We start from the raw sequence: 226613 nt of genomic DNA, 5'->3' as shown, positions 1-226613 counted from the left end.
CCGCCACGTCGTCGAAGGCGAAGCCGTACGCCTTGCCGTCCTCCGTCGCCGCGTGGAGCGCGCGGGAGTAGTGGTTGGTGAGGTCGGTGCGGTAGAAGGTGGCCGGGTCCGTCGTCGGCTGGGTGGGGGAGGACAGGAGGGTCGAGCGGTTCAGGGCCGCGCCCAGGATCGCCGCGACCGGGCCCGTCGTACCGTCGTTCGGGGCGGCCAGGTTGCCGTCGCAGAAGAGGACGTCGCGGGTGGAGGGGCGGGCGAAGGACACCTGGGCGGGGCCGTCGAAGGTGAGGCGGTCGGCGCGGACGCGGCCCGTGAACGTGCCCGCGTTCGTGGTGACGCTCAGGTCCCGGCCCGTGTACGTGCTCCACGCCTCGTCGATGTACGGCGCCAGGTAGTCCTTGGGGAACAGGCCCGCGTCCAGGCCGTGGCCCGGGGCGATCACGCGCGTGTCGTCGACGATCAGGGGCGCGAACTCCTCCACCTTCCGGAGCGCGTCGAAGACCGCCGCCCGGCCACCCGCCCGCAGCGTGCCCGTCGTCTGGTCCTTCGCGCCGGTCAGGCGGATGGACAGCGGGACGCTGAACATGTCCACCATCGTGGTGTTGCAGAACATGCCCGCCGCGTTGTACGTGAACTCCGCGCAGTCGTGCAGCACGCCGTAGTTCGGGTCGGACTTCACCCAGCCCGCCGGGTACTGGAGCGCGGCGTTCCCCGCGCCGTCCGTCACCGCCTTGAACTTCAGCTTCTCGCCCAGCGCCACGTAGACGCGGCCCGACATGTGGGGGAGGGACAGTGTCGTCTCGGCGCCTGCGGAGAGGGGGATCGCGTAGTCCGTGTAGCCGTCCGCGCCGTTGTCCGTGAGGGCGACCGGGGCCAGGGTGCCGTCCGGGGTGACCCGGACCTGGCGGCCGTCCTGGTTGCCGACGACGTAGAGGTGGACCTCCGCGTTGCCGAAGGTGCCGGTGTCGTTGACGACCGTGAGGGGGAGGGACGCGGCGGTGCCGTCCTCCGGGTCGGCCAGGGCGTACGGGGCTGTCGCCGCCGCGGCGGGGACGGCCACCGCCGCTCCGCCGAGGGCGAAGAGCAGCTTGCGGCGGCCGAGGCGGCGCTGGTGACGTGCGGTCATGTGGGGGGTCTCCAGGGCTACTTGTGGGGTGACCTACCCGCGGGAGCGTTTGTGAGAGCGCTCTCAGTCGGGTGCCCGATGCTACGCACGGTGCCTGGAGGGGCCAACCGGTTCCTGGCTGTCTCGGGAGGGTTTAAGCGGTGCTTAAGGGTCGGTTAAGGCCGACCCAGCGAACGCTCCCGCACCCTCGCCAAGTGGTGTTCGAACACCTCCCGCGGCTCCGGCGTCAGCGTCCGCAGGGCCACCAGCGCCGTGATCACCACGTCGCACAGTTCCGACTGGACGTCGTCCCACGTGTGCGAGGTGCCCTTGCGCGGGTTCTGGCCCGTCGCGCCGATCACCGCCTGGGCGACCTCGCCCACCTCCTCCGACAGCTTCAACATGCGCAGCAGCAGGCCCTCCCGGCCGCCGTGCGCGCGGTGCGCGTCCAGCCAGGCCCACAGGGCGTCGATGTCCGACCACAGGTCGGAGGGGGAGGCGGCGGGGGGCGTGTCCTGGGTGGTCATCCCGGTAGCCTGCCACGCCGCCGGGACGCCTCACTCCTCGAACAGCGGCTCCTGCTCGTCCTCTTGTGACTCCTGGAGCCGCTTCATCCGCGCCCCCACCACCGCCACCGTCGCCGCCGCCGTCACCGCGAGCGCCGTCGGGACCATCCAGCCGCGGTTGACCGTGTGGCCCAGGGCGTGGTCCAGGGACAGGCGGCCGGGGCCCGCGATCGCGATGCCGGTGGCGGCCAGGGCGAGGGACGCGGCGTACTCGTAGCCGCCGCTCTGGGCGAAGAAGCCGTTGGGGGCGTGCACCGCCGCCGCGCCCGACATCGCACCGGCCGCCGCCGCGCCCGCCGCGGGGGTGGCCAGGCCCAGCGCCAGCAGGGTGCCGCCGCCGGTCTCCGCCAGGCCCGCCGCCGTGGCGCTCGCCTTGCCGGGGCGGTAGCCGACGGACTCCATGAACTGGCCCGTGCCCTCGATCCCGCCGCCGCCGAACCAGCCGAACAGCTTCTGCGCGCCGTGCGCGGCGAGCACCCCGCCGGTCCCCAGCCGGAGCAGCAGCAGACCCAGGTCCGTTCGGGTGCAAGAGATCATCGTCGGTCACTCCAAGCGGGGAAGGGGAAGGGTGCGTTCCGCGTTTCCAGCGTCGCACCCGTCACACCTCCCGGCATCCGGCACACCCTCCGCCCGGGTCCGTTCGGGTGCCTCACCCACGCCGCCTCGCGCGCCCGCCCACCCCCCGGTGGCGGCCCCGCCCCGCCGGTGTGACGCTCCCCCCATGCCCATCAACACCGCCAAACTCAGCGACCCCACCGTCCGCGCCTTCGTCGCCGCCGTCAACGCCCACGACGTCGACGGCTTCCGCGCGCTGCTCACGCCCGACGCGACGATGGCCGACGACGGCACCGACCGGGACCTCGACGACTGGGTGGACCGGGAGATCTTCTCCTCCCACGGCCATATGGAGGTCGACAACGAGTCGAAGGGCGGACGCTCCCTCGTCGCCCGCTACAGCAACGACACCTGGGGCGAGATGCGCACCCGGTGGAGCTTCACCGTCGAGGACGACGGGCGGATCTCCCGGTTCGAGACGGGACAGGCGTAGGACGGAGGTCGGCGCGGCAGCCGTCCCGCGGTTCCGGTGCGTACCCCGCGGTCCCGCGCGGGGCCCACCCCCACCCGGTGCCGTGGAACGGCTGCCGCCTCCCCCCTCAATGTGGCCGCGGAAGCTACGGGCTCCAGATGTGAAGCTCCTGTGGAGGGGAGTCGAGCATAAGCCCGCCACCGGCCGCGATGGAGTGGACGGTCAAACTCCGTTTGTGCAGGTTGACGAAGTGACGAACCCGGTCGCCGCCACCGCCGTCGCCTCACCCCCGCCCCACGTACGGCATCCCCGTCGCCAGCACCGTCGCGAACTGCACGTTCGCCTCCAGCGGCAGCTCCGCCATGTGCCGTACCGTGCGCGCCACGTCCGCCACGTCCATCACCGGCTCGGGAGCGATCTCCCCGTTCGCCTGGAGCGCGCCCGTCCGCATCCGGGCCGTCATGTCGGTGGCCGCGTTGCCGATGTCGATCTGGCCGACGGCGATCCGGTACGGGCGTCCGTCCAGCGCCAGTGACTTGGTCAGGCCGGTCAGCGCGTGCTTGGTCGCCGTGTAGGCCACCGAGTGCGGGCGCGGGGCGTGCGCGGAGATCGAGCCGTTGTTGATGATCCGGCCGCCCTGGGGGTCCTGCTCCTTCATCTGCCGGTACGCCGACTGGGCGCACAGGGACGCCCCGTTCAGGTTGGTCTCCACCACGTGCCGCCAGGCGTCGTAGGGCAGGTCCTCCACCGGCACCCCGCCCGGCCCGAACGTGCCCGCGTTGTTGAAGAGCAGGTCCAGACGGCCGTAGCGGTCGCGTACGGCGGTGAAGAGGTCGGTGACCTCCGGCTCGCGTGAGACGTCGCAGCGTACGGGGAGGCAGTCGCCCTCGGGGAACAGGGCCGCCGTCTCCGCCAGGCGCTCGGGCGGCGTCCGGCCAGGGCCACCGCCCAGCCGGTGCGCAGCAGTTCGACGGCGACCGCCCGGCCGATGCCGGAGCCCGCACCGGTGACGAGGGCGACACGCGGGGTGCTCGGGGTGCTTCGCTTGGCGTTCATGAGTCCGCAGCGTACGGGGGGAGCAGGGCTGCGGAACTCCTCACCGAGCCGCAATGGGATGGTCATGTCCGTGGCAAGCGGAGGTCGTTCCCGGCCACTCGAATGCCCCCTGCGTCCATTCACGCCGCAGGGAGGAACCGCCGCTCATGACCCCCCGTCACCCGCACCCCGGGCACGCCCCCGAACTCCGCGCCGCCGCCCGGCACCTCGGCCGCCGCCGCTTCCTGACCGTCACCGGCGCCGCCGCCGCGCTGGCCTTCACGGTGAACCTGCCCGCCGCCGGTACCGCCGCCGCGGCCGAACTCGACCCGGCGCGGATCAGCGAGGACCCCTTCACCCTCGGCGTCGCCTCCGGTGACCCGCTGCCCGGCTCCGTCCTGCTGTGGACCCGGCTCGCCCCGGTCCCCTTCCAGGCCGACGGCGGGATGCCCGCCCAGCGCGTCCCGGTGGAGTGGGAGGTCGCCTCCGACGAGCGGTTCCGACGGATCGTCAGACGCGGTACCGCCACCGCCCACCCCGAGTTCCACCACACCCTGCACGTCCAGGTCGACGGCCTCGCCGAGCACCGCGTCTACCACTACCGCTTCCGCGCCGGGCGCTGGATCAGCCCGGCCGGGCGCACCCGCACCGCCCCCGGCATCGGCGCCAAGGTCACCGGCCTCACCTTCGGGCTGGTCTCCTGCCAGCGCTACGACCAGGGGTACTGGACCGCGTACCGGCACCTCGCCCAGGAGGACGTGGACGTCGTCTTCCACCTCGGGGACTACCTGTACGAGTACGCCGTCAACTCGGCCGCGGGCTCCCGGGGTTACCCGGCCGGGACGCTGCCCGACCACTTCAACCACGAGACGGTCACGCTGGAGGACTACCGGCTGCGGTACGCCCTCTACAAGACGGACGCCGACCTCGCCGCCGCGCACGCCGCGCACCCCTTCGTCGTCACCTGGGACGACCACGAGACCGAGAACAACTACGCCGACGACACCCCCGAGAACAGCGTCCCGCCGGAGGAGTTCCTGCTCCGCCGCGCCGCCGCCTACCGGGCCTACTGGGAGAACATGCCGCTGCGCCGCCCGCAGCTCCCCGACGGGCCCGACCTCCAGCTCTACCGGCGCCTGCACTGGGGACGGCTCGCCCAGTTCGACGTGCTCGACACCCGCCAGTACCGCTCCGACCAGGCGTACGGCGACGGCTGGCAGTTCCCCGGGCCCGAGTCCGAGGACCCCTCGCGCACCCTGACCGGGGCCACCCAGGAGCGGTGGCTGATCGACGGCTGGAAGCGGTCGCGGGCGCTGTGGAACGTCGTACCGCAGCAGGTCACCTTCTCCCGGCGGTACAACTCCACCACCCTGCCCTCCAAGGTCTCCATGGACTCCTGGGACGGCTACCCCGCCTCCCGCGAGCGGGTGCTGGCCGGGGCGGAGGCGGCCGGGGTGGAGAACCTGATGGTCCTCACCGGCGACGTCCACGTGCACTACGGGTTCGACGTCAAGCGGGACTTCGAGGACCCCGGGTCCAGGGTCGTGGGCACCGAGATCGTCACCAGCTCCGTCAGCAGCGGCGGCGACGGTTCGGAGCGGCCCGCCAACTGGGGCACCTACCTGGCGGCCAACCCGCATATGCGCTTCTACAACGGGCAGCGCGGCTACGCCACCGTCACCCTCGGCCAGGAGGCGGCGCGCGCCGACTTCAGGACCGTCCCGTACGTCACCACGCCGGACGCGCCGCTGACCACCGCCGCCTCCTTCGTCACCGAGGTCGGTGACCAGGGGCTCAAGCCCGCGTAGTCACCGGCTCCAGCTCGCCCGGGTAGCGCACGCCGACCTGGTCCCGTATCGCGTCCAGGGTGCGCATCACCGCGAGGGTGCCGTCCAGCGGGACCAGTTCGGACTCCGTGCGGCCCGCGCGCAGCGCGCCCATCACCTCGCGGGCCTGGTGCTTGTAGGTGCTGCGGGGCCCGTCCGCCGGGTCGGCCGTGAAGACCTCCGGGTCGCGGCCGTCCCGGTGCAGGACGAACGTCTCGGGGTGGAAGAAGCCGTCGGGGATGTCGACCCGGCCGAGCGAGCCGGTGACGGACGCCGTCCCCGCGGTGCCGCCCACGATGGAGCAGTGCACCGACGCCAGGGCGCCGCCGTCCCAGGAGAGCAGCGCGCCCGTCTGGAGGTCGACGCCCTCCTCCGACAGCACCGCCCGCGCCGTCACGCCCGACGGCTCACCCAGCAGCAACTGCGCGAACGACACCGGGTACACGCCCAGGTCGAGCAGCGCGCCGCCGCCCTGCGCGGGGTCCCGCAGCCGGTGCGCGGGCGGGAACGGGCCCGCGAGGCCGAAGTCGGCCTGCACCGTGCGCACCTCGCCGATCGCGCCGTCGTCGACCAGCGCCTTCAGGCGCCGCATGTGCGGGTTGCAGTACATCCACATGGCCTCCATGAGGAAGACCCCGTGCCGCCGCGCCAGCGCGACCAGCTCCTCCGTCTCCCGCACGTTCAGCGTGAACGGCTTCTCGCACAGCACCCCGCGCCCGGCCTCCAGGCACATCCCGGCCGCCGCGCGGTGCGCCGCGTGCGGGGTGGCGACGTAGACGACGTCCACCTCCGCGTCGGCCGCCAGCTCCGCCCAGGAGCCGTGCGCCCGGTCGATGCCGAACCGCTCCGCGAACGCCTCCGCCGAGGCCAGCGACCGCGAGCCCACGGCGACCACCTCCGCGTCCGGCAGGTCCACCAGGTCCGCCGTGAACGCGGCGGCGATCCCGCCGGTGGCCAGCACGCCCCACCGCACGGTGTCCGTCGAGTGTGTCGAGTCCGTCGTGTCCGTCATCCCGCCCGCCCTGTTCCTCGGTGTGGCCGTCGACGTTCGAACTGCCGACCCGGCTCCGACCACCTGTACGAGCTGAGAGCATAGGTCGCGGATCACTCGCAAAGGGAGGGGCACATGCCCGAACCAGGGGCATCGATACCGGACGTATCAGAAGTAAGGGGCACATCAGGCGGGTTGTCGACGCTGGAGGGAGCCGCGCCGCGCTCCCCGCGCCGCACCTCCCTCCTCGTCACCCTGGTCCTCGGCGGACTCACCGCCACACCCCCGCTGGCGATGGACATGTACCTCCCGGCGCTGCCCGAGGTCACCAGCTCCCTGCACGCCCCCGCCGCCACCGTGCAGCTCACCCTCACCACGTGCCTGGCCGGGATGGCGCTCGGGCAGCTCGTGGTCGGCCCGATGAGCGACCGCTGGGGACGCCGCCGCCCGCTCCTCGTCGGCCTCGCGTTCTACGTCGTCGCCACCGCCCTGTGCGCCTTCGCGTCCACCGTCGAGACCCTCGTCGCCTTCCGGCTGGTGCAGGGGCTCGCGGGCGCCGCCGGGATCGTCATCGCCCGCGCCGTCGCCCGCGACCTCTACGACGGCATGGCCATGGCCCGCTTCTTCTCCACCCTGATGCTGATCTCCGGCGTCGCCCCGATCATCGCGCCGCTCATCGGCGGGCAGATCCTGCGGGTGACCGACTGGCGGGGCGTGTTCGTCGTCCTGACCGTGGTCGGGGCGCTGCTCACCGCCGTCGTCTGGTTCCGGCTGCCCGAGACCCTGCCCGCCGCCGACCGCCACTCCGGAGGCGCCGGGGAGACCCTGCGCGCCGTCCGCGCGCTCCTCGCCGACCTGCCCTTCACCGGCTACATGCTCTGCGGCGCCTTCACCTTCGCCGCCCTGTTCGCCTACGTCTCCGCCTCGCCCTTCGTCGTCCAGGAGATCTACGGCGCCTCCCCGCAGACCTTCAGCCTGCTGTTCGGCCTGAACTCCATCGGCCTGGTCGCCGCCGGGCAGCTCAACGGCCGGGTGCTGGTCGGCCGGGTCAGCCTCGACCGGGTGCTCACCGTCGGCCTCGGCATCATCGTGGCCGCCGCCACCGCGCTGCTGCTGATGACCCTCGGCGTCTTCGGCGACGTCGGCCTGGTGCCGGTGGCCGCCGCGCTGTTCGTGCTGATGTCCGCGATGGGCGTCACCCTGCCCAACACCCAGACGCTGGCGCTGCTGCGGGTACGGCACGCCGCCGGGTCGGCGTCCGCGCTGCTCGGCACCTCCGGGTTCCTCATCGGCGCGGTCGCCTCCCCGCTGGTCGGGATCGCCGGGGAACACACCGCCGTACCCATGGCCGTCACGCAGTTGACCGCCACACTGGTGGGCGTGGCCTTCTTCGTCGGCATGTGCCGACCGTGGCGGGCCCGCCCGAGCCTGGAGGGAGCAGAGAGCTGAGCGCGCCGAGACTGCGCAGCGGCACCCCCGAGCGGGCCGGACTCGACCCCGCCGAACTGCGCCGCCTGGTCCGTGAGGTACAGCGCCTCACCACCGGCGACGACCCCTGGGCGGCGGGCGCCGTCGTGGTCGCCGGGCGCGGCCCCGTGCTCGCCCTGGAACACGCGGCGGGCTGGGCCGTGCGGTACGCCGCCTACGACCCGGTGGCCGACCGGGGCGTCGAGCTGCCGCCGGGCAAGCGGGTGCCGATGACCGTCGACACCCCCTTCGACCTGGCCTCCCTCACCAAGCTGTTCACCGCCGTCGCCGCCGTCCAGCAGATCGAGCGCGGCACCCTCGGCATCGACGCCCTCGTCGGCGCCTACCTGCCGGAGTTCCACGGCGCCGCCCGGCACGGCACCACCGTCCGCCAACTCCTCACCCACACCTCCGGGCTCCGCCCCGAACTGCCCCTGTACGACTGCGCCGACCACGCCGAACGCCTCGCCCTGCTGCGCGCCGAGGCCCCGGACGGCGAGCCCGGCACCTACCGCTACTCCGACCTGAACCTGCTGCTCCTCCAGTACGTCCTGGAACGCGTCACCGGGCGCCCGCTGGACGTCCTGGTCCGCGACGGCATCACCCGCCCCCTCGGCATGACGGCCACCCGCTTCGGGCCCTGCCCCGGCGCCGCCGCCACCGAGGACCAGCGGCGGCCCTGGGCCAAGGCGGACCGGGGGATGCTGCGGGGCGTCGTCCACGACGAGAACGCCTGGGCGCTCGGCGGGGTCGCCGGGCACGCCGGGCTGTTCTCCACCGGCCGCGACCTCGCGGTGTTCTGCCGCGCGATCCTCGCGGGCGGCGCGTACGGGCCCGCGCGCATCCTCGGCCCCGACTTCGTGGAACTGCTGCTCACCCCGCCGGGCCTCGGCTTCGCGCTGGACGAGCCGTACTTCATGGGGGAGCTGGCGGGGCGGGGGGCGGCCGGGCACACCGGGTTCACCGGTACGTCCCTGGTGCTGGACCCCGCGACGGACACCTACCTCGTCCTCCTCGCCAACACCGTCCACCCCAGGCGGCGGCCCGCGGACAGCCGTCCGAGGGCGGCGGCGGGGACGCGGGTGGCGCGGGCGGTGCGGGCGGCGGGGCCGGTGCGGGGGGTTTGAGAGAATCGCCCGGTGAACGTACCCGTGCCCACCCCGGACTCCGCCTCCCCGCCCGCGCCCCAGGCGGAAACCCTGCGGGACGCGCTCGCCGGGCTGCTCGACGGGCTGCCCCCACGGCAGGCCGCCGGGGCCGTGGAGCGGCTGATCGCCAGCTACCGGGGGCGCACCCCGACCGACGCGCCGATCCTGCGGGACCGGGCGGACGTGGTGGCGTACGCGGCGTACCGGATGCCCGCGACCTTCGCGGCGGTCCGCTCCGCGCTGACGGAGTGCGCGGCGGCCGTCCCCGGATGGGCGCCCGGCAGCCACGTCGACGTCGGCGGCGGCACCGGCGCGGCGGTCTGGGCGGCCGGGGCGGTGTGGCCGGGGGCGCGGGCGGTGACCGTGCTGGACTGGGCCGAACCCGCGCTCGCCCTCGGGCGGGAGATCGCCGCCGCCGACCCCGGGCTGCGGGACGTGCGCTGGCAGCGGGCGCGGATCGGTACGGCGCTCACGCTGGAGGACGCGGACCTCGTCACCGTCTCCTACGTCCTCAACGAGCTGACCGCACCCGACCGCGCCGCCGTGGTCGACGCCGCCGCGTCCGCCGGGCAGGCCGTCGTCATCGTCGAGCCCGGCACCCCCGACGGCTACGCCCGCATGATCGAGGCCCGCGACCGCCTCGTCGCCGCCGGTTTCCACATCGCCGCGCCGTGCCCGCACAGCGCCGCCTGCCCCATCGTCCCCGGCACCGACTGGTGCCACTTCTCGGCCCGGGTCAGCCGCTCCTCCCTGCACCGCCAGGTCAAGGGCGGCTCCCTCGCCTACGAGGACGAGAAGTTCTCCTACGTCGCCGCCACCCGCTTCCCGCCCGCCCCGGCCACCGCCCGCGTCGTCCGCAGACCGCAGATCCGCAAGGGGCAGGTGCTGCTGGAGCTGTGCGAGACGGAACCGGGCCTGCGCCGCACCACCGTCACCAAGCGCCACGGCCCGCTCTACAAGGCCGCCCGCGACGCCGACTGGGGAGACGCCTGGCCGCCCCCCGAGGAACCCGGCGCATAAGGCGAGACGGCGCGTCTTGCCCCCTTGCTAGATTCGACGCCATGGCCCAGAACCCCGCCAGTACCCGCCCCGACGCCTCCCGCCGCAGCGAGAGGTCCCGCCGCGCCATCTACGAGGCGGCGCTGGCGCTCGTCGGGGAGGTCGGCTACCCCAGGACGACCGTCGAGGGGATCGCCGCCCGCGCCGGGGTCGGCAAGCAGACGATCTACCGCTGGTGGTCCTCGAAGGCGGACGTCCTGCTGGAGGCGTTCCTCGACCTCAGCGCACAGGCCGCCGAGCAGGCCGCCGACGGCGGCGCCGAGTACGCCATCCCGGACACCGGCGACCTTGCCGCCGACCTCAAGGCCGTGCTGCGGGCCACCGTCGACGAACTGCACGACCCCCGCTTCGAGGCCCCGGCGCGGGCGCTGGCCGCCGAGGGAGTCGTCAACGAACAGCTCGGCCGGGAGTTCGTCGCCACGCTCCTCGCACCCCAGCTCCAGCTCTACGTACGACGGCTGCGCGCCGCCCAGGACGCCGGGCAGGTGCGCCCGGACGTGGACCCGCGGATCGCCCTGGAACTCTTCGTCTCCCCGCTCGCCCAGCGCTGGCTCCAGCGCACCGGGCCGATCACCCACGCCTACACGGACACCCTCGTCGACTACGCGCTCGGCGGCCTCGCACCCCGCTGACGTCGGGGCAACGGCCCCGGTCGCGGGTGTGGGGTATCTCTCCTCCCCCCGTTCCCGGTTGGGGACTGTGGCCCCCCAGGGCGCAGGATGGTGGGACCATGGGGCACGTTGACGGCACGACGGCGAGGCGAGGGGATAGATGAGCGCGGAGTACGGCGGTCGCACCGGCCGGCAGGGCAGGCTCTCCCAGTGGCTGCGCGGACGCCGACCGAAGGAGGCCGCCGGTGACGGTGGCCGGGAGGACCTGCTGCTCGCCGCCGCCGCCGCGGGACTGCCGCTGGCGCCCGCCGCGCACCCCGCCCCCGGCTACCGCTGCTCCTGCGACCGGGTCGGCTGTCCGACCCCCGCCCGGCACCCGGTGTCGTTCGCCTGGCAGACGCAGTCCACGACCGACCGCGCCCAGATCGAGCGCTGGGCCCGGCACCAGCCGCAGGCCAACTTCATCACCGCGACCGGCATGGTCCACGACGTCCTCGACGTCCCCCTGGACGCCGGGAACGAGGCGCTGGCGCGGCTCCTCGCCGACGGCGTCGAGGTCGGCCCGGTGGCCGAGACCGGCGACGGCCGGATGCTCTTCTTCACCCTCACCCGCGGCACCCCCGAGGACGAGGACGAGTGGTGGCCCTGCGAGCTGGACTGCCACCCCGAGACGATGGACGAGCACCCCGGCCTGCGCTGGCACTGCCGCGGCTCCTACGTCCTCGTCCCCCCGTCCCGCCTCCCCGGCGACGGCCTCGACGTGCACTGGGTACGCGGCCCCGAACACGCCCTCCCCGACCCGCTGAGCCTCCTGGAGCACCTCACCGACGCCTGCGCCCGCCACGCCGCCCAGGACTCCGACCACCCCAGCGGCGCCTGGCCCCTGCGCCGCTGAGCGCCGGGCCGCGCTACTCGCCCTGCGCCGCCGTGAGCCCCTGGATGCGGCCCAGCACGGTCACCGGGGCGCCGTCCGCGGCCGGGTCCAGGGCGACCTCGTTGGAGACGAACTCCATCGTCAGGGACTGCTTGATCTCGCCCTTCGTCAGGGCCAGGACGCTGTCGTTGGGGGTGGGGACCTCGGTGCCGGGGGCGGCGGTCTGCTTCTCGAAGTGGCGGGTGGTGAAGAAGACCATCGCGCCGCCGTCCTCGGTGCGCAGCCCGAGCGGCGCGTAGTCGCCGTTGGTCATCGGCTCGTCGATGTACTGCGTCGCCAGACCGGGCCGCGTGGCGTTCTTCTCCCGGGTGCCGCGCCAGACGCTGGTGTGGGTGCCGGGCGCGAAGGTGTCGCCGCCGTCCTTCAGGTAGGACACGTACGCCCGGCTGAGCTTCGCCGGGGTGACCGCCAGGTCCGCCGCGTCCGCGGCCACCGGCTCCGCCCAGCCGTCCGCGTCCGTCCTGAACTCGGGCACCTTGCCGGGCGCGACCAGCGTCAGGAACGACACCTGCCACCGCTCGTCCAGCGAGTCCCGGGTGAACACCAGCAGCCAGCGCGCCGAACCGCCCTTGTTGCCCTCGGCGTCGGCGAGGAACCAGCGCGGCCAGCCCGCCTTCTTCGGGATGGTGAACCTGGCGTCCGTCAGCTCCAGCGGCGTGTGCGACGGGTTGCCGCCGGGGTTGTTGGCGCGACCGGCCGTCAGCCGGGCCTTGTCGATGTCCGCGAGGGGCCCGGTGACGTAGTCGGCGTCCAGGGTGCTGTCGTACGCCTCGTCGGCGTCGTTGTACGCGGCGGTGAACTCCCGTAGCGCCTCGGCGGCTTCGGCCTTGGTCGTCGCGGGGAGCACCTCGCGCTCGCCGTGCACCACCACGCAACCGCTCGCCGCCGTCAACGACAAAACGGTCACCGAGGCGGCTATGAGTGCGTTCCGGTCACGCCCGCGACGGCTGCGATCCCTGGTCATCCGGCTCCTTCACCTTCCCCTTTCCGGAGGCGAACCCTACCGGGGCGAGGAACAGCGCGAGCGCCGGGACGAGGTACAGCAGCCACACCGTGACCTGGAGGACGGTCGGATCGGGCTGGAAGTTGAACACGCCCTTGAGCAGGGTGCCGTACCAACTGGACGGATCGATGGTGCCGCTGATGTCGAAGGCGAGGTTCGTCAGCCCCGGCACCCAGTCGGCCTCCTGGAGGTCGTGGACGCCGTACGCCAGCACGCCCGCCGCGACGACGACCAACATGCCGCCGGTCCAGGTGAAGAACCGGGCGAGGTTGATGCGCAGCGCGCCCCGGTAGAACAGCCAGCCCAGCAGGACCGCCGTCGCCAGGCCGAGGGCGACGCCGATCAGTGGGCGCGGGGTGCCGTCGCTCGCGGCGTGCACCGACGCCCACACGAACAGCGCCGTCTCCAGGCCCTCCCGGCCCACCGCGAGGAACGCGGTCGCGACCAGCGCGCCGGTGCCCAGTTGGAGGGCGGTGTCCAGCTTGTCGTGCAGCTCGGCCTTGAGGTGGCGGGCGGTGCGGCGCATCCAGAACACCATCCACGTCACCAGGACCACCGCGAGGATCGACAGCGAGCCGCCGAGGGCCTCCTGCGCCTCGAACGTCAGCTCCTGGGAGCCGTATTCGAGCGCGCTGCCGAAGCCGAGGGACAGCGCGACCGCGACGCCGATGCCGATCCAGATCGGCCGGATGGCGTCCCGGCGGCCGGTCTTGACCAGGTAGGCGATGAGGATGCAGACGACGAGGGAGGCTTCCAGGCCCTCCCGCAGTCCGATCAGGTAGTTGGAGAACACCTCTCACGCCTCCTCGGTCAGCAGGGTCCGGCCCCACCAGTCGTCGCTGTCGGTCACGCCCGGCGGGATGGCGAAGACGGCCGAACCGACGTGCTGGATGTACTCGTTGAGCGCGTCCGTGGCCAGGTTGCGCTGGACGGGGATGAACCCGGTGCGCGGGTCGCGCTGGTAGGCGAGGAAGAACAGGCCCGCGTCCAGGCGGCCGAGGCCGTCGGTCCCGTCGGTGAAGGAGTAGCCGCGGCGCAGCAGGGTCGCCCCGTCGTTGGAGTCGGGGTGGGCGAGCCGCACGTGGGCGTCGGGCTTCATCGCCTTCAGGAACGGCTCGTCGCGCTCCTTGGCCTTGCCGACGGGCGCGCCCTCGCCCTTGTCGCGGCCGAAGACGTCCTCCTGCTCCTGGAGGGAGGTGCGGTCCCAGGTCTCGATGTGCATCCGGATGCGGCGGGCGACCAGGTACGACCCGCCGGTCATCCACCGCGGCCCGTCCTCCTCCCCGACCCAGACGTGCTTCTCCAGCCGGGCCGTCTCGGTGCCCGCGATGTTGCGGGTGCCGTCCTTGAACCCCATGAGGTTGCGCGGGGTCTGCTCGTCGGGCGTCGTCGACGACGTCTTGCCGAAGCCGAGCTGCGACCAGCGGATGGCGACCCGGCCGAAGCCGATGCGGGCGAGGTTGCGGATGGCGTGCACGGCGACCTGCGGGTCGTCGGCGCACGCCTGCACGCACAGGTCGCCGCCGCTGCGGTTCCTGTCCAGGTTGTCGCCGGGGAACTTCGGCAGGTCGACCAGGGCCTCGGGGCGCCGGTCGGCCAGGTTGAACTTCTCGAACAGCGACGGCCCGAAGCCGATCGTCAGGGTGAGCCGGGAGGGCTTGAGGCCGAGCGCCTCGCCGGTGTCGTCCGGGGGCGCTTCGGCGGGCCCGCCGTACGCGCCCTCACCGACCGGGTGCCCGGCGGTCATCAGCCGCGCGGCCTCGGTCCAGTCCTTCAGCAGTCGCACGAAGGCGGCGCGGTCGTCGGTGCGCACGTCGAACGCGGCGAAGTGCAGCCGGTCCTGCACCGGCGTGGCGATGCCCGCCTGGTGGGCGCCGTGGAAGGCGACGGCGGCGCCCGCGTCGGCGGCGGGCGAGACGTCGTCCCCGGCGAGCGCCATGGCGGCGGCCCCGCCACCGGCGGCGGCCCCGAGCGCCAGCCCGGCACCGCCCCAGCCGATCAGCGCCCGCCGGGAGGGGTCCTTCGGTCGCGGAGTGTCAGCCACGTGCGTTCCCTCCCTGCCCTACTTGGCCACGACGGCGGCGGCGAGCTTGGACAGCGGCTCCGCGAGGGCGTTGACCGCGTCCGACAGCTTCTTGCGGTCGGCGGCGCCGACCTTGTCGTAGGAGACGAAGTCGTACGACTCCTTGTTCGCGGGGTCCGCGCGGTAGTCGTCCAGCAGCGTGTTCAGCGCGGCGAACTGCTCGTCCAGCTCGGTGGTGAGCGCCTTGTCGTTCTCCCGCGCGACCGGCTTGAGCAGCTCGTACGACTTCTGCGCGCCCTCGACGTTGGCCTTGAAGTCGACGAGGTCGGTGTGCGAGTAGCGCTCCTCCTCGCCGGTGACCTTGCCGGTGGCGACCTCGTCGAGGAGTTCCTTGGCGCCGTTGGCCATGGAGGTGGGGGTGATCTCGGCGGTGCCGACGCGGTCCTGCCAGTCCTTCAGGTCGGTGAGGAGCTGGTCGGCGAGTTCCTTCTCCCGGTCGCCGATCTTCTCGTCCGCCCACAGGGCCTTCTCCAGGCGGTGCCAGCCGGTCCAGTCGGTGGCCGGGTCCTGGCCGTCCTCCAGGCCGTCCTCGCGGACGTCCACCTTGGGGTCGAGGTCACCGAAGGACTCCGCGACCGGCTCGGTGCGCTCCCAGCCGACGCGGGAGGGGGCGTACGCCTTCCGGGCAGCGGCGAGGTCGCCGTCCTTGACCGCCTTGGCGAAGGTCTCGGCCAGCGGCAGCGTCTCGTCGGCCTGCTGCTGGACGTAGGCGCGGTACTCGGCGACGGCCGCGTCCAGCCGCGGGTCGCGCTTGGCGTCCGTCTTGCCGGTGGCCTTGATGTCCTGCCGGATGCCCTTGCCCTTCATGCCGGGCTTGCAGGCGATGCGGTAGTCACCGGCCTTCACCTCGGCGGTGACGCGCTGCTTGGTGCCGGGGCCTATGTTCTCCCGCTCGGTGACGACGCGGTCGTCGGGGAAGAGGAGGTAGACCTCGGTGACCTTGGAGCCCTTGTTCTCGATGGCGAGTTCGACGTGCCCGGCGGGCACCGACTTCTTCGACACCTCGCACGCGTCGTCCGTGGCGGTCACGTTGATGACGTGCTCGCCGTCCGAGGCACCGCTCTTCTCGGTGCAGCCGGAGAGGGCGGCGAGGACGGCCGCGGTGGCGGCGGTCGCGACGGTGAGGCGGGCGGCGCGCATACGGGCTCCATGAGAGATCTGGATAGGCTCACCTAACTTATCTGAGCCTTACCTGTGGGCTACCCACGCGTGCGGTGATTCAGCTCTCATGGGCGGCGTATGAGCACGAAGCGATCACGGGTGCTCCATCGAGACGCCATGAACAGGTCAAGAACACCACGCACGGGCAAAGGGACGTTCAAATGTCCCTGGCGGACCACCGCCCCCTTGGTGCTTGAATGCCCGCGTGACTGACTACGACGTGCTGCGCGTCTTCTGTGCGCCGAACGGTGGCTACGGCAATGAACTCGGCGTCGTCCGGGAGGGGTCCCAGGTCCCCGGGGCGGAGGAGCGGCAGGCGTTGGCGGCCAAGCTGGGGTTCAGCGAGACGGTCTTCGTCGACGACCCCGAGCGGGGCGTCATCGACATCTGGACACCCGGCACCCGGCTGCCCTTCGCCGGTCACCCCTGCGTGGGGGTGGGCTGGCTGCTCGACGTGCCCGAGCTGGTGACCCCGGCGGGGCCGGTCGGGGTCCGGCTGGACGGGGAGTTCAGTTGGATCGAGGCGCGCGCGGAGTGGGTGCCGCCGCGCACCCTGCGGCAGTACCCGAGTGCCCGCGAGGTGGAGGCGCTGCCGGTGCCCCCGGACGGGGCGTGGGTGTACGCCTGGGCCTGGGAGGACGAGGCCGCCGGACGCGTCCGGGCGCGGGCCTTCCCGGGCCGGGGCGACGGCGTGGCGGAGGACGAGGCGACCGGCGCGGCGGCGCTGCTGCTGACCGAGCGGCTGGGACGGGCGCTCAACATCACCCAGGGCCTCGGCTCGCAGCTCCTGACCGCGCCGCAGCCGCACGGCTGGGTCGAGGTCGGGGGCCGGGTCCAACTGGAGCGCTGAGCCGCCGTACGGGTGGAACCGCGTGTGCGGGCAGTGGCGAACGGGGACCTCTGGGCATGTCCGACCCGTACCACGAGAGGTGTTCCATGCGTATTCGTTCTGTTCTGGCCGCCGCCGCCCTGACCGCCGCGCTGACCGCCACGGGCGCGGCGACGGCGTCCGCCGGTGACGACGACGGCCAGCGGTACCCGTTCAACGGCGGGCACGCGTGCAGCCCGTACCACGGCGAGATCGAGATGGAGACCGCCGAGGTGGAGTGGGGCGGCGCCCGCTGCGACGGCCACTTCTGAGCGGGACGGTGGTCCCCCTCGCGCACGGTTGGGTGCGCGAGGGGGACTTCGCTTCTCCCGGGGTCACGGCAGGGTCAGGATCTCCGCGCCGGTGTCCGTCACCACCAGGGTGTGCTCGAACTGGGCCGTCCGCTTGCGGTCCTTGGTGACCACCGTCCAGCCGTCGTCCCACATGTCGTAGTCGTGGGTGCCCAGCGTCAGCATCGGCTCGATGGTGAACGTCATGCCGGGCTGGATCACCGTCGTCGCGTGCGGGCTGTCGTAGTGCGGGATGATCAGGCCCGAGTGGAACGACGAGTTGATGCCGTGTCCGGTGAAGTCCCGGACCACGCCGTAGCCGAAGCGCTTGGCGTACGACTCGATGACCCGGCCGATGACGTTGATCTGGCGGCCCGGCTTGACCGCCTTGATCGCCCGGTTCAGCGCCTCGCGGGTGCGCTCGACGAGCAGACGGCTCTCCTCGTCCACCTCACCGACCAGGTAGGTGGCGTTGTTGTCGCCGTGCACCCCGCCGATGTACGCCGTCACGTCGAGGTTGACGATGTCGCCGTCGCGCAGCACCGTCGAGTCCGGGATGCCGTGGCAGATCACCTCGTTGACGCTGGTGCACAGGGACTTGGGGAAGCCGCGGTAGCCGAGCGTGGACGGGTAGGCGCCGTGGTCGCACATGTACTCGTGCGCCACCCGGTCCAGTTCGTCCGTGGTGACGCCGGGGGCGATCAGCTTGGCCGCCTCCGCCATCGCCCGCGCCGCGATCCGCCCCGCGGTCCGCATCGCCTCGATGGTCTCCGGGGTCTGCACCTCCGGGCCGGTGTAGGGGGTGGGTGCGGGCTTGCCCACGTACTCGGGACGGCGGATGTTTCCGGGTACGGAACGGGTGGGAGACAGCTCCCCTGGTACGAGCAGCGACTGGCCAGACATGTCAGCGAGTCTAACCAGCGGGCATACGAGACCATGTCCCTGGCGAAAGGAGCCGGTCATGGCCCTGTTCAAGAAGCGCACGGTCGGGAAGCCGGGCGAGTGGTACTACTGCCTGGAGCACCAGAAGGTCGAGGAGGGCCCCGAGTGCCCGGCCAAGGACCGCTTCGGTCCCTACCCGAGCCGCAAGGAGGCCGAACACGCCATGCAGACGGCCCGCGAACGCAACCTGGAGTGGGAGAACGACCCCCGCTGGCACGACACCGCGGGCCGCGAGCCGGGCCGCGACGACGGGTGATCAGCCCTGGGCCACCGCCGCGGCGGCGCGCTGTTCGCGCAGGCGTACCGCGTGCTCGTTGGTGCGGACGTCGTAGGTCATCAGTTTGGGCAGGCACAGGGCCAGCAGGCCCACCCCGGCGGCGCAGACGAGGCCGCCGGACCAGACGGAGGCGCGCACCCCGGCCCAGGCCGCCATGGAGCCCGCGCGGACCTGGCCGAGCTGGGGGCCCACCGAGTACGACAGCAGCTCGATCCCGGCGAGACGGCCGCGCAGCTCGTCCGGGATCGTCTGGTTCCACATCGCGCCCCGGAAGATGCCGCTGACCATGTCGCAGCAGCCGCCCAGGGCGAGGAAGAGCAGCACCAGCCAGACGTCGTGCGCCGCGCCCGCCGCCGCGATCGACAGGCCCCACAACAGGGCGGCCAGTGCCACCATCCGGCCGTGCCGGTGCACCCGTGACGTCCAGCCGCTGGTGACGCTGACCAGCAGCGACCCGGCCGGGATCGCGGCGTACATCAGGCCCAGCGACCACTCGGCGTCCAGCTCGTCCGCGAGGAACGGCAGCACCGCCAGCGGCATCGCCAGGAACATCGCCGCGAGGTCGATCGCGTAGGTGCCCAGCAGCTCCTTGCGGCGCCAGGCGTACGCGGCGCCCTCCGCGATGGAGCGCAGCGACGGCTTCGACGCCTCGTGCGAGGCGGGGGAGGCGGCGAGGCCGAGGACCAGCACCACCGAGACGACGAACGTCAGCAGGTCCACGGCGTACGCCCAGCCGAGGCCCGCGAACGCCACCACCACGCCCGCCAGTGCCGGGCCCGCGATGCCGCCGACCTGCCAGCGCAGGGAGTTGAGCGCGGCGGCGGCCGGGAGGTGCTCGTGCGGCACGATCCGCGGGATCAGGGAGTCCAGGGCGGGGCGCTGCACGGAGACCAGCGCGGAGCTGAGCGCGGCGACCACGTACAGCGGCCAGACGGCCGGGTCCGGCAGCAGCGCGTTGCACAGCAGCACCGCCGACAGCAGACCGAGGCCGACCTCCGACCAGAGGATCAGGCGCCGCTTGTCCGCGGCGTCGGCGAGCGCGCCGCCGTACAGGCCGAAGACGATCAGCGGCACGAGTTCCACCGCGCCGATCGCGCCGACCGCCGCCGCCGAACCCGTCTCCTCCTTGATCTGCACCGGCAGCGCCACGAACGTCAGGAAGCTGCCGAAGTTGGTGACGAGCCCCGACACCCACAGCCGCCGGAAGTCACGGGAGGCCCGCCAGGGCGCCAGGTCGGGCAGCAGGGCGCGCAGACCAGAGGGGGCCGCGGGGGCCGCGGGGGCCGGGGGAGGGGCGTCGGTCACGAAGATCCATGCTCCGCCGCCACACTCACCCCGGGCAACGCCTTTTCAGGTGGCGCGTGTCACCACCGGGCCGGTGCGATCGGGCCCGCGGCGCCACCACCGAGGCTGTGCCGCCAGCCGGCGGTGTCATCACCGAGGTGGTGTCGCCAGCCCGCGGTGTCATCACCGAGGTGGTGTCGCCAGCCCGCGGTGTCACCACCGAGGCTGTGCCGCCAGCCGGCGGTGTCATCACCGAGGTGGTGTCGCCAGCCCGCGGTGTCACCATTGAGGTGGTGTCACCCGCCCCCGGCGCCGCCATAGAGGTGGTGTCACCCGCCTCCGCGTGTCACCACCGCGGCGGTGGTGGGGCCGTGAGCTGGTCTGCGAGGCGGGTGAGGCGGTCGCGGAGGCGGCGGCCGGTCGGGGAAGGCAGTGGGTTCTCGCCCGCCGCCGCGCTCACCAGGTGCTGCACGGTGTCCAGGTCCAGCTCCGCGTCGGGGCGCACCGGCAGCGCCTCGTGCGCCATCGCCCTCAGCCCCTCGTCCCCCGAGCCCAGGGCGAGGACCGTCGCCCCCGACCTGCGGGCGTCGTACACCCGCTCAAGCAGCGCCCCGCCGGGCTCCCGGTCCGCCACCACCAGCAGCGTCTCGCCCCGCTTCGCCGCCTCGATCCTGCCGAGCCCCACCGCCAGGTGCGGGGGGTCCGTGGGCCGTGCGCCGTGCCGCACCAGCGTCGGCGTCAGCTCCGGCGTCCCCGACCAGGCCGCCTCGTCCACCAGGTGCGCCGCCAGGTGCCAGGGCTCGTACTCCTCCGTGCCGACCAACAGCAGCCCGCCGCCGTGCGCCACCACCGACCCGCGCAGCGCCCCCGCGAATCTCCGGGTGGCCCCCAGCCACTCGGTCCCGGCGAGCACTTCCCGCAACAGTGCGACTCGTACGGCATCCATACGAACGCATCCTGCCGTAACGGGACACTCGTGACCCCGAGTTCACCCCGAATTCGCCCAAGACGGGCAGTCGTGCCGGACCGTCGTCGTTTCGAGGAGTCGCGCGCATGTCGGACACCGCCGTCGCCACCGTCCCGTTCACCGCCGGGCAGGAGGGGTACGCCAGCTACCGCATCCCCGCCGTGGTCGCCACCGGACCGGGCACGCTGCTCGCCTTCTGCGAGGGGCGGGTGGAGTCGGCGCGGGACTGGGGGCGCATCGACGTGGTGCTGAAACGGTCGGCGGACGGGGGCCGCACCTGGGGGCCGCTCCAGGTGGCCGCCGCGGGCGGGACGGACCTCGCCGGGAACCCCGCGCCGGTCGCGCTGGACAGCGGACGGGTGCTGCTCGTGCACGTCCGCTCCGCCGCCGCCGCGTCCGAGGAGCTGATCCTGCACGGCAAGGTCGCCGAGGCCGACGGGCGCCGGGTGTGGGTCCAGCACAGCGACGACGAGGGGCTGACCTGGTCCGACCCGAGGGAGATCACCGAGCAGGTCAAGCACCCGGGCTGGCGCTGGTACGCCACCACCCCCGGGCACGGCATCCAGCTCAGCACCGGCCGGGTCGTCGTCCCCGGCAACCACACCCTGCCCCCGGAGGGCTCGGACACCGGCGCCGAACCCCGCTACAACAGCGGCCACTGCCTGCTCAGCGACGACCGCGGGGAGAGCTGGTACCTCGGCTACCTGGACCAGGACACCAGCGGCTACATCAACGCCAACGAGACCACCGCCGCCGAACTCCCCGACGGCCGCGTCTACTTCAACACCCGCAACGACTCCCGCTCCCCGGGCAACCGCGCCGACGCCCACTCGGCGGACGGCGGGCGCACCCTCAGCCCGCGGTTCCGCCCGCAGGCGGGCCTCACCGGCCCGGTCTGCCAGGGCAGCGTGCTGCACCTGGGCGACCCGGACGTGCTGCTCTACTCCGGTCCCGCCGACCCCGCCCACCGGGCGCTGATGACCGTGCGCGCCTCCACCGACGGCGGCACCACCTGGCGGGTCGCCCACACCGTCGACGGGCTGCCCGCGGCCTACTCCGACCTGGTCCGCGTCGACGCCGACACGGTCGGACTGCTGTACGAGACCGGCGACTTCGGACAGTACGAGCGCATCGCCTTCCGTACCCTCCCCGTGACGCGGTTCACCTGAGTCCCCCGCACGGCCCGGACGTAGAGTCGGCCCCATGACCTCTACCGACAGTGCCGCACAGAAGCCCGCGAAGGCCCCCGCCAAGGACCCCTGGGACCTGCCCGACGTCTCCGGGCTGGTCGTCGGCGTCCTCGGCGGGACCGGGCCGCAGGGCAAGGGCCTGGCCTACCGGCTCGCCAAGGCCGGACAGAAGGTGATCATCGGCTCGCGGGCCGCGGAGCGCGCCGAGGCCGCCGCCGGGGAGCTGGGCCACGGCGTCGAGGGCGCCGACAACGCCGAGTGCGCGCGGCGCGCCGACATCGTGATCGTCGCCGTACCGTGGGACGGGCACGGCAAGACGCTTGAGTCACTGCGCGAGGAGCTGACCGGCAAGCTGGTCGTGGACTGCGTCAACCCGCTCGGCTTCGACAAGAAGGGCGCCTACGCCCTCAGGCCCGAGGAGGGCAGCGCCGCCGAGCAGGCCGCCGCCCTGCTGCCGGAGTCCCGGGTCACGGCCGCCTTCCACCACCTGTCGGCCGTCCTGCTCCAGGACCCGGAGATCGACGAGATCGACACCGACGTGATGGTGCTCGGCGAGGAGCGCGCCGACGTCGAGACGGTGCAGGCGCTCGCCGGGCGCATCCCCGGGATGCGGGGCGTGTTCGCCGGGCGGCTGCGCAACGCCCACCAGGTGGAGTCGCTGGTCGCCAACCTGATCTCCGTGAACCGCCGCTACAAGGCACACGCGGGGCTCCGCGTCACGGACGTGTGACCCCATGGGGGACACTGGTGGGCAGCGGCGGACCGCGACCCGGCCGCCGTCCCACCGTGTCCCCGACAGGAGCCCGCCGCCATGCCTCGTCTCGCCCTCTACGCCCTCGTCGTGTGCGTCCTCGCCACCGCCGCGGCCGTGCTGTCCTTCGTGCGGGGGAGCTGGCTGGGGGTGGTGTGGGTGCTGCTCGCGGGGCTGTCGTCCAATATGTGGTGGTACTACCTGAAGCGCGGGCAGGCCGAGCGGCGGGCGTCCGTCACGGAGTGACCGAGCAGAAGTCGTCGCCGCCCTCCCAGAAGCGGTACAGCTCGAAGCCGCAGTAGGTGTCGACCTCGTCGACGCCCAGTCCGCGCAGGACCGCGTCGACCATGTCGAAGAACGCGCCGTTCAGCGCGGGCAGCCAGAGCAGCGCGAACACGAACAGCAGTCCGAACGGCGCGAACGGCTCCACCTGCCGCCGGACGTTGTACGACAGCCAGGGCTCGATGACGCCGTAGCCGTCCAGGCCGGGCACCGGCAGGAAGTTCAGGATCGCCGCGGTCACCTGGAGCAGGGCGAGGAAGGCGAGCGCGAAGCGGAAGTCGCGGGGCACGCCGTCCAGGGCGTCCAGCCAGAACGGCGCCGTGCAGACGACGGCGAACAGCACGTTCGTCAGGGGGCCCGCCGCCGAGATCACGCTGTGCTTCCAGCGGCCCTGGATGCGGCCCCGCTCGATGAACACCGCCCCGCCCGGCAGACCGATCCCGCCCATGATCACGAAGACCACCGGCAGCACGATGCTCAGCAGCGCGTGCGTGTACTTCAGCGGGTTCAGCGTGAGGTAGCCCTTCGCGCCGATCGAGATGTCCCCGCTGTGCAGGGCGGTGCGGGCGTGCGCGTACTCGTGCAGACAGAGCGAGACGACCCAGGCCGCCGTCACGAAGAAGAACACGGCGACCCCGGGCTCCGCGGCGAACCCGGTCCAGGTCGCCCAGCCGGTCACCGCGGCGACGGCGAGGATCCCGAGGAAGACGGGGCTGACACGCCGATCACTGGGGCGGGCGGTGGCGGTGGTCATGGGGCTCCTGACGTGGGACCGGATCGTCGGGTCGACCGTACAGGTGACGGTGGGGGAACGTCCCGGGGGGCCGTCCGGGTTCCGCGGGGGTGACCGGCCCTGCTTCATGCCCGCGTGAACCCGGGGGCGGTGGAGGGGCGCGGCCAGGGACAATGGGTGCCGTGCGCTATCGCATCCTCGGTACCACCCAGGCGTTCCGCTCCGACGGCAGTCCCGTTCCGGTCGGCGGGGCGCGGCTGCGTGCCCTGCTGACCGTGCTGGCCCTGCGGGCGGGGCGGGCCGTGCCCGTGGGGCTGCTGGTCGACGAGGTGTGGGACGGCGACCCGCCCGCCGACGCGCCCGCCGCCGTGCAGGCGCTGGTCGGACGGCTGCGCCGGGCCCTCGGCGCCGACGCCGTCGCCTCCGCCGACAGCGGCTACCGGCTCACCGCCCAGCCCGACGACGTCGACCTGCACCGCTTCGAGCGGCTCGCGGAGGAGGGCCTGCGGGCGCTGGCCGACGGCGACGCCGTGAAGGCCGCCGCCCTCCTCGACGACGCGAAGGGGCTGTGGCAGGGCCCCGCCCTCGCCGACCTCCCCGACCGCGCCGCCGAGGCAGCCCGCTGCGAGGCCCGCCTCCTGGAGGTGCGCCGCGCCCGCCTCGCCGCCGCCCTCGCCCTCGGCCAGGCCGACCTGGCGCTGCCCGAACTGACCGCGCTGTGCGACGGGCACCCCCTCGACGAACCCCTCCAGGCGCTGCGGCTGCGCGCCCTGCGCGAGACCGGCCGCACCGCCGAGGCCCTGGCCGCCTACGAGGAGGTACGGCGCCTCCTCGCCGACCGGCTCGGCTCCGACCCCGGGCCCGAACTGCGCGCCCTGCACGCGGAACTGCTGCGGCCCCCACAGGCCCCGCCCGTCCCCGACGGCCCCCGGCCCCCCGGCAACCTGCGCGCCCGGCTCACCTCCTTCGTCGGCCGGGAGGACGACATCGAGGCCATCCGCGCCGACCTCGCCACCGCCCGCCTCGTCACCCTCCTCGGGCCGGGCGGCGCCGGGAAGACCCGGCTGTCGCAGGAGGCCGCCGAGTCCGTACGGGACGCCGTACCCGGCGGGGTGTGGCTGGCCGAGCTGGCCCCCGTCGACGACCCGGCCGCCGTACCCGAGGCCGTCCTGACCGCCGTGGGCGCCCGCGAGACCGTGCTGTACGGCGCCGGGGCCGAGGGGATGCGGGCGGTGGGCGGCGACCGGTTCGACGACCCCCTGGAGCGCCTCGTCGAACACTGCGGCCGACAGCGGATGCTGCTCGTCCTCGACAACTGCGAGCACGTCGTCGACGCCGCCGCCCACCTCGTCGAGGAGCTGCTCGCCCGCTGCCCGGCCGTGACGGTGCTGGCCACCAGCCGCGAACCCCTCGGCGTCAGCGGCGAGGTGCTGCGCCCCGTGGACCCGCTGCCCGAGCCGTACGCGCTGCGGCTGCTCGCGGACCGCGGCGCCGCCGCCCGCCCCGGCTTCCGCGCCGAGGACGACCCGGAGGCGTGCGCGGAGATCTGCCGCCGCCTCGACGGACTGCCCCTCGCCATCGAACTCGCCGCCGCCCGGCTGCGGATGCTCACCCCCCGCCAGATCGCGGACCGCCTCGACGACCGCTTCCGCCTCCTCACCTCCGGCAGTCGCACCGTCCTGCCCCGCCAGCAGACCCTGCGCGCCGTCGTCGACTGGTCCTGGGAACTCCTCGACGCCGCCGAACGCGACGTGCTGCGCCGCCTGTCGGTGTTCGCGGGCGGCTGCGACCTCACCGCCGCCGAGGCCGTCTGCGGGCCCGCCGCGCTCGACGCGCTCGGCTCCCTCGTCGACAAGTCCCTCGTCGTCGCCGCCCCCTCCGACGACGACGGGATGCGCTACCGGCTCCTGGAGACCGTCGCCGAGTACGCGGGCGAACGCCTCGACGAGGCCGGGGACCGCGACGCCGCCGAGCGCGCCCACCTCACCTACTACCGCGAACTCGCCCGCACCACCGACCCGTCGCTGCGCGGCCACGGCCAGGCCGCCGCCATCGCCCGCCTGGAGCGCGAGTACGAGAACCTGCGCACCGCCCTGCGGCACGCCGTCGCCCGCCACGACGAGCAGGAGGGGCTGTGCCTGGTGCTGTCGCTGTGCTGGTTCTGGCAGATGCGCGACCTGCGCATCGAGGCCCGCAACTGGTGCGCCGAGGTCATGGCGCTGGGCCCCGACCCGTTCGCCGCGCCGGTCCAGCGGGCCGCCCCCGTCTTCGAACGCTGCACCGACCGGCCCCCGCCGTGGACCGGCGAGCTGCTCGCCGAGGCCCGGCGCGGCCTCCACCTCGCCCACATGGCCTGCATGGACACCGAGCTGGACGTCTGGGACACCGAGGACGGCCAGCGCAAGCTGCGCGCCGTCACCGAGGCGTACGAGCCCGGCCTGCCGCAGGTCTGCCGGGTCCCCGGCATGATGTGGATGTACGCGGTGATCCTCACCGGCCAGATGGACCGGCTCTCCGGCGTCTGCGACGCCGCCGTGGCGACCTGCCGCGCCACCCCCGGCTTCGACTGGGAGCTGGCCGCCTGCCTCCAGATGCGCGCCAACATGCTCGTGCACCGCCCCGAGTGGACCGGCGACGCGGTCGCGGACGCCGACGAGGCGCTGACGATCTACCGGCGCCTCGGGGACGTGTGGGGCGCCACGGAGGCGCTGTCGGCGCGGGGCGAGACCGCCGAGCACCAGGGCCGGTTCGCCGACGCCGCCGCCGACTTCGAGGCGGCCATGGAGCTGGCCGAGACGCTCGGCGCCCGTGCCCAGCTCGCCGTCCTCAACGCCCGGCTCGGCAGCACCCTGTTGGAGGCTGGGCAGGCGGAGCGCGGCGAGCGGCTGCTGCGTGACGTCGTGGAGCAGGGGCAGGGCGGGCCGCACGAGTCCACCGCGTTCGCCCGGGTCTTCCTCGCCGGGTGGCTGAGCCTGACCGGGCGGGCGGACGAGGCCCGCGCCGAGATGCGGACGCTGCGCGAGGAGTTCGCCCTGTCCAACTTCGTCGTCTTCGACGCCTTCATCCTCGGCCTTGAGGCCTGGCTCGACGTCCTCGACGAGCGGTACGACGACGCCCGCGCCAAGGCGCGGCGCGGGGTGGCGCTGGCCCAGGAACCGCTGCCCCAGGGCATGGCACCCCAGCTCACCTCGGCCTACCTGGTCACCACCGCCCTCACCCTCACCGGCACCGGCGAGCCCGCTGCCGCCGCCCGCTGCCTGGGCGCCGCCGACGCGCAGCTCCCGCCGGGCCACCGGCTCTCCCTGCTGGAGCGCTCGGTGCTGGAGCGCGCCGTGGAGCTGACCCGCGCCGCCCTGCCCGAGGAGGAGTACACCAAGGCGTACGACGAGGGCGGCGCCCTCTCCGCGGAGGAGGCCACCGCCCTCGTCTGACCCGGCGCGGGTCAGTTCTTCGTACGGAACTTGTGGATCGCGACCGGCGCCATCACCGCCGTGATCCCCACCGACCAGGCCAGCGTCAGCCACACGTCACCGGCGACCGGCCCGCCCACCATCAGCCCGCGCGCGCTGTCCGCGAGCGCGGAGAGCGGGTTGACGTCGGTGAAGTTCCGCAGCCAGCCCGGCATCGAGTCGGTCGGCGCGAAGATCGACGAGCCGAACTGGAGCGGCATCAGCACCAGGAAGCCCATCGCCTGCACCGACTGGGCGTTCTTCATCATCACGCCCAGGGTGATGAACACCCACATCAGCGCGGAGCCGAACACCACCGACAGCCCCACGGCGGCCAGCAGCCCGCCCCAGTTGGTGATGTCGAAGCCGACCAGCACGCCCACGACGAGCAGCACGGTCGTCGCGAACAGCATCCGCAGCAGCTCCACCGCGATCTTCGCGAACAGCACCGAGCCACGGCCGATCGGCAGCGACCGGAAGCGGTCCATCACCCCGGTGTTGAAGTCCTGGTTGAAGCCGGTGCCCACGCCCTGGGCCATGCTCATGCCCATCATCGCCATCAGCCCCGGCACGACGTACTGCACGTACGCCTCCTGCCCGCCGCCGAGGGACTGCCCGATCGACCCGCCGAAGACGTACACGAACAGCAGCGTGAACACGACCGGGAAGAGGATCGCGTCGAACATCGACTCCGGGTCCTGCCGTATCCACAGCAGGTTGCGGCGGACCAGCGCGCCGGTGTGCCGCAGGTGCCCGCGCAGCGAGATCCGGCTGTCGGCGGCCGAGGTGCCGTGGGTCAGGGTGGTGGCGCTCATACGGCGACCTCCTCGCGGGGTACAGGGGCGAACGGGGCGTCCTGCGGGGCGCTGGCGCGGTGCCCGGTGAGGGACAGGAACACCTCGTCCAGGCTGGGCAGGTCGGTGCTGACGGAGGCGAGGGTGACGCCGCGCGCGGTGACCGCGCCGACCACCGCCGTCAACTGCTCGTCACTGAGCACCGGCACCAGCAGGGTGCCGCTGTCGGCCTCCACGGTCGTCGTCGCGAGACCGGTGATGCCCAGTTCGTCGAGCCAGGACGCCAGCGGGCGGGCCTGGAGCGGATCGGCCGGGCGGATGCGCAGGGTGCGCCCGCCGACCTTCGCCTTCAGCTCCTCGATCCGGCCGCCCGCGATCACCTTGCCGCGGTCGACGACGGTCAGCTCGGAGGCGAGTTGCTCGGCCTCCTCCATGTACTGCGTGGTCAGCAGCACGGTCACGCCGTCGCCGACCATCCGCCGGACCTCGTCCCAGACCTCGTTGCGGGTCCGCGGGTCGAGCCCGGTGGTCGGCTCGTCGAGGAACAGCACGACCGGCCGCCCGATCATCGACGCGGCCAGGTCGAGCCGCCGCCGCATCCCGCCGGAGTACGTCCGCACGGGCCGCCGCGCGGCCTCGGTCAGCGAGAACCGCTCCAGCAGCTCGTCGCCCCGCGCGCGGGCCTCCTTCCGCGGCAGGTCCAGCAGGCGCCCGATCAAGTAGAGGTTCTCCCAGCCCGACAGCTTCTCGTCCACGGACGCGTACTGGCCCGTCAGCCCTATCACCCGGCGCAACTGCCGGGGCTGCCGTACGGCGTCGTACCCCGCGACGTGCGCCTGACCGGCGTCGGGCTGGAGCAGCGTGGACAGGATGCGCACGAGGGTGGTCTTCCCGGCGCCGTTCGGCCCGAGCACCCCCATCACGGTCCCCTCCCGGACCTCCAGATCGACGCCGTCGAGCGCCTTGGTCTCCCCGAAGTGCTTGACCAGCCCACGCACGGCGACCGCCGCGCCCCTGGCCTTCATGTCGATTCCCGTCATGAGAGAGACGCTCCCAGACCCCACCGACAAACCACCGACAGCCGACCGACAGCCCGCCTACGGCCCGTGGACAGGAAGGGGACAGCCCCGCCGACGGGGGAAGATCGGCGGGGCTGTCCTGGGGTGGTGCGGCAATGGTCTTCTGAAGGGCCTTCTGGTCGTCCTCTAGTGGACGGAGTGCTCCTCGGTGGGGAACGTTCCGCCGACGACGTCCTCGGCGAACGCCTTCGCCGCGTCCCCGAGGACCCCCCGCAGATCGGCGTACTGCTTGACGAACTTCGGCACCCGCCCCCCGGTGAGCCCCATCATGTCCGTCCACACGAGCACCTGCGCGTCCGTCGCGGCCCCGGCGCCGATCCCCACGGTGGGGATGTGGAGCGTGCGCGTGACCTCCGCGGCCAGCTCCGCCGGGACCAGCTCAAGGACCACCGCGAACGCGCCCGCGTCCTGCACGGCCTTCGCGTCCCGCAGCAACTGCTGGGCCGCCTCCTCGCCGCGCCCCTGCACGCGGTAGCCCATCGCGTTCACGGACTGCGGCGTCAGCCCGATGTGGGCCATGACCGGGATGCCGGACTCGACGAGCAGCCGGATCTGGTCGTACGACCGCTCACCGCCCTCCAGCTTCACGGCCTGCACGCCCGCCTCCTTCACCAGCCGGGTCGCGGAGCGCAGCGCCTGCACCGGACCCTCCTGGTAGGACCCGAAGGGCAGGTCGCCGACGATCAGGGCCCGCTTCGTGCCCCGCACGACGGCGGCGGACAGCACGGTCATCTCGTCGAGCGTGACGGGCACGGTGGTCTCATACCCGAGGTGGACGTTGCCCGCCGAGTCACCGACGAGCATGACCGGGATACCGGCCTCGTCGAAGACGGACGCGGTCATCGAGTCGTACGCGGTCAGCATGGGCCACTTCTCGCCCCGCTCCTTGGCGAGGGCGATGTCGCGGACGGTGATACGGCGGGTGCCCTTGCCCCCGTACAGCGCCTTGCTGCCGTCGGAGGCGCCCGTCTTCGCGGGCTGGGCAGCCGAAAGCTGCGTCATTGCACCGGCTCCTTACGTCATCTCGAGGCACCCTGACGGTGTCCCCGGATCCCTTCCATGGTGGCACCTCGTGCCAGAGGCGGCTAGGGGACCCCCGAGGGGACTCCCGTCACGTCGGTATCCGGTCACGGCGGCCGGTTAAGAAGGGGGTAAAAGTTTACGATACGAGACAGGTCCGTATCGTAAATCGCCTAGGCTCGACGGCATGACAACTCCCTCGGCCGTACCGGAGGCGGTGCACCGACGCCGCTGGGCGATCCTCGGCGTACTGATGCTCAGCCTGCTGATCGTCGTCCTCGACAACTCGATCCTGAACGTCGCCATCAAGACGATCTCCACCCCCGCCCCGACCGGCCTGGGCGCCACCCAGAGCGAGCTGGAGTGGGCGATCAACGCCTACACGCTCGTCTTCGCGGGTCTGCTGTTCAGCGCCGGGCTCCTCGGTGACCGGCTCGGCCGCAAGAAGGTGCTGCTCGGCGGACTCGTCGTCTTCGGCGCCGGTTCCGCGCTCGCCGCCTTCGCCTCCTCACCGAACGAGCTGATCGGCTTCCGCGCGGTGATGGGCCTCGGCGCGGCCTTCGTGATGCCCGCCACCCTCGCCGTCCTGATGAACGTCTTCGAGCGCGACGAGCAGCCCAAGGCCATCGGCATCTGGGCGGGCGGCGTCGGCCTCGCCATCGCCATCGGCCCGATCACCGGCGGCGCGCTCCTCGACCACTTCTGGTGGGGCTCGGTCTTCCTCGTCAACGTGCCGATCGTGCTGCTCGCCCTCGCCCTGATGGTGTGGCTGGTCCCCGACTTCCGCGACCCCGACCCCGGCCGGATCGACCCCGTCGGCGTCGCGCTCTCCGTCGTCGGCCTGGTCCTGCTCGTCTACGGCATCATCCGCGGTGGTGAGCTGGCCGACTTCACGGACGTCACCGTGCTCGGCACCATCGCCGCCGGACTCGCCGTGCTCGCCGGGTTCGTCGTCTTCGAGAAGCGCAGCGACCACCCGTCCATCGACGTCACCTACTTCAAGGACAAGGTCTTCTCCGCCGCGATCGCCGCCATCACGCTGGTGTTCTTCGCGCTGATGGGCGTCACGTTCTTCGCCGTCTTCTACACCCAGAGCGTGCGCGGCTACTCGCCCCTGGAGACCGGCGTGCTGATGCTGCCGCTGGCCCTCGCGCAACTGGTCTTCGCGCCGCGCGCCCGGCTCGTCGTCGACCGCTTCGGCAACCGGGCGACGACGACCGGCGGCATGGTGCTGATCGCCGCGATGCTCGGCGCGTTCGCCACCCTGGAGGCGGACACCCCGATCTGGATACTGGAGGTCGTGTTCTTCCTGATGGGCACCGGCATGGCGCACATCATGACCCCGGTCAGCGTCGTCATCATGCAGTCCCTGCCCCGCGAGAAGGCCGGTTCCGCCTCCGCGCTCAGCAACACCTTCCGCCAGGTCGGCGGCGCCCTCGGCATCGCCGTACTCGGCTCGGTGCTGTCCGCGGCCTACCGCACCGGCATCGAGGACGAGCTGGGCGCCGTACCCGCCGGGGCCCGGCACGCCGCGGGGGAGTCCATCGAGGCCACCCTCGCCGTCGCCGACCGCCTCGGCCCCACCGCCGCGCCCCTCGTCGACTCGGCCAACGGCGCCTTCCTGCACGCCATGCACGTCACCGCGGTGTGCGGCGCGGGCGTCGCGGTGCTCGGCGCGCTGGTCGTGGCGGCGTTCCTGCCGGGCAGGCAGCGGGAGGCCCCGGCCACCGAGCGGGCCCACGGCGGCGAGGAGACGGCGGAAGCGGTCACGCAGGGCGGCGGAGCGTCGTAGACCGCCGTCCCACCGCCCAGGGAGAATCACGACGACCCGCCGCACGACGAAGGGACGCAGCACCGTGAGCCTCGCCGCCCCCCACCCCCCGCACGACGGCCCCACCCGGGGCCGCCCCCGCAGCGAGGCCGTCGAACGCGCCATCATCGAGGGCACGATGAAGCTCCTGGAGGACGGCGTCCCGCTCAGCGAACTCTCCATCGAGCGCATCGCGCGCACCGCGGGCGTCGGCAAGGCCACCATCTACCGCCGCTGGCGCGACAAGGAGGAACTCTTCGTCGACGTCCTGCGCACCGCCGAACCCCCCGACCCCGAACTCCCCGGCACCTCCCTGCGCGACGACCTCGTCGTCCTGCTGGAGACGCTGCGCCGCCGCGGCCAGGCCGACCGCACCTCGGCGATCCTGCACAACGTGCGCGCCCAGATGAAGAGCAGCCCCAAGATCTGGGCCGCCTACGACAGCACGGTCATCGCCCCCCGCCGCCGCGCCGGACTCGACGTCCTGCGCCGCGCCCAGCGCGACGGCGAACTGCGTGCCGACACCGACGTGGAACTGCTCTACGACATCCTCGTCGGCCCCATGCTGATGCGCGCCGTGCTGCGCCGCACCGCCGACCTCCCCGAGGGCCTCGCGGAGCAGATCGTGGACACCCTCCTCGAAGGTCTACGCCCCGTCAGCCCGCCCACCGCCCCGCACTGATGTGCGCGTTTCGTCACAGGAAGCGCGTTCCGGCGCCGACCCCGGAACTCCCCGCGCCGCACGGCTCGTCCCACACTTGCGTAGGGCCGTCACGGGACGGCGGGAACGGAGCCGATCATCCCCTAGGGTCTTAGGCGCGGGGGACGACGGTGTGCACGGCAGGTAGCGAGGCGACGGTATGGCGCAACAGGCGTACGTGACGGACACGGACAACGGCGGCTCGGAGCCCGAACGCCCCGGCTCCGCCCTACGACGCCTGCGCGGCCGTACGGCCCGGCTCCTCGACGTCCTGCGGAACGACCGCCGGGTCTGGCGCCGCGGGCTGGTCCTCGCCGCGCTCGCGCTGCTGCTCGCCCTGGTGATGGTGGCGCACGCGCAGATCCCCAACTCCATCGGCAACCTCGGCAGCCTCACCGAGACCTTCCTGCCCTGGCTGGGCATCGGCATCCCGGTGCTGCTCGGGCTCGGCGCGCTGCGCCGCTCCGCGTCCGCGCTGCTCGCGGTCCTGGTGCCGCTGGTGGTCTGGCTGAACGTGTTCGGCGGGCTGCTCACCGACAAGGCCACCACCGGCGGCGACCTCACCCTCGCCACCCACAACGTCAACGCCGACAACGCCGACCCGGAGGGCACCGCCCGCGCCGTGGCCGCCGCCGGTGCCGACGTGCTGGCGCTGGAGGAGCTGACGGCCTCGGCGGTCCCGGTGTACGAGCGGGCGCTGGCGTCGACGTACGAGTACCACTCGGTGCAGGGCACGGTCGGGCTGTGGAGCAAGTACCCGCTGAGCGGGGTGCGGTCCGTCGACATCAAACTGGGCTGGACCCGCGCCATGCGCGCCACGGTCACCACCCCCGACGGCCCCCTCGCGGTCTACGTCGCCCACCTCCCCTCGGTCCGGGTGAAGCTGGAGGCCGGGTTCACCGCCCGGCAGCGCGACCACAGCGCCGACGCCCTCGGCGAGGCCATCGCCGACGAGCGGCTGCCCCGGACGGCACTGCTCGGCGACCTGAACGGCACGATGAACGACCGCGCGCTGAACGCCGTGACCAGCCAGCTCCGTTCCACGCAGGGCGCGGCGGGCAGCGGCTTCGGCTTCAGTTGGCCCGCGTCGTTCCCGATGGCCCGGATCGACCAGATCATGGTGAAGGGCGTCGAGCCGGTCAGCTCCTGGACCCTCCCGGAGACCGGCAGCGACCACCTGCCGGTGGCGGCGCGGGTGGACCTGGCCACGGACTCCTAACCGGCCGCTGGTCTGCCGGAATCCTGGGGAATACCGACCCCGCGAGAGTTTGTTCCGCATCTGAACATACGATGGTCGGAACACCCCTCTCGAAAGGTCCCGGATTCCCATGCCCCTGGCCCTGCTAGCCCTGGCCGTAGGCGCCTTCGGCATCGGCACCACCGAGTTCGTGATCATGGGCCTGCTGCCCGACGTCGCGGTTGACCTCGGCATCTCCCTCCCCGCCGCGGGACACCTGGTCTCCGCGTACGCCCTCGGCGTCGTCATCGGCGCCCCGCTGCTCGCGGCCGTCACGGCACGGATGCCCCGGCGCCGCGTGCTGATCGCCCTGATGGTCCTCTTCGTCGCGGGCAACGCCCTCTCCGCGCTCGCCCCCGACGACCGCTGGCTGCTCGCAGCCCGCCTGCTGAGCGGCCTCCCGCACGGCGCCTTCTTCGGCGTCGGCGCGGTCGTGGCCACCAGCCTGGCCGCACCCGACCGCAAGGCCCGCTCCGTCTCCCTGATGTTCCTCGGCCTCACCGTCGCCAACGTCGCGGGCGTCCCCGCGGCCACCCTCATGGGCCAGCACCTGGGCTGGCGGGCGACCTTCCTCGCCGTCAGCGCCATCGGCGTCGCGGCGATCGCGTCGCTGGCCCTGCTGATCCCGGCGGACGGCACCGGCGCCCCGGCGGCGGGCCTGCGCGGCGAGCTGACGGCCCTGCGCTCCCTGCCGGTCTGGCTCGCCCTCGGGACGACGGTCGCGGGCTTCGGCGCGCTGTTCGCCGCGTACAGCTACATCACGCCGATGCTCACGGACGCCGCCGGGTACACCGACGCCAGCGTCACCCTGCTGCTCGCCCTGTTCGGCGTCGGCGCGACCATCGGCAACCTGCTGGGCGGACGCCTGGCCGACCACTCCCTGCGGGGCACCCTCTTCGGCGGCCTGGCGGCGCTGACGGCGGTGCTGTCGCTGTTCCCGCTGCTGATGGCGGCCCCCTGGACGGCGGCGCTGGCGGTGACCCTGCTGGGCACGGCCGCGTTCGTCACCGGCTCCCCCCTTCAGATGATGGTCCTGGAGAAGGCGTCGTCCGCCCCCTCCCTCGCCTCCTCCGCCAACCAGGCCGCCTTCAACCTCGCCAACGCGGGCGGCGCCTGGATCGGCGGCCTGACGCTGGCGGCGGGGTACGGGGTGACGTCCCCGGCGGTCGCGGGGGCGGCGCTGGCGGCGCTGGGGCTGGGGGTCGCGGCGGTGGCGTACGCGGTGGACCGGGGGACGGCTATGCGGCCCGCGGCTCACGAGCGGCTGGTGGCGACGCACGTGCCGGAGCGAGCGGAGACGCTTCAGCCCTGAGGAGCGGCGGGCTCTCCGCTCTGGCCGTGGCTCTGGCCGTCGCTGCGGGAGTCGCTCTGGCCGTGGCTCTGGCCGTCGCTGCGGGAGTCGCTCTGGCCGTCGCTCTGGCCGTCGCTCTGGCCGTCGCTCTGGGAGTCGTCGTACCGCTCGCGACTGCGCTCGATGTCGGGATTGTGGGCGATCGCCCACTCCGCCAGGGCGACGGCGGGCCCGATCAGGGTCCGCCCGGTCGCCGTGAGTTCGTACTCGACGCGCGGCGGCACCTCGGCGTGCACCGTGCGCCCGACGAGCCCGTCCCGCTCCAGGTGCCGCAGCGTCAGGGTCAGCATCCGCTGCGAGACCCCCGGGATCCGCCGCAGCAGCTCGGTGAACCGCATCCGCTCCCCGTGCAGGGTGGCGACGACGAGCAGCGTCCACTTGTCCCCGACCCGGTCGAGGATGCCCCGCACGGCCCGCCCCCCGTCGCCCCGGATGAGACAGGCCTTCTCGTACTGCGACATGACGCTCCTGGTGGGAGTCGGGCACACGGATGTGCCTTTTGTAAGCCTTCCAACGGTTACCCATGATGACCCTGCGCACAAGGCGTAACCCATGACGTCACCCATGACGTCGGACAACCGCGGAGGGCGGAGCCATGACTGTGGCGTACTGGATCGTCGTAACCCTGCTGGGCCTCTTCTACCTCTACTCGGGCGCCAAGAAGGCGACCCAGAGCAGGGAGAGGCTCGCCCCGATGATGGCGTGGGTGGACACGGTCCCCATGCCGCTGGTCCGCCTGATCGGAGCCGTGGAGATCGCGGGCGTGGCGGGCCTGGTCCTCCCACCCCTGACGGGCAGAGCCCCGGCTCTGGCGATGGTGGCCGCCCTCGGCTTCGTCCTGCTGCAACTCCTGGCGGCGGGCCTGCACCTGTCCCGGGGCGAGGCCAAGGAGACGGCCCTCAACTGGACCCTGATAGCGCTGGCTGGCGTGACGGCATGGCTGGCGACGACGTTCTGAGCGGGTTCCACCCCCGTGATGTGACGTAGGCCACGACGCCGCGTGTCACATCGCGGCCGGGGTGCGGCGTCATGTGCGTGACACGGTCCAGAGCGAACACGCGGGAGCCGACCATGAACGCACAGACAGGGAACGCCGCCGAGCCGCCCGCTCGTGGGGGGCGCACGGGTTCCGCCACGGAGGCGTTCGTCGCCCATCGCAACCTGCTGTTCACCGTCGCCTACGAGATGCTCGGCTCCGCCGCCGACGCGGAGGACGTCCTCCAGGAGACATGGCTGCGCTGGGTGGGCGTCGACCCCCACACCGTGCGGAACCAGCGCGCCTATCTGGTCCGTACGGCCACGCGGCAGGCGTTAGGCAGACTGCGCACGCTGAGACGCCGCAAGGAGTCCTACGCCGGCCCTTGGCTCCCCGAACCGCCGCTGTCCGCGCCCGACACGGCCGGGGACGGCGAGCTGGCCGACAGCGTCTCGATGGCGATGCTGCTGGTGCTGGAGACGCTCGCGCCGACCGAGCGCGCGGTGTTCGTGCTGCGCGAGGTGTTCGACCTCCAGTACGACGAGATCGCGGAGGCCGTCGACAAGACCCCGGTCGCGGTACGCCAGATCGCGCACCGGGCACGGACCCACGTCGCCGCGCGCAGGCCCCGCGAGGTCGTCTCCCCGGCCGAGACGCGGGGCGCGTTGGCGGCGTTCCAGCGGGCGCTGGAGACCGGCGACCCACAGCGCCTGCGCGCCACCCTCGCGCCGGACGCCGTCCTGCTGACCGACGGCGGCGGAGCCGTCCAGACCACGCTGGCCCCCGTCGTGGGCGCGGACAGGGTGGCCACGGAACTGGCCAGACCCGAGACGTCGGTACGCCCGACCCAGCTCAACGGCGCCCCGGCTCTCACCCTGCACACGGACGGCAGAACCGACACCGTCCTGGCGATCCGCGTCGACGACGGCCTCATCACCGGCCTCTACGCCGTACGCAACCCCGAAAACCCCACCCGCCTCACCCAGGAGACCCCAGCGGGCCACCGCACACCGAGCAGCCCATCCAACGACGCGTCAGACACCTGAGCGCCATGGGCCCCTACGCCGTCTCCCGCCACCCGTTGGTGATCGGCAACCGGCGGTCCTTGCCGAAGCCCTTGGGGGAGATCTTCGTGCCCGGCGGGTACTGGCGGCGCTTGTACTCGGCGGTGTCGACCAGGCGGAGGGTCCTGGTGACCAGGGCGGGGTCAAAACCGGCCGCGACGATCGTGTCGGCGCCCTCGTCGCGGTCGACGTAGCGCTCCAGGATGGCGTCGAGGACGGGGTAGTCCGGCAGGGAGTCGGTGTCGACCTGGCCGGGGCGGAGTTCCGCGCTCGGGGGCTTGGAGATGGAGTTCTCCGGGATCGGCGGGGTCTCGCCACGTGCCTCCGCCGCCCTGTTGCGCCACTTGGCCAGGCGGAAGACCGACGTCTTGTAGACGTCCTTGATGGGGCCGTACGCGCCCACCGAGTCGCCGTAGAGCGTGGAGTAGCCGACCGCCAGCTCCGACTTGTTGCCGGGGGCGAGGACGATGTGGCCCTCCTGGTTGGAGATCGCCATCAGGAGCGTGCCGCGCAGGCGGGACTGGAGGTTCTCCTCCGCCAGACCGGTCAGCCCCAGGGAACCCATGTACGCGTCGAACATCGGCTCGATCGAGACCGTACGGAAGTTCAGGCCCGTACGCCGGGCCAGCTCCGCCGCGTCGTCCCGCGAGTGCTCCGAGGAGTACTTCGACGGCATCGAGACGCCGTACACGTTCTCCGCGCCCACCGCGTCGCACGCGATCGACGCCACCAGCGCCGAGTCGATACCGCCGGACAGGCCGATCAGGACGGACCGGAAGCCGTTCTTCTCCACGTACGCCCGCAGGCCCGTGACCAGCGCCGCGTACACCTCCTCGGCGTCGTCCAGGCGCTCGGCGTAGCCGCCGGGCAGCTCCGCGGCGTACGACGGCAGGGGGTCCTCGGACAGGACCACGCGGTCGATGCGCAGGCCGTCGTCGACCACGCCCGTCGGCGCGTCCGGGGCCGCCGCGGGCAGGTCCAGGTCCAGGACCACGCACTCCTCCGCGAACTGCGGCGCCCGCGCGATCACCTCGCCGTCCGCGCCGACGACGATCGAGTCGCCGTCGAAGACCAGCTCGTCCTGCCCGCCGATCATCGCGAGGTAGGCCGTCGTACAGCCCGCCTCCTGCGCGCGCTTGCGGACCAGTTCGAGCCGGGTGTCGTCCTTGTCGCGCTCGTACGGCGACGCGTTGATGGAGAGCAGCAGCCCCGCGCCCGCCGAACGGGCCGCCGGGACCCGTCCGCCGTCCTGCCACAGGTCCTCGCAGATGGCGAGGGCGACGTCGACGCCGTGCAGCCGCAGCACGGGCATACTGTCGCCCGGCACGAAGTACCGGAACTCGTCGAAGACGCCGTAGTTCGGCAGGTGGTGCTTGGCGAAGGTGAGGACGACCTCCCCGCGGTGCAGCACCGCGGCGGCGTTCTGCGGGGCGCCCGCGGGCTGGCCGTACTTGGGCTGGGCGGTCTCGCAGCGGTCGAGGTAGCCGACGAGCACCGGCAGCTCCCCGAAGCCCTCCTCGGCGAGGCGCCCGGCGAGCGAGCGCAGGGCCGCGCGGGACGCCTCCACGAAGGAGGAGCGCAGGGCCAGGTCCTCCACCGGGTAGCCGGTGAGCGCCATCTCCGGGAAGGCCACGAGGTGCGCTCCCCGCTCGGCGGAGTGCCGGGTCCAACGGAGGATCCTCTCCGTGTTACCGGCGATGTCACCGACGCGTGCGTCGATCTGGTTCAGAGCGAGGCGAAGTTGAGGCACGCCGTTCAGTGTAATCGTCAGAGCGACGCGAACGCGACGGGACGACCGTGTGGCGCGGACCACCCCCCGCCCGCGACGGGACGGCCGTGTGGCGTGGACTACCCCCGGCCGCGACGGGGACGGCCGGATGGCGCGGACTACCCCCGCCCGCGAGGGGGACGGGGACGGGGGCGGCCGGATGGTGCGGACCACCCCGCCCGCGAGGGGGACGGCCGGACGGCGCGGACCACCCCCGCCCTCAGCCCCACCGCTATGACCGGGGCTTCGCCCCCCGCTCCGCCAGCATGTCCGCCATCAGCGCCATCTCCGACCGCTGCCCCTCGACCATGCCCCGCGCGAGCTGCCGCTCCACACCGACCCGGCACCGCTCCACACAGCCCTCGGCCATGTGCACGCCACCCTGGTGGTGCTCGGTCATGAGCTGGAGGAAGAGCACCTCGGCCCGCCGCCCGTTCAGCTCACCGAGCCGCTTCAGCTCGCTGTTGGTCGCCATGCCCGGCATCAGCGCGCCGTCCTCGCCGGGCGGCATGGAACCCATGCCCATCCACGTCATCGGCGGGTCCGCGGACACCTTCGGCAGCCCCCACAGGTCCAGCCAGCCCAGCAACATGCCCCGCTGGCTGGCCTGCGTCTGCGCGATGTCGTACGCCAGGCGCCGGACGTCCTCGTCGTCGGTGCGGTCGCGCACGATGTACGACATCTCCACCGCCTGCTGGTGGTGGACCGCCATGTCCCGGGCGAACCCGGCGTCCGCGGAGTCCGCGGCGGGCGGCTCCACGCCGGAGCCGCCGTCCTCCGCGACGGCGTAGGTGATCGCCCCGGCCGCGACGAGCACCGCCGCCGCGGCGCCCGCGATCCACCCGGCCTTCGCCCGGGTCACTGACCCAGCCCGCCGGTGCAGGCGGCACCCTTCTCGGGCGTCTGCTCACCCTGGACGAACTTCTCCAGGAACTTCCCCACGTTCGGGTCGTCCGCGCTGGTCACGGAGCGCTGGTGGCCCCACGCGGTCAGCATGATCGGGTCCGTCTGGTCCTCGACGGGGCTCATCAGCGTGTACGGCGTCTGCTTGACCTTCGCCGCCAGCGCGTCCACGTCCGCCTTCGGCGCCTTGCTGTTGTACGTCACCCAGACGGCGCCGTGCTCCAGCGAGTGCACGGCGTTCTCGTTCTTCACGGCCTCGGTGTAGACGTCGCCGTTGCAGTTCATCCAGACCGCCTGGTGGTCGCCGCCGACCGGGGGCGTCACCGGGTACGTCACGGACTTGGTGACGTGGTTGCGGGACAGGGTGCCCTTCCAGGTGCTGACCCCGTCCGCCCCGGCGACCAGCTTGCCCGTGGTCTTGGAGTCGTCGGCCGAGTCCGAGTCGTCGGACTGCGACTGGACGAGGATGACCCCGCCGACGACGAGGGCGGCCACGACCACCGCGGACGCCGTGATCGTGAGGATGCGGCGGCGGCGCTCGCGGGCTTGCTCCGCGCGCCGCATCTCCTCTATCCGCGCCTTGCGCTCGGCACTGCTCTTGTTCTTGGCGGAACCCATGGGGCTGGCCCTTCTGGGGAGGGAGGACGGTCGGGTGCGCTGATCGTAATGGGGGACCACCGTTGACTCGTAGGGTGGTCACAGGAATGGCCCGATAGGTGGGGGAACGGGCGTTCCGCTGAGGCGGCGGCGGGCCGCCGGAAGCTCCCGTACCGCCCTGCCATTACGGATGCCGGTGCGGGCAGGCAAGATGGGCTGGAGAGCCCGGGGAGCTGTACACCTGCCGTATCTGAGGCGTTCAGACCGGGGTCGGCCGGGCGATCAAGGTCCGCAACGCGCACGAAACGGTGTTGTGGTGGGATGCTCAGGTGCCCGACCGCCTCCCGAGGGACCGGAGACAGGCGGCCTGACCAGCAAGGATGGGGAAGCGGAAGATGGACAAGCAGCAGGAGTTCGTGCTCCGGACGTTGGAGGAGCGCGACATCCGGTTCGTACGCCTGTGGTTCACGGACGTGCTGGGCTTCCTCAAGTCGGTCGCCGTGGCCCCAGCCGAGCTTGAACAGGCGTTCGACGAGGGCATCGGCTTCGACGGCTCCGCGATCGAGGGCTTCGCCCGGGTGTACGAGTCCGACATGATCGCCAAGCCGGACCCGTCCACCTTCCAGGTCCTGCCGTGGCGCGCCGAGGCCCCCGGCACCGCCCGGATGTTCTGCGACATCCTCATGCCGGACGGCTCCCCGTCCTTCGCGGACCCGCGCTACGTCCTCAAGCGCGCCCTCGCCCGCACCTCCGACCTGGGCTTCACCTTCTACACCCACCCGGAGATCGAGTTCTTCCTGCTGAAGGACAAGCCGCTCGACGGCTCGCGGCCGACCCCAGCCGACAACTCCGGATACTTCGACCACACCCCGCAGAACATCGGCATGGACTTCCGCCGCCAGGCGATCACCATGCTGGAGTCGATGGGCATCTCCGTCGAATTCTCCCACCACGAGGGCGCCCCGGGCCAGCAGGAGATCGACCTGCGGTACGCCGACGCGCTCTCCACCGCGGACAACATCATGACGTTCCGCCTGGTGATGAAGCAGGTGGCCCTGGAGCAGGGCGTGCAGGCCACCTTCATGCCGAAGCCGTTCTCCGAGCACCCCGGCAGCGGTATGCACACCCACCTCTCGCTCTTCGAGGGCGACCGCAACGCGTTCTACGAGTCCGGCGCCGAGTACCAGCTCTCCAAGGTCGGCCGCTCCTTCATCGCGGGCCTGCTGCGGCACGCGGCGGACATCTCGGCGGTCACCAACCAGTGGGTGAACTCGTACAAGCGCATCTGGGGCGGCTCCGAGCGCACCGCGGGCGCGGGCGGCGAGGCCCCCTCGTACATCTGCTGGGGCCACAACAACCGCTCGGCCCTGGTCCGCGTCCCGATGTACAAGCCCGGCAAGACCGGCTCCGCCCGCGTGGAGGTCCGCTCCCTGGACGCGGGCACCAACCCCTACCTCGCCTACGCCGTCCTCCTCGCCGCGGGCCTGAAGGGCATCGAGGAGGGCTACGAGCTTCCGCCGGGCGCCGAGGACGACGTCTGGGCCCTCTCCGACGCCGAACGCCGCGCGATGGGCATCGAGCCCCTCCCCCAGAACCTCGGCGAGGCCCTCACCCTCATGGAACGCAGCGACCTCGTCGCCGAAACCCTCGGCGAACACGTCTTCGACTTCTTCCTCCGCAACAAGCGCCAGGAGTGGGAGGAGTACCGCAGCGAGGTCACGGCCTTCGAACTGCGGAAGAACTTGCCGGTGCTGTAGGCGCGCTCAGGGAACGGGGCCGACGGTCGTGGACCGTCGGCCCACGTCTCTCACGACCGCGCTCGCCGCGTAGGCTCCGAGCGTGCCCGACCGACCTGAGATCGTCTGTATCTGCGGTTCCACCCGATTCGTGGATGAGATGGGCGCGGCCAGCCGTGACCTGACCCTCGCGGGTGCCATCGTCGTCGCGCCGGGCGTCTATCCGGGCGGCTATGTCGGAGAGTCCACCGGCAGGGAGATCGAGTACGCCCAGGCCAGCGGCAAGCCGATCTCGTTCACTGATGCGCGCGTCGTGCCGCTGTGATCACCTTGTGGGCGTCCGTTCCGTGTACGGCGGATTCCCGCAGGGTGTCCCACACCCGCTGGTACGTGGCGATGGTGTCGGCGTCGTCGAGCCACAGCTCGGCGTGCCAGTCCTCCACGATGACGCGGCGGTCGTCGTAGATCCAGAAGCCGTTTCCGGGATTGATTTTGAGTGGAGCGGCGAACGGGATGATGCCCAGTTCCACCGTGTCGAGACCGATGACGCCCGCCAGGCGGTCGAGCTGGGCGGCGAGGACGGAGGGCGGGCAGACCAGGGCGTGAAGGGCTGCCTCCCACATCAGGATCCGGTACTTCCTGCCCTGCTCGTACAGGCCCTCCTGGCGTTTGACGCGGGCGCGTACCGCGTCTTCGGTGTCCCGGGGCGAGCGGTACAGATGGGAGTGCCGGGACAGGACACCGCGGGCGTAGTCGGCCGTCTGGAGGATGCCGGGGACGAGGTTGTTCTGCCAGATCGTCAGGACGCGCGTGCGGTCGTGTTCGGCCGTGATGGCGTCCTGCACGGGCTTGTGTCCGGACGCCAACTGCCGCCGCCATGAACGGATGTGGGACTCGAAGCCGCGCAACTGGGCGATCAGACCGGCGGAGGCATCCGGGTGACCGGTGGCCTCCGCCCATGCTGCCAGCTCCTCGGCCGTGGCGGTCTGTCTGCCGTTCTCCAGTTTGCTGACCTTGGACTTGGTCCAGCCGGGGCCGAGACGCTCGGCCAGTTCGGCTCCGGTGAGCCGACCATCCGGGGCAGTGAGTCGCAGTTCCCGGAGCCGTATGCCCAAGGCCTCGCGAGCCTGTTGGTAGTCGGTGCTCACCGGACCTCACGTCGTTTCTAGGCTGGCGTGAACTGATCGTAGGGAACCGCATAGTGCCAGGCCGCGTCGCGCACCTGGCAGTAGCGGTTCACCGCCGCCGGTTCGGTGATGAGTTCGGCGCCGGTCAGGTCGTCGGCGTCGTCGAAGACGAGTCGGGCCACCAGCCGGGAGTCGAAGAGCCAGAAGTCCTCGGTGGGCAGCCGCAGCCGCTCGGCCTCGGCACGGGGCAGGCAACGGATGTCCTCGCCTACGGCGCAGTTCCGTACGGCGTTGTCGAGCAGGTACCGCTGCCCCTGTGTGGCGGGGGAGTCGAGGAGCCGTACCCGTTCGAAACGCTTGCCCTGCTCCGTCTGCGACCGCACGGTGCGGCACCAGGCGTCGTCGTAGTCCCACCGCACCGGCTCGCCCGCCGTGAACTGAGCCCAGGTGTCCGTCGCTTCGTCGCTCGCGTATCGGCGCCGGGTCTCCAGGCGCCAGGCGGTGTGGTCGAAGGTCTGGAAGAGACGCTTGAACTCCTCCGTGATGTTGATGCTCCGCGGGGTGTCATCGCGCGGCCCGAAGTCGACCAGGGTGTTGCGCGGTACGACCACAGCCACCTCACCGTCGTCGAAGTGCCGCAGTTGCTCCAGGTCCTTGGGGTCAGTGAGCTGGGGACCGTGCACGATGACGTCCCCCGAGTCGAGGTCCTCGTGCACTCCGGGGCAGCCGTCTCCCCCTGAGCCCGTGCCGTTGAACCGAAGTCGTCGCATCCTCTTCCTCTCGTCCAGGGCAGTGCGAGGGCCGCACCAGCCTCCCCCGGATCAACGCTCGGGAGGACTGGTTGACGAGACTTGCGCGCGAAACTTCGGGCAACCATGCCAACAGATCGAGAAACTTCGTGAAACCGGTGATGTGCTGAGCGAACCGTGCCTTCTAGCGTCCCCTTCATGGCCACGAAGAACGCAGCGCAGGCCGCTGACTTGCTTGACGCGCTCGTCGTAGACACCCGCAGCGACAGACTCGGCTACGTCATGGGGCACATGGGCCCGTACCTGCAACTCCGCCCCGTCATCGGGGGCCGCGAATGGGATGCCGACCCGGCACACGTCCGCCGCGCCTCCGACGAGGAGCGGCTGCGCGCCATACGAGAGCGCACCCGTGCGCTCAACGCGGCGAGCATCAAGTGGCGCTTCACCTGATGCCCGCCGCCGTCGACAACGAACGGCCTCCCGCTCAGACCGTCGACGCCGGTGTGTCCGCCTCCGTGGTTCCGGTGGGGGTGGGCCTCTGGCGGTGGGAGCGCCATACGGCGAACACGGCATGGCCGCCAACTGCGCCTCGTCGGGGCGTTCGCCGGTGCCGGGCTGGTCGGTGTCTCGCGGCAGGTGAGCGCGCCGGGGTCGCGGCTGACTTGGCGATCGACAAGCGCCGTCGAGCGGACGGCGATTGACGGATCCTCAGTAACCGCTCCGCAGCCGTCGGCTTTCTTTCGGTGCTGCGCGAAGGCTTGTCAGTCGTCGGCCCTACCCATACCCTCGCGCAGCAGAAAGCGCTTTCCTCTGCTCATAGGGCTGTTCCGGTGGAGGTAGACGTCGCGGCACCCGCAAAGGCTTGTCGACGGCTTACTGACATGCCCATGACATGCAGCACCCATGCAATGCGGCAATGACCCGTAGTCGAAGACGAAAGGCAAGGCGAGCAAGCATGAAGCGACCAGTCGCAGTGCGGCTCTACGCGGCCCTGGCCACCGGAGCCGTAGTGGCCGCGACGGGCGTGGCCCTGTCGATGCCCACGGCGTCGGCGGCCACCACCGGGGCCACCGGGTACGCCACCCAGAACGGGGGCACCACCGGCGGCGCGGGTGGGCAGACCGTCCGGGCCACCACCGGCACCGCGATCCACACGGCCCTGTGCAACCGGGCCAGCAGGAGCACCCCGATCATCATCCAGGTCGAGGGCACCATCAACCACGGCAACACCAGCCAGGTGTCCGGCGGTAGCTGCAGCACCGCCGCCGACAAGATCGAGCTGAAGCAGGTCAGCAACATCACGATCGTCGGCGTCGGGAACGGGGCCGTGTTCGACCAGCTCGGCATCCACATCCGGGAGGCCAGCAACATCATCATCCAGAACGTGACGGTCAAGAACGTCAAGAAGTCGGGCTCCCCGCTCTCCAACGGCGGGGACGCCATCGGCATGGAGAGCGACGTCCGCAACGTCTGGGTCGACCACACCACGCTGGAGGCGTCCGGTGGTGAGTCGGAGGGCTACGACGGCCTCTTCGACATGAAGGACAACACCCAGTACGTGACGCTGTCGTACAGCATCCTGCGCAACTCCGGGCGCGGTGGGCTGATCGGGTCCAGCGAGAGCGACACGTCGAACGGGTACGTCACCTTCCACCACAACCTGTACCAGAACATCGACTCCCGCACCCCGCTGCTGCGCGGCGGCATCGCACACATCTACAACAACCACTACGTCCAACTGAACGAGTCCGGCATCAACTCCCGCGCCGGTGCCCGGACCGGGTGGACAGCAACTACTTCGAGGACTCCAAGGACGTCCTCGGCACCTTCTACACCGACGCCGCCGGGTACTGGCAGGTCAACGGCAACATCTTCGACAACGTGACCTGGTCGAGCCGCAGCGGCGACACCAACCCGGCCGGGCCGAACCCGACCTCCAACACCAGCGTCTCCATCCCGTACTCCTACTCCCTGGACGCGGCGAGCTGCGTGCCGGGCGTCGTCAGCCAGACCGCCGGTGCCAACAAGGGGCTGCGCGTCTCGGACGGCAACTGCACCCCGCAGACGCCGACCCCGACGCCGACCGACCCGACGCCGACCCCGACCGACCCGACCCCCACCCCCACCGACCCGCCCACCGGCACCAACCTCAGCCTCGGCGCCGGGTCCGACGGGTCCAGCAAGGCCGACGGGACCAGCTACGGCAACGTCCGTGACGGCAACATGAGCACCTACTGGTCGCCGTCCGGCTCGACCGGCTCCGTCTCCGTCAAGTGGGGCACCGCCACCCGGGTCTCCTCGATCAACATCCGTGAGGCCGCCGGGTCCACCGGCGCCATCGGCTCCTGGCGCGTCCTCAACCACGACACCGGCGCCGTCCTGAAGACCGGCAGCGGCGCGGGCGTCATCGCCCTCCCCCCGACCACGCTCAGCAAGATCACCTTCGAGATCACCAGCTCCAACGGCACCCCGAAGGTCGCCGAGTTCGAGACGTACGCCTGACGGTCGTACCGATCGACGTACGTTCCGTACGCGGAGTCCCCGGCCGGGGCCGCCCCCTGCCCACGGGGCGGCCCCGGTCAGCCGTCTCCCCGCCCCGCCTGAGGCGCCCCCGCCCCGCTCCCTGCGGTTAGGCTCGAAGTCTTGATCCGACGGGGTCCGACCGGGGAGGCCGACCATGACGGCGCCAGGGCGCAGGAGCAGTACCTTCACTCGGCTGCTGCGGCACGGCTTCACCGACCCGTCCGCCGCCGAGCGGCTGCTCGACGGCGTGGAGCTGGCCGCCGTACGCAACGACCCGGTGCTCCTTGAGGCACTCGGTGCCACCGCCGACCCCGACCTGGCGCTGCACGGGCTGGTACGGCTCCTGGAGGCGCAGCCCTCACCGACCGCGCGGCGGGAGCTGCTGGACACGGTGATAGCGGCCAAGCCGCTGCGCGACCGGCTGCTCGGGGTGCTCGGCGCCTCCGCCGCCCTCGCCGACCACCTCGCCCGGCACGCGGCGGACTGGCAGGCGCTGGTCACGTACGAGCCGCGGGACCTGCACCCCGGGGTGGAGGAGTTCGAGCGCGGGCTCGCCGAGGCCACCGACCCGGTGTCGCTGCGGGTCGCCTACCGGCGCTGCCTGCTGTCCATCGCCGCGAGGGACGTGTGCGGGACGACCGACGTGGCCGAGGCCGCGGCCGAGCTGGCCGACCTCGCCACCGCCACCCTGCGCGCCGCGCTCGCCCTCGCCCGCGCCGCCGCGCCCGAGGACGCCGCGCTGTGCCGCCTCGCGGTGATCGCGATGGGGAAGTGCGGCGGGCACGAGCTGAACTACGTCTCCGACGTCGACGTGATCTTCGTCGGGGAGGCCGTCGACGGGGCCGACGAGGGCAAGGCGCTGCGCGCCGCCAGCCGGCTGGCCTCGCACATGATGCGGATCTGCTCCGAGACCACCGTCGAGGGCACGATCTGGCCCGTCGACGCCAACCTGCGGCCCGAGGGGCGCAACGGCCCGCTGGTGCGCACCCTCGCCTCCCACCTCGCCTACTACCAGCGCTGGGCCAAGACCTGGGAGTTCCAGGCGCTGCTGAAGGCCCGCCCGGTCGCCGGGGACCTGGAGCTGGGGGAGGAGTACGTCGCCGCCGTCGAGCCGCTGGTCTGGCAGGCCGCCGAGCGGGAGAACTTCGTGCCCGACGTGCAGAAGATGCGGCGGCGGGTGGTGGAGAACATCCCCGTCACCGAGGTCGACCGGGAGCTGAAGCTCGGGCCCGGCGGGCTGCGGGACGTCGAGTTCGCCGTGCAGTTGCTCCAGCTCGTGCACGGCCGCACCGACGCCTCCCTGCGCAGCGGCACCACCCTCAGCGCGCTCCAGGCGCTCGCCGCGGGCGGCTACGTCGGGCGCGCGGACGCCGCCCAACTGGAGGACGCCTACCGCTTCCTGCGCACCATGGAGCACCGCATCCAGCTCTACCGGCTGCGCCGCACCCACCTGGTGCCCGAGGCGGAGGAGGACCAGCGGCGGCTCGGGCGCTCGCTGGGCCTGCGCACCGATCCGGTGGCGACGCTGAACCGGGAGTGGAAGCGGCACGCCGCCGTCGTACGACGCCTGCACGAGAAGCTCTTCTACCGGCCGCTGCTCGACGCGGTCGCCCAGCTCGCCCCCGGCGAGGCCCGGCTCAGCGCGGTCGCGGCGCGGGAGCGGCTGGTCGCCCTCGGGTACGCGGACCCGGCGGCGGCGCTGCGGCACCTGGAGGCGCTGGCGTCCGGCGTCACCCGCAAGGCGGCGATCCAGCGGACGCTGCTGCCGGTGCTGCTCGGCTGGTTCGCGGACTCCGCCGAGCCGGACGCGGGCCTGCTGAACTTCCGCAAGGTGTCCGACGCGCTCGGCAAGACCCCGTGGTACCTGCGGCTGCTGCGCGACGAGGGCGCGGCGGCGGAGAACCTCGCCCGGGTGCTGTCCGCCGGGCGGCTCGCCCCCGACCTGCTGATGCGGGCGCCGGAGGCGGTGGCGCTGCTCGGCGACGGCGACGGGAGCGGCGGCGGGCTCGTACCGCGCGGGCGCGCGCCGCTGGAGCAGGAGATCCTCGCCGCCGTCGGCCGCGCCCCGGGCGCCGAACAGGCGGTCACCGCGGCGCGCGGGGTACGGCGCCGGGAGCTGTTCCGTACGGCGGCGGCGGACATCGTCGGCTCCTACGGCACCGAGGCGCAGCCCGCCGAGGCCGACCAGGGCGCCCTGGTGGACCTGGTCGGCGGCGCGGTGTCCGACCTGACGGCGGCGACGCTGGCGGGCACGTTGCGGGCGGTCGCCCGGGAGGGCTGGGGCGACACCCTGCCGACCCGGTTCGCGGTGATCGGCATGGGCCGCTTCGGCGGGCACGAGCTGGGCTACGGCTCCGACGCCGACGTGCTCTTCGTGCACGAGCCACGGGAGGGCGCCGACGAGGGCGAGGCCGCCAAGGCCGCGAACCGGGTGGTCTCCGAGATGCGGCGGCTGCTCCAGCTCCCCAGCGCCGACCCGCCGCTGCTCATCGACGCCGACCTGCGCCCGGAGGGCAAGTCGGGGCCGCTGGTGCGCACGCTGAAGTCGTACGAGGCGTACTACCGCCGCTGGTCGCTGGTCTGGGAGTCGCAGGCGCTGCTGCGGGCCGAGCCGGTCGCCGGGGACGAGGACCTGGGGCGGCGGTTCGTCGAGCTGGTCGACCCGCTGCGGTACCCGGCGGGCGGGCTCGGGGAGGACGCCGTGCGCGAGATCCGGCGGCTGAAGGCGCGGATGGAGACCGAGCGGCTGCCGCGCGGCGTCGACCCCAAGCTGCACGCCAAGCTCGGGCCTGGCGGGCTCTCCGACGTGGAGTGGACCGTGCAGTTGCTCCAGATGCGGCACGGCGCGCGGGTACCGGGGCTGCGCACCACCCGCACCCGGCAGGCCCTCGCCGCCGCCCGCGAGGCCGGGCTCCTCGGGGAGGAGGACGCCGCGATCCTCGACGAGGCGTGGGTGCTGGCCACCCGCGTCCGCAACGCCGTGATGCTGGTGCGCGGCCGGGCCGCCGACACTTTCCCGTCGGACGTGCGGGAGCTGGCCGCCGTGGGGCGGTACCTCGGGTACGGTCCCGGCCGGGCGGGCGACATGCTGGACGCGTACCGGCGTACGGCGCGGCGGGCGCGGGGGGTGGTGGAGGAGCTGTTCTACGGGGGCTGACTCACGCGGGTCCCGCCTTCGCCTCCGTCGCGGCCGCCGTGCCCTTCGCGGACCCCTCCCGCCGCGCCCGCCCCCGTCCCGCCAACCCCACCCCCACCAACAACACTGCCATTCCCGCCACCACCCGTACCCCCACCCGCTCGTCCAGCAGCACCGCGCCCAGGGTCACCGAGACCACCGGCAGCAGGTAGCCGACCGTCGCCGCGGTGGTCGGGCCCTCGTCGGCGATCAGGCGGTAGTTGAGGTGGAAGGTGACGCCCGTGCCGAGCACGCCGAGGGCGGTGACCGCCAGCAGGGCGGTCAGGTCGGGGGCGAGCGGACCGGCGGCGGGCAGGGACAGGGCCGTCCAGCCGGTGGCCGCCAGCAGTTGGGCCGCGGACAGGCCGAGCGGGGCGCCCCGGCCGGTGAGGTGGCGGGCCATGTACGCGAAGGCCACGGCGTAGCTCGCGGCGGCGCCGAGCAGGGCGAGCGCGCCCCAGCTCAGCAGGCCGGAGCGGTGCCAGGGCGCGAAGACCAGCACGGTGCCGGTGAAGCCCAGCAGCAGCCCGGCCAGTCGGGTGCCCGCGAGCGGCCGGTCGGTGCCGAGCAGGACGCCGATCAGCAGCGACCACAGCGGTGTGGTGGCGTTGAGGACGCCCGCCACCCCGGAGTCGACGGTCTGCTCGCCGACGCTGAACAAAGCGAAGGGCACGGCGTTGCAGAACAGCGCCGCCACCGCCAGGTGCCCCCAGACGCGCCGCCCGCGTGGCAGGCGCTGCCCGGCCCGCCGGGCGAGGAGCAGCAGGGTCGCGGTGCCGAGGGCGCAGCGGGCGATGGTGATCTGGGCCGGGGTCAGGCCGTGGTCGAGGGCGAGCTTGATCCAGAGGAAGCCGGAGCCCCACAGGAGGGCGAGGACGGCCATGCGGGCGGTGGAGGCGAGGGACATGCCCCCACCGTGGCGCCCGCACTGACTTGAGGACAAGTGAAAGATCCTCGACCTACCGTTAAGCTGGGCTACATGCTTGATGTGCGTCGGATGCAGGTGCTGCGGGCCGTGGTGGGCTGCGGGTCCGTGACGGGGGCGGCGGCGCGGCTCGGCTACACGCCCTCCGCCGTGAGCCAGCAGGTCGCGGCGCTGGAGAAGGAGGCCGGGGCGGCGCTGCTCGAACGGGTCGGGCGCGGGGTGCGGCCGACCGCCGCGGGGCTGCTGCTGACCGAGTACGCCGACGCGGTCGGGCGGCAGTTGGCCGAGGCGGAGGCGGCGCTCGCGGACCTGCTGGCGGGGCGGACCGGGCGGTTGTCGGTGCGGTACTTCGCCACCGCCGGTGCGGCGCTGGTCGCGCCCGCCGTGGCCCGGCTGCGGGCCGCGCACCCGGGGGTCCGGATCGACCTGGCGCTCGCCGACCCGGACCCGCTGCCGGACGTCCGGGAAGGCCGGGCCGACCTGGCGCTGGTGGTCGCGCCGGGGGCGGGCGGAGCGCCCGGGTACGAGGGCGTACGGCTGCTGCCGCTGCTCGACGACCCCTACCTCGCCGTACTGCCGCGGGGGCATCGGCTCGCCGCGCGCCGGTCGGTGCCGCTGGGGGAGCTGGCCGGGGAGCCGTGGGTCGGCAGCGAGTGGCCGGGGCCGTGTCTGGACGCCCAGGTGTCGGCGTGCGAAATGGCCGGTTTCCGCCCCCGTTTCGTGGTGGAGAGCGAGGACTACGGCACCGCGCAGGGCTTCGTCGCGGCCGGGCTCGGCGTCGCGCTGATCCCGCGCCTGGGTCTGCGCGGGCGGCATCCGGAGGTGGTCGTGCGGCCGGTGAAGGGGCCGGAACCGTCCCGTTCCATCCACGCCGCCGTCCGGGAGACGGCGCCCGTTCAGCCCGCGCTGGGGGCCTTCGTGGAGGCGTTGCGGGCGGCGGCGGCCTCCTGAAGCCCCAGGCCGCCCTCGGCTTCCTGCGCCTCACGGGTTGCCCGCACCCCTGAAGCCTCCTGCACGGGGCGCTCCGCCGCGTCGTGCTCGCCCCGTGCCGCCGCGGGCAGCAGGCGGCGGACGTCGAAGGCGGGGCGGCGGCGCGGCCCCGGGACCTGGCGGGGGAGGGCGTGCGGGAGGGCGCCGTACCAGAGGCGGGCGACGGTGTAGCCGAAGGCGAGGCAGAGGACGCCGCCGACCGCGTCCAGCCAGAAGTGGTTGGCCGTCGCCACGATGACGACCAGGGTGGCCGCCGGGTAGAGCAGGCCGAGGACGCGCACCCACGGCACCCGGGCCAGCGCGAAGATCGTCAGCCCGCACCACAGGGACCAGCCGATGTGCATCGACGGCATCGCGGCGTACTGGTTGGACATGTTCTTCAGGTCGCCGGAGGCCATCGAGCCCCAGGTCTGGTGGACCAGCACGGTGTCGACGAAGCCGCCGTCGGTCATCAGCCGCGGGGGCGCCAGCGGATACAGGTAGTAACCGACGAGGGCGACGGCGGTCGTCGCGAAGAGGACCAGGCGGGCGGCGGCGTAGCGGCCGGGATGGCCGCGGTAGAGCCAGACCAGCACGCCCAGGGTGACGACGAAGTGCAGCGTCGCGTAGTAGTAGTTCATGCCGACGATCAGCCAAGTCACCGAGTTGACGGCGTGGTTGACGGACTGCTCGAAGGCGAGGCCCAGTTGGTGTTCGGTCCGCCAGATCCAGTCGGCGTTGCGCAGCGCCTCGCCGCGCTGCTCCGGGACGGCGTTGCGGATCAGTGAGTACGTCCAGTAACTCACCGCGATCAGCAGCGTCTCAAACCAGAGTTGGGGGCGGCGCGGGGTGCGCAGCCGGTGCAGCGGGGTCGGCGCGGAGGCGGCCGTGACGGGGTGCGGAACGGCCGCCGTACGGCCTTCCGGTGTCGTCACGGTCGAGTCACCCATGGGTACAGAGTCTGCCAGAAAAGACTTACTGCCCCGATCATCCCGCAGGCGGGTTCCGGACGCACGTTCTACACCGGTCGCAGTCGTACGGATGCTACCCGTGTACGAGAGGCGCACCCTGATGCTCCGCCCTAAGGACGATTCCGGTCACCAGGGGCCGAAGCGGTCGAACCCCGCACCACCAGTTCCGGCATGAACACGAACTCGCTGTGGGGCGCGGGCGTCCCGCCGATCTCCTCCAGCAACGTGCGCACCGCGGCCTGGCCCATCGCCGGGACCGGCTTGCGCACGGTGGTCAGGGGCGGGTCGGTGAAGGCGATGAGGGGGGAGTCGTCGAAGCCGACCACCGAGATGTCCTTGGGGACGTCGAGCCCGCGCTGCCGGGCCGCCCGTATCGCGCCGAGCGCCATCATGTCGCTGGCGCACACCACGGCCGTGCAGTCCCGGTCCATCAGGGCGTTGGCGGCGGCCTGGCCGCCCTCCAGGGTGTAGAGGGAGTGCTGGACCAGCTCCGACTCGATCGTCGCGGCGTCCAGGCCGAGCTGGTCCTGCACGGTGCGCACGAAGCCCTCGATCTTGCGCTGCACCGGCACGAACCGCTTCGGGCCGAGGGCGAGCCCGATCCGGGTGTGGCCGAGGGAGGCGAGGTGGGTGACGGCCAGGGTCATCGCGGCCCGGTCGTCGGGGGAGATGAACGGCGCCTGCACCTTCGGCGAGAAGCCGTCCACCAGCACGAACGGCACGCCCTGGGCGCGCAGCTGCTCGTAGCGCTGGGTGTCGGCGGTGGTGTCGGCGTGCAGTCCGGAGACGTAGATGATGCCCGCGACGCCGCGGTCCACCAGCATCTCGGTCAGCTCGTCCTCGGTGGAGCCGCCCGGGGTCTGGGTGGCGAGCACCGGGGTGTAGCCCTGGCGGGTCAGCGCCTGGCCGATCACCTGCGCCAGGGCCGGGAATATCGGGTTCTCCAGCTCCGGCGTGATCAGGCCGACGAGTCCCGCGCTGCGCTGCCGCAGCCGCACCGGACGCTCGTAGCCGAGGACGTCGAGGGCGGCCAGCACGGACTGGCGGGTGGTGGCGGCGACGCCGGGCTTCCCGTTGAGGACGCGGCTGACGGTCGCTTCGCTCACCCCCGCCTGCGCAGCGATGTCCGCAAGCCGTGTGGTCACAGGGGTGGACTGTACCGGGCGGCCCTCACCTTGCACACCAACCGGACGCCGGGTGCGGGCCGTAGCGCGGCCCCGTGCGGGTTGCTGCCTCATCGCGTCCCCTTGGAATCTCACTGGCAAGAGCTTGCAGAGTCTTGCACAAGTCTGCGGTATGCCGCTCCGGCGCAGTAAAAACCAGTCTCCAAGTGGACTCGAAGCGGTCTCGTGACGGTCGAGGAGAGGTCACGGACAGGTAACTTGCGAGATCTCTTGCACTTTTTTGCTGCAAGGACTTTCGCAACCATTGCATCGCTGTTACGTTCACGTCGCCCGGCGGCGGCAAAGGCGCAGTCGGCAAGTAGCGGGTCGGCGGACGGGACCGCCTTCCGCACCCCACGGGCTTAACCCTCAAGGAGAACTCATGCGGCGTGGCATAGCGGCCACCGCGCTGGTGGCGTCCCTCGCCCTCGCGGCGACGGCCTGCGGCGGGGACAGCGACAGCGGCGACAAGGCCGACGGTCCGGTCACCATCACCTGGTGGGACACCTCCAACGCCACCAATGAGGCGCCGACGTACCAGGCCTTGGTCAAGGAGTTCGAGGCCGCCAACAAGGACATCAAGGTCAAGTACGTCAACGTGCCCTTCGACCAGGCGCAGAACAAGTTCGACACGGCTGCCGGTTCCAAGGGCGCCCCGGACGTGCTGCGCTCCGAGGTGGGCTGGACCCCGGCGTTCGCCAAGAAGGGCTTCTTCCTGCCGCTGGACGGCACCGAGGCCCTCGCGGACCAGGACAAGTTCAAGTCCAACCTGATCGAGCAGGCCAAGTACGAGGGCAAGACGTACGGCGTGCCGTTCACCACGGACACCCTGGCCCTCGTCTACAACAAGGAACTCTTCGAGAAGGCGGGCGTCGAGGCCCCCAAGACCTGGGACGACCTGAAGAAGGCCGCCGCCACCATCAAGGACAAGACCGGCGTCGACGGCTACTGGGGCTCGACCCAGGCGTACTACGCCCAGACCTTCCTCTACGGCGAGGGCACCGACACGGTCGACGCCGACGCCAAGAAGATCACGGTCACCTCGCCCGAGGCCAAGAAGGGCTACGGCACCTGGCTGGAGCTGTTCGACGGCAAGGGCCTGCACAAGGCCGACACCACCGCCGACGCCTACGCGCACATCCAGGACGCGTTCATCAACGGCAAGGTCGCGTCGATCATCCAGGGCCCCTGGGAGATCACCAACTTCTACAAGGGCTCCGCGTTCACCAACAAGGAGAACCTGGGCATCGCGACGGTCCCGGCCGGTTCCGCCGGTACGGCGGGCGCCCCGACCGGCGGTCACAACCTGTCCGTCTACGCGGGCTCGGACCAGGCGCACCAGGAGGCCGCGCTGAAGTTCGTGAACTTCATGACCTCCGCCAAGGCGCAGGAGACCATCGCGCTGAAGAACAACACGCTGCCCACGCGTGACGACGCCTACACCGACCAGGTCAAGGCCGACCCGGGCATCGCGGGCTACCAGGGCGTCCTCGCCGCCGCCCAGCCCCGCCCGGCGCTGCCCGAGTACAGCTCCCTGTGGGGTCCGCTGGACGACGAGCTGCTGGAGATCGCCGGTGGCAAGGAGTCCCTGGACAAGGGCCTGGGCGACGCGGAGATCGCGATCGCCAAGCTGGTCCCGGACTTCAGCAAGTAGTCCCCCGTGGCCGCCGGGTCACTCCCCGCCGACGAGGGGAGTGACCCGGCGGCCACACCGGCCTGCCCCAGCCCCCACCCCGCCCGGTCCCACCCCCGGCTCTTGTAGAAAGTGCGAACCATGACAGTCGCCATCGACCGCGCGACCGGTAAGCGTCGCGGTGACCGCGTGCCGCGCCCCGGGCTGGGTCGGCGCCTGAAGCAGAGCTACCGGAAGTACTGGTACGCGTACGCGATGATCACCCCGGTGGTCCTCGTGCTCGGCGTGCTGGTGCTGTACCCGCTGGCGTACGGCTTCTACCTGACGCTCACCGACGCCGACAGCCTCAACACCGCCCGCACCATCGGCGTCAACGAGATCGAGGCCACCTACAAGTTCGTCGGCTTCGACAACTACGCCGACATCCTGTGGGGCGAGACGTCCTACGACCGCTTCTGGTCGCACTTCCTCTGGACGATCGTCTGGACCGCGGCCTGTGTCGCCCTGCACTACTCCATCGGTCTCGGCCTCGCCCTGCTGCTCAACCAGAAGCTGCGCGGCCGTACCGTCTACCGGCTGCTGCTGGTGCTGCCGTGGGCCGTGCCGACCTTCGTCACCGTCTTCGGCTGGCGGTTCATGCTCGCCGACTCCGGCATCATCAACACCGCGCTCGACGCCCTGCACCTGCCGAGCCCGCAGTGGCTGGAGGACACCTTCTGGCAGCGGTTCGCCGCGATCATGGTCAACACCTGGTGCGGTGTGCCGTTCATGATGGTCTCCCTGCTGGGCGGCCTCCAGTCCATCGACGCCACCCTCTACGAGGCCGCCGAGATGGACGGCGCCACCCCCTGGCAGCGGTTCCGCTACGTCACCCTGCCGGGCCTGCGCTCCGTCAGCTCCACCGTCGTCCTCCTCGGCGTGATCTGGACCTTCAACCAGTTCGCCATCATCTTCCTGCTGTTCGGCAACACCGCCCCCGACGCCCAGATCCTGGTCACCTGGGCCTACCAGCTCGGCTTCGGACAGCAGCCGCGCGAGTTCGCGGAGTCCGCGGCCTACGGCATCCTGCTGCTGGCCATCCTGATCGTCTTCACCTCCTTCTACCGCCGCTGGCTGAACCGCAACGACCAGCAGCTCGCGATCTGAGGCAGGAGTCCCCATGAGCGCCACGCCCACCACCACGCCGCGCCGCACCCGCAGCCGCGGCGAGACCAGCCTCGCCGGGAAGCTCGCCTCGCACGGCATCCTCACCGTCGCCAGCCTGATCGCGCTGTTCCCGATCGCCTGGCTGGTGTTCCTCTCCCTCGGCCCGGACAAGGACGACTACCTGCACCCCGGGGGCATCTGGGGGAAGATGACGTTCGACAACTACTCCTTCGTCCTCCAGGACACGAACTTCTTCCACTGGCTGAAGAGTTCGCTCGTCGTCTCGCTCGGCACCACCGTGGTCGGCGTGATGATCGCCGCCACCACCGGCTACGCCGTCTCCCGGATGCGCTTCCCCGGCTACAAGAAGTTCATGTGGGTCCTGCTGGTCACCCAGATGTTCCCGATCGCCGTGCTGATCGTGCCGATGTACCAGATCCTGTCGGAGCTGCAGCTCATCGACACCTACCTCGGTCTGATCCTGGTCTACTGCTCGACCGCGGTGCCGTACTGCGCCTGGCTGATGAAGGGCTACTTCGACACCATCCCGTTCGAGATCGACGAGGCGGGCCGGGTCGACGGGCTCTCCCCGTTCGGCACCTTCCTGCGGCTGATCCTGCCGCTGGCCAGGCCGGGCCTCGCGGTGGCCGGGTTCTACAGCTTCATCACCGCCTTCGGCGAGGTCGCCTTCGCCACGACGTTCATGCTGGACGACACGAAGTACACCTTCGCCGTCGGCCTGCAGAGCTTCATCAGCGAGCACGACGCCCAGCGCAACCTGATGGCCGCCACCGCGGTGCTGGTCGCGATACCCGTCTCCGCGTTCTTCTACCTCGTGCAGAAGAACCTGGTGACCGGCCTCACCGCGGGCGGCACCAAGGGCTGACCCGCCCCCCGGGGCGCCCCCGGGTGAACGAACTCCCGCGCGCCTGATCCGCGCGGGTGGCGACCGCGGTGCCCTCCAGCCCCCGCCGCACCGCGGTCGCCTCATCACCCCCGGTACCGCACCGTTCTCCCCTTTCACCGAGACCCCATCGCAGCAAGGACGACATGAGCCAGCAGCACTCCGCCGCCCCGGCCCCGACCGCCCAGACCGCAAGCGCCGTCGCCACCGTCGGCCGCCGCCGCGACTGGTGGCGCGACGCGGTGATCTACCAGGTGTACCCGCGCAGCTTCGCCGACAGCAACGGCGACGGCATGGGCGACCTGGAGGGCGTACGCACCCGTCTCCCGTACCTGCGCGACCTCGGCGTCGACGCCGTGTGGCTCAGCCCCTTCTACGCCTCCCCGCAGGCCGACGCCGGGTACGACGTCGCCGACTACCGGGCCGTCGACCCGATGTTCGGCAACCTGCTCGACGCCGACGCGCTGATCCGCGACGCGCACGAGCTGGGCCTCAGGATCATCGTCGACCTGGTGCCCAACCACTCCTCCGACCAGCACGAGTGGTTCAAGCGCGCCCTCGCCGAGGGCCCCGGCTCGCCGTCCCGGGACCGGTACCACTTCCGCCCCGGCAAGGGCGAGAACGGCGAACTGCCGCCCAACGACTGGGAGTCCATCTTCGGCGGGCCCGCCTGGACGCGCGTACCGGACGGCGAGTGGTACCTGCACCTGTTCGCGCCCGAGCAGCCCGACTTCAACTGGGAGCACCCGGCCGTCGGGGACGAGTTCCGCTCCATCCTGCGGTTCTGGCTGGACATGGGCGTCGACGGCTTCCGCATCGACGTCGCCCACGGCCTGGTGAAGGCCGAGGGGCTGCCCGACCTTGGATCCCACGAGCAGTTGAAGCTGCTGGGCAACGATGTCATGCCGTTCTTCGACCAGGACGGCGTGCACGAGATCTACCGTCAGTGGCGCCTCATCCTCGACGAGTACGCGGGCGAACGCATCTTCGTCGCCGAGGCGTGGACGCCGACCGTCGAGCGCACCGCCAACTACGTCCGCCCGGACGAGCTGCACCAGGCGTTCAACTTCCAGTACCTGTCCACCGCGTGGGACGCCGAGGAGCTGCGTACGGTCATCGACCGCACGCTGGAGGCGATGCGCCCGGTCGGCGCCCCCGCGACCTGGGTGCTCTCCAACCACGACGTCACCCGGCACGCCACCCGGTTCGCCAACCCGCCCGGCCTCGGCACCCAGATCCGGCTCGCCGGTGACCGCGCGCTCGGCCTGCGCCGGGCCCGCGCCGCCACCCTGCTGATGCTGGCGCTGCCCGGCTCCGCCTACGTCTACCAGGGCGAGGAACTCGGCCTGCCGGACGTCGTCGACCTGCCCGACGAGGTGCGCCAGGACCCGGCGTACTTCCGCGGCGCGGGGCAGGACGGCTTCCGTGACGGCTGCCGGGTGCCGATCCCGTGGACCCGCACGGGGTCGTCGTACGGCTTCGGGGACGGCGGTAGCTGGCTGCCGCAGCCGGAGGGCTGGGGCGAGCTGAGCGTGGAGGCGCAGACCGGCGTGCCGGGCTCCACGCTGGAGCTGTACCGCGCCGCGCTCGCCGTCCGCCGGGAGCGGCCCGACCTGGGCGCGGGCGACGCGGTGGAGTGGCTGAAGGCGCCCGAGGGCGTGCTCGCGTTCCGGCGCGGGGAGTTCGTGTGCGTCGCCAACACCACCGGCGAGTCGGTGACGGCGCCGGTGCGCGGGCGGGTGCTGCTCGCCAGCGGTGAGGTGTCGGAGGCGGACGGCGAGGTCAAGGTGCCCGCCGACACGACCGTCTGGTGGGCCACCAACTGACGTCCGGGGGAACCCGCCGCAAGATTTTCCCTTGAATTCCGTACCGCCCGCTGTCCCTTCGGGGCAGCGGGCGTTTAACATCTGCGTCACGCAACCCTTGCTGAATGTTTCAGCAAGAACCTTCAACGTCGAAGGAACTCCCCACATGGCACGCAGATTCCTCGCCGGAGCGCTGGCGGCCGCCGCAGCCGCCACCACTCTTGTCATGAACTCGCCCACCGCCCAGGCCTCCCCACCGGGCACCAAGGACGTCACCGCCGTCCTCTTCGAGTGGAAGTACGCCTCGGTCGCCACCGAGTGCGCGAACCGCCTCGGCCCCGCCGGGTACGGCTACGTCCAGGTCTCCCCGCCCGCCGAGCACATACAGGGCGCGCAGTGGTGGACGTCGTACCAGCCGGTCAGCTACAAGATCGCCGGGCGGCTCGGTGACACCACCGCCTTCCGCAACATGGTCAGCGCCTGTCACTCGGCGGGCGTCAAGGTCGTCGTCGACGCGGTCATCAACCACATGTCCGCGGGCGGCGGCACCGGCACCGGCGGCTCGTCGTACACGAAGTACACCTACCCCGGCCTGTACTCCTCCTACGACTTCGACAACTGCACCTCGCAGATCACCAACTACCAGGACCGCTGGAACGTCCAGAACTGCGAACTCGTCGGCCTCGCCGACCTCGACACCGGCGAGGAGTACGTCCGCTCCGCCATCGCCGGGTACCTCAACACCCTGCTCTCCTACGGCGTCGACGGCTTCCGGATCGACGCCGCCAAGCACATCCCGGCCGCCGACCTCGCCAACATCAAGTCCCGGCTGAGCAACCCCAACGCCTACTGGAAGCAGGAGGCCATCTACGGCGCCGGGGAGGCCGTCCAGCCGAGCGAGTACACCGGCACCGGGGACGTCCAGGAGTTCCGCTACGCCTACGACCTCAAGCGGGTCTTCAACAACGAGAACCTCGCCTACCTGAAGAACTACGGCGAGGGCTGGGGCTACCTGAGCAGCTCCGTCGCGGGCGTCTTCGTCGACAACCACGACACCGAGCGCAACGGCTCCACGCTCAGCTACAAGGACAACGCCACGTACACCATGGCCAACGTCTTCATGCTGGCCTGGCCGTACGGCGCCCCCGACATCAACTCCGGCTACGAGTTCAGCGACGCCGACGCCGGGCCGCCCAACGGCGGCACGGTCAACGCCTGCTGGCAGGACGGCTGGAAGTGCCAGCACGCCTGGCCGGAGATCCAGCGCATGGTCGCCTTCCGCAACGCCACCCGCGGCGCCGCCGTCACCAACTGGTGGGACAACGGGGGCGACGCCATCGCCTTCGGGCGCGGCAGCAAGGGCTTCGTCGCCATCAACCACGAGTCGGGCTCCCTGACCCGCACCTACCAGACGTCGCTCCCCGCGGGCACGTACTGCAACGTCCAGAACAACACCCTCGTGACCGTGAACGGCTCCGGTCAGCTCACGGCCACCCTCGGCAGCAACACGGCCCTCGCGGTGTACGCGGGCAAGTCGAGCTGTTAGTCCCCCGATCAGGCAAGGGCCGTGAAAGTTCTTTCCGTTACTTTCACGGCCCTTGCTGCAAGCATTGCGACGGCGATACGGTCAGCCCGCACCCCGGCGAAGGAGCCGTCCCGTGGCGCGGGCGTCGGAGCCGGATGAGCCGTATCCGCAAGGAGTTCAGCCTGTGATACCGAGATGGCCGGTGCCCCCTGGGCGCCGCACCGCACCCGCCGGACGCGTCGCGGCGGTTACCGCCGCCGTCACCACCACCGCGCTCGCCGCGGCCCTCGTCCAGCCGCTGGCCGCGCAGGCCGCCACCCCGCCCCCGCCGCCTTCCGACGCGGTCCTGGCGAAGACGGCGGCCCGCAACGACCTCACCCGCGAGCAGTTCTACTTCGTCCTGCCGGACCGCTTCGCCAACGGCGACACAGGCAACGACAAGGGCGGTCTGACCGGCACCCGCACGACCACCGGTTACGACCCCACCGACAAGGGCTTCTACCAGGGCGGCGACCTCAAGGGCCTGACGAAGCGCCTGGACTACATCAAGGGCCTGGGCACCACCGCCCTCTGGCTCGCCCCCATCTTCAAGAACCAGCCCGTGCAGGGCACCGGGGCCGACGCCTCCGCGGGCTACCACGGCTACTGGATCACCGACTTCACCCAGGTCGACCCGCACTTCGGCACCAACGCCGACCTGGAGACCCTGATCGACAAGGCGCACGCCAAGGGCATCAAGGTCTTCTTCGACGTCATCACCAACCACACCGCCGACGTCGTCGACTACGAGGAGAAGTCCTACGACTACCTCTCCAAGGGCGCCTTCCCGTACCTGACCAAGGACGGCAGGCCCTTCGACGACGCCGACTACGCCGACGGCACCCGGAAGTTCCCCGCCGTCGACGGCGACTCCTTCCCGCGCACGCCGGTCGTCCCGGCCGCGAAGAAGAACGCCAAGGTGCCCTCCTGGCTCAACGACCCGACGATGTACCACAACCGCGGCGACTCCACCTGGGCCGGGGAGTCCGCCACCTACGGCGACTTCGTCGGCCTGGACGACCTGTGGACCGAGCGTCCCGAGGTCGTCGAGGGCATGGAGAAGATCTACCAGCGGTGGGTCAGGGACTTCGACATCGACGGCTTCCGCATCGACACCGTGAAGCACGTCAACATGGAGTTCTGGACCCAGTGGGCCACCACCCTCGACGCCTACGCGGCGAAGAAGGGCCGCGACGACTTCTTCATGTTCGGTGAGGTGTACTCGGCGGACACCGCCGTCACCTCCCCGTACGTCACCCAGGGCCGCCTGGACTCCACCCTGGACTTCCCCTTCCAGGACGCCGCCCGCGCCTACGCCTCCCAGGGCGGCAGCGCCAGGAAGCTCGCCGCGGTCTTCGGCGACGACTACAAGTACACGACCGACAAGGCCAACGCCTACGAGCAGGTCACCTTCCTCGGCAACCACGACATGGGCCGCATCGGGAGCTTCCTCAAGCAGGACGACCCCGGCGCCTCCGACGCCGAACTGCTCCGGCGCGCCAGGCTCGCCAACGAGCTGATGTTCCTCAACCGGGGCAACCCGGTCGTCTACTACGGCGACGAGCAGGGCTTCACCGGCCCCGGCGGCGACAAGGACGCCCGCCAGACCATGTTCGCCTCGAAGACCGCCGACTACCTCGACGACGACCTCCTCGGCACCGACCGCACCCACGCCCAGGACGCCTACGACACCGGCGCCCCGCTCTACCGCCAGATCAGCGCCCTCGCGGCGCTCCGCAAGGCCCACCCGGCCCTCGCGGACGGCGTCCAGACCGAGCGCCACGCGGCCGACGGCGCCGGGATCTACGCCGTCTCCCGCACCGACGCGAGGACCGGCACCGAGTACGTCGTCGCCTTCAACAACGCCGACGACGCGAAGACCGCCACCTTCGCCACCGGCTCCGCGAACATGACGTTCCGCGGCCTGTACGGCACCGACGCCACCGTGCGGTCCGGCGCCGACCGCAAGGTCACCGTCACCGTCCCGGCGGGCTCGGCGATCGTCCTGAAGGCGGCGGGCACCCTCGCCCAGCCCGCCAGCAGGCCGACCGTCACCCTCAAGGCCCCCGAGGCGGGCGCCACCGGAACCGTCGAGGTCACCGCCGACGTCGACGGCGGCCAGCTCAACCGCGTCGTCTTCGCCGCCCAGACCGGCAACGGCGCCTGGCGCACCCTCGGCTCCGCCGACCACGCCCCCTACAAGGTCACCCACACCATCGGCAAGGACGTGGCCCCCGGCACCGCCCTGCGGTACAAGGCCGTGGTGATCGACTCGGCGGGCCGCACCGCCAGCGCCACCGCCGCCTCCAGCACCGGCACCCCGCCCGCCCCCGAGGTCCCCACCGCGTCCTCCCGTGACTACGCCGTCGTCCACTACAAGCGCGCGGACGGGAACTACGCCGACTGGGGCGTCTACGCCTGGGGCGACCTGGCCGACGGCGAGGCCACCGACTGGCCGAACAGCCACCCCTTCGTCGGCCGCGACGCCTACGGCGCCTTCGCCTACGTCAAGCTGAAGCCGGGCGCCTCCGACGTCGGCTTCCTGGTCATCGACAAGGACGGCAACAAGGACGTCGCCGCCGACCGCTCCATCGACGTCACCAGGACCGGCGAGATCTGGATCGAGCAGGGCAAGGAGACGGTCCTCACCGAGCGCCCCGACTACCCGGCGCAGGACACCAGCAAGGCCGTACTCCACTACCACCGCGCCGACGGGAACTACGACGGCTGGGGACTGCACGTGTGGTCCGGCGCGGCCAGCCCCACCGACTGGTCGAAGCCCCTGGAACCGGTGCGGACCGACAGCTATGGCGCTGTCTTCGAGGTGCCGCTCACCGAGGGTGCCACCAGCCTCAGCTACATCCTCCACAAGGGCGACGAGAAGGACCTGCCCACCGACCAGGCCCTGGACCTCAAGGCCAACGGCCACGAGGTGTGGCTGTTGAGCGGGCAGGAGAAGTACCTGCTGCCGCAGCCCGCGGGCTCCGCCGCGGCCCTCGACCTGACCACCTCCAAGGCGGTCTGGCTGGACCGGAACACGGTCGCCTGGAACGGCTCGGAGGCCGCCGCCTCCACCCAGCTCCTGGCCTCCCGCACCGGCTCCATCAAGGTCACCGACGGGACGCTGACCAGCGACGACGAGCGCTGGCTACGCCTGACGAAGACCACCCTGACCGACGCGCAGAAGGCCAGGTTCCCGCACCTGAAGGACGCCACCGCCTGGACGGTCGACCCCCGTGACCGCGACCGGGTCCGCTCCGCCCTGCGCGGCCAGGTCGTCGCCACCCAGCGCGCCGCCAACGGAGCCGTCCTCGCGGCGACGGGCGTGCAGATCGGCGGCGTCCTCGACGACCTGTACGACGCCACCAAGGCCGACCTCGGCCCGACGTTCACCAAGGGCCGCCCCACCCTGGCGGTCTGGGCGCCGACGGCACAGCGCGTCGCCCTGGAGATCGGCGGCGGGACGGTCCCGATGCGGCGGAACGACACCACCGGCGTCTGGTCCGTCACCGGCCCGGCGTCCTGGAAGAACCAGCCGTACCGGTACGTCGTCTCGGTGTGGGCGCCCAGCGTCCGCGAGGTCGTCACCAACAAGGTCACCGACCCCTACTCGGTCGCCCTGACCACCGACTCCGAGCGCAGCCTCGTCGTCGACCTCGACGACAAGGCACTCGCCCCCGGCGGCTGGTCGAAGCTCAGCAAGCCCAAGGCGGTCCCGCTGAAGGACGCCCAGATCCAGGAACTGCACGTCCGTGACTTCTCCGTCGCGGACACCACCGCCGACCACCCCGGCACCTACCTGGCCTTCACCGACAAGGACAGCGACGGCAGCAGGCACCTCCGCGAGCTGGCCGAGGCGGGCACCTCGTACGTGCACCTCCTCCCGGCCTTCGACATCGCCACCATCCCCGAGAAGAAGAGCGACCAGGCCACCGTCGACTGCGACCTCGCCGCCCTGCCCGCCGACTCCGAGCGGCAGCAGGAGTGCGTGGCCGAGGTCGCCGCGAAGGACGCCTACAACTGGGGCTACGACCCGTACCACTACACGGTCCCCGAGGGCTCCTACGCGACCGACCCGAACGGCACCGCCCGCACGGTCGAGTTCCGCGAGATGGTCAAGGCGCTCAACGAGGACGGCCTCAGGGTCGTCATGGACGTGGTCTACAACCACACGGCCGCCAGCGGCCAGGCGAGGACCTCCGTCCTGGACCGGATCGTCCCCGGCTACTACCAGCGTCTCCTCGCCGACGGCTCGGTGGCCAACAGCACCTGCTGCGCCAACACCGCCACCGAGAACGCCATGATGGGCAAGCTGGTGGTCGACTCCATCGTCACCTGGGCCAAGGAGTACAAGGTCGACGGCTTCCGCTTCGACCTGATGGGCCACCACCCGAAGGCCAACATCCTCGCGGTCCGCAAGGCGCTCGACGCGCTGACCCTGGACAAGGACGGCGTCGACGGCAAGAAGATCATCCTCTACGGCGAGGGCTGGAACTTCGGCGAGGTCGCCGACGACGCCCGCTTCGTCCAGGCCACGCAGAAGAACATGGCGGGCACCGGCGTCGCCACCTTCTCCGACCGCGCCCGCGACGCCGTACGCGGCGGCGGCCCCTTCGACGAGGACCCCGGCGTGCAGGGCTTCGCCTCCGGCCTCTACACCGAGCCCAACTCCTCGGTGGCCAACGGCACCGAGGCCGAGCAGAAGGCCCGGCTCCTGCACTACCAGGACCTCATCAAGGTCGGCCTCTCCGGCAACCTCGCCGACTACACCTTCACCGACTCAAGCGGCAAGGAGGTCAAGGGCTCCCAGGTCGACTACAACGGCGCCCCCGCCGGATACGCGGCGGCCCCCGGCGACGCCCTCGCCTACGCCGACGCCCACGACAACGAGTCCCTCTTCGACGCCCTCGCGTTCAAGCTGCCCGCCTCGGTGAGCGCCACCGACCGGGCCAGGATGCAGGTCCTCGCCATGGCCACGGCCACCCTCTCGCAGGGCCCGGCCCTGTCCCAGGCGGGCACCGACCTGCTGCGCTCGAAGTCCCTCGACCGCAACTCCTACGACAGCGGCGACTGGTTCAACGCGATCCACTGGAACTGCGCCGACGGCAACGGCTTCGGCCGGGGCCTGCCGATGGCCGCCGACAACCAGTCCAAGTGGCCGTACGCCAGGCCGCTGCTGACCGGCGTCAGCGTCGGCTGCGAACAGATCGAGGGCGCGTCGACGGCGTACCAGGACCTGCTGAGAATTCGTACGACGGAGAAGGCGTTCTCCCTCGACACGGCCGCGCAGGTGCAGTCCCGCCTCTCCTTCCCCCTGTCCGGCACGGACGAGACCCCCGGCGTCATCACCATGCGCCTCGGTGACCTGGTCGTCGTCTTCAACGCCACCCCGGACACCCAGGAGCAGCGGGTCGGCGCCCTGGCCGACGCGGGCTACCGCCTGCACCCGGTCCAGGCGTCCGGCGCGGACAGCGTGGTCAAGAAGGCGGAGTACACGGCCTCGACCGGCACGTTCACGGTGCCCGGCCGCACGGTGGCGGTGTTCACCCGCTGATCGGAAGGCGGTGGTCTGCGGCTAGGGTGAGCCTTCCCGCGAAGGTGTCGGAACAGGAGCCCCCATGCCGCAGATCACCGTCGAACGCTCCCCGCGCCTCGACCACGTCGACTGGGAGCGGTTCGCGCTCGCGCTGCACCCGGTGGTCGTGGAGACGGCGGCGGCCCGCGTCGAGGCGTGCAAGACCCGCGTCCTGCGCACCGAGGACGAGGCGGTCGGCGCGGAGGCGGAGGGCCACGCGATCGTGAACGTCTCCCTCGCCCTGCTCCCCGGCCGCACCGAGGAGACGAAGGCACGGCTCACCGAGGCCGTGGTGGAACTGCTCCGCGAGTACGTGGAGCCGGTCGAGGGAGTCACCCTGCACCTGTCGGCCGAGGTGCGGGAACTGGACGCGTCGTACCAGAAGGCCGTGGTGGCCGGTTAGGACGCCAGGGAGATCAACCGGGCGGCGAGGTCCCCGAAGGGCCCGTCGCCCGGCTCGTCCTTGAGCACGCGCCGCAGGACCGCCGTCATCTCCTCGTCGTAGGCGGCGCTGACGGCGGCCAGCGCGGCGAAGTCGTGGACGAGCTGCGCCTCCAGCTCACCGCGCGGAATCCGCCGCCCGTCCAGCCAGATCAGCGCCGTCGACTCGGCCAGCGAGATCCACGACCGGATCACCAGCTCAAGCCGCGCGGACGGCGCCTCGACCCCGAGATGCGCCAGGATCTGCTCGTAGGCGGCCTGCCGTACGGAGTCGATGAGCGCGTTGGTCGTCGACGAACCGACGGCCGGACCACCGCGCATCAGCGCCGAGAACCCCGGCCCGTGGTCGTCGACGAAGTCGAAGTACCGCCGCATCACCCGCAGCAGTCGCGCCCCCAACGGCCCCTCGTGCGGTTCCCTGAACCGCCCCGCGAGATCGTCCGCGGCCCGCTGCAACGCGGCCTCGTACAGGCTGAGTTTGCCGGGGAAGTAGTGGTAGACCAACGGCCGCGAGATCCCGGCGGCCGACGCTATCTCGTCGATGGAGACCTCGTCCGGGGACCGACGGCTGAACAGATCGAGGGCGACGCCGATCAACTGCTGCCGACGCTCCTCGACTCCCATCCTGCGACGCACCCCGGTAGTCATGGGCACACCTTACCGATCGGTTCCGGCCCCCAACGGACCGGATCGACCAGTCATGCCCACAGTTTCCTCACATGTCCAACACGAGTCGATCACTCCTCGCCCGGGAGACGCAGATCAGCATCGAGTCCGCGCGTTCCCCGTCCGTCAGCAGTTCGTCGCGGTGGTCCACCTCGCCCTCCAGGACGCGCTGTTGGCACGTTCCGCACCAGCCCTGTTCACAGGAGGAGAGGGTCTCGGGCAGTTCGGTGCGGACGGCGGTCAGCACGCTGGTGTCGGCGGGGACGGTGAGGGTCCGGCCGCTGCGGCGCAGTTCGACCTCGAACTCCCCGCCGCTGGCGGCGCGTGGCGTGAACCGCTCCGTGCGTACGGACGGCACGCGCTCCTCGACGGCGGCCATCAGCCCCTCCGGCCCGCAGCAGTAGACGGCGGCTTCGGCGGGGACGTCCGCGAGGAAGGCGTCCAGGTCGGGGCGCCCGTCCTCGTCCTCGGCGACGACGGTGACCCGGCCGCCGCCCGCGGCGGCGCCGAGCTTCTCGACCTCCTCCAGGAACGGCATCGAGGCCCGGCTCCGACCGCCGTACAGCAGCCGCCAGTCGGCGCCTTCGGGCAGCGCCCGCAGCATGGGCAGGAGGGGGGTGATGCCGATGCCCCCGGCGACGAAGACGTACGCGTCGGCCGCGACCAGCGGGAACCGGTTGCGCGGCCCGCGCACCTCCAGCTCCATCCCCTCCCGCACCTGCTCGTGCACCTCGCGCGAGCCGCCCCGGCCGTCCGGGACGAGGCGGGTGGCGACGGTGTAGGAGGAGGTGTCCTCGGGGTTGCCGCAGAGGGAGTACGGCCGCACCAGGCCGGAGGGCAGGACCAGTTCGAGGTGCGCGCCGGGCTCCCAGCGCGGCAGGTCGTGGCCTTCCAGGCGGAGTTGGACGACGCCGTCCGCGATCTCCTCGTGGGCGGTCACGAGGAGGGACGGCGTCCGGGGGGCGGTGGGGCGGGACGCGGGCGTGGCGGGGTGGCGGCGTCGGCGTGCCCGTCGTACGCACAGCGCGGTGACGGTGACGGCCGCGACCGCCGTCCCCAGCTTCGGTATCGGCAGCTTCGGCATCGGCATCGGAGGGCTCCCTGCTCACCAAGACTTGTTAGACGAGCTGTCAGCATACTGACGAGTAAGGACGGGGGAAACCCTCAGGAGCGCTGGCTTCGCCGGTGCTCAGCTCAGCCCTTCCACCGTCCGCCCGTCCGTCAGGGCCCCCGTCAGCTCGGCCCGGGCGCCCGCCTCCGCCTCGGCGGTCAGCAGGTGGCCGCGCGCGGACGCCTGGATGCCGCCCTTCGCCCGCACGGACACGGTGTCCCGGTCACCGGCCGCCAGCAGGTACCAGTCACCCGCCGTCGACTTCCACAGCACCCCGGCCAGCACGTGCGGATCGCGCGCCCCGCACGCCGGACTGTCCTGGGCCTGCGCCGCCACCGCCCCGTACCGGCCGCCCGGCGTGCGGAACTGCGCCAGCACCCGCGCCCCGCCGCCCCGCCAGGTGTCGGCGCGCGTGCACACCCACGCCGCCGAGCCGCTCGCGTCGGGCAGCGGCTGCTCGGTGAACCGCCAGGCGTTCACCGACCGCACCCCGCTCCCGCGCACCGCCCCCAGCGAGCAGGCGTACGGCGCCCAGGAGCGCAGCTCCTCCGCGCCGCTCGCGTCGTGCGTCGCACCGGGGTGGCCGGTGGTCAGCCGGGCGGGCACCAGCTCACCGAGGTCGGTGGTCACCCGGGTGCCGGAGGCGTCGGTCAGCTCCAGCGCGTTCCACGAGGCGCAGGCGCCGCTCCGGGCCGCCGGGCTGGCCAGCGGTGAGGTGACACCGTCGGCCAGGGTGAGGTCCATCGCGCCGGAGCCCGGCTTCAGCAGGTCACGCTCGGCCGCGCCGGTCACCCACGGCGCCGTCAGATAGCGGACGTTGCCGTCGGCGCGCGCGAGGACCACCGCGCCCGCGTCGGCCCGCGTCGCGCCGTCGACCCGGGCGAGGTCGAGCGCGGCACCGGTCGTGCCGTCCTTCGGCTCGGCGTACCGGACGATCCGCAGACCGTCGTAGAGGATCACCACCCGGGCGGCGTCCACCTCGCCCGCGTACAGCAGTTGGGGCGGTCCGGAGGGGCCGCCGGACGGGGTGCCGGGGGTGGCGGAGACCTGGACCGTCTCGCCGGGGCGGGCCCAGACGGCGAGGGCGCGGCGCAGCAGGGCCTTGTCGCCGGTGAGGGCGCCGCGGGCGGGCCACACGGAGAAGTCGGTGCGCGCCGACGTACGCCACGCGCTCGGCGCGACCCGGGTGAGCTGGCCGGGGTCGAGGGCGGCCTGCGCGGCCGGGTTGCGGGCGTACGGCGGGGCGGCGGCGCCGTCCGGGGCCCAGCCGTCGCCCGGCAGTCCGAGCAGCGCCCCGCACACGGCGACGGCGGCAGCGGCGGCGAGCGCGGCCTTCAGGTGCTGGCGGCGGCGCATCAGGTCGGTGGGCCGCGCCTGGAGCGAGCAGGGGTCGAACTCCGGCGACTCAAGCAGCGCGTACCGCGCCGGTACCCCGTCCGCCTCCCGCAGCGCGGCGTCGGCGTCGCTGACGCCCGCGTCGGTGAGGACCGCCCGTACGTCGCCGTCCGGCAGCTTCTCCAGACCGCGCAGCACGTACGCGGCCCGCGCGGGGGAGTCCAGCGCCGACAGTTGCTGGTCGAGGGCGAGTTCGTCGGCGCCGCCGGAGCGCGGGAAGAGCCGGAGCCCCCAGACCTGGGGGAGCGGCATCGGCAGTTGCGCCCGCTTGGGCCACGCCCGGAACGTCCGCGGCAGCCCCGCCTCCAGCGCCGTACGCAGCACCCGCAGCCGCACGAAGGCGTACCCCGGGTCGCCGTCCCGGCCGCTGGACTGGGCCGGGATCACCGGCGCGGGCGTCCGCCCCCGGGGCAGCGCGCGCTGCACCAGCGCGTGCGCGGTGAGCACCCGCCGATTGCGCCCCAGCCGGGGCGGCAACACCAGATAGGCGAGCCTGACCAGCCGCGGGTAGTGCTCGACGAGCGCGGCCTCGGCCTGCTCGACATCGACGACCGGGTCGGCGGGGGCGGGGCGCGGGGCGACATCCTGTGACTGCACGCCCAGCGCAACGAACGAGGGGGCGGTTGGTCACCCGAGGACCGCCGGGCGCCTACTCCCGGGTGGCGCCTAGGTGTATTGGCCCGTGAGGTTGGGAACGCGGCTGGCGGGTGGCTGACCTCTCAGCGCGGTGTGTCCGCGGTGGTGATTGTAGGTGTGCAGCCAGTTGGGGAAGGCGTCGCGTCGTTCCTGTTCCGAGCGGTAGGGGCGGGCATAGGCCCATTCGTCGAGCAGGGTGCGGTTGAACCGTTCGACCTTGCCGTTGGTCTGGGGCCGGTAGGCGCGCGTGCGCTTGTGCGTGATGCCGGCTGCGGCCAGGGCATCGCGCCACAGACGGGACTTGTAGCAGGAACCGTTGTCGGTCAGCACGCGCTCGACGGTGACCCCGCACGAGGCGAAGAACGCCTGCGCCCGCCCCCAGAAGGCGACGGCGGTTTCCTTCCTCTCGTCAGTGAGGATTTCGCTGTAGGCCAGGCGGGAGTGGTCGTCGACGGCGGTGTGCAGGTAGCTGTAGCCAGCCCCGCAACGCCTCCTTCGGCCCGCCTGGCGCCCCAGGACCTTGTGGCCGCCGCCGTCGGGGATGTTGCCGAGCTTCTTGATGTCCACATGCACCAGCTCGCCGGGACGTTCCCGTTCGTAGCGGCGTATGACGTGGCCGGTGGCCCGGTCCAGGTGCGTGAGGCGGGCCAGGCCGAAGCGGGTGAGCACCCGGTGGACGGTGGAAGGAACCAGCCGCAGCAGGCCCGCGATCCGCGCAGGTCCCCAGCGGCGCAGCACACGGACCTTGATGATCCGCCGCTCGGTGCGGGTCGGGGTCCGCCGTGGGCTGGTGTGCGGGCGGCTGGACCGGTCGGCCATGCCCGCCTCGCCGTGCTGCCGGTAGCGGTCGGCCCATCGCTTGGCGGTGCTCACGGAGACTTGGAAGCGTTCCGCGGCCCGCCGCAGGGGCCAGTGGTCGTCCACGATGCAGCGGGCCAGGCGCAGTCGTCCGGTCTCGGTCAGGGGTGCATTACGGTGGGGCACGAGGGCCTCTCTGGTCGCCGGTGCAGATCTCGCAATCCACACCGAGCCAGAAGGCCCTCACCCATTTCAAGATCACACATCAGTGATCGCTGTCGCCAACCTCCGTGGACAGAACACCTAGGGCGTGTTGCGAAAGTCCCGCCTGCCGCCCGACGCCCGGCACGCACTCTCGCCGCACCGGACGAAAGCCCACGTACAACCAGTACGAGGGCTTCCGCCCGGCACGCCGAGAGCACGCACCGGACGCCGCTCGGCCCGCCCTCCGGGCGGACGACGGGACTTTCGCAACACGCCCTAGTGGTCCGGCTCGACCAGCAGGCGCGCGTAGTTCGCCATCGAGCGCTGGTAGCGGGGCAGGTGTGGGGCCAGGGCGGCCAGGGCCAGGGCGAGGCCCTCGCGGTCGCGGCCGAGGGTGGACAGACACAGGGCCAGGGTGGCGCGTACGGCGTCGTCCAGCTCGTCGGAGGGGGCGTCCAGTTCGGGGGTGAGGAGGGCGACGGCCTCCTCCGCGTGGCCGGTGTTGCGGAGGGAGCTGGAGAGCTGGATCTTGGCGCGGCGGCCCCGGTAGCCGTCCAGGCCGCGGGACAGGGCCTCGCGGTAGAGGGGTACGGCGCGGTCCGAGTGGCCCGTCGAGTCCCAGGCGCAGGCCCGCTCGAAGGGGGCCAGCGGGCTGTCGGCGGGGAGTTCGGCGGCGAGCGCGTCGATGGTGGCGCGGAAGTCGGCGGCGTCCCAGGCGTCCGGGTCGGCGTCGAAGGCGGTCCATGCCGCGGCCACGCGGGCGTCCCAGCTCTGGTCGGTCAAGGGGTTCTGGTCCATCGGGGCACCCTCGCACACCCGGCCCGGCATTGAGCAGGCGGTGCCCGGCGCCCGTATCGAAGTGCGGCACGCGTGTGCGTTCCCGCACTGGACCCGGAGGAACAGATGAGGCTGACCCGACCGATGCTCGCCCTGGGCGGCGCCGCGCTGGCACTGGCGCTCGTGGGCTGCGGCGCCGACGGCGACGAGGACGCCGTACCGGAGACGGCGAGCGGCAGCCTGGAGCACCTGGCCGCCGAGGCGCGGTGCGAGCCGGACATCCAGATCGATGCCGACGAGTTGCGGCAGGCGCTCTGCGAGGGGGCGGCCGACAAGTACGTCCTGCTGACCTTCGCCACCGACCGGGGGCAGCGGGAGTGGATCAACGAGGCCAAGGACTACGGCGGTTACTACCTCGTCGGGCGGAAGTGGCTCGCCGTCGGGCACGAGGACGTGGTGACGCGGCTGCGGGCCACGCTGGGCGGGGACATCGAGGTCGGCGCCGATCACTCCGGTGCCGATCATTCTGGCGCCGGTCACTCCAGTGCCGGTCATTCCGGTGGGCACGGGGGGCACGCAGGCTGAGCACGCCGAAGGGGGCGGCGGGAGGTGTGGTGTCTCCCGCCGCCCCCTTCCCGGTACTACTCGCAGTCCTCACCCGTGTTGATGCACTCCACCACCCGGTTCATCAGGTCCTCGTCCATGACGTTGATGAAGTCGTTGTGGTCGGTGATCGGCTTGTGGAGCTGCTCCGGGAAGCCGTCCACCGCGAACGGCGCCCGGACCTGCCCGTTCTCGATGGTCGGCGCCGGGACGTCGTACACCAGCCGGACCTGGAGCTGCGGGATGGCCTGGAAGCCCTCCGGGCAACTGCCGTCCTCCTGGACGAAGGCCACGTGGTCGCGGTGGTTGGCGCTGTCGATGTTCTGGCCGTCCCAGCAGCTCTGGAAGTTGGCCGTGCGCACTACCTGGCTGCCCTGCGGGCAGATCGGGTACTTGTCGCGTAGCTGGCGGTCCTCGAAGCCGGTGCAGCTCCACGCCGCGTTGGCGTTCGCGTCGCCGTTGGTGAAGGCGTTGGCGGCGCCGGTGATGATGCGCAGGAACTTCGGCATCGCGACGACGTCGCCCTGCTTGCTGCCGACGAAGCGGATCTCGGCCTGGCTGGCCTTCACCACCCGGCCGACGTTGCCTTCGAGGCCACCGCCCAGCTCACCGGCGTCGAACTCCTGGGTGCCGTCCTGGACGCGGATCACCGGCCAGTAGTACGTCGACTTGTCCGCCTGGTTCTGGCAGGAGGTGTCGGCGTTCGCCAGGTCCTCGTCGCTCGCGAAGGCGTCGTTGCCCTGGTTGCCCACGTAGTCGTGGAGGTGGTGGGCGCCGTTGTCGACACCCGGGGCGACGATCAGGTTGTCGGTGTTGAACTTGTTGTTCTCGTTCACGCCGCAGACCGTGGTGAACGAGCCCTGCGACCCGGAGTCGCCGTTGGCCGCGAAGCCGTTGCCGTTCGACGGCGGGGTGTTGGGCTCGACGGTGGTGATGTCGACGAAGTCGTCCGCGAAGGGGCCAGCGGCGCCGTTGCCGTTGTCGCCGACCTGACCGCCGTCGCCACCGCCGCCGTCTCCACCGCCACCGCCGTCGCCCTGGCTGGGCTCCGCGCTCGGGTCCTGGCTCGGCGGCTGGCTCTCCGGTGGCGTCTGGCCGCCACCGTCGGTGACCTCGTCGCCGCCCATGCCCTTGCACTCGGCGAGCTTGCCCAGCCACTTCGGCGTGTAGCCGCCCGCGCGGCGGACGTTGATGCCGATGCGGTCGATGGTGGCGGTGCGCTTGGACTTCAGCGGACCGAGGATGGCGTTCTGCACGAAGGCGGGGTCGCCCTGCTGCGCCTGGCGCGTCGACGCGAGCCGGGCGTACGCCTCGGTGATCTGCTTGTCGAGGTTCGCCAGCTCCCTGGCGACACCGTTGCGCGCCCGCCGCGGCACCTTCCGCAGCCGTTCGCCGACGTCCGGACAGGAGATCGTGGCGATCTGCGCGCCCGTCGTCCCGGCCCGGGTCTCCGCCTTGTTCGACTCGTGCGCCGAGGCGTAGAAGTTCGCCCAGACCAGCCCGCCCCCACCGAGCGCTAGGGCCGCCGATGCGGCTATGGCCTTGGTGGCCAGCGGCGTACGGCGTTTTCTCGTGTTGCGTCCCATGGAACTCCTCTGACTTCCTTGCGGGGCATCCCTTGCGGGGCAGCGAGGCGCCCGACAGGAGTGAAGCGGCGCACTCCCATACGGAGGCGGTCCCACCGGTGTTCAGCCGTCGCGGAAATTGCCGGGGGATTCGTGGGTCACTCGTGTTTCAACTGCCGTATTCATACGGGGAGTTGTTGATCGGGTGCGGGCGGTGGCGGCTCCGGTGGCCCGTCGGACGTACCGTGGGCCGCATGGAGATCTGGATCAACCCGGCCTGTTCCAAGTGCCGCGCCGCCGTCAGCCTGCTCGACGCCGAGGGGGCCGAGTACACCGTCCGCCGCTACCTGGAGGAGGTGCCGGGCGAGGACGAGATCAGGGAGGTGCTCGCCCGCCTGGGCCTGGAACCGTGGGACATCACCCGCACCCAGGAGGCCGCCGCCAAGGAACTCGGCATCGGGCGGTGGCCCCGGGACGCGGAGGCGCGGGACCGGTGGATCGCGGCACTCGCCGAGCACCCCAAGCTGATCCAGCGGCCGATCATCACCGCGGACGACGGTACGGCGGTGGTGGGCCGGACGGAGGAGGCGGTGCGCGAGGCGTTGTCGCGGCAGCGGTGATCCAGTGGGGCGGGTGTGACGCAGGTTACGTGCGTACGTCGCCGTGACCACTGAGTAACCTCGTTCGAGATCTCGTACATAGCGGCGTACGCTCCCCGACCTCTCTTCAGGAGGCGCGCATGTCGCGTAGGAGAAATCCCAGGAATCCCAGAAATCCCAGGAAACTCAGAAGACTCAGCACGAGGAAGAAGATCTCGCTGCTGGTGACCGCGGCGGCGGTGGCCGGGGGCGGTGCCTTCGCCCTGGCGAGCACCTCGAACGCCGCCCAGTCCGCCGCCGACTCCACCGTCTGCCAGGGGCTGGCCACCGCCCTCGGCAACAACCAGCGGTTCATCGCGGACCAGCGGACCAACCCGGACGCGCAGTCGGCGGCGCGGATCGCCAACCGCGAGGCGGTCGTCGCCGAGATCGAGCGCAAGCAGGAGGCGTCCGGGTGCGTGGCGGGCGAGGCGATCGGGGGGTCGGCTCAGGACCCCCAGGCCGCGGCGCCCGCGGAGTCCGCAGCGCCCGCCGGGTCCGCAGCGCCCGCCGCACCCGCGGAGCCCGCGGCGCCCGCCGGTCAGCAGGTGTGCAACGGCTCCACCGTCACCCTCTCCGGCGAGGGCGGCGCGCCCGCCGCGTCCAGCAACCAGTTCCCGGCCGGGACGAAGCTGAAGGTGACCAACCTGGACAACGGCAGGTCCACGACCGTGCAGGTCACCTCGGTCTCCGGCAGTTGTGTGCTGCTGAACGACGCGGCCTTCGAGCAGGTCCGCGAACCCGGCAAGTTCCTCATCCGCCGGGCGGTCATCGAGAAGGTGGGCTGAGGAACACGACGGCGCGGCGAGGTGGTGTCGGGGGGCTCCACCTCGCCGCGCTCCGCCTCGCCGCGCCCCACCTCGCCGTGCGCCCTCCCCGGTCCCCGGCGCCGTATTCCCATCGCATACGAGCGGTACGAGCCGTCGTACGGCCGTCCCGGCACGGGTGCCGGTCGGCGGCTGTCGGCGGGAGGCGGTGTACGACGCCCCGCCTCACGGCGTGAGGTCGGCCACACGACCACCAGGTAACACGGGGTTCACAAACGGGCAATGATCGGGAAATCGCCTGTTGACAGGCTGCCGGGCACATGAGCGCGGCGCCCCAGTGCCGCAGCGCCGCGACACCTGCAAGCGCGCCCAGACCCACCCCGAAGGAAGTGGCCCGTGACCTTCAAGGCTGAGTACATCTGGATCGACGGCACCGAGCCGACGGCCAAGCTCCGTTCCAAGACGAAGATACTGGCCGACTCAGCCAAGGGTGCCGAGCTGCCGATCTGGGGCTTCGACGGGTCCTCCACCAACCAGGCCGAGGGCCACGCCTCGGACCGCGTGCTCAAGCCGGTCTTCTCCTGCCCGGACCCGATCCGCGGCGGCGACGACATCCTGGTGCTGTGCGAGGTCCTCAACACGGACATGACCCCGCACTCCTCCAACACGCGCGCCGCGCTGGCCGAGGTCGCGGAGAAGTTCGCCGCCCAGGAGCCGATCTTCGGCATCGAGCAGGAGTACACCTTCTTCGACGGCTCCCGCCCGCTGGGCTTCCCCGAGGGCGGCTTCCCCGCCCCGCAGGGCGGCTACTACTGCGGTGTCGGCGCCGACGAGATCTTCGGCCGTGACGTCGTCGAGGCGCACCTGGAGAACTGCCTCAAGGCGGGCCTGGGCATCTCCGGCATCAACGCCGAGGTCATGCCCGGCCAGTGGGAGTTCCAGGTCGGCCCGCTGGCGCCGCTGGAGGTCTCCGACCAGCTCTGGGTGGCCCGCTGGCTGCTCTACCGCACCGCCGAGGACTTCGGCGTCTCCGCCACCCTCGACCCCAAGCCGGTCAAGGGCGACTGGAACGGCGCGGGCGCGCACACCAACTTCTCCACCAAGGCGATGCGTGAGGGCTACGACGCGATCATCACCGCGTGCGAGTCGCTCGGTGAGGGCTCCAAGCCGCTCGACCACGTCAAGAACTACGGCGCGGGCATCGACGACCGCCTCACCGGCCTGCACGAGACCGCCCCGTGGAACGAGTACTCCTACGGCGTCTCCAACCGCGGTGCCTCGGTGCGCATCCCGTGGCAGGTCGAGAAGGACGGCAAGGGCTACATCGAGGACCGCCGCCCCAACGCCAACGTCGACCCGTACGTGGTGACCCGCCTCCTCGTCGACACCTGCTGCTCGGCGCTGGAGAAGGCCGGTCAGGTCTGATCCACCCCGACTTCCGCGACTTCCGCGACTTCCGCGCGAGGCGTCCACCGGTCCGGTGGGCGCCTCGCGTCGTGGGGGAGGGCGTCTGCTGACGGCAGACGGGGGTACCGCGTACGTGGCCCGACCAGGCAGCATCACCGGCATGAGGCTACTGACGCTGGGCGGTACGGAGTTCGTGGGGCGGGCCGTGGTGGAGGCGGCGCTGGCGCGCGGCTGGGACGTGACCGTGTTCCACCGGGGACGGCACCTGCCGCCCGCCGGGGTGCGGTCGCTGCACGGTGACCGCACCGACCCGGACGGACTGGCCGCCCTCGCCCGGGGCGGCACCTGGGACGCCGTGGTCGACACCTGGTCGGCGGCGCCGCGCGCGGTGCGGGACGCGGCCCGGCTGCTGCGGGACCGGGCGGGGCGGTACGCCTACGTGTCGAGCTGCTCGGTGTACGCCTGGCCGCCGACCGCCGGGTACACCGAGGACGCGCCGCTGGTCGAGGGCGCCTCCGCCGACGCCGACGCCACCGCGTACGCGCGGGACAAGCGCGGCGGTGAGCTGGCCGCGCTGGACGCCTTCGGCGCGGACCGGTCGCTGCTGGTGCGCTGCGGGCTGATCCTCGGGCCGTACGAGAACATCGGCCGACTGCCGTGGTGGCTGAACCGGACGGCCCGCGGCGGCCCCGTGCTCGCGCCGGGCCCGCGTGACCTGCCGCTCCAGTACGTCGACGTCCGCGACCTGGCGGAGTGGACGCTGGACGCGGTGGCGGGGGCGCGGAGCGGGCCGTACAACCTGGTCAGTCCGCCGGGCCACACCACGATGGGCGCCCTCCTCGACGCCTGCGCGGAGGCGACGGGCGGGGCGGCCGAGCTGCGCTGGACCGACCCGGAGGCCGTACTGGCGGCGGGCATCGAGCCCTGGACGCAGCTCCCGGTGTGGGTGCCTCCGGCCAGCGAGCTGCACGGCGCCGTGCACGGGGCGGACGTCTCCCGGGCCGTCGCGGCGGGCCTGCGCTGCCGTCCCGTGACGGAGACGGTCGCCGACACCTGGGACTGGCTGCGGAGCATCGGAGGCACCGCCCCGCAGCGCCCCGACCGGCCGCCGGTGGGGCTGGACCCCGAGGTGGAGGCGAAGGTGCTCGGCGGTTGACGGACGATCGCTCTGTTCGAATTCACAGCGGGCTGCGTGAGCCTCAGGAGCCCGCCTCGAAACACCGTCAATTCCGCCGTTCACCAGCGGATTTGAGGTGGGCTCAGGCATCGGCGATTGTCAGTGGTGGGCAGTAGACTGTAAGCAGTGTTCGAGAGTTCCGGCGGGGCCTGCGCCCCCGCCGGGGCTCTGCCCGCGACAGGAGGTTGCCTGTGCCCGCTGCCGCCCTCAAGCCGTTGCCCACCCAGTCCACCGCGAGGCGTCCCGTCCAGCTCGACCTGCCGTACGCGCCCGTGGAGAAGCGCCCGCTGCCGCCGGGCCGACCCCGCGAGTGGTACATCACGCACAACCGCCGACTGAAGGCCATGCGTCTGGCGATCGCCCTGCTCGACTCGGGCGTCTACGTGCCGAACCAGGCGCGCAACGAGAAGATCCGCAGCACCGCGGCGCTGATCGGCGTACACCCGCCGTCGGACACGACGTGCCACATGGTGCGCGCCCTGATCCGCTACAGCCGCTGAACGAGCCCGCCCCGCACCCGCGTCCGGTGCGGGGCGGGCACCCGGCGCCGCTCCCTACCCCGCCGCCAACTCCCGCTCCAGCGGCGTCCGGAACCGCGGCGTGACCCTGGTCTCGCCCACCCAGGCCCGCAGCCGCTCCGCCTCCGCGGCGATCGCGGCCTCGGCGTCCCGGCCGACGCCCGCGCGGTCGAGCACCCGCCAGACGACCTCACCGTCCGGCCGCTGCGCCCAGCCGCCCACGATCCGCCCCTCCCACCACACCGTGGGCCCGACGTTGCCGCTGCGGTCGAACAGGGCGGGACGTATCTCGGGGTCCAGGAACCCGTCACGGTTGCGCCACCCCATGGCGGTCGGATCGAGGGCGGGCAGCAGCGCGGCCGAGGGCGGGGCGCCGCCGCTGACGGTCTCGGCGTCCCCGGCCACCACGTACGCGGGCCCCTCGTCCACCACCACACGCTCCGCCCCGATGGCGCCGAGCGCCCGCCGCACCGCGGTCACCGGCCACCCCGTCCACCACTTCAGGTCGTCCTCGGTGGCGGGCCCGCACGCGCCCAGCCAGCGCCGCAGCAGCTCGGCCTGCGCCTCGGCGGCGTCCAGCTCGGGGTGCGCGGGCGCCAGCGCCCAGCGGAACTGGCTCGACGTCCAGGACCCGAGCGGGCGCCCGCGGACCACCTTCCCCTCCACCCCGAGCACCCGCAGCAGCCGGGTGGAGACGGTGTGCACGCCCTCGTAGCTCTTGCCCGCCGAGTGCGTGAACCGCTCCTTCAGCCGGGGCTCGTCCCGCGCCAGCTCCGCCGCCGTCGCCTGCCCGCGCCGGGCAAGCGCGGCCAGCGTCGACGCCTCCACCTCCGCCAGCCACGCCGCGTCCGGCGCCCCGGCCTTCGCCATGTCCTTCAGCAGCGAGGCCCGCTCCCGGGCGGCGACGGCGAGACCGGTCGACGCGTGCACGACGGCGGTCAGCTCGGCCGGGAACACGAACACGGTGTGCCGCATCCCGTGCATCCGCACCAGCGTCCGGTCCTCGTACAGCGCCCGCTCGGTCTCCGCGACCGTCTTCCCGGGCTCCGCGAGCCGCGCGCCCAGCGCCAGGTACACGGTCGCCGGGTCGGTGCCGTGCAGGGCCACCAGCCCCCCGGCCACCTCCTCCGGGCTCCCGCCGCGTACGCCCACCCACTGCCGCCGCACCAGCCGCGCCCGCCGCTCGCCCACCCCGACGTAGGGTCCGTCAGCCACCGCCACACCCGCCTCCACCGTCCGTCGTCCGCGTCTCCTGTCCCCATCCTGCCGCCCCCCACTGACAAATAGAGCTGCGCCATTCCACGCCCCCAGCGCTACCCTCAGGGACACCAATCGCCCAACTCATCTCAGGGGGAGGCCAGTTGTGAACGCAGTCGTGTTATCGGGGGCGGCCGTCCTGGGCGTCCTGGGAATCGGGAACCACATGTACTGGCTCGGCGCGGCGGCGCTGCTCTACGTGTACGTGAAGTACGGGCGGAGCGAGGACGCCAAGACGGGACCTCCGTCGGCGGGCGGAATGCCCGGCACCTACCAGGCGTACCGCAAGCGGCGTGACCAGCAGGCGCGCTGGGAACGGCGGTACCGCAGGGAGCGGCCGTTCGAGGCGCGTCGCCAGCAGCGGGAGCGCAGCGGCCGGTGACGGAAGGTATCGGCCGGTGATGGATCGTACGGGCCGGTGACGGGTCACAGGCCGGGGGCGCCCCAGAGGGGGAACCAGCGGCCCAGGTCCTGTTCGACGCGCAGGTCGTCCGCGAGGGCGGCCTTCGCCTGGAGTTCCAGCGCGTGGTCGCGTCGCCGTTGCCCGGAGCCGCCGGGCAGCGGCGCGAACGGGTAGAACGTGCCGCGTTTGTAGAGGTAGACCAGGGCGAGACGGCGGTCGCCGTCGCCGTCCTGGAAACCCACGAGGGAACAGAGCAACTGCGGACCGAAGCCGTTGGCCTCCAGGGAGCTGTTCACGGCGTGCAGGTCGTTGACGAGCTGCGGCAGCTCCTCGGGGGAACGGCGTGAGACCAGCCACGAGTAGCCGTAGTCGTCCCGCGCCAGCTCCACCGGCGCGCCCCGGCGGTCGGCGTCCGCGTCGAGCAGGGCCCGCACCTCGCGGTGCACCTGCTCGAAGGCGGCGCCCTCCACCGTGGCGAAGCACACCGCGCCGTGCCCGGTCGGGGTGAGCAAGGCCGCGGCCTGGAGGGTCACGGCGGCCGACGGCAGCGCGAAGAGCTGGTCGAGATCGGGCGCGACGGGCCTGGTACGGCCCAGCAGGATATCGATCAGCCGCCCCATGTCACCGCCCCGTCCCCGTCCCCTCGCCCAGCTCCGCCGACATCCGCCCGAGCTGCTCCAGCCGCTCCTCGAGCGTGGGGTGAGTGGAGAACAGGCGGGCGATGCCCGGCTCCCGGCCGAGGGCGGGGGTGAAGTAGAAGGCGTTGAACGCCTGCGCCGTCCGCAGGTCCCTCGTCGGGATGCGCGCGATGTCGCCGGTGACCTTGGTCAGCGCGGCGGCCAGCTCCGAGGGGCGGCCGGTGAGCTGCGCCGCCGCCCGGTCCGCCGCCAGCTCCCGGTACCGGGACAGCGCCCGGATCAGCAGGAAGCTGATCGCGTACACGGCCGCGGAGACACCCATCACGGCCATGAACACGACCGCGGTGTTCTGGTCCCGCCGTCCACCGCCGAACAACTGCGAGTAGAACGCGAAGCGGACGATCAGCCCGGCGATCACCCCGAGGAACGACGCGACCGTGATCACGGCGACGTCCCGGTGCGCCACGTGCGACAGCTCGTGCGCGAGCACCCCCTCCAGCTCCCCCGGCTCCAGCCGCCGCAGCAGCCCGTCGGTCACACAGATGACCGCGTGCTCGGCGTTCCGCCCGGTGGCGAACGCGTTCGGCATGTCCATCGCCGACACGGCCACCACCGGTTTCGGCATGTCCGCCATCGCGCTCAGCCGGTCCACCACCGCGTGCAGCTCGGGATACTCCGCCCGCTCCACCACCCGCCCGCGCATCGCGTACAGCGCGATCCGGTCGGAGAACCAGTACTGCGCCCCCAGCAGCCCCGCCGCGACCACCACGACCAGCACCCACGACTTCAGCAGCACCAGCAGCGCGGCGATGAACGCCACGTACAGCAACCCGAGCAGGAACAGCGTGACCCCCATCCGAAGGGTCAACCGCCGATCGCTCCGGAACCGACTGCGCATGTGCACCACCCCGCAGACCTGAACAAGCCCACGCACTCCACTGCCAGTGTGCACCTACTCCCACGCAACGGGGCAAAAACGCCGTACTCCCGCTACGTCACCGCCTACCGGGACCCCACCACCGCACGACCTGCCCGGCCCAGACCCGCAACCGCTCGTCGGGGTCGTTCACCAGTCCCGCCGCCGCCCGCAGCACCACGCCGTCCCCACGCGCCCGCAGCAGCCGGAACGCCGCCCTCCGCACCGACGCGGGCCGCTCCGGCGCGAGCCGTGCGGTCAGCTCCGCCACCGGCAACGCCCCCGCACCGGGCAGCAGCGCCCGCGCCGCCTCCCGCACGACACCGGGCACGGGGTCGTCGAGCAGCGGCAGCAGCCGCCGTACGTCCGCCACGTCCAGCACCCGCAGCCCCGCCACGGCACCGGCCCGCACCCCGCCCACGGGGTGAGCGAGCAACGGCCACAGCAGTACGGCGTCGGCGCGCTCCCCGCACTCCGCGAGCCCGACCGCCGCGCCCGGCGGCAGCGCGGGGTCGGCCGGGTCGGCGCACCACGCCCGGTACCGGACGCGGGGGTCGCCGCCGTACTGCCGTACGACGTACCGCGCGCAGGCCCGCACCATCGCCGCCCGGTCGACGAGGAACGGCACCGCCGCCTCCGGCCGCCCCGCCGCCCGCAGCGCCGTCACCCCGGCCGCCCGCACCCGCGGCGCCCGCGCCCCGAGCAGCGACGGCAGGACGTCGTCGTCGTACGCCCCACCCTCCCGTACGGCGGCCAGGGCCGACTCGGCGCACAGGTTCTGGACGACGACGTCCTCGTCCCGGGCGGCGGTGCGGGCCAGCTCGGCGGGGGAGAGGAGCCCGTCCTCGACGGCCAGGCGGTACGCGTACCGCCGTACGGACCGTTCCGCCGCGTCGAACAACGCGGTGCGACGCTCACGCGGCAGCCCGCGCAGCACCTCGCCCAGCAGACCGACGGCGTGGGAACCGCGCTCACGGCGGCCGACGCGCAGGACCAGCGGGGCGAGCGCCACGGCGGCGTCGGCGTCGAGGGACGCGCGCAGCACCTCGCGGGCCCGCTCCCGCACCGGCGCGACCCAGTCGGCGCACCGCACGACGACCAGCGGCGACAGCGCGGGCCGCTTGGCCGCCGGGATCAGCGCCGCCTCCCGGACCCGGCCGTCCGGATGGCACAGGGCGAGCGCGAGGCGCCCCTCGTCCAGGGCCCCGACCTCCGCCAGCCTCGGCAGCTCGCCGGGCCACCACCAGGAACGCACGGCCAGGTCGAGGCCGGTCCAGGCGGCCGGGTCGGTCACGTCGAGGGCATCCCGCAGGGACACACCCCGCGCCACCCGCAGCGCCGCCTCACCACCGCCCCTGATGTCCTCACGCACCCCGCACACCCCCACCTCGAACAGCCCGTTCACCGGGAGGGTAGGCCTCGCGGGGCCCCTCGGTCGCGGCCATTACCCCCGGAAGTCCGCGTATCCCAGCAGCAGGATCACCGTCGCCATGAAACCGAACACGATCACCACGGACACCCACGGCGACCTCTCGCCCCGTATCCGCCCGCTCCCGCGTCCGCGGAGGCGGCGTCCGTGACGCCGTCCGTCCGGCTCAGGGCGGAACGGGACAGGGCCCGGCGGGTCGTGCTTCCAGCGTTCGGCGAGCATCCGGGCCCGCGCCGAGGGCTCCTTGTGCACGGCCTCGTCGGCCCACTTGATGTCGAACTCCCGCTCGGAGTCCCCCTGCTCGCTCATCCCCGTTCGCCTCTCCCCACGATCCGTCGTTCCCCCACCAGGATCCCCCACCCACGCCGTTCGCGGCAGACAGGGGCCCGGAAACGCCCGAGGGGCGCCGCCCGGGGAGATCCGGGTGACGCCCCTCGGGGTGCCGGTCACACGTCGAAGTACAGCTCGAACTCGTGCGGGTGCGGGCGGAGCTGGAGGGGGGCGATCTCGTTGGTGCGCTTGTAGTCGATCCAGGTCTCGATCAGGTCGGGCGTGAAGACGTCGCCCTGGAGCAGGAACTCGTGGTCGGACTCCAGGGAGTCCAGGACCGCGGGGAGGGAGGTCGGGACCTGCGGGACGCCCGCGTGCTCCTCGGGGGCCAGCTCGTAGAGGTCCTTGTCGATCGGCTCGGCGGGCTCGATCTTGTTCTTGATGCCGTCCAGGCCCGCGAGGAGGAGGGCGGAGAAGGCCAGGTACGGGTTGCCGGAGGAGTCCGGCGCGCGGAACTCGACGCGCTTGGCCTTCGGGTTCGAGCCCGTGATCGGGATGCGCATCGCGGCGGAGCGGTTGCGCTGCGAGTAGACCAGGTTGACCGGGGCCTCGAAGCCGGGGACCAGGCGGTGGTAGGAGTTCACCGTCGGGTTGGTGAAGGCCAGCAGCGACGGGGCGTGCTTGAGGATGCCGCCGATGTAGAAGCGGGCGGTGTCCGACAGACCGGCGTAGCCCTGCTCGTCGTAGAACAGCGGGTCGCCGTTGCTCCACAGCGACTGGTGGACGTGCATACCCGAGCCGTTGTCACCGAAGATCGGCTTCGGCATGAAGGTCGCGGTCTTGCCGTTGCGCCAGGCCACGTTCTTCACGATGTACTTGAAGAGCTGGAGGTCGTCGGCCGCGGCGAGCAGCGTGTTGAACTTGTAGTTGATCTCGGCCTGACCGGCGGTGCCCACCTCGTGGTGCTGGCGCTCGACCTTCAGGCCGGACCGCTCCAGCTCCAGGGAGATCTCGGCGCGCAGGTCGGCGAAGTGGTCGACCGGCGGGACCGGGAAGTAGCCGCCCTTGTAGCGGACCTTGTAGCCGCGGTTGTCCTCCAGGGCGCCGGTGTTCCAGGCGCCCGCCTCGGAGTCGATGTGGTAGAAGGACTCGTTCGACGAGGTGGCGAAGCGGACCGAGTCGAAGACGTAGAACTCCGCCTCCGGGCCGAAGTACGCCGTGTCGGCGATGCCCGTCGACGCCAGGTACGCCTCCGCCTTCTTCGCCACGTTGCGCGGGTCACGGCTGTACTGCTCGCCGGTGATCGGGTCGTGGATGAAGAAGTTGATGTTCAGCGTCTTGTCCCGGCGGAACGGGTCGACGCGGGCGGTGGTCAGGTCGGCGCGGAGCGCCATGTCGGACTCGTGAATGGCCTGGAAGCCCCGGATCGAGGAGCCGTCGAAGGCCAGTTCCTCGGTCGGGTCGAACGCCTCAGCGGGCACCGTGAAGTGCTGCATGACGCCCGGGAGGTCGCAGAAGCGGACGTCGATGAACTTGACGTCCTCGTCCGCGATGAACTTCTTGGCCTCGTCGGCGTTCTGGAACATCCAGCTCCTCCTACTCCCGACCGTCCCGCCGGGGTGGTAGTTCGTTGTGCGGCCAGTGCGGTGGCACACGCTGACCTCGACCCTAGGGACGCGTGATTTCTCGGGCGTGACCCATTTGTTTCGCACAAGTTAACCGGCCCGCTTCCACCGTAGTCCGCCACGGTGCGCCCGGCACCCGCCGTGTTCCGCTCGCGCACGCGTTCAGTACCGTGTAGGCGTGGACAAGAGGCGAGCAATCGGATCATGGCTCTCCGGGCCCCGCGCGGCCTTGGAGGAAGCCGGTGCCGACTTCGGATACCGGGGCGAGCGGCTGGGGCTGCCGGAGACCGGACCGGGGTCCATGGCGGGGCCGGGGCGTCGCCTCGCGGCCGTCGCCGTCGACTGGGGCATCAGCCTCTTGATCGCATACGGCCTCATCACGGACGGCTACCAGCAGGCCACCGGCAACTGGGCGCTGCTGGTGTTCTTCGTCCTGAGCACCCTCACCGTCGGCACCATCGGCTCCACCCCGGGCAAGCGGCTGCTGGGTCTGCGGGTCATCTCCCTCGACACCGGGCTGGTCCGCCCGCAGCGCGCCCTGCTGCGCTCGGCCCTGCTCTGCCTCGCCGTCCCGGCCCTGATCTGGGACCGCGACGGCCGCGGCCTCCACGACCGGGTGGCCCGCACGGTCGAGGTGCGGATGTAGACAGATCCACTTACGGATTCCTACGACGATGGGGCGCCCGGTGAGATCCGGGCGCCCCATCGTCGTAGAGAGGTCGTGTGCGAGGTGGGGGTCAGCGGGACTTCGGGCCGCCCCTCGGCATCCGCATCCCCTTCGGCATCGGACCCTTCGGCAGCGGCATGTTGCTCATCAGGTCACCCAGGGCGCGCAGCCGGTCGTTGGTGGCGGTGATCTGGGGGCCGCTGAGCACCCGGGGCAGCTTCAGCATGGTGGTGCGCAGCTTCTTCAGCTCGACCTGGCCCTCGCCGTTGCCCACGATCAGGTCGTGCACCGGGACGTCCGCGACGATGCGGTTCATCTTCTTCTTCTCGGCGGCCAGCAGGCTCTTCACCCGGTTCGGGTTGCCCTCGGCGACCAGCACGATGCCGGGCTTGCCGACAGCCCGGTGCACCACGTCCTGGCTGCGGTTCATCGCCACCGCGGGGGTCGTGGTCCAGCCCCGGCCGATGTTGTCCAGCACGGCCGCGGCGGCGCCCGGCTGGCCCTCCATCTGCCCGAAGGCGGCCCGCTCGGCCCGGCGCCCGAAGACGATCGCCGTCGCGAGGAAGGCGAGCAGCAGGCCCAGGATGCCGAGATAGATGGGGTGCCCGATCAAGAAACCGATCGCGAGGAAGACACCGAAGGTGACGATTCCGACAGCCGCGAGTACAAGACCGATCTTCTTGTCGGCCTTGCGGGTCATCTTGTAGGTCAGGGCGATCTGCTTCAGTCGCCCGGGGTTCGCAGCGTCCGCTGCGGTTTCCTTCCTCGCCATGTCGTGAAGTCTACGTGTCCCCGGCGGCGCGGACGACGGCGGTGTCCCGGGCGACGGGAACGGGGGTCAGGAGGAGCGGGCGGCCAGGGCCTGCTCCAGGAGCCGCTCGGCCTCGACGCGGTCCTTGGCCCGGCGGCGGTCCTCCAGGACGGACGTCCAGGCGTTGCGGCGGGCGGTGCGCTGGCCGCCGCTCATGAGCAGCGACTCGACTGCGCGCAGTGCTTCGGTGAGCGACGGGATCGCTGTGGCACGGACGGGCGCGGCCTGCATGATGGGGGTCCCCCTCGGTACGGGCTCTGGTGGTACGGGGCCGAACCCAGTACGGGCTCTGGTGATGGGTGTACTGGGCGTGAGGCCAGGGTCACTGTTCGGTGTTACCAGGGCGTGACTGACCGGTCAAACACCCATGAAGCCCTGATGGGGCGGGTCGGAACGCCGACGCGGCCCCGGCCGTGCCCCTCATCTGCGAGGACGGTCGGGGCCGCGTCATATCGGCCGCTACTGGCAGGTAGTCGCTTGTGCGCGAATTCACACGCGCGTCGTATGCCGGTGGTACGTACGGTGGGTGACGGAGCGTCAGACGGCCTGGGCCGCGACGAACGCGCCGCGCTTCTCCACCGCCATCTGGTACAGGCGACCGGCGCGGTACGAGGAGCGGACCAGCGGGCCGGACATCACACCGGAGAAGCCGATCTGCTCGGCCTCCTCCTTCAGCTCCACGAACTCCTGCGGCTTGACCCAGCGCTCCACGGGGTGGTGGCGCACGGAGGGGCGCAGGTACTGCGTGATGGTGATCAGCTCGCACCCGGCCTCGTGCAGCTGCCTGAGCGCCTCGCTGACCTCCTCGCGGGTCTCGCCCATGCCGAGGATCAGGTTCGACTTGGTGACCAGGCCGTGGTCGCGGGCGTCGGTGAGGACCTTCAGCGAGCGGTCGTAGCGGAAGCCGGGGCGGATGCGCTTGAAGATCCGCGGGACGGTCTCGACGTTGTGCGCGAAGACCTCGGGGCGGGAGGCGAAGACCTCGGCCAGCAGTTCGGGGACCGCGTTGAAGTCGGGGGCCAGCAGCTCGACCTTGGTCCGGCCGCCCTCGCGGTCGGCGGTCTGCTGGTGGATCTGGCGGACCGTCTCGGCGTACAGCCAGGCGCCGCCGTCCTCCAGGTCGTCGCGGGCGACGCCGGTGATGGTGGCGTAGTTCAGGTCCATGGTGACCACGGACTCGCCGACGCGGCGCGGCTCGTCGCGGTCGAGGGCCTCGGGCTTGCCGGTGTCGATCTGGCAGAAGTCACAGCGCCGGGTGCACTGGTCGCCGCCGATGAGGAAGGTCGCCTCGCGGTCCTCCCAGCACTCGTAGATGTTCGGGCAGCCCGCTTCCTGGCAGACCGTGTGCAGTCCCTCGCTCTTCACGAGGCCCTGCATCTTCGTGTACTCGGGGCCCATTTTCGCCCGGGTCTTGATCCACTCGGGCTTGCGCTCGATGGGGGTCTGGCTGTTGCGGACCTCCAGGCGCAGCATCTTGCGTCCGTCGGGGGTGACTGCGGACACGACCGGCTCCCTAGCGTTTGATTCTTCGGCGTTCTTCAGGGTACGCCCGTGGAATTGAAAGCTGGCGGGGCGTCTCAGGCCGCCGGTGCCTTCTCGATCTCCCGCGGCTTCAGCTCCGCGTTCTCCAGTACGTCCCTCAGGTGCCGCTCGACGACCGGGGCGACCTCGGGCACCGTGACGTCGCGGCCCAGCTCGGCCGCGAGGGACGTGACGCCCGCGTCGCGGATGCCGCACGGGATGATGCGGTCGAACCAGACGTTGTCGGGGTTCACGTTGAGGGCGAAGCCGTGCATGGTCACGCCCTTGGCGACCCGGATGCCGATCGCCGCGATCTTGCGGTCCTCGCGCCGCTGGCCCGCGTTGGAGGGGGCGTACTCGGGCCCGTTGAGGCGCGGGTCGAACTCCTCGTCGGTCAGCCGGGGGTCGAAGTCCAGGGCGAGGCCGCCGAGGGCGGGGCGGGTCTCCACCGGGTCGCCGAGGACCCAGACGCCGCTGCGGCCCTCGACGCGGGTGGTCTCCAGGCCGAACTCCGCGCAGGTGCGGATCAGCGCCTCCTCCAGGCGCCGGACGTGCGCGACCACGTCGACCGGGCGGGGCAGCTTCTGGATCGGGTAGCCCACGAGCTGGCCGGGGCCGTGCCAGGTGATCTTGCCGCCGCGGTCCACGTCGACCACCGGGGTGCCGTCCAGGGGGCGCTCGCTGTCGGCGGTGCGGCGGCCCGCGGTGTAGACCGGCGGGTGCTCAAGCAGCAGCACGGTGTCGGGGATCTCGTCGGCGAACCGGGCGGCGTGCACCCGGCGCTGCTCGTCCCACGCCTCGACGTACTCGACGGCGTCCGCGCCGAACCCCATGCGGACGAACCGCAATCCACTCACGGCAAGCGCCTCCCTCGGTCGACAGGCATGAAACGCGCCCACGCCACTGTACGACTCGCCCGGGGGCGTCAGCTCTGCGGGCAATCCTCACACGATCGGATGAATGAACGTCGAAGTATGCGATCAGTTGCTTACTCTCCGCTACATTCGCGCCGTTCACGAGGCCATAAGGGCTGCTCACAGGCAATCCGGGCACATCAGATGCCTGGAAGGCAGGAGACCGCACCGCAGATGACGGAACGACCCGCGCAGCGCACCCCCAACCGACAGCTCGCCGCGCTCATCGCAGAAGCGGGGTTCTCCAACGCAGGTCTCGCCCGTCGCGTGGACCAGCTCGGCCTGGAACACGGGCTCGATCTCAGATACGACAAGACCTCCGTCACCCGCTGGCTGCGCGGACAGCAGCCCCGCGGGACCACCCCGGCGCTCATCGCCGAGGTCTTCACCCGGCGCCTCGGGCGCCGACTGACCGCGCAGGACCTCGGGCTCGACGCCTGCGCCCCGGTCTACGCCGGGCTGGAGTTCGCCGCCACCCCCGAGGAGGCCGTCGACATCGTCAGCGGGCTGTGGCGCAAGGACTCCGGCAGCCACGCCGAACTCCGCAAGATCGCGTTCACCGCGGCCGGGCTCGTGGTGCCCAGCCGGGACTGGCTGATCGGACGCCCCGACGAGAAGGTCGCCCGCGGTGAGCCCGCGCCCCGGGTGCCCGCCCAGCCCCGGCCGGGCAGCCGGACGCCGGTGCCCGGACTGCCCCCGGTGCCCCGGCAGCGCGGCGGCCAGACCGCCGAGCGCGGCCCCGGCCAGCGCGTCACCGGCGGCGACATCGCCGCGCTGCGCTCGGTGGGCGAGCTGTTCCGCACCCTCGACGACGCCTACGGCGGCGGCCACGCCCGGCAGGCGCTGGTGCGCTACCTGGAGCACGAGTGCGAGCCGATGCTGCGCGGCACGTACGGCGAGCAGACCGGCCGCCGCCTGTTCGCCGCCGCCGCCGACCTCACCCGGCTCGCGGGCTGGACGTCGTACGACATCGCGGCGCACGGGCTCGCGCAGCGCTACTTCGTGCAGGCGCTGCGGCTCGCGCAGGCCGCCGCGGACCGGGCCTACGGCTCGTACGTGCTGGTCACCATGAGCAGGCAGGCCGTGTACCTCGGGCACGGGCGGGAGGCCATCCAGCTCGCCCGGGTCGCCCAGCAGGGCATCGGCACCTCCGGGCCGCCGGTGGTGCAGGCGCTGCTGCACGCCGCCGAGGCGCGCGGGCACGGCGTGCTCGGGGAGGTACGGGCGTGCACGGCCTCCCTGGTGCGCGCCGAGCGCGCGCTGGAGGGCGCGCGACCCGGTGACGAGGTGCCGCACTGGGCGCGGTTCTTCGACGAGGCGCAGCTCGCCGACGAGTTCGGGCACTGCCACCGGGACCTCCAGCAGTACCGGGCGGCGGCGCAGCACGCGGAGCGGTCGCTGCAACTGCGCGCGCCCTCCTACGCCCGCAGCCGACTGTTCTGCCGGGTGGTGCTGGCCACCGCCCGGCTCGGCCTCGGGGAGCTGGACCAGGCGTGCCAGCTCGCCGCCGAGGCGGCCGGACAGGCGGCGGAGATGCGGTCGGTACGGGCGCTGGAGTACGTCCGGGACTTCGAGCGGAGGCTGGAGCCGTACAAGGACGCCGCGCCGGTCCGGGGGTACCGGGACCGGGTGGCGGCCCTCGGCTGAGCCGCCGCCCCGGCCCGCCCGCCCCCGGTCAGGCAGCCGCCGCCGGGGCGGGCGGAGGTGCCGTCGGCGCCGTCCTGCGCGCCGTGGGCGCCGGGTCGGCCTGGTGCATCGAACCGGCCGCGCCCAGGTCGGCCAGGATCGCCGCCGAGGCCCGGTAGCCGGAGTGCAGGGCGCCCTGGACGGTGCTGGTGTCCCGGTGGTCGCCGCACACGTACAGGCCCGCCAGCAGCCGTACCGGGCGCCGCAGGTCGTGCGGTGGCCGCATCGCCGGGACGGCCTCGGCGGTGTGGTGCACGGCGAGCGTCTCCCAGCGGGCGGTGGAGGTGCCGTAGAGGCGGGACAGGTGGGCGCGTACGGCGGTGTCGACCCGCGGCACGGGCGGGCCGAGGACCGTGGAGGAGACCAGGGCGCGGCCCGCGGGCGCCCGGGACGGGTCCACGGCGCTGACCACGGCGGTGTGCGCGACGGGGCCGCCGCGGTCGGCGTCGAGCAGCAGCGCGGCGCCGGTCGCGGGCGGCTCGTCGGTGGTGTGGTGCACCACCGTCACCGGGTGGAAGCCGGGCACGCGCAGGCCCGGCAGGAGGTCGGCGGCGGCCCGCGCGTCGGTGGCCAGCAGCACGGCGCGGCAGCGGAACTCGCCGTGCTCGGCGGTGGTGACGCGGTTGGTGGCGACCGAGGTGACGCGGACCCCGGTGTGCACGGTGCCCGGCGGGAGCGCCGCCGCCAGCAGTTGGGGCAGCGTCTCGGCGCCGCCCTCCGGCACGCACAGCCGCCCGCTGGCGAACGCCCGCAGCGCGAGGTCCGCGCACCGGCTGGAGGTGGTCAGCTCCGGGTCGCACAGCAGGGCCGCGAGCAGCGGGCGCAGGAAGCCGTCGATCGTGCGGGCGGGCAGCCCACGGGCCGCGAGTGCCTGACCGGCGGGCACCTCGGGCCGGGCCAGCAGCCGCTCCACGGGCATCGCGGCGAGCCGCGCGAGCGCGGCACCGAGCCGGGCCTGGTCGAGGGGGTTGCCGAGGGGGCCACTGAGGGTGGTACCGAGGGTCGTGCCGAGGGCTGCTCCCGCGCGGGTCCAGGAGGGGGTTGTACGGGGCCCGGGGGCGCGGGTACGGCCCCGAAGGGCGTGAGTGACGTCCGCACGGCCCTGCGGGGTGCTGATACGGCCCTGAGCGGCGTCCGCCTGGCTCTGCGAGGTGTCCCTCTGGCTTCGAGGGGCGCCCGCCTGGCCCGGGAGGGCGTCCGCACGGCCCTGAGCGGCGTCCGCCTGGCTGTGCGAGGCGCCCGCCTGGCCCTGAAGGGCCTCCGCGCCGCCCCCAGGGGCGCCAGCCCGGCCGCCCCCCGCCGCGCCGGAGCGGCTCCACGGTGTGGGTATGGGCCGGGGGGCGCTTGCGAGGGCGCGCATTGCTTGGAGTGCGCCCCGTGCGCCCCGCGCGCTACCGCCACCCGTCGGGACGGACGTGTGGCGGAGCCGACCGTCGGCGTGCAGCAGCACTCCGGGGGCGAAGGCGCGCAGCGCGAGGGCGTCCAGGCCCGGGGTCAGCCGTAGCTCCGGGTACGACGTGGACAGCAGCCGTCCGACCCGGTCGAGCCGGAAGCCGTCGACCTTCTCGGTCGACATCCGGCCGCCGACCCAGGGAGCGGCTTCCAGGACGACGGTCCTCACTCCTGCGCGGGTCAGCCGATGGGCCGCGGAGAGACCGGCGACCCCGGCCCCGACGACCACGACATCCGCCTGAAACGCGGGCTCAAGCACGTGCCCCTCCTAGAGGTCGGGCGGGCGCTGGAGACGTCATGCCCCCAACAAGCTCCGGGGATACCCGAGTTCGGCTTGAGGTTAGGGCCGTGATCGGTCCAGGTCAGTCGCGCATCGCCAGGGCACGGTCGCACGGCGGTCGCATACGGTCACACGCGTCCGCCGCCTTACCAGGAGCGGTCCGTCGGACTCAGTACGCCGCCCGGAGCGCGTCCTCGATCCCGGGGAAGGCGAAGGCGAACCCCGACCGCAGCAGCCGGGCGGGCAGCACCCGCTGACTGCCCAGCACCTCCGACGACAGCTCCCCGAGCACGGCCCGCAGCACCGGCGCGGGCACCGCGAACGCCGTCGGACGGCGCAGCACCCGCCCCATCGCCGCCGTGATCTCACGGTTCGTCAGCGGCTGCGGGGCCGTCAGGTTGAACGGCCCCGACAGGTCCACGCGGTCCAGCAGGTGCCGCAGCGCGGCCACCTCGTCGTGCAGCGCGATGAACGACCAGAACTGCCGCCCGTCGCCCAGCCGTCCCCCGAGCCCCGCCCGGAACAGCGGGAACAGCCGCCCCCACGCCCCGCCTTCGCGGGCCACCACCAGACCGGTCCGGGCGAACACCGTCCGCACGCCCGCCTCCCGCGCGGGCGCCGCCGCCGACTCCCACGCCACGCACAGCTCGGGCAGGAACCCCGTCCCGGCGGGCGCGTCCTCGTCGACCGCGCGGTCACCGGTGTCGCCGTAGTAGCCGATCGCGCTGCCGTTCAGCAGCACGCGCGGGCGGCGCTCGGCGTCGAGGGCGGCGAGCGCCTCGGCGAGCGCCCGGGTGCCGTTGACCCGCCCGTCCCGCAGCCGCCGCTTGTACTCCGCGCTCCAGCGCCGGTCACCGATCCCCGCCCCGGCGAGGTTCACCACGGCGGCGCACCCCGCGAGCCCCGCCGGGTCGACGTACCCCCGTTCCGGGTCCCAGCGGACCTCGTCGGCGGACCGGGGCGCCCGGCGCACCAGCCGCACCACCTCGTGGCCGTCGGCGGCCAGCGACCGCACGAGGGCCCCGCCGATCAGCCCGGACGCCCCGGTCACCGCGATCCTGTCCCGTCCCACACCGTCACCCGCGTTGTCGTCCACCCCGCCATCATGCCGTCACCGGGCACCGGAAACCCCGGTGGGACGGCCGGTCGGCGGACGTAGGGTGGCCGACATGCCGCAGCCTGAGCCCCGTATCCGCCGAGCCGTCTTCGAGGACGAGGAGGCGCTGGCCGGACTCGACCACGCGACCTGGTCGTCCCTGCACGCGGTCACGCCCCGGCCGCGGCCCGACGAGCCCTTCTTCACCGACCGGGTGCGGCCCTTCCAGCACTTCGTCGCCGAACTGGGCGGACGCGTCGTGGGCTACGTCCGCCTCGGCCTCCCCACCGACCTGGCCAGCAACGCGCATGTCCGGCAGATACACGGCCTCGCCGTGGCGCGGGAGGCGCGCGGGCGGGGCGCGGGGCGGGCGCTGGTGCGGGCCGCCGTCGCGGAGGCCCGCCGTCAGGGCGCCCGCCGGATCAGCCTGCGCGTCCTCGGGCACAACGCCCCCGCGCGTGCGCTGTACGAGGCCGAGGGGTTCGTCGTCGAGGGTGTGCAGCCCGAGGAGTTCCACCTCGACGGCAAGTACGTCGACGACGTGCTCATGGGGCGCTCACTGCTCTGAGCCCCCTCCGACTCACTGCTCTGAGCCCTTTGGGCTGCCCTCACGACGTGACCAGTTCGCCCGTGTCCGCCGCCGCCGTCGCCCCCGCCGCGCGCTCGGCCTCCGCGGCGACCTCGGCCGCCGTGAGGACGTAGCCCGTCTCGGCGTCCGAGGTGGAGCGGGCGAAGACCACGCCGAACACCTTGCCGTCGGTGGTCAGCAGCGGGCCGCCGGAGTTGCCGGGGCGGACGGTGGAACGGATGGCGTAGATCTCCCGGGTGACGGTGCCGTCGCTGTAGATGTTCTGGCCGTTGGCCCGCACCCGGCTCGCCACCGTCGCCGCCTGGAGGTCGAGCCCGCCGTCCTGCGGATAGCCCGCGACCACCGCCGCGTCCCCGCGCGCCGCGCCGTCGTCGAAGCCCAGCGCGGGCGCCGCGAGCCCGGGCACGTACAGCACGGCCACGTCCTTGTCGGGGTCGAAGAGCACCACGCGCGCCTCGTACGCCCGCCCCACCCCGCCGACCCGGACGGTCGGCTCGTCGATGCCCGCCACCACGTGGGCGTTGGTCATCACCCGCTCCGCCGCGTACACGAACCCGCTGCCCTCGCGGCCCTGGGTGCCCGCCACGCCCTCCACCTTGACGGTGCTGGCGCGGGCGGCCCGGGTCGCGGCGGCGGTGACGCTGTCGCCGGAGGGGCGGGCCACCTGTGCCGTCGACTCGTTCTCGAACGGGTTGAAGACCTGCGGGAACCCCGCCTCCGTCAGCGCCGACGTGGCGCGCGCGAACCACGCCGGGGTGGTGTCCGGCATCGCGTCCTGCACCGCGCCCAGCACCCGCGAGTCCCGGATCGCCGAGGTCAGCAGCGGCGACGAGGACGCCGCGAGGACGCTCGCCGCCACCCACGCCACGATCAGCACCGCCACCGACCCGGCCAGCGCCCCGCCCACGCCGTCCGCCACCCGCAGCGGCCCCCGGTCCAGCTCCCGCCGCAGCCGCAGCGCGAGCCGCCCCGCCAGCTCGTGCACCAGCACCGCCGGGACCAGCACCGTCAGCACCGCCGTGACCGTCGCCGCGGTGGAGCCCGGCGCCACCACGTCCATCACCCACGGCAGCAGCCACACGCCGAGCACCGCGCCGCCCACGAACCCGGCGAGCGAGACACAGCCCGCCACCAGCCCGCGCCGGTACCCCGACCCGGCGTAGGCCAGGGTCACCAGCAGCAACAGGATGTCGAGCAGGTCCACAAAGCCGCCTTTCCCTTCGGAGCCCTCCCACGCCCTCACATACGCGCGGCGCGGCTCCCGTGATCAGCCGCCGGTCAGCGCGTGTACCCGGGAAAACGCCGCGGACCGGGACGATGGTTCCACCGGGTGGCACAGCACACATCGCGGGCACGACGGTTCGGCCGGACAGTGAAACCATGCGTGTCTTGCGAAGAACGCGGCAGATCCGCACGGCACAGCGGATACGCGCCGCGCAGCGGAGCAGGGGGGCCCAGAAGGCCCGGAGCGGACGGCGGCGCGCCGCCCACCGGCGCCCGCCGCCGCGCCGCCCGGACGGCACCACCGGCACACCCCGCGTGCCCAGCGGGCCCCGAATACCCGGCTCGCCCCGTCTGCCCCGCCCGGCCCGGGTGGCCCTCGGCTGTCTGCCGGGGCTCGCCGCCGTGGCCGCGCTGGCGCTGTGCGCCAACGGCGTCGAGAGCGCCGTCACTTCGGCGGCGCACCGGCGGCCCGCCGTCCGCGCCGCCCCGCACAGCGCGCCCCGGCCCGACATCAGGCCCCGCTCCGTCTGGGCCACCCCGGGCGGCACCCGGCACCAGCCGCCGCCGCGCTACGACGACACGGTGGTCGCCGTCTTCGTCCACCACACCGACTCGCCCAACGCCTACGACTGCGCCCAGACGCCGCGCATCATCCGCGACCTGTACGCCGGGCAGACCGGCGCCCGCGACTGGGACGACATCGGCTACAACTTCCTCGTCGACCGCTGCGGCACCGTGTACGAGGGCCGCGCGGGCGGCGTCGACCGGGCCGTCACCGGCGCCCACACCCAGGGCTTCAACCACCGCACCGCGGGCATCGCCGCCATCGGCACCTTCACGGCGGGCGCGACCGTCCCGCGCGTGATGACCGACGCGATCGCCGCCGTCGCCGCCTGGAAGCTGGGCCTGTCGGACACCGACCCGCGCAGCCGGGTCCGCCTGGTCTCCAGCAACAGCGGCAGCCGGTACGCCGCGGGCACCCGGGCCAGCCTGCCCGCGCTCGCCGGGCACAGCGACGGCTACATGACGAGCTGCCCCGGCGCCGCCCTCGCCGCCCGACTGCCGGAGATCCGCGCGCTGGCGGCCCGGCTCCAGGGCCGGAGCGGCACCCCACAGGACGGCCACAGCCGCCGCGCGGGCTCCGCACAGCGGCCGTCCCTACCGTCGGCGGTGGACGCCGACCGGAGGTGGGGACGATGAACGACAGGACGCGGTACGAGGGGACGCGGGGGCGGCACCAGGGCGGCCGGGCCGAGCCGGGGCCGCGCGGTACGTGGCGGGCGGTGTGCGCGGCCCTGACGGTCGTCCTCGGCCCGCCCGCGCTCACCGCCCCGGCCCTCGACCAGGCCAACGCCGCACCCCTGCGGCAGCCGACGCCGAAGACCCCGTGGGCACCTGCACCGTGAGCCCGAAGGCGCCTGCACCGTCGTGGGCGGCCTACTCCTTGAACCGCTCCCACAGCCGCGGGTACCGCCCCGCCAGCGCGGCCTCGTCCTCGAAGTCGACCGGCGTGCCCTCGGGTTCCGCGGCGCCGGGCGGGAGGCCCAGGTCGGGGGCGACGGTGCCGGTGAGCTGCTCGTACGCCTCGTCCGCGGCGTACCCCAGCTCCTCGCCGTCGCCGTCGACCTCCTCGTCGAAGTCGTCCAGCAGGTCGGCGAGCGCGTCAGGATCGTGCAGGGCGCCCTCGTACACCTCCCGGCCCTGGCCGATCAGCCAGCACCGGAAGAAGTCGAACGCGTCGTCGCTGGCGCCGTCGAGCAGCACCCAGGCGGCGCCCCACAGGTCCCAGCGGTAGGCGCGCTGGTAGCGGGCCTCGAAGTGACGGGCGAAGTCGAGGACCGACTCGGGGTCGAGCTGGACGAGCCGCTCCACCAGCAGGTCCGCCTGCTCCTCCGGATCGCCCTCGGCGGCCTCGCGGCTGGTATCCACCAGCTCCCAGAACTCCGTCTCGTCCATCACGCGTCCAGCATCATCCCTGAACGGGCCCGACGCACGCGGAGTACGACGGATCGTTATCACCCGGCCCCGGCCGCCCCGTCAGTTCCGGTACAGCCCCGCCCACCGCGCCGCGTCCGCCGCCAGCCGGGCGCGCAGCGTGCCGGGGGCCAGCACCTCCGCCTCCGGACCCAGGGCGGTGAGCTGGGTGTGGGCGACCTCCTCCGACTCCACGGGCAGGGTGACCGTGGTCCAGCCGTCGGCGTCCGGGGGCTCCGCTGCGGCCAGCGCCTCGCGGGCGGCCCGCGGGTCGACGGTGTGCGGCAGCCGCCGTACGCCGTCGGGGGAGAGCCGTACCACGACCTCGGCGCGCAGCAGCGAGCGCGCGAACTGCTCGGCGCGCTCGGCCCAGAACGCGGGCAGGTCGAAGTCGGGGTCCCGCTCGAAGCGGCCGGGGCCGGGCCGCACCGCCGTGAACCGGTCGATGCGGTAGACCCGGTGGGAGACGTCCCCCGCGACCCGGGCGCACAGGTACCACACGCCCGCCTTCAGGACGAGCCCGTACGGTTCCAGCTCCCGGACCACCTCGCGCTCGCCGCGCCGGTAGTGGGCGGTGACCGGACGGTCGTCCCACACCGCCTCGGCGACGTCCGGCAGCAGCTCCGGCGTCCGAGGCTCGTGGAACCAGGTCGGGGCGTCCAGGTGGAACCGCTGCGCCGCCGTGCGGGAGGCGTCCCGCAGGGACGGCAGCAGCGCCGCCGAAACCTTCAGCCGGGCCGCCGACGCCGCGTCCTCCAGGCCCATCTCGCGCAGCGCCCCCGGCACGCCGGACAGGAACAGCGCCTCGGCCTCGCCGCGGTGCAGCCCGGTGAGCCGGGTGCGGTAGCCGCCGACCAGCCGGTAGCCGCCGCCGCGCCCCCGGTCGGCGTAGACCGGGACGCCCGCCTCCGACAGCGCCTGGGCGTCGCGGGTGACGGTCCGCTCGGACACCTCCAGCTCGCGCGCCAGCTCGGCCGCGGTCATGGCGGGGCGGGACTGGAGCAGCAGCACCATCTTGATCAGCCGGGCGGCACGCATGACCGCCATTGTGCCGGGCCCCGTCACCTGGGCGGGCGTACGCACCCTGTGGTGGCCGGGAGACCGCTGTTAACGTCGGGATTCGGTTCATCCCAGTGGTTCAGCGCTTCACCCGGGACGTCCCCGACCTAGGACGGGCACATGGCGACACAGTCGAGTGACACGACACCACCCCGCGAACAGTGGTCCACCCGCACCGGGTTCCTGCTGGCGGCGATCGGTTCCGCCGTCGGCCTCGGGAACATCTGGCGCTTCCCCGCCGTCGCCTACGAGAACGGCGGCGGCGCGTTCCTCTTCCCCTATCTGATCGCCCTGCTCACCGCGGGCATCCCGTTGCTGATCATGGAGTACGCGATCGGCCGGAGGTACCGCACCTCGCCCCCCGCCGCGCTGCGGCGGATGTCCCGCCCGGCCGAGGTGCTCGGCTGGTGGCAGGTGGCGATCTCCTTCGTGATCGCCACCTACTACGCGGTCATCATCGCCTGGGCCATCCGCTACGTCGGGTTCTCGGTCGACGAGGCGTGGGGCGACGACCCGGAGGGCTTCCTCTTCGGGAACTTCCTCGACGCGGCGGAGAAGCCTGGCTTCGTCTCCGGCTACGTCCCCGGCGTGCTGTGGCCGCTGATCGCCGTCTGGGTGGTCGTGCTGGTCATCCTCGCCTTCGGCATCCGGCGCGGCATCGAGGCGGCCAACAAGGTCTTCATCCCGCTGCTCGTGGTGTTCTTCGGCGCCCTCGTCGTCCGGGCGCTCACCCTGGACGGCGCCGCCGAGGGCCTCGACGCGTTCTTCCGGCCCGACTGGTCCCAGCTCAGCGACGGCAGCGTGTGGGTGGCGGCCTACGGCCAGATCTTCTTCTCGCTCTCCATCGGCTTCGGCATCATGGTCACCTACGCCTCCTACCTGCGCCGCCGCGCCGACCTCACCGGCTCCGCGATGGTCGCCGGGTTCGCCAACAGCTCCTTCGAGATCCTCGCGGGCATCGGGGTGTTCTCGGCGCTGGGCTTCATGGCGCAGGCGTCGGGCGTGCCGGTCAGCGAGGTGGCGACCGCCGGGCTCGGACTGGCCTTCGTGGCGTTCCCGACCGTCATCTCCGAGATGTGGCTGGGCGAGGTGTTCGGCGTCCTGTTCTTCGTGTCGCTGGTGATCGCCGGCCTGTCGTCGCTGATCTCCATCGTGCAGGTGGTGGTCTCCGCGGTGCAGGACCGCACCGGGATGCACCGCCTCCCGGCCGTGCTCAGCGTCGGCGGGGCCATCGCCGTGGTGTCCCTGCTGCTGTTCCCGACCGACGAGGGCGTCTACCTGCTCGACGCCTCCGACCACTTCATCAACCAGTACGGCATCGCGCTCGCCGGGCTCGTCGGCGTGGTCTGGGTGGCCTGGGTGATGCGCAAGCTGACCGAGCTGCAACGCGACGCCGACGCCACCTCCGCCATCCGGCTCGGCCACTGGTGGCGGATCTGCCTCGGTGTCATCACCCCGCTGGTGCTGGGCTGGATGATGGTCGACAGCCTGCGCGACGAGTTCGACGAGAACTACGAGGGCTACTCCACCGACTTCCTGCTCGGCGCGGGCTGGAGCGTCGCGATCGGCGCGCTGCTCGTCGGCGTGCTGCTCTCGCTGATCCCGTGGAAGGCGGCGGGGGGCGGGCTGATCGACCTGGACCTGGAGACCTCCGAGGAACAGGCCGCCCATGAACGCAGGCGCGGGCACCGAAAGGAGGGACGCTGATGTCCGGTGGCGCCATCACGATGATGATCGTCGCGATCCTGATCGTCTGGGGCGGGCTGCTCCTGGCCATCCTCCGGCTCCGCGGCCACCCCGACCCCGGCCCCGAGCCCGACGAGCTGGGCATCCCCAGCGCGGAGTGAGGAAACGAACGGCACCGGCTCCCCGGTCGGGGGAGCCGGTGCCGTTCACCGTGGTCTCACAGGCCGTAGCGCTCGCGCGCCTCCTTCACGGCCGTCGCCTTCACCTCACCGCGCCGCGCGAGCTGCGCCAGCGCCGCCACGACGATGGACTGCGCGTCGACGCCGAAGTGGCGGCGGGCCGCGTCCCGGGTGTCCGACAGGCCGAAGCCGTCGGCGCCCAGCGAGCTGTAGTCCTGCTCGACCCACTGCGCGATCTGGTCCGGCACCTGGCGCATGTAGTCGGAGACCGCGAGCACCGGGCCCTCGGCGCCCTGGAGCGCCTGCCGGACGTACGGCACCCGCTCCTCACCGCGCAGCAGCGCCGCGTCGGCCTCCAGCGCGTCCCGGCGCAGCTCGCCCCAGGACGTCGCGGACCACACGTCGGCGGCCACGCCCCACTCCTCGGCGAGCAGCCTCTGCGCCTGGAGCGCCCAGTGGATCGCCGTACCGGAGCCGAGGAGCTGGATCCGCGGGGCGTTCGCCACCGTGGTCAGGCCCGCCGACTCGGCGGTGTTGAAGCGGTACAGGCCCTTGACGATGCCCTCGTCGATGCCGAGCCCGGCGGGCTTGGCGGGCTGCGGCAGCGGCTCGTTGTAGACGGTCAGGTAGTAGAAGACGTTCGGGTCCTCGCCCGGCGCCGCCTCGCCGTACATCCGGCGCAGACCGTCCTTGACGATCGCCGCGACCTCGTAGGCGAAGGCCGGGTCGTACGTCAGCGCGGCCGGGTTCGTCGCCGCGATCACCGGCGAGTGGCCGTCGGCGTGCTGGAGGCCCTCGCCCGTCAGCGTCGTACGGCCCGCCGTCGCGCCGACCAGGAAGCCGCGGCCGAGCTGGTCGCCGAGCTGCCACATCTGGTCGGCCGTGCGCTGCCAGCCGAACATCGAGTAGAAGATGTAGAACGGGATCATCGCCTCGCCGTGCGTCGCGTACGACGTCGAAGCGGCGATGAAGTCGGCCATCGAACCGGCCTCGGTGATCCCCTCGTTGAGGATCTGGCCGTTCTTGGCCTCCTTGTAGTACATGAGCTGGTCGCGGTCGACCGGCTCGTACGTCTGGCCCTTGGGCGAGTAGATGCCGAGCGACGGGAAGAGGCTCTCCATGCCGAAGGTGCGCGCCTCGTCGGGGACGATCGGCACCCAGCGCCTGCCGGTCTCCTTGTCCCGGACCAGGTCCTTCACCAGGCGGACGAACGCCATGGTGGTGGCCACGTTCTGGGAGCCGGAGCCCTTGTCGAACGCGGCGAACGCCTTCTCCGCGGGCGCGGGCAGCGGGCCGACCGGGTGCACCCGGCGGGCCGGGGCCGGACCGCCGAGGGCGGCGCGGCGCTCCTGGAGGTAGCGGACCTCGGGGGAGTCGGCGCCGGGGTGGCCGTAGGGGACCACGCCGTCGACGAAGTCGCTGTCCTTGATCGGCAGGCCGAGTCGGTCGCGCATCGCCTTGAACTCGTCCACCGACAGCTTCTTCATCTGGTGGTTGGCGTTCTTCGACGCGAAGCCCTCACCGAGGGTGTGGCCCTTGACGGTCTGCGCCAGGATCACGGTCGGCGCGCCCTTGTGGGCGAGGGCGGCCCTGTAGGCGGCGTACACCTTGCGGGACTCGTGGCCGCCGCGGGAGAAGTGGAAGCACTCCAGGATCTTGTCGTCGCTCAGCAGCTTCGCCAGCTCCGCCAGCGCCGGGTCGGCGCCGAAGAAGTCCTGGCGGATGTAGGCGGCGTCCCGGGTCTGGTACGTCTGCACCTGCGCGTCGGGGACCTCGCGCAGCCGTCGGACCAGCGCGCCGGTGGTGTCGAGCTGGAACAGCTCGTCCCAGGCGGAGCCCCACAGCGTCTTGATGACGTTCCACCCGGCGCCGCGGAACTGGGCCTCCAGCTCCTGCACGATCTTGAAGTTGGCGCGGACGGGGCCGTCGAGGCGCTGGAGGTTGCAGTTGATGACGAAGGTGAGGTTGTCCAGCTCCTCACGCGCGGCCAGCGCGAGCGCCGCCGTCGACTCCGGCTCGTCCATCTCGCCGTCGCCGAGGAAGGCCCAGACGTGGGAGGCGGAGACGTCCTTGATGCCGCGGTTGGTGAGGTAGCGGTTGAACCGCGCCTGGTAGATCGCCGACAGCGGGCCGAGGCCCATGGAGACGGTGGGGAACTCCCACAGCCAGGGCAGTCGGCGCGGGTGCGGGTACGACGGCAGGCCGTTGCCGCCCGCCTCGCGGCGGAAGTTGTCCAGGTGCGCCTCGTTCAGACGGCCGTCGAGGAAGGCGCGGGCGTAGATGCCGGGGGAGGCGTGGCCCTGTATGTAGAGCTGGTCGCCGGAGCCGTCGGCTTCCTTGCCCTGGAAGAAGTGGTTGAAGCCGGTCTCGTAGAGCCAGGCCGCGGAGGCGAAGGTGGCGATGTGGCCGCCGACGCCGTACTTCGAGCCGCGGGTCACCATGGCCGCCGCGTTCCAGCGGTTCCAGGCGGTGATCCGGGCCTCCATCTCCTCGTCACCGGGCACGGCGGGCTCGGCGGCGGTGGGGATGGTGTTGACGTAGTCCGTCTCGAGGAGCTTCGGCAGCGCGACACCGGCGCCCTCGGCACGCTCCAGCGTGCGGCGCATCAGGTACGCGGCACGGTGCGGCCCGGCCGCCTTGGCGACGGCGTCCAGCGAGGCCCGCCACTCGGCGGTCTCCTCGGGGTCGCGGTCCGGGAGCTGGTCGAGCTCGCTCGGCTGGATGGCGTGGGGGTCGGTCATGTCGCCGCCTTCCTCAGTCGAAGGGGGTTCCCTCATCGGCAAGGGTTGGGGATGGCCCTAGGTCTTTGGCAGGACAGGGCTAGGGCTTGGGTGGAAGCCCGTCGTGGACTGTAACCCGCTGATCGATGATCGATCAAAGGGTTCATGAGCAAAATCTCTTGATAACGAGAAAGTCGGCACCCGGTGCCTTGCTCACGGGCACCGGGTGCCTTGTTTTCGAAGGGTTTCCGCAGGTCGGGCAGCGTTTGAGTGGAGCCCCGCTCGATTGTCGCTACCGCCCGCCGGGGTGCCGGTGCGACCAGTTCAGGAAGACCGCGCACGACAGGAGCGCCCACCCGGCCAGCACCAGGTACGGCAGGGCGTGCTGGTGGCCCGGGAAGTACACCGCCGTGTGCTGGGCGTTGACCGAGGCGCCCGGCGGCAGCCAGCGGCCGATCGTCGCCAGCGGCGAGGGCAGCAGCGCCCAGGAGACCGCGCCGCCGGACGACGGGTTGCCGAGCAGCACCATCGGGCCCCACGTCGGCAGCATCGCCCAGCGCCCGATCAGGGTGTTGAACAGGGTGAACACCATGCCGCTGGCGAACATCGTCAGCGCGAGGACCAGCCAGGACTGCGGGAACGGCAGCTCAAGGGCGCCCAGCAGCCAGTCCACCGCCGTCGTGATCGCCAGCCCGCCGAGCAGCGCGTACGCCGCCGTGAACGCGATCCGCTCCAGCGGGTTGAGCGCCCGCGCGTGCACGCTGAGCTGGATCGCCCCGACGAACCCGATGATCACCGCCGCCAGCGAGATGTAGAAGACGGCCAGTCCGCGCGGGTCGCCCTTCTGGAGCGGCTTGACGTCCCGCAGGGTGACGGCGACGCCGGTCTCCCGGCCGACCCGCGGCGCGGCCTCGGCGAGCACCTGGGCGACGGAGGCGCCCGAGGCGCTGGACAACTGGAGTTCGACGGCGCGGCCGTCGTCCCGGACGTCGAAGATGCCGAAGACCTCCTGCTCCTCCACCGCCGTCCGGGCGTCGGCCATGGTGGCGTACGTGCGCACCTTCACCGACGCGTTCAGGGCCCGCTCCATGCCGTCGAGGAAGGTCCGGCCCCGCTGCTGCTCGTAGCGGCCCGCCACCGCCATCGGGATGGAGCGCGGGGTCGGGTCGGCCATGGCGTAGGTGTAGGACCAGGCGAACAGGCCCGCCGCCGCGGAGACGATCAGCGTCAGGACCGTGGCGGGGAGGAAGGGGGACTGACTGATCCGCTCCCAGCGGCCTGGGGGCGGGGCACCGTGCGCCCCGTGCGGCGCATCCGACATTTCGGGCATGTCGGTCACATTAGGTCACCCTGGGAGCGCTTCCGGGGAGGCGGGTCCCTGGCGCTGGTGCGGGGAGGTGGACCCCGGTGCTTGTGCGGGAGGCGGGTGCTTAGCGCTCGTGGCGGGGTGCGCAGCCCAGGACGTGGGCCTTGACCAGGTCCGCGATCCGGGGGTCCCGGCGCCGGAACGCCGCCACCAGCTCCTCGTGCTCCTCCGCGTACGACTGCTGCACCGTGCCCAGCCAGCGGATCGACAGCGCCGTGAACACCTCGATGCCGAGCCCCTCCCAGGTGTGCAGCAGCACGGAGTTCCCGGCGGCGCGGACCATCTCCCGGTGGAAGGCCACCGTGTGCCGCACCTGCGCCGTGCCGTCGGCGTTCCGGTCGGCGGCGTACAGCGCGGTCACGTGCGGCTCCAGCGCCGAGCAGTCCTCGGCCAGCTTCGCCGCCGCCAGCTCCGCCGCGATCGCCTCCAGACCGGCCCGGACCGGATAGCTCTCCTCCAGGTCGGCGGCGGTCAGGTTCCGCACCCGTACGCCCTTGTTGGGCGCCGACTCGATCAGCCGCAGCGACTCCAGCTCCCGCAGCGCCTCCCGCACCGGGGTCTGGCTGACCTCCAGCTCGGTCGCGATCCGCCGCTCCACGATCCGCTCACCCGGCTGCCAGCGCCCGCTGATGATCCCCTCAAGGATGTGCTCGCGGATCTGTTCGCGCAGCGAGTGGATGACGGGCGCGGTCATGAGGGCTCCTTAGGAAGGGGCCCACAGGCCCCCGGGGGCGTTTGACGCTTAGACAATACGGCGGCCCGGCCGTACGGGAGGGGCGCGAGGGGGCGCTTTCGCGCAGGTGAGACGAGACTTACACCGGCGGGTAACGTACGGCGCCCCCGCCCGGAGTCTTCCGGACGGGGGCGCCGTACGACGCTACCGGGAGGTCACAGGCCGAGTTCGACCTCGAACTCGCCCGCCTCCAGGATCTCCTTGACCGTCCCCAGGTAGCGGGCGGCGTCGGCGCCGTCCACCAGGCGGTGGTCGTAGGAGAGGGTCAGGTAGGTCATGTCGCGGACGGCGATGACCGTACCCTCCTCCGTCTCGATGACGGCCGGACGCTTCACCGTGGCACCGAGGCCGAGGATCGCGACCTGCCCCGGCGGCACGATGATCGTGTCGAAGAGCGCGCCGCGCGAACCGGTGTTGGAGATGGTGAAGGTGCCACCCGCCAGCTCGTCCGGCGTGATCTTGTTGCCGCGGACCTTGCCCGCCAGGTCGGCCGTGGCCTTGGCGATACCGGCGATGTTCAGGTCACCGGCGTTGCGGATGACCGGGGTCATCAGGCCCTTCTCGGAGTCCACCGCGATACCGATGTGCTCGGTGTCGAAGTAGGTGATGGTCCCCTCGGCCTCGTTGATCTTGGCGTTGATGGCCGGGTGGGCCTTCAGCGCCTGCGCGGCGGCCTTGACGAAGAACGGCATCGGGGAGAGCTTGACGCCCTCGCGCGCCGCGAACGCGTCCTTGGCACGGGCGCGCAGCCGCATCAGCCGGGTCACGTCGACCTCGACGACCGTGGAGAGCTGCGCCTGCTCGTGCAGCGCCTTGACCATGTTGTCGCCGATGACCTTGCGGATCCGCGGCATCTTCACGGTCTGGCCGCGCAGCGGGGACGCCTCAAGGACCGGCGCCTTCCTGGCGGCGGCGGCAGCCGGGGCAGCGGCGGCCGGGGCCGGAGCGGCGGTGGCGGCCTTCGCGGCCTCGGCGGCGGCGAGGACGTCCTGCTTGCGGATGCGGCCGCCCACGCCGGTGCCCTTGACGGTGGACAGGTCGACGCCGTTCTCGGCGGCGAGCTTGCGCACCAGCGGGGTGACGTAGGCGCCCTCGTCGGTCGGCTGCGCGGCGGCCGGGGTGGCCGGGGCGGGAGCCGGGGTGACGGGGGCCGGGGTCGGCGCGGGCGCCGGGGCCGCGGGCTGCGCCGGGGCGGCCGGAGCCGCGGGGGCCGGAGCCGGAGCCGGAGCCGCGGGGGCCGGGGCGGGGGTCGGCGCGGGGGCGGCCGGTGCCGGGGCCTCGGCGGGCGCCGGGGCGGCGGGGGCCGGAGCGGCGGCCGGGGCCGCGCCCGGGGCGCCGATGACGGCCAGCTTGGCGCCGACCTCGGCCGTCTCGTCCTCGTTGACCACGATCTCCAGCAGCACACCGGAGGTGGGCGCCGGGATCTCGGTGTCGACCTTGTCCGTCGACACCTCAAGCAGCGGCTCGTCGGCCTCGACGCTGTCACCGACCGACTTCAGCCAGCGGGTGACGGTGCCCTCGGTGACCGACTCGCCCAGCGCGGGCAGCACCACGTCGGTGCCCTCGGCGGAACCGCCACCAGCGGCGGCCTCGGCGGTCGGGGCCGGGGCGGGGGCGGCCTGCTCGGTGGAGGGGGCGGCCGGGGCCTGCGCGGCCGGGGCCGCCGTCGGCGTCGGGGCGGGCTCGGAGGCCGGGGCCGGGGCGGCCTCGGCGGCGGGCGCCGGGGCGGCGGCGGGGGCACCGCTGCCGTCGTCGATCACGGCCAGCTCGGCGCCGACCTCGACCGTCTCGTCCTCGGCGACCTTGATGGAGGCCAGGATGCCGGCGGCGGGCGAGGGGATCTCGGTGTCGACCTTGTCGGTGGACACCTCAAGCAGCGGCTCGTCGGCCTCGACGCGCTCGCCCTCGGCCTTCAGCCAGCGGGTGACAGTGCCCTCGGTGACGCTCTCACCGAGCGCCGGAAGGGTTACGGAAACCGCCATGGTTTCGGTTGCTCCTAACGAATTGCGGAAGTCTGTGTCGTCGCGCCCGTGGACCGAAGGCTCAGTCGTGGGAGTGAAGGGGCTTGCCCGCGAGGGCCAGGTGGGCCTCGCCGAGCGCCTCGTTCTGCGTCGGGTGGGCGTGGACGAGCTGGGCGACCTCGGAGGGCAGCGCCTCCCAGTTGTAGATGAGCTGGGCCTCACCGACCTGCTCGCCCATGCGGTCGCCGACCATGTGCACGCCGACCACCGCGCCGTCCTTGACCTGGACGAGCTTGATCTCGCCCGCGGTCTTCAGGATCTTGCTCTTGCCGTTGCCCGCCAGGTTGTACTTCAGAGCGACGACCTTGTCCGCGCCGTAGATCTCCTTGGCCTTGGCCTCGGTGATGCCGACGGAGGCGACCTCGGGGTGGCAGTACGTCACCCGGGGCACGCCGTCGTAGTCGATCGGGACGGTCTTCAGACCGGCCAGACGCTCCGCCACCAGGATGCCCTCGGCGAAGCCGACGTGCGCGAGCTGGAGCGTCGGGACGAGGTCTCCGACCGCGGAGATCGTCGGGACGTTGGTCCGCATGTACTCGTCGACGAGGACGTAGCCGCGGTCCATGGCGACCCCGGCCTCCTCGTAACCCAGGCCCTGGGAGACCGGCCCGCGGCCGACCGCGACCAGCAGGACCTCGGCCTCGAACTCCTTGCCGTCGGCGAGGGTGACCTTGACGCCGTCGGCGGTGTACTCGGCCTTCTGGAAGAAGGTGCCGAGGTTGAACTTGATGCCGCGCTTGCGGAACGCGCGCTCAAGCAGCTTGGAGCTGTTCTCGTCCTCGACCGGGACGAGGTGCTTCATGCCCTCGATGATGGTGACGTCGGTGCCGAAGGACTTCCACGCCGAGGCGAACTCGACGCCGATCACGCCGCCGCCGAGGACGATCGCGGACTTCGGCACGCGGTCCAGGACGAGGGCGTGGTCGGAGGAGATGATCCGGTTGCCGTCGATCTCCAGGCCCGGCAGCGACTTCGGCACCGAACCGGTGGCGAGCAGCACGTGGCGACCCTGGATCCGCTGGCCGTTCACATCCACGGAGGTCGGGGACGACAGCCGTCCGGCGCCCTCGATGTAGGTGACCTTCCGGGAGGCGATCAGGCCCTGGAGCCCCTTGTAGAGGCCCGAGATCACCTCGTCCTTGTACTTGTGGACGGCCGGTACGTCGATGCCCTCGAACGTGGCCTTGACGCCGAACTGGGCGCTCTCGCGCGCCTGGTCGGCGATCTCACCCGCGTGGAGCAGGGCCTTGGTGGGGATGCAACCCCGGTGCAGGCAGGTACCGCCGACCTTGTCCTTCTCGATCAGGGCGACGTCCAGGCCCAGCTGGGCCCCGCGCAGGGCCGCGGCGTAACCACCGCTACCACCGCCGAGGATCACTAGGTCGAAAACGGTGCTGGCGTCGTTCGCCACGTCACGTCCTCCATGCATGTGCGCCACGCCGGTCAGCGGTGACCGGTCGGCGGCTGGTGTCCGGCCGCTCTATTGTTCTCGGCCCTTAGGTGGGGCCCTGTCCTGCCGTGCCCCATCTTCGCACTTGTCGGCTCCCCAGGAGACGCCGGGCCGGGGTGTGAGACGCCCCACGTCATATGACCGACCTCACGGCAGCGCACATCAGGGGCGCGGGGAACTGCGCGCCCAGCCACATCCGGGCCGCAGCCGCCGTACGACGGACCGGACCGGGTCACTGGGCGCTACAGCCACCGACGTGACGTCAGCCGAGATCGCCCGAGGCAGTGAGTTCGGCCAGCCGGACCAGCGTCCGCACCGCCGACCCCGTGCCGCCCTTGGGCGTGTACCCGAACGGCCCGCCCTCGTTGAACGCGGGCCCGGCGATGTCCAGGTGCGCCCAGGTGATGCCCTCGCCCACGAACTCCCGCAGGAACAGCCCGGCGACCAGCCCGCCGCCCATCCGCTCACCCATGTTGGCGATGTCGGCGGTCGGCGAGTCCATCCCCTTGCGCAGGTGCTCCGGCAGGGGCATCGGCCAGGACGCCTCCCCGACCTCCGCCGACGCGTCCACGATCGCGGCGCGGAAGGCGTCGTCGTTGGCCATCACACCGAACGTACGGCTGCCCAGCGCCAGCACCATCGCGCCGGTCAGCGTCGCCACGTCGACGATCGCGTCCGGCTTCTCCTCGGACGCCGCCCACAGCGCGTCGGCGAGGACCAGCCGCCCCTCGGCGTCGGTGTTGAGCACCTCCACCGTCTTGCCGCTGTACATCCGCAGCACGTCACCCGGCCGGGTCGCGGAACCGGACGGCATGTTCTCGGCCAGCGCCAGCCACCCGGTGACGTTCACCTCAAGGCCGAGCCGCGCCGCGGCGACCACGGCGGCGAAGACCGCCGCCGCGCCGCTCATGTCGCACTTCATGGTCTCGTTGTGGCCCGCGGGCTTCAGCGAGATGCCGCCGGAGTCGTAGGTGATGCCCTTGCCGACGAAGGCGAGGTGCTTCTTCGCCTTGGAGGAGGTGTACGACAGCTTCACCAGCCGCGGCGGGGACGCCGAGCCCGCGCCGACGCCGAGGATGCCGCCGTAGCCGCCCTTGGTGAGCGCCTTCTCGTCGAGGACCTGCACCTTGATGCCGTGCTCCTTGGCCGCGGCCTGGGCGACGGCGGCGAAGGCCTCCGGGTTGAGGTCGTTGGGCGGGGTGTTGACGAGGTCGCGGGCGCGGTTCAGCTCCTCGGCGACGGCGAGGGCGCGCTCCACGGCCGCCTTGTGCGCCTTGTCGCGGGGCTTGCCGCCGAGCACGGCGACCTCGGCGAGCGGGGCCTTGCCGTTGCCCTTCGCGGCGTCCTTGGCCTGACGGCCGTTCTCCTTGTACGCGTCGAAGGCGTACGCCCCGAGCAGCGCGCCCTCCGCGACCGCGCCGACCGCGGCGGCGTCGGCGACCGGCAGGGCGAAGGCGGCCTTCTTGGACCCGGCGAGGGCGCGGGCGGCGACACCGGCGGCCTTGCGCAGCGCCTCGGCGCCGTACTCGGCGTCCTTGCCCGGCTCGGTGCCCAGGCCCACCGCCACCACGAGCGGCGCCTTGAACCCGGGCGGTGCGGGCAGCTTCGTCACCTCGCCCTCGGCTCCCGAGGCACCGAGCGTCTCCAGGACGCCCGCGAGCCTGCCGTCGTACGCCTTGTCCACGGCCTCGGCGCCCGGTGCGACGACCGGGGCCTTGTCGCCCTTGGCGACACCGATCACGATCGCGTCGGCCCGCAGGCCGGGCGCCGCGGCGGTGCTGAGAGTGAGAGCAGTCACGGTGGTGAAATCTCGCTTCCGATGTGAAGTTGCGATGGCCGAACGGATCGGGTCGGCCGGGCCCGATCAGCCGACCCTAGACGCAGCCCTGCACGCTGACGTCACCTGGGCGGGACCCGTAGACCACGAGCCTACGCGCGGATGTCCGTGCGCTCATGCCTCCGGGCGTTCACCAGGGGGTGGCGTCGTGGCCGTCCCCTGATCCTCGCACCCCATGGCTTGAGTCACACTCGCCGGGTATCGGAGCGCGCGCCGCAACCTTCCGCGGCGTGCGGCGATCCTCCAGGGTGTACGCCGCCGCACACCCTGGAGCCCGCCCGGTGAGACGCCCGATCCTCCTCGTCACCCTGCTCGCCCTGCTGCTCGCGGGCTGCGCCGCCAGCCCCGACGGCGAGGACCCCGGCCCGCGCTGGCGGCCGGGTCCCGGCACGCCCTGGCAGTGGCAGCTCAGCGGCCGTCTCGACACCTCCGTGGACGTGCCGGTGTACGACATCGACGGCTTCGACCACGACGCCGACACCGTCGCCGCGCTGCACCGGGACGGCCGCAAGGTCATCTGCTACCTCTCCACCGGCGCCTGGGAGGACTTCCGCCCCGACGCCGACGACTTCCCCGACGCGGTGCTGGGCCGCGGCAACGGCTGGGAGGGCGAGCGCTGGCTCGACATCCGCCGTACCGACGTACTGGAGCCGCTGATGGCGGACCGCCTCGACATGTGCGCCGAGAAGGGCTTCGACGCGGTGGAGCCCGACAACATGGACGGCTACCGCAACCGCACCGGCTTCGAGCTGACCGCCGCCGACCAGCTCCGCTACAACCGCCTCATCGCCCGGCTGGCCCACGAGCGGGGCATGTCCGTCGGCCTGAAGAACGACCTCGGCCAGATCCCCGAGCTGGTGGACGACTTCGACTTCGCGGTCAACGAGCAGTGCGCCCAGTACGACGAGTGCGCGAGGCTCACCCCGTTCATCGAGGCCGACAAGGCGGTCTTCCACGTCGAGTACGAGTTGCCGACCCGCGCCTTCTGCCCCGAGGCGCGGCGGCTCGACCTCAGCTCGATGGCCAAGAAGTACGAGCTGGGGGCATGGCGGCGGGCCTGCTGAAGCCCAGGGCGCTGGTGACCGTCGTCCCGGCGATCCGGTCGGCGAGGGAGCGCCCGGTGGGGGAGAGGACCGGCACCGCGTTGAGGAAGAACAGGGCCACCGCCGCCGCCCACACCACGACTGACAGCAGGAACTGACCCTCGATCAGCAGCACGCAGGCCAGGGCGTACACCACCACGTCCGCGGCGGTGGTGACGGCGGCCCGCAGCGCCACCCGCCCCTTGCCCGCCGCCTGCACCTTCAGACCGGTGAGCGCCTTGCCGAGGGTGCGGCCGAGCAGCGCCAGACAGGCCCACTGGTAGAGGAACGTGACCGCGGCGAGCGCGAGGAACGCCTGCTCGACGTAGAGCACCGTCTTGTTCCACAGCGACAGTCCGAGCCCCTGCGAGGCGTCGATGACGTCACCGCGCGAGGTCACCAGCTCCCAGCCGCTGCTGGTGGCCAGCTCGGGCACGTCGGCGACGAGCGTGGATACGCGGTTGAAGGTCAGCATGGCCAGCAGGACGGCCGCGGTGACCACCAGGGCGAAGTCGATGAACCAGGCGACGGCGCGACGTGACTTGGGCATGAGGTCCCCCGAGGACGACGGTGACGATGACGTGCGGCGGGTGACCTGACCCGCCGTCACCCCGGTGACAAGGACAGCACAACGAGCGAGACGGTTGCGGTGGTTTCCGCCAGTCCGCCGAACACGTCGCCCGTGACCCCGCCGAAGCGGCGCGTGCAGTGCCGCAGCAGCGCCTCGGCGACGGCGAGCGCGGCACCGAGCGCGACGGCGGTGCGGACGGCCGCGCCCGGCCCGAACGCCACGCCCCCCACGGCCACCGCCCCGGCGGCGACGACGAGGGCCGCCGCGACCGCCCCCCGCACCGGCACCACCTCGGCGACCGCCGCGCCCAGCCCCTCCGGTCGGGCCGCCGGTACGCCCGCCCGCGCGGCCAGCGTCAGCGCCAGCCGGGCGGCGACCGCGGACACGGTCACGGTGAAGGCGCCGCGTGCCCAGGACCCGTCGTACACCTGGGCGAGCGCGGCGATCTGACCGGCGAGCACGAGGACCAGCGTGAGCACCCCGAACGGGCCGATGTCCGACTGCTTCATGATCCGCAGGGCGTCCTCGGCGGGCTTGCCGCTGCCCAGCCCGTCCGCGGTGTCGGCGAGCCCGTCGAGGTGCAGCCCGCGCGTGAGCACGGCGGGTACGGCGACGGCGGCGACGGCGGCGAGCGGGGCGCTGGCGCCGAGCGCGAGCAGCAGCAGCCCGCCGGTGGCGGCGGCGGCGCCCACCGTCAGGCCGACGACGGGCGCGACGAGCATTCCGCCGCGGGCCGCGTCCCGGTCCCAGCGGGTCACCCTGACGGGCAGCACGGTGAGGGTGCCGAAGGCGAACCGGAGGGCGTGCGGGGCGTGAGTCGTGAACACGCCCGAAGAGTACGCGAGCGGCCGTCCGCGCCCGACGGGCGGGCAAACTGCGCATATGGGCCCATGGTTGCACCGGAACATCGTCGAGCCCGGGAAGCTGCCGCTGCTGCTGGCGCTGACGGCGTTCGTCCTCACCTTCGTCGTCACCCGGCTGATCACCCGTCTCATCCGGGCCGGGAAGGGGCCGTTCGGCAACGTCAGCACGGAGAGCGGGCTGCACATCCACCATGTGGTGCCCGGGGTGGTGCTCACCGTGGTCGGCGGGTTCGGGGCGGTGTCGGCGGACCGGCAGGGGGCGGGCGGGGCGGTGGCGGCGGTGGTCTTCGGGATCGGGGCGGGGCTGGTCCTGGACGAGTTCGCGCTGATCCTGCACCTGGACGACGTGTACTGGAGCGAGGCGGGGCGGCAGAGCGTGGAGGTGGTCGTCCTCACGGTGGCCCTGGTGGGCCTGGTCCTCGCCGGGTTCTCCCCGTTCGGCGTGGACGGCCTCAGCGAGGACGAGCTGGACAACCGCGGCTCGGTGATCTCCACGATCGCCGTGAACTTCCTCTTCTCCCTGGTCGCCCTCGTCAAGGGGAAGCTGCGGGTCGCCGTCTTCGGCGTGATCATCCCCGTCGTCGCCCTGGTCGGCGCGGTACGGCTGGCCCGCCCCGGCTCCTACTGGGCCCAGCGCTTCTACACCCACCGCCCCCGCGCCAGCGCCCGCGCCGCCCGCCGCGCGGCCCGCCACGACCGCCGCTGGTCGGGCCCCCGCCGCACCTTCCAGAACTGGATCGGCGGCACCCCGGACGAGGAACGGCGGCCGGACGGCGACGGGGGGTGAAGTCCGAGAGCGGCACGCGGGCCGGGTGCCGCCCCGGTCGCCCGGCTACGCGGCGCCGTCGGTCGCGGTGGCGTCCCCGCCCGCGGGCTCGGTGGGCTCGGTGGGCTCCGCGGGCTCGGTGGGCTTCTCCTCCGGCTGCTCGGGCAGTTCCGCCGCGAGGGCGGCGGCGGACTGGATGAGGGGGAGGGCCAGCAGGCCGCCCGTGCCCTCGCCCACCCGCACGGAGTGGTCGAGCAGGGGCTCCAGGGCCATCCGGTCCAGGGCCTTGGCCTGGCCCGGCTCCCCGCTGTCGTGGGCGGCCAGCCACCAGTCCGGGGCCCGGAACGCGACCCGCTGCGCCACCAGCGCGCAGGACGCGGCCACCACGCCGTCCAGGACCACCGGCAGCTTCCGTACCGCGCTCTGCAACAGGAAGCCCGTCATCGCGGCGAAGTCGGCCCCGCCCACCGCGCCGAGCAGCGCCAGTTGGTCACCGAGCACCGGCCGCGCCCGCCGCAGCGCGTCCCGGATCGCCGCGCACTTGCGCATCCACGCCAGGTCGTCGATGGCGAGCCCGCCCCGCCCGGTGACCACGGACGCGTCGGTGCCGCACAGCGCGGCCACCAGCACGCCCGCCACCGTGGTGCCGCCCACGCTCACATCGCCGAGCACCACCAGGTCCGTACCGGAGTCGGCCTCCTCGTCCGCGACCGCCACCCCGGCCGCGAACGCCGCCGCGGCCTCCTCGGCGGTCAGCGCGTCCTCGATGTCGATCCGGCCGCTGCCGCGCCGCACCCGGTGCCGTACGACGTCCTCGGGCAGCGTGTCCGGGTCGCAGTCCAGGGCCATGTCGACCACCCGCACCGGCACCCCGAGCCGCCGCGCGAGCACCGACACCGGCCGCCCGCCGTCCAGGATCTCCCGCACCAGGGCGCTCGCGCCGCCCGCGGGCCGCGCCGACACCCCCAGCTCCGCCACCCCGTGGTCGGCGGCGAAGAGCACCACCCGCGGCTGTTCGATCGCCCGCACCGGCACGGCACCCTGCGCCGCGGCCAGCCACTCGCCCAGCTCGTCCAGGCGGCCGAGCGAACCGGGGGGCACGATCTGACGGCCCCGGCGCGCCTCGGCGGCGCGGCGCACCGCGGCGTCGGGGCGCTCGATCAGATCGGTGAAGTCGTCGAGATTCAGCGAACTCATTCGCCGAACAGTACCGGCCCCGGTCGAACAGGGCGGCGCCACCTGGCCAGCTCCACCCGTCGGCGTCGTTGCACCCAAGATCGCGATCCCATAAGTTCCGGTTTGACAGCAATTGATGACAATCGAGCTGTATGTCCTCGCGCCGCCGGGAGCCGCCATGCCCGCACCCCTCACCCGACTCGCGACCGACCGCCGCCGCAGCGCCTACCTCGCCCGGTTCGCCCTGGACACCGGCCGCTTCTTCGAGCCCCGCCGCACCGACTGCCCCTGGTGCGCCTCCCCCCGCCTGCACACCCGCCCCCCGTCCCGCGCCGGGCTCACCAGCGACGAGTGCCGCGACTGCGGCCACCTCTTCCAGAACCCCCGCCTCACCCCCGAGGGCCTGGCGTTCTACGGACACCACCCGGCCGCCCCACACCCCGCCACCGCCCGCCACCACCACCGCTCGGCGGCCCGCGCCCTGCTGCCCTTCGGCGAGCCGGAGAGCTGGCTGGACGTCGGCACCGGCGACGCCCGCTTCCCGGCGGCGGCCCGCGAGTTCTTCCCGTACACGGCCTTCGACGGCACCGACCCCACCCCCCGCGTCCTTCAGGCCCGCGCCGCCGAACGCGTCGAGGAGGCGTACGTCGGCGCCCTCGCCACCCCCGCCCTCACCGCCCACCTGCGCGCCCGCTACGACGTCGTCAGCGTCCTGCGCCACCTGGAGCACACCGCCGACCCGCGCGCCGAACTGCGGGCCGCCCTCACCGTGCTGCGCCCCGGCGGCCACCTGCTCCTCGAACTGGCCGACCCGGCCGCCCCCTTCCGCACCGGCCCCCCGCCCCCGCACCTGCTCCCGGCCCCCAACCTCCGCGCGGAACTGCGGGCCCAGGGCTGCGAGGTGCTCACCGCCGCCCGCCGCCCCCGCGCCCCCTTCCCGGCCAGCTACCGCGTCCTGGCCCGCAGGCCCCTCGTCCTCACCCGCGCAGCACGACGGCCTGTCCCGCCACCACCAGCACCACCTGCTCACACTCCTGCCCGAACCCCGCGTTCAACCGGCCCAGTTCGTCCCGGTACCGGCGACCCGACGCCGTAGCGGGCACGATCCCCGACCCCACCTCGTTCGACACGGCGACCACGATCCGCCGGGCGCCCCGCACCGCCTCCGTCAGCTCCCGCACCCGCTGCCGCAGCGCCCGCTCCCCGCCGTCGGCCCACTCGGCGTCGTCCCACGCCCCGACGGCGTCCATCGCGTCCGTGAGCCACAGCGACAGGCAGTCCACCAGCAGCGGCGGCCCGTCGTCCTTCAGCAGCGGCACCAGGTCGCAGGTCTCCACCGTCCGCCAGGACCCCGGCCGCCGCTCCCGGTGCGCCGCGACCCGCGCCGCCCACTCGCCGTCCCCGCCGCGGGTGCCGCCGGTGGCGACGTACACGACGTCGGGGAAGGCCGCCAGCCGCCGCTCCGCCTCCACCGACTTGCCCGACCGCGCCCCGCCCAGCACCAGCGTCCGCCGCGGCACGTCCGGTACGTCCTCGTAGACGCCCACCGTCAGCGTCGTACCGTCCGGCACGGCCCGCGCGCCCGCCGCCGCGAGCCGCCGCCGCAGCTCCGCGCCCGGCGGCACGTCGTGGTCCAGATGGACGGCGACCACGTCCGTCGTCGGCCCCACCGCGCCCACCGCCCGCAGCCGCGCCAGCGCGTCCGGCCGCCCGACGACGTCGGCGAGCACCATGTCGTACGGCTCACCCGCCCCCGCGCCCTCCTCAAGCCCCGCGGGCGCGCCCCCCGGCGGCAGGTACAGCAGCCGCTGCCCGTCCGGGCCCGTCACGGCGTACCCCGTGCCCGGGGCGTCCATCGCCACCGCCCGCACCCGGTGCCCCGTCAGCAGCGCCAGCTCCCGCCCGTCCGGCACCCGGCCCGGCTGCGGCACCCCGGCCGGGACCTCCACCGCCGGTCCGTCGTGCGGGTGCGACAGCAGCACCTGCCGTACGCCGCCCAGGGACCGCCCCGCACGCGCCGCCGCGAACGCCGCGCCGGGGGTCAGGTCGAACAGCAGCGCCCCGTCGACGAGCACCGCGGTGGCCGCCCGCGCGTCGGGCCCCAACGCGGTCGCGCACGCCGCACAGGGGCAGTCGGGACGGGGCAGGCCCTCAGGGGCACCGGTGCCGAGCAGTGTCAGTTCCACGCCGACGATTTTCCCGCGCCGGTGTACCTCTTGCGCGTCCGGCTAGGCTCTCGGCAGGAGATCGAAGGAAGATCACGTACCCAGGGAGGCGTACATGGCGGCATGGACGTGGCGGTTCGAGAAGGCCGACGGGACCGAGGTCGAGCCCGCGGTGCGGCCCGAGGAGTTCACCACGCAGGGCGACGCCGAGTCCTGGATCGGTGAGAACTGGAAGGACCTGCTCGCCGGGGGCGCCGACCAGGTGCGGCTGTTCGAGGACCGCACCGAGATCTACGGCCCCATGAGCCTGCACGCCGACGAGTCCTGAGCTACTAGCCCGCACGCCGACGCGTCCTGAGCTACTGCTCGCCCAGCGTCACGTCCGCGGTCCGCTCGTCGCCGTCCCGGGTGAACGTCACCTTCACCTTGTCGCCCGGCTTGCGCTCCGCCAGCGCCTCCGCCAGGGAGGTGATGGTGGTGACGTCGGTGTCCCCGAGCCGGGTGATGACGTCACCGGACTCGATGCCCGCCTCGTCGGCCGCCCCGCCGCCGGTGACCTCGACGACGGCCACCCCGGCGGGCCGGAACCGGTCGTTCACGATCGTCCGCCCGGTGATGCCCAGCGCGGCCCGGCCCGAGTCGGTGACCTTGCCGTCCTTGATGATCTGGTCGGCGACCGTCTTCACCATCGAGGCCGGGATCGCGAACCCGATGCCGGGCGCCTGGCTGTCGGAGCCGCCGGTGCCGGTCGCGGCGAGCGTCGGGATGCCGATCACCTTGCTGTCGAGGTCCACCAGCGCGCCCCCGCTGTTGCCCGGGTTGATCGCGGCCGACGTCTGCACCATGTTCGCCAGCGTCGCGCCCGTACCGCCGCCGTCCCCGCGGCCCTCGCTGACGGTCCGCCCGGTCGCCGAGACGATGCCCTGCGTCACGCTCGACGACAGGCCCAGCGGTGAGCCCATGGCGAGCACGATCTGCCCCACGTCCACCTTGGACGAGTCCCCGAACCGGGCCGCCTTCAGGCCGTCCGGCGTGCGGTCCAGCTTGATCACGGCGAGGTCCTGCTCGGGGTAGGAGTAGACGAGCTTCGCGCCCAGTGGCTGCTCGCTGCCCGCCGTCGTCACCCGGAACGTCCGCTCCGCGCCCACGACGTGCGCGTTGGTGACGACGTGCCCCTCGTCGTCGTACACGATCCCCGACCCGAGTTCGTCCCCGGACTGGATCTGCACCACCGACGGCAGGACGTCGCCGATCACCTTCTGGTAGTCGTCCTGGAGGTCACTCGCGGCGCGCGGCGCGGCGGCCTGCGCGGTGCTGCCCGCCGGGCGCTCCTGCCGCTCCTTCGCGGCGGAGGCGGCGGTGGGCCCGGAGCAACCGGTGGTCAGCGCGAGGGAGCACACGAGGGCGGCGGTCGGCCCGCCCAGTCGTACGACGACGGCACGGAAACGGGAAGCGTCCATGCCCCGAGTCTGGATTCGCGGCGGCGGCCGTGCCCGCCCGGCTCACCCGAACGTGCGGGCACGAACGTGCGGGCCGAAGCCTCAGCCGCGCACCCCGCACAGGTGCAGCAGTGCCGCCACCCCGCGGTACGGCTCCGTGCGGCCCGCGCGTTCCTCGGCGGCCAGCAGGGACTCCAGCGTCTCGGGGTCGGGGAGTTCCGCGTCGTCCGGGGCGGTGTCCGTGAAGACCCGGACGCCGTACCAGGCGTACAGCGGCGCCCCGATCCCCGCGAGCGTCGCGGTCAGGGTCGCCAGCCGGTCCGCGCGGACGTCGAGGCCGAGCCGGTTGCGGTACGCGGTCGTGCCGAACGCCGCCAGCGCGCCCGCCCAGTCCCCGGAGAGCCCCGGCCGCATCGCCAGCGCGTCGCCGTTGCGCACCAGCAGCGACAGCAGCCCGCCCGGCGCGAGCACCCGCGCCAGCCCCGCGAGCAGCGGGTCGGGTTCCTCCACGTACATGAGGACGCCATGACAGAGCACGACGTCGAAGCTGCCCGGGACGAAGTGCACACCGGTGTCCCGGCCGTCCCCCTCGATGATCCGCACCCGCTCCCGGATGCCCTCCGGTTCCCCGGCCAGCGCGGCCCGCGCGGCCGAGATCATCGTCGTGTCCCGCTCCAGACCGGTCACCTGGTGCCCGGCCCTGGCCAGCCGCAGCGCCTGCGTGCCCTGGCCCATCCCGACGTCGAGCACCCGCAGCCGCTGCCCGACCGGGAACCGCCCGGATATCTGCTCCTCGAGCTGCCGGGCCACCAGCTCCTGGCGTACGGCGTCCCGCAGGCCGTTCAGCCCGCTCAGCCAGCGTCGCGCCGCGCCCCCGGAGAACGGCGTCGTGCTCAGGGCCGCTCCCCGCGCTTGACCTGAGGCTTGGGCAGCCGGAGACGGCGCATCTGGAGGGAGCGCATCAGGGCGTAGGCGACCACGCCGCGCTTGCGCTCGTCCGGGAAGCGTTCGTTGAGGCGCTTCTTCAGCCGGAAGCCGCTGATCACCGAGTCCAGCACGATCAGCACGATCACGAACAGCCACAGCAGCAGCGCGGTGTTCTGCAGCGCCGGGACCCGCACCAGGCTCAGCACGAGGATGACCACGGCCATCGGCAGGAAGAACTCGGCGATGTTGAACCGCGAGTCGATGAAGTCACGGGCGAACCGGCGCACCGGGCCCTTGTCCCGCGCCGGGAGGTAGCGCTCGTCCCCGCTGGCCAGCGCCTGGCGCTGGCGGTCCAGCGCGGCACGGCGCTCCTGGCGCGACCGCTTGGCGGCCTCCTTGCGCGTGGTGGGCGTGTTGGCCACGCTGCGGCGCTGGGCCTGGGCCTCACTCCGCTTGGGCGTGGGCCTGCCCTTGGGGGCCTGCGGGTCACGGGTCTGCTTGGAGTCGGTCACCAGCGTCTTGTCGACGCCCGGGGCCTTCTCTTCCTTGGCACGGCTACGGAACACAAAACCCAAGGGTACGGGGTCGGCGGGTGTGGACCCCAGCCCCGCGGGGAACGATCCGGCAACACCAGTCGTCTGTAGGGGGACAGAGGGGACGACGCGGACGGTTCGCCCGGCAGGGACCCGGAGGCGCCCGGCACCACCGGGTGTCACCTACTCCTTACGCCGGAGCGGGCCGGAGGCCAGTCGTCCTTGGGGATGACCGCATCCGTCCCCGAACAGTGCGTCAATGGATGCAGGGCCCGTACTGTGGGTTCTGTCGCAGACCTGTGAGCTGGAGTCCGTCAGAAGGGGGCGCGCGAAGCCCATGAGCGGTGTCATGAAGCGTATGGGGATGATCTTCCGCGCGAAGGCGAACAAGGCCCTTGACCGGGCCGAGGACCCGCGCGAAACCCTCGATTACTCGTACCAGAAGCAGCTCGAACTGCTCCAGAAGGTCCGCCGTGGCGTCGCGGACGTGGCCACCTCCCGCAAGCGCCTGGAACTCCAGCTCAACCAGCTCCAGCAGCAGTCCTCCAAGCTGGAGGACCAGGGCCGCAAGGCGCTGGCGCTGGGCCGCGAGGACCTCGCGCGCGAGGCGCTGTCCCGGCGGGCCGCGCTCCAGCAGCAGGTGACGGACCTGGAGACGCAGCACTCCACGCTCCAGGGCGAGGAGGAGAAGCTCACCCTGGCGGCGCAGCGGCTCCAGGCCAAGGTCGACGCCTTCCGCACGAAGAAGGAGACCATCAAGGCCACCTACACCGCGGCGCAGGCGCAGACCCGCATCGGGGAGGCGTTCTCCGGCATCTCCGAGGAGATGGGCGACGTCGGGCTGGCCATCCAGCGCGCCGAGGACAAGACCGCGCAGCTCCAGGCGCGGGCCGGGGCGCTCGACGAACTCCTCGCCTCCGGCGCCCTCGACGACCCCTCCGGCATGGCCAAGGACGACATCCAGGCCGAGCTGGACCGGCTCTCCGGTGGTACGGATGTAGAGCTGGAGCTGCAGCGCATGAAGGCCGAGCTGGCCGGGGGCGGCACCGGTGGGCAGCAGGCCATCGAGGGCGGCACAGGTCAGTCGCAGTCCCAGGCGCAGTCGCAGCCCCAGCAGCAGCCGCAGGACACCCCGCGCTTCGACAAGCAGTAGCCTCACGCCGAGGAGGGCGTCGTGATCGTAAGGATCATGGGGGAGGGGCAGGTGGAGCTGGCCGACAGCCACTTCACCGAGCTGAACAAGCTCGACGACGAGCTGCTCGCGGAAATGCAGAGCGGTGACGAGGAGGGCTTCCGGCGCACTTTGGGCGCCCTCCTGGAGGCGGTGCGCCGCATGGGCACCCCGCTGCCCGACGACTCCCTCGAACCCTCGGAGCTGATCCTGCCGTCCCCCGACGCGTCCCTGGAGGACGTCCGGGAGATGCTCAGCGACGACGGGCTGATCCCGGAGGTGTGAGGCGCCGCTCACCGCCCGGTGCCAAGGCGCGCGGGGACGCCGTACCGTAAGTCGGCGTGAGCACCCTCGCCCGTACCCGGCTCTGGCTGAAGGCCCACCCGCTGGCGCTGGACGCCGCACTGGCGGCGGGCGTGCTGGTCTGCATGGTCGCCGGGTCCTTCGTCGACCCGCGCGGGGAGGACGGCGTCACCTGGGGCCTGCGCACCCCCGACCCCGCCAGCCTGGTGCTCATGGCGTTCGGCGCCGCCGCGCTGGTGCTCAGACGCCGCGCCCCGAAGACCGTCCTCGCCTGTACCGGCACCGTCGCGCTGATCGAGTCCGTCATCGGGGACCCCCGCGCCCCCGTCGCGATGTCCGCCGTCATCGCCCTCTACACCGTCGCCGCCAGCACCGACCGCCCCACCACCTGGCGCATCGGGTTGCTCACCATGACCGTGCTGACCGGCTGCGCCATGCTCGCCGGTCCGCTGCCCTGGTACGCGCAGGAGAACCTGGCGATCTTCGCCTGGACCGGGATGGCCGCCGCGGGCGGTGACGCCGTGCGCAGCCGCCGGGACTTCGTGCAGGCCATCCGGGAGCGCGCCGAGAAGGCCGAGCGCACCCGGGAGGAGGAGGCCCGCCGCCGGGTCGCCGAGGAGCGGCTGCGCATCGCCCGCGACCTGCACGACGTGGTCGCCCACCACATCGCCCTGGTCAACGTGCAGGCCGGGGTCGCCGCGCACGTCATGGACAAGCGGCCCGACCAGGCCAGGGAGGCCCTCGCGCACGTCCGCGAGGCCAGCCGCTCCGCGCTGAACGAACTGCGGGCCACCGTCGGCCTGCTGCGCCAGTCCGGCGACCCCGAGGCGCCCACCGAGCCCGCGCCCGGCCTCGCCCGCCTCGACGAACTCGCGGGCACGTTCCGCAGCGCCGGGCTCCGGGTGGAGGTCGCCCGCGCCGACCACGGCACCGCCCTGCCCGCCGCCGTCGACCTCGCCGCCTACCGGGTCATCCAGGAGGCCCTGACCAATGTGCAGAAGCACGCGGGCCCGCGGGCCAAGGCCGAGGTGAGCGTCGTCCGGGTCGGCCCGAACATCGAGATCACCGTCCTCGACGACGGCACCGGCGAGGCCGACCGCCCCGCCACCGGCGGCGGCCACGGCCTGCTCGGGATGCGGGAGCGGGTCGGCGCGCTGCGCGGCACCCTCACCACCGGCACCCGCTACGGCGGCGGCTTCCGCGTCCATGCGATCCTGCCCGTCACAGCCCACGACCGCCTCGCCTCCGAGAAGGGTCCCGCATGACGATCCGTGTCCTGCTCGCCGACGACCAGGCCCTGCTGCGCAGCGCCTTCCGGGTGCTGGTCGACTCCGAGCCCGACATGGAGGTGGTCGGCGAGGCGTCCGACGGCGCGGAGGCGGTGCGGCTGGCGAAGGAGCGGCGCGCGGACGTCGTCCTGATGGACATCCGGATGCCCGGCACCGACGGGCTCGCCGCCACCCGCATGATCAGCGCCGACCCGTCCCTCGCCCAGGTCCGGGTGGTCATCCTGACCACCTTCGAGGTCGACGACTACGTGGTGCGGGCGCTGCGCGCGGGCGCCTCCGGGTTCCTCGGCAAGGGCTCCGAGCCGGAGGAGCTGCTCAGCGCGATCCGGGTCGCCGCGGGCGGGGAGGCGCTGCTGTCCCCGGCGGCGACGAAGGGCCTGATCGCCCGCTTCCTCGCGCAGGGCGACGGCGCCGACGACGGCCGGGACCCGGCCAGCTCCGAGCGGCTCGGGGCGCTGACCGTGCGGGAGCGGGAGGTGCTGGTGCAGGTCGCGGGCGGGCACTCCAACGACGAGATCGCCGAGCGCCTCGAAGTCAGCCCGCTCACCGTGAAGACCCACGTCAACCGGGCCATGGCCAAGCTGGGCGCCCGCGACCGGGCGCAGCTCGTGGTCATCGCGTACGAGTCGGGGCTGGTACGTCCGAGGGTGGACTGACCCGCGCAAGGCGTACTGCGGACGCGGTATACGCCGTATAAGAAATGGACCCAGGGGCTACGAACCCGCGTTCGGGGATGGCTCAGGGTGTAGGGACGGGCGCCCCCCTGCGTCCGTCCCTCCGCTCAAGGCCACAGAAGAGAGACGCGTACCCCATGTCCTGGCTGTCCAGATTCAGCCTCGCCCAGCGGGCCCTGACAGGGCTGATGTCGATCATCGCGCTCGCCTTCGGCGCGATCGCGATCCCGCAGCTCAAGCAGCAGTTGCTGCCCACCATCGAGCTGCCCGTGGTGTCGGTCATCGCGCCGTACCAGGGAGCGTCCCCCGACGTGGTCGAGAAGCAGATCGTCGAACCCATCGAGAACAACCTGGAGGCCGTCGACGCCATCACCGGCGTCACCTCCACCGCCAGCGAGGGCAACGCCGTGATCATGGCGTCCTTCGACTACGGCAACGACACCCAGCAGCTCGTCGCCGACGTCCAGCAGGCCGTCAACCGGGCCCGCGTCCAGCTCCCGGACGACGTGGACCCGCAGGTCGTCGCCGGGTCCACGGACGACATCCCCACCGTCGTCCTCGCCGTCACCTCCGACCAGGACCAGCAGGCGCTGGCCGACCGGCTCGACCGCACCCTGGTGCCGGACCTGGAGGAGATCGACGGCGTCGCCCAGGTCACCGTCGACGGGGTGCGCGACGTCCAGGTCACCGTCACGCCGGACGAGAAGGAACTCGCCGCGGCTGGGCTGACCACCCAGAACCTCGCCCAGACCCTGCAGGCGGGCGGCGCGACCGTCCCCGCCGGGTCCTTCGACGAGGACGGCGCCAACCGCACCGTGCAGGTCGGCGGTCCCCTCACCTCGCTGGCGCAGATCGAGGACCTGATGGTCACCGGCGAGGGCGCGAAGAAGCCCGTCCGCCTCGGTGACCTCGCCACCGTGAAGGAGGAGCCCGCCAAGGCCGACTCCCTCACCCGCACCAACGGCGAGCCCAGCCTCGCCGTCGCCGTCACCATGGACCACGACGGCAGCGCGGTCGCCATCTCCGACGCCGTCCGCGACAAGCTGCCCGCGCTCCGCGCCGACCTGGGCTCCGGCGCCACCCTCACCGTCGTCAGCGACCAGGGCCCCGCCGTCTCGAAGTCCATCAAGGGCCTGACCACGGAGGGCGCCCTCGGCCTGGTCTTCGCGGTGCTGGTCATCCTGGTCTTTCTGGCGTCGGTCCGCTCCACGCTGGTCACCGCGGTGTCCATCCCGCTGTCGGTGGTGCTGGCGCTGATCGTGCTGTGGACGCGCGACCTCTCCCTGAACATGCTCACCCTCGGCGCGCTGACCATCGCCGTCGGCCGCGTCGTCGACGACTCCATCGTCGTCCTGGAGAACATCAAGCGGCACCTCGGCTACGGCGAGGAGCGCGAGGAGGCCATCCTCAAGGCGGTCCGCGAGGTCGCCGGCGCGGTCACCTCCTCCACCCTCACCACCGTCGCCGTGTTCCTGCCGATCGGCCTGACCGGCGGCATGGTGGGCGAGCTGTTCGGCTCCTTCAGCCTCACCGTCACCGCCGCCCTGCTGGCGTCGCTGCTGGTCTCCCTGACCGTCGTACCGGTGCTGTCGTACTGGTTCCTGCGCCCCCCGAAGGGCACCCCCGAGGACGCCGACGAGGCCCGCAGGGTCGCGGAGGAGAAGGAGGCGCGGAGCAGGCTCCAGCGGCTGTACGTCCCCGTCCTGCGGTTCGCCACCCGGCGCCGCCTGACCAGCCTGGCCCTCGCGGCGGTGATCCTGGTCGGCACCTTCGGGATGGCGCCGCTGCTGAAGACCAACTTCTTCGACCCGGGCGAGCAGGAGGTCCTCACCGTCAAGCAGAAGCTGGCGCCGGGCACCAGCCTCGCGGCGACCGACGCGCAGGCGAGGAAGGTCGAGAAGCTGCTCGCCGGGACCGAGGGCGTCAAGGACTACCAGGTCACCATCGGCTCCTCCGGCTTCCTGGCCGCGTTCGGCGGCGGCACCGACAGCAACCAGGCGTCGTACCAGGTGATGCTGGAGGAGTCCGCGTCCTACGACGACGTGCACGACCGCATCGAGAAGGGCCTCGCCGGTCTCCAGGACATCGGCACCACCACCATCGCCGCCGGTGACGGCTTCGGCAGCCAGGACCTCAGCGTGGTCGTCAAGGCCGCCGACGCCGACACCCTGCGCGCGGCGGCCGAGGAGGTCCGCGAGGCGGTCGCCTCCCTCGACGACGTCACCGACGTGAAGAGCGACCTCGCGCAGAGCGTGCCGCGGATCTCGGTGCGGGCGGGCGACAAGGCCGCGGCCGCGGGCTTCACCGACCAGACGCTGGGCGCCGCAGTCACCCAGGCGGTGCGCGGCACGACCGCCGGGAAGGCGACGCTGGACGACACCGAGCGGGACGTCGTCATCAGGTCGGCGCGGCCCGCCGAGACGCTGGCCGAGCTGAGGAAGCTGCCGCTCGGCCCGGTCACGCTGGGCGAGATCGCCACCGTCGAACTCGTCGACGGCCCGGTGTCGATGACCCGGATCGACGGTCAGCGCGCGGCCACCGTCACCGCCCGGCCCACCGCCGACAACACCGGCGCGGTCAGCGCCGACCTCCAGTCGAAGATCAACGGCCTGGACCTCCCGGCCGGTGCCACCGCCGACATCGGCGGCGTCTCCCAGGACCAGGACGAGGCGTTCGCCAACCTGGGCCTGGCGATGCTGGCGGCGATCGCGATCGTCTTCATGCTGCTGGTCGCGACGTTCCGCTCGCTGGCCCAGCCGCTGATCCTGCTGGTCTCCATCCCGTTCGCCGCGACCGGCGCGCTCGGCCTGCTGATCGTCACCGGCACCCCGATGGGCGTCCCCGCGATGATCGGCATGTTGATGCTCATCGGCATCGTGGTCACCAACGCGATCGTGCTGATCGACCTGATCAACCAGTACCGGGCCCAGGGGTACGGCGTCATCGAGGCGGTCGTCGAGGGCGGCCGTCACCGCCTGCGCCCCATCCTGATGACGGCCCTGGCGACGATCTTCGCGTTGCTCCCGATGGCCCTGGGCATCACCGGCGAGGGCGGCTTCATCGCCCAGCCGCTCGCGGTCGTCGTGATCGGCGGCCTGATCACCTCGACGCTGCTGACCCTGCTCCTCGTCCCGACGCTGTACGCGATGCTCGAACTCCGCAAGGAGCGCCGGGCGAGGAAGCGCGCGGCGAAGCGGGCCGCGAGGGAACAGCCGACGGCGGCCGAGCCGGAGCCCGCGCGGGTCTGACCCGCGGACGCGGGCGCCCCGCCGCCGGGTGGGGCGCCCGCGTCGCCGGATGCGGGGAACTCGCCCTCCGCCGCCGCCCCGTGCTGCCTATCCTGATCCTTTGAAACTGCTCTGCGGGGCTGCGGGGAGGGGCTGGAGCGGTGCTGAACAGCGACGACCCCCGGTCGATCGGCGGCTACCGCCTCATCGACCGGCTGGGGTCCGGCGGCATGGGCGTGGTGTACCGGGCCCGGTCCCGTTCGGGGCGCCAGGTCGCCGTCAAGGTCGTGCACGCCCAGTACGCCGGGGACGCCGTCTTCCGCACCCGGTTCCGCCAGGAGATCGACGCCGTCCGCAAGGTGAGCGGCGTCTTCACCGCACCCGTGGTCGACGCCGACCCCGAGGCCGTACGGCCGTGGATGGCCACCCAGTACGTCCCCGGGCCGTCCCTCGCCGACCGGGTGCGCGCCGGGGGCCCGCTGCGCGGCGCCGAGTTACGGCGGCTGGTGCTGGGGCTGGTCGAGGCGCTGCGGGACATCCATCGGGTCGGCGTGGTGCACCGGGACCTCAAACCGGCCAACGTGCTGATGGCCGAGGACGGGCCCCGCGTCATCGACTTCGGCATCTCCCGGGCGGCCGAGAACCAGACGCTCACCGAGACCGGGCACCTGATCGGCACCCCGCCGTTCATGTCCCCCGAGCAGCTCACCGACTCCCGCTCGGTCGGCCCCGCCTCCGACGTGTTCTCGCTCGGCTCGCTGGTGGTGTTCGCGGTGACCGGGCGCGGCCCGTTCGACGCCGACAGCCCCTTCGTGGCGGCGTACCAGGTGATGAACGACGCGCCCGCCCTGGACGCCGTACCCGAGCCGCTGCGCGGCATCGTCGCCCGCTGCCTGGCCAAGGAGCCCGCCGAGCGGCCCGGACTGGACGCGCTGGCCGCGGAGTTCGCGGACGCGCTGCCGGAGCCGGACCCGGGCGACCCGGTGACCCTGGCGCTGCGCGGGTCGGTGCCCACCGCCCCCGACGTGGTACGGCGCCCCCGGCGCAGGCGTCCGCTGCTGGCGGTGGCCGCCACCGCCGGGACGCTGGTCGTGGCCCTGCTGGCCTATCTGCTCATCGGCCGCCCGGACGGCACCGAGCGCACCGGCGCCCCGGCACCGCCGTCGACGCCGTCGCCCTCGGCGTCCGCCCGGTACGAGCCCGTGCCGGACGGCTGGCGCCCCTGGCAGACGACCGCCTACGCGCCCGCGCCGGGCGGCGGGCGCATCAGGCTCGACGGGGGCGAGGAGGACGCCACCGGCAGCGGCGTGACGTGCGAGCTGGGCGGGGACGCCGTGTACTGCGCGGGCAACGGCGTGCTGCCGGTGCGCATCGACGCGCTCACCGGCGAGACCGACTGGCGTGCCGACGTGGCGCCCGCCGGGGTGGAGGTCAACGACTTCAACGCCCGGATCGTCGGGGTGGCCGACGGGGTGGTGCTGGTGGAGCGGTCGATCTCCGGCCCGGACGGCGAGACGCTGAGCGGCGACGCCATCGCCCTGGACGCCGAGCGCGGCGAGCAGTTGTGGACGCGGTCGCTGGGCACCGACTACGGCGGCTACCTGGAACTCTCCGGCTCGGTGGCCCTCGTCCTGTCCGACGACGCCGGTTCGGTGACGGCCGTGACCCCGCGCAAGGGCACCCGGCTGTGGACGGCGCGGCTGCCCGAGGGGTACTACTGCTCGCTCCTCGGCGCCGGGGACCGCCCGTTCGCGGACTGCGTCGCGGCGGCCGAGGACTCCGACGAGGTCCTGCTCGTCGCCTTCGACCCGGCCGACGGCAGGACGCGGACGTTCCCGATGACGCACTTCCGCGACGCCGAACTGGGCGTCGTGGACGGCCGGATGCTGCTGGCCCACTACCGCGAGGGCGGCTCGGGGCTGGAGTACACCGGCCTGACCACGCTGGACCTGGACACCGGCGCCAGCCGGGTGACGCGGCTGGCGAAGACCTACCTCGGTGAGCCGGTGCTCGCGCACGGCACCCTGTACTTCATCACGTCCACCGGCCTGGTCACGGCGGTCTCCCCGGACACCGGCGAGCAGCTCTGGCAGACCCGGACCACGCTGGACCTGCTCGCCGCGCTCGTGGTCGACCGGCGCGGGCGGACCGCGTACGTCGCCAGTGAGAGCGGCCGGGTGGCGGCCCTGGACACCCGGTCGGGCACCCGGCTGTGGGAGTCGTACTCCCGCGTCGAGCAGTTGGCGGGCACCGGAACCTGGCCGGGTCTGTCGCTGAACGGCGGGGCGCTGGTCGTGGCGGTCTCCGACGGCACCGTCTTCACCCTGGACCCGGCCGCCCCCGAACGCGAACCGGTGCCGGTGCCCACGTGACCCGCACGTCGGCACCGGCACCGCCAGCCGCTACGGCAGCGCCAGCATCCGCTCCAGCGCGAGCTTGGCGTGCGCCTCGGTCTCCTTGTCCACCTGGATGCGGTTGACCAGCTTGCCGTCGGCCAGCGACTCCAGGGCCCAGACCAGGTGGGGAAGGTCGATGCGGTTCATGGTGGAGCAGAAGCAGACCGTCTTGTCGAGGAAGACGATCTCCTTGCCCTCGGGAGCGAAACGGTTCGCCAGGCGGCGGACCAGGTTCAGCTCGGTGCCGATCGCCCACTCCGAGCCCGCCGGGGCGGCCTCCAGCGTCTTGATGATGTACTCGGTGGAACCGACGTAGTCGGCGGCGGCGACGACCTCGTGGCGGCACTCGGGGTGCACCAGGACGTTGACGCCGGGGATGCGCTCGCGCACGTCGTTGACCGAGTCCAGGTTGAAGCGGCCGTGCACCGAGCAGTGCCCGCGCCACAGGATCATCTTGGCCGCGCGCAGCTCCTCGACGGTCAGACCGCCGTTCGGCTTGTGCGGGTTGTAGACGACGCAGTCCTCCAGGGACATCCCCAGGTCGCGGACGGCGGTGTTGCGCCCCAGGTGCTGGTCGGGCAGGAAGAGGACCTTCGCGCCCTGCTCGAACGCCCAGTTCAGGGCCCGCTCGGCGTTGGAGGAGGTGCAGATGGTGCCGCCGTGCTTGCCGGTGAACGCCTTGATGTCGGCGGAGGAGTTCATGTACGACACCGGCACGGTGACGTCGGCTATCCCGGCCTCGGTCAGCACGTCCCAGCACTCGGCGACCTGCTCGGCCGTCGCCATGTCGGCCATCGAGCAGCCCGCGGCGAGGTCGGGCAGCACGACCTTCTGGTCGTCGCCGGTGAGGATGTCCGCGGACTCGGCCATGAAGTGCACACCGCAGAAGACGATGTACTCCGCCTCCGGGCGGGCCGCCGCGTCCCGGGCCAGCTTGAAGGAGTCGCCCGTGACGTCCGCGAACTGGATGACCTCGTCGCGCTGGTAGTGGTGGCCGAGCACGAAGACCTTGTCGCCGAGCCTCTCCTTCGCCGCACGGGCGCGCTCGACCAGGTCCGGGTCGGACGGCGCGGGCAGGTCTCCGGGACACTCGACGCCGCGCTCGCTCCTCGGGTCGGCCTCACGGCCGAGAAGCAGCAGGGCGAGGGGCGTCGGCTGTACGTCGAGCTCCTGGATCTGGGCGGTGGTCACGACACGCACCCTTTCTTTTCTGCGGCTCGCCGGGCCGGAGGATCCGGACCCGACGGGACAGGCGGGACACCGTTTCGACTTTTCGTCGAATTGACGCTATCTATCATAACCGCTTCACGTCAGTTTGACGATGGCCATAGCGTCTATGTGACGTGAATCCCGACACGCCGCTATTCATTCCCGACGTCCCGCACGAAAGGGCCGTTTTCCGCTCCCCGGCGCGTGTGCGAGCATGAAAGAAGACGCCCCGGAATGAATCCGCGGCCCCGCCGGTTGCAACCGTCGGCAAGCAGTCTCCGTACAACCCGGGAGAGATGTAGATGTCCGTATCGGACGAGACCAGCACCGTCACCGACGGCATCGTTCTGACCGACGCCGCGGCGTCGAAGGTCAAGACCCTGCTCGACCAGGAAGGCCGTGACGACCTCGCCCTGCGCGTCGCCGTCCAGCCCGGCGGCTGCTCCGGCCTGCGTTACCAGCTCTTCTTCGACGAGCGTTCCCTCGACGGCGACGTCGTGAAGGACTTCGGCGGCGTCAAGGTCGTCACCGACCGGATGAGCGCCCCGTACCTGGGCGGCGCCACGATCGACTTCGTGGACACCATCGAGAAGCAGGGCTTCACCATCGACAACCCGAACGCGACGGGCTCCTGCGCCTGCGGCGACTCCTTCAGCTAGGTCGTACGCCCCGTACGACACCGAAGGCGGCGGCCCCTCCCCTCGCGGGAGGGACCGCCGCCTTCTCGTCTGCTCAGCCCTAGCGGGGCAGCCGCGCCCCCGGCTTCTCCAGGGGGACCGGCTCGCCGTCCGTGCCGACCACCTTCCGGGCGCCCAGCGGCTCGTCCAGGTGGACGGTCCGGGTGTGGACCTTGGCGATCAGGATGCAGACCTTGTCCTTCCACGGCTGCTCGGTCACCTTCACGGTCACCCGCCGCGCGCTCTCCGTCGCCGTCACCGTGTAGTCGGCGCACACCCCGGCCGTGAAGGAGACGGTCAGCTCCGTGCCCTCCGTCGTGTAGCCGTCGACGTCCAGCTCCCGCGCGCCCGCGCCCGGCCCGGTCGGACGCGGGCTGGGCTGCGCGGGCGGCTCCTCGGACGGCGCGGCGGGCGCCCTGAGGAACTCCGGCTCCACCGCCGGGTACGTCACCGTGAAGGTGTCCTGGGCGCCCGGCGCCCGCACCTCGAACAGCCAGGACGGCACCAGCGTCTGCCGCGCGTCCACGAAGTGCGACGCCAGCCCGAACACGGCCGACTCCACCTCGACGGGCTCGGCGGCCTTCGGCGCACCGGTCGCGGCCCCGCACGGGCTCTCGTCCTCCAGCGGTACGGGACTGGCGCAGCCGCCCATGCCGGACCGCCCGGAACCGGTGGCGTCCGGGGCCGCGCCGTTCATCAGCGCCAGCGTCTCGTCCGCCGTGAGCACGGGGTACGTGTCCCCCTTCACCGGCGCCTTCAACTGCCCGCTGCCGCCGACGACCTCGCCGCCCGCGCCGACGGTGACCCCGGTCGGCCAGCCGTACGTGGGCAGACCGCCGACCACCGGGTCCGCGTTGACCATCCGCTGGGCGCCCATGACCTGGCCCGCGTCGACCTTGGCGTCCGCCTGCCCGACCGCCTTCAGCACCGGCGCCGCCGCCTTCCGCGCGGTGGCCTCGCCGACCGGGTCGCCGCCGGGCTGGTCCTTGGCGCAGGTGGTGCGGGACCGGCAGTCGTCGGTGCCGGGGGAGTAGCGGTGGAACGTCCAGGTGCCCGGCGCCCGCCGGTTCACCTGGAGGCTCGGTCCCGCCCCGTCCTGCCCGCCGATCCGCCACGCCTGCCCTTCGGCCACCGGCTTGCCGTCCAGGCCGAGCGCCGCGGCCAGCCGGGTCACCTCCGCCGCGGTGACCTCGCCGCGGGCCCGGTACACGGCCGCCGAGCCGGGGCCGTCCGGCAGGTCGCCCGAGGCCCGGTAGACGGCCCCGCTCGGATCGGGCTCACCCGGCGCGATCCCCGGCGTCCCGCCGCCCCCTGTGTACCCGTCGATGACCAACGGCGGCGGGGTCGCGCCCCCGCTCGCCGCGGTCCCGGAGCCCCCGGAGGCCGACGTCGCGAGGTACGCCCCACCGCCCCCGGCGAGCAGTACGGCGGCGGCGACGGAGACGACGAGCACCGGCGACCACCGCCGCCCACCCCGCTCCGACTCACCCGCAACGTCCACGCCGCCCGTTACGTCCATGTCATCCGACACGTCCACGTCGCCCGCCGCGTCCACGCCACCTGCCGCGTCCTTGCCGCCGGTCGCGTCCTTGCCGCCCTCCGCGCCGGTACCGCCCGCCGCGTCGGCGCCCTCCTCGGCACGCGCCGCGTCGTCGGCACGCGCGGCGTCGTCGTCGGGTCGCTCGGTGTCCACCGCATCGCTCCTTCGGCTGCGCGGCCGTCCACCCGTCCGGCCGCCGTCTTCCCCGTCCCCCGCACAGGGGACGGCGATGGGACGCACCGGGGGAGCGCGCGGTTCCCCGTCAGGCGCCGTACTCCACCATCGCGTCCAGCAGCCGCGCCGACGCGGGCGGCACCGACACCCCGTGGATCAGCGACGGCGAGACCGGCACCGGCGCGACCCGGTCCGGCGCCGCCCAGTGGGGTGCCATCCGCGCGCAGTCGCCCAGCAGCGAGTCCAGCGAGCCCTCCGGCTCGGCCGGAGAGTACGCCTGGAACTTCAGTTTCGTCATAGCGGAACCGTAAGCACGCTGGAGCCCGCGGAGAAAGATCTACTATCGGGTAGTTTCGGCCGCTTCAGCGGCACCCCGCGGACCGGGTAGCGTGAACTGTCAACGCCTCCCCCGGGCCAGTCGCCTCCTCAGGAGAGTCCACGCCGTGCGCATCGCAGTCACCGGCTCCATCGCCACCGACCATCTCATGACCTTCCCCGGCCGCTTCGCCGACCAGCTCGTCGCGGACCAACTGCACACGGTCTCGCTGTCGTTCCTCGTCGACCAGCTCGACGTACGCCGCGGCGGAGTGGGCGCGAACATCGCCTTCGGCATGGGACAGCTCGGCACCCGCCCCATCCTCGTCGGCGCCGCGGGCTCCGACTTCGACGAGTACCGAGCCTGGCTGGACCGGCACGGCGTCGACACCGACTCCGTGCGGATCTCCGAGACCCTGCACACCGCCCGCTTCGTGTGCACCACCGACGCCGACCACAACCAGATCGGCTCCTTCTACACCGGCGCCATGAGCGAGGCCCGGCTGATCGAGCTGAAGACCGTCGCCGACCGCGTCGGCGGCCTCGACCTGGTCTCCATCGGCGCCGACGACCCGGAGGCCATGCTCCGGCACACCGAGGAGTGCCGCTCCCGGTCCATCCCCTTCGCCGCCGACTTCTCCCAGCAGATCGCCCGCATGAACGGCGAGGAGATCCGCACCCTCCTGGACGGCGCGACGTACCTGTTCTCCAACGAGTACGAGAAGGGCCTCATCGAGTCCAAGACCGGCTGGAGCGACGAGGAGATCCTCGGCAAGGTCGGCCACCGCGTCACCACCCTCGGCGCCCGCGGCGTCCGCGTCGAGCGCGCCGGTGAGACGCCCATCGAGGTCGGCTGCCCCCAGGAGGAGCGCAAGGCCGACCCCACCGGCGTCGGCGACGCCTTCCGCGCCGGGTTCCTCTCCGGCCTCGCCTGGGACGTCTCCCTGGAGCGCGCCTGCCAGATCGGCTGCATGTTGGCCACCCTGGTCATCGAGACCGTCGGCACCCAGGAGTACCAGTTGCGCCGCGCCCACTTCATGGACCGCTTCGCCCGGGCCTACGGCGACGAGGCCGCCGCCGAGGTCCAGAAGCACCTGCCCTGACCCGGACGGCCACGGCTACGACAACCGGCGGACCAGGTACGCGACACCCTGGTCCGCCGGTTCCTCACCGACGTACTCCTGCCCCCGCATCTCGCACCACGCCGGGATATCCAGGCGCGCCGCCTCGTCGTCGGACAGCACCCGGACCGTGCCGCCGACCGGCACGTCCCCGATGACCTTGGCCAGCTCGATCACCGGAATGGGGCAGCGCTTGCCGAGGGAGTCCACGACGAGCGCGTCCGCCGCCGTGACCGTGGCCGTACCCGTCACCGGCGCCCCGAGCTTCTCCCGCACCCCCGCGACCGCCCTCGGCAGCACCCGGAGGAACCGCTCCACGTCCTCCTCGGCCGCCCCCACCGGCAGCGACACCCGCACGTTCCCCTCGCTCAGCACGCCCATCGCCTTCAGCACATGGCTCGGCGTCAGCGTGCTGCTCGTGCACGACGACCCGGACGACACCGAGAACCCGGCCCGGTCCAGCTCGTGCAGCAGCGCCTCCCCGTCGACATAGAGACACGAGAACGTCACGACGCCGGGCAGCCGCCGCTCCGGATCGCCGACCACCTCCACGTCCGGCACCGACCCCGGCACCCGCGCCCGGATCCGCTCCGTCAACTCCCGCAGCCGGGCCGCCTCCCGGTCCGCCTCCGCCCGCACCGCCCGCAGCGACGCCGCCGCGGCCACGATCGCCGGGATGTTCTCGAACCCGGGGGCCCGCCCCGACTCCCGCTCGTCCACCGGCCCCCGCGCCGCGAACCGCACCCCCTTGCGCACCACGAGCAGCCCGACCCCGGACGGCCCACCCCACTTGTGCGCGCTGGCCGCCAGCAGCGACCAGTCACCCGGCACCGGCCCCCACCCCAGCGACTGCGCCGCGTCCACCAGCAGCGGCACCCCCGCCGCCCGGCACACCTCGGCCACCTCCGCCACCGGCTGCACCGTGCCCACCTCGTGGTTGGCCGACTGCAGGCACGCCAGCGCGGTGTCGGCCCGCAGCGCGGCACCGTACCCCTGCGCCGTCACCGCCCCCGCCCGGTCCACCGCCACCCGGCTCACCGCGCCGCCGTCGGCCTCGTGCGCCTCCGCCGCGTGCAGCACCGAGGAGTGTTCGACCGCTGACACGATCAGGTGACGCCCCACCCGCCGCCGCCCCGCCAACGCCCCCGCCACGCCCGAGTGCACGGCCCGCGTCCCCGACGAGGTGAACACCAACTCGTCCGGACGGCACCCCACCGCCTCCGCGGCGGCCTCCCGAGCGGCGTCGAGCAGCAGCCGCGCCCGCCGCCCCTCCCGGTACAACCGGGCCGGATCGGCCCACCCCTCATCAAGCGAGGCGTGCAACGCCTGCCGGGCAACGGGATGAAGGGGAGCAGCGGAAGCCGCGTCAAAGTAGGCCATACGGCAACGCTAGAGCGTCCGTGACCGTGGCGCCCCAAAGGGGCGCGGGGCTGTGCCATCAGCGGCTCCGCCGCGGGGCGCGACCAGCCACATCAAAACCCGCGCCCGCCAAACCAGCGAACCACCCCCTTCACTAGGTACCCCTCCTCGCGACCTCCGACAACGCGTCGGCTAGGGTTTGGTCCGCATAAACATCCAAACCCCTGCCCGACGCAGGGCGGCGACCGACCAGCGAGAAGGCCGCAGCCAACCGCGCGGGCGAGACTCTCGGGAAGGCGCTACGTGAGTCCCAACGGCTCCGACCGCTCGCCGCGGCGCCCGATGCGGCGGAAGCTGCTCCAGGCACTGACCGCGGGCCTGGTCCTGGCGACCGCAACCGGTTGCACATACAAGGACTTCCCCCGCCTTGGTATGCCCACCCCGACCACGGAAGAGGCTCCCCGGATCCTCTCCCTGTGGCAGGGCTCCTGGGCTGCCGCGCTCGCCGTCGGCGTGCTGGTGTGGGGCTTGATCCTGTGGAGTGCCATCTTCCACCGGCGCAGCCGCACCAAGGTCGAGGTTCCTCCGCAGACCCGGTACAACGTGCCCATCGAGGCCCTGTACACGGTCGTACCGATCCTCATCGTCTCGGTCCTCTTCTACTTCACGGCCCGCGACGAATCGAAGCTGCTCGAACTGGAGGACAAGCCCGACGTCACGGTCAACGTGGTCGGCTTCCAGTGGAGCTGGTGCTTCAACTACATCGAGAACGTCGAAGGCTCCACGGGCGACGCCAGCACCGCCAAGGAGCTGGACGCCATCCCGGACCGCTACAAGGAGGACTTCCCGGCCGACGCCGGCGGGGTCTACACCTGCGGCACGCCGGGTGAGGAGAACCCGCAGACCGGCAACCCCGGCCCCACGCTGTGGCTGCCCGAGGGCAAGCGGGTCCGCTTCGTCCTGACCTCGCGGGACGTCATCCACTCCTTCTGGGTGGTGCCGTTCCTGATGAAGCAGGACGTCATCCCGGGCCACACCAACGCCTTCGAGGTGACGCCCAACCAGGAGGGCACCTTCCTGGGCAAGTGCGCCGAGCTGTGCGGTGTCGACCACTCCCGGATGCTGTTCAACGTGAAGGTCGTCTCCCCTGAGCGGTACGAGCAGCACCTCAAGGACCTCGCCAAGAAGGGGCAGACCGGTTACGTTCCCGCCGGCATCGCGCAGACGAGCCACGAGAAGAACCGGGAGACGAACAACCTGTGAGCATCGTCAACGAACCTCAGGGCGCCGCGGCCGCTGAGTCCCCGTACTACGAGGACCAGTTGCCGGTCCGGCGCAAGCAGCCCGGAAACGTCGTGGTGAAGTGGCTGACGACCACCGACCACAAGACGATCGGCACGATGTACCTCGCGACGTCGTTCGCGTTCTTCTGCATCGGCGGTGTGCTGGCGCTGTTCATGCGCGCCGAGCTGGCCCGTCCCGGCACCCAGCTCATGTCGAACGAGCAGTTCAACCAGGCGTTCACGATGCACGGCACGATCATGCTGCTGATGTTCGCGACGCCGCTGTTCGCGGGCTTCGCGAACTGGATCATGCCGCTCCAGATCGGCGCCCCCGACGTCGCCTTCCCGCGGCTGAACATGTTCGCCTACTGGCTCTACCTGTTCGGCTCGCTGATCGCGGTGGCGGGCTTCCTCACCCCGCAGGGCGCCGCCGACTTCGGCTGGTTCGCCTACTCGCCGCTGTCCGACGCGGTCCGCTCGCCGGGACTCGGCGCCGACCTGTGGATCATGGGTCTGGCCTTCTCCGGCTTCGGCACCATCCTCGGCTCGGTCAACTTCATCACCACGATCATCTGTATGCGCGCGCCCGGCATGACCATGTTCCGGATGCCGATCTTCACCTGGAACGTGCTGCTGACCGGTGTGCTGGTGCTGCTCGCCTTCCCGGTGCTGGCCGCCGCGCTGTTCGCCCTGGAGGCGGACCGCAAGTTCGGGGCGCACATCTTCGACTCGGCCAACGGCGGAGCGCTGCTGTGGCAACACCTCTTCTGGTTCTTCGGCCATCCAGAGGTGTACATCATCGCGCTACCGTTCTTCGGCATCATCAGTGAGATCATCCCGGTCTTCTCCCGCAAGCCGATGTTCGGCTACTCGGGCCTGATCGCCGCGACGATCGCCATCGCCGGTCTCTCCGTGACGGTGTGGGCGCACCACATGTACGTCACCGGCGGTGTGCTGCTGCCGTTCTTCGCCTTCATGACGTTCCTGATCGCCGTCCCGACCGGTGTGAAGTTCTTCAACTGGCTGGGCACGATGTGGAAGGGCTCGCTGTCCTTCGAGACGCCGATGCTCTGGGCGACCGGCTTCCTGATCACCTTCCTCTTCGGTGGTCTGACCGGCGTCATCCTGGCCTCGCCGCCGCTGGACTTCCACATCTCCGACTCGTACTTCGTGGTGGCGCACTTCCACTACGTCGTCTTCGGCACCGTCGTCTTCGCCATGTTCGCGGGCTTCCACTTCTGGTGGCCGAAGTGGACCGGCAAGATGCTCGACGAGCGCCTGGGCAAGGTCACCTTCTGGACCCTGTTCATCGGCTTCCACGGCACCTTCCTGGTCCAGCACTGGCTGGGCGCCGAGGGTATGCCCCGCCGGTACGCGGACTACCTCGCGGCCGACGGCTTCACCGCCCTGAACACGATCTCGACGATCAGCTCGTTCGTGCTCGGCCTGTCGATCCTGCCGTTCATGTACAACGTCTGGAAGACCGCCAAGTACGGCAAGCCGGTCGGCGTCGACGACCCGTGGGGCTACGGCCGCTCCCTGGAGTGGGCGACCTCCTGCCCGCCGCCGCGGCACAACTTCCTCACGCTGCCGCGGATCCGCAGTGAATCCCCCGCGTTCGACCTGCACCACCCCGAGATCACCGAGTACGAGCAGCTCGGCTCCGGCGGGGCCAGCGCGGCCGTCCTGGCGAGCAGCGGCAAGGAGGCCGGCAAGTGAAGATCCAGGGCAAGCTGTTCATGTGGCTGAGCCTGTTCCTGCTGATCATGGCCTGTGTCTACGGCCTGTGGTCCAAGGAACCGGCTGGCACCACCGCCCTGTTCCTGGCGTTCGGCCTGGCCATCATGGTCGGCTTCTACCTCGGCTTCACCGCCAGGCGGGTGGACGCCGGAGCGCAGGACAACAAGAACGCGGACGTCGCGGACGACGCGGGCGAGCTGGGCTTCTTCAGCCCGCACAGTTGGCAGCCGCTGTCGCTGGCCATCGGCGGCGCCCTCGCCTTCACCGCGATCGCGGTCGGCTGGTGGCTGCTGTACTTCTCGGCCCCGCTGGTGCTCATCGGCGTCTACGGCTGGGTCTTCGAGTACTACCGCGGTGAGAACCGCACCCAGTAGCACACCCGGTACGCGCGCGAGCCCGGACACTCCGTCAGGAGGGTCCGGGCTCACGCGTTCCGCCCAACGGCCTTCCCCCGGGCGGACCACTCCGCGCGCCGAAGCGCACCCCGCTTCCTAGCGTGGGGTCATGAGTCGCACAGTGTTCTCCCGGGACCCCGGCTCCGGTGTCCCGCGTACCCGCACCACGGTCGGCCGCACGCTGCTGGTGCTCGCGCTCGGCGCGGGCGCCGCCGCCTGCGCCAGCGACGACGGCAACCCGCTCGCCGCCGCCCCGTACGACGCGGCGGACCAGGTCTCCTTCAGCGGCCCCAGGGACGACGGCCGCAAGGCCGACCCCAGCAAGCCGCTGGAGGTCATCGCGGCGGGCTCCGACGGCCGGATCACGGACGTCACCGCCGTGGACGCCACCGGACGCCATGTCGCGGGCGAACTCGCCGTCGACGGCCGCCGCTGGCACAGCACCTCCGCGCTGGCCGCCGACGCCCGCTACACGGTCCGGGTGAGCACGGAGAACGACGACGGCGCCCCCGGCCGCAGGACGCTCACCTTCGACACCGGCAAGCCCCTCACCAAGAAGCGCCTGAACGTCACGTTCGGCCCTGAAACCGGCACCTACGGCGTCGGCCAGCCCCTCACCGCCGAACTCAGCGAGCCGGTGAAGGACAGGGCACAGCGTGCCGTCGTCGAACGCGCCCTCAAGGTGGACGCCCGGCCCTGGGCGGAGGGCGGCTGGCACTGGGTGTCGGACGAGGAACTCCACTACCGGCCCAAGGCGTACTGGCCCACCGGCACGACCGTCCAGCTCCGCAGCAACCTGGCGGGCATCAAGATCAGTGACCGCCTCTGGGGCGGCACCGCCAAGCCCGTGAAGCTCACCATCGGCGACCAGGTCGTCGCCGTCGCCGACGCCGCCGCGCACCAGTTGACGCTGTACCGCAACGACGAGGAGGTCAGGACCATCCCCGTCACCACCGGCAAGCCTGGCTTCGAGACCCGCAACGGCGTCAAGGTCGTCCTCGGCAAGGAGTACTTCGTCCGGATGCGCGGCACCAGCATCGGCATCGCGGAGGGCTCCGCGGAGTCGTACGACCTGCCCGTCTACTACGCCACCCGCGTCACCTGGAGCGGCGAGTACGTGCACGCCGCCCCGTGGTCCGTGGGCTCCCAGGGCTCCGCCAACGTCAGCCACGGCTGCGTCGGCATGAGCACCGCCAACGCCGAGTGGTTCTTCGACAACGTCCGCGAGGGCGACCTGGTCAAGGTCGTCAACTCCCAGGGCGCCGTCATGGAACCCTTCGGCAACGGCTTCGGCGACTGGAACGTCCCCTGGCAGAAGTGGCGGGAGGGCAGCGCCCTCACCAAGGACACCCCCCGCCAGGAGCAAACGGCTCGCCTTCAGCCAAGGGCCATGTGAGCGCCCCGCAAGGGGCGCGGGGAACGGCGCGACCAGCCACACACGACCCGCACCCGCCAACGGCGAGGAACTCCGAACCCCTCAGGCGCTCAGCGCCGCGGGCCCCCGCAGCAACCCGGCCAGCGCCTGCGCGAACTCCACCGGCTCCACCGGCGAGGTGACCGCCGCGTCGGCCCGGCTCCACGTCGCCAGCCACGCGTCCTGCGGGCGGGCGATGAGCAGCAGCACCGGCGGGCAGTGGAACACCTCGTCCTTGATCTGGCGGCACACGCCCATGCCACCCATCGGCACGGCCTCCCCGTCCAGCACGCAGACGTCGATGCCGCCCTTGTCCAGCTCCCTGACGACGGCCTCCGGAGTCGCGCACTCCACGAACTCCACCACGGGCACGTCGGGGGCGGGCCGCCGCCCGGTGGCCAGCCGCACCTGCTCGCGGGTGGTGGAGTCGTCGCTGTAGACCAGCACCGTGGCGGTCGGCTGCATGTGCTTCCTCCGGGACGTCAGCGTCGTACGGGAAGGGCCTGTCACGGCGGATGCTACTCCCTCGGACACCCGCGCTGAACACCTCGTCAGCCCCGGTCCGGGGCCAGCAACACTCCGAACGGCACCCCCCGGAGTGAGGGCGGGATAAGCGACCGACATAATGTCGGTCGTGGCGACAGCAACGACAGTAGATACCGGGCACGCGCACCCGTCGGTCAACCGGCCGAACCTCACCAGCGTCGGAACCATCATCTGGCTGAGTTCCGAGCTGATGTTCTTCGCGGCCCTCTTCGCGATGTACTTCACCCTGCGATCGGTGACGGGTCCCGATTTCTGGAAGGAACAGGCCGAGGCCCTGAACTTCCCGTTCTCGGCGACGAACACCACGGTCCTGGTGCTCTCCTCCCTCACCTGCCAGCTCGGCGTGTTCGCCGCCGAGCGCGGTGACGTGAAGAAGCTCCGGATGTGGTTCATCGTCACCTTCATCATGGGTGCGATCTTCATCGGCGGTCAGGTGTACGAGTACACCGAGCTGGTCAAGCACGAGGGCCTCTCGCTCTCGTCCGACGCGTACGGCTCGGCCTTCTACCTGACCACCGGCTTCCACGGACTGCACGTGACGGGCGGCCTCATCGCCTTCCTGCTGGTCCTCGGCCGCACCTACGCGGCCCGGAGGTTCACCCACGAGCAGGCGACCGCCGCCATCGTCGTGTCCTACTACTGGCACTTCGTCGATGTCGTCTGGATCGGCCTCTTCGCCACGATCTACATGATCAAGTAGCCGGGCCCGCTCCCGCACCTTCCCGAAGCATCGACGCAGAAGATCCTGACACCGGGGTAATCCGTGAAAAAGCTCTCCGCACGACGACGCCATCCGCTGGCGGCGGTCGTCGTCCTACTCCTCGCGCTGGCGGCCACTGGGGGGCTGTACACCGCGTTCGCACCCGCGGATAAGGCTCAGGCCGACGAAACCGCCCAGTCCCTCACCATCGACGAGGGGAAGAAGCTGTACGCAGTCGGCTGCGCCAGTTGCCACGGCACCGGCGGTCAGGGCACCTCCGACGGTCCCAGCCTGGTCGGTGTGGGCGCCGCGGCCGTCGACTTCCAGGTCTCCACGGGCCGGATGCCCGCCGCGACCTCGCAGGGCGCCCAGGTGCCGCGCAAGAAGACCGTCTACTCGCAGGCGGAGATCGACCAGCTCGCCGCGTACATCGCCTCCCTCGGCGCCGGTCCTGCCGTGCCGAACGAGGACCAGTACAGCCTTGAGGGCGCCGACGTCGGCAAGGGCGGTGAGCTGTTCCGCAACAACTGCGCGCAGTGCCACAACTTCACCGGCAAGGGCGGTGCCCTCACCAAGGGCAAGTACGCGCCGACGCTTGAGGGTGTCGACCCGAAGCACATCTACGAGGCCATGCTGACCGGCCCGCAGAACATGCCTTCGTTCCCCGACACCACGCTGACGGAGCAGAACAAGAAGGACATCATCGCGTACCTGAACGCGGTCAACGGCGACGATGCGAAGACCCCCGGCGGCATGGAGCTGGGCGGCCTCGGGCCGGTCAGTGAGGGCCTCTTCGCCTGGGTCTTCGGTCTGGGCGCACTGATCGCGGTCGCCGTCTGGGTCGCCGCTCGGACCGCAAAGGCCAAGAAGTCATGAGTAGCCAAGACATTCCAGAAGAGAACCTGCCCGCTGAGCAGGACACCGCCAAGGGCGGCACGGTAGGCGTCGCGGACGAGAAGCACCCGTTCGCCGACCCGGGCCTGCCGCCGCACGAGTACCGCGTCCAGGACATCGACGAGCGGGCCGCCAAGCGGTCCGAGCGCGTGGTGTCGCTGCTGTTCACGGTGTCGATGCTGGCCACCATCGGCTTCATCGCCGCGTTCGTGTCGTTCCCGGTCGACAAGATCGTCTACATCTTCCCGTTCGGGCACATCAGCGCGCTGAACTTCGCGCTGGGCCTGACGCTCGGTGTGGCGCTGTTCTCGATCGGCGCGGGCGCCATCCACTGGGCCCGGACCCTGATGTCCGACCACGAGGTCGTGCAGGAGCGGCACCCCATCGAGGCGTCGCCCGAACTGCGCGAGACCATCAAGGACGAGTGGACGCAGGGCGCGCGGGAGTCGCAGCTCGGCCGCCGCAAGCTGCTGCGCAACACCATGCTCGGCGCGCTGACCCTGGTGCCGCTCACCGGTGTCGTGCTGCTGCGCGACCTCGGCCCGCTGCCCGGCACCAAGCTCCGCCACACCCTGTGGAGCAAGGGCAAGCTGCTCGTCAACATGAACACCGACGAGCCGCTGCGTCCGGCGGACATCGCCGTCGGCTCGCTCACGTTCGCCAAGCCCGAGGGCCTGGACGAGCACGCCGAGGACTTCAACAACGAGATCGCCAAGGCCGCCCTGATGATCGTCCGGCTCCAGCCGGGTGACATCAAGGACAAGCGCGAGCTCGAGTGGTCGCACGAGGGCATCGTGGCGTACTCCAAGATCTGCACCCACGTCGGTTGCCCGATCTCGCTGTACGAGCAGCAGACGCACCACGTCCTGTGCCCGTGCCACCAGTCCACCTTCGACCTGTCCGACGGGGCCGGGTCATCTTCGGACCCGCCGGACACGCTCTTCCGCAGTTGCGGATCGGCGTGAACGACGAGGGGTACCTCGAAGCGCTCGGCGACTTCGAGGAGCCCGTCGGTCCTGCATTCTGGGAGCGCGGATGAGCACTACCGCCAGCAGCACGAGCCCGTCGGGCGCCACGGCGCCGGGCCGCTCGCGCGGAAAGGCCCCGGCCGGTGAGCGTCTCGCCGACTGGGCGGACGGCCGCCTGGGGATCTACTCCCTGGCCAAGAACAACGTACGCAAGATCTTCCCCGACCACTGGTCGTTCATGTTGGGTGAGGTCGCGCTCTACAGCTTCGTCATCATCATCCTCACGGGTGTGTACCTGACGCTGTTCTTCCACCCGTCGATGAACGAGGTGGAGTACCACGGCAGCTACGTCCCCATGCAGGGACAGCTGATGAGCGAGGCGTACAAGTCGACGCTGGACATCAGCTTCGACGTCCGCGGCGGTCTGCTGATCCGGCAGATCCACCACTGGGCGGCGCTGATCTTCCTCGCGGCGATGTTCGTGCACATGATGCGCGTCTTCTTCACCGGCGCGTTCCGCAAGCCGCGTGAGGTCAACTGGCTCTTCGGCTTCCTGCTGTTCGTCCTCGGCATGTTCACCGGCTTCACCGGTTACTCGCTCCCGGACGACCTGCTCTCCGGCACCGGTGTCCGCTTCACCCAGGGCGCGATCCTGGCCACGCCGGTCATCGGCACGTACCTGTCGATGTTCCTGTTCGGCGGCGAGTTCCCCGGTCACGACTTCGTGGCGCGGTTCTACTCGATCCACATCCTGCTGCTGCCGGGCATCATGATCGGTCTGGTGACCGCCCACCTGATCCTGGTGTGGACCCAGAAGCACACGCAGTTCGCGGGTGCCGGGAAGACCAACAAGAACGTCGTCGGTATGCCGTTCATGCCGGTGTACGTGGCCAAGGCCGGAGGCTTCTTCTTCCTGGTCTTCGGTGTCATCGCGGTGATCGCCGCGGTCGCGCAGATCAACCCGATCTGGGCGATCGGCCCCTACCGTCCCGACCAGGTGTCCACGGGCGCCCAGCCGGACTGGTACATGGGCTTCGCCGAGGGCCTGGTGCGCTACTTCCCGGGCTGGGAGGTCAACTTCTGGGGTCACACGCTCGTCCTGGGCGTGTTCATCCCGCTGGTGATCTTCGGTCTGGTGCTGGTGGCGATCGCGGCCTACCCGTTCATCGAGGCGTGGGTCACCGGCGACAAGCGCGAGCACCACATCCTGGACCGCCCGCGCAACGCCCCGACGCGCACCGCGTTCGGCGTCTCCTGGATCACGCTGTACATGGTCACGCTGGTCGGTGGTGGCAACGACCTGATCGCCACCCACTTCCACCTGTCGATCAACGCGGTCACCTGGTTCGTCCGGATCTTCTTCTTCGCCGGACCGGTCCTCGCGTTCATCGTCACCCGGCGGATCTGCCTGGGCCTGCAGCGCCGCGACAAGGAGAAGGTGCTGCACGGCCGGGAGACCGGCACGATCAAGCGCCTGCCGCACGGCGAGTTCATCGAGATCCACGAGCCGCTGAGCCAGGACCAGCTCCACACCCTCACCGCCCACGAGCAGTACAAGCCGCTCGAACTCGGCCCCGCGGTCGACGAGAACGGTGTGGAGCGCAAGGTGAAGGGCTCCGAGAAGCTGCGCGCCAAGCTGAGCAAGGCGTACTTCGGCGAGGAGTCGCAGATCGCCAAGCCCACCGTCGAGGAGTACAAGGAGATCACGAGCGGCCACGGCCACCACTGATCCCGCGTTCGCCACGCCACACGAAGGGCCCCCGTCCGGTGTTCGGACGGGGGCCCTTCGGCGCGCCCGGACCTGGATAGGCTGGCCCCACCGACTGTCCTACGACGATCACGATCAGGAGCGGCTGATGAGCGCTGTGACCCCCGCTGGAGGCGACACCGCGGCGGGCCGTTCCTGGCCCGCCCTGCTGAACGGCCTGCTGGATGGCCAGGACCTGAGCGCCGACGCCACCGCCTGGGCGATGGACAGGATCATGAGCGGTGAGGCGACGGACGCCCAGATCGCCGGGTTCGCGGTGGCGCTGCGGGCCAAGGGGGAGACCGTCGAGGAGATCTCCGGCATGGTCCGCACGATGTACGAGCACGCCAACGTGATCGAGGTGCCGGGCGACACCGTCGACATCGTCGGCACCGGCGGCGACGGCGCCAGGACGGTGAACATCTCCACCATGTCGTCGATCGTCATCGCCGGTACCGGCGCGAAGGTCGTCAAGCACGGCAGCCGGGCGGCCTCCTCGGCGTCCGGCGCCTCCGACGTGCTGGAGAAGCTCGGCGTCAACCTGGAGCTGACGCCGCAGCGGGTCGCGGAGGTCGCGGAGGAGGCCGGGATCACCTTCTGCTTCGCGGTGAAGTTCCACCCGGCGCTGCGCCATGTGGCCGCCGCGCGCGGCCAGTTGGGCATCCGGACGACCTTCAACTTCCTCGGTCCGCTGACCAACCCGGCCAAGGTGCGGGCGCAGGCCGTCGGGGTCGCCTCGCTGCGGATGGCGCCGATCATGGCGGGGGTGCTGGCGGAGCGCGGCAACTCCTCGCTGGTGTTCCGCGGCGACGACGGCCTGGACGAACTGACGACCACCTCGACCTCCCGGGTGTGGATCGTCCGGGACGGCAAGGTCACCGAGGAGACCTTCGACCCGGCGGACGTCGGCCTGCGGCGGGTGCCGGTGGAGGCGCTGCGCGGCGCCGACGCCTCCTACAACGCCGAGGTCGCCCGGCGGCTGCTGGACGGCGAGGAGGGCCCGGTGCGCGACGCGGTCCTGCTGAACTCGGCGGCGGCGCTGGCGGCGCTCGAACCGGAGGACGGGCCGCTGGTGGACCGCATCCGGTTCGGCATGGCGAAGGCGGCGGAGGCCATCGACTCCGGCGCGGCCAAGCGCACCCTGGACCGCTGGGTGGCGGTCAGCAACGCGTGAGTTCCGTGCGGGGCGCGGTCCGGATCCTGGACCGCGCCCTTGCGCGTCGAAGATCGTATGGCAAGATGCCGTACCAGGTCATGAGTGACAGCCAATAGGCCCCGGCTGGCTGTCCGGCAACCCTCCGTCCGTGGCGGGGTGCCCCGGGTGAAGACCAGGCCGTGAACAGCAGGGTTCATGGCAAGCGCGGTCGTCGAGGAGTTCTTCCATGAGTCAGCGAATGCGATAGGGCCGCCGAGCCCCGCCTCCGCACGCCCTCTTCCCTCTCCTCTTCTCTCTTTCCTCGCATGGGGGTTCGCCATGTCCGTCGTCACACCCGTCTGTGCCCCGCTGCCCGTTCTGGGCCGGGATGTCACCGTTCCGCTCGCCAGCGGCGGCGAGACCACCTACGCCGCGCTCGACTACGCCGCCAGCGCCCCCGCCCTGCAACGGGTCTGGGACGACGTGGCCGCCTACGTGCCGTACTACGGCAGCGTCCACCGGGGCGCCGGGTACCTCTCGCGGCTCTCCACCGACCTGTTCGAGAAGGCCCGCGCCACCGTCGCCGCGTTCCTGGACTGCCGGGCCGACGACCAGGTGGTCTTCACCCGGTCGACGACGGACTCGCTGAACCTGCTCGCCGCCGCGCTGCCCGCCGACTGCCGGGTCTTCGTCTTCGAGACCGAGCACCACGCCGCCCTGCTGCCCTGGAACAGCGCCCGCGTCACCGTGCTCGACGCCCCGCGCGGCCCCGGCGAGGCGGTGGCGACGCTGGAGCGCGCCCTCGCCGACCGTGACGACCCGCACGGCCCCGCCCTGGTCTGCGTCACCGGCGCCTCCAACGTCACCGGCGAGCTGTGGCCGGTCACCGAGCTGGCCGCCGCCGCCCACGCGCACGGCGCCCGGATCGTCCTGGACGCCGCCCAGCTCGCCCCGCACCACCCGGTGAGCGTGCGTGACCTGGACGTCGACTGGGTCGCCTTCTCCGGGCACAAGCTGTACGCGCCCTTCGGCTCGGGTGTCCTCGCGGGGCGTGCCGACTGGCTGCGGGAGGCCGAGCCGTACCTCGCGGGCGGGGGCGCGAGCCGGGGTGTGGTGCGGCGCGCGGACGGGGGAGTGGAGGTGCGGTGGCAGGAGGGCGCCGCGCGGCACGAGGCGGGCTCGCCCAACGTCATCGGCGCCTACGCCATCGCCTCCGCCTGCACGGCGCTCACCGAGGCGGGGTTCGAGGCGCTGGTCGCCCGGGAGCGGTACCTGATCGAGAAGGTGCGGGCGGGCCTCGGCGACCTTCCCGAGGTCCGCTTCCTGTCGCTGTTCGGGGACGACGCCCCGCGCGTGGGGGTGCTGTCCCTCGTGGTCGACGGCTGGCCCAGCGCCGACCTGGCGACGGCCCTGTCCGCGGAGTACGGCATCGGGGTGCGGGCGGGCCTGTTCTGCGCCCACCCCCTGGTGCGCACGCTCCTCGACGGCGCCGACGCCACCTGTGAGTCCGCCGAGGGGCCCAGCGCGCTGCGGGTGAGCTTCGGCGCCGGGACGCCGGACGAGCACGTGGACCGCTTCGTGGCCGCGGTCCGCCAGCTCGTGTCCCGCGCTACGAGTCCAGGCCGATAGCGAACGCGGCCTCCAGGTCGTGCTGCGAGTACGTCCGGAAGGCCACGTGGGTGTCCGTCGCCTCGACGCCGGGGATCTTGCTGATCCGCCCCGGGATGACCTCCGCCAGGTCCTCGTGCTCCCGCACCCGGACCATCGCGATCAGGTCGTACGTCCCGGTCACGGAGAACACCTCGCTCACGCTCTCCAGGGAGGCGATCTGCTCGGCGATCTCGGGGATGCGGTCCACGCTGGTCTTGATGAGGACGATCGCGGTGATCACGGCTGGTTCTCTCCCTCGGGGGCCTGGGCTGGAGCGGCGGGCTTCACTCTAGTCCTCCCCCCGAACCGGGCCCACGCGAAGCAGAAGCCGAGGCCGAAGCCCAGCAGGTGGGCCAGGTAGGCCACCCCGGGTCCCTGGGTGGCCCGCCCCGCCGCCAGCCACTGCAGGACCGCCCAGAACGGCAGCACCACCCAGGCCGGGAACCGCACCGGCAGGAAGAACAGGAACGGCAGGAGACTGGTGACGCGGGCGTCGGGGAAGAGGAACAGGAACGCGCCGAGCACCGCCGAGATCGCCCCCGAGGCGCCGACCAGCGACTGCTGCGAGTCGGCGTTGGCGGCGGCGTAGCCCAGCAGGGCGAGGTAGCCGCAGCCGAGGTAGAAGAGCGTGAACTGGACGCGGCCCATCCGTTCCTCGGTCATCGCGCCGAAGACGTAGAGGAAGAGCATGTTGCCGAGCAGGTGGACCCAGCTTCCGTGGACGAAGAGGGCCGTCGCGGGGGTGAGGGTGGCGCGGGCGGAGCCCTCGAACAGATCTGCGGGCACCACCCCCCAGTGCCGGAAGTAGGCGCGCTGCGCGGCGAGCAGCCCGTCCCCGGTGCCGTGCGCCGGACTGAGCCCCGAGGCCGGGCTGACCAGGAAGACCAGGCAGCACAGCGTGATCAGGGTGTACGTCACCGGCGCGGACGGCGCCCGCATGGCCCTGCCCACCCGGACGGCCACCGCGCTCCATGTACCGATCATGGACATAGAGCATGACGTAACGGGACGCAGCCGCCCAGATCGCCTCGCCGCCGTGGACGGGCGGGCGTCGGGTCCCCGCCAGGCCGTAGGGTTACGAGCCACATGCGCCGGGGAAACTGGCGCATCACGGAAACTAGAAGGAGAGAACAGGCGCGATGACGGTTCCCCTGCCGACCGCCACGACGCGGTGGCGCTGCACCCTGTGCGGCAACCTCACCCGCTTCGACGTGACGCGCTCGTCGAAGGTCGTCGAGTACGTCCACCTCGACCTGGCCGGTGAGCCGAAGGTCGAGGAGCGCGAGGTGGTCAGTGAGACCATCGAGTCGGTCCGCTGCCGCTGGTGCAACGCGGTGGACCAGGTGGAGCTGGTGGACAGGCCGGGCGCCTCCTCCTGACCGGGAGGCGACCCCGTACGGACATTGAGGTGTGACGGATGGTGGAGACCACGAGCGGGGGGCCGGGCGACGGCGCCGCCGAGGTGCTCGACCGTCCGCTGCCCGAAGGTGTGCGCCGCAGGGTCGTACAGATCGTCGCGGACGGCTTCGGCGGGCTGACCGTCGCCGAACTGCCCGCCCAGCTCCGGCAGTACGCCCGGTTCGCCCCGAACCGGCGGGCCAAGTTCGCGGGCAACGCGATGGCCGCCGCGCTGGAGACCGACCCGCTGTTCCGGCAGCGCATCGGGGAGAGGCTGCGCGAGGCCCAGCCGGAGCTGACCGGCGCCCTGGACTCCGGATCGCCGCCCCCGGCCGCCGACCCGCTCGACGTGGCCGCCGCGGCCTACGTGCTGCGCCCGACCGGCTGGGTGAAGCTGGTGACCGCCGCGGGCGAGGAGGCCCAGCGGGCGGACGCCGAGCGCGCCGACGACGAGAGCCGCGCCGAGCTGGAGCGGCTGCGCGCCGAACTCGCCGCCGCCCGGGAGCAGACCCGCGCCGAGACCGAGCGGCTGCGCGCCGAACTGGACGGCGCGAAGAAGGAAGCCGAATCGCTTCACCGCAAGCTGCGTGCCGCCCTCAGCGACATCAAGCGCGGCGAGGCGGCGCTGCGCCGGGCGCAGGGCGAGATGGAGGCGGTCCGCGCCGAGGGGCAGACCCAGCTCTCCGCCGCGGAGAGCGAGACCCGGCGCCTCAAGGCCCGCCTCGGGGAGACGGAGGCCGCCCTGGAGGCCACCCGGCGCGCCGCCCGCGAGGGCCGCAGCGTCGAGGACATGCGGGTACGGCTGCTCCTTGACACCGTCCTGGACGCGGCGCAGGGCCTGCGCCGGGAGCTGGCGCTGCCGCCGGTCTCCGCGCGCCCCGCCGAGACCGTGGACGCCGTGGAGCCGGGCCGGATGACGCCGAAGGACATCGCCGCCCGCGCGCTCTCCGAGCACGACCCGGCCATCCTCGACCAGTTGCTGGCGCTGCCGCAGGTCCACCTGGTCGTCGACGGCTACAACGTCACCAAGACCGGCTACCCGCAGATGCCGCTGGAGCAGCAGCGGCTGCGGCTGCTCGGCCAGCTCTCCCAGCTCGCCGCGCAGACCGGCGCCGAGGTCACCTGCGTCTTCGACGGGGCGGAACTGGTCGCGCCGGTGCTGCTGGCGCCGCCGCGCGGGGTGCGGGTGCTGTTCTCCAAGCCGGGCGTCACGGCCGACGAGCTGATCCGCCAGCTCGTGCGCGCCGAACCGCCGGGGCGGCCGGTCATCGTCGCCTCCACGGACCGCGAGGTCGCCGACGGGGTCGCCAAGGCGGGCGCGCGGCCGGTGGCGTCGGCGGTGCTGCTCAAGCGGCTTTCCTGACGTTCGCCCCAACCGCAACGTTCCGGTGTCATGCCGGAATTGATGGGATTGCGGTACAGCGCAGTGTCAGGAGTGCGTCACCACCTGTGATTCATGTGTAAAGAATGGTGGTTGGGGCGAGATTTTTGAGCTGAGAATTTGAACTGATCACAAGAAGGTCACTAGGGTCTGGGCTCGAACCTCCGAGCGGGCAGTAACTCACAAGAAGGAGTTCGCCTCCGTGGCGTCCCACCGTCGACCCAAGCAGCCGAGCCGCACGCGCGTGACCGTGCTGACCACGGCAGCCGCCGCAGCAGTCGCCCTCAGCTCCCAGGCGGCCAACGCCGCCCCCAGTGAGAAGCCGAGCAAGGACGAGGTCAAGGCGAAGGTCGACAAGCTCTACGAAGAGGCCGAGCACGCCACCGAGAAGTACAACGGCGCCAAGGAGAAGCAGGAGAAACTCCAGAAGGAGATCTCCACCATCCAGGACAACGTCGCCCGCGGTCAGGAAGAACTGAACGACCTGCGCGACGGCCTCGGTTCGATGGCCAGCGCCCAGTACCGCAGCGGCGGCATCGACCCCTCGGTGCAGCTCTTCCTCTCCGCCGACCCGGACGACTACCTCGACAAGGCGTCCACGCTCGACCAGTTGAGCGGCCAGCAGGTCGACGCGCTGAAGAAGATCCAGGTCAAGCAGCGCGAACTCGCCCAGCAGCGGTCCGAGGCCACCGACAAGCTCAAGGACCTCTCCGCCACCCGCACCGAGCTGGGCAAGAAGAAGTCCGAGGTGCAGGCCAAGCTCGCCGAGGCGCAGAAGCTCCTCAACACCCTGACCGCCGCGGAGAAGGCCGCCCTCGCCGAGGAGGAGGCCCGCGCCACCCGCGCCAGCGAGCGCGCCGTCCTCGGCTCCACGGCCCCCGCCACCGGCCGCGCCGCCTCGGCCTACTCCGCCGCGCAGAGCAAGATCGGCTCCCCCTACGTCTACGGCGCCACCGGGCCGTCCTCCTTCGACTGCTCCGGCCTCACCTACTGGGCCTTCGCCCAGGCCGGGATAGCCATCCCGCGCACCTCGCAGGCGCAGGCCAACGCGGGCACCCGCATCTACTCGCAGAGCGACCTCCAGGTCGGCGACCTGGTCATCTTCTACGGCGACCTGCACCACGTCGGCTTCTACGCGGGCAACGGCCAGGTGCTGCACGCCCCGCGCACCGGCACGGTCGTGCGCTACGAGTCGATCAACAACATGCCGTTCCAGTTCGGCGTCCGCATCTGAGGACCGTCCGTATCTGAGGGTCGTCCCCGTCTGACGGCCCTTCAACACGGGGAACCCCTGGCGCCCGTTCGGGCGAATTGCCGGGACCCCCGATGACCCCACGCCCCGCCGGTGACCTGCGTCAGCGGTGGGGCGTCACCGTGCGTGCCCGCGCGGGGCTTTGGCCGGGACCCCGGCACGGGGCTACTGTCTGCCGCGTTTCCCTGTCCGCCAGCGGAAGGAGCACGGCTACCCGTGGGGTCCCATCGCCGCCAACCGGCTCCCGGTTTCCACCGGGGCGCCGCCGTCGCGGTCTCCGTCCTGTCGGCCGCCGCGGCCCTCGGCGCCCTCCCGGCGCTCGCCGCGCCGCACGACGACACCCGCGCCGAGGTCGACCGCCTCTACGCGCAGGCCGAGAAGGCCACCGAGGCCTACAACGAGGCCGACGAGCGCACCGACGCGCTGCGCGGCGAGGTCGGCGCCGTCCAGGACCGCGTCGCCCGCCAGCAGGAGCGCATCAACACCCTGCGCGAGGCGCTCGGTTCGCTGGCCGGGGCCCAGTACCGCTCCGGCGGTCTCGACCCCACCGTGGCCCTGCTGTTCTCCCAGGACCCGGACGACTACCTCGACCGGGCGTCCGTCCTGGACCGGATCAGCGGCCACCACGCCGACCAGCTCACCGACCTCCAGGAGGCCATGCGCGAACTCGCCCAGGACCGCGCGGAGGCCACCCGCAAACTCGGCGAACTGGAGAAGAGCCGCAAGGCGGTCGCCGCCCACAAGCGCACCGTCGAACGGAAACTCGCCAAGGCCCGCCAACTCCTCAACCGCCTCACGGCCGAGGACCGCGCCGCCTACGAGCGCGCCTCCCGCTCCGGCCGCGCCGACCTGCCCGCCCCCGGCGCCGTCGCCGCGCCCTCCGCCCGCGCCGCCGCCGCGGTCGCCGCCGCCCGCTCCGCGCTCGGCAGGCCGTACGTGTGGGGCGCCGCCGGACCCGGCGGCTTCGACTGCTCGGGCCTGACGCAGTGGTCGTACGCCCAGGCCGGGGTCGCCCTGCCGCGCACCTCGCAGGGCCAGCGGTACGCCGGACGGCACGTGCCGCTCTCCCAGGCACAGCCCGGCGACCTGGTCACCTACCACTCCGACGCCCGCCACGTCGCGATGTACGTGGGCAACGGCCAGGTCATCCACGCCCCCTACCCGGGCGCCCCGGTGCGCTACGACCCGGTCGGCATGATCCCGGGCGCCACCGTCACCAGGATCTGACCGGCCGCCGACGCCAGGTTCCGCGCCGACCACCGTACGATCGGAAAGGTGGCTGGTCGAGGGCGGGCGCCGAGGACGGGGGCGCCGATATCCGTGGTGGTGGCGGTCTGCGCGCTGCTCGCGTCGCTGGTGGGGTGCGGGGGCCGCTCCGCGACCGACCGCGCCGAGGCGGACGTACGACGGGTGCTGGACCGGCGGGCCGCCGCCGTGCTCGACCGGGACCTGGCGGCGTACCGCGGCACCGGCAGCACCGCCGGGTTCCGGAACCTGCGCGCGGTACCGCTGGCCGCCTGGTCCTACGAGCTGACCGGGCTGCGGGTGACCGGCGACCGGGCCACCGCCGACGCCCGGCTGCGCTACCGCGTCGACGGCTACGACACCGCGCCGGTCGTCGCGGGCCGGGCGCTGACGCTGGCCCGCGGCGCCGACGGGCAGTGGGACGTCGTCTCCGACCGGCCCGCCGAGAAGTCCGCCCAGCAACCCTGGGACCAGGGCCCGGTGAGCGTCGTACGCGGCGAGCGCTCCCTGGTGCTCGGCGTCGGGCACCCGGCCCGGGAACTGCGCGAGTACGCCGGGCTCGCGGACCGTGCCGTCCCGGCGGTGACCGCGGCCTGGGGCGACCAGTGGAGCGGGCGCGTGGTCGTGGTCGTCCCCGAGTCCCTGAAGGACATGGCGGCGCTGCTCGGCTCGCCCGCCTCCGCCTACCGCGGCATCGCCGCCGTCACCACCGGCGAGGTCGGCGCCCCGGCCCGCGCGGCGGCCGACCGGATCATCGTCAACCCCGACGCGTACGGCGTCCTCGGGGACGTCGGCCGACAGGTCGTCCTCACCCACGAGGCCACCCACGTCGCCACCCGCGCCCACACCAACGCCGCCACGCCGCTGTGGCTGTCCGAGGGGTACGCCGACTGGGCCGGGTACCGCGGCACCGGCCGCGCCCCCGCCGAGGCCGCGCCGGAGCTGGCCCGCGCCGTCGCCGCGGACCAGGGCCCCGAGGACCTGCCCACCGACGAGGACTTCGCCTTCACCGGCGACGCCGCCGCCCTCGCCCAGGCGTACGAGAGCGGCTGGCTGGCCTGCAGGATGGTCGCGGAGCAGTGGGGCGAGGACCGGCTGCGCGCGTTCTACCGGGCCGTCGGCGCCCACGAGGAGCGGGCGGGCGCGGTGGAGGGCGCGCTGGCCGACGTCCTCGACGTCACGCCCGGGGAGTTCACCGAGCGGTGGCGGGAGTATCTGCGGGTTCAGTTCGGCTGACCGGCGGCACCGGCTCGGGGGCGTCCGGGCGGGTCGTGTCGCGCCACAGCGCGCGGGCCGCGGCGATCGTGGCCAGCACCAGCAGGCCGTTGCGGACGAACAGCAGGGTCACGCCGAGCCCGTCGCTGGCGACGACATGGGCGAACCACAGCGGGAACTCCAGCGTCGTCACCAGGCACGCGGCCAGCACCAGCACGGTCGGACGGCGCATCACGCTCGCCGGGAAGCACAGGCAGACCGCGGCCAGACCGACCAGCCACACCAGGTACTGGGGGCTGATCACCCGGCTGGTGACCGTGAACAGCAGCACCGCCGTGAACGCCGCGTCCGCCGCCGTGTGCGGCAGGAAACGCACCGCCAGCATCCGCCACATCAGCAGCCAGCCGATCGCCATCCCGGTCAGCGTCAGCGCGACCGTGCTGACGGTCCGCACGTGCGGGCCCAGGAACTCCACCGAGCCGTAGTGCAGCAGCACCTGGCCCTCCCAGCCGTGGTGCCGGGCCACGTGGAAGACCAGCGCGCCCAGCGACTCCACCTCGGTGCCGCGGTCCCGCTGGAAGGTCAGGAACGCGAACGCCCCCGGCATCGCCACCGCGAACCCCGCCGCGACCACCGCCGCGGTCACCCCGGCCGCGACCCACGCCCGCCGCTTCACCACCCCGACCAGCAGCATCGCGGGCCACACCTTCAGCAGCGCCCCGAAGGCCGCCAGCGCGCCCAGTACCCGGGGCCGCCGGGCGCCCGCGAGGAGCGCGGCCACCGCCACTGCGGTCACCATCACGTCGTAGCGCGCGTACACCGTCGGACCGAGCAGCGGCACGCCCGCCACCCACACCCAGGCGCCCCGCGCCGACCGGCCGGGGCGGGTGCCGGTGCGGGCGAGCACCGCCAGCACGGCCAGGTCGGTGAGGAGGACCAGGACGAAGAAGGCGTGCGCGTAGTCGAGGAACGGCAGCAGCCCGGGGGAGAGGATCGGCAGGGCGGCGGCGGGCGGGTACTGCCAGGTGACGTCGTCCAGCGGGAACGTTCCGCCGCGCAGCACCTCGTACCAGTCGTGGTAGATCCCCGAGACGTCGCTGGTGACGTCCGGGCCGGGGAAGACGAACACCTTGAAGACGAACAGGAGCAGCAGCAGCCGGGTCGGCACCCAGATCGCGGCCAGCCACCCCAGGGTGCGCCGCCGCATGTCCGTGTCGTCCACCTGAGTCCCTGCCCGTTCTGTGCGCCTGAAGGGAGTCTACGTTGGGTAAGGTCGGCGACGATGCGCAAGACCCTCATCGTCACCAACGACTTCCCGCCCCGCCCGGGCGGTATCCAGGCGTTCCTGCACAACATGGCGCTACGGCTGGACCCCGGGCGGATCGTGGTCTACGCCTCCACCTGGAAGCGCACCCGCGAGGGCGTCGAGGCCACCGCCGCCTTCGACGCGGAGCAGCCCTTCACCGTCGTCCGCGACCGTACGACGATGCTGCTGCCGGTGCCCGCCGTCACCCGGCGCGCGGTGCGGCTGCTGCGCGAACACGACTGCACGGCGGTGTGGTTCGGGGCGGCGGCACCGCTCGGCCTGATGGCGCCCGCGCTGCGCCGGGCCGGGGCCGAGCGGCTGGTGGCCACCACCCACGGGCACGAGGCGGGGTGGGCCCAACTGCCCGCCGCGCGGACGCTGTTGCGGCGGATCGGGGAGTCCACCGACACCCTCACCTACCTCGGCGAGTACACGCGCTCGCGGATCGCCGGGGCGCTGGGCGCCGAGGCCGCGGCGCGGATGGTCCAACTGCCGCCCGGCGTCGACGAGAAGACCTTCCACCCCGGCTCCGGCGGCGCCGAGGTCCGGGCCCGGCTCGGGCTCACCGACCGGCCGGTGGTGGTGTGCGTCTCGCGGCTGGTGCCCCGCAAGGGCCAGGACACCCTCATCCTCGCCCTGCCGCGCATCCTCGCCGCCCAGCCCGACACCGTGCTGCTGGTCGTCGGCGGCGGGCCGTACGAGGGGCAGTTGCGGCGGCTCGCGGCCGAGACCGGCGTCGCGGACTCGGTGCGCTTCACCGGGGCGGTGCCGTGGGCGGAGCTGCCCGCGCACTTCGGCGCCGGGGACGTGTTCGCGATGCCGTGCCGGACCCGGCGCGGCGGGCTCGACGTCGAGGGGCTCGGCATCGTCTACCTGGAGGCGTCCGCGACCGGGCTGCCCGTGATCGCCGGGGACTCCGGCGGCGCCCCCGACGCGGTGCTCGACGGGGAGACCGGCTGGGTGGTGCGCGGCGGCTCGGCGGAGGAGACCGCCGACCGGATCACCGCCCTCCTCGGCGACGAGGCGCTGCGCCGCCGCATGGGGGAGCGGGGACGGCGCTGGGTGGAGGAACGGTGGCGGTGGGAGCTGCTGGCGGAGCGCCTGGAGGCGTTGCTGCGGTGAGGTGAGACCCTCTTACTTCGCTGTGCCGCCTGACGGCCGCTAGACCCTCTCACCTTCCGTAGGCGCCCTTACTTCTGGTAGATCGCCTCGATGTCGGCGGCGAAGTCCTTCGCCACCACGTTCCGCTTCAGCTTCAGCGACGGCGTGAGGTGGCCGGAGTCCTCCGTGAACTGGGAGTCCAGGATGCGGAACTTGCGCACCGACTCCGCCTTCGACACCGCCGCGTTCCCGTCGTCGACCGCCGACTGCACCGCCGCCAGCAGCTCCGCGTCCTCACGCAGGGACGCCGCGGTGGAACCCGCCGGTTTGCCGTGCTCGGCGGCCCAGCGGCCCAGGAACTCCTCGTCCAGGGTGATCAGCGCGCCCACGAAAGGCCGTCCGTCGCCGACCACCATGCACTCCGCGACCAGCGCGTGCGCCCGGATGCGGTCCTCGATCACGGCCGGGGCGACGTTCTTGCCGCCCGCCGTCACCAGGATCTCCTTCTTGCGGCCGGTGATGCGCAGATAGCCGTCCTCGTCGAGGGTGCCGATGTCGCCGGAGTGGAACCAGTTGTCCGCCAGCGCCTCCGCGGTGGCCTGCGGGTTGTTCCAGTACTCCTTGAAGATGTGCTCGCCGTGCAGCAGCACCTCGCCGTCGTCGGCGATCCGCACCACAGAACCCGGCAGCGGCTGCCCGACCGTGCCGATCTTCTGCCGGTCCCACGGGTTGAACGCGGTCGGCGCGGTGGTCTCGGTCAGGCCGTAGCCCTCCAGGACGGTGAAGCCGATGCCGCGGAAGAAGTGCCCGAGCCGCTCACCGAGCGGGGCGCCGCCGGAGATGGCGTACTCGCCCTTGCCGCCGAGCACCGCGCGCAGCTTGCTGTAGACGAGCTTGTCGAACACCCGGTGCTTGATCCTCAGCCCCAGCGACGGGCCCGACGGGGTGTCCAGGGCGCGGCTGTAGAGGATCGCGGTGTCGGCGGCCTTGTCGAAGACGCGGCCCTTGCCGTCCGCCTGCGCCTTCGCCCGCGCCGAGTTGTAGACCTTCTCGAAGACCCGCGGCACACCGAGGATCAGCGTCGGCCGGAACGCGGCGAGTTCGTCGGTGAGGTTCTTGATGTCCGGGACGCAGCCCAGCTTGATCGGCGCCATCATCGGCGCGATCTGCACCATCCGCCCGAAGACATGGGCGAGCGGCAGGAACAGCAGCACGCTGCACTCGCCGGTGCGGAACAGCGGGCGCAGCCGCTCGACGACGTTGCCGCAGTCCGCGAAGAAGTTGCGGTGGGTGAGCACACAGCCCTTGGGGCGGCCCGTGGTGCCGGAGGTGTACACGATCGTCGCCGGGTCGTCGGCCTTCGCCCGCGAGCTGCGCTCCTCGACGGTGGCGTCGCTGACGTCCTGCCCGGAGCGGGTCAGTTCCTCGACGCCGCCGCCCTCGATCTGCCACAGGTGCTTCAGCTCGGGCAGCCGGTCGCGGACCGACTCCACGGCGGCCGTGTGGTGGTCCTGCTCCACGACGCACGCCGTCGCGCCCGAGTCGCTGAGAATCCACTGCACCTGCTCCGGCGAACTGGTCTCGTACACCGGCACGGTGATCGCGCCCGCGCTCCAGATCGCGAAGTCGAGCAGCGTCCACTCGTACCGGGTGCGGGACATCAGCGCGACGCGGTCGCCCGGCTGCACGCCCGAGGCGATGAGGCCCTTGGCCGCGGCGCGCACCTCGGCGAGGAAGTCGACGGCGGTCACGTCCTGCCAGGCGCCGCCCACCTTGCGGGCGATGACGGCGACGTCCGGGTGCTGCGCGGCGTTTCTGCGGACGATGTCGGTCAGGTTGCCGTCCGCGGGGACCTCGTACAAAGCCGGAAGGCTGAACTCGCGCAAGACTGCTGCTCCTCATAGGGCGCCGACGCCACGACGTTGTGTGCTGCGACGGTGCGGTCCAAGGCTCGGGCAGGTACTCGGGATTCGGATGTTGAAATCCTGAGCACGACTGGACTGCCCGGACGTTACCCGCCGGTATGGCTTCTTCGACAGGGGGTCCCGGCGAGATGTTCGCTGCGTCACACAGGTGGGTGTTCCCGTTGGTGTTCCTGCGCGCACAGTAGTCCACGGCTTTTCGTACTGGCGAGTCTGCGCAGGTCCGGCCGCCACTGTTCACCTCCGCCGCACACGCTTACGCTTGATCGCCATGGCACTCACACCAGCCGGTGACCGGCGGACGCGCGTCCACGTGGTCAGCGACGTGCACGGCAACGCGCGTGACCTGGCCCGCGCCGGGGAGGGCGCCGACGCCCTGGTCTGCCTGGGCGACCTCATCCTGTTCCTCGACTACGCCGACCACTCCCGCGGCATCTTCCCCGACCTGTTCGGCGCCGAGAACGCCCACCGGATCGTGGCGTTGCGCACCGAGCGGCGCTTCGAGGAGGCCCGCGAGTTCGGCGCCCGGCTGTGGGCGGGGGTCGGTGAGGACCGGGCCGCGGTGATCGAGCGTGCGGTGCGCAAACAGTACGCGGAGCTGTTCTCGGCGTTCCCCACTCCTACGTACGCCACCTACGGCAACGTCGACATGCCGCCCCTGTTCCGGGAGTACGCCGGGCCCGGCGTGAGCGTGCTCGACGGGGAGCGGGTGGAGATCGGCGGCCGGGTCTTCGGCTTCGTCGGCGGCGGGCTGCGCACGCCGATGCGGACGCCGTACGAGATCAGCGACGAGGAGTACGCGGCGAAGGTGGCGGCGGTCGGGGAGGTGGACGTGCTGTGCTCCCACATACCGCCGGAGGTCCCGGAGCTGGTCTACGACACCGTGGCGCGGCGCTTCGAGCGGGGCAGCCGGGCGCTGCTGGACGCGATCCGCCGGACCCGGCCGCGGTACGCGCTCTTCGGACACGTCCACCAGCCGCTGGTGCGGCGGATGCGGATCGGGGCGACCGAGTGCGTGAACGTGGGGCACTTCGCGGGGACGGGGCGGCCCTGGACGCTGGAGTGGTGAGCGGGGTGCCGTCGGGCCGTGCGCCGCGCGGTAGCCTGGCACCCTCCCGCACCGGACCGTAACTGGAGGAGCCACGGCGATGGCGGAACACACCAGCTCTAGCATCACGATCGAGGCCCCCGCGGCCGACGTCATGAGCGTCATCGCCGACTTCGCCCGCTACCCGGACTGGACGGGAGAGGTGAAGGAGGCGGAGGTCCTCGCCACGGACGCGCGGGGGCGGGCGGAGCAGGTGCGGCTCGTCATGGACGCGGGGGCGATCAAGGACGACCAGACGCTGGCGTACACCTGGAGCGGGGCGAACGAGGTCTCCTGGACGCTGGTCAAGTCCCAGATGCTGCGGTCGCTGGACGGCACGTACCTGCTGAAGCCGCAGGGGCCGTCCTCGACGGAGGTCACGTACCGCCTGACCGTGGACGTCAAGATCCCCATGCTCGGCATGATCAAGCGCAAGGCGGAGAAGGTCATCATCGACCGGGCGCTGGCGGGTCTGAAGAAGCGCGTGGAGTCGGGCAAGTAGGGGTTCTCGCCCCCGCCGCCCCTACCCGTTCCCGTCCCCTGGGGGCTGCCGCCCCCAGACCCCCGCCCGGCCCTGTACGGGCCTCGTCCGCAAACGCCGGACGGGCTGAGTGGGGACAGCCCCGGTGTGAGCCCTCGGCTACGGTCACCCCATGCGCACCCTCCTGATCACCGGCCCCGGCGGAGCAGGCCGTACCACCGTCGCCGCCGCCACCGCCCTGGCCGCCGCCAGGCAGGGCACCCGCACGCTCGTCCTCAGCGCCGACCCCACCGACACCCTCGGCGCCGCCCTGGGCACCCCCACGGGCCCGAGGCCCACCGAGGCCGCCCCGCACCTCACCGCCTGGCGTCCCGACCCCGCCACCGCGTTCCGCGCCGACCTCACCGCGCTCCAGGACCGTGCCACCACCGCCCTCGACCTCCTCGGCGCCACCCGCCTCGACCCCGAGGAGCTGACCCCCCTCCCCGGCGCCGCCGAACTCGCCCTGCTGCGCGCCCTGCGCGACGCCGCGCTCGCCGCCGACGCGCACGACCTCCTCGTCGTCGACCTGCCCCCCGCCCCGCACGCCGTCGCCCTGCTCGGCCTCCCCGAGGAGCTCCGCCGCTACCTGCGCCGCCTCCTCCCGCCCGAGCGGCAGGCGGCCCGCGCCCTGCGCCCGGTCCTCGGCCGTCTCGCGGGCGTCCCCATGCCCGCCGAGTGGCTGTACGAGAAGGCGGCCCGCTGGGACGTGGAGCTGGCCGCCGCCGAGGCCGTCCTCGCCGACCGCGACACCGTCGTACGGCTGGTCGCCGAGCCCTCACCGGCCGGACTCGACGCCGTACGCGCCACCACCCTCGGCCTCGCCCTGCGCGGACTGCGCACGGACGTGCTGGTCGCCAACCGGGTCTTCGCGGAGCCCACCGCGGACACCCGGCTCGCCGGGGTCGTCGCGCAGCAGCGCAAGGCGGTGGACGAGTGGCGGGAGACGTACGACGTCCACAGCGTCGACCACCTCGGCCGCGACCCCCGCGGCACCGACGACCTCACCGCCCTCACCGTGCCCCCCGCCCCCACCCCCCGCCGCGGCCCCACGACCGAGTGGGCCGTCACCGACCGGATCGCCGAGGACGGGGTGCTCGTCTGGCACATCCCGCTGCCCGGCGCCGTCCGCGACGACCTCGACCTGATCCGGCGCGGGGACGAACTCGTCGTCACCGCGGGACCGTTCCGCCGGATCGTGCCCCTGCCCTCCGCGCTGCGCCGGTGCACCGTCTCGGGCGCCGGGTTGCGCGACGGGGAGCTGCGCATCCGGTTCACCCCCGACCCCGGACTCTGGCCCACGGGACGGTGAATCCGCCGTACCCGGTCGGGTAACGTCGTAGGGACGAACCGTAGTCAGGAGCCCGCCATGAGCGAAGAGCGCCCCACCTCCGACGCCGCTGGCGAGGAGGCGGCCGACGAGGTCCGTCGCCCGACCGACGCCGACGCCTGGGCGACCGCCTGCGCCGAGGACCTGGAGGCGGAGAAGGCCCGCCGCCGGGCCGCCCACGGCCAGCCCACCGGCTCGGCCGCCGAGGAGCTGCGCAGGCTCGTCGACACCGTCGCCGACAAGCTGTCCGGCCTCCAGTCCCCGCTGCTCGGCGCGGTCGCCGGATCGGCCGCCCAGCAGGTGGTGCGGCAGGTCGTCCAGCAGGCCAAGGCCGCCGTCGAGCCCGTCATCGAACGCAACCCGGACGTCTTCGACCACCTCGCCAGCGCGGGCCAGGAGCTGCTCGCCGCCTACCGCTCCGCGGTGCAGGCCCAGGAGAGCCGCTGGACCACCGGCGCCAAGGACTTCCGCGAGGACCTCGGCGGCGACCTCGACCAGGACCCCGGCAACCCCCGCGACCCCGACGAGGGCAGCGGTCCTGGGCACCGCATCGACTTGGACTGACCCTCAGCTCGGGTACGGTTGGCCGTAGCGGGGCTCGACCGGAACTGAGGGATTCATGGGACTCACCATCGGCGTCGACATCGGCGGCACGAAGATCGCGGCCGGCGTGGTCGACGAGGAAGGCAACATCCTCTCGACCTTCAAGGTGCCGACCCCCACCACAGCCGAGGCCATCGTGGACGCCATCGCCTCGGCGGTGGAAGGCGCGCGCGCCGGGCACGAGATCGTCGGCGTGGGCATCGGCGCCGCCGGATACGTCAACCGGCAGCGCTCCGAGGTCTACTTCGCGCCCAACATCCACTGGCGCAACGAGCCGCTCAAGGAGAAGGTCGAGACCCGCGTGGGTCTCCCCGTCGTCGTCGAGAACGACGCCAACGCCGCGGCCTGGGGCGAGTACAAGTTCGGCGCGGGCAAGGGCCACCGCAACGTCATCTGCATCACGCTCGGCACCGGCCTCGGCGGCGGCATCATCATCGGCAACAAGCTGCGCCGCGGGCACTTCGGCGTGGCCGCCGAGTTCGGCCACATCCGCATGGTCCCGGACGGCCTGCTGTGCGGCTGCGGCTCCCAGGGCTGCTGGGAGCAGTACGCCTCCGGGCGCGCCCTCGTCCGGTACGCCAAGCAGCGCGCCAACGCCACCCCGGAGCGCGCCGAGGCGCTGCTCGCCCTCGGCGACGGCACCCCCGACGGCATCGAGGGCAAGCACATCTCCATGGCCGCCCGGCAGGGCGACCCGGTCGCCGTCGACTCCTACCGCGAGCTGGCCCGCTGGGCCGGTGCGGGCCTGGCCGACCTCGCCTCCCTCTTCGACCCGTCGGCGTTCATCGTCGGCGGCGGCCTCTCCGACGAGGGTGACCTGGTCCTCGACCCGATCCGCAAGTCGTACAAGCGCTGGCTCGTCGGCGGCAACTGGCGCCCCGTGGCCGACGTCATCGCCGCCCAACTCGGCAACAAGGCGGGCCTGGTAGGCGCGGCCGACCTGGCCAGGGAACCCGACCCGATCATGTAAACCAGGGGCCCCTGTCCCCACCTCTTAGGGGCGCGGGGAACTGCGCGACTAGCCACGACGAACCGTTAGTCGCCAATCAACCTCGCGCCCCGGGGCATGACGCGTACATTGGATCACCATGGCGCCGCTCCCCACCTCCTCCACAGAACCCGACGGCTCCGCCGTCCTCCGCGTCCTCAGCTACAACGTCCGCTCACTGCGCGACGACCCCGCCGCCGTCGCCCGGGTGATCACCGCCTGCGCCCCCGACCTGGTCCTCGTTCAGGAAGCCCCCCGCTTCTTCCGCTGGCGCAAGAAGCTCGCCCGGCTGGCCTCCGCCTCCGGGCTGGTGATCCTCTCCGGTGGCGGCACCGCCGCCGGACCCGCGCTGCTGTGCGGGCTACGGGCCACCGTCGAGCGCACCGAGGACGTCCTGCTGCCGCTCACCCCCGGCGAGCACCGCCGTGGCCTCGCCACCGCCGTCGTCCGCTTCGGCGCCGCCCGGCTCGGCGTCGTGAGCTGCCACCTCTCGCTCCAGCGCGACGAGCGCTACGAGCAGGGCGGGATGCTGCTCGACCGGGTCGCCGCGCTGGGCACCGAACACGTCATCGCGGGCGGCGACCTCAACGAACGCCCCGGCGGCCCCACCTTCCGGCGGCTCGCGGACAGCCTCCAGGACTGCCGTACCGCCGCGCCCTGGGGCGCCGAGCACACCTTCCCGGCCACCGGCGCCCACCAGCGCATCGACGCGATCTTCGCCAGCAAGGGCGTCGAGGTCCTCGGCTGCGGGGTGCCCCTCGGCCACCCGGGCGTCACCGAAGCGGACCTGAGGGCGGCCACGGACCACCTCCCGGTCCTGGCCGCCCTCAGAGTGCCCGCCGCCGTCTAGCCGGACGACCCAGACCCAGGCCCAGGCCCAGACTCAGACGACCGCGCCCCGGCCGGGGTCGTCGTCCTCGTCGTCGTCCGTCCGCATCCGCATCACCAGCGTCGCGAAGCCGCCCAGGAAGCCGCCGATGCAGACCGTCGTCAGCCACCAGGTCATCTCCCAGCTCAGCAGCACCGCCACCAACATCAGCAGCGGACCGCCGAGCACGCCGAGCCAGGCGAACTTGGCGGTCACGTCGGCGGCGGGCAGCGGCGGCGGCTCAGGCGGTACGAAGTGGCCCTCGTCGTCCTCGCCGAGGTCGTCCTCGGACGGCTCGGCCACCGAGTAGTCCCGTGGGCCGGAACCGGCGCCCACGCCGGGCGCGAACGTCACCGAACCGCCGAGCGGGGTCGCCGGGCGGCCCTCCGTCCTGGTGTCGCCGGGCTCCGGGTCCTCCGCGTCCGTGCCGTTCGGCTCCGCGCCGTTCGGCTCCGCCTCCAGGAGCGCCAGGTCCTCCACCGACTTGAACGGCTTCGCGCCCGGCGGGTCCGGCGGCTCGTCGCCGTACGCGGCGACGATCGCGGCCCACGCGGCCTCCTCGTCGAACGGGACCCCACGCTCGTCCGGCTCGCGGTCCTCGCGGTCGGAGTCGTGCTCAGCCACCTGCGGCCGTCCCTTCCTTGCCGACACTGGGTGCGAGCCGGCCGATGAACGCGAGGCTCTCCTCCTGGATCCGGTCCGCGTCGTGGTCCAACGTCGCGACGTGGTAACTCTGTTCCAGCAGGACCTCCTTGACGTCCGTCGACGACACCCGGCTGAGGATGCGCGCGGAGTCGGCGGGCGGCACCACGTGGTCCTGCGGGCTGTGCAGCAGCAGCAACGGCTGGGTGACCTGCGGCAGCTCGCCGTCGACCCGCCGGAAGAAGTTCCGCAGGGAGTGCGCGGCGTGCAGCGGGACCCGGTCGTAGCCGATCTCCACGCTCCCCGGCTTGGCGATGTCGCTGGCGATGCCCCGGGTGGTGCGCACCAGGTGCCGGGCCACGGGCAGGGCGTACGCGGACAGGCCGTGCACCTTGTTCGCCGGGTTGACGACGACCACGCCGCTGACCGCGTCGCCGTGCCTGGCCGCCAGCCGCAGCGCGAGGGCGCCGCCCATGGACAGACCGCACACGAACACCTGGGCGCAGCGCGCGCTGAGGGCGCGCAGCTCGCGGTCCACCTCCGCGTACCAGTCCTGCCAGCCGGTGAGCTGCATGTCCTCCCAGCGCGTGCCGTGGCCGGGCAGCAGGGGCAGGGACACCGTCAGCCCGTGCCCGGCGAGGAACTCCGCCCACGGGCGCAGCGACTGCGGGGAACCGGTGAAGCCGTGGCAGAGCAGGACGCCGACCTCCCCGCCTTCACGGCGGTACGGCTCGGCTCCAGGAAGGACCGGCACCTTCGGTCTCCTGTTCATGAGAGGGATCAAGAGGGGCATGGACAACGATCCGAGTGTGCTTCACCGTACGCGACCGCACTGACACCGACCAGGGCCGCAGACCCCCGGGGGCGGACTCCGGGTTAAGGTCTGTCCGACAGACACAGGAGGCACTCGGTTGTTGTACGGCGCGATGAAGGTGTCCATCGGGGGACCGCTGAAGCTCGTCTTCAGGCCCTGGGTGGAGGGCCTGGAGAACGTTCCCGCCGAGGGGCCCGCGATCCTCGCCTCCAATCACCTGTCCTTCTCGGACTCGTTCTTCCTGCCCGCGGTGCTCGACCGGAAGGTCACCTTCATCGCCAAGGCCGAGTACTTCACCACGCCCGGCGTGAAGGGCCGGATGACCGCCGCGTTCTTCAAGGGCGTCGGCCAGCTCCCCGTGGACCGCTCCGGGGCGCGCGGCGCGGGCGAGGCCGCGATCAGGAGCGGCATCGAGGTGCTGGAGCGCGGTGAGCTGTTCGGGATCTACCCCGAGGGCACCCGCTCGCCCGACGGCCGCCTCTACCGCGGCAAGCCCGGCGGCCTCGCGCGCGTGGCGCTCGCCACCGGCGCCCCGGTGCTGCCGGTCGCCATGATCGACACGGAGAAGATCCAGCCGCCCGGCCAGGTCATGCCGAAGCTGATGCGGCCCGGCATCCGCATCGGCAAGCCGCTGGACTTCCGCCGCTACCAGGGCATGGAACACGACCGCTTCGTGCTGCGCGCCGTGACCGACGAGGTCATGTACGAGATCATGAAGCTCTCCGGCCAGGAGTACGTCGACATGTACGCCACCGCCGCCAAACGCCAGCTCGCCGAGGCCGCGAAGGCCGAGAAGGAGGCCGCGAAGGCGGCGAAGGCCGCGCTGGCGCAGGCCGAGCGGGAACAGGCGGAGAAGGAGAAGCGGGCCGACCGGGACGACCGGAGCCAGTAGCGTCGGGTAGGGGTGCGGTGCGGGGATACCGGGGGTGGGGGACGTGGCCGGGCGTGAGCGGGTCATGAAGATGTCGGTCGAGCAGCCGCTGTGGCGCGCGCTGGCCGGGTACCGGGTGCTGACCATGCTGTACGCGCTGGGCCTGTTCCTCAGCGCCTACGACGACTTCGCGCGCCCCTGGGTCGCCGTCGCCTACTTCGCCGTCCTCGGCGTCTGGACGCTGGCCACCCTGCCCCGGGTGGCGAACGCGGCGAGCTGCACCAAGCGGTTCCTCACCGCGGACCTGACCATCGCCCTCGTCGGCATCATGCTGACCCGGGTCGCCGACTCCGTGGAGCGCATCGAGGCGGGCAACGCGACGCTGCCGTCGATATGGACCGCGGGCAGCGTGCTGGCGTTCGCCCTCAAGGGCGGCTGGCGCTGGGCGGCCTTCGCCTCCACCCTGGTCGCCGCCGCCAACCTGCTGCACCGCGGCTCCCCGACCCGGGACACCGTGCACGCCGTGATCCTGGTCTGGGTCGCCTCCATCGCCATCGGCTACGTCGTCGAGGTCGCCCGCGCCTCCGAGCGCACCCTCGCCCGCGCCCTGGAGATCGAGGCCGCCACCCGGGAGCGCGAGCGGCTCGCGCGGGACATCCACGACAGCGTTCTCCAGGTGCTGGCGATGGTGCAGCGCCGCGGCGCGGTCATCGGCGGTGAGGCGGCCGAGCTGGGACGGCTCGCCGGTGAGCAGGAGGTGGCGCTGCGCACCCTGGTCTCCGGCGGCCTGCGCCCACCGGACCCGGCCCTCCCGACGCCCCGCGCCGCGGACCGCCCGGCGGACGGCGGCCCCGTCGACCTGCGCCCGCTGCTCACGCCGTACGCCGGTGCCCGGGTCAGCCTCGCCGAGCCCGGCGCCCCGGTGCCGCTGCCGTCGGCGACCGCGACGGAGCTGGCCGCGGCGGTCGGGGCGGCCCTGGACAACGTCCGCCAGCACGCCGGGGAGGACGCCCGCGCGTGGATTCTCGTCGAGGACGAACCCGACGAGGTGATCGTGACCGTACGCGACGACGGCCCCGGCATCCCGGAGGGCCGTCTCGCCCAGGCCGAGGGCGAGGGGCGGCTCGGGGTGGCGCTGTCCATCCGGGGGCGGCTGCGCGACATCGGCGGCACCGCCGAGCTGGTGTCGGTGCCGGGGCAGGGCACCGAGGTGGAGCTGAAGGTGCCGAAGGAGAACCAGACCGCACGGGGGAAGGCGGAGACACGATGAGTGAGCAGCGGGGTCCGATCCGGGTCATGGTGGTCGACGACCACCCCATGTGGCGCGACGCCGTCGCCCGTGACCTGGCCGAGTCAGGTCTCGACGTGGTGGCGACCGCGGGCGACGGCGAGCAGGCGGTGCGCCGCGCCAAGGCCGCCGCGCCGGACGTGCTGGTGCTCGACCTGAACCTGCCCGCCAAGCCGGGCGTCCAGGTCTGCAAGGAGCTGGTCGCCGCCAACCCCGCGCTGCGGGTGCTCGTGCTGTCCGCGAGCGGGGAGCACGCGGACGTCCTGGAGGCGGTGAAGTCCGGCGCGACCGGCTACCTGGTGAAGTCGGCGTCCACCGAGGAACTCCTGGACGCGGTGCGCCGTACCGCCGTGGGGGACCCGGTGTTCACGCCCGGCCTCGCGGGCCTGGTCCTGGGCGAGTACCGGCGGCTGGCCGCCGAGCCCGCGCCCGCCGCCGACACCGGCGAACCCGACGCGCCCCGGCTCACCGACCGGGAGACCGAGGTGCTGCGGCTGGTGGCGAAGGGGCTGAGCTACAAGCAGATCGCGGAGCGGCTGGTCATCTCCCACCGCACCGTCCAGAACCACGTCCAGAACACCCTCGGCAAGCTCCAGCTCCACAACCGCGTCGAGCTGGTCAGGTACGCCATAGAGCGCGGCCTCGACGAGGAGTAGTCCACGCGGCGCCGCGGGTAGCGTGAGGCGTACGGCAACCGCGGCGAAGGGACACCCCATGCGCGTCGGAGTACTGACCGGAGGCGGCGACTGCCCCGGCATCAACGCCGTCATCCGCGGCATCGTCCGCAAGGGCGTGCAGGAGTACGGCTACGAACTCGTCGGCTTCCGGGACGGCTGGCGCGGCCCCCTGGAAGGCGACGTCACCCGCCTCGACATCCCCGCCGTGCGCGGCACCCTGCCCCGCGGCGGCACCATCCTCGGCTCCTCCCGCACCGACCCCTTCCAGCACGGCGAGACCGGGGTGCGCCGCATCCGGGAGAACCTCGCCAAGCACGAGATCGACGCGCTGATCACCATCGGCGGCCGCAACACCCTCGGCGCCGCCGCCCGGCTCCACGAGGAGTACGGGGTGCCCTGCGTCGGCGTCCCGAAGACCGTCGAGAACGACCTGCCCGCCACCGACCACACCTTCGGTTTCGACACCGCCGTCAACATCGCCACCGAGGCCATCGACCGGCTGCACACCACCGCCGAGTCCCATATGCGCGTGCTGGTGGTGGAGGTGATGGGGCGTCACACCGGCTGGGTCGCCATCCGCTCCGGGCTCGCGGGCGGCGCCAACGTCATCCTCATCCCCGAGCGCCCCTTCGACCTGGACCAGGTGTGCGCCTGGGTGACCTCGCGCTTCAAGGCGTCGTACGCCCCCATCGTGGTCGTCGCGGAGGGCGCCGCCCCGGTGGGCGGCGACCCGATGCCGGGGGACGACGACGAGTCCGACCCGTCGGGGCCGGTGCCGCTGTCCGGGATCGGGGAGTGGCTGGCCCGCGAGATCGAGCGGCGCACCGGCAAGGAGGCCCGCACCACCGTCCTCGGGCACGTGCAGCGCGGCGGCACCCCGAGCGCCTTCGACCGCTGGCTCGCCACCCGCTGCGGGCTGCACGCCATCGACTGCGTCCACGACGGCGCCTACGGCCAGATGGTCGCCCTGCGCGGCACCGAGCTGGTGCGGGTGCCGCTCGCCGAGGCGAAGGCGCCGCTGAAGACGGTCGATCCGGCGCTCTACGACGAGGTGAGCGTGTTCTTCGGCTGACGAAGATCGTATATTCGGGACAGATGACCTGATGGCATGACCCTGGGAGGGCTTCCGTGGAGATCCTGGCTTTCGGTGTGCAGGCCGACGAGAAGCCCCTGATCGAGCGGGCCTTCCAGGGCCACGCCGAGGTCCGCTGCCTGGACGTCTTCCTCAACGCCGACACCGCGCCCATCGCCGCCGGGCACGAGATCATCTGCACCAGCGTCAACTGCGACCTAGGCCACCAGGTCCTCCAGACCCTCGCCGCGGGCGGCACGCAGATGGTCGCCCAGCGCTCCACCGGCTTCAACAACATCGACCTGGAGGTGGCCGAGCGGCTCGCCATGACGGTCGCGCGGGTGTCGTACTACTCGCCGTACTCCGTCGCGGAGTTCGCCTGGACCCTCGCCATGGCCGTCAACCGCCGGGTCGTGCGCGCCTCCACCCGCACCCGCGACTTCGACTTCCGCCTCGACGGACTGATGGGCCGCGACATGCACGGCCGCACCGCGGGCGTCCTCGGCACCGGCAAGATCGGTGAGGCGTTCGCCCGGATCGCCCACGGCTTCGGCATGAGGCTGCTCGGCTGGGACGTCGCCGAGAACCCCGCCTGCGTCGCCCTCGGCATGGAGTACGTCCCCAAGGAGCGGCTCCTCGCCGAGTCCGACGTCGTCTCCCTGCACGTCCCGCTGCTGCCGCAGACCCAGCACCTCATCGACGCCGCCGCGCTGAAGTCGATGAAGGACGACGCCGTCCTGGTCAACTCCAGCCGCGGCGGCCTGATCGACACGGCGGCCCTCGTCACCGAGCTGCGCGCGGGCCGCTTCACGGGCGTCGGCCTCGACGTGTACGAGGCGGAGGCGGGCCTGTTCTTCCTCGACAAGTCCCTCCAGGCCATCGAGGACGACACCCTGGCCCGCCTCGTCACGTTCCCCAACGTGCTGGTCACGTCCCACCAGGCGTACTACACCCAGGAGGCCGTCGGCCAGATCGTCGAGGCCACCGTGGAGAACGTCCTCGACTACCGCGCGGGCCGCCGCTCCGACAACGTGCTCGTGCCCCGCAGCTGACCCACCAGTTCCCGCACCACCCCGGCGCCGTCCAGCGTCAGCACCGACTCCGGGTGGAACTGGACGCTGGCGAAACCGGGCCCGCGCAGCGCGTGCACCTCACCGTCCGCGCTCCGGCTGACCTCGACGCCGTGCGCGGCCAGCTCGGCGGCGGCCCCGTCGTCGCAGCCCGCGACGAAGCTGTTGTAGAAGCCGACGGTCTCCCGCCGCCCGAACAGGTCGACCGTCGTCTGCGCCCCCTGGTACGGCACCCGCTTGCGGACGATCCCCAGGCCCAGCTCCGCCGCGATCAGCTCGTGCCCGAGGCACACCCCGAGCACCCCGTGCCGGTGGACCCGCACCACCTCGGCGGTCAGCTCCCGCAGGAACCGCATCTTCGGGTCGGTCAGGTCGCGGGGGTCACCGGGCCCGGGGCCCAGCACGACCAGGCCCGCGTGCCCGAGCACCGCCTCCCGCAGCCCCGGCTCGTCGTACCGGCGCAGGGTCACCTCAAGCCCGCCGGAGCGCAGGACGTGCGCGAGCATCGCCGTGAAGGTGTCCTCCGCGTCGACGACCAGGGCGTGCCCGTCCAGCACGGCGGCGGGCTCCTGCATCCGCAGCCAGAACGGCGCCAGCGAGGCCCGGCGCCCGTCCAGCGCGGCCCGCACCCGGGGGTCGTCGGCCAGCCCCGGCCGCACCGCCTCCGCACGCGGCCTGGACGGCCGTACCCCGAGCGCCGCCAGCACCCCGGCCGCCTTGGCGTGCGTCTCCGCCACCTCGCCCGCCGGGTCCGAGCCGCGCACCAGCGTGGCGCCGACGGGGACCCGCAGCCGCCCGTCGCCGGAGATGTCGGCGGTGCGGATGAGGATGGGGGAGTCGAGGGTCTGCGCGCCCCCGGAGTCCCGCCCGAGCAGCGCCAGCGCCCCCGCGTAGTAGCCCCGCCCACCGACCTCGTGCCGCTCGATGACCCGGCAGGCGTTCTGCACCGGCGACCCGGTGACGGTCGCCGCGAACATCGTCTCCCTGAGCACCTCCCGCACGTCCAGCGAGGACCTGCCGCGCAGCTCGTACTCGGTGTGCGCGAGGTGCGCCATCTCCTTCAGCCGCGGCCCGACGACGACTCCGCCCATGTCGCCGACGGTGCACATCATCTTCAGCTCCTCGTCCACCACCATCGACAGCTCCTCGATCTCCTTGCCGTCGGCGAGGAAGGAGAGCAGGTGCTCCGGGGTGGGCCCCTCGGCGGGATAGCGGTACGTCCCGCTGATCGGGTTCATCACGACCGTGCCGCCCGCCATCCGCACGTGCACCTCGGGACTCGCGCCCACCAGCGTGCGCTCCCCGGTGTGCACCACGAACGTCCAGTACGCGCCCCGCTCGCCCTCAAGGAGCCGCCGGAACAGCGCGAGCGCGTCGGCTCTGCCGAAGCCGGGGATCTCCCCCTCGTAGGTCCGCCGGATGACGAAGTTCGCCCCCTCGCCACGGCCGATCTCGTCCCGCAGCACGCGTCCGACGATCGCCTCGTACTCCTCGTCGGACACGTCGAAGCCACCGCCCTCCACGCGCACGTCGTGCGCCGGGAGCTGCCGGAGCGCCTCGTCGAGCGGGACCTCGTACGTCTCCTCCGGGACCAGGACCGTCAGCGGGGTGCCGTCGTCGCGGACGTCGAAGCCGCGCTCGCGGATCTGCCGGAACGGGATGAGCGCCAGCCCCTCGTCGGGCAGGTCCGCCAGCCGCTCACGGGTGACGGCGGGGCCGACCAGGACCTCGACGGTGTCGTGGTCGCGGCCCGGGGTGCGGCGGCGCAGCAGGGCGAACGGACGGGGGTCGTGCAGCAGGCCGAGCAGTTTCATGGGTCCGGGCTCCTTCTCGGTTCGGTGACGAGAGGGCGACCCCGGAGAACGCCGAAGGCCGCCTCTCGGGCGGCCTTCGCGGAGTTCGTGTGCGCGCGATTCAGTGGGCCGCCGAAGGAGCGGTCCACCACCAGTTCTGGGTCGAGTGCGCGAACATGACACGGACCCTACCCCATGTCCGCGGACCGTACCCCGCGTCTCATTTGCTGAGCAGCGGGCGGTGGCCCCGACACGACCCCGTAATGTGGGGGACGTGACCGTGAACGCTAAGACCAGCGCCACCGCTGGCAACACCTGGCGAGACCTGCCCGCGGCGCAGCAGCCCGAGTACCCCGACACCGAGGCTCTGCGCGCAGTGATCGCGGACCTCGAGTCGTATCCCCCGCTGGTCTTCGCGGGCGAGTGCGACCAGCTGCGCGCCCGGATGGCGGCCGTCGCCAAGGGAGAGGCGTTCCTCCTCCAGGGCGGCGACTGCGCCGAGTCGTTCGACGCCGTGGGCGCCGAGCAGATCCGCGCCAAGCTCAAGACCCTGCTCCAGATGGGCGCCGTGCTGACGTACGCCGCGTCCGTGCCGGTGGTCAAGGTCGGCCGGATCGCGGGCCAGTACTCCAAGCCCCGCTCCAAGTCGACCGAGACCCGCGACGGCGTGACCCTGCCGTCGTACCGCGGCGACTCCGTCAACGGCTTCGACTTCACCGAGGCGGCCCGCGTGCCGGACCCGGAGCGGCTGAAGCGGATGTACCACGCGTCGGCGTCCACGCTGAACCTGGTGCGCGCCTTCACCACCGGCGGCTACGCCGACCTGCGCCAGGTGCACGCCTGGAACCAGGACTTCGTGAAGTCCTCCCCCTCCGGGCAGCGCTACGAGCAGCTCGCGCGGGAGATCGACAACGCGCTGAACTTCATGCACGCCTGCGGGGCCGACCCGGAGGAGTTCAAGACGGTCGAGTTCTACAGCTCCCACGAGGCGCTGCTGCTCGACTACGAGTCCGCGCTGACCCGCGTCGACTCCCGCACCGGCCAGCTCTACGACGTCTCCGCGCACATGGTGTGGATCGGTGAGCGCACCCGGCAGCTCGACCACGCGCACATCGAGTTCGCCTCGCGCATCCGCAACCCCATCGGCATCAAGCTCGGCCCGACCACGTCGGCCGAGGAGGCGCTCCAGTACATCGAGCGCCTCGACCCCGAGCGGGAGCCGGGCCGTCTGACGTTCATCGTGCGGATGGGCGCCGACAAGATCCGCGACCGGCTGCCGGAGCTGGTGGAGAAGGTCACCGCGTCCGGCGCCACCGTGGCCTGGGTGACCGACCCGATGCACGGCAACACCTTCGAGGCGGCCTCCGGGCACAAGACCCGCCGCTTCGACGACGTGCTCGACGAGGTCAAGGGCTTCTTCGAGGTCCACAAGGCGCTCGGCACCCACCCCGGCGGCATCCACGTGGAGCTGACCGGCGACGACGTCACCGAGTGCGTGGGCGGCGGCGACGAGATCTTCGTCGACGACCTCCACCAGCGGTACGAGACGGCCTGCGACCCGCGCCTGAACCGCAGCCAGTCGCTGGACCTGGCGTTCCTCGTCGCGGAGATGTACCGGGACCAGTAGGGGACCGGTGGCGGGGGCGCCTGTTACCGGCGTGTTGAGTGGGGCGCGGATCACATACGATCCGCGCCCCACTCACCTTTTGCGCCACCTGAGCGACGGGTAAGGTTAGGTTAGCCTCACCGATCAAGGGTCGGTACGGCACGACCCTGATCCCCGTCGGGAGGTGAACCCGCGTGTACGTGTGCAGTTGCTTCGGTGTCACCGAGCAGCAGGTCAGGCAACATGCGGAGGACGGAGCCTGCACGCCCCGCCAGATCGCCTCGGCCTGCAAGGCGGGCACCGACTGCGGCGGCTGCGTACGCCGTATCCAGGCGCTCCTCGGCCGGGGCAACTGCCCCCGCCGGGAGCTGGCCGACCAGGGCAGGTCCCCGCTGGCCGACGTGGCGAACCAGCCCGCCGCCGTGCGCGTGACCGCCGAGGCGGCCTGAACCGGCCGCTTCAGTGGGTCGAGAAGCCGCCCGTGCCGGGTCCTGAGGAGTCCGGCTGGGACTGCTCGATGAGCGTCGACAGGTACAGCGACTCCCCCAGCTTCTCGATCAGGTCGAGCTGGGTCTCCAGGTAGTCGATGTGGTGCTCCTCGTCGGCGAGGATCGCCTCGAAGATGTTGGCCGAGGTGACGTCGCCCTTGGCGCGCATGACCTCCACCCCGCGCCGCAGCCGGTCGATGGCCTCGACCTCGATCTGCCGGTCCGCCTCGAACATCTCCGTCACCGTCTGCCCCACGCGCACGTGGAACAGCCGCTGGTAGTTGGGCAGGCCGTCCAGGAGCAGGATGCGGTCGGTGAGCACCTCCGCGTGCCGCATCTCGTCGAACGACTCGTCGCGGGTGTACTTGGCGAGCTTCGTCCACCCCTTGTGGTCCTGCAGCTTCGAGTGCAGGAAGTACTGGTTGATCGCCGTCAGCTCGGCGGTGAGCTGTTCATTGAGCAGTTCAAGGACCTCGGGGTCGCCCTGCATACGGGGCTCCTTCCACGTGAGGACGTCGGAACGGGGAGGTTGCCGCCGCATGATTGCACCGGCGTCGAAGATCGTCCAGTAAGTGCGCACTTAGTAAGTAAGTGTATACTTAGTGCTAGTTGACCGTTTTGAGGTGACCCTGGTCCTGTGCACCGGCCGGGTTCTGTCAGGATGGGGACATGGGTCATCCGGTGGAGCGCGAAACAGGGGAAGCAGCACGGTCCGAGCTTCCGCCGGGGCAGCGAGTGCAGCGTGGCTGGCCGGTCACCCACTACGGTCCGGTGCCCAAGTTCCGGCCCGAGCGCTGGGAGTTCCGGGTGTTCGGCGCCACCGCCGACGGCGACAAGCACTGCTGGAGCCACGAGGAGGTCACGGCCCTGCCGTACACCACCGTGGTGGCCGATCTGCACTGCGTGACGAAGTACAGCATGTTGGGCGCGGAGTGGGGCGGCATCCCGGCCCGCACCATCCTCGACATCGCGCCGCCCGCCCCCGACGTCACCCATGTGATGGTGTGGGCGGAGTACGGCTTCAGCTCCAACCTGCGCCTCGCGGACTTCACCGCCGAGCGCACGATCTTCGCCACCCACCGGGACGGCGAGCTGCTCACCGCCGAGCACGGCTTCCCCCTGCGGCTGATCGTGCCCCACCTGTACGCCTGGAAGGGCCCGAAGTGGGTCCGCGGCGTGGAGTACATGACGGCCGACCGCCGCGGCTTCTGGGAGGAGCGCGGCTACCACAACATCGGGGACCCGTGGCGGGAGCAGCGGTACTCGTACCAGGAGGAACCGGGGGAGGGCCCCGAGCTGTAGGGGCCCCTCAGCGGGTCTGGCCGTCCCGGAGCTTCTTCAGGCGCTCCACGTCCGCCGCGTGCCCCTCCTTGCCGCCCGGCGTCTCGATGACCAGCGGTACGCCCTCGGTGGCGGGGTGGGTCATCAGCGCGCGGAACGGGTCCTCGCCGATGTGACCGGCGCCGATGTTCGCGTGCCGGTCCTTGTGGGCGCCCACGACGTCCTTGGAGTCGTTGGCGTGGATCAGCTTCAACCGGCCCTCGCCCACCGTCTCCACCAGCAGGTCCAGGGTCTGGTGCATCCCGCTCGGGCCGGTCAGGTCGTGCCCGGCGGCGAAGACGTGGCAGGTGTCGAGGCAGACGCCCAGCTTCGGGTGGGCGTCCAGCGCCTCGAAGTACGGCCCGAAGTCCCAGGTCCGCGAGCACAGCGAGGAACCCTGGCCCGCGGTGGACTCCAGCAGCAGGTACGGGTCGTCGTCGTGGGTCAGCTCGTCCAGCAGCGGCAGCAACCGCTCCCGCACCTGCCGCAGGGCGACGGACCGGTCCCGGCCGCCGGTGGCGCTGCCGGTGTGCACCACCACGCCGAGCGCGCCGATCGCCCGCCCGCGGCGCAGCGAGTGCCGCAGCGACTCCACCGACCTCTCCACGGTCGCCTCGGTGTGCGAGCCGAAGTTGATCAGGTACGGGGCGTGCACGTACGCCGGTATCGACTCCGCCGCGCAGGCGGCGCGGAACGCCTCGTCCTGCCGGGGGTCACCGGTCGGCGTGGCCCACCCGCGCGGGTTGGCGACGAAGACCTGCACGGTCTCGGCCGCCAGCTCCCGGGCGTAGGCGAGGCCCACGGTGTTCAGCCCACCGGCGACGGGGACGTGTCCGCCGACGGGATTGCGCGAAGTGCTCACGTACGACCCTTGCCCCGCCTGTTGTGCATGACTCAGCCGATCTTGATGGTGATCGTGGAACCCTTGGGCGCGGTCTCGCCGCCCTCCACGGACTGGCCCTTGACCGTGTCGCTGAACAGCCCGAGCAGCCCGCGGTCCTCGTCGACCTCGAAACCGGCGGCCTGGAGCTTGTCCTTGGCGTCCCCGACGCTGTCCCCGACCACGTCCGGGACCTCGACCATCTCCGGGCCCTTGGAGACCGTCAGCGTCACCGTGTCCCCCTCGGCGGCCTCGCTGTCGGCGCCGGGCGACTGCCGGGCCACCTGCCCGGCGTCGTGCTCGGAGTTGACCTGCTCGTCGGCGATCCGCACCTTCAGACCGGCCTCCTGGAGTTCCGCCCGGGCGTCGTCCAGGTCCTCGCCGACGACGTCCGGCACGTCGACGGGGCTGCCCTTGCTGACGGTGAGCGCGATCGCGGAGCCCGAGCGCAGCTCCGTGCCGTTCTCCGGGTCGGTGCCGATCACGAAGCCCCTCGGCACCTCGTCGCTGAAGGCGCGGGTGACCATGCCGGGCTCCAGGCCCTCCTGCTTGAGCACGGTCCTCGCCTTGTCCAGCCGGTAGCCCGCCAGGTCGGGCACCTTCACCGTCTCCGGGCCGCGCGAGATGGTGAGGGAGACCGAGCCGTTGCCGCGGATCTTGCTGCCCGGGGCCGGGTCGGTGCTGATGACCGTGCCGCGGGGCACGGTGGCGCTGTACGCGCGCTCGACCTTCCCGACGTCCAGACCGGCGTCGGAGAGCCGGTCGCGGGCCTCCCGCTCGGTCTTCGCCAGCAGCGGCGGGACCTTGGTGAACTGGCCGGAGTTGATGTACCAGACGCCCGCGCCGAGGCCGAGGGCCAGCAGCACGGCCGCGACGATCGTGAGGACCCCGCGCCGGGGCAGCCGGGCCGGGTGCGCGGCGGCAGCGGCGGCGCGTCGAGGCGGCTGGTGAGGTGGGGGCCGTACGGCTCCGGCTCGGCCGCGTCGACGGGGTCGCCGGGCAGCGTCCGCGGCACGGTGAGCGAGCGCGGGAGCACGCTGGTGCGGTCCTCGGCGTTGTCATGGACGTGGTCCGCGCCGAGCGCCCGCGGCGGCACCAGGTCCAGCTCCTCGTCGCTGAGCGCGCCGCGCGCCGTACGGGCCTCGGCGAGCAGCGCCACGGCGTCGTACGGCCGGATCTCGGGATTGCGGGCGGTGGCGGAGGCGACCAGCTCGTCCAGCGCGTACGCCAGGCCCGGCACCAACGCCGAGGGCGGCGGCACGTCCTCGTGGAGGTGCTTGTAGAGGACCGCGGCGGCGGAGTCCCCGTCGTGCGGCTTGCCGCCGGTGAGCATCTCGTAGAGGACGACCCCGCACGCGTACACGTCGACCCGGGCGTCCGCGCGACCGCCCTGCTCGATCTGCTCGGGCGCGAGGTAGGAGACGGTGCCGAGCACCGCGCCGGTGGTGCTGGTGACCGTGTCCACGGACCGTACGAGTCCGAAGTCGGCGACCTTGACCCGGCCGTCGTCCCCGATGAGCACGTTCTCCGGCTTCATGTCCCGGTGCACGAACCCGGCGCGGTGGGCGGCGCCGAGCGCGGCGAGCACCGGCTCCAGGATGTCCAGCGCGGCCCGCGGCTGGAGCGCGCCGCGCTCGCGGAGCACGTCGCGCAGGGTGCAGCCCGCGACGTACTCCATGGCCAGGTAGACGTACGCCCCGTCCGTCCCCTGGTCGAACACCTGGACGACGTTGGGGTGGGCGAGGCGGGCGACCGACTTGGCCTCGCGGATGAAGCGCTCGACGAACGTGCCGTCCGCCGCGAGCGACGGGTGCATGACCTTGACCGCGAGGACGCGGTCAAGCCGGGTGTCCACGGCCCGGTAGACGGTCGCCATCCCGCCGACGGCGATGCGCGCCTCGATGCGGTAGCGGCCGTCGAGCACCTGCCCGACGAGAGGGTCCTGAAGGGTCGTGTCCACGCAGGCGAGTCTACGAGCAGCGACTGACAGACCCGCCCGCTTGCACCAAGATCGCACCAGACCTGAGTCACACCTGTGACGCAACGCACGAACGGAAACCCGCCGACGGTGCTCAGCCACCCACGGGAGACCCGAACTTGTCAGCCGACTGGAAACGGGCGGTGCGCGGGTGGGAGAAGAACCCGGTCAGGGCAACGCCGGTTCAGAACGCGGGCCGCTCAGGGTCGAGAACCGCCAAGCCCTCCGCAGGAGACGACGCCGAGGCGAACCGCCGCCGCGGAATCCGACCCGCCCGCCACGCGAGCCGCCCCGCCTCCACCCCGTGCCGCATGGCGTCGGCCATCAGCACCGGCTCCTGCGCCCGCGTCACCGCCGACGCCAGCATCACCCCCGCGCACCCCAGCTCCATCGCCAGCGCCACGTCCGACGCCGTACCGGCCCCCGCGTCGAGGATCACCGGCACCCCCGCCCGCTCCACGATCAGCTCGAAGTTGTGCGGGTTGCGGATGCCGAGCCCCGACCCGATCGGTGACCCCAGCGGCATGATCGCCGCGCACCCGGCGTCCTCCAGCTTCCGCGCCAGCACGGGATCGTCGTTGGTGTACGGCAGCACCGTGAACCCGTCGTCGACCAGCGTCTCCGCCGCGTCCAGCAACTCGATCGGGTCCGGCAGCAGGGTCCGCTCGTCGGCGATGACCTCCAGCTTCACCAGGTCCGTGCCGAGCGCCTCCCGCGCGAGCCGGGCCGTCAGCACGGCCTCACCGGCGGTGAAGCACCCGGCGGTGTTGGGCAGCACCCGGATGCCGAGCCGGTCGAGCACGGACAGCACGGAACCCCGTACGGACGGGTCCACGCGCCGCATCGCGACGGTCGTCAGCTCGGTCCCGGAGGCGACCAGCGCCCGCTCCAGCACCTCCAGGCTGGGCGCCCCGCCGGTGCCCATGATCAGCCGGGACGTGAAGGCCGTACCGCCGAGGACGAAGGGATCGTCGGCCATGGTCAGCCTCCTTGGACGGCGGTGAGGACCTCGACGCGGTCCCCGTCGGTGAGGGACGTCGTGGCCCACTGCGCGCGCGGGACGACGGTTTCGTTGACGGCGGCGGCCACTCCGGACGGCGCCGCGGTGAGCGTCCTGACGAGGACGTCGAGAGCCGTGCCGGGCGCGACGCTCCGGGGCTCCCCGTTGACGGAGATGTTCATGCGGGCGACTCCATGAGGGCCGGGGTTCCTGAGAAGCGCTGGGGGGTGAAGGGCCGGGCCACCTCGGGCAGCTCCCCGGTGGCCAGCACGTGCGCCATGGCGTCCCCGGTGACGGGCGTGAGCAGGACGCCGTTGCGGTAGTGCCCGGTGGCCAGCAGCAGCCCGTCCAGCGCGGTCGGGCCGAGCAGCGGCGCGTTGTCCGGGGAGGCGGGACGCAGTCCCGCGCGGGTCTCCGTCAGCGGCAGTTCGGTGAGGCCCGGCACCAGTTCGTGCGCGTCGCGCAGCAGCTCGTACACGCCGCCCGCGGTGACCGTGGTGTCCCAGCCGAGTTCCTCGCTGGTGGCGCCGACGACGAGTTCGCCGTTCTCGCGGGGCACCAGGTAGACGTGGCTGCCGCGGACCACCGCGCGGACGGTGCGGGTGAGGAACGGCGCGTACCGGCGCGGCACGGTCAGCCGCAGCACCTGCCCCTTCACCGGCCGTACGGGGGGCAGTACGGCGCCGGGGACGCCCGCGAGCCGCCCGCTGAGGCTGCCCGCCGCGAGGACCACCTGCCCGGCGCCCAGCGGATCGCCGTCCCGCGTGAGCACGCCGGTGGCCCGGTCCCGCGTGACGGTGAGCCGCTCGGCCCAGGCGCGGTGGAGGACCACGCCCGCCCGCTCGCAGGCGGCCACCAGCGCCGCAGAGAGCCGCCGCGGGTCGATCTGGTGGTCGCCGTCCACCCGCAGTCCGCCGCGCACGCCCGGCGCCAGCATCGGCTCAAGACGGCGGCAGTCCCGGCCGGACAGCCACTCCGATTCCAGCCCGGACTGCCGTTGCAGGGCGTGCAGTTCGCGCAGCTCGGCGCGGTCGTCGGCGTCCAGCGCGACGGCGAGGGTGCCGTTGCGGCGGTAGCCGAGGTCGTGGCCGGTGAGGTCGGTGAGTTCCGCCGCGAAGTCGGGGTAGCGGCGGGCGGAGGCGAGGTTCAGACCCAGCAGGGTCTGCTCGCCGTAGTGGAGTTCGGTGACGGCGGCCAGCATCCCGGCCGCCACCTGCGCGGCCCCGCCGCCCGGCGCGGGATCCACGACCGCGGTGGTGAGCCCGCGCTGCGCGGCCCGCCACGCGGTGACCAGTCCGATGACTCCGCCCCCGACGACGAGGACGTCTGACGTACGCGACATGGGCGTCCAGCCCCTCCCTTCGCCGGCATGACCCGGATCAGGTTCGTACGGTCGGAGGCCGCCAGCCTCCCTCTCAGCCCGGTGCGTCCGGGCTCCCGCGAGTGCTTTACGTTGGCCACCCACCCTAGCCGCTGCCACGACGTCTCTGTAAGGGAGCCTCCCGTATGCCCCGTTCGCTCGACGGCCTCGTCCTCGCCCCGGTCGCCGACCAGGCCCCAGGTCAGGTCGGCACCCGCACCCGGTTCACGTACCACGAGGAGGACGGTGAGATCTGGGCGGAGTACGCGGGCGGGGACGTCGTACGCGGCCATCTGGTGGGCACCCGGGACGGGGACCGGCTGGACTTCCGGTACGTCCAACTCAAGGAGGACCGGACGACGTCCTCCGGGCACTGCGTGTCGACCGTCGAGGAACTCCCCGACGGGCGGCTGCGGTTGACGGAGACCTGGGAGTGGGAGTCCCAGGAGGGCAGTGGCACCAGCGTTGTGGAAGAGGTCACGGAGTCCGCCTCCTGACCGACCTTTCAGCAGGTGTCTATGGTGATCAGGTGAGCGAGCAGACGCAGGCACGGACAGGGTCCACGGCACGGCGCGTGGTCGTCGTCGGCGCGGGCATGGCCGGGGTCCAGACCGCGGTCGCCCTGCGCGAACAGGGCTTCACCGGCGAGGTGACCCTGATCGGCGCGGAGCCGCACCAGCCCTACGACCGGCCGCCGCTGTCCAAGGCCGTGCTGCTCGGCAAGGCCGAGGACTCCGCCTTCGACGTCGACTTCGAGGCGCTCGGCATCGAGCTGCGGCTCGGCCGCGAGGTCCTCGGCGTGCGCCCCGCCGACCACGAGCTGGACACCGGCGCCGGGCCCGTCCCGTACGACGTCCTCGTCCTCGCCACCGGCGCCGAACCCGTGCCGCTGCCGGGCACCGAGGGCGTGCCCGGGGTGCACCTGCTGCGCACCCTGGACGACGCCGGGCGGCTGCGGCCGGTGCTGGCCCGGCAGCACGACATCGTGGTCGTCGGCGCGGGCTGGATCGGCGCGGAGTTCGCCACCGCCGCCCGGGAGGCGGGGTGCGCGGTGACGGTCGTGGAGGCCGCGGAGCGCCCGCTCGCCGGTTCGCTGCCCGCCGAGGTGGCCGTGCCGATGGCGTCCTGGTACGCCGACAGCGGGGCCGTCCTGCGCACCCACGCGCGCGTGGCGCACGTCGAGCCCGGCGTCGTGGTGCTCGCCGACGGCTCCCGGCTGCCCGCGGACGCCGTGGTCGTCGGCATCGGCGCCCGTCCCGCCACCGCCTGGCTCGCCGGGTCCGGCATCGAGCGGGGCGCCTGGGGCGAGGTGGTGGCCGACGACCGGCTGCGCGCCTCCGCGCCCGACGTGTACGCGGTCGGTGACTGCGCGTCCTTCCCGTCCGGGCGGTACGGCGAGCGGCTCCTCGTCCACCACTGGGACAACGCCCTCCAGGGCCCCCGCACGGTCGCCGCGGACATCATCGGGGAAGCGCCCGCCGCCTACGACCCGGTGCCGTACTTCTGGTCCGAGCAGTTCGGGCGGTTCGTGCAGTACGCGGGCCACCACCCCGCCGCCGACACCACGCTGTGGCGCGGTGACCCCTCCGGACCGGCGTGGACGGTGTGCTGGCTGCGCGAGAACCGCCTGGTCGCCCTGCTGGCCGTCGGGCGCCCCCGCGACCTGGCCCAGGGCAGGCGCCTGATCGAGGCGGGCACGCCGATGGACCCGGGGCTGCTGGCCGACCCGGCCCGCCCCCTGAAGTCCGCGACCGCCTGACGGCCCGCCGTCCGCCCAGGTGGGCGGGGCTGACTTCCGACTGTCAGTGGGGGATGGCAGGCTTGTTTCCGTGACCGAGATTGACGCAAAGATCGATGCTCTCGTCCCCGCCTGGCTCACCCTTCCCGACATCGCCGAGATGCTCGACGTCGAGGTGACGCGCGTGCGGCAGTTGGTGAAGGAGGGCCAGCTGATCGCCGTGCGCCGCGGGGAGAACCGCGCGCTGCACGTCCCCGCCGCCTTCATCGACGGGGACAAGGTCGTCAAGGGCCTGTCCGGAACCCTGACGCTCCTGCGGGACGACGGCTTCACCGACGAAGAGATGCTGGAGTGGCTCTTCACCCCCGACGAGAGCCTGCCCGGCACACCCGCGCAGGCCCTCAGCGAGAATCGCGGCACGGAGGTGAAGCGCCGCGCCCAGGCGCTCGCCGTCTGATCCGACGAACCACCCTGGTGTACGGGCCGGGCCCTTTCGGCCCGTACACCACCGACCACGGGGGACGACGCATGTCCGCAACCGCCCGCGACCAGCTCGCCGACGCCCGGCTCTACCTGTGCACGGACGCCCGCAGACGCCAGGGCGACCTGCCCGAGTTCCTGGACGCGGTCCTCGCGGGCGGCGTGGACGTCGTGCAACTGCGCGACAAGGGCATGGAGGCGGCCGAGGAGCTGGAGCACCTGGCCGTCTTCGCCGAGGCCTGCGCCCGGCACGGCCGACTGCTCGCGGTCAACGACCGCGCGGACGTCGCCCACGCCGCAGGCGCCGACGTGCTCCACCTCGGCCAGGGCGACCTGCCGGTCCCCGCCGCCCGCGCCATCCTGGGCGACGAGGTGCTGATCGGCCGCTCCACCCACGCCGAGTCCGAGGCCGCCGCCGCGGCCGTCCAGGACGGCGTGGACTACTTCTGCACGGGCCCCTGCTGGCCCACCCCCACCAAGCCCGGCCGCCACGCGCCCGGCCTTGACCTGGTCAGGTACACGGCGGGGCTCGGCACCGACCGCCCCTGGTTCGCCATCGGCGGCATCGACCTCGGCAACCTCGACGAGGTGCTCACGGCGGGCGCCCGCCGCGTCGTCGTGGTCCGCGCGATCACCGAGGCGGACGACCCGGGCGCCGCCGCGGCCGAGTTCGCCAAGCGGCTGCGGGCGGCCGGGTAGGGCCCGTCGTCTCAAGCATCTGTCCAGGACGTGGACAGCCGCACGACAATTCGGTCAATTTCCACGACTCCGGTTGGGTGAGCGCCAACCCCCTGGCTAACCTGCCCGTATGGCCCTCGGCACCGCATCCACCAGGTCGGACCACGCCCCGACCGTGCGCGACATGCTCGCGACCGGCAGGACGACGTTCTCCTTCGAGTTCTACGCCCCCAAGACCCCGAAGGGCGAGCGGAACCTGTGGAACGCCCTGCGCCGGGTCGAGGCGGTGGCACCCGACTTCGTCTCCGTCACCTACGGCGCCGGCGGCTCCACCCGCGCGGGCACCGTCAAGGCGACCGAGCGGATCGCCTCCGACACCACCCTCACCCCGATCGCCCACCTCACCGCGGTCGACCACTCGGTGGCCGACCTGCGCAACATCATCGGCCAGTACGCCGACGCGGGCATCCGCAACATGCTCGCGCTGCGCGGCGACCCGCCCGGGGACCCGATGGGCGACTGGGTGGCGCACCCCGAGGGCCTCCACTACGCCGCCGAACTCGTCGAACTGATCAAGACCTCCGGTGACTTCTGCGTCGGCGTCGCCGCCTTCCCCGCCATGCACCCGCGCTCCGCGGACTGGGACGAGGACGTGCGGCACTTCGTCGGCAAGTGCCGCGCGGGCGCCGACTACGCGATCACGCAGATGTTCTTCCACCCGGAGGACTACCTGCGGCTGCGCGACCGGGTCGCGGCGGCGGGCTGCGACACCCCGATCATCCCCGAGGTCATGCCCATCGCCAGCGTGAAGACGCTGGAGCGAGTGCCGTATCTCACCAACGCCGCGTTCCCTCCCGAGCTGAAAGAGCGGATCCTCACAGCGAAAGACAATCCGGCCGCTGTACGCTCCATTGCAATCGACTTCGCCACGGAGTTCTGCGCACGGCTGCTGGCCGAGGGAGTGCCGGGTCTGCACTTCATCACGCTCAACAACTCCACGGCGACACTGGAAATCTACGAGAACCTGGGCCTGCACCGGCCACCGCGGGCCTAGACCAGTCGCACCGGTGTACGACACACTGCGTAGCGGCCATCTGGGAGAGGGGCGTACATGGGCTGGACGGTCCTCTACATCGCGTTCGGCGTCGTCGCGCTGTGGCTGCTCGGCGAGGTGCTGCTGCAGTACAAGGCACGGCTGCGCTGGCGGCTGCTGGCCTTCGGGGGCTTCCTCGGCGTCGTCGTCGGTGTGCTGATCCCGTCCGTCGTCGTCATCGCGCTGGGCGCGGCGGCGTTCGCGGTCGGGCAGACCTACGTCACGCTGTCCTTCCGGCGCGGCTTCGCCGAGGGCTGGGCGGTCACCACCGGCCGCCCCGGCTTCGTCGGCAGGCGCGGCCGGGGCGAGGCCGAGCACCGGGACCCGACCCTGGAGGTCTCCGACCTGGAGGCACCCGGCGGCTACGGCGACGACAGCGACGGCACCAGCGCCTACGGCCAGGGCGAGCGGACGGCGTACGACGGCTACGACCGCGACGACATGTTCACCCCGGCCCGTCCCGCCGACCCCTCGGCCGCCGAGACGACCGCCGTCTACGAGCCGCAGCCGCTCCCCGACGACACCGGCTCCTACGGCATATACGGCGACACCCCCGCCCCCGCGGGCCAGCCCCAGGACCAGTACGCCACGGCGGCCCAGGCCACCGACCAGACCTACGGCTACGACTACTCCGGGTACGGCCAGCAGGGCTACGGCTACGACACCACCGGCCAGCAGCAGTACGCCGCGTACTCGGACCCGTACATCGGCACCCAGACCTACGACGGCGCCGCCTACGACACCGGCGGCTACCCGACGTACAACCCGCAGGGCTACACCCAGGACCAGTACGCCACCCAGGGTTACGGCGGCGAGACCCCGCCCGGCGGTGTCTGGGTCCCGCAGCAGCGCAGCACCGACGACCCGTACGGCGGTGAACTCCCGGCCGAGCAGCAGTACCCCTACCAGGGCGACGGGCAGCAGCCGCAGGGCGGCAACGGGTACGACGACCAGTACCGCTACTGAGCCGGTACCGCTACGGGACCGGCCCCGGCGTCACCGCGAGCCCCGGAACTCCGGCCCCTCCACGATCAGTCCGGCGACCAGCGCGCCCGACATGCCCGCGTGCGGCAGCCCGCCGCCGGGGTGCGACCAGCCACCCACGGTGAACAGACCGGGCAGGGCGGTGGTGTTGGACGGGTGCAGCAACCGGCCCCCGGCCGCGGCCAGCGCCGGTGCCGGGACCGCGCCGCCCACCGCGCCGGTCTCCGCCGCGATGTCGGCCGGGGTGCGTATCTTCTGCCAGAGGATCCGGTCCCGCAGCCCGGGCACGGCGCGCTCGGCGGCGGCGACCATCGCCCCCGCGTACTCCGCGCCGCGCTCCGTACCCGCCGGGACCGTGGCCGTCAGGGTCACCGCCTCGTGCTCCGCGTCCGGCACCAGCGCCGGGTCGTCGGGGCGCAGGACCGTCACCGTCGGCTGGGCGGCCATCCCTGACGGGGTGTCGAACAGGGCGGCCAACTCGGCCTCACGGTCCGGGGCGTGCACCACCGTCCGGTGCGCCGTGCCCTCCGGACGGCCACCGCGCAGCGCCAGCAGCACGGTCAGACGGCTGGGCAGCCCGCGCTGGGGCGGCACCTCATCCACGCCGCCGCCCCTGACCGCCGTACCCGTGACGATCCGGTCCAGCGCCTCGGGGGCGATCCCGGCGACCACGAAGTCCGCCTCGGCCACCGACCCGTCGGCCAGCTCCACGCCCGCCGCCCGGCCGTCCTTCTCCCGCACCCGCGCCACCTCGGCGCCGAAGGAGAACTCCACCCGGCGCGCCACACAGCGCTCGTACACCGCGCGCGCCAGCTCCCGCAGGCCGCCGCGGACGTACCAGGTGCCGAAGGCGTGCTCCAGGTACGCCAGCAGGGCCGCGCCCGCCGGCGCCGTGCGCGGGTCCAGGCCGTAGGCGAGCGCGTGGCTCTCCAGCAGGGCGGCGAGCCGGGGGTCGCCCAGCTCCCAGGCGGCCACCTCGGCGAGGGTGCCCGCGCGGCGGGTGCGCAGCAGCCGCTTGTGCGGCACCGCCGGGTAGGGCTCACGCTCCGCGAGGACCCGCCAGTTGGGCCACAGCGTCTCCTCCAGGAGCGGTCTGCGGGACCGGTCCCAGGCCTCCCGGGCCCGCACCAGGACATCGCCCCAGCGGTCGCCCGCCCCCGCGCCCAGCGCCCCGTCCAGCGCCGCGACGACGCCCGCCCGGGAGGCGTTGGGCAGGACGGCCTCGCTGCCGTCCGCGAAGACGTGCCGGGCCGAGGGGTCGACCTGGACCAGCTCGACGTGGTCCTCCAGCGGCTCCTTGCCGGTCTTCAGGAACAGGTCGCGGTAGACCGCGGGCAGCGGCAGCAGCCCGGGGCCGGTGTCGAAGGAGAAGCCGTCGCGCTCCCGTCGGCGCACCGCGCCGCCGTACGTCTCCGTACGCTCGTACACCGCCACCCGGTGGCCCGCGACGGCCAGCCGGGCGGCGGCCGTCAACGCGCCCATCCCGGCGCCGATCACCGCAATCCGTGCCATGACCGCGACTTTATCGGCCGCCACTGACAATCCACCCACGGGCCCGGATGGGCGGGGCCCGGGTGCCCAGGGCTGAGTACCGGTACTCAGGGCGAGAGATGAGTAGCCGCACGGATGGGCCGCGACCTGCGGGAACGAGACAGTGGAGGCACGGGAAGGGGCAGGGCGCCGGTACCGCCGACACGGGGCGGCGGAACGGCACCGGTCCCGGACCGCTCCTTCCGTCGGCCCGGGTCGACGGAAGCGAGGCACGGGGGAGTTCGGGGGATGACCGGACGGGCCCAACGGGGGACCGGGGGAAACGGAGGGCCCAACGGGGGAGCACAGAGGGAGCGCCGGTCCGGGCGCGGCCCGCGGGGGACGCGGCCACACCTGGACCGGCGCTTCCGCGCGCCCCCTCGGCCTTTCTCACAGCCGTCCGCTGACCCGGCCCTGGAGCAGTCGGGACAGCGCCGAGTGGACGTCGTCCAGGGACCGCTCCGGCTGGAACGCCTGCCAGTCGAGGGCGGCCACCAGGACCATGCCGACCAGCGCCGCGGCGGTGAGCTGGACGTCGATCTCCTCGCTGAACTCCCCGCCCGCCACACCCTCGCGCAGCACGTCCTCGACGACGGCGACGACCTGCCCGCGCACCACCATGAGCGTGGACTGCCAGGCCCGGTTGGTGCGCCACAGCTCGGCGACGTAGAGCTGGGTGAAGGCCGGGTACCGGGCGATGAAGCCGAGGCCCGCGCGGATCATCGCGTCCAGGGCGTCCACCTGGGAGCCGCCGTCCCGCGCGGAGTGCTCCGCCGCCTCCTTCAGGGACGCCGTCAGCAGCCCCACCCCGTGCCGCAACAGCTCCTCGAAGAGGACGGACTTGCTCGCGAAGTTGTAGTAGACGGTGCCCTTGGCGACCCCGGCCCGCTCGGCGATCTCGTCCACCGTGGTCGCGGAGAAGCCCTGCTCGGCGATGAGCGTGACGGCCGCCTCGTAGAGCTTCTGCCGGGTGGCCTCGCGACGGGTGCTGCCGCCCGGTGCGGCGCTGCTGCTTTCCATGGCCATGATTCTCCCGCGCGCGGTCACAGGCTCAGCTCCGGGTGCAGCCGGTCGAGGGTCCACACCTGGCGGCGGCGGGCCGACAGCGCGGTCAGCGCGAGGGCGCCCGCCGTGAAGGCGACGAGCACCACGCACGCGTGCCAGACCGGTCCGAGACCGCCGCCCGTGATGAGCCTGCGCAGCGCCTCGACGACGTACGTCATCGGCAGCCAGGGGTGCAGGGCGTTGAAGAAGCCCGGACTGGTCTGAACGGGGTAGGTGCCGCCCGCGGAGGTGAGCTGGAGCATCAGCAGGGCGAGGACGAGGATGCGGCCCGCCGCCCCGAAGCGGGCGTTCAGCCACTGCACGATCGCCGCGAAGCAGGCCGCCACCAGGAACAGGAAGGCCACCGTGCCGCCCGCGCGGGCCATCTCCAGGCCGACCGCCCAGTGCAGCACCGCCATCAGGCCCGCCGTCTGGACGATCCCGATCGCCACCACCGGCAGCCAGCCCGCGAGGGCGATCCGCCAGGCCGCTGCCCCGACCGCCAGCGCCCGCCCGTTCAGCGGCGGGATCAGCATGTACGCCACCATGGCGCCCACCCATAGCGACAGCGGGATGAAGTACGGGGCGAAGCCGGTGCCGTAGTTGGGCGCCTGGTGCAGGGACTTGGCGGCGAGCTGGACCGGGTCCGCCATCACCGCGGTGCGCGCGTCGCGCTCGCGCTGGTCGTAGTCGGGGATCTTCTCGGCGCCGTCGTGCAGGCCCCCGGCGAGCCTCACCGACCCGTCGACGAGCTTGTACATGCCGCCGCTGAGGTCGTCCGCGCCGGTCTTCAGGGCGCCCACGCCCTTGTCCAGGTCGGTCGCGCCGGTCTTGGCGGTGCCGAGTCCGGTGTGCAGTGTCTCGGCGCCCGTGGCGACCTTCCCGGCGCCGTCGTTCAGCGCGTGGATGCGCGAGACGGCGTCCGCGAGGTCCTCCGACAGGTGCGGGGCGCGGTCCGCGAGGGCCTGCGCCTGCTCCTGGAGGGTGGCGAGGTGGCCGTCGAGCGCGTCCAGGTCGCCGTCCTCGTCGGCGATCAGGGTGTTCAGGTCCTCGGCGACCGTCGCCGCGTCCGCCGCGGCGTCCTTGGCCTTCTTCAGGTCGGCGCAGGCCGCGTCGGGCAGGACGGGGTCCTCGCAGCGCGCCCGGTGGACGCCGTCCAGGGTGTCGGAGGCCGCGCGGGCGTCCTTCGCGGCGGTCGGCGCCAGCTTCACCAGCGTGTCGAGGTTGCCGCGGATCGCCCCGGCGGCGTCGGCGACGAGCTGGGCGGTGTCCCCGATGGTCTCCTCGTTGTCCTTGAGGAAGGGCCCCACCTTGCCCGCGACGCCGTCGACCTGGTCGGTGAGGGTCTGGGTGCCCTCCGCGACCTTCTTGGCGCCGTCCTCCAGGTCACCGGCGCCCTTGTGCAGCTTCTTCAGGCCCTTGGCCAGCGAGCCGCTGCCGTCCTTGGCGTCCTTCAGCCCGGCGGCGAGGTCCTTGGAACCCCGCTCCGCCTTGCCGATGCCGCCCTTCAGCTTGTCGGCGCCGTCCGCGGCCTTCACCGTCTCGCCGTGGATGTCGGAGAACGAGATGAAGATCCGGTCCAGGAACGACCGGGACGCCTTCGTGGAGGCCGCCGTGCGCACCTCGCTGAACACCGTCCGTGAGATCTGCCCGACGATGTAGTTGTTCGCGTCGTTCGTACGGACCTGGAGCGCGCCCGCCTCGGGGGAGTCGCCGGAGCTGGACGCGATCCGCTCGCTGAAGTCCTTCGGCATGGTCAGCGACAGGTAGTAGCGGCCGTCCTCCACGCCCGCGTGGGCCTCCGCCGCGCTCACCTCCCGCCAGTCGAAGACCTCGCTGTCGCGCAGCCCGCGGACGATGTCGTCGCCCGCGCGCAGGCGCTCCCCGTCGACGGAGGCGCCCCGGTCGTCGTTCACCAGCGCCACCGGCAGCCGGTCCAGCCGGCCGTACGGGTCCCAGAAGGACCACAGGTACAGGGCGCCGTACAGCAGCGGCAGCAGCAACAGGGCGACCAGGGCGGCCCGCGGCAGCTTCCCCCGGCCGAAGCGGCGCAGCTCAAGCGCGGCGAGGAGCGGCGAGCGCATCGTCGGCCTCCTTCTCTTCGTTCTCGTCGTCGTGCTCGTCGTGCTCGTCCTGCTCGGTCTCCGTGTCGGCGCTTCCCGAGTCGGGTGCCGTGGACACGACGAGGGCGCCCCCGGGGGCCTCGCTGCACACCGCCACCACCGTCGTCCCGGCCTCGGCGACGGACCCGAGCAGCGCCCAGACCTCGGCCCGCTCGGCGTCGGACAGCTTCAGGTCGGTGTCGTCCACCCCCAGCAGCCGGGGCCGCCCGATGAGCGCCAGGGCGAGCGACAGCCGCAGCGCCTCCAGCCGCTCCAGGTCCCGTACGGCGGTCCGGGAGCCCTTGGGCAGGGCGGCCCGGTCGAAGCCCACCGCGTCCAGCGCGGCGTCGATCCGCAGCCGCGCCTCCCGCGCGCGCTCGGTGCGGGGCCTGAGCAGCCCGCGCAGCGAGTCACCGAACCGGTGGTGCAGCAGCGCCCGCTCGCGCAGGTGCTCCCCGACGGTCAGCGCCGGGTCGAGTTCGGTGACGCCGGAGACATGGGCCAGGGCGCTGACCCGGCGCACCGCCGCAAGCTGCTTCGGCAGCCGCGCCTCCCCGACGACGGCCGTCCCCTCGCTCACCCGCATCCGCCCGGTGAGCGCCAGCAGCAGACTCGTACGGCCCGTCCCCGAGGGACCCTCGACGGCGATCAGCGTGCCGGGCTCCGCCGCGAAGGTGACCCCGCGGAACGCCCAGCCGCGGGGGCCCTTCACCCCGAGGTCACGGGCGGCGACGGCCAGACCCCGCATGTCCTCCCCCTCACCCATTTTTTGAACTGACTGGTCAGTTCAAAAGCTAGCCCGAACTCGCGCTCGAAGCAAAAGCCCAGGTCAGAACGGATTGTCAGTGCCATACCTCACGATGGGCACATACGGCACCCCATGTGAGGGCGCCGTCACCCAGACGACAGGAGGTTCGTCATGGCCAGCTCGTCCGCAGCCGCCGCCCGTCGGCGCCGCGCCACCGGCCCTGCCCCCTCACTGACCGGCCCGGCGAGCGACGTGCACCCCGTGCTCCGCCGGGCCACGGCCCCGCCCGCCGCCCTCGACCTGCTCGCCCAGGCCCGTGCCGCACTCGACGAGGCCGCCGTCCTCGAAACCCCCAACGAGCGGTACGCGACGGCCCACCTGGCCGCCCTGCGCACCGCCGCCGCCGTGCTCGCCGCCCGCGGGCGCCCCGAGACCTCGCCCCGGCGCCGGGCCAGGATCCGCAGCGCCTGGGAGGTGCTCCCCGAGATCGCCCCCGAGCTGACCGAGTGGAGCGCCCTGTTCGCCTCCGGGGCCGACCGCCGCGCCCGCGCCGAGGCGGGCATCCGGGGCGCCGCCAGCAGCCGCGACGCCGACGACCTGATACGGGACGTGGCGATGTTCCTCCGCATCGTCGAGCGCATGTTGGTGCTCCAGCCGGTCCTGCCCCAGCCCCGCCCGGACCCGGAGGAGGCGAACGGCCCCCACCCCTCGCACGGGATGCCCGACGCGGGTTGACCGCCCGGGAGCCCCGGGGCGTCCACCCGGCCGCGGGGCGAAGGGCAGAGGGCGAAGGGCAGGGGCGGAGGCAATAGGGTGGAGACGCCTGAAGCCCTTCTCTAGGAGTCAACTGCCGTGTCGGATCCGATGAGGCCCCGCGCCTCCCTCCGTACCGCCGTGGTCTGGGAGGTCCTCCAGGACGCCCTGGACCGGCGGGTGAAAGCCGCGGGCCGGGAGTCGCTGGACGTCCTCGACACCGGGGGCGGCAGCGGCAACTTCGCGGTGCCCCTCGCCCGCCTCGGCCACCGCGTCACCGTCGTCGACCCCAGCCCCAACGCCCTGTTCGCGCTGGAGCGCCGGGCCGCCGAGGCGTCGGTCGCCGACCGGGTCAGCGGCGTCCAGGGCGACGCCCACGGCCTCTTCGACGTCGTCGAGCGCGGCGGCTACGACGCCGTGCTCTGCCACGGCGTCCTGGAGTACGTGGACGACCCCGCCGAAGGCGTCCGCAACGCCGTCGCCGCCCTGCGCCCCGAGGGCGTCCTCAGCCTGCTGGCGGCCGGGCTCGGCGGCGCCGTGCTCGCTCGCGCCCTCGCCGGGCACTTCACCGAGGCCCGGCAGGCCCTCGGTGACCCGGACGGCCGCTGGGGCGAGGGTGACCCCGTGCCGCGCCGCTTCACCGCCGAGCAGCTCACCGCGCTGGTCGAGGGGGCGGGCCTGGCCGTCGGCGCCGTGCACGGCGTGCGGGTCTTCGCCGACCTCGTCCCCGGGGTGCTGGTGGACACCGAGCCGGGCGCCCTGGACGCCCTGCTGAAGCTGGAGGCCGCGGCGGCGGAGCTTCCGGCCTTCCACGCGGTTGCGACCCAGTTGCATGTGCTCGGCGAGACCAGAGGGGCCACCGGGGTCTGAGCCGCCTCCCGTGACGCGCCGCTGATCAGGGACTTGGCCGCACATGGAGTACGCCACAAGCCCCCCGATCGGGGGCATGTCGCCGTATGATCGAGGGAGACCACCCGGCATGACGGGTCGGCTGCCGGGGAATCCAATCCTCAGCGAGCCGGACCGACGATGGCGGATTCCGGTTGGCCAATTGGCGTAGAGGGGCGGGTTTCACGGGGGCGATTCCCTGCCTATCCTGAAGGGACCCCCCGGGTCGCCCCGGCGACTGCACGATGAGGAGGACTCCGTGCCGCTCTCAGAGCACGAGCAGCGGATGCTCGAGCAGATGGAGCGAGCGCTGTACGCCGAAGATCCCAAGTTCGCGACAGCGCTTGAGGGAAGCGGGCTGCGTACGTACACCCGGCGACGGGTCTACCAGGCGGTCGCGGGCTTCCTCGTAGGTATCGCGCTCCTCATGGCCGGAATGGTCGCCAAGCAGGTGTGGCTCAGCGTGGTGGGCTTCCTTGTGATGCTCGGCTGCGCGGTGCTCGCGGTGACCGGCTGGCGCAAGGCCCCCAAGCCGGGCGAGCAGCCCAGCGGCGGCGGCCAGCAGCCCCGGCATCAGGGACGCCAGCGCCGCTCCATGATGGACCGCATCGAGCAGCGCTGGCAGCGCCGCCGCGATGAGCAGGGCGGTCACTGACCGCCGCCCGGCACCTCAGACGGCTCGCGTCCCGTCACGTACACACGTGAAGGGGGCTACCACCCTCGGGTGGTAGCCCCCTTCACGTTTCACGCGTCCGGAGAACCGTCCTCCGGTCCTCCTCAGGTGCCCCGCTGCCCGCTCGGGCGCAGGCGGCGCAGCCGTGCCGTCCGGGCCGTCCAGCCGTCGGACCAGCGGGCCTTGCGGGCCGTCCAGCGGTCGGAGAGGTCCCACACCGCCCGAACGGCCGAACGCGGCGCCAGGACCGCCCGGACCCGGGTGGCCCAGCGCGCCTGGGAGCGCAGCGCCGTGCGCAGCGCGCGCACGTCGTCGGCGAGACCGGGCACCGCCCGGGGCCGCGGCGCGAACAGCACCTGCTCGACGGCGCCCGCGACCCGGTGCACCGACTGGGCGGTCGGCTCCGCCAGCTTCCCGAGCCGGACGATCCGCTCCGCCGCCTTGCGCGGGGTCAGCGCGTCGTCCGGGACGATGCCGTAGTCCCAGGCCGTGTCCGTCAGCTCCCGCCAGACGGCCAGTACGTGCCCGCTGGCCGCCTCGGCGGACGGCTCGTCGAGCACCACACCGGGCAGGCCCGCCGCCTCGGCCTCGGTCCCGTCACGCCGCTCGACCTCCGGGGCGCGGCTGGCCAGGGCCGGGGCGTGCCGGGCCGACGCCAGCCGCAGCGAGCGCCGTCTGATCCGCCACAGCATCGGCAGCAGCGGCAGCAGGACCCCCACGGCGCCCAGCGAGATCCAGCCCGCGGTGTGGTACCACGGCGTGCCCGCGTCGTCCGGCGTCTCCGGGTTCAGCGGCAGCGCGCCAGCGCACAGCTCCCGGCGCTCGTCCTGCGCGACACAGCTACTGCTCTCCGACGGCTCCGCGGCCGGTGCCTCGTCGGTCGGCCGGGCCACGTCCGGCACGTCCGGCGTGGTGCTGCCCGGCGCGTCCGGCACGGTGTAGGACGGCGTCGTCCCCCGGGTGGGCGTCGGCTCGAAACGGGTCCAGCCCACCCCCTCGAAGTACAGCTCCGGCCAGGCGTGCGCGTCGCGCAGGCCCACCGCCACCGACTGGTCGCCCTGCGGGGTGCCGGGGGCGAAGCCCACCGCCACCCGGGCGGGTATGCCGAGGGTGCGGGCCATCGCCGCCATCGCGAAGGAGTAGTGGATGCAGAAGCCCTCCTTCTCCTCCAGGAACCGGGCGATCGCCTGGGGGCCGCTGCCGACCTCGACCTCGGTGTCGTACTGGAACCCGCCGGTCACCGCGAAGTAGTCCTGGAGCGCCACCGCCTGCTCGTAGCGGTTCCGCGCGCCGTCGGTGACCTCGCGGGCGGTGCTGGTGACGACGTCGGGCAGCGAGTCGGGTACCTGCGTGTACTCGCGGGTCAGCGCGCCCGGCGGCTCCGGGGCGTCGGCGAGCTGCTGGGCGGTCGGCCGTACGTCGAGGCTGCGCACCTCGTAGGTCAGGCCGCGGGTGTTCTGCCCGTGGTCACCGACGAGGGTCATCCCGACCGGCTCGTACCGCCAGCTTCCGTCCACCTGCACGCTGGTCGGCGGGTACGGCATCGGCAGCCAGTCCTGCGCGTAGGAGTCCGCGACCGTGACCCGGGTGCGGACCTCGGAGCTGCGGATGTCCGCGCCGAGCCCGACCGGGGTGGGGAACTGCTCGGGTACGGCGGTGATGTGGCGCTTGGCGGGCTTCCACGTGGTGCCGTCGAAGTCGTCCAGGGAGACGATCCGCAGGTACAGGTTGGAGACGTCGGCGCTGCTGGTGCGCACGGTCAGTACCTGGCGGTCCTGGTCCACGTTCAGGCTGTCGCGGAGCGAGACCAGGGGGTTGACCGCGGAGATGGTGCCCCCGCCGCCGCCCCCGGCGCCCACGCCGCGGCCCGTGCCGTCCAGCAGGCCGTCGTTCATCGCGGGCAGCGCCAGCGGTACCACCAGGGCGAGGCCCAGCGCGACCGCGCCGATCCGCCGCCCGGTGCGCACCGGCGTCACCGCGCCGCCGGGCTCCAGACCCGGGGCGCGCGCCGGGCCGCCGAAGACCCGGCCCCACTGCGACAGCCGCTCCCGGCTCTCGGCCAGCAGCAGCATCAGGTAGCCGACGGCGGCGATCAGGAACCACACCCACTCGCCGGTGCCGTCGGACAGTCCGGCGGCGACGGAGTACAGCGCGAGCAGCGGCAGGCCCGCCGGGGCGGCGTTGCGGAAGGTGGCCGCGAGGACGTCCACCGCGAGGCCGATCACCAGGACGCCGCCGACGAGCATGAGCTGGATGCCGTCGGACAGCGGCGCCGGGATGGCGTACCGGCTGACGTCGTCGGTGCCCTGCTGGAGCAGGTCGGAGAAGTAGCGGAAGGCCTCCGGGCCCGGGATCAGCCCGGCGAGCGCCTGCTCACGGGCGAAGACCAGGGTCAGCAGCATCAGCGTGACCAGCGCCTGGAGCAGCACGGTCAGCGGCCGGGGCAGCGGCACCCGGCGGCCCGCCGCGCCGACGCCCGTCTGGATCGCCAGCAGGATGGCCGCCTGGAGGAACCAGGTGACCGGGTCGACCAGCGGCAGCAGGGCGCAGGCCGCCATCAGCGTGGCCGCCATCGCCCACAGCGCCATACGCGCCGGTCCGCTCATCGCCGCCCCTCCGCACCAGTTGTGCCATCCGTCGCGGCCGGAGCCGTGCGCGCTGGTCCGCTCATCGCCGCCCCTCCCCGCCGCTCGTGCCGCCCGTCGCGGTCAGTGTCGTGCGTTCGCGGTCCGCCTGGCGCCACAGGTCGCTCAGGGTGGCGCCGCGCGGCACGCTCACCACCGTCCAGCCCGCCTCGCGCAGCAGCCGCAGCCGCTCCTCGCTGCGGTGGAATGCCTGGGGGGTCTCGGCGGGTTCCCGCGCCCAGTTCTCGCTGTCCAGCACGAAGGCGAGCGCGGCGCCGCTGCGCTGCCGCATCCGGGCGGCGACCGCGGCCTGCTCCTCGTCCAGGTCGCCGAAGAACGCCACCAGCAGCCCCTCGCTGCCGCCGCGCAGCACGTCGTAGCCGCGCGACAGGCTGCTGCCGTCGGAGTGGTCGATCACCGCGAGGGTGTCCATCATCAGCCCGGCCGCGTCCGCCGACTCCTGGTTGGCGCCCGCGAACCCGTCGGAGCCCTCGCCCGGCACCGAGTTGCCGGTGTCCGTCAACAGCCGGACCGAGAAGCCCCGCTCCAGCATGTGCACCAGCACCGACGCCGTGCCCGCGACGGCCCACTCGAAGGCCGAGTCGGGGCCCGCGCCGCGGTAGGCGAGGCCACGGGTGTCCAGCAGCACCGTGCAGCGGGAGCGTTGCGGCTGCTCCTCGCGGCGCACCATCAGCTCGCCGTAGCGGGCGGTGGAGCGCCAGTGCACCCGGCGCAGGTCGTCGCCGTAGCGGTACCCGCGCGGGATGATGTCGTCCTCACCGGCCAGGGCGAGCGAGCGCAGCCGCCCGTCGCCGTACCCCTTCGCCTCGCCGGTCAGCCGCACCGGCGGCAGCGGCTCCACGCGCGGGATCACCGTCAGGGTGTCGTACGTCGAGAAGGACCGGGTCAGTTCGCACATCCCGAACGGGTCGGTCAGCCGTAGCTGGAGCGGGCCCAGCGGGTAGCGGCCCCGCAGGTCGGAGCGGACCCGGTAGGACACCTCGCGGCGACCGCCCGCCTCCACCCGGTCGAGGACGAAGCGGGGGCGCGGTCCGAGGACGTAGGGCACCCGGTCCTGGAGCATCAACAGGCCGGTGGGCAGCCGGGAGACGTTGTCCATCCGCAGGTGGACGCGGGCCTCCGAGCCCGCGGGCACCCGCGCGGGGGACAGCCGCCTGCTGCCCGCGACGCGGTAGCGGGTGCGGTACAGCACCAGGGCGCAGACCAGCGGCAGCACCGCCAGCAGCAGCCCGACCCGCAGCAGGTCGCCCTGCCCGAGGACGTAGGCGCAGACGGCGGCGGCCACCCCGGCGGCCAGGAAGGAACGGCCGCGGGTGGTCAGCCCGGCCAGCGCCGTGCGCACCCCGCCCCTGGCGCCGCCGTCGGGCTCCGGCTGCACCGCGTCGGCGGTGGCCATCAGAGCCTCCGCGGCGGCTGCTGGCCGTACGCCGGACCGCCCTGGCCAAGGCCGAAGACGTTCTGCTGGGGGCCCGCGGGGACCGGGGTGCGCTGCAGGATCTCCTGCACGACCTGCTCCGCGGTGCGGCGGTTGAGCTGGGCCTGCGCGGTGGGCAGCAGCCGGTGCGCGAGGACCGCCACGGCGAGGGCCTGTACGTCGTCCGGCAGGGCGTACTCCCGGCCGGAGAGGGCGGCGGACGCCTTCGCCGCGCGCAGCAGGTGCAGCGTCGCGCGCGGCGAGGCGCCGAGTCTGAGGTCGGGGTGGGCGCGGGTGGCGGCGACCAGGTCGACCGCGTACCGCCGGACGGTGTCCGCGACGTGCACCCCGCGCACCGCCTCGATCAGCTTGACCATCTCGTGCGCGTGCGCCACCGGCTGGAGGTCGTCGAGCGGGTTGACGCCGCCGTGGACGTCGAGCATCTGCAGCTCGGCCTCCGGGCTGGGGTAGCCGATGGACACCCGGGCCATGAAGCGGTCGCGCTGGGCCTCCGGCAGCGGGTAGGTGCCCTCCATCTCGACCGGGTTCTGGGTGGCCACCACCATGAACGGGCTGGGCAGCTCGTAGCTGTGCCCGTCGATGGTGACCTGGCGCTCCTCCATCGACTCCAGCAGCGCGGACTGCGTCTTCGGCGAGGCGCGGTTGATCTCGTCGCCGATCACGATCTGCGCGAAGATCGCACCCGGCTTGAACTCGAAGTCCTGCCGCTGCTGGTCCCAGATCGACACCCCGGTGATGTCCGAGGGCAGCAGGTCAGGCGTGAACTGGATACGGCGCACGGAGCAGTCGATGGACCGCGCCAGCGCCTTCGCCAGCATCGTCTTGCCCACGCCGGGGACATCCTCGATCAGAAGATGCCCCTCGGCGAGCAGCACGGTCAGCGAAAGCCGTACGACCTCGGGCTTGCCCTCGATCACTCCCTCCACCGAACTGCGGACCCTCTCCACAGTGGCGGTCAGATCAGTGAGGCTCGCTCGATCGTCATAGGTCGTCACCCGGCCCTCCTCGGCCCGTTCTTTCCCGGGCCGACGCTCTGCGTGCGTAACCGGCCCACCCCTGGAACACGGACACCCCGCGCGAAAAGTTCCGCGAGGCGCCACAACCGCATTCTTGCCGCCGTTACCGTTTCGTGTCACTCGCCTGTGGACAACTGGCCGCGATATGTCGGGCCTTACGGCTTTTCGGGCCGTACGGAATGCGGTTGCCCCGACTTTCCCAGCCGAACGCGGCAGGCGTGCGCCACGAGCGGGTCCCCGCAGCATGGCAGCAGGTCACACGGCGTCCGTCACGCGGGGTCGACCTCGCGCAGCAGACCCGTCCTCACGTCGAAGACGAAGCCGCGCACGTCGTCGGAGTGCAGCAGGAACGGCGACGTCCGCACCCGCTGCATCGACTGCCGCACGTCCTGGTCGACGTCCCGGAAGGCCTCCACGGCCCAGGCCGGGCGCTGGCCGACCTCCTGCTCAAGCTCCTCGCGGAAGTCCTCGGTGATGGTCTCCAGACCGCACCCGGTGTGGTGGATCAGCACGATGCTGCGCGTGCCCAGCCTGCGCTGGCTGATGGTGAGCGAGCGGATCACGTCATCGGTCACGACACCGCCCGCGTTGCGGATGGTGTGGCAGTCGCCGAGTTCCAGACCGAGCGCGGCGTGCAGGTCGAGCCGGGCGTCCATGCAGGCCACGACGGCCACCCGCAGGACGGGACGGGCGTCCATGCCCGGGTCGGAGAAAGCGGCGGCATACTGCTCGTTCGCCTCGACGAGGCGGTCGGTGACGGTGCCGTCGGCGCGTATGGCGCCGCCGGAGCCGGTGGGAACCGATGCAGAGGTCGTCATGACTATGACGGTACTGGTCACACTCCGTCCCGGCCCTTTGTGAGAGGGGACAAAGAACATCAACGCACCTTGTTGTGAGGTAGCCCACAAGCGGGGTGCGGGGCGCCCATCCGGGTGAGCAGACCGCCCCCGGCGCGACGTGCGCGCCGGGCGCGGCGACGCGCAGGCCGGTTGATTGACCGCGAGACAGGGTGGACTAAAGTGACGCGAAGCGGGAGGCGAGGTCCTCCCCGCTGGACTGATCCCCCCGAGACCCCGGCGGCGTTCCGGAGATCTCCCCGCGTGCGCGCCGCGTACGGCGCAGGCAGGGCTCCCGTTCACGAGCGGGCGGGGACCCGGCGGTGCGTACCGGCACGCCGGACCTGAGAGGCCCCCTTGAGCGACAGTCGACACGTCCCGGTGATGCTCCAGCGGTGCCTGGACCTGTTGGCCCCCGCCCTGGAGCGCCCCGGCGCGGTCGTCGTCGACTGCACCCTCGGGCTCGGCGGGCACAGCGAGGCCCTGCTCACCCGCTTCCCCGAGGCCCGGCTCGTCGCCCTGGACCGCGACAAGGAGGCGCTGCGGCTCTCCGCCGAGCGGCTCGCGCCCTTCGGTGAGCGGGCCACCCTGGCGCACGCCGTCTACGACGAGCTGCCCGAGGTGCTCGGGCGGCTGGGCGTCCCGCGCGTGGCGGGCGTCCTGTTCGACCTCGGCGTCTCCTCCATGCAGCTCGACGAGGCCGACCGCGGCTTCGCCTACGCCCAGGACGCCCCCCTCGACATGCGCATGGACCAGACGACCGGCATCAGCGCCGCCGAGGTCCTCAACACCTACCCGCCCGGCGAACTGGTCCGCATCCTGCGCGCGTACGGCGAGGAGAAGCAGGCCAAGCGGATCGTCGCCGCGATCGTGCGCGAGCGCGACAAGGAGCCGTTCGGCAACAGCGCGCGGCTGGTGGAGCTGATCCGCGACGCGCTCCCGCAGGCCGCCAAGCGCACCGGCGGCAACCCGGCCAAGCGCACCTTCCAGGCCCTGCGGATCGAGGTCAACGGCGAGCTGTCGGTGCTCGAACGGGCCGTCCCGGCGGCGGTGAGAGCGCTTGAGGTGGGCGGGCGGATCGCCGTGCTGTCGTACCACTCGCTGGAGGACCGGCTGGTCAAGCAGGTCTTCGCGGCCGGGGCCGCCACCACCGCTCCGCCCGGCCTGCCCGTCGTCCCCGAGCGCTACCAGCCCCGGCTCAAGCTGCTCACGCGCGGTGCCGAACTTCCCACCGAGGAGGAGGTCGCCGCCAACCGCCGGGCGGCCCCGGCGCGACTGCGCGCGGCCCAGCGCATCAGGGAGGACGTCGAGTGAGCCGGACACGGGGGAGGGCGCGTGGCTAGGAGACCCGAGCTGAAGGGGCGCGCGGCGCGGCTCGCCCGGCTCTTCCCGACCGGGCCCGGGCAGGGGCCCGGCCGGGGCCGGGGCGGGACACAGGCGGCCAGGACGCCGTTCGTGCTGCTCGTCGTCGTCCTCCTCGGCGGGGGGCTGATCGGGCTGCTGCTGCTGAACTCGGCGCTCAGCGAGGGCACGTTCAAGCTGGACGACCTGAAGCGGGAGACCAAGGAACTCACCGACGAGGAGCAGTCGCTGCGCCGCGACATCGACGCCTACGCCGCTCCCGCCGCGCTCCAGCGCCGCGCCCGTGAGCTGGGCATGGTGCCCGGCGGCGATCCGGCGTTCCTCAACCCCGACGGCACGGTCAAGGGCGTCCCGACCCCGGCCCGGGGCGCCCGCTACAGCCCACTGGTGCTGGCTCCGGAGGCGATGCCCACGGGGGCGACGGAGGCGCCGGGTACGGAGGATGAGACCGACGCGGGGCAGGCCGGGCCTGAGGGCACCTCGGAACCGCAGACCGCACCGGAACCCCAGACCGCGCCGCAGCCGCAGGGAGCGCCGGAGGCCCCGACCGCGCCGCAACCCCAAGGAGCCCCCGTCCCCGGGACCGCCGCGCCCCCGACCCCCTACGGAACGCCCCCCGGCACCCCCCACGAGCCCACCCCGACCCCGACAACCCCCGGCAGGTGACGGAAGTGACCGACAGGGAACCGCCGCGTCGCCGGGTGCCAGGCCCCGCCCGGCCCGTCCGCCCCGGCGGGCGGCAGCGCCCCGGGCCCGGCGCCCGACCGGCCCGCCGCCCCGCGCCGTCCCGCGGCCCCGCCGCCCCGCCCGCGCTGCGGCTCGGCAGCCCGCGCCCCCGGCTGCGCATGGTCGGGCTCGGACTGACCGTCGTCCTCCTGGTGTTCACCGTGCGGCTGCTCCAGGTGCAGGCCGTCGACGCGAGCGCGTACGCCGCCAAGGCCGAGCAGAACCGGTACGTCGTGCACACCCTGGCCGCCGAGCGCGGCCAGATCACCGACCGCACCGGTGTCGCGTTGGCCACCAGCGACGACGCCGAGGACATCACGGCCGACCCGACGATGTTCACGCGCGAGGAGCTGGGGATCGGTGACGGCCCCGAGCAGGCGGCGGCGCTCCTCGCCCCGATCCTCGGCGCGGAGCAGGACGCGATCGCGGAGAAGCTGCGTACCAGGAACACCCGGTACGTGCTGCTGGCCCGCCGTCAGACCCCCGAGGTCTGGAAGCAGATCAAGGACCTGAAGACCGCGCTCACCAAGAAGGCGGAGCACGACGACTCCGCCGTCAACGTCCTCGCGGGCGTCTTCTCCGACCCCAGCAGCAAGCGCGTGTACCCCAACGGCGAACTCGCCGCCGGGATACTGGGCTGGGTCAACGCCGAGGGCAAGGGCGGCGGCGGCATCGAGCAGCAGTTGAACAAGGTGCTCGCCGGGAAGCCCGGAGAGGTCCGCTACGCGCAGTCCGGCGGCTACCAGGTGCCCACGGTCGGCTCGCGCGAGACGCCCGCCGTGCCCGGCTCCGACGTCGAGCTGACCATCGACCGGGACATCCAGTGGGCCGCGCAGAACGCCATCGCCGAGCAGGTGGAGAAGTCCAAGGCGGACCGCGGCTACGTCATCGTCCAGGACACCCGCACCGGCGAGATCCTCGCCATGGCGAACTCGCCCGGCTTCGACCCCAACGACCTCTCCCAGGCCGACGCCACCGCGATGGGCAACGCGGCCCTCCAGGACGCCTACGAGCCCGGCTCCACCGCCAAGCTGATGTCGATGGCCGCCGTCCTCGAAGAGGGCGCCGCCACGCCGGAGACGCACGTCGTCGTGCCCAACCGGCTGCACCGCGGCGACCGGCTCTTCCGGGACGACATCGACCACGAGACCTGGTACCTGACGCTGAACGGGGTGCTCGCCAAGTCCAGCAACATCGGCACCATCCTCGCGGTCGGCCAGCTCGGCGAAAACCAGGCCCAGAGCAACGAGATCCTCTACTCCTACCTGCGCAAGTTCGGCCTCGGCGGCTACACCGGGCTCGACTTCCCCGGGGAGACGAAGGGCATCCTCGCGCCGCCCGACCAGTGGTCGACCTCCCAGCAGTTCACGATCCCGTTCGGGCAGGGCGTCTCCATCAACGCCATGCAGGCGGCGTCCGTGTACTCCACCATCGCCAACGGCGGCGTCCGCGTCGAACCCACCCTGGTGCGCGGCACGAAGGGCCCCGACGGCCGCTTCACCCCCGCGCCGGAACCGAAGAAGACCCGGGTGGTGAGCGAGAAGACGGCGAAGACGCTCGCCAGGATGCTGGAGTCGGTCGTGGACGACGAGGAGGGCACCGGCACCAAGGCCCGCATCCCCGGCTACCGCGTCGCGGGCAAGACCGGCACCGCCAACCGAGTGGATCCGGACACCGGCAAGTACCGCGGCTACACGTCCTCCTTCGCCGGGTTCGCGCCCGCGGACAACCCCCGCGTCACCGTCTACTGCGCCATCCAGAACGCCACCGAGGGCAGCTACTTCGGCGGACAGATCTGCGGACCCATCTACAAGCAGGTCATGGAGTTCGCCCTGAAGTCCCTCCAGGTCCCGCCCACCGGGGCCCCGCCCGCGAAGCTGCCCGTCACCTTCCAGCCATGATCGTCCGAGCCCCAGGAACCACCCGTGACCACGATCACCCCCGACTCCGGGAACCAGGGCACGCCCCGGCGCCTTTTTAGCTCCGAGGCGGGTGCGCCCGGTACGCTCACCGCCGTGCCACACGCTGATCAGTCCCAAACCACCCAGAAGGGCGGTCCCGTGACCTATCCGGGCCCGCCGCGACCGGCCTCGGTCTCCGCCACACCCCTCGCGGAACTGGCCGAGCAGTTGGGTGTCACCGCACCACCGAGCACCGCGCCACCGAGTACCGCACCAGCGAACACCGCCCCACCGTCACCCGACGCCCCGGGCACCCCCGACGCCCCGGGCACCCCCGGCGTCACGGGCATCACCCACGACTCCCGCGCGGTGCGCCCCGGTGACCTGTACGCCGCCCTGCCCGGCGCCCGCGCGCACGGCGCCGACTTCGTCACCCAGGCCGCGGGGCTCGGCGCGACCGCCGTCCTGACCGACCCGGCGGGCGCCGACCGCGCCGCCGCCACCGGACTCCCGGTCCTTGTCGTCGACGACCCGCGCGCGCGGATGGGCGAACTGGCCGCCACCATCTACGGCCACCCCGGCGACGGACTGCTCCAGATCGGCATCACCGGCACCTCGGGCAAGACCACCACCGCCTACCTCGTCGAGGGCGGCCTGCGCACCGCGCACCACACCGGCCTCATCGGCACCGTGGAGACGCGCATCGGCGAGGAGCGCATCAAGTCCGAGCGCACCACCCCCGAAGCCACCGACCTCCAGGCCCTGTTCGCCGTGATGCGTGAGCGCGGCGTCGAGGCGGTCGCGATGGAGGTCTCCAGCCACGCCCTGGTCCTCGGCCGGGTCGACGGCTGTGTCTTCGACATCGGGGTGTTCACCAACCTCAGCCCGGAGCACATGGAGTTCCACTCCGACATGGAGGACTACTTCCGGGCCAAGGCACAGCTCTTCACGCCGGAACGCAGCAGGCTCGGCGTGGTCAACGTCGACGACGAGTACGGCCGCAGGCTCGCCAAGGAGGCCACCGTCCCGGTGGTCACCTTCTCCGCCGAGGGCCACCCCGACGCCGACTGGCGCGCCGAGGACGTCCGGGTCGGGCCGCTGGACTCGCCGTTCACGGCGGTCGGCCCCGAGGGGCAGCGGATCAGCGCCACCTCGCCGCTGCCGGGCCCGTTCAACGTGGCCAACACCCTCGCCGCGCTGGTCGCCCTCGCCGCGGCCGGGCTCGACCCGCAGACCGCCGCCGACGGCATCGCCGCGGTGCCCGGGGTGCCGGGCCGCCTGGAGCGGGTGGACGCCGGACAGCCGTACCTCGCGGTCGTGGACTACGCCCACAAGACCGACGCCGTCGAATCGGTGCTGCGCGCGCTGCGCAAGGTCACCGAGGGCCGGGTGCACGTCGTGCTCGGCTGCGGCGGCGACCGTGACACCACCAAGCGCGCCCCCATGGGCGCCGCCGTGGCCCGGCTCGCCGACACGGCCGTACTGACCTCCGACAACCCGCGTTCCGAGGACCCGCTGGCGATCCTCGCCGCCATGCTCCAGGGCGCCGCGGCGGTGCCCGCGCACGAGCGCGGCGAGGTGGTCCTGTTCGAGGACCGGGCCGCCGCGATCGCCGCCGCGGTGGCCCGCGCCCGGCCCGGGGACACCGTGCTGGTCGCGGGCAAGGGCCACGAGCAGGGCCAGGACATCGCCGGGGTGGTCCGTCCGTTCGACGACCGCCAGGTGCTTCGGGAAGCAATCCAGCAGACCCAGGGATGAACTTGTGATCGCCCTCTCTCTCGCCGAGATCGCAGCAGTCGTCGGCGGGCAGACGCACGACATACCGGATCCGTCGGTGCGCGTCACCGGACCGGTCGTCCGGGACTCCCGCGAGGTGGAGCCAGGCAGCCTCTTCGTCGCCTTCGCCGGGGAACGCGTCGACGGCCACGACTTCGCACGGCAGGTGGTGGAGGCGGGGGCGGTGGCCGTCCTCGCGACCCGTCCCGTCGACGTGCCCGCGATCGTCGTGGACGACGTCCAGACGGCCCTCGGCGCGCTCGCGCGTGAGGTCGTCCGGCGGCTCGGCGCGACCCTGGTCGCGCTGACCGGCTCCGCGGGCAAGACCAGCACCAAGGACCTCATCGCGCAGGTGCTGCGGCGCAAGGCGCCCACGGTGTTCACCCCGGGATCGTTGAACAACGAGATCGGGCTCCCGCTGACCGCGCTCAGCGCCACCGAGGAGACGCGCTTCCTCGTCCTGGAGATGGGCGCCCGCGGCATCGGCCACATCCGCTACCTGACCGGCCTGACGCCCCCTCGGATCGGCCTGGTGCTCAACGTCGGCAGCGCCCACATCGGGGAGTTCGGCGGCCGGGAGCAGATCGCGCAGGCCAAGGGCGAACTCGTGGAGGCGCTTCCAGAAGACGGTACGGCGGTCCTCAACGCCGACGACCCCCTCGTACGCGCCATGGCGTCCCGTACGAAGGCGAAGGTGCTCCTCTTCGGTGAGGCCGACGAAGCGGACGTACGCGCCGAGAACGTACGACTCACGGACAGCGGACAGCCCTCCTTCAGCCTTCACACACCCTCCGGGTGCAGTGACGTGACCATGCGCCTGTACGGTGAGCACCACGTGTCGAACGCGCTCGCCGCGGCCGCCGTCGCCCATGAGCTGGGCATGTCCGCGGAAGAGATCGCCACCGCGCTCTCCGAGGCGGGCTCCCTCTCCCGCTGGCGGATGGAGGTCACCGAGCGCCCGGACGGCGTGACGGTCGTCAACGACGCCTACAACGCGAACCCCGAGTCCATGCGAGCGGCGCTGCGTGCGCTGGCCGCGATGGGCAAGGGGCGCCGTACGTGGGCGGTGCTCGGCAAGATGGCCGAGCTGGGGGACGAGGCGCTCGCCGAGCACGACGCGGTCGGACGGCTCGCCGTCCGACTCAACGTCAGCAAGCTCGTCGCGGTCGGCGGTAGGGAAGCCGCCTGGCTGCAACTGGGCGCATATAACGAGGGTTCGTGGGGTGAGGAGTCGGTGCACGTGTCCGACGCACAGGCGGCGGTCGACCTGTTGCGCAGCGAGTTGCGCCCGGGGGACGTCGTGCTCGTGAAGGCGTCCCGTTCGGTCGGTCTCGAAGGCGTTGCCCAGGCGCTGCTGGAGACCGGTGCCGAGGGTGAGGTCGCAGCCCGATGATGAAGCAGATCCTGTTCGCGGGAGTCATTGGCCTGTTCCTGACGCTGATCGGCACCCCGCTGCTGATCAAGCTGCTGGCCCGCAAGGGGTACGGCCAGTACATCCGCGACGACGGCCCGCGCGAGCACCACGCCAAGCGCGGTACGCCGACCATGGGCGGTATCGCGTTCATCCTGGCGACGATCGCCGCCTACTTCCTGAGCAAGCTCATCACCGGCTACCCGCCGACCTTCTCCGGTCTGCTGGTCCTCGGACTGATGGCGGGCATGGGCCTGGTCGGCTTCCTGGACGACTACATCAAGATCGTCAAGCGGCGTTCGCTGGGCCTGCGGGCCAAGGCGAAGATGGCGGGCCAGCTCATCGTCGGCATCGGCTTCGCGGTGCTGTCGCTGCAGTTCGCCGACAACCGCGGCAACACCCCGGCCTCCACCAAGCTGTCGTTCATCACCGACTTCGGCTGGACGATCGGCCCGGTGCTGTTCGTCGTCTGGGCGCTGTTCATGATCCTGGCGATGTCCAACGGCGTGAACCTGACCGACGGTCTGGACGGTCTGGCGACCGGCGCCTCCGTGCTGGTCTTCGGCGCCTACACCTTCATCGGCGTGTGGCAGTTCCAGGAGTCCTGCGCCAACGCGCTGACGCTGACCAACCCCGGCGCCTGCTACGAGGTGCGCGACCCGCTGGACCTCGCGGTGGTCTCCGCGGCGCTGATGGGCGCCTGCCTGGGCTTCCTGTGGTGGAACACCTCCCCGGCCAAGATCTTCATGGGCGACACCGGTTCGCTCGCCCTCGGCGGCGTCCTCGCGGGCCTGGCGATCTGCTCCCGCACCGAGCTGCTGCTCGCCATCCTGGGCGGCCTGTTCGTGCTGATCACCATGTCGGTGGTCATCCAGGTCGGCTCGTTCCGGATGACCGGCAAGCGGGTCTTCCGGATGGCGCCACTCCAGCACCACTTCGAACTCAAGGGCTGGTCCGAGGTCCTGATCGTGGTCCGCTTCTGGATCATCCAGGGCATCTGTGTGATCGTCGGACTGGGCCTCTTCTACGCGGGATGGGCAGCGGACAAGTGACCAACTGGCAGGGCAAGCGCGTCACCGTCGCCGGGCTCGGCGTCTCCGGCGTCCCGGCGGCCAAGGTGCTGCACGCCCGCGGCGCGCACGTCACCGTCGTCAACGACGGCGCCGACGAGCGGGCACGGGCGCAGGCCGCCGACCTGGAGGCGCTCGGCGTCACCGTCCGCCTCGGCGACGGCGCTTCCCTGCCCGAGGGCACCGAGCTGATCGTCACCGCGCCCGGCTGGCGCCCCGACAAGCCGCTGTTCACCGCGGCGGCCGAGGCGGGCGTCCCCGTCTGGGGCGACGTCGAGCTGGCGTGGCGGCTGCGCGGCCCGGACGCCGCCCCCTGGCTCGCGGTCACCGGCACCAACGGCAAGACCACCACCGTCCAGATGCTCGCGTCGATCCTGACGGCGGCGGGCCTGCGCACCGCCGCCGTCGGCAACATCGGCGTCTCCCTCCTGGACGCCGTACTCGGCGACGAGCCGTACGACGTCCTGGCCGTGGAGCTGTCCAGCTACCAGCTCCACTGGGCGCCCTCCGTGCGCGCCCACTCCGCCGCCGTCCTGAACCTCGCCCCCGACCACCTCGACTGGCACGGCTCGATGGAGGCGTACGCCAGGGACAAGGGCCGGATCTACGAGGGCAACCGCGTCGCCTGCGTCTACAACGTGGCCGACAAAGCCACCGAGGACCTGGTGCGCGAGGCGGACGTCGAGGAGGGCTGCCGCGCCGTCGGCTTCACCCTCGGCACCCCGGCGCCCTCCCAACTCGGCGTCGTGGACGGCGTCCTGGTCGACCGCGCCTTCGTCGAGGACCGGCACACCAGCGCCCAGGAGCTGGCCGAGGTCTCCGACGTCAACCCGCCCGCCCCGCACAACATCGCCAACGCCCTCGCGGCGGCGGCCCTCGCCCGCGCCTTCGGGGTGCCCGCCACCGCCGTACGCGACGGACTGCGGGCCTTCCGGCCGGACGCCCACCGCATCGCGCACGTCGCGGACGTGGACGGCGTCGCCTACGTCGACGACTCCAAGGCCACCAACACCCACGCCGCCGAGGCGTCGTTGGCGGCCTACGAGCCCATCGTGTGGATCGCGGGCGGGCTCGCCAAAGGCGCCACCTTCGACGAACTGGTCGCCCGCTCGGCCAGGCGGCTGCGCGGCGTCGTCCTCATCGGCGCCGACCGCGCGCTCATCCGCGAGGCCCTGGCGCGACACGCGCCCGAAGTACCCGTCGTCGACGTCGACCGGACCGACACTGGGGCGATGCTCCAGGCGGTGCGGGAGGCGCGGCGGCTCGCGGAGCCGGGCGACACGGTGCTGCTGGCCCCCGCCTGCGCCTCCATGGACATGTTCACCAACTACAACCAGCGCGGTGACGCGTTCGCGGAGGCGGTTCGCGAACTCGGCGCCTGACCCGGCCGCCTGCCGGGCGACCTTGGGAGGGACCGTGGGACGCGCGAAGCGCATGACGCCGACCCGGCCGGAACCGGCGTACACCGGAGGCACCCGTGCCCGGTAGCCGCACCGGCCGCCCGCCCGTCCAGCGGGCCCCGCGTCGCCCCGCCGTACCGCGCACCCCGCGCGAGAACCCGTTCGTCCGGCTGACCACCCGCGCGCGCCGCGCCTGGGACCGGCCGCTGACGGCGTACTACCTGATCCTCGGCGGCAGCCTGCTGATCACCGTGCTGGGTCTGGTGATGGTCTACTCGGCCTCCCAGATCACCGCCCTGCAGATGTCGCTGGGCGGCTCCTACTTCTTCCGCAAGCAGTTGCTGGCCGCCGTGCTCGGCACCGTGCTCCTGTACGCCGCCTCCCGGATGCCGGTGAAGCTGCACCGGGCGCTGGCCTACCCGATCCTCGCCGGAGCCGTGTTTTTGATGGCCCTTGTGCAGGTGCCGGGGATAGGGCACGCGGTCAACGGCAACCAGAACTGGATCTCCGTCGGCGGCCCCTTCCAGCTCCAGCCGAGCGAGTTCGGCAAGCTGGCGCTGGTGCTGTGGGGCGCCGACCTGCTCGCCCGCAAGCAGGACAAGAAGCTGCTCACGCAGTGGAAGCACATGCTGGTGCCGCTGGTCCCGGTCGCCTTCATGCTGCTGGGCCTGATCATGCTCGGCGGCGACATGGGTACGGCGATCATCCTGACGGCGATCCTGTTCGGCCTGCTGTGGCTGGCGGGCGCCCCCACCCGGCTGTTCGTCGGCGTGCTCGCCGTCGCCGGGGTGCTCGGGGCGGTGCTGATCCAGACCAACGCCAACCGCCTCGACCGGTTCGCCTGCATCGGCGCCACCGAGATGGGCGAGGACGGCTCCTGCTGGCAGGCCGTGCACGGCATCTACGCCCTCGCCTCCGGCGGACTGTTCGGTTCCGGACTCGGGGCGAGTGTGGAAAAATGGGGCCAACTCCCTGAAGCGCACACCGACTTCATCTTCGCCGTCACCGGTGAGGAGCTGGGTCTGGCGGGGACGCTGTCGGTGCTCGCCCTCTTCGCCGCTCTAGGCTATGCGGGTATCCGCGTGGCCGGACGCACGGAGGACCCCTTCGTGAGGTACGCCGCGGGAGGCGTGACCACCTGGATCACGGCCCAGGCCGTGATCAACATCGGTGCGGTGCTCGGCCTGCTGCCGATCGCCGGTGTCCCGCTCCCGCTGTTCTCCTACGGGGGATCCGCCCTGCTGCCGACCATGTTCGCCATCGGGTTGCTGATCGCCTTCGCACGGGACGAACCCGCTGCGCGGGCGGCGCTTGCGATGCGGCAACCCCGCTTTGGTAGAAAGCGGGGGGCTGGGGGACCGGGTTCGGAACGGAGCCCCCGGAGATGGAACACGATGCGACGGCGCGCCCCGGCGCGCTCGTCCGGAGAGCGGTGAATTTCGGTGCATGTCGTACTCGCCGGTGGGGGGACCGCCGGCCACATCGAGCCAGCGCTCGCCCTCGCGGACGCCCTGCGCAGGCAGGACCCGACCGTGGGGATCACGGCCCTGGGCACGGAGCGCGGGCTGGAGACCCGGCTGGTGCCGGAGCGGGGCTACGAGCTGGCGCTGATCCCCGCGGTGCCGCTGCCCCGCAAGCCGACCCCCGAGCTGATCACCGTCCCGGGCCGGTTGCGCGGCACCATCAAGGCGGCCGAGCAGATCCTGGAGCGCACCAAGGCGGACGCCGTGGTCGGCTTCGGCGGCTACGTCGCGCTCCCCGGCTACCTGGCCGCCAAGCGGCTCGGCGTGCCGATCGTCATCCACGAGGCCAACGCCCGCCCCGGCCTCGCCAACAAGATCGGCTCCCGGTACGCCGCCCAGGTCGCCGTCTCCACGCCCGACAGCAAGCTGCGGGGCGCCCGCTACATCGGCATCCCGCTGCGCCGCTCCATCGCCACCCTGGACCGCGCCGCCGTACGCCCCGAGGCGCGCGCCGCGTTCGGCCTCGACCCGAACCTGCCGACCCTGCTGGTCTCCGGCGGCTCCCAGGGGGCCCGGCGCCTGAACGAGGTCGTGCAGCAGGTCGCGCCCTGGCTCCAGCAGGCCGGTATCCAGATCCTGCACGCCGTCGGCCCGAAGAACGAACTGCCGCAGGTGCACCAGATGCCGGGGATGCCCCCGTACATCCCGGTAAGTTACCTGGACCGGATGGACCTCGCGTACGCCGCGGCCGACATGATGCTCTGCCGCGCGGGCGCGATGACCGTCGCCGAACTCTCCGCCGTCGGACTCCCGGCCGCCTACGTCCCGCTGCCCATCGGCAACGGCGAACAGCGGCTGAACGCCCAGCCGGTGGTGAAGGCGGGCGGCGGGCTGCTGGTCGACGACGCGGAACTCACCCCGGAGTGGGTGCGGGAGAACGTCCTGCCCGTGCTGGCCGACCCGCACCGGCTGTACGAGATGTCCCGCGCCGCGGGCGAGTTCGGCCGCCGGGACGCCGACGACCTCCTCGTCGGCATGGTGTACGAGGCGATCGCCGCCAGCCGCGCACGCCGCTAGGCACGCACGACGGAAGAGGGCAGGAAGCGTGGCCGGACCCACCGCCGCCGAACGCGGGGTACGTGAGCAGGAACCGTCCGGCCCGCCTCCCGCCCGGCGGCTGAGGCCGCCGAAGCCTCGTACGATCATCATCCTGGCGCTCGCCCTGGTCCTGCTCGGCGCGGGCGGCGGCTGGGTGCTGTACGGCTCCTCGTGGCTGCGCGTGGAGTGGGTGACCGTCTCCGGGACGCGCGTGCTGACGCCCGCGCAGGTGCGCGAGGCCGCCGACGTCCCGCTCGGGGCGCCGCTGGCCTCCCTCGACACCGGGGCGATCGAGACACGACTCCGCAGGAAATTGCCCCGAATTGACGCGGTTGACGTGGTCCGTTCCTGGCCCCATGGAATCGGGCTGAAAGTCGTCGAGCGCACTCCCGTCCTGCTGATGGAAAATCCCGACAATGCGGGCGGATTCGTGGAAGTGGACAAGGAAGGTGTCCGATTCGCCACGGTTTCACGGGCCATCAAAGACGTTCCCGTGCTGGAATTGGCGCCGTCCCGCTCCGGTTCGGCCGGAGCCAGCCTGCGCCGCTTCGGCGAGGGCCGCCTGGTGCGCGAGGCGGTCCGGACCGTGGCCGCCCTCCCGGCCGGGGTCGCCCGGGACACCCGTACCGTCAAGGTCCGTTCCTACGACGCCATCTCGCTGGAGCTGGACGGCGGCCGGACCGTCGCCTGGGGGAGTTCCGAGAAGGGCGCCGCGAAGGCCCGCGCGCTCACCGCCCTGATGAAAGCCGCGCCCGGTGCCCGGCACTTCGACGTGAGTGTTCCCACCGCCCCGGCGTCATCGGGGAGTTGACGCACATCCGCGCAGGCCAGCACCCTGGTTGGGCAGCGCTACGCCTGATCACATAGGGTGAAAAGAAAAACGGGAGGTTCGGCGTGTTCGTTGAACGTGCGCCACTTGTCGACTTAGTGTCCTGTTCAGAAGACTCCAGGGAACAGACACACTGGTAACCCTAAACTTCAGCGTTAGGGTTCGGGTCGGCACTACGGACCGTCCCATTCGGCATCAGTCGTCGCATCGCGGGGCGCAGCGCGTCCCGGTGATTCGGCGGCACGTAACTCGAGGCGAGAGGCCTTCGACGTGGCAGCACCGCAGAACTACCTCGCAGTCATCAAAGTCATCGGTGTCGGCGGCGGTGGTGTCAATGCCATCAACCGGATGATCGAGGTCGGTCTCAAGGGCGTCGAGTTCATCGCCATCAACACCGACGCGCAAGCCCTGTTGATGAGCGACGCCGACGTCAAGCTCGACGTCGGCCGGGAACTCACCCGCGGACTCGGCGCCGGAGCCAACCCGGCCGTCGGCCGCAAGGCCGCCGAGGACCACCGCGAGGAGATCGAGGAGGTCCTCAAGGGGGCCGACATGGTCTTCGTGACGGCCGGTGAGGGGGGCGGCACCGGCACCGGCGGCGCGCCCGTCGTGGCGAACATCGCCCGCTCCCTCGGCGCCCTCACCATCGGCGTGGTCACCCGCCCGTTCACCTTCGAGGGGCGGCGCCGCGCCAACCAGGCCGAGGACGGCATCGCGGAGCTGCGCGAAGAGGTCGACACCCTCATCGTCATCCCCAACGACCGGCTGCTGTCCATCTCCGACCGCCAGGTCTCCGTCCTCGACGCCTTCAAGTCGGCGGACCAGGTCCTGCTCTCCGGTGTCCAGGGCATCACCGACCTCATCACCACGCCCGGCCTGATCAACCTCGACTTCGCCGACGTCAAGTCGGTCATGTCCGAGGCCGGTTCCGCCCTGATGGGCATCGGCTCGGCCCGCGGCGACGACCGCGCGGTGGCCGCCGCCGAGATGGCGATCTCCTCGCCGCTGCTCGAAGCCTCCATCGACGGCGCCCGCGGGGTGCTGCTCTCCATCTCCGGCGGCTCCGACCTCGGCCTGTTCGAGATCAACGAGGCCGCCCAGCTCGTCAGCGAGGCCGCCCACCCCGAGGCCAACATCATCTTCGGCGCGGTCATCGACGACGCCCTCGGCGACGAGGTCCGGGTCACCGTGATCGCCGCCGGGTTCGACGGCGGCCAGCCCCCGTCGAAGCGGGACACCGTTCTCGGCTCCGCCACCGCCAAGCGCGAGGAGCCCACGCCGGTCCGGCCCGCCCCGGAGAGCCGCCCCACCTTCGGCGCGCTCGGCAGCGTCAAGCCGAAGGAGGAGCCGGAGCCCGCCCCCGAGCCGGTGAGCGACCTCCAGTCCCAGCCGCCGGTGCCGCCGTCGCGCAGCTACACGGACAGCGCGGCCGAGGAACTGGACGTTCCGGACTTCCTGAAGTGATAGGAAAGCGCTCCGGTAAGAGCACCGTGAACGGCGCGCACTTCGCCTTCACCGACCGGTGGGGCGGGGTGAGCGCCGTTCCGTACGAGGAGCTGAACCTCGGCGGCGCGGTCGGTGACGACCCCGCCGCCGTGCGCGCCAACCGCGAACTCGCCGCCAAGTCGCTGGACCTGGACCCGGGCCGGGTGGTCTGGATGAACCAGGTGCACGGCGCCGAGGTCGCGGTGGTCGACGGACCCTGGGGCGAGCGCCCCGTCCCCGAGGTCGACGCGCTCGTCACCACCGAGCGGGGGCTCGCGCTCGCCGTCCTCACCGCCGACTGCGTGCCCGTCCTGCTCGCCGACCCCGTCGCGGGCGTCGTCGCCGCGGCGCACGCGGGCCGTCCCGGCCTGGTCGCGGGCGTCGTCCCGGCGGCGCTACGCGCGATGACCGACCTGGGCGCCGAGCCCTCCCGGATCGTCGCCCGCACCGGACCCGCCGTCTGCGGGCGGTGCTACGAGGTGCCGGAGGCGATGCGCGCCGAGGTGGCCGCCGTGGAACCGGCGGCGTACGCCGTCACGAGCTGGGGCACGCCCGCGGTCGACGTGGCCGCCGGAGTGCACGCGCAGCTCGACCGGCTCGGGGTGTGCGACCGGGAGCAGTCGCCGGTGTGCACGCTGGAGTCGGACGATCACTTCTCGTACCGCCGCGACCGCGCCACCGGGCGGCTCGCGGGCTACGTCTGGCTGGACTGATGGGGCATGACGGACCGTAAGGACGAACTCGCGGCGAACCTCGCGAAAGTGGAGGAACGCATCGCCGCCGCGTGCGCCGCCGCCGGGCGCCGCCGCGACGAGGTGACCCTGATCGTGGTCACCAAGACCTACCCGGCGAGCGATGTGCGGTTCCTGGCCGAACTCGGCGTGCGGCACGTCGCGGAGAACCGCGACCAGGACGCCGCCCCGAAGGCTGCCGAGTGCGCGGATCTGCCGCTCACCTGGCACTTCGTGGGCCAGTTGCAGACCAACAAGGTGCGTTCCGTGGTCGGTTACGCCGATCTCGTGCAGTCCGTCGACCGTTCCCGGCTGGTGACCGCGCTGTCGAAGGAGGCGGTGCGCGCCGGGCGGGAGATCGGCTGCCTGATCCAGGTCGCCCTGGACGCGGGGGAGAGCGCCCGCGGTGAGCGCGGTGGCGTGGCGCCGGGCGGAATCGAAGAGTTGGCCGACCTCGTGGCGGCGGCCGACGGGCTCCGGCTCGACGGGCTGATGACCGTCGCCCCGCTCACCGGCGAGTACGCCGGACGCGAACAGGCGGCGTTCGAGCGGTTGATGGATTTGTCGACCCACCTGCGCGGAAGCCATCCGGCTGCGAACATGGTCTCGGCAGGAATGAGTGCGGACCTTGAGCAGGCCGTGGCGGCCGGGGCGACACATGTGCGCGTCGGCAGCGCGGTACTCGGAGTCCGCGTGAGGCTCGGGTAACGTCGCCAAGAAGTCGGACCACAGCAGAAAATATGGTCATTACCGTCGAAAGGCGGGCATAACGACCTCGTGGATCGCGGGCACTTGGCAGTCGTCAGCCGATCCACCACAGAGCGGAGGACTCAGAGCATGGCCGGCGCGATGCGCAAGATGGCGGTCTACCTCGGCCTCGTGGAGGACGATGGGTACGACGGCCGGGGATTCGACCCCGATGACGACTTCGAACCGGAACTCGACCCGGAGCCCGAGCGGGACCACCGGCGTCATGAACCGCCCCATTCGTCGCATAGCTCGCATCAGTCCCAAAGGGACGAAGAGGTACGAGTCGTACAGCCGTCCGCGCCCCGCGACCCGGTACCCCGTTCCGCTTCGCTCGCCGCGGAATCCGGGCGTCCGGCGCGCATCGCGCCCGTGGCGTCCATCACACAAGAACGCGCAAGCCTGGAGAAGAACGCACCGGTGATCATGCCCAAGGTCGTGTCGGAACGAGAGCCTTACCGGATCACCACACTTCACCCGCGGACCTACAACGAGGCCCGTACCATCGGGGAACACTTCCGTGAAGGCACCCCCGTGATCATGAACTTGACTGAGATGGATGACACAGACGCCAAGCGACTTGTCGACTTTGCGGCCGGTTTGGTGTTTGGTCTTCACGGCAGCATCGAGCGGGTGACGCAGAAGGTGTTCCTGTTGTCGCCTGCTAACGTCGATGTCACGGCGGAGGACAAGGCCCGCATCGCAGAGGGCGGGTTCTTCAACCAGAGCTGAGACGCACGACCGGTAGAAGTACCTAGAAGTACGGGAAACAGGGGAGAGGGAAGCACGAGTCATGAGCGTGGTCCTGGATGTCGTCTACATCGCGCTGATGTGCTTCCTCATCGTGCTGATCTTCCGGTTGGTCATGGACTACGTCTTCCAGTTCGCCCGCTCATGGCAACCCGGCAAGGCGATGGTGGTCGTTCTGGAGGCCACCTACACTGTCACTGATCCACCGCTCAAGCTTCTGCGGCGGTTCATTCCGCCGCTGCGTCTCGGGGGCGTGGCGCTCGACCTGTCCTTCTTCGTACTGATGATCATCGTCTACATCCTGATCTCTGTGGTGAGCCGGCTGTGAGCGATGTGACCTACCGTCTTGCCGAATGCCGACGACTACGTTGAGGTGAAGAGATGCCGTTGACCCCCGAGGACGTGCGGAACAAGCAGTTCACGACCGTCCGCCTCCGAGAAGGCTATGACGAGGACGAGGTCGATGCCTTCCTCGACGAGGTCGAAGCCGAACTGACCCGCCTGCTCCGGGAGAACGAGGACCTGCGCGCCAAGCTGGCCGCGGCGACGCGTGCCGCCGCGCAGAACCAGCAGAACATGCGCAAGCCCCCGGAGCAGCAGGACCAGCAGCACCCGCAGCAGGGTATGCGCGGTCCGGGCGGACCCGGTGGGCCTGGCGGCCATGGTGGTCCGGGCGGACCCGGTGGCCCCGGCGGTCCGGGCGCTCCGGTCCCCGCCGGGATATCGGGCCCGCCGCAGCAGCAGATGGGTGGCCCCATGGGTGGTCCGCCCCAGCTGCCGAGCGGTGCTCCGCAGCTGCCCCCCGGCCCGGGTGGGCAGGGTCCGCAGGGTCCCGGTCCGATGGGCCAGGGTCCGATGGGCCAGGGCCCGATGCAGGGCCAGATGGGACCCGGCCCGATGGGCGGTCCCATGGGCGGTCCGGGACACGGCCCCGGTATGCCCGGTCAGGGTCCCGGTGGCGACAGCGCCGCCCGGGTGCTCTCGCTCGCCCAGCAGACCGCCGACCAGGCGATCGCCGAGGCGCGCGCCGAGGCCAACAAGATCGTCGGCGAGGCCCGTTCGCGCGCCGAGGGCCTGGAGCGGGACGCCCGTGCCAAGGCTGACGCCCTGGAGCGGGACGCGCAGGAGAAGCACCGGGTCGCGATGGGCTCCCTGGAGTCCGCCCGCGCCACCCTGGAGCGCAAGGTCGAGGACCTGCGCGGCTTCGAGCGCGAGTACCGCACGCGGCTGAAGTCGTACCTGGAGTCGCAGCTGCGCCAGCTGGAGACCCAGGCCGACGACTCGCTGGCCCCGCCGCGCACTCCGGCCGCCGCCTCCCTGCCGCCGTCCCCGGCGCCCTCCATGGCTCCGGCCGGTGCGGGTGCCCCGTCCTACGGCGGCAACCAGGGCATGGGCAGTGGCGGTCCGGCTCCGGCCGCTCCGTCCTACGGCGGTCAGCAGCAGATGTCGCCCGCGATGACCCAGCCGATGGCGCCGGTGCGTCCGCAGGGTCCGGGCCCGATGGGTCAGGCGCCCTCGCCGATGCGCGGGTTCCTCATCGACGAGGACGACAACTGACGGCCGCATGACCAGGAGTACGCCGTAGGCGTCGGCAGCGTTCAAAAGGGGCGGGCCCCGGATTCCGATCCGGGGCCCGCCCCTTTTACCCGTGTTGATCGCGCAAGCGCGGGGTGCGCAGGGACGCGGGGTGCGCGGGAAGGGATTTCCCGTGCCCCCCGCCCGCTTACGCCTTGCGCAGGCGGAACGTCAGCGACAGACCCTCGTCCGAGAAGGCGGAGCCGTAGGTGTCGTCCGCCTCACCCTGGGCGAAGTCCGTCGCGAGCACCTCGTCGGCGATCAGGCCCGCGTGCTCGGTGAGCGCGGCGACGGTCGCCGCCTCCGTGGCGGTCCAGCGCAGCGCGATCCGGTCGGCCACGTCGAGGCCGCTGTTCTTGCGGGCCTCCTGGATCAGCCGGATCGCGTCCCGGGCGAGACCGGCGCGGCGCAGCTCCTCGGTGATCTCCAGGTCGAGGGCGACCGTCGCGCCCGCGTCGGACGCCACCGACCAGCCCTCGCGCGGGGTCTCCGTGATGATGACCTCGTCGGGGGCGAGGGTGATCGTCTCGCCGTCGACCTCGACCGACGCCGTGCCCTCGCGCAGGGCGAGGGAGAGCGCCGCCGCGTCCGCGTTCGCCACGGCCTTGGCGACGTCCTGGACGCGCTTGCCGAACCGCTTGCCCAGCGCCCGGAAGTTGGCCTTCGCGGTGGTGTCGACCAGGCTGCCGCCGACCTCGCTGAGGGAGGCGAGGGACTCGACGTTCAGCTCCTCCGTGATCTGCGCGTGCAGCTCGGGGGAGAGCGCGTCGAAGCCCGTCGCCGCGACCAGGGCCCGGCGCAGCGGCTGGCGGGTCTTGACGCCCGACTCCGCGCGCGTGGCCCGGCCCAGCTCCACCAGGCGGCGCACCAGCACCATCTGCCGCGACAGCTCCGGGTCGATGGCGGTGAGGTCCGCCTCCGGCCAGGAGGACAGGTGCACCGACTCCGGCGCCCCGGGCGTGACCGGGACGACCAGGTCCTGCCAGACCCGCTCGGTGATGAACGGGGTCAGCGGGGCCATCAGCTTCGTGACCGTCTCGACGACCTCGTGCAGGGTGCGCAGCGCCGCCTTGTCGCCCTGCCAGAAGCGGCGCCGGGAGCGGCGTACGTACCAGTTCGACAGGTCGTCGACGAACGCGGAGAGCAGCTTGCCTGCGCGCTGGGTGTCGTACGCCTCCAGGGACTGGGTCACCTGGTCGGTCAGCGCGTGCAGTTCGGACAGCAGCCAGCGGTCGAGCAGCGGGCGGTCCGCCGGGGCCGGGTCGGCCGCGGAGGGCGCCCAGTTCGACGTGCGGGCGTAAAGGGCCTGGAAGGCGACCGTGTTCCAGTACGTGAGGAGCGTCTTGCGGACGACCTCCTGGATGGTGCCGTGGCCGACCCTGCGGGCCGCCCAGGGGGAGCCACCGGCCGCCATGAACCAGCGCACCGCGTCCGCGCCGTGCTGGTCCATCAGCGGGATGGGCTGGAGGATGTTGCCCAGGTGCTTGGACATCTTCCGGCCGTCCTCGGCGAGGATGTGCCCGAGGCAGACGACGTTCTCGTACGACGACTTGTCGAAGACCAGGGTGCCGACCGCCATCAGCGTGTAGAACCACCCGCGCGTCTGGTCGATGGCCTCGCTGATGAACTGCGCGGGGTAGCGGGACTCGAACAGGTCCTTGTTCTTGTACGGGTAGCCCCACTGCGCGAACGGCATCGAACCGGAGTCGTACCAGGCGTCGATGACCTCCGGCACGCGCGTGGCCGTCTTCGCGCAGCTCGGGCAGGCGAAGGTGACCTCGTCGATGTACGGGCGGTGCGGGTCGAGTTCGGACTGGTCGGTGCCGGTCAGCTCGGTCAGCTCCGCGCGGGAGCCGACGACCGTGAGGTGGTCGTCCTCGCAGCGCCAGATGGGCAGCGGGGTGCCCCAGTAGCGGTTGCGGGAGAGCGCCCAGTCGATGTTGTTGTTCAGCCAGTCGCCGTAGCGGCCGTTCTTGACCGTGTCGGGGAACCAGTTGGTGTTCTGGTTCTCCTCCAGGAGGCGGTCCTTGATGGCCGTGGTGCGGATGTACCAGGACGGCTGCGCGTAGTAGAGGAGCGCGGTGTGGCAGCGCCAGCAGTGCGGGTAGCTGTGCTCGTACGGCAGGTGCCTGAAGAGCAGGCCGCGCGCGCCGAGGTCCTCGGTGAGCTGCTCGTCGGCCTTCTTGAAGAAGGCGCCGCCGACGAGGGGCAGGTCCGCCTCGAAGGTGCCGTCCGGGCGGACGGGGTTCACCACGGGCAGGCCGTAGGCGCGGCAGACCTTGAGGTCGTCCTCACCGAAGGCGGGGGACTGGTGGACCAGACCGGTGCCGTCCTCCGTCGTGACGTACTCGGCGTTCACGACGAAGTGGGCCTCGGCCGGGAACTCCACCAGCTCGAACGGGCGCTGGTAGGTCCAGCGCTCCATCTCGGCGCCGGTGAAGGTCTGCCCGGTGGGCTCCCAGCCCTCGCCGAGCGCCTTGCCGACCAGCGGCTCGGCGACGACCAGCTTCTCCTCGCCGTTGCTCGCGACGACGTAGGTGACCTCCGGGTGGGCGGCGACCGCGGTGTTGGAGACCAGCGTCCACGGCGTGGTCGTCCAGATCAGCAGCGCGGCCTCGCCCGCCAGCGGGCCGGAGGTGAGCGGGAAGCGGACGTAGACGGACGGGTCGACGACCGTCTCGTAGCCCTGGGCCAGCTCGTGGTCGGACAGGCCGGTGCCGCAGCGGGGGCACCAGGGGGCGACGCGGTGGTCCTGGACCAGCAGGCCCTTGGTGAAGATCTCCTTCAGCGACCACCAGACCGACTCGATGTACTCGGGGTCCATCGTGCGGTACGCCTCGTCCATGTCGACCCAGTAGCCCATGCGGGTCGTCAGCTCGGCGAAGGCGTCGGTGTGGCGGGTCACGGACTCGCGGCACCTGTCGTTGAACGCGGCGATGCCGTACGCCTCGATGTCCTGCTTGCCGCTGAAGCCCAGCTCCTTCTCGACCGCCAGCTCCACCGGGAGGCCGTGGCAGTCCCAGCCCGCCTTGCGGGCGACGTGGTAGCCGCGCATGGTGCGGAAGCGGGGGAAGACGTCCTTGAAGACGCGGGCCTCGATGTGGTGGGCGCCCGGCATACCGTTGGCGGTGGGCGGGCCCTCGTAGAACACCCATTCGGGGCGACCCTCGGACTGCTCCAGGCTCTTGGCGAAGATCTTCTGCTCGCGCCAGAAGTCGAGCACGGCGTGCTCGAGGGCGGGCAGGTCGACCTGGGCGGGCACCTGGCGGTACGTAGGCGATGTCATCAGCGAGCTTCCTCCGGCGGACTTGCTGCCTTCCGTCCGGAGGGACGAGAGCTGTGTCTTCCTGCGCCGGTCTCGGCGCGCTCCCGCGGTACCACCCTCCTTGGCCCTCCGGTGCGGGGTGTGCACCGGTGAGCCCCCTCATTGGGGTCGCGATGCCGGGTCTACTCACCGTCACTGTGCGTGTTCGGGCTTTCTTCCGGCGGCTCCGGGGTGATCTTCACGCCGCGCTCACCCCCGGGCTCACACCGTCCCCGGGTCGCTCTGGGCTGCGTACGACGCTACTCGTCCCCATCGACGCTTCTCGCTCCGCCCAGTGTACGGCGCCCCGCGGACAGTGGCCGACCGGTTTTCGGCGCGGTGCGGCCGGGTGGTTACCCGGCGGAAGGCTGGGCACAACGGATGCATGTCGGTCGCGGTGGGGTCGCGGGCCGGGCGTATCGGGCGGCGTGCCCGGTTGCCGCGGGGCTGAAGTCGATTTATCGTCCCAGCACGATTCGCGTGCAAGATCACAATATGTGAAGGGGCCGCGGCCATGGTGGCGAAGAAGACCGCCGTACAGCAGCCGGCGTCCTCCGGTGGTTCGACGAGGACATCCGGAGGTGCGGCCAAGGACGTGGCGGGGAAGAAGAGCACGACGGCCCCGACGAAGAAGACGGCCGCCAAGAAGACGGCCCCCCGGCGGCGGTCCGACGACGGGAGCACGACGAAGAGCGCGGCGAAGAGCACAACCGAGGCGAAGAGCACGACCGAGAAGAGCACGACCGAGAAGAGCACGACCGAGAAGAGCACGACCGAGAAGAGCACCACCCCACGCGCGGCGAAGAAGGCCACGGCCAAGAAGGCGACGGCCAGGAAGAGCACGGCCAAGAAGGCGGGCGCGGCACAGGCCGCGAAGCAGACGGGAGCCACGACGGTGGTTGCGAAGAAGACCCCTGGTACGGCCACGGCGGCCAAGACCGCCGTTCCCAAGGCGCGGATCGCCGCGGTGGAGCCCGGCGAGCTGGCGGTGCGCCCCGGTGAGGACCCCTGGACCCCGGACGAGGTCGCGGAGGCGCGCGCGGAGCTGGTGTCCGAGGCGGACCGGCTGCGCTCCGAGATCGAGGGCATCGAGCGGTCCCTCGCCGGTCTGATGCGGGACTCCGGGGACGGCGCGGGCGACGACCAGGCGGACACCGGCGCCAAGAACATCACGCGTGAGCACGAGCTGGCGCTGGCCGCCAACGCGCGCGAGATGCTCACCCAGACCGAGCGCGCCCTGGAGCGGCTCGACGCGGGCACCTACGGCCTGTGCGACAGCTGTGGCAAGCCCATCGGCAAGGCGCGGATGCAGGCGTTCCCGCGGGCGACGCTGTGCGTGGAGTGCAAGCAGAAGCAGGAGCGACGGTACTGAGGCGAGCACGTGGGTCCCGCACGGTGTGTCGTACCCTCGTGCTCAGTCGGCACCTAGGTTGAGGGACTCACGTGGCAGAGGCGGAGCGCATCATCGGTACGCCGGACACCCCGGACGCGGCGCGGGCCGAGCGGGAGCGGCGCGGCGACGGCACGGCGTCGGGCGAGCGGTCCGGCGCGGGCGGCCCGGAGACGGACGCCGGTTCCGCCGCGCCCGCCGAGGCCGGGCGGGCCGGGGAGGCGGCCGGTGACGCCGGGGAGGCGGCCGGTGACGCCGGGGAACCGGCTCCGGCCGGGGAGCCGCGCGGCAGGCGGCGGATCGCCGTGCTGTTCGCGGTCGCCGTCTTCGCCTACGCCCTCGACCTGGTCAGCAAGATGATCGTGGTCGCCAAGCTGGAGCACCACGAGCCCATCGAGATCATCGGGGACTGGCTGCGGTTCGAGGCGATCCGCAACGCGGGCGCGGCCTTCGGCTTCGGCGAGGCGTTCACGGTGATCTTCACGGTGATCGCGGCGGTGGTGATCGTGGTGATCGCCCGGCTCGCCCGCAAGCTCTACAGCCTGCCCTGGGCCATCGCGCTCGGGCTGCTGCTCGGCGGCGCGCTCGGCAACCTCACCGACCGGATCTTCCGGGCGCCGGGGGTCTTCGAGGGCGCGGTCGTCGACTTCATCGCGCCCAAGCACTTCGCCGTCTTCAACCTCGCCGACTCCGCGATCGTCTGCGGCGGCGTCCTGATCGTGCTGCTGTCGTTCCGGGGGCTCGACCCGGACGGGACCGTCCACAAGGACTGAGCGCCCGGGACGGGCTCTCGTACGGGGCTGTCCGACCCGTCCGGCATACTCGACGGGTGAGCACGATTCCCGAGATCCGTACCCTGCCCGTGCCGGACGGCCTGGAGGGCGAGCGCGTCGACGCCGCCATCTCCCGCATGTTCGGCTTCTCCCGTACCAAGGCGGCCGAGCTGGCCGCGGCGGGCAAGGTGCTGGTGGACGGCGCGGTGGTCGGCAAGTCCGAGCGCGTCCGCGGCGGCGCCTGGCTGGAGGTCGAGATGCCGGGGGCCGCCGCTCCGGTGCGGGTGGTGGCCGAGCCGGTCGAGGGCATGGAGATCGTGCACGACGACGATGACGTGGTCGTCATCGTCAAGCCGGTCGGCGTCGCCGCGCACCCGTCGCCGGGCTGGACCGGGCCGACGGTGATCGGCGGTCTGGCCGCCGCCGGGTACCGCATCTCCACCTCCGGCGCCGCCGAGCGCCAGGGCATCGTGCACCGGCTGGACGTCGGCACCTCCGGCCTGATGGTGGTGGCCAAGTCGGAGTACGCGTACACGTCGCTGAAGCGCCAGTTCAAGGAGCGCACGGTCGACAAGCGCTACCACACGCTCGTGCAGGGCCACCCCGACCCGACCAGCGGCACCATCGACGCGCCCATCGGCCGCCACCCGCAGCACGACTACAAGTGGGCGGTCACGGCGGACGGCAAGCCCTCCGTCACCCACTACGACCTGATCGAGGCGTTCCGCGCGGCCTCCCTGCTCGACGTGAAGCTGGAGACCGGCCGCACCCACCAGATCCGCGTCCACATGGCCGCCCACCGCCACCCCTGCGTCGGTGACCTCACCTACGGCGCGGACCCGACGCTGGGCAAGCGGCTCGGCCTGACCCGGCAGTGGCTGCACGCCGTACGCCTCGGCTTCGAGCACCCCGGCGACGGCCAGTGGGTGGAGTACGCCTGCGACTACCCCGAGGACCTCCAGCGGGCCCTCGACCAGGTGCGGGCCGAGACCTACGGCTGAGCGGCCGCCGCTCAGGGGCGATTCGGGCGCGGGGCCGTGTGGGGAGTCGCGTGCGCCCGGCGCGGCGCGCCGTCCGGGGAGGGCGACGGCCGGGGGACGCCGTTGGGCAGCACCGCGTCGGCCGTGTTGACGCGCGGCAGGGCGTAGGGGTGTTCCTTCACCAGCCAGGTGATCATCTGCTCGCGGACCGTGACCCGGACCGTCCAGACGTCGTCCGCGTCCTTGGCGGTCATCAGCGCCCGCACCTCCATGGTGTTCGGGGTGCTGTCGGTGACGGCCAGGCCGTAGTCGCGGCCGTCCCAGGCCGGGCAGTTGCGCAGGATGTCCCGGAGCCGCTCGCGCATCGCGTCCAGCGGCGCCGAGTGGTCGAGCTGCCAGTAGACGACGCCGGTGAGCTGCGAGGTGCCGCGGGTCCAGTTCTGGAACGGCTTGGACGTGAAGTACGACACCGGCATGGTGATCCGGCGCTCGTCCCAGGTGCGGACCGTGAGGTAGGTCAGGGTGACCTCCTCGACGGTGCCCCACTCGCCGTCCACCACGACGGTGTCACCGAGCCGGACCATGTCGCCGAAGGCGATCTGGAAGCCCGCGAACATGTTGCCCAGCGTGGACTGCGCGGCGACACCGGCGACGATGCCGATGATGCCCGCCGACGCCAGCAGCGAGGCGCCCGCCGCCCGCATCGCGGGGAACGTCAGCAGCATCGCCGCCACGGCCACCACCCCGACGACGGCCGCGACGACCCGCATGATCAGGGAGACCTGGGTGCGGACCCGGCGCACCCGCGCGGGGTCGCGCTGGGCGCGGTGGCTGGCGTAGCGGGTGTACGACGTCTCGACGACGGCCGCCGCCATCCTGATCACCAGCCAGGCGGCGGAGCCGATCAGCACCAGGGTGAGCGTCCGGCCGATGCCGATCTCGTGCTCCTGGAGCAGCCGGGCCGAGTCGTAGGAGCCTCTCAGCAGCGCGGCGCACAGCACCAGTTGGTAGGGGATGCGGCCACGCCTGAGCAGACCCCACAGCGGGGTCTCGGGGTGGCGCCGGTCGGCCTTGCACAGCAGGCGGTCGGTGACCCAGCCGATGAACAGCGTCAGGACGACCGAGCCGCCGACCACGATGAGCGGGCGGAGCAGATTCTCCATGTCTTCGAACGTAACCAGCGTCGGGCGGCCCTGAACATGTGACTTCGGGTACGTTCCGGGTAGGGCAGCGTGTGTGGGGTGTCAGACCCGGCTGGCACCATGGCCCCATGAACATCATGCTCTTCCACTCGGCCTACGGACCGCGCCCGGCGGTGCGCGCGGCGGCGGACCGGCTGCGTGCCGCGGGACACGAGGTGTGGACGCCGGACCTGTTCGACGGCGCGACGTTCGAGACGGTCGAGGAGGGCATGGCCCACCAGGACGCGATCGGCAAGGACGAGCTGCTCAGACGGGCGGTGCTGGCCGCCGCGCCGTACTCGGAGCGCGGTCTGGTGTACGCCGGGTTCTCCCTCGGCGCGTCCATCGCGCAGACGCTGGCGCTCGGCGACGAGAAGGCGCGCGGCCTGCTGCTCCTGCACGGCACCTCGGACATCGCGCCGAACGCCGCCGTGGACGGGCTGCCGGTGCAACTGCACGTGGCCGAGCCGGACCCGTTCGAGACGGACGACTGGCTCAGCGCCTGGTACCTCCAGCTCGGCCGGGCGGGCGCGGACGTGGAGGTCTACCGGTACGCCGGGGCCGGTCACCTCTACACCGACCCCGGCCTGCCGGACTACGACGAGGAGGCCGCCGAGGCCACCTGGCGGGTGGCGCTCGGCTTCCTCGGCACGCTGTAGCGGCTGGCTCAGCCAGCCG

At 72.4% G+C, this 226613-nt stretch carries 203 protein-coding genes, 4 pseudogenes and 2 riboswitches (2 of these 209 only partly in view); of the genes and pseudogenes, 118 read left to right on the top strand and 89 right to left on the bottom strand.

Annotated features, from left to right (window positions below; genetic code table 11):
- From ACFQZ6_RS10070 to ACFQZ6_RS10060, 3 genes are all read right to left on the bottom strand, one after another.
- Positions 1-1123, bottom strand: partial view of a glycoside hydrolase family 64 protein gene (locus ACFQZ6_RS10070; RefSeq protein WP_381606818.1) — the 5' portion only. It extends 65 nt beyond the left edge of the window; the window shows 1123 of its 1188 coding nt (coding positions 1-1123); it begins with the start codon at positions 1121-1123; its stop codon lies beyond the left edge, outside the window.
- Positions 1124-1278: 155 nt separating this feature from the next.
- Complete coding sequence (locus tag ACFQZ6_RS10065) at positions 1279-1629, bottom strand: MazG-like family protein (RefSeq protein WP_381606816.1); 351 nt, start codon at positions 1627-1629, stop codon at positions 1279-1281.
- A 30-nt stretch (positions 1630-1659) separates the two neighbouring features.
- On the bottom strand, positions 1660-2205 hold the full coding sequence (locus tag ACFQZ6_RS10060) for a DoxX family protein (protein ID WP_381606814.1): 546 nt from the start codon (positions 2203-2205) through the stop codon (positions 1660-1662).
- A 184-nt stretch (positions 2206-2389) separates the two neighbouring features.
- On the opposite strand from ACFQZ6_RS10060, the gene ACFQZ6_RS10055 reads away from it, so the two are divergent.
- Complete coding sequence (locus tag ACFQZ6_RS10055) at positions 2390-2716, top strand: nuclear transport factor 2 family protein (protein ID WP_381606812.1); 327 nt, start codon at positions 2390-2392, stop codon at positions 2714-2716.
- Between the two features lie 262 nt (positions 2717-2978).
- On the opposite strand, the pseudogene ACFQZ6_RS10050 reads toward ACFQZ6_RS10055, so the two are convergent.
- Positions 2979-3751, bottom strand: a pseudogene (locus tag ACFQZ6_RS10050) (SDR family oxidoreductase).
- A gap of 146 nt (positions 3752-3897) precedes the next feature.
- On the opposite strand from ACFQZ6_RS10050, the gene ACFQZ6_RS10045 reads away from it, so the two are divergent.
- On the top strand, positions 3898-5538 hold the full coding sequence (locus ACFQZ6_RS10045; RefSeq protein ID WP_381606810.1) for an alkaline phosphatase D family protein: 1641 nt from the start codon (positions 3898-3900) through the stop codon (positions 5536-5538).
- Here ACFQZ6_RS10045 and ACFQZ6_RS10040 read toward each other — a convergent pair.
- Positions 5525-6568 (bottom strand): Gfo/Idh/MocA family protein, encoded by a 1044-nt coding sequence (locus ACFQZ6_RS10040; protein WP_381606808.1) that lies wholly within the window; start codon positions 6566-6568, stop codon positions 5525-5527. The genes ACFQZ6_RS10045 and ACFQZ6_RS10040 overlap by 14 nt on opposite strands.
- 114 nt (positions 6569-6682) lie before the next feature.
- On the opposite strand from ACFQZ6_RS10040, the gene ACFQZ6_RS10035 reads away from it, so the two are divergent.
- The 5 genes from ACFQZ6_RS10035 to ACFQZ6_RS10015 all read left to right on the top strand — a co-directional run bounded on the left by ACFQZ6_RS10035 (position 6683) and on the right by ACFQZ6_RS10015 (position 11727).
- Positions 6683-7996 (top strand): multidrug effflux MFS transporter, encoded by a 1314-nt coding sequence (locus ACFQZ6_RS10035; RefSeq protein ID WP_381606806.1) that lies wholly within the window; start codon positions 6683-6685, stop codon positions 7994-7996.
- Complete coding sequence (locus tag ACFQZ6_RS10030) at positions 7948-9141, top strand: serine hydrolase domain-containing protein (RefSeq protein ID WP_381606804.1); 1194 nt, start codon at positions 7948-7950, stop codon at positions 9139-9141. The genes ACFQZ6_RS10035 and ACFQZ6_RS10030 overlap by 49 nt, the downstream gene beginning before the upstream one ends.
- A gap of 24 nt (positions 9142-9165) precedes the next feature.
- Positions 9166-10182, top strand: a complete 1017-nt coding sequence (locus ACFQZ6_RS10025; RefSeq protein WP_381618190.1) for a small ribosomal subunit Rsm22 family protein — start codon at positions 9166-9168, stop codon at positions 10180-10182.
- Positions 10183-10223: 41 nt separating this feature from the next.
- The gene (locus tag ACFQZ6_RS10020) at positions 10224-10853 is read left to right on the top strand and encodes a TetR/AcrR family transcriptional regulator (protein WP_381606802.1); all 630 of its coding nucleotides are present in this window, start codon (positions 10224-10226) and stop codon (positions 10851-10853) included.
- 139 nt (positions 10854-10992) lie between these two features.
- Positions 10993-11727, top strand: coding sequence for a bifunctional DNA primase/polymerase (locus tag ACFQZ6_RS10015; protein WP_381606800.1), 735 nt, complete (start codon positions 10993-10995; stop codon positions 11725-11727).
- Positions 11728-11740: 13 nt separating this feature from the next.
- Here ACFQZ6_RS10015 and ACFQZ6_RS10010 read toward each other — a convergent pair whose 3' ends face one another.
- The 4 genes from ACFQZ6_RS10010 to efeO are packed head-to-tail and all read right to left on the bottom strand — an operon-like array spanning position 11741 to position 15992.
- Positions 11741-12730, bottom strand: coding sequence for a hypothetical protein (locus ACFQZ6_RS10010; protein ID WP_381606798.1), 990 nt, complete (start codon positions 12728-12730; stop codon positions 11741-11743).
- Positions 12699-13562: an iron uptake transporter permease EfeU gene (gene efeU / locus ACFQZ6_RS10005; protein WP_381606796.1), complete on the bottom strand. Its 864-nt coding sequence runs from the start codon at positions 13560-13562 to the stop codon at positions 12699-12701. Before efeU ends, ACFQZ6_RS10010 begins: the two co-directional genes overlap by 32 nt.
- A 3-nt stretch (positions 13563-13565) precedes the next feature.
- Complete coding sequence (gene efeB, locus ACFQZ6_RS10000) at positions 13566-14813, bottom strand: iron uptake transporter deferrochelatase/peroxidase subunit (RefSeq protein ID WP_381606795.1); 1248 nt, start codon at positions 14811-14813, stop codon at positions 13566-13568.
- 18 nt (positions 14814-14831) lie between these two features.
- Positions 14832-15992 carry an iron uptake system protein EfeO gene (gene efeO / locus ACFQZ6_RS09995; RefSeq protein WP_381606792.1) on the bottom strand — a complete coding sequence of 387 codons (1161 nt, stop codon included), beginning with the start codon at positions 15990-15992 and terminating at the stop codon, positions 14832-14834.
- Positions 15993-16218: 226 nt separating this feature from the next.
- Between efeO and ACFQZ6_RS09990 the strand changes: the two genes are divergently transcribed.
- Positions 16219-16863 (top strand): PhzF family phenazine biosynthesis protein, encoded by a 645-nt coding sequence (locus ACFQZ6_RS09990; RefSeq protein ID WP_381606790.1) that lies wholly within the window; start codon positions 16219-16221, stop codon positions 16861-16863.
- An 86-nt stretch (positions 16864-16949) separates the two neighbouring features.
- On the top strand, positions 16950-17153 hold the full coding sequence (locus tag ACFQZ6_RS09985) for a hypothetical protein (protein ID WP_381606788.1): 204 nt from the start codon (positions 16950-16952) through the stop codon (positions 17151-17153).
- Between the two features lie 63 nt (positions 17154-17216).
- Here ACFQZ6_RS09985 and map read toward each other — a convergent pair whose 3' ends face one another.
- Positions 17217-18074 carry a type I methionyl aminopeptidase gene (gene map, locus ACFQZ6_RS09980; protein WP_381606787.1) on the bottom strand — a complete coding sequence of 286 codons (858 nt, stop codon included), beginning with the start codon at positions 18072-18074 and terminating at the stop codon, positions 17217-17219.
- A gap of 58 nt (positions 18075-18132) precedes the next feature.
- Between map and ACFQZ6_RS09975 the strand changes: the two genes are divergently transcribed.
- The gene (locus ACFQZ6_RS09975; protein WP_381606785.1) at positions 18133-18369 is read left to right on the top strand and encodes a hypothetical protein; all 237 of its coding nucleotides are present in this window, start codon (positions 18133-18135) and stop codon (positions 18367-18369) included.
- On the opposite strand, the gene ACFQZ6_RS09970 is transcribed toward ACFQZ6_RS09975, so the two are convergent.
- Positions 18370-19695 carry an MFS transporter gene (locus ACFQZ6_RS09970; protein WP_381606783.1) on the bottom strand — a complete coding sequence of 442 codons (1326 nt, stop codon included), beginning with the start codon at positions 19693-19695 and terminating at the stop codon, positions 18370-18372.
- 325 nt (positions 19696-20020) lie between these two features.
- The gene (locus ACFQZ6_RS09965) at positions 20021-20620 is read right to left on the bottom strand and encodes a hypothetical protein (protein WP_381606781.1); all 600 of its coding nucleotides are present in this window, start codon (positions 20618-20620) and stop codon (positions 20021-20023) included.
- 107 nt (positions 20621-20727) lie between these two features.
- Here ACFQZ6_RS09965 and ACFQZ6_RS09960 point away from each other — a divergent pair, with 107 nt between their 5' ends.
- The 3 genes from ACFQZ6_RS09960 (at position 20728) to ACFQZ6_RS09950 (ending at position 22828) form a co-directional block, all read left to right on the top strand.
- Positions 20728-21810, top strand: a complete 1083-nt coding sequence (locus ACFQZ6_RS09960) for a sialidase family protein (RefSeq protein WP_381606779.1) — start codon at positions 20728-20730, stop codon at positions 21808-21810.
- A gap of 34 nt (positions 21811-21844) precedes the next feature.
- Positions 21845-22561 (top strand): NADPH-dependent F420 reductase, encoded by a 717-nt coding sequence (gene npdG, locus ACFQZ6_RS09955; RefSeq protein ID WP_381606777.1) that lies wholly within the window; start codon positions 21845-21847, stop codon positions 22559-22561.
- A gap of 81 nt (positions 22562-22642) precedes the next feature.
- Positions 22643-22828 (top strand): hypothetical protein, encoded by a 186-nt coding sequence (locus tag ACFQZ6_RS09950; RefSeq protein WP_381606775.1) that lies wholly within the window; start codon positions 22643-22645, stop codon positions 22826-22828.
- Here the strand turns inward: ACFQZ6_RS09950 and ACFQZ6_RS09945 are convergent.
- The gene (locus ACFQZ6_RS09945) at positions 22818-23618 is read right to left on the bottom strand and encodes a site-2 protease family protein (RefSeq protein WP_381606773.1); all 801 of its coding nucleotides are present in this window, start codon (positions 23616-23618) and stop codon (positions 22818-22820) included. The two genes, ACFQZ6_RS09950 and ACFQZ6_RS09945, sit on opposite strands and share 11 nt — an antisense overlap.
- A gap of 152 nt (positions 23619-23770) precedes the next feature.
- Between ACFQZ6_RS09945 and ACFQZ6_RS09940 the strand changes: the two genes are divergently transcribed.
- Positions 23771-27028: a BTAD domain-containing putative transcriptional regulator gene (locus ACFQZ6_RS09940; RefSeq protein ID WP_381606771.1), complete on the top strand. Its 3258-nt coding sequence runs from the start codon at positions 23771-23773 to the stop codon at positions 27026-27028.
- Positions 27029-27039: 11 nt separating this feature from the next.
- Here ACFQZ6_RS09940 and ACFQZ6_RS09935 read toward each other — a convergent pair whose 3' ends face one another.
- The 3 genes from ACFQZ6_RS09935 to panB form a co-directional block, all read right to left on the bottom strand.
- Entirely contained in the window at positions 27040-27861 is an 822-nt protein-coding gene (locus tag ACFQZ6_RS09935; RefSeq protein WP_381606769.1) for an ABC transporter permease, read from the bottom strand.
- On the bottom strand, positions 27858-28880 hold the full coding sequence (locus tag ACFQZ6_RS09930) for an ATP-binding cassette domain-containing protein (protein ID WP_381606766.1): 1023 nt from the start codon (positions 28878-28880) through the stop codon (positions 27858-27860). Before ACFQZ6_RS09930 ends, ACFQZ6_RS09935 begins: the two co-directional genes overlap by 4 nt.
- Positions 28881-29045: 165 nt before the next feature.
- Positions 29046-29921, bottom strand: a complete 876-nt coding sequence (gene panB, locus ACFQZ6_RS09925) for a 3-methyl-2-oxobutanoate hydroxymethyltransferase (RefSeq protein WP_381606764.1) — start codon at positions 29919-29921, stop codon at positions 29046-29048.
- A 205-nt stretch (positions 29922-30126) separates the two neighbouring features.
- Between panB and ACFQZ6_RS09920 the strand changes: the two genes are divergently transcribed.
- The 4 genes from ACFQZ6_RS09920 (at position 30127) to ACFQZ6_RS09905 (ending at position 34998) form a co-directional block, all read left to right on the top strand.
- Positions 30127-31731 (top strand): MFS transporter, encoded by a 1605-nt coding sequence (locus ACFQZ6_RS09920; protein ID WP_381606762.1) that lies wholly within the window; start codon positions 30127-30129, stop codon positions 31729-31731.
- Positions 31732-31795: 64 nt separating this feature from the next.
- Complete coding sequence (locus tag ACFQZ6_RS09915; RefSeq protein WP_381606760.1) at positions 31796-32431, top strand: TetR/AcrR family transcriptional regulator; 636 nt, start codon at positions 31796-31798, stop codon at positions 32429-32431.
- Between the two features lie 178 nt (positions 32432-32609).
- Entirely contained in the window at positions 32610-33668 is a 1059-nt protein-coding gene (locus ACFQZ6_RS09910) for an endonuclease/exonuclease/phosphatase family protein (RefSeq protein WP_381606758.1), read from the top strand.
- A 109-nt stretch (positions 33669-33777) separates the two neighbouring features.
- Positions 33778-34998 (top strand): MFS transporter, encoded by a 1221-nt coding sequence (locus tag ACFQZ6_RS09905; RefSeq protein WP_381606756.1) that lies wholly within the window; start codon positions 33778-33780, stop codon positions 34996-34998.
- Here the strand turns inward: ACFQZ6_RS09905 and ACFQZ6_RS09900 are convergent.
- Positions 34989-35498, bottom strand: a complete 510-nt coding sequence (locus tag ACFQZ6_RS09900) for a winged helix-turn-helix transcriptional regulator (protein WP_381606754.1) — start codon at positions 35496-35498, stop codon at positions 34989-34991. The genes ACFQZ6_RS09905 and ACFQZ6_RS09900 overlap by 10 nt on opposite strands.
- A 134-nt stretch (positions 35499-35632) precedes the next feature.
- Between ACFQZ6_RS09900 and ACFQZ6_RS09895 the strand changes: the two genes are divergently transcribed.
- The gene (locus ACFQZ6_RS09895; RefSeq protein WP_381606752.1) at positions 35633-35995 is read left to right on the top strand and encodes a DoxX family protein; all 363 of its coding nucleotides are present in this window, start codon (positions 35633-35635) and stop codon (positions 35993-35995) included.
- 113 nt (positions 35996-36108) lie between these two features.
- A complete protein-coding gene (locus ACFQZ6_RS09890) occupies positions 36109-37059 on the top strand; it encodes an RNA polymerase sigma-70 factor (protein ID WP_381606750.1) in 951 nt (316 codons plus the stop codon).
- A gap of 13 nt (positions 37060-37072) precedes the next feature.
- Here ACFQZ6_RS09890 and ACFQZ6_RS09885 read toward each other — a convergent pair whose 3' ends face one another.
- The 3 genes from ACFQZ6_RS09885 to ACFQZ6_RS09875 all read right to left on the bottom strand — a co-directional run bounded on the left by ACFQZ6_RS09885 (position 37073) and on the right by ACFQZ6_RS09875 (position 40366).
- Positions 37073-38827, bottom strand: a complete 1755-nt coding sequence (locus ACFQZ6_RS09885) for an NAD+ synthase (RefSeq protein WP_381606748.1) — start codon at positions 38825-38827, stop codon at positions 37073-37075.
- 250 nt (positions 38828-39077) lie between these two features.
- Entirely contained in the window at positions 39078-39707 is a 630-nt protein-coding gene (locus tag ACFQZ6_RS09880) for a DUF305 domain-containing protein (RefSeq protein ID WP_381606746.1), read from the bottom strand.
- A complete protein-coding gene (locus ACFQZ6_RS09875) occupies positions 39704-40366 on the bottom strand; it encodes a DUF3105 domain-containing protein (RefSeq protein ID WP_381606744.1) in 663 nt (220 codons plus the stop codon). The genes ACFQZ6_RS09880 and ACFQZ6_RS09875 overlap by 4 nt, the downstream gene beginning before the upstream one ends.
- 374 nt (positions 40367-40740) lie before the next feature.
- Between ACFQZ6_RS09875 and ACFQZ6_RS09870 the strand changes: the two genes are divergently transcribed.
- Both ACFQZ6_RS09870 and ACFQZ6_RS09865 read left to right on the top strand, forming a co-directional pair.
- Complete coding sequence (locus ACFQZ6_RS09870) at positions 40741-42102, top strand: glutamine synthetase family protein (protein ID WP_360217398.1); 1362 nt, start codon at positions 40741-40743, stop codon at positions 42100-42102.
- A gap of 82 nt (positions 42103-42184) precedes the next feature.
- Positions 42185-42406, top strand: a complete 222-nt coding sequence (locus tag ACFQZ6_RS09865; RefSeq protein ID WP_381606741.1) for a hypothetical protein — start codon at positions 42185-42187, stop codon at positions 42404-42406.
- Here the strand turns inward: ACFQZ6_RS09865 and ACFQZ6_RS09860 are convergent.
- Both ACFQZ6_RS09860 and ACFQZ6_RS09855 read right to left on the bottom strand, forming a co-directional pair.
- Complete coding sequence (locus tag ACFQZ6_RS09860) at positions 42378-43229, bottom strand: helix-turn-helix domain-containing protein (protein WP_381606739.1); 852 nt, start codon at positions 43227-43229, stop codon at positions 42378-42380. The genes ACFQZ6_RS09865 and ACFQZ6_RS09860 overlap by 29 nt on opposite strands.
- Before the next feature lie 17 nt (positions 43230-43246).
- Positions 43247-43978, bottom strand: coding sequence for a DUF6879 family protein (locus ACFQZ6_RS09855; protein ID WP_381606737.1), 732 nt, complete (start codon positions 43976-43978; stop codon positions 43247-43249).
- A gap of 177 nt (positions 43979-44155) precedes the next feature.
- On the opposite strand from ACFQZ6_RS09855, the gene ACFQZ6_RS09850 reads away from it, so the two are divergent.
- From ACFQZ6_RS09850 to ACFQZ6_RS09840, 3 genes and pseudogenes are all read left to right on the top strand, one after another.
- Positions 44156-44407 carry a hypothetical protein gene (locus tag ACFQZ6_RS09850; protein ID WP_381606735.1) on the top strand — a complete coding sequence of 84 codons (252 nt, stop codon included), beginning with the start codon at positions 44156-44158 and terminating at the stop codon, positions 44405-44407.
- A 505-nt stretch (positions 44408-44912) separates the two neighbouring features.
- A pseudogene (locus ACFQZ6_RS09845) lies at positions 44913-46459 on the top strand (pectate lyase family protein).
- Between the two features lie 175 nt (positions 46460-46634).
- Positions 46635-49637 carry a bifunctional [glutamine synthetase] adenylyltransferase/[glutamine synthetase]-adenylyl-L-tyrosine phosphorylase gene (locus tag ACFQZ6_RS09840; protein WP_381606733.1) on the top strand — a complete coding sequence of 1001 codons (3003 nt, stop codon included), beginning with the start codon at positions 46635-46637 and terminating at the stop codon, positions 49635-49637.
- Between the two features lies 1 nt (position 49638).
- Here ACFQZ6_RS09840 and ACFQZ6_RS09835 read toward each other — a convergent pair whose 3' ends face one another.
- Positions 49639-50562, bottom strand: coding sequence for a DMT family transporter (locus tag ACFQZ6_RS09835; RefSeq protein ID WP_381606731.1), 924 nt, complete (start codon positions 50560-50562; stop codon positions 49639-49641).
- A 72-nt stretch (positions 50563-50634) separates the two neighbouring features.
- Here ACFQZ6_RS09835 and ACFQZ6_RS09830 point away from each other — a divergent pair, with 72 nt between their 5' ends.
- A complete protein-coding gene (locus ACFQZ6_RS09830) occupies positions 50635-51531 on the top strand; it encodes a LysR family transcriptional regulator (protein WP_381606729.1) in 897 nt (298 codons plus the stop codon).
- Here the strand turns inward: ACFQZ6_RS09830 and ACFQZ6_RS09825 are convergent.
- Complete coding sequence (locus ACFQZ6_RS09825) at positions 51477-52499, bottom strand: phosphatase PAP2 family protein (RefSeq protein WP_381606727.1); 1023 nt, start codon at positions 52497-52499, stop codon at positions 51477-51479. The genes ACFQZ6_RS09830 and ACFQZ6_RS09825 overlap by 55 nt on opposite strands.
- Positions 52500-52630: 131 nt before the next feature.
- Positions 52631-53665: a LacI family DNA-binding transcriptional regulator gene (locus ACFQZ6_RS09820; RefSeq protein ID WP_381606725.1), complete on the bottom strand. Its 1035-nt coding sequence runs from the start codon at positions 53663-53665 to the stop codon at positions 52631-52633.
- A 400-nt stretch (positions 53666-54065) separates the two neighbouring features.
- Here ACFQZ6_RS09820 and ACFQZ6_RS09815 point away from each other — a divergent pair, with 400 nt between their 5' ends.
- The 7 genes from ACFQZ6_RS09815 (at position 54066) to ACFQZ6_RS09785 (ending at position 66713) form a co-directional block, all read left to right on the top strand.
- The gene (locus ACFQZ6_RS09815; protein WP_381606723.1) at positions 54066-55337 is read left to right on the top strand and encodes an extracellular solute-binding protein; all 1272 of its coding nucleotides are present in this window, start codon (positions 54066-54068) and stop codon (positions 55335-55337) included.
- A 120-nt stretch (positions 55338-55457) separates the two neighbouring features.
- Positions 55458-56462, top strand: coding sequence for a carbohydrate ABC transporter permease (locus tag ACFQZ6_RS09810; RefSeq protein ID WP_381606722.1), 1005 nt, complete (start codon positions 55458-55460; stop codon positions 56460-56462).
- Between the two features lie 13 nt (positions 56463-56475).
- Entirely contained in the window at positions 56476-57348 is an 873-nt protein-coding gene (locus tag ACFQZ6_RS09805) for a sugar ABC transporter permease (protein ID WP_381606720.1), read from the top strand.
- Positions 57349-57512: 164 nt separating this feature from the next.
- Entirely contained in the window at positions 57513-59192 is a 1680-nt protein-coding gene (locus ACFQZ6_RS09800) for a glycoside hydrolase family 13 protein (RefSeq protein ID WP_381606718.1), read from the top strand.
- A 145-nt stretch (positions 59193-59337) separates the two neighbouring features.
- Positions 59338-60717, top strand: a complete 1380-nt coding sequence (locus ACFQZ6_RS09795) for an alpha-amylase (RefSeq protein ID WP_381606716.1) — start codon at positions 59338-59340, stop codon at positions 60715-60717.
- A 163-nt stretch (positions 60718-60880) separates the two neighbouring features.
- A complete protein-coding gene (pulA, locus tag ACFQZ6_RS09790) occupies positions 60881-66289 on the top strand; it encodes a pullulanase-type alpha-1,6-glucosidase (RefSeq protein WP_381606714.1) in 5409 nt (1802 codons plus the stop codon).
- A 64-nt stretch (positions 66290-66353) separates the two neighbouring features.
- The gene (locus ACFQZ6_RS09785; protein ID WP_381606712.1) at positions 66354-66713 is read left to right on the top strand and encodes a 5-carboxymethyl-2-hydroxymuconate Delta-isomerase; all 360 of its coding nucleotides are present in this window, start codon (positions 66354-66356) and stop codon (positions 66711-66713) included.
- On the opposite strand, the gene ACFQZ6_RS09780 is transcribed toward ACFQZ6_RS09785, so the two are convergent.
- The 5 genes from ACFQZ6_RS09780 to ACFQZ6_RS09760 all read right to left on the bottom strand — a co-directional run bounded on the left by ACFQZ6_RS09780 (position 66710) and on the right by ACFQZ6_RS09760 (position 72359).
- The gene (locus ACFQZ6_RS09780) at positions 66710-67399 is read right to left on the bottom strand and encodes a TetR/AcrR family transcriptional regulator (protein ID WP_381606710.1); all 690 of its coding nucleotides are present in this window, start codon (positions 67397-67399) and stop codon (positions 66710-66712) included. The two genes, ACFQZ6_RS09785 and ACFQZ6_RS09780, sit on opposite strands and share 4 nt — an antisense overlap.
- 67 nt (positions 67400-67466) lie before the next feature.
- Positions 67467-68501, bottom strand: coding sequence for a PDR/VanB family oxidoreductase (locus tag ACFQZ6_RS09775; RefSeq protein ID WP_381618187.1), 1035 nt, complete (start codon positions 68499-68501; stop codon positions 67467-67469).
- Positions 68502-68606: 105 nt separating this feature from the next.
- Positions 68607-70520, bottom strand: coding sequence for a hypothetical protein (locus ACFQZ6_RS09770; protein WP_381606709.1), 1914 nt, complete (start codon positions 70518-70520; stop codon positions 68607-68609).
- Between the two features lie 69 nt (positions 70521-70589).
- Positions 70590-71543: an IS481 family transposase gene (locus ACFQZ6_RS09765; protein WP_381606707.1), complete on the bottom strand. Its 954-nt coding sequence runs from the start codon at positions 71541-71543 to the stop codon at positions 70590-70592.
- 294 nt (positions 71544-71837) lie between these two features.
- Positions 71838-72359, bottom strand: coding sequence for a tetratricopeptide repeat protein (locus ACFQZ6_RS09760; protein ID WP_381606705.1), 522 nt, complete (start codon positions 72357-72359; stop codon positions 71838-71840).
- A gap of 105 nt (positions 72360-72464) precedes the next feature.
- Between ACFQZ6_RS09760 and ACFQZ6_RS09755 the strand changes: the two genes are divergently transcribed.
- On the top strand, positions 72465-72923 hold the full coding sequence (locus tag ACFQZ6_RS09755; protein WP_381606703.1) for a hypothetical protein: 459 nt from the start codon (positions 72465-72467) through the stop codon (positions 72921-72923).
- A gap of 56 nt (positions 72924-72979) precedes the next feature.
- Here ACFQZ6_RS09755 and ACFQZ6_RS09750 read toward each other — a convergent pair whose 3' ends face one another.
- Positions 72980-74527 (bottom strand): DUF1996 domain-containing protein, encoded by a 1548-nt coding sequence (locus ACFQZ6_RS09750; RefSeq protein ID WP_381606701.1) that lies wholly within the window; start codon positions 74525-74527, stop codon positions 72980-72982.
- A 233-nt stretch (positions 74528-74760) separates the two neighbouring features.
- Between ACFQZ6_RS09750 and ACFQZ6_RS09745 the strand changes: the two genes are divergently transcribed.
- The 5 genes from ACFQZ6_RS09745 to ACFQZ6_RS09725 all read left to right on the top strand — a co-directional run bounded on the left by ACFQZ6_RS09745 (position 74761) and on the right by ACFQZ6_RS09725 (position 78995).
- Positions 74761-75126, top strand: coding sequence for an arsenate reductase family protein (locus ACFQZ6_RS09745; RefSeq protein WP_381606700.1), 366 nt, complete (start codon positions 74761-74763; stop codon positions 75124-75126).
- A gap of 119 nt (positions 75127-75245) precedes the next feature.
- Positions 75246-75932: a hypothetical protein gene (locus ACFQZ6_RS09740; protein WP_381606699.1), complete on the top strand. Its 687-nt coding sequence runs from the start codon at positions 75246-75248 to the stop codon at positions 75930-75932.
- A 375-nt stretch (positions 75933-76307) separates the two neighbouring features.
- The gene (glnII, locus tag ACFQZ6_RS09735) at positions 76308-77336 is read left to right on the top strand and encodes a glutamine synthetase (RefSeq protein WP_381606697.1); all 1029 of its coding nucleotides are present in this window, start codon (positions 76308-76310) and stop codon (positions 77334-77336) included.
- 142 nt (positions 77337-77478) lie between these two features.
- Positions 77479-78474 (top strand): SDR family oxidoreductase, encoded by a 996-nt coding sequence (locus tag ACFQZ6_RS09730; protein ID WP_381606695.1) that lies wholly within the window; start codon positions 77479-77481, stop codon positions 78472-78474.
- A gap of 212 nt (positions 78475-78686) precedes the next feature.
- Complete coding sequence (locus ACFQZ6_RS09725) at positions 78687-78995, top strand: hypothetical protein (RefSeq protein ID WP_381606693.1); 309 nt, start codon at positions 78687-78689, stop codon at positions 78993-78995.
- Positions 78996-79049: 54 nt separating this feature from the next.
- Here ACFQZ6_RS09725 and ACFQZ6_RS09720 read toward each other — a convergent pair whose 3' ends face one another.
- A complete protein-coding gene (locus ACFQZ6_RS09720) occupies positions 79050-80228 on the bottom strand; it encodes a winged helix DNA-binding domain-containing protein (protein ID WP_381606691.1) in 1179 nt (392 codons plus the stop codon).
- A gap of 148 nt (positions 80229-80376) precedes the next feature.
- Between ACFQZ6_RS09720 and ACFQZ6_RS09715 the strand changes: the two genes are divergently transcribed.
- Positions 80377-80652 carry a hypothetical protein gene (locus ACFQZ6_RS09715; protein ID WP_381606689.1) on the top strand — a complete coding sequence of 92 codons (276 nt, stop codon included), beginning with the start codon at positions 80377-80379 and terminating at the stop codon, positions 80650-80652.
- A 44-nt stretch (positions 80653-80696) separates the two neighbouring features.
- Here ACFQZ6_RS09715 and pspAB read toward each other — a convergent pair whose 3' ends face one another.
- The 5 genes from pspAB to glnA form a co-directional block, all read right to left on the bottom strand.
- Entirely contained in the window at positions 80697-81293 is a 597-nt protein-coding gene (gene pspAB, locus ACFQZ6_RS09710) for a PspA-associated protein PspAB (protein WP_381606687.1), read from the bottom strand.
- 1 nt (position 81294) lies between these two features.
- Complete coding sequence (htpX, locus tag ACFQZ6_RS09705; RefSeq protein ID WP_381606685.1) at positions 81295-82209, bottom strand: zinc metalloprotease HtpX; 915 nt, start codon at positions 82207-82209, stop codon at positions 81295-81297.
- 97 nt (positions 82210-82306) lie between these two features.
- Positions 82307-83632, bottom strand: a complete 1326-nt coding sequence (locus ACFQZ6_RS09700; protein ID WP_381606684.1) for a hypothetical protein — start codon at positions 83630-83632, stop codon at positions 82307-82309.
- A gap of 39 nt (positions 83633-83671) precedes the next feature.
- On the bottom strand, positions 83672-83965 hold the full coding sequence (locus ACFQZ6_RS09695) for an SCO2583/SCO2584 N-terminal domain-containing protein (protein WP_381606682.1): 294 nt from the start codon (positions 83963-83965) through the stop codon (positions 83672-83674).
- Between the two features lie 137 nt (positions 83966-84102).
- The gene (gene glnA, locus ACFQZ6_RS09690) at positions 84103-85512 is read right to left on the bottom strand and encodes a type I glutamate--ammonia ligase (RefSeq protein WP_381606681.1); all 1410 of its coding nucleotides are present in this window, start codon (positions 85510-85512) and stop codon (positions 84103-84105) included.
- A 217-nt stretch (positions 85513-85729) separates the two neighbouring features.
- Here glnA and ACFQZ6_RS09685 point away from each other — a divergent pair, with 217 nt between their 5' ends.
- Positions 85730-86197, top strand: a complete 468-nt coding sequence (locus ACFQZ6_RS09685; RefSeq protein WP_381606679.1) for an RDD family protein — start codon at positions 85730-85732, stop codon at positions 86195-86197.
- 91 nt (positions 86198-86288) lie between these two features.
- On the opposite strand, the gene ACFQZ6_RS09680 is transcribed toward ACFQZ6_RS09685, so the two are convergent.
- The 4 genes from ACFQZ6_RS09680 to lipB form a co-directional block, all read right to left on the bottom strand.
- Entirely contained in the window at positions 86289-86990 is a 702-nt protein-coding gene (locus ACFQZ6_RS09680; RefSeq protein ID WP_381606677.1) for a DUF4191 domain-containing protein, read from the bottom strand.
- Positions 86991-87056: 66 nt separating this feature from the next.
- Positions 87057-87260 carry an SCO2195 family GlnR-regulated protein gene (locus ACFQZ6_RS09675; RefSeq protein ID WP_360223667.1) on the bottom strand — a complete coding sequence of 68 codons (204 nt, stop codon included), beginning with the start codon at positions 87258-87260 and terminating at the stop codon, positions 87057-87059.
- A 306-nt stretch (positions 87261-87566) separates the two neighbouring features.
- The gene (lipA, locus tag ACFQZ6_RS09670; protein ID WP_381606675.1) at positions 87567-88532 is read right to left on the bottom strand and encodes a lipoyl synthase; all 966 of its coding nucleotides are present in this window, start codon (positions 88530-88532) and stop codon (positions 87567-87569) included.
- A gap of 74 nt (positions 88533-88606) precedes the next feature.
- Entirely contained in the window at positions 88607-89407 is an 801-nt protein-coding gene (gene lipB / locus ACFQZ6_RS09665) for a lipoyl(octanoyl) transferase LipB (protein ID WP_381606673.1), read from the bottom strand.
- Positions 89408-89638: 231 nt separating this feature from the next.
- Here lipB and ACFQZ6_RS09660 point away from each other — a divergent pair, with 231 nt between their 5' ends.
- Positions 89639-91111, top strand: coding sequence for a regulator (locus ACFQZ6_RS09660; protein WP_381606671.1), 1473 nt, complete (start codon positions 89639-89641; stop codon positions 91109-91111).
- A gap of 28 nt (positions 91112-91139) precedes the next feature.
- On the opposite strand, the gene ACFQZ6_RS09655 is transcribed toward ACFQZ6_RS09660, so the two are convergent.
- Together ACFQZ6_RS09655 and ACFQZ6_RS09650 are read right to left on the bottom strand one after the other, a co-directional pair.
- Complete coding sequence (locus ACFQZ6_RS09655) at positions 91140-92861, bottom strand: NAD(P)/FAD-dependent oxidoreductase (RefSeq protein WP_381606669.1); 1722 nt, start codon at positions 92859-92861, stop codon at positions 91140-91142.
- 190 nt (positions 92862-93051) lie between these two features.
- Positions 93052-93954, bottom strand: a complete 903-nt coding sequence (locus tag ACFQZ6_RS09650) for a TIGR01777 family oxidoreductase (protein ID WP_381618184.1) — start codon at positions 93952-93954, stop codon at positions 93052-93054.
- 97 nt (positions 93955-94051) lie between these two features.
- On the opposite strand from ACFQZ6_RS09650, the gene ACFQZ6_RS09645 reads away from it, so the two are divergent.
- Positions 94052-94546, top strand: a complete 495-nt coding sequence (locus tag ACFQZ6_RS09645) for a GNAT family N-acetyltransferase (protein ID WP_381606667.1) — start codon at positions 94052-94054, stop codon at positions 94544-94546.
- 40 nt (positions 94547-94586) lie between these two features.
- Here the strand turns inward: ACFQZ6_RS09645 and ACFQZ6_RS09640 are convergent, their stop codons facing one another.
- On the bottom strand, positions 94587-95771 hold the full coding sequence (locus tag ACFQZ6_RS09640) for a MarP family serine protease (RefSeq protein ID WP_381606664.1): 1185 nt from the start codon (positions 95769-95771) through the stop codon (positions 94587-94589).
- Between the two features lie 371 nt (positions 95772-96142).
- Between ACFQZ6_RS09640 and ACFQZ6_RS09635 the strand changes: the two genes are divergently transcribed.
- Positions 96143-96991, top strand: a complete 849-nt coding sequence (locus ACFQZ6_RS09635; protein ID WP_381618181.1) for a peptidoglycan recognition protein family protein — start codon at positions 96143-96145, stop codon at positions 96989-96991.
- Positions 96988-97197 carry a hypothetical protein gene (locus tag ACFQZ6_RS09630; RefSeq protein WP_381606663.1) on the top strand — a complete coding sequence of 70 codons (210 nt, stop codon included), beginning with the start codon at positions 96988-96990 and terminating at the stop codon, positions 97195-97197. The genes ACFQZ6_RS09635 and ACFQZ6_RS09630 overlap by 4 nt, the downstream gene beginning before the upstream one ends.
- 31 nt (positions 97198-97228) lie before the next feature.
- Here ACFQZ6_RS09630 and ACFQZ6_RS09625 read toward each other — a convergent pair whose 3' ends face one another.
- Together ACFQZ6_RS09625 and ACFQZ6_RS09620 are read right to left on the bottom strand one after the other, a co-directional pair.
- On the bottom strand, positions 97229-97747 hold the full coding sequence (locus ACFQZ6_RS09625; RefSeq protein WP_381618178.1) for a DUF4240 domain-containing protein: 519 nt from the start codon (positions 97745-97747) through the stop codon (positions 97229-97231).
- A gap of 81 nt (positions 97748-97828) precedes the next feature.
- The gene (locus ACFQZ6_RS09620; protein ID WP_381606661.1) at positions 97829-98803 is read right to left on the bottom strand and encodes a helix-turn-helix transcriptional regulator; all 975 of its coding nucleotides are present in this window, start codon (positions 98801-98803) and stop codon (positions 97829-97831) included.
- Between the two features lie 141 nt (positions 98804-98944).
- Here ACFQZ6_RS09620 and ACFQZ6_RS09615 point away from each other — a divergent pair, with 141 nt between their 5' ends.
- Positions 98945-100531, top strand: a complete 1587-nt coding sequence (locus tag ACFQZ6_RS09615) for a sodium-dependent transporter (RefSeq protein ID WP_381606659.1) — start codon at positions 98945-98947, stop codon at positions 100529-100531.
- The gene (locus ACFQZ6_RS09610) at positions 100531-100671 is read left to right on the top strand and encodes a methionine/alanine import family NSS transporter small subunit (protein WP_381606657.1); all 141 of its coding nucleotides are present in this window, start codon (positions 100531-100533) and stop codon (positions 100669-100671) included. The genes ACFQZ6_RS09615 and ACFQZ6_RS09610 overlap by 1 nt, the downstream gene beginning before the upstream one ends.
- 56 nt (positions 100672-100727) lie before the next feature.
- On the opposite strand, the gene aceE is transcribed toward ACFQZ6_RS09610, so the two are convergent.
- The 6 genes from aceE to ACFQZ6_RS09580 form a co-directional block, all read right to left on the bottom strand.
- Positions 100728-103430, bottom strand: a complete 2703-nt coding sequence (aceE, locus tag ACFQZ6_RS09605) for a pyruvate dehydrogenase (acetyl-transferring), homodimeric type (RefSeq protein ID WP_381606655.1) — start codon at positions 103428-103430, stop codon at positions 100728-100730.
- Between the two features lie 271 nt (positions 103431-103701).
- Positions 103702-104739, bottom strand: coding sequence for an ABC transporter permease (locus ACFQZ6_RS09600; protein ID WP_381606653.1), 1038 nt, complete (start codon positions 104737-104739; stop codon positions 103702-103704).
- A 100-nt stretch (positions 104740-104839) separates the two neighbouring features.
- The gene (locus ACFQZ6_RS09595; RefSeq protein WP_381606651.1) at positions 104840-105469 is read right to left on the bottom strand and encodes a GntR family transcriptional regulator; all 630 of its coding nucleotides are present in this window, start codon (positions 105467-105469) and stop codon (positions 104840-104842) included.
- A 194-nt stretch (positions 105470-105663) separates the two neighbouring features.
- Positions 105664-107490 carry a 2-oxoglutarate dehydrogenase, E2 component, dihydrolipoamide succinyltransferase gene (gene sucB / locus ACFQZ6_RS09590; protein WP_381606649.1) on the bottom strand — a complete coding sequence of 609 codons (1827 nt, stop codon included), beginning with the start codon at positions 107488-107490 and terminating at the stop codon, positions 105664-105666.
- A gap of 61 nt (positions 107491-107551) precedes the next feature.
- Positions 107552-108940 carry a dihydrolipoyl dehydrogenase gene (gene lpdA / locus ACFQZ6_RS09585; protein WP_381606647.1) on the bottom strand — a complete coding sequence of 463 codons (1389 nt, stop codon included), beginning with the start codon at positions 108938-108940 and terminating at the stop codon, positions 107552-107554.
- Positions 108941-109241: 301 nt separating this feature from the next.
- Positions 109242-110777 carry a leucyl aminopeptidase gene (locus ACFQZ6_RS09580; RefSeq protein WP_381606644.1) on the bottom strand — a complete coding sequence of 512 codons (1536 nt, stop codon included), beginning with the start codon at positions 110775-110777 and terminating at the stop codon, positions 109242-109244.
- Positions 110778-111097: 320 nt separating this feature from the next.
- Between ACFQZ6_RS09580 and ACFQZ6_RS09575 the strand changes: the two genes are divergently transcribed.
- Positions 111098-111880: an endo alpha-1,4 polygalactosaminidase gene (locus ACFQZ6_RS09575; protein ID WP_381606642.1), complete on the top strand. Its 783-nt coding sequence runs from the start codon at positions 111098-111100 to the stop codon at positions 111878-111880.
- On the opposite strand, the gene ACFQZ6_RS09570 is transcribed toward ACFQZ6_RS09575, so the two are convergent.
- A complete protein-coding gene (locus tag ACFQZ6_RS09570; protein ID WP_381606640.1) occupies positions 111828-112448 on the bottom strand; it encodes an RDD family protein in 621 nt (206 codons plus the stop codon). The two genes, ACFQZ6_RS09575 and ACFQZ6_RS09570, sit on opposite strands and share 53 nt — an antisense overlap.
- A gap of 56 nt (positions 112449-112504) precedes the next feature.
- Positions 112505-113296, bottom strand: a complete 792-nt coding sequence (locus ACFQZ6_RS09565; RefSeq protein ID WP_381606638.1) for an adenosylcobinamide-GDP ribazoletransferase — start codon at positions 113294-113296, stop codon at positions 112505-112507.
- Positions 113297-113351: 55 nt separating this feature from the next.
- Between ACFQZ6_RS09565 and ACFQZ6_RS09560 the strand changes: the two genes are divergently transcribed.
- The gene (locus ACFQZ6_RS09560) at positions 113352-114119 is read left to right on the top strand and encodes a hypothetical protein (RefSeq protein ID WP_381606636.1); all 768 of its coding nucleotides are present in this window, start codon (positions 113352-113354) and stop codon (positions 114117-114119) included.
- Positions 114120-114164: 45 nt separating this feature from the next.
- Here ACFQZ6_RS09560 and cobT read toward each other — a convergent pair whose 3' ends face one another.
- The gene (cobT, locus tag ACFQZ6_RS09555) at positions 114165-115295 is read right to left on the bottom strand and encodes a nicotinate-nucleotide--dimethylbenzimidazole phosphoribosyltransferase (RefSeq protein WP_381606634.1); all 1131 of its coding nucleotides are present in this window, start codon (positions 115293-115295) and stop codon (positions 114165-114167) included.
- A 157-nt stretch (positions 115296-115452) separates the two neighbouring features.
- Here cobT and ACFQZ6_RS09550 point away from each other — a divergent pair, with 157 nt between their 5' ends.
- The gene (locus tag ACFQZ6_RS09550) at positions 115453-116370 is read left to right on the top strand and encodes a class I SAM-dependent methyltransferase (RefSeq protein ID WP_381606632.1); all 918 of its coding nucleotides are present in this window, start codon (positions 115453-115455) and stop codon (positions 116368-116370) included.
- Here ACFQZ6_RS09550 and ACFQZ6_RS09545 read toward each other — a convergent pair.
- Positions 116252-117460 carry a bifunctional adenosylcobinamide kinase/adenosylcobinamide-phosphate guanylyltransferase gene (locus ACFQZ6_RS09545; protein ID WP_381606630.1) on the bottom strand — a complete coding sequence of 403 codons (1209 nt, stop codon included), beginning with the start codon at positions 117458-117460 and terminating at the stop codon, positions 116252-116254. The genes ACFQZ6_RS09550 and ACFQZ6_RS09545 overlap by 119 nt on opposite strands.
- Before the next feature lie 94 nt (positions 117461-117554).
- Here ACFQZ6_RS09545 and ACFQZ6_RS09540 point away from each other — a divergent pair, with 94 nt between their 5' ends.
- Entirely contained in the window at positions 117555-117767 is a 213-nt protein-coding gene (locus tag ACFQZ6_RS09540; RefSeq protein WP_381606628.1) for a hypothetical protein, read from the top strand.
- A 31-nt stretch (positions 117768-117798) separates the two neighbouring features.
- On the opposite strand, the gene ACFQZ6_RS09535 is transcribed toward ACFQZ6_RS09540, so the two are convergent.
- The 3 genes from ACFQZ6_RS09535 to ACFQZ6_RS09525 form a co-directional block, all read right to left on the bottom strand.
- Positions 117799-118899 (bottom strand): S1C family serine protease, encoded by a 1101-nt coding sequence (locus ACFQZ6_RS09535; RefSeq protein WP_381606626.1) that lies wholly within the window; start codon positions 118897-118899, stop codon positions 117799-117801.
- Positions 118900-118980: 81 nt separating this feature from the next.
- Entirely contained in the window at positions 118981-119688 is a 708-nt protein-coding gene (locus ACFQZ6_RS09530) for a class I SAM-dependent methyltransferase (protein WP_381606624.1), read from the bottom strand.
- Between the two features lie 83 nt (positions 119689-119771).
- Positions 119772-120410, bottom strand: coding sequence for a DUF3043 domain-containing protein (locus ACFQZ6_RS09525; RefSeq protein WP_381618175.1), 639 nt, complete (start codon positions 120408-120410; stop codon positions 119772-119774).
- A 265-nt stretch (positions 120411-120675) separates the two neighbouring features.
- Between ACFQZ6_RS09525 and ACFQZ6_RS09520 the strand changes: the two genes are divergently transcribed.
- The 6 genes from ACFQZ6_RS09520 to ACFQZ6_RS09495 all read left to right on the top strand — a co-directional run bounded on the left by ACFQZ6_RS09520 (position 120676) and on the right by ACFQZ6_RS09495 (position 129374).
- Positions 120676-121491: a PspA/IM30 family protein gene (locus tag ACFQZ6_RS09520; RefSeq protein WP_381606622.1), complete on the top strand. Its 816-nt coding sequence runs from the start codon at positions 120676-120678 to the stop codon at positions 121489-121491.
- Positions 121492-121512: 21 nt separating this feature from the next.
- Positions 121513-121794 carry a PspA-associated protein PspAA gene (pspAA, locus tag ACFQZ6_RS09515; RefSeq protein ID WP_381606620.1) on the top strand — a complete coding sequence of 94 codons (282 nt, stop codon included), beginning with the start codon at positions 121513-121515 and terminating at the stop codon, positions 121792-121794.
- A gap of 56 nt (positions 121795-121850) precedes the next feature.
- Positions 121851-123077, top strand: a complete 1227-nt coding sequence (locus ACFQZ6_RS09510; RefSeq protein WP_381606618.1) for a sensor histidine kinase — start codon at positions 121851-121853, stop codon at positions 123075-123077.
- Entirely contained in the window at positions 123074-123757 is a 684-nt protein-coding gene (locus ACFQZ6_RS09505) for a response regulator (protein WP_381606616.1), read from the top strand. The genes ACFQZ6_RS09510 and ACFQZ6_RS09505 overlap by 4 nt, the downstream gene beginning before the upstream one ends.
- A 155-nt stretch (positions 123758-123912) precedes the next feature.
- Positions 123913-127023: an efflux RND transporter permease subunit gene (locus ACFQZ6_RS09500; protein WP_381606614.1), complete on the top strand. Its 3111-nt coding sequence runs from the start codon at positions 123913-123915 to the stop codon at positions 127021-127023.
- Positions 127024-127163: 140 nt separating this feature from the next.
- Positions 127164-129374 (top strand): protein kinase domain-containing protein, encoded by a 2211-nt coding sequence (locus ACFQZ6_RS09495; RefSeq protein ID WP_381606611.1) that lies wholly within the window; start codon positions 127164-127166, stop codon positions 129372-129374.
- A gap of 30 nt (positions 129375-129404) precedes the next feature.
- Here the strand turns inward: ACFQZ6_RS09495 and nadA are convergent, their stop codons facing one another.
- A complete protein-coding gene (gene nadA / locus ACFQZ6_RS09490) occupies positions 129405-130589 on the bottom strand; it encodes a quinolinate synthase NadA (protein ID WP_381606609.1) in 1185 nt (394 codons plus the stop codon).
- A 320-nt stretch (positions 130590-130909) separates the two neighbouring features.
- Between nadA and erpA the strand changes: the two genes are divergently transcribed.
- Positions 130910-131266: an iron-sulfur cluster insertion protein ErpA gene (gene erpA / locus ACFQZ6_RS09485; RefSeq protein WP_381606607.1), complete on the top strand. Its 357-nt coding sequence runs from the start codon at positions 130910-130912 to the stop codon at positions 131264-131266.
- A gap of 79 nt (positions 131267-131345) precedes the next feature.
- Here the strand turns inward: erpA and ACFQZ6_RS09480 are convergent, their stop codons facing one another.
- Both ACFQZ6_RS09480 and ACFQZ6_RS09475 read right to left on the bottom strand, forming a co-directional pair.
- Positions 131346-132803 carry a hypothetical protein gene (locus ACFQZ6_RS09480; protein ID WP_449334082.1) on the bottom strand — a complete coding sequence of 486 codons (1458 nt, stop codon included), beginning with the start codon at positions 132801-132803 and terminating at the stop codon, positions 131346-131348.
- Between the two features lie 283 nt (positions 132804-133086).
- A complete protein-coding gene (locus ACFQZ6_RS09475) occupies positions 133087-133296 on the bottom strand; it encodes a hypothetical protein (RefSeq protein WP_381606603.1) in 210 nt (69 codons plus the stop codon).
- A 145-nt stretch (positions 133297-133441) separates the two neighbouring features.
- On the opposite strand from ACFQZ6_RS09475, the gene ACFQZ6_RS09470 reads away from it, so the two are divergent.
- The gene (locus tag ACFQZ6_RS09470; RefSeq protein ID WP_381606601.1) at positions 133442-134416 is read left to right on the top strand and encodes a carbohydrate kinase family protein; all 975 of its coding nucleotides are present in this window, start codon (positions 133442-133444) and stop codon (positions 134414-134416) included.
- 15 nt (positions 134417-134431) lie between these two features.
- Here the strand turns inward: ACFQZ6_RS09470 and ACFQZ6_RS09465 are convergent, their stop codons facing one another.
- Positions 134432-135814, bottom strand: a complete 1383-nt coding sequence (locus tag ACFQZ6_RS09465) for a cysteine desulfurase/sulfurtransferase TusA family protein (RefSeq protein ID WP_381606599.1) — start codon at positions 135812-135814, stop codon at positions 134432-134434.
- A 282-nt stretch (positions 135815-136096) separates the two neighbouring features.
- Here ACFQZ6_RS09465 and ctaC point away from each other — a divergent pair, with 282 nt between their 5' ends.
- From ctaC to ACFQZ6_RS09445, 4 genes are all read left to right on the top strand, one after another.
- Complete coding sequence (ctaC, locus tag ACFQZ6_RS09460; RefSeq protein WP_381606597.1) at positions 136097-137056, top strand: aa3-type cytochrome oxidase subunit II; 960 nt, start codon at positions 136097-136099, stop codon at positions 137054-137056.
- Positions 137053-138795, top strand: a complete 1743-nt coding sequence (gene ctaD / locus ACFQZ6_RS09455) for an aa3-type cytochrome oxidase subunit I (RefSeq protein WP_381606595.1) — start codon at positions 137053-137055, stop codon at positions 138793-138795. Before ctaC ends, ctaD begins: the two co-directional genes overlap by 4 nt.
- Positions 138792-139190 carry a cytochrome c oxidase subunit 4 gene (locus tag ACFQZ6_RS09450; RefSeq protein ID WP_381606593.1) on the top strand — a complete coding sequence of 133 codons (399 nt, stop codon included), beginning with the start codon at positions 138792-138794 and terminating at the stop codon, positions 139188-139190. The genes ctaD and ACFQZ6_RS09450 overlap by 4 nt, the downstream gene beginning before the upstream one ends.
- A gap of 130 nt (positions 139191-139320) precedes the next feature.
- Complete coding sequence (locus tag ACFQZ6_RS09445; protein ID WP_381606591.1) at positions 139321-140607, top strand: L,D-transpeptidase; 1287 nt, start codon at positions 139321-139323, stop codon at positions 140605-140607.
- Positions 140608-140688: 81 nt separating this feature from the next.
- On the opposite strand, the gene ACFQZ6_RS09440 is transcribed toward ACFQZ6_RS09445, so the two are convergent.
- Positions 140689-141090 carry a hypothetical protein gene (locus tag ACFQZ6_RS09440; protein WP_381606589.1) on the bottom strand — a complete coding sequence of 134 codons (402 nt, stop codon included), beginning with the start codon at positions 141088-141090 and terminating at the stop codon, positions 140689-140691.
- Between the two features lie 160 nt (positions 141091-141250).
- Between ACFQZ6_RS09440 and ctaE the strand changes: the two genes are divergently transcribed.
- The 6 genes and pseudogenes from ctaE (at position 141251) to ACFQZ6_RS09410 (ending at position 148244) form a co-directional block, all read left to right on the top strand.
- Positions 141251-141871 carry an aa3-type cytochrome oxidase subunit III gene (gene ctaE / locus ACFQZ6_RS09435; RefSeq protein WP_381606587.1) on the top strand — a complete coding sequence of 207 codons (621 nt, stop codon included), beginning with the start codon at positions 141251-141253 and terminating at the stop codon, positions 141869-141871.
- Between the two features lie 63 nt (positions 141872-141934).
- On the top strand, positions 141935-142747 hold the full coding sequence (gene qcrC, locus ACFQZ6_RS09430) for a cytochrome bc1 complex diheme cytochrome c subunit (protein WP_381606586.1): 813 nt from the start codon (positions 141935-141937) through the stop codon (positions 142745-142747).
- Positions 142744-143804: pseudogene (gene qcrA / locus ACFQZ6_RS09425) on the top strand (cytochrome bc1 complex Rieske iron-sulfur subunit). Before qcrC ends, qcrA begins: the two are co-directional and overlap by 4 nt.
- On the top strand, positions 143801-145462 hold the full coding sequence (gene qcrB / locus ACFQZ6_RS09420; protein ID WP_381606584.1) for a cytochrome bc1 complex cytochrome b subunit: 1662 nt from the start codon (positions 143801-143803) through the stop codon (positions 145460-145462). The pseudogene qcrA and the gene qcrB overlap by 4 nt, the downstream one beginning before the upstream one ends.
- A gap of 127 nt (positions 145463-145589) precedes the next feature.
- The gene (gene trpD, locus ACFQZ6_RS09415) at positions 145590-146654 is read left to right on the top strand and encodes an anthranilate phosphoribosyltransferase (RefSeq protein ID WP_381606582.1); all 1065 of its coding nucleotides are present in this window, start codon (positions 145590-145592) and stop codon (positions 146652-146654) included.
- A gap of 76 nt (positions 146655-146730) precedes the next feature.
- A riboswitch (SAM riboswitch) is annotated at positions 146731-146847 on the top strand.
- Between the two features lie 107 nt (positions 146848-146954).
- A complete protein-coding gene (locus tag ACFQZ6_RS09410) occupies positions 146955-148244 on the top strand; it encodes an aminotransferase class V-fold PLP-dependent enzyme (RefSeq protein ID WP_381606580.1) in 1290 nt (429 codons plus the stop codon).
- Here ACFQZ6_RS09410 and ACFQZ6_RS09405 read toward each other — a convergent pair.
- On the bottom strand, positions 148225-148506 hold the full coding sequence (locus tag ACFQZ6_RS09405; protein WP_210919017.1) for an Lrp/AsnC family transcriptional regulator: 282 nt from the start codon (positions 148504-148506) through the stop codon (positions 148225-148227). The two genes, ACFQZ6_RS09410 and ACFQZ6_RS09405, sit on opposite strands and share 20 nt — an antisense overlap.
- The gene (locus tag ACFQZ6_RS09400; protein ID WP_381606577.1) at positions 148503-149249 is read right to left on the bottom strand and encodes a rhomboid family intramembrane serine protease; all 747 of its coding nucleotides are present in this window, start codon (positions 149247-149249) and stop codon (positions 148503-148505) included. Before ACFQZ6_RS09400 ends, ACFQZ6_RS09405 begins: the two co-directional genes overlap by 4 nt.
- 155 nt (positions 149250-149404) lie before the next feature.
- Here ACFQZ6_RS09400 and ACFQZ6_RS09395 point away from each other — a divergent pair, with 155 nt between their 5' ends.
- The 5 genes from ACFQZ6_RS09395 (at position 149405) to ACFQZ6_RS09375 (ending at position 154777) form a co-directional block, all read left to right on the top strand.
- Positions 149405-149644 carry a hypothetical protein gene (locus tag ACFQZ6_RS09395; RefSeq protein ID WP_381606575.1) on the top strand — a complete coding sequence of 80 codons (240 nt, stop codon included), beginning with the start codon at positions 149405-149407 and terminating at the stop codon, positions 149642-149644.
- Positions 149645-149682: 38 nt separating this feature from the next.
- Positions 149683-151026, top strand: coding sequence for an NYN domain-containing protein (locus tag ACFQZ6_RS09390; RefSeq protein ID WP_381606572.1), 1344 nt, complete (start codon positions 149683-149685; stop codon positions 151024-151026).
- 220 nt (positions 151027-151246) lie between these two features.
- Positions 151247-152278, top strand: a complete 1032-nt coding sequence (locus ACFQZ6_RS09385) for a C40 family peptidase (protein ID WP_381606570.1) — start codon at positions 151247-151249, stop codon at positions 152276-152278.
- A 234-nt stretch (positions 152279-152512) separates the two neighbouring features.
- A complete protein-coding gene (locus ACFQZ6_RS09380; protein ID WP_381606568.1) occupies positions 152513-153523 on the top strand; it encodes a C40 family peptidase in 1011 nt (336 codons plus the stop codon).
- A 48-nt stretch (positions 153524-153571) separates the two neighbouring features.
- Positions 153572-154777 (top strand): hypothetical protein, encoded by a 1206-nt coding sequence (locus ACFQZ6_RS09375; RefSeq protein ID WP_381606566.1) that lies wholly within the window; start codon positions 153572-153574, stop codon positions 154775-154777.
- Here the strand turns inward: ACFQZ6_RS09375 and ACFQZ6_RS09370 are convergent.
- Complete coding sequence (locus ACFQZ6_RS09370; protein ID WP_381618172.1) at positions 154734-155963, bottom strand: glycosyltransferase 87 family protein; 1230 nt, start codon at positions 155961-155963, stop codon at positions 154734-154736. The genes ACFQZ6_RS09375 and ACFQZ6_RS09370 overlap by 44 nt on opposite strands.
- A gap of 75 nt (positions 155964-156038) precedes the next feature.
- Here ACFQZ6_RS09370 and ACFQZ6_RS09365 point away from each other — a divergent pair, with 75 nt between their 5' ends.
- Complete coding sequence (locus ACFQZ6_RS09365) at positions 156039-157184, top strand: glycosyltransferase family 4 protein (RefSeq protein ID WP_381606563.1); 1146 nt, start codon at positions 156039-156041, stop codon at positions 157182-157184.
- Positions 157185-157252: 68 nt separating this feature from the next.
- On the opposite strand, the gene ACFQZ6_RS09360 is transcribed toward ACFQZ6_RS09365, so the two are convergent.
- Positions 157253-159049 carry an AMP-dependent synthetase/ligase gene (locus ACFQZ6_RS09360; RefSeq protein WP_381606561.1) on the bottom strand — a complete coding sequence of 599 codons (1797 nt, stop codon included), beginning with the start codon at positions 159047-159049 and terminating at the stop codon, positions 157253-157255.
- A gap of 307 nt (positions 159050-159356) precedes the next feature.
- On the opposite strand from ACFQZ6_RS09360, the gene ACFQZ6_RS09355 reads away from it, so the two are divergent.
- From ACFQZ6_RS09355 to ACFQZ6_RS09330, 6 genes are all read left to right on the top strand, one after another.
- Entirely contained in the window at positions 159357-160154 is a 798-nt protein-coding gene (locus tag ACFQZ6_RS09355) for a metallophosphoesterase family protein (protein ID WP_381606559.1), read from the top strand.
- A 79-nt stretch (positions 160155-160233) separates the two neighbouring features.
- A complete protein-coding gene (locus ACFQZ6_RS09350) occupies positions 160234-160674 on the top strand; it encodes an SRPBCC family protein (RefSeq protein WP_381606557.1) in 441 nt (146 codons plus the stop codon).
- A gap of 151 nt (positions 160675-160825) precedes the next feature.
- Positions 160826-162004: an ArsA family ATPase gene (locus ACFQZ6_RS09345; RefSeq protein ID WP_381606554.1), complete on the top strand. Its 1179-nt coding sequence runs from the start codon at positions 160826-160828 to the stop codon at positions 162002-162004.
- A 57-nt stretch (positions 162005-162061) separates the two neighbouring features.
- On the top strand, positions 162062-162586 hold the full coding sequence (locus ACFQZ6_RS09340; protein ID WP_381606552.1) for a DUF5304 domain-containing protein: 525 nt from the start codon (positions 162062-162064) through the stop codon (positions 162584-162586).
- 55 nt (positions 162587-162641) lie between these two features.
- Positions 162642-163595 (top strand): ROK family glucokinase, encoded by a 954-nt coding sequence (locus tag ACFQZ6_RS09335; protein WP_381606550.1) that lies wholly within the window; start codon positions 162642-162644, stop codon positions 163593-163595.
- A gap of 118 nt (positions 163596-163713) precedes the next feature.
- Positions 163714-164463, top strand: a complete 750-nt coding sequence (locus tag ACFQZ6_RS09330) for an endonuclease/exonuclease/phosphatase family protein (RefSeq protein ID WP_381606548.1) — start codon at positions 163714-163716, stop codon at positions 164461-164463.
- Positions 164464-164496: 33 nt separating this feature from the next.
- On the opposite strand, the gene ACFQZ6_RS09325 is transcribed toward ACFQZ6_RS09330, so the two are convergent.
- Entirely contained in the window at positions 164497-165105 is a 609-nt protein-coding gene (locus ACFQZ6_RS09325) for a hypothetical protein (protein ID WP_381606546.1), read from the bottom strand.
- Complete coding sequence (locus ACFQZ6_RS09320) at positions 165098-165877, bottom strand: alpha/beta hydrolase (protein WP_381618169.1); 780 nt, start codon at positions 165875-165877, stop codon at positions 165098-165100. The genes ACFQZ6_RS09325 and ACFQZ6_RS09320 overlap by 8 nt, the downstream gene beginning before the upstream one ends.
- Positions 165878-166049: 172 nt before the next feature.
- Between ACFQZ6_RS09320 and ACFQZ6_RS09315 the strand changes: the two genes are divergently transcribed.
- Genes ACFQZ6_RS09315 through ACFQZ6_RS09295 form a run of 5 tightly spaced genes read left to right on the top strand, consistent with a single transcriptional unit; the run spans position 166050 to position 170897 of the window.
- Entirely contained in the window at positions 166050-166829 is a 780-nt protein-coding gene (locus ACFQZ6_RS09315) for a lysophospholipid acyltransferase family protein (protein WP_381618166.1), read from the top strand.
- A gap of 43 nt (positions 166830-166872) precedes the next feature.
- Positions 166873-168078: a MacS family sensor histidine kinase gene (macS, locus tag ACFQZ6_RS09310; protein WP_381606544.1), complete on the top strand. Its 1206-nt coding sequence runs from the start codon at positions 166873-166875 to the stop codon at positions 168076-168078.
- The gene (locus ACFQZ6_RS09305; protein WP_381606542.1) at positions 168075-168752 is read left to right on the top strand and encodes a response regulator; all 678 of its coding nucleotides are present in this window, start codon (positions 168075-168077) and stop codon (positions 168750-168752) included. The genes macS and ACFQZ6_RS09305 overlap by 4 nt, the downstream gene beginning before the upstream one ends.
- A gap of 58 nt (positions 168753-168810) precedes the next feature.
- On the top strand, positions 168811-169845 hold the full coding sequence (locus tag ACFQZ6_RS09300) for a 6-phosphofructokinase (protein ID WP_381606540.1): 1035 nt from the start codon (positions 168811-168813) through the stop codon (positions 169843-169845).
- Between the two features lie 56 nt (positions 169846-169901).
- A complete protein-coding gene (locus ACFQZ6_RS09295) occupies positions 169902-170897 on the top strand; it encodes a 2-hydroxyacid dehydrogenase (RefSeq protein WP_381606538.1) in 996 nt (331 codons plus the stop codon).
- Here the strand turns inward: ACFQZ6_RS09295 and ACFQZ6_RS09290 are convergent.
- Positions 170849-172729 carry an anthranilate synthase family protein gene (locus ACFQZ6_RS09290; RefSeq protein ID WP_381606536.1) on the bottom strand — a complete coding sequence of 627 codons (1881 nt, stop codon included), beginning with the start codon at positions 172727-172729 and terminating at the stop codon, positions 170849-170851. The genes ACFQZ6_RS09295 and ACFQZ6_RS09290 overlap by 49 nt on opposite strands.
- A 100-nt stretch (positions 172730-172829) precedes the next feature.
- Positions 172830-172886: a trp operon leader peptide gene (locus ACFQZ6_RS09285; RefSeq protein ID WP_350718967.1), complete on the bottom strand. Its 57-nt coding sequence runs from the start codon at positions 172884-172886 to the stop codon at positions 172830-172832.
- A 96-nt stretch (positions 172887-172982) separates the two neighbouring features.
- Between ACFQZ6_RS09285 and ACFQZ6_RS09280 the strand changes: the two genes are divergently transcribed.
- The gene (locus ACFQZ6_RS09280) at positions 172983-174335 is read left to right on the top strand and encodes a class II 3-deoxy-7-phosphoheptulonate synthase (RefSeq protein ID WP_381606534.1); all 1353 of its coding nucleotides are present in this window, start codon (positions 172983-172985) and stop codon (positions 174333-174335) included.
- Positions 174336-174508: 173 nt separating this feature from the next.
- Positions 174509-174763, top strand: a complete 255-nt coding sequence (locus tag ACFQZ6_RS09275) for a (2Fe-2S)-binding protein (protein ID WP_381606532.1) — start codon at positions 174509-174511, stop codon at positions 174761-174763.
- A 10-nt stretch (positions 174764-174773) separates the two neighbouring features.
- On the opposite strand, the gene bfr is transcribed toward ACFQZ6_RS09275, so the two are convergent.
- The gene (gene bfr / locus ACFQZ6_RS09270; protein WP_381606529.1) at positions 174774-175292 is read right to left on the bottom strand and encodes a bacterioferritin; all 519 of its coding nucleotides are present in this window, start codon (positions 175290-175292) and stop codon (positions 174774-174776) included.
- A 179-nt stretch (positions 175293-175471) separates the two neighbouring features.
- Here bfr and ACFQZ6_RS09265 point away from each other — a divergent pair, with 179 nt between their 5' ends.
- Positions 175472-176104 (top strand): sulfite oxidase-like oxidoreductase, encoded by a 633-nt coding sequence (locus ACFQZ6_RS09265; protein WP_381606526.1) that lies wholly within the window; start codon positions 175472-175474, stop codon positions 176102-176104.
- Between the two features lie 7 nt (positions 176105-176111).
- Here ACFQZ6_RS09265 and ACFQZ6_RS09260 read toward each other — a convergent pair whose 3' ends face one another.
- The 5 genes and pseudogenes from ACFQZ6_RS09260 to thiO all read right to left on the bottom strand — a co-directional run bounded on the left by ACFQZ6_RS09260 (position 176112) and on the right by thiO (position 181322).
- Positions 176112-176984, bottom strand: coding sequence for a deoxyribonuclease IV (locus tag ACFQZ6_RS09260; RefSeq protein ID WP_381606524.1), 873 nt, complete (start codon positions 176982-176984; stop codon positions 176112-176114).
- Between the two features lie 32 nt (positions 176985-177016).
- A pseudogene (pknB, locus tag ACFQZ6_RS09255) lies at positions 177017-178962 on the bottom strand (Stk1 family PASTA domain-containing Ser/Thr kinase).
- A gap of 202 nt (positions 178963-179164) precedes the next feature.
- Positions 179165-179959, bottom strand: a complete 795-nt coding sequence (locus ACFQZ6_RS09250; RefSeq protein WP_381606522.1) for a thiazole synthase — start codon at positions 179957-179959, stop codon at positions 179165-179167.
- A 2-nt stretch (positions 179960-179961) separates the two neighbouring features.
- Positions 179962-180162 (bottom strand): sulfur carrier protein ThiS, encoded by a 201-nt coding sequence (gene thiS, locus ACFQZ6_RS09245; RefSeq protein ID WP_381606520.1) that lies wholly within the window; start codon positions 180160-180162, stop codon positions 179962-179964.
- Positions 180159-181322: a glycine oxidase ThiO gene (thiO, locus tag ACFQZ6_RS09240; protein WP_381606518.1), complete on the bottom strand. Its 1164-nt coding sequence runs from the start codon at positions 181320-181322 to the stop codon at positions 180159-180161. The genes thiS and thiO overlap by 4 nt, the downstream gene beginning before the upstream one ends.
- Positions 181320-181431: riboswitch (TPP riboswitch) on the bottom strand. Its footprint overlaps the gene before it by 3 nt.
- A gap of 55 nt (positions 181432-181486) precedes the next feature.
- Here thiO and ACFQZ6_RS09235 point away from each other — a divergent pair.
- The 6 genes from ACFQZ6_RS09235 (at position 181487) to ACFQZ6_RS09210 (ending at position 186295) form a co-directional block, all read left to right on the top strand.
- Complete coding sequence (locus ACFQZ6_RS09235; protein ID WP_381606516.1) at positions 181487-181837, top strand: hypothetical protein; 351 nt, start codon at positions 181487-181489, stop codon at positions 181835-181837.
- A 32-nt stretch (positions 181838-181869) separates the two neighbouring features.
- Positions 181870-183099, top strand: coding sequence for an NAD(P)/FAD-dependent oxidoreductase (locus tag ACFQZ6_RS09230; protein ID WP_381606514.1), 1230 nt, complete (start codon positions 181870-181872; stop codon positions 183097-183099).
- A gap of 70 nt (positions 183100-183169) precedes the next feature.
- Complete coding sequence (locus tag ACFQZ6_RS09225; RefSeq protein WP_031483328.1) at positions 183170-183535, top strand: Rv2175c family DNA-binding protein; 366 nt, start codon at positions 183170-183172, stop codon at positions 183533-183535.
- A gap of 71 nt (positions 183536-183606) precedes the next feature.
- Complete coding sequence (gene thiE, locus ACFQZ6_RS09220) at positions 183607-184257, top strand: thiamine phosphate synthase (RefSeq protein WP_381606511.1); 651 nt, start codon at positions 183607-183609, stop codon at positions 184255-184257.
- Positions 184258-184366: 109 nt separating this feature from the next.
- On the top strand, positions 184367-185290 hold the full coding sequence (gene metF, locus ACFQZ6_RS09215; RefSeq protein ID WP_381606509.1) for a methylenetetrahydrofolate reductase [NAD(P)H]: 924 nt from the start codon (positions 184367-184369) through the stop codon (positions 185288-185290).
- A gap of 57 nt (positions 185291-185347) precedes the next feature.
- On the top strand, positions 185348-186295 hold the full coding sequence (locus ACFQZ6_RS09210) for an SCO2102 family sporulation regulator (protein WP_381606507.1): 948 nt from the start codon (positions 185348-185350) through the stop codon (positions 186293-186295).
- 30 nt (positions 186296-186325) lie between these two features.
- On the opposite strand, the gene ACFQZ6_RS09205 is transcribed toward ACFQZ6_RS09210, so the two are convergent.
- From ACFQZ6_RS09205 to ACFQZ6_RS09190, 4 genes are all read right to left on the bottom strand, one after another.
- A complete protein-coding gene (locus tag ACFQZ6_RS09205; RefSeq protein ID WP_381606505.1) occupies positions 186326-187825 on the bottom strand; it encodes a phytoene desaturase family protein in 1500 nt (499 codons plus the stop codon).
- A gap of 408 nt (positions 187826-188233) precedes the next feature.
- Entirely contained in the window at positions 188234-188863 is a 630-nt protein-coding gene (locus ACFQZ6_RS09200; RefSeq protein ID WP_381606503.1) for a TetR/AcrR family transcriptional regulator, read from the bottom strand.
- 23 nt (positions 188864-188886) lie between these two features.
- Positions 188887-190971, bottom strand: coding sequence for a YhgE/Pip family protein (locus ACFQZ6_RS09195; protein WP_381606501.1), 2085 nt, complete (start codon positions 190969-190971; stop codon positions 188887-188889).
- Positions 190943-191737: an ATP-binding cassette domain-containing protein gene (locus tag ACFQZ6_RS09190; RefSeq protein WP_381606499.1), complete on the bottom strand. Its 795-nt coding sequence runs from the start codon at positions 191735-191737 to the stop codon at positions 190943-190945. Before ACFQZ6_RS09190 ends, ACFQZ6_RS09195 begins: the two co-directional genes overlap by 29 nt.
- Positions 191738-191908: 171 nt before the next feature.
- Here ACFQZ6_RS09190 and ACFQZ6_RS09185 point away from each other — a divergent pair, with 171 nt between their 5' ends.
- From ACFQZ6_RS09185 to ACFQZ6_RS09175, 3 genes are all read left to right on the top strand, one after another.
- A complete protein-coding gene (locus ACFQZ6_RS09185) occupies positions 191909-192472 on the top strand; it encodes an SAV_6107 family HEPN domain-containing protein (protein ID WP_381606497.1) in 564 nt (187 codons plus the stop codon).
- A 117-nt stretch (positions 192473-192589) separates the two neighbouring features.
- A complete protein-coding gene (locus ACFQZ6_RS09180) occupies positions 192590-193360 on the top strand; it encodes a class I SAM-dependent methyltransferase (RefSeq protein WP_381606495.1) in 771 nt (256 codons plus the stop codon).
- Between the two features lie 277 nt (positions 193361-193637).
- The gene (locus ACFQZ6_RS09175; RefSeq protein WP_381606492.1) at positions 193638-194033 is read left to right on the top strand and encodes a DUF3040 domain-containing protein; all 396 of its coding nucleotides are present in this window, start codon (positions 193638-193640) and stop codon (positions 194031-194033) included.
- A gap of 122 nt (positions 194034-194155) precedes the next feature.
- On the opposite strand, the gene ACFQZ6_RS09170 is transcribed toward ACFQZ6_RS09175, so the two are convergent.
- The 4 genes from ACFQZ6_RS09170 to ACFQZ6_RS09155 all read right to left on the bottom strand — a co-directional run bounded on the left by ACFQZ6_RS09170 (position 194156) and on the right by ACFQZ6_RS09155 (position 199965).
- Positions 194156-196657 (bottom strand): transglutaminase TgpA family protein, encoded by a 2502-nt coding sequence (locus ACFQZ6_RS09170; RefSeq protein WP_381606490.1) that lies wholly within the window; start codon positions 196655-196657, stop codon positions 194156-194158.
- A 61-nt stretch (positions 196658-196718) separates the two neighbouring features.
- The gene (locus ACFQZ6_RS09165; RefSeq protein WP_381606488.1) at positions 196719-198092 is read right to left on the bottom strand and encodes a DUF58 domain-containing protein; all 1374 of its coding nucleotides are present in this window, start codon (positions 198090-198092) and stop codon (positions 196719-196721) included.
- Positions 198092-199126 (bottom strand): AAA family ATPase, encoded by a 1035-nt coding sequence (locus ACFQZ6_RS09160; RefSeq protein ID WP_381606486.1) that lies wholly within the window; start codon positions 199124-199126, stop codon positions 198092-198094. Before ACFQZ6_RS09160 ends, ACFQZ6_RS09165 begins: the two co-directional genes overlap by 1 nt.
- A 290-nt stretch (positions 199127-199416) precedes the next feature.
- Positions 199417-199965 (bottom strand): beta-class carbonic anhydrase, encoded by a 549-nt coding sequence (locus ACFQZ6_RS09155; RefSeq protein WP_381606484.1) that lies wholly within the window; start codon positions 199963-199965, stop codon positions 199417-199419.
- A gap of 375 nt (positions 199966-200340) precedes the next feature.
- Between ACFQZ6_RS09155 and rsmH the strand changes: the two genes are divergently transcribed.
- The 16 genes from rsmH to ACFQZ6_RS09075 all read left to right on the top strand — a co-directional run bounded on the left by rsmH (position 200341) and on the right by ACFQZ6_RS09075 (position 218289).
- Positions 200341-201297 carry a 16S rRNA (cytosine(1402)-N(4))-methyltransferase RsmH gene (gene rsmH / locus ACFQZ6_RS09150; protein WP_381606482.1) on the top strand — a complete coding sequence of 319 codons (957 nt, stop codon included), beginning with the start codon at positions 200341-200343 and terminating at the stop codon, positions 201295-201297.
- A 21-nt stretch (positions 201298-201318) separates the two neighbouring features.
- Positions 201319-202011: a septum formation initiator family protein gene (locus tag ACFQZ6_RS09145; protein ID WP_381606480.1), complete on the top strand. Its 693-nt coding sequence runs from the start codon at positions 201319-201321 to the stop codon at positions 202009-202011.
- 5 nt (positions 202012-202016) lie between these two features.
- On the top strand, positions 202017-203972 hold the full coding sequence (locus ACFQZ6_RS09140) for a peptidoglycan D,D-transpeptidase FtsI family protein (RefSeq protein WP_381606479.1): 1956 nt from the start codon (positions 202017-202019) through the stop codon (positions 203970-203972).
- 24 nt (positions 203973-203996) lie between these two features.
- Complete coding sequence (locus ACFQZ6_RS09135; RefSeq protein ID WP_381606476.1) at positions 203997-205730, top strand: UDP-N-acetylmuramoyl-L-alanyl-D-glutamate--2,6-diaminopimelate ligase; 1734 nt, start codon at positions 203997-203999, stop codon at positions 205728-205730.
- A 4-nt stretch (positions 205731-205734) separates the two neighbouring features.
- Entirely contained in the window at positions 205735-207141 is a 1407-nt protein-coding gene (locus tag ACFQZ6_RS09130; protein ID WP_381606474.1) for a UDP-N-acetylmuramoyl-tripeptide--D-alanyl-D-alanine ligase, read from the top strand.
- Positions 207141-208211 carry a phospho-N-acetylmuramoyl-pentapeptide-transferase gene (gene mraY / locus ACFQZ6_RS09125; protein WP_381618164.1) on the top strand — a complete coding sequence of 357 codons (1071 nt, stop codon included), beginning with the start codon at positions 207141-207143 and terminating at the stop codon, positions 208209-208211. Before ACFQZ6_RS09130 ends, mraY begins: the two co-directional genes overlap by 1 nt.
- The gene (gene murD, locus ACFQZ6_RS09120) at positions 208193-209611 is read left to right on the top strand and encodes a UDP-N-acetylmuramoyl-L-alanine--D-glutamate ligase (protein WP_381606472.1); all 1419 of its coding nucleotides are present in this window, start codon (positions 208193-208195) and stop codon (positions 209609-209611) included. The genes mraY and murD overlap by 19 nt, the downstream gene beginning before the upstream one ends.
- A gap of 95 nt (positions 209612-209706) precedes the next feature.
- Positions 209707-211065, top strand: coding sequence for a putative lipid II flippase FtsW (gene ftsW / locus ACFQZ6_RS09115; protein ID WP_381606469.1), 1359 nt, complete (start codon positions 209707-209709; stop codon positions 211063-211065).
- Positions 211066-211071: 6 nt separating this feature from the next.
- A complete protein-coding gene (murG, locus tag ACFQZ6_RS09110) occupies positions 211072-212169 on the top strand; it encodes an undecaprenyldiphospho-muramoylpentapeptide beta-N-acetylglucosaminyltransferase (protein ID WP_381606467.1) in 1098 nt (365 codons plus the stop codon).
- A gap of 28 nt (positions 212170-212197) precedes the next feature.
- Positions 212198-213001 (top strand): cell division protein FtsQ/DivIB, encoded by an 804-nt coding sequence (locus ACFQZ6_RS09105; RefSeq protein ID WP_381606465.1) that lies wholly within the window; start codon positions 212198-212200, stop codon positions 212999-213001.
- 288 nt (positions 213002-213289) lie between these two features.
- Complete coding sequence (gene ftsZ / locus ACFQZ6_RS09100; RefSeq protein ID WP_381606463.1) at positions 213290-214483, top strand: cell division protein FtsZ; 1194 nt, start codon at positions 213290-213292, stop codon at positions 214481-214483.
- A 26-nt stretch (positions 214484-214509) separates the two neighbouring features.
- Complete coding sequence (gene pgeF / locus ACFQZ6_RS09095; protein WP_381606461.1) at positions 214510-215217, top strand: peptidoglycan editing factor PgeF; 708 nt, start codon at positions 214510-214512, stop codon at positions 215215-215217.
- Between the two features lie 6 nt (positions 215218-215223).
- Positions 215224-215943: a YggS family pyridoxal phosphate-dependent enzyme gene (locus ACFQZ6_RS09090; protein WP_381606459.1), complete on the top strand. Its 720-nt coding sequence runs from the start codon at positions 215224-215226 to the stop codon at positions 215941-215943.
- A gap of 129 nt (positions 215944-216072) precedes the next feature.
- Positions 216073-216714 (top strand): cell division protein SepF, encoded by a 642-nt coding sequence (locus tag ACFQZ6_RS09085; RefSeq protein WP_381606457.1) that lies wholly within the window; start codon positions 216073-216075, stop codon positions 216712-216714.
- Between the two features lie 61 nt (positions 216715-216775).
- A complete protein-coding gene (locus ACFQZ6_RS09080; RefSeq protein ID WP_033318070.1) occupies positions 216776-217060 on the top strand; it encodes a YggT family protein in 285 nt (94 codons plus the stop codon).
- A gap of 53 nt (positions 217061-217113) precedes the next feature.
- Positions 217114-218289, top strand: a complete 1176-nt coding sequence (locus tag ACFQZ6_RS09075; RefSeq protein ID WP_381606454.1) for a DivIVA domain-containing protein — start codon at positions 217114-217116, stop codon at positions 218287-218289.
- Between the two features lie 166 nt (positions 218290-218455).
- Here the strand turns inward: ACFQZ6_RS09075 and ileS are convergent, their stop codons facing one another.
- The gene (gene ileS, locus ACFQZ6_RS09070; RefSeq protein ID WP_381606452.1) at positions 218456-221593 is read right to left on the bottom strand and encodes an isoleucine--tRNA ligase; all 3138 of its coding nucleotides are present in this window, start codon (positions 221591-221593) and stop codon (positions 218456-218458) included.
- Positions 221594-222125: 532 nt separating this feature from the next.
- On the opposite strand from ileS, the gene ACFQZ6_RS09065 reads away from it, so the two are divergent.
- From ACFQZ6_RS09065 to ACFQZ6_RS09055, 3 genes are all read left to right on the top strand, one after another.
- Positions 222126-222983, top strand: coding sequence for a TraR/DksA family transcriptional regulator (locus ACFQZ6_RS09065; RefSeq protein ID WP_381606450.1), 858 nt, complete (start codon positions 222126-222128; stop codon positions 222981-222983).
- Between the two features lie 71 nt (positions 222984-223054).
- The gene (gene lspA, locus ACFQZ6_RS09060) at positions 223055-223774 is read left to right on the top strand and encodes a signal peptidase II (RefSeq protein WP_381606448.1); all 720 of its coding nucleotides are present in this window, start codon (positions 223055-223057) and stop codon (positions 223772-223774) included.
- Positions 223775-223830: 56 nt separating this feature from the next.
- Complete coding sequence (locus ACFQZ6_RS09055; protein ID WP_381606446.1) at positions 223831-224775, top strand: RluA family pseudouridine synthase; 945 nt, start codon at positions 223831-223833, stop codon at positions 224773-224775.
- A gap of 11 nt (positions 224776-224786) precedes the next feature.
- On the opposite strand, the gene ACFQZ6_RS09050 is transcribed toward ACFQZ6_RS09055, so the two are convergent.
- Positions 224787-225917, bottom strand: a complete 1131-nt coding sequence (locus tag ACFQZ6_RS09050; RefSeq protein ID WP_381606444.1) for a mechanosensitive ion channel family protein — start codon at positions 225915-225917, stop codon at positions 224787-224789.
- A 107-nt stretch (positions 225918-226024) separates the two neighbouring features.
- Between ACFQZ6_RS09050 and ACFQZ6_RS09045 the strand changes: the two genes are divergently transcribed.
- A complete protein-coding gene (locus ACFQZ6_RS09045) occupies positions 226025-226594 on the top strand; it encodes a dienelactone hydrolase family protein (RefSeq protein ID WP_381606441.1) in 570 nt (189 codons plus the stop codon).
- A gap of 8 nt (positions 226595-226602) precedes the next feature.
- Here ACFQZ6_RS09045 and ACFQZ6_RS09040 read toward each other — a convergent pair whose 3' ends face one another.
- Positions 226603-226613: the 3' portion of a zinc metalloprotease gene (locus tag ACFQZ6_RS09040; RefSeq protein ID WP_381606440.1), read on the bottom strand. Its footprint extends 982 nt past the window's final position; only the last 11 of its 993 coding nucleotides appear in the window; the start codon falls outside the window, past its right edge — the gene reads right to left on this strand; it ends in the stop codon at positions 226603-226605.

This window comes from Streptomyces flavalbus (assembly GCF_042674625.1).
Lineage (GTDB): Bacteria > Actinomycetota > Actinomycetes > Streptomycetales > Streptomycetaceae > Streptomyces > Streptomyces flavalbus.
The sequence above is the reverse complement of the archived record's forward strand: the minus strand, read 5'-3'. Positions and strand labels throughout refer to the sequence as shown.

Excerpts from the sequence above, each read along its gene's own strand:
- ACFQZ6_RS10065 (WP_381606816.1), bottom strand. The coding sequence starts at position 1,629 with ATGACCACCCAGGACACGCCCCCCGCCGCCTCCCCCTCCGACCTGTGG.
- ACFQZ6_RS10060 (WP_381606814.1), bottom strand. The coding sequence starts at position 2,205 with ATGATCTCTTGCACCCGAACGGACCTGGGTCTGCTGCTGCTCCGGCTG.
- ACFQZ6_RS10055 (WP_381606812.1), top strand. The coding sequence starts at position 2,390 with ATGCCCATCAACACCGCCAAACTCAGCGACCCCACCGTCCGCGCCTTC.
- ACFQZ6_RS10045 (WP_381606810.1), top strand. The coding sequence starts at position 3,898 with ATGACCCCCCGTCACCCGCACCCCGGGCACGCCCCCGAACTCCGCGCC.
- ACFQZ6_RS10040 (WP_381606808.1), bottom strand. The coding sequence starts at position 6,568 with ATGACGGACACGACGGACTCGACACACTCGACGGACACCGTGCGGTGG.
- ACFQZ6_RS10035 (WP_381606806.1), top strand. The coding sequence starts at position 6,683 with ATGCCCGAACCAGGGGCATCGATACCGGACGTATCAGAAGTAAGGGGC.
- ACFQZ6_RS10020 (WP_381606802.1), top strand. The coding sequence starts at position 10,224 with ATGGCCCAGAACCCCGCCAGTACCCGCCCCGACGCCTCCCGCCGCAGC.
- ACFQZ6_RS10015 (WP_381606800.1), top strand. The coding sequence starts at position 10,993 with ATGAGCGCGGAGTACGGCGGTCGCACCGGCCGGCAGGGCAGGCTCTCC.
- ACFQZ6_RS10010 (WP_381606798.1), bottom strand. The coding sequence starts at position 12,730 with ATGACCAGGGATCGCAGCCGTCGCGGGCGTGACCGGAACGCACTCATA.
- efeO (WP_381606792.1), bottom strand. The coding sequence starts at position 15,992 with ATGCGCGCCGCCCGCCTCACCGTCGCGACCGCCGCCACCGCGGCCGTC.
- ACFQZ6_RS09985 (WP_381606788.1), top strand. The coding sequence starts at position 16,950 with ATGCGTATTCGTTCTGTTCTGGCCGCCGCCGCCCTGACCGCCGCGCTG.
- map (WP_381606787.1), bottom strand. The coding sequence starts at position 18,074 with ATGTCTGGCCAGTCGCTGCTCGTACCAGGGGAGCTGTCTCCCACCCGT.
- ACFQZ6_RS09975 (WP_381606785.1), top strand. The coding sequence starts at position 18,133 with ATGGCCCTGTTCAAGAAGCGCACGGTCGGGAAGCCGGGCGAGTGGTAC.
- ACFQZ6_RS09965 (WP_381606781.1), bottom strand. The coding sequence starts at position 20,620 with ATGGATGCCGTACGAGTCGCACTGTTGCGGGAAGTGCTCGCCGGGACC.
- ACFQZ6_RS09960 (WP_381606779.1), top strand. The coding sequence starts at position 20,728 with ATGTCGGACACCGCCGTCGCCACCGTCCCGTTCACCGCCGGGCAGGAG.
- npdG (WP_381606777.1), top strand. The coding sequence starts at position 21,845 with ATGACCTCTACCGACAGTGCCGCACAGAAGCCCGCGAAGGCCCCCGCC.
- ACFQZ6_RS09950 (WP_381606775.1), top strand. The coding sequence starts at position 22,643 with ATGCCTCGTCTCGCCCTCTACGCCCTCGTCGTGTGCGTCCTCGCCACC.
- ACFQZ6_RS09945 (WP_381606773.1), bottom strand. The coding sequence starts at position 23,618 with ATGACCACCGCCACCGCCCGCCCCAGTGATCGGCGTGTCAGCCCCGTC.
- ACFQZ6_RS09940 (WP_381606771.1), top strand. The coding sequence starts at position 23,771 with ATGGGTGCCGTGCGCTATCGCATCCTCGGTACCACCCAGGCGTTCCGC.
- ACFQZ6_RS09935 (WP_381606769.1), bottom strand. The coding sequence starts at position 27,861 with ATGAGCGCCACCACCCTGACCCACGGCACCTCGGCCGCCGACAGCCGG.
- ACFQZ6_RS09930 (WP_381606766.1), bottom strand. The coding sequence starts at position 28,880 with ATGACGGGAATCGACATGAAGGCCAGGGGCGCGGCGGTCGCCGTGCGT.
- panB (WP_381606764.1), bottom strand. The coding sequence starts at position 29,921 with ATGACGCAGCTTTCGGCTGCCCAGCCCGCGAAGACGGGCGCCTCCGAC.
- ACFQZ6_RS09920 (WP_381606762.1), top strand. The coding sequence starts at position 30,127 with ATGACAACTCCCTCGGCCGTACCGGAGGCGGTGCACCGACGCCGCTGG.
- ACFQZ6_RS09910 (WP_381606758.1), top strand. The coding sequence starts at position 32,610 with ATGGCGCAACAGGCGTACGTGACGGACACGGACAACGGCGGCTCGGAG.
- ACFQZ6_RS09905 (WP_381606756.1), top strand. The coding sequence starts at position 33,778 with ATGCCCCTGGCCCTGCTAGCCCTGGCCGTAGGCGCCTTCGGCATCGGC.
- ACFQZ6_RS09900 (WP_381606754.1), bottom strand. The coding sequence starts at position 35,498 with ATGTCGCAGTACGAGAAGGCCTGTCTCATCCGGGGCGACGGGGGGCGG.
- ACFQZ6_RS09895 (WP_381606752.1), top strand. The coding sequence starts at position 35,633 with ATGACTGTGGCGTACTGGATCGTCGTAACCCTGCTGGGCCTCTTCTAC.
- ACFQZ6_RS09890 (WP_381606750.1), top strand. The coding sequence starts at position 36,109 with ATGAACGCACAGACAGGGAACGCCGCCGAGCCGCCCGCTCGTGGGGGG.
- ACFQZ6_RS09875 (WP_381606744.1), bottom strand. The coding sequence starts at position 40,366 with ATGGGTTCCGCCAAGAACAAGAGCAGTGCCGAGCGCAAGGCGCGGATA.
- ACFQZ6_RS09870 (WP_360217398.1), top strand. The coding sequence starts at position 40,741 with ATGGACAAGCAGCAGGAGTTCGTGCTCCGGACGTTGGAGGAGCGCGAC.
- ACFQZ6_RS09855 (WP_381606737.1), bottom strand. The coding sequence starts at position 43,978 with ATGCGACGACTTCGGTTCAACGGCACGGGCTCAGGGGGAGACGGCTGC.
- ACFQZ6_RS09850 (WP_381606735.1), top strand. The coding sequence starts at position 44,156 with ATGGCCACGAAGAACGCAGCGCAGGCCGCTGACTTGCTTGACGCGCTC.
- ACFQZ6_RS09840 (WP_381606733.1), top strand. The coding sequence starts at position 46,635 with ATGACGGCGCCAGGGCGCAGGAGCAGTACCTTCACTCGGCTGCTGCGG.
- ACFQZ6_RS09835 (WP_381606731.1), bottom strand. The coding sequence starts at position 50,562 with ATGTCCCTCGCCTCCACCGCCCGCATGGCCGTCCTCGCCCTCCTGTGG.
- ACFQZ6_RS09830 (WP_381606729.1), top strand. The coding sequence starts at position 50,635 with ATGCTTGATGTGCGTCGGATGCAGGTGCTGCGGGCCGTGGTGGGCTGC.
- ACFQZ6_RS09825 (WP_381606727.1), bottom strand. The coding sequence starts at position 52,499 with ATGGGTGACTCGACCGTGACGACACCGGAAGGCCGTACGGCGGCCGTT.
- ACFQZ6_RS09815 (WP_381606723.1), top strand. The coding sequence starts at position 54,066 with ATGCGGCGTGGCATAGCGGCCACCGCGCTGGTGGCGTCCCTCGCCCTC.
- ACFQZ6_RS09810 (WP_381606722.1), top strand. The coding sequence starts at position 55,458 with ATGACAGTCGCCATCGACCGCGCGACCGGTAAGCGTCGCGGTGACCGC.
- ACFQZ6_RS09805 (WP_381606720.1), top strand. The coding sequence starts at position 56,476 with ATGAGCGCCACGCCCACCACCACGCCGCGCCGCACCCGCAGCCGCGGC.
- ACFQZ6_RS09800 (WP_381606718.1), top strand. The coding sequence starts at position 57,513 with ATGAGCCAGCAGCACTCCGCCGCCCCGGCCCCGACCGCCCAGACCGCA.
- ACFQZ6_RS09795 (WP_381606716.1), top strand. The coding sequence starts at position 59,338 with ATGGCACGCAGATTCCTCGCCGGAGCGCTGGCGGCCGCCGCAGCCGCC.
- ACFQZ6_RS09785 (WP_381606712.1), top strand. The coding sequence starts at position 66,354 with ATGCCGCAGATCACCGTCGAACGCTCCCCGCGCCTCGACCACGTCGAC.
- ACFQZ6_RS09780 (WP_381606710.1), bottom strand. The coding sequence starts at position 67,399 with ATGACTACCGGGGTGCGTCGCAGGATGGGAGTCGAGGAGCGTCGGCAG.
- ACFQZ6_RS09775 (WP_381618187.1), bottom strand. The coding sequence starts at position 68,501 with ATGCCGAAGCTGCCGATACCGAAGCTGGGGACGGCGGTCGCGGCCGTC.
- ACFQZ6_RS09760 (WP_381606705.1), bottom strand. The coding sequence starts at position 72,359 with ATGGACCAGAACCCCTTGACCGACCAGAGCTGGGACGCCCGCGTGGCC.
- ACFQZ6_RS09755 (WP_381606703.1), top strand. The coding sequence starts at position 72,465 with ATGAGGCTGACCCGACCGATGCTCGCCCTGGGCGGCGCCGCGCTGGCA.
- ACFQZ6_RS09750 (WP_381606701.1), bottom strand. The coding sequence starts at position 74,527 with ATGGGACGCAACACGAGAAAACGCCGTACGCCGCTGGCCACCAAGGCC.
- ACFQZ6_RS09745 (WP_381606700.1), top strand. The coding sequence starts at position 74,761 with ATGGAGATCTGGATCAACCCGGCCTGTTCCAAGTGCCGCGCCGCCGTC.
- ACFQZ6_RS09740 (WP_381606699.1), top strand. The coding sequence starts at position 75,246 with ATGTCGCGTAGGAGAAATCCCAGGAATCCCAGAAATCCCAGGAAACTC.
- ACFQZ6_RS09730 (WP_381606695.1), top strand. The coding sequence starts at position 77,479 with ATGAGGCTACTGACGCTGGGCGGTACGGAGTTCGTGGGGCGGGCCGTG.
- pspAB (WP_381606687.1), bottom strand. The coding sequence starts at position 81,293 with ATGGGGCGGCTGATCGATATCCTGCTGGGCCGTACCAGGCCCGTCGCG.
- htpX (WP_381606685.1), bottom strand. The coding sequence starts at position 82,209 with ATGCGCAGTCGGTTCCGGAGCGATCGGCGGTTGACCCTTCGGATGGGG.
- ACFQZ6_RS09695 (WP_381606682.1), bottom strand. The coding sequence starts at position 83,965 with ATGAGCGAGCAGGGGGACTCCGAGCGGGAGTTCGACATCAAGTGGGCC.
- glnA (WP_381606681.1), bottom strand. The coding sequence starts at position 85,512 with ATGTTCCAGAACGCCGACGAGGCCAAGAAGTTCATCGCGGACGAGGAC.
- ACFQZ6_RS09680 (WP_381606677.1), bottom strand. The coding sequence starts at position 86,990 with ATGGCGAGGAAGGAAACCGCAGCGGACGCTGCGAACCCCGGGCGACTG.
- ACFQZ6_RS09675 (WP_360223667.1), bottom strand. The coding sequence starts at position 87,260 with ATGCAGGCCGCGCCCGTCCGTGCCACAGCGATCCCGTCGCTCACCGAA.
- ACFQZ6_RS09660 (WP_381606671.1), top strand. The coding sequence starts at position 89,639 with ATGACGGAACGACCCGCGCAGCGCACCCCCAACCGACAGCTCGCCGCG.
- ACFQZ6_RS09645 (WP_381606667.1), top strand. The coding sequence starts at position 94,052 with ATGCCGCAGCCTGAGCCCCGTATCCGCCGAGCCGTCTTCGAGGACGAG.
- ACFQZ6_RS09630 (WP_381606663.1), top strand. The coding sequence starts at position 96,988 with ATGAACGACAGGACGCGGTACGAGGGGACGCGGGGGCGGCACCAGGGC.
- ACFQZ6_RS09625 (WP_381618178.1), bottom strand. The coding sequence starts at position 97,747 with ATGGACGAGACGGAGTTCTGGGAGCTGGTGGATACCAGCCGCGAGGCC.
- ACFQZ6_RS09620 (WP_381606661.1), bottom strand. The coding sequence starts at position 98,803 with ATGCGTGCCGCCCGGCTGATCAAGATGGTGCTGCTGCTCCAGTCCCGC.
- ACFQZ6_RS09615 (WP_381606659.1), top strand. The coding sequence starts at position 98,945 with ATGGCGACACAGTCGAGTGACACGACACCACCCCGCGAACAGTGGTCC.
- ACFQZ6_RS09610 (WP_381606657.1), top strand. The coding sequence starts at position 100,531 with ATGTCCGGTGGCGCCATCACGATGATGATCGTCGCGATCCTGATCGTC.
- aceE (WP_381606655.1), bottom strand. The coding sequence starts at position 103,430 with ATGACCGACCCCCACGCCATCCAGCCGAGCGAGCTCGACCAGCTCCCG.
- ACFQZ6_RS09600 (WP_381606653.1), bottom strand. The coding sequence starts at position 104,739 with ATGCCCGAAATGTCGGATGCGCCGCACGGGGCGCACGGTGCCCCGCCC.
- ACFQZ6_RS09595 (WP_381606651.1), bottom strand. The coding sequence starts at position 105,469 with ATGACCGCGCCCGTCATCCACTCGCTGCGCGAACAGATCCGCGAGCAC.
- sucB (WP_381606649.1), bottom strand. The coding sequence starts at position 107,490 with ATGGCGGTTTCCGTAACCCTTCCGGCGCTCGGTGAGAGCGTCACCGAG.
- ACFQZ6_RS09570 (WP_381606640.1), bottom strand. The coding sequence starts at position 112,448 with ATGCCCAAGTCACGTCGCGCCGTCGCCTGGTTCATCGACTTCGCCCTG.
- ACFQZ6_RS09560 (WP_381606636.1), top strand. The coding sequence starts at position 113,352 with ATGGGCCCATGGTTGCACCGGAACATCGTCGAGCCCGGGAAGCTGCCG.
- cobT (WP_381606634.1), bottom strand. The coding sequence starts at position 115,295 with ATGAGTTCGCTGAATCTCGACGACTTCACCGATCTGATCGAGCGCCCC.
- ACFQZ6_RS09550 (WP_381606632.1), top strand. The coding sequence starts at position 115,453 with ATGCCCGCACCCCTCACCCGACTCGCGACCGACCGCCGCCGCAGCGCC.
- ACFQZ6_RS09540 (WP_381606628.1), top strand. The coding sequence starts at position 117,555 with ATGGCGGCATGGACGTGGCGGTTCGAGAAGGCCGACGGGACCGAGGTC.
- ACFQZ6_RS09535 (WP_381606626.1), bottom strand. The coding sequence starts at position 118,899 with ATGGACGCTTCCCGTTTCCGTGCCGTCGTCGTACGACTGGGCGGGCCG.
- ACFQZ6_RS09520 (WP_381606622.1), top strand. The coding sequence starts at position 120,676 with ATGAGCGGTGTCATGAAGCGTATGGGGATGATCTTCCGCGCGAAGGCG.
- ACFQZ6_RS09505 (WP_381606616.1), top strand. The coding sequence starts at position 123,074 with ATGACGATCCGTGTCCTGCTCGCCGACGACCAGGCCCTGCTGCGCAGC.
- ACFQZ6_RS09500 (WP_381606614.1), top strand. The coding sequence starts at position 123,913 with ATGTCCTGGCTGTCCAGATTCAGCCTCGCCCAGCGGGCCCTGACAGGG.
- erpA (WP_381606607.1), top strand. The coding sequence starts at position 130,910 with ATGTCCGTATCGGACGAGACCAGCACCGTCACCGACGGCATCGTTCTG.
- ACFQZ6_RS09480 (WP_449334082.1), bottom strand. The coding sequence starts at position 132,803 with ATGGACGTAACGGGCGGCGTGGACGTTGCGGGTGAGTCGGAGCGGGGT.
- ACFQZ6_RS09475 (WP_381606603.1), bottom strand. The coding sequence starts at position 133,296 with ATGACGAAACTGAAGTTCCAGGCGTACTCTCCGGCCGAGCCGGAGGGC.
- ACFQZ6_RS09465 (WP_381606599.1), bottom strand. The coding sequence starts at position 135,814 with ATGGCCTACTTTGACGCGGCTTCCGCTGCTCCCCTTCATCCCGTTGCC.
- ACFQZ6_RS09445 (WP_381606591.1), top strand. The coding sequence starts at position 139,321 with ATGAGTCGCACAGTGTTCTCCCGGGACCCCGGCTCCGGTGTCCCGCGT.
- ACFQZ6_RS09440 (WP_381606589.1), bottom strand. The coding sequence starts at position 141,090 with ATGCAGCCGACCGCCACGGTGCTGGTCTACAGCGACGACTCCACCACC.
- ctaE (WP_381606587.1), top strand. The coding sequence starts at position 141,251 with ATGTCGGTCGTGGCGACAGCAACGACAGTAGATACCGGGCACGCGCAC.
- qcrB (WP_381606584.1), top strand. The coding sequence starts at position 143,801 with ATGAGCACTACCGCCAGCAGCACGAGCCCGTCGGGCGCCACGGCGCCG.
- trpD (WP_381606582.1), top strand. The coding sequence starts at position 145,590 with ATGAGCGCTGTGACCCCCGCTGGAGGCGACACCGCGGCGGGCCGTTCC.
- ACFQZ6_RS09410 (WP_381606580.1), top strand. The coding sequence starts at position 146,955 with ATGTCCGTCGTCACACCCGTCTGTGCCCCGCTGCCCGTTCTGGGCCGG.
- ACFQZ6_RS09400 (WP_381606577.1), bottom strand. The coding sequence starts at position 149,249 with ATGATCGGTACATGGAGCGCGGTGGCCGTCCGGGTGGGCAGGGCCATG.
- ACFQZ6_RS09395 (WP_381606575.1), top strand. The coding sequence starts at position 149,405 with ATGACGGTTCCCCTGCCGACCGCCACGACGCGGTGGCGCTGCACCCTG.
- ACFQZ6_RS09390 (WP_381606572.1), top strand. The coding sequence starts at position 149,683 with ATGGTGGAGACCACGAGCGGGGGGCCGGGCGACGGCGCCGCCGAGGTG.
- ACFQZ6_RS09370 (WP_381618172.1), bottom strand. The coding sequence starts at position 155,963 with ATGCGGCGGCGCACCCTGGGGTGGCTGGCCGCGATCTGGGTGCCGACC.
- ACFQZ6_RS09365 (WP_381606563.1), top strand. The coding sequence starts at position 156,039 with ATGCGCAAGACCCTCATCGTCACCAACGACTTCCCGCCCCGCCCGGGC.
- ACFQZ6_RS09355 (WP_381606559.1), top strand. The coding sequence starts at position 159,357 with ATGGCACTCACACCAGCCGGTGACCGGCGGACGCGCGTCCACGTGGTC.
- ACFQZ6_RS09350 (WP_381606557.1), top strand. The coding sequence starts at position 160,234 with ATGGCGGAACACACCAGCTCTAGCATCACGATCGAGGCCCCCGCGGCC.
- ACFQZ6_RS09345 (WP_381606554.1), top strand. The coding sequence starts at position 160,826 with ATGCGCACCCTCCTGATCACCGGCCCCGGCGGAGCAGGCCGTACCACC.
- ACFQZ6_RS09340 (WP_381606552.1), top strand. The coding sequence starts at position 162,062 with ATGAGCGAAGAGCGCCCCACCTCCGACGCCGCTGGCGAGGAGGCGGCC.
- ACFQZ6_RS09335 (WP_381606550.1), top strand. The coding sequence starts at position 162,642 with ATGGGACTCACCATCGGCGTCGACATCGGCGGCACGAAGATCGCGGCC.
- ACFQZ6_RS09330 (WP_381606548.1), top strand. The coding sequence starts at position 163,714 with ATGGCGCCGCTCCCCACCTCCTCCACAGAACCCGACGGCTCCGCCGTC.
- ACFQZ6_RS09315 (WP_381618166.1), top strand. The coding sequence starts at position 166,050 with ATGAAGGTGTCCATCGGGGGACCGCTGAAGCTCGTCTTCAGGCCCTGG.
- ACFQZ6_RS09305 (WP_381606542.1), top strand. The coding sequence starts at position 168,075 with ATGAGTGAGCAGCGGGGTCCGATCCGGGTCATGGTGGTCGACGACCAC.
- ACFQZ6_RS09300 (WP_381606540.1), top strand. The coding sequence starts at position 168,811 with ATGCGCGTCGGAGTACTGACCGGAGGCGGCGACTGCCCCGGCATCAAC.
- ACFQZ6_RS09290 (WP_381606536.1), bottom strand. The coding sequence starts at position 172,729 with ATGAAACTGCTCGGCCTGCTGCACGACCCCCGTCCGTTCGCCCTGCTG.
- bfr (WP_381606529.1), bottom strand. The coding sequence starts at position 175,292 with ATGCAGGGCGACCCCGAGGTCCTTGAACTGCTCAATGAACAGCTCACC.
- ACFQZ6_RS09265 (WP_381606526.1), top strand. The coding sequence starts at position 175,472 with ATGGGTCATCCGGTGGAGCGCGAAACAGGGGAAGCAGCACGGTCCGAG.
- ACFQZ6_RS09250 (WP_381606522.1), bottom strand. The coding sequence starts at position 179,959 with ATGGCCGACGATCCCTTCGTCCTCGGCGGTACGGCCTTCACGTCCCGG.
- thiS (WP_381606520.1), bottom strand. The coding sequence starts at position 180,162 with ATGAACATCTCCGTCAACGGGGAGCCCCGGAGCGTCGCGCCCGGCACG.
- thiO (WP_381606518.1), bottom strand. The coding sequence starts at position 181,322 with ATGTCGCGTACGTCAGACGTCCTCGTCGTCGGGGGCGGAGTCATCGGA.
- ACFQZ6_RS09235 (WP_381606516.1), top strand. The coding sequence starts at position 181,487 with ATGCCCCGTTCGCTCGACGGCCTCGTCCTCGCCCCGGTCGCCGACCAG.
- thiE (WP_381606511.1), top strand. The coding sequence starts at position 183,607 with ATGTCCGCAACCGCCCGCGACCAGCTCGCCGACGCCCGGCTCTACCTG.
- metF (WP_381606509.1), top strand. The coding sequence starts at position 184,367 with ATGGCCCTCGGCACCGCATCCACCAGGTCGGACCACGCCCCGACCGTG.
- ACFQZ6_RS09210 (WP_381606507.1), top strand. The coding sequence starts at position 185,348 with ATGGGCTGGACGGTCCTCTACATCGCGTTCGGCGTCGTCGCGCTGTGG.
- ACFQZ6_RS09205 (WP_381606505.1), bottom strand. The coding sequence starts at position 187,825 with ATGGCACGGATTGCGGTGATCGGCGCCGGGATGGGCGCGTTGACGGCC.
- ACFQZ6_RS09200 (WP_381606503.1), bottom strand. The coding sequence starts at position 188,863 with ATGGAAAGCAGCAGCGCCGCACCGGGCGGCAGCACCCGTCGCGAGGCC.
- ACFQZ6_RS09195 (WP_381606501.1), bottom strand. The coding sequence starts at position 190,971 with ATGCGCTCGCCGCTCCTCGCCGCGCTTGAGCTGCGCCGCTTCGGCCGG.
- ACFQZ6_RS09190 (WP_381606499.1), bottom strand. The coding sequence starts at position 191,737 with ATGCGGGGTCTGGCCGTCGCCGCCCGTGACCTCGGGGTGAAGGGCCCC.
- ACFQZ6_RS09185 (WP_381606497.1), top strand. The coding sequence starts at position 191,909 with ATGGCCAGCTCGTCCGCAGCCGCCGCCCGTCGGCGCCGCGCCACCGGC.
- ACFQZ6_RS09170 (WP_381606490.1), bottom strand. The coding sequence starts at position 196,657 with ATGAGCGGACCGGCGCGTATGGCGCTGTGGGCGATGGCGGCCACGCTG.
- ACFQZ6_RS09165 (WP_381606488.1), bottom strand. The coding sequence starts at position 198,092 with ATGGCCACCGCCGACGCGGTGCAGCCGGAGCCCGACGGCGGCGCCAGG.
- ACFQZ6_RS09155 (WP_381606484.1), bottom strand. The coding sequence starts at position 199,965 with ATGACGACCTCTGCATCGGTTCCCACCGGCTCCGGCGGCGCCATACGC.
- mraY (WP_381618164.1), top strand. The coding sequence starts at position 207,141 with ATGAAGCAGATCCTGTTCGCGGGAGTCATTGGCCTGTTCCTGACGCTG.
- murD (WP_381606472.1), top strand. The coding sequence starts at position 208,193 with ATGGGCAGCGGACAAGTGACCAACTGGCAGGGCAAGCGCGTCACCGTC.
- ACFQZ6_RS09090 (WP_381606459.1), top strand. The coding sequence starts at position 215,224 with ATGACGGACCGTAAGGACGAACTCGCGGCGAACCTCGCGAAAGTGGAG.
- ACFQZ6_RS09085 (WP_381606457.1), top strand. The coding sequence starts at position 216,073 with ATGGCCGGCGCGATGCGCAAGATGGCGGTCTACCTCGGCCTCGTGGAG.
- ACFQZ6_RS09080 (WP_033318070.1), top strand. The coding sequence starts at position 216,776 with ATGAGCGTGGTCCTGGATGTCGTCTACATCGCGCTGATGTGCTTCCTC.
- ACFQZ6_RS09075 (WP_381606454.1), top strand. The coding sequence starts at position 217,114 with ATGCCGTTGACCCCCGAGGACGTGCGGAACAAGCAGTTCACGACCGTC.
- ileS (WP_381606452.1), bottom strand. The coding sequence starts at position 221,593 with ATGACATCGCCTACGTACCGCCAGGTGCCCGCCCAGGTCGACCTGCCC.
- ACFQZ6_RS09065 (WP_381606450.1), top strand. The coding sequence starts at position 222,126 with ATGGTGGCGAAGAAGACCGCCGTACAGCAGCCGGCGTCCTCCGGTGGT.
- ACFQZ6_RS09050 (WP_381606444.1), bottom strand. The coding sequence starts at position 225,917 with ATGGAGAATCTGCTCCGCCCGCTCATCGTGGTCGGCGGCTCGGTCGTC.
- ACFQZ6_RS09045 (WP_381606441.1), top strand. The coding sequence starts at position 226,025 with ATGAACATCATGCTCTTCCACTCGGCCTACGGACCGCGCCCGGCGGTG.